General features: G+C 69.9%; 184 protein-coding genes and 2 pseudogenes (2 of these 186 cut by a window edge). 85 read left to right on the top strand and 101 right to left on the bottom strand.

Annotated elements, in window-relative coordinates; genetic code table 11:
- On the bottom strand, positions 1–529 hold the beginning of the coding sequence (locus tag O3438_RS02135) for an AMP-binding protein (RefSeq protein ID WP_269678298.1). The gene continues 911 nt to the left of window position 1, outside the view; the window shows 529 of its 1,440 coding nt (coding positions 1–529); it begins with the start codon at positions 527–529; its stop codon lies beyond the left edge, outside the window.
- A 450-nt stretch (positions 530–979) separates the two neighbouring features.
- Between O3438_RS02135 and O3438_RS02130 the strand changes: the two genes are divergently transcribed.
- A complete protein-coding gene (locus O3438_RS02130) occupies positions 980–2,863 on the top strand; it encodes an Ig-like domain repeat protein (RefSeq protein ID WP_269678297.1) in 1,884 nt (627 codons plus the stop codon).
- Positions 2,864–3,022: 159 nt separating this feature from the next.
- On the opposite strand, the gene O3438_RS02125 is transcribed toward O3438_RS02130, so the two are convergent.
- Genes O3438_RS02125 through O3438_RS02115 form a run of 3 tightly spaced genes read right to left on the bottom strand, consistent with a single transcriptional unit; the run spans position 3,023 to position 4,957 of the window.
- On the bottom strand, positions 3,023–3,550 hold the full coding sequence (locus O3438_RS02125) for an SMI1/KNR4 family protein (protein ID WP_269678296.1): 528 nt from the start codon (positions 3,548–3,550) through the stop codon (positions 3,023–3,025).
- Positions 3,547–4,248: a VOC family protein gene (locus tag O3438_RS02120; RefSeq protein ID WP_269678295.1), complete on the bottom strand. Its 702-nt coding sequence runs from the start codon at positions 4,246–4,248 to the stop codon at positions 3,547–3,549. Before O3438_RS02120 ends, O3438_RS02125 begins: the two co-directional genes overlap by 4 nt.
- 58 nt (positions 4,249–4,306) lie before the next feature.
- Positions 4,307–4,957, bottom strand: a complete 651-nt coding sequence (locus O3438_RS02115) for a TMEM175 family protein (protein WP_269678294.1) — start codon at positions 4,955–4,957, stop codon at positions 4,307–4,309.
- Between the two features lie 146 nt (positions 4,958–5,103).
- Here O3438_RS02115 and O3438_RS02110 point away from each other — a divergent pair, with 146 nt between their 5' ends.
- The gene (locus O3438_RS02110; protein ID WP_269678293.1) at positions 5,104–5,823 is read left to right on the top strand and encodes a VOC family protein; all 720 of its coding nucleotides are present in this window, start codon (positions 5,104–5,106) and stop codon (positions 5,821–5,823) included.
- Positions 5,824–5,855: 32 nt separating this feature from the next.
- Here O3438_RS02110 and O3438_RS02105 read toward each other — a convergent pair whose 3' ends face one another.
- From O3438_RS02105 to O3438_RS02085, 5 genes are all read right to left on the bottom strand, one after another.
- Positions 5,856–6,212, bottom strand: a complete 357-nt coding sequence (locus O3438_RS02105) for a DNA polymerase ligase N-terminal domain-containing protein (RefSeq protein ID WP_269678292.1) — start codon at positions 6,210–6,212, stop codon at positions 5,856–5,858.
- A 5-nt stretch (positions 6,213–6,217) separates the two neighbouring features.
- Positions 6,218–7,183: an alpha/beta hydrolase gene (locus tag O3438_RS02100; RefSeq protein WP_269678291.1), complete on the bottom strand. Its 966-nt coding sequence runs from the start codon at positions 7,181–7,183 to the stop codon at positions 6,218–6,220.
- 109 nt (positions 7,184–7,292) lie between these two features.
- Positions 7,293–8,135: a helix-turn-helix domain-containing protein gene (locus O3438_RS02095; protein ID WP_442929551.1), complete on the bottom strand. Its 843-nt coding sequence runs from the start codon at positions 8,133–8,135 to the stop codon at positions 7,293–7,295.
- Between the two features lie 80 nt (positions 8,136–8,215).
- Positions 8,216–8,890: an HNH endonuclease family protein gene (locus O3438_RS02090; protein WP_269678290.1), complete on the bottom strand. Its 675-nt coding sequence runs from the start codon at positions 8,888–8,890 to the stop codon at positions 8,216–8,218.
- 158 nt (positions 8,891–9,048) lie between these two features.
- Positions 9,049–10,227, bottom strand: coding sequence for a MalY/PatB family protein (locus O3438_RS02085; RefSeq protein WP_269678289.1), 1,179 nt, complete (start codon positions 10,225–10,227; stop codon positions 9,049–9,051).
- A gap of 131 nt (positions 10,228–10,358) precedes the next feature.
- Between O3438_RS02085 and O3438_RS02080 the strand changes: the two genes are divergently transcribed.
- The 3 genes from O3438_RS02080 (at position 10,359) to O3438_RS02070 (ending at position 12,731) form a co-directional block, all read left to right on the top strand.
- Positions 10,359–10,745, top strand: coding sequence for a hypothetical protein (locus tag O3438_RS02080; protein ID WP_269678288.1), 387 nt, complete (start codon positions 10,359–10,361; stop codon positions 10,743–10,745).
- Positions 10,746–10,797: 52 nt separating this feature from the next.
- Positions 10,798–11,463: a haloacid dehalogenase-like hydrolase gene (locus O3438_RS02075; protein ID WP_269678287.1), complete on the top strand. Its 666-nt coding sequence runs from the start codon at positions 10,798–10,800 to the stop codon at positions 11,461–11,463.
- A gap of 191 nt (positions 11,464–11,654) precedes the next feature.
- The gene (locus O3438_RS02070; RefSeq protein ID WP_269678286.1) at positions 11,655–12,731 is read left to right on the top strand and encodes an SMP-30/gluconolactonase/LRE family protein; all 1,077 of its coding nucleotides are present in this window, start codon (positions 11,655–11,657) and stop codon (positions 12,729–12,731) included.
- A 51-nt stretch (positions 12,732–12,782) separates the two neighbouring features.
- Here the strand turns inward: O3438_RS02070 and O3438_RS02065 are convergent, their stop codons facing one another.
- The 4 genes from O3438_RS02065 to O3438_RS02050 all read right to left on the bottom strand — a co-directional run bounded on the left by O3438_RS02065 (position 12,783) and on the right by O3438_RS02050 (position 17,524).
- The gene (locus O3438_RS02065) at positions 12,783–13,748 is read right to left on the bottom strand and encodes a CU044_5270 family protein (protein ID WP_269678285.1); all 966 of its coding nucleotides are present in this window, start codon (positions 13,746–13,748) and stop codon (positions 12,783–12,785) included.
- Positions 13,749–13,765: 17 nt separating this feature from the next.
- Positions 13,766–14,335 (bottom strand): RNA polymerase sigma factor, encoded by a 570-nt coding sequence (locus O3438_RS02060; protein WP_269678284.1) that lies wholly within the window; start codon positions 14,333–14,335, stop codon positions 13,766–13,768.
- Between the two features lie 81 nt (positions 14,336–14,416).
- A complete protein-coding gene (locus tag O3438_RS02055; protein WP_269678283.1) occupies positions 14,417–15,742 on the bottom strand; it encodes an SWIM zinc finger family protein in 1,326 nt (441 codons plus the stop codon).
- A gap of 54 nt (positions 15,743–15,796) precedes the next feature.
- Positions 15,797–17,524: a phosphodiester glycosidase family protein gene (locus O3438_RS02050; RefSeq protein WP_269678282.1), complete on the bottom strand. Its 1,728-nt coding sequence runs from the start codon at positions 17,522–17,524 to the stop codon at positions 15,797–15,799.
- A 178-nt stretch (positions 17,525–17,702) separates the two neighbouring features.
- On the opposite strand from O3438_RS02050, the gene O3438_RS02045 reads away from it, so the two are divergent.
- From O3438_RS02045 to O3438_RS02035, 3 genes are all read left to right on the top strand, one after another.
- Complete coding sequence (locus O3438_RS02045) at positions 17,703–18,446, top strand: SDR family NAD(P)-dependent oxidoreductase (RefSeq protein ID WP_269678281.1); 744 nt, start codon at positions 17,703–17,705, stop codon at positions 18,444–18,446.
- 190 nt (positions 18,447–18,636) lie between these two features.
- Entirely contained in the window at positions 18,637–19,002 is a 366-nt protein-coding gene (locus O3438_RS02040; RefSeq protein WP_269678280.1) for a PadR family transcriptional regulator, read from the top strand.
- On the top strand, positions 18,999–20,375 hold the full coding sequence (locus O3438_RS02035) for a permease prefix domain 1-containing protein (RefSeq protein WP_269678279.1): 1,377 nt from the start codon (positions 18,999–19,001) through the stop codon (positions 20,373–20,375). The genes O3438_RS02040 and O3438_RS02035 overlap by 4 nt, the downstream gene beginning before the upstream one ends.
- Here the strand turns inward: O3438_RS02035 and O3438_RS02030 are convergent.
- The 8 genes from O3438_RS02030 to O3438_RS01995 are packed head-to-tail and all read right to left on the bottom strand — an operon-like array spanning position 20,366 to position 26,551.
- Positions 20,366–21,172 carry an IclR family transcriptional regulator gene (locus O3438_RS02030; RefSeq protein WP_269678278.1) on the bottom strand — a complete coding sequence of 269 codons (807 nt, stop codon included), beginning with the start codon at positions 21,170–21,172 and terminating at the stop codon, positions 20,366–20,368. The genes O3438_RS02035 and O3438_RS02030 overlap by 10 nt on opposite strands.
- Positions 21,169–21,549, bottom strand: a complete 381-nt coding sequence (gene pcaC / locus O3438_RS02025; RefSeq protein WP_269678277.1) for a 4-carboxymuconolactone decarboxylase — start codon at positions 21,547–21,549, stop codon at positions 21,169–21,171. Before pcaC ends, O3438_RS02030 begins: the two co-directional genes overlap by 4 nt.
- Positions 21,546–22,325, bottom strand: a complete 780-nt coding sequence (gene pcaD / locus O3438_RS02020; RefSeq protein WP_269678276.1) for a 3-oxoadipate enol-lactonase — start codon at positions 22,323–22,325, stop codon at positions 21,546–21,548. The genes pcaC and pcaD overlap by 4 nt, the downstream gene beginning before the upstream one ends.
- On the bottom strand, positions 22,322–23,662 hold the full coding sequence (gene pcaB / locus O3438_RS02015; RefSeq protein WP_269678275.1) for a 3-carboxy-cis,cis-muconate cycloisomerase: 1,341 nt from the start codon (positions 23,660–23,662) through the stop codon (positions 22,322–22,324). Before pcaB ends, pcaD begins: the two co-directional genes overlap by 4 nt.
- Entirely contained in the window at positions 23,637–24,209 is a 573-nt protein-coding gene (gene pcaG / locus O3438_RS02010; RefSeq protein WP_269678274.1) for a protocatechuate 3,4-dioxygenase subunit alpha, read from the bottom strand. Before pcaG ends, pcaB begins: the two co-directional genes overlap by 26 nt.
- Positions 24,202–24,951 carry a protocatechuate 3,4-dioxygenase subunit beta gene (pcaH, locus tag O3438_RS02005; RefSeq protein WP_269678273.1) on the bottom strand — a complete coding sequence of 250 codons (750 nt, stop codon included), beginning with the start codon at positions 24,949–24,951 and terminating at the stop codon, positions 24,202–24,204. Before pcaH ends, pcaG begins: the two co-directional genes overlap by 8 nt.
- Positions 24,948–25,736, bottom strand: a complete 789-nt coding sequence (locus O3438_RS02000) for a CoA-transferase subunit beta (protein ID WP_269678272.1) — start codon at positions 25,734–25,736, stop codon at positions 24,948–24,950. Before O3438_RS02000 ends, pcaH begins: the two co-directional genes overlap by 4 nt.
- Positions 25,733–26,551: a CoA transferase subunit A gene (locus O3438_RS01995; RefSeq protein ID WP_269678271.1), complete on the bottom strand. Its 819-nt coding sequence runs from the start codon at positions 26,549–26,551 to the stop codon at positions 25,733–25,735. Before O3438_RS01995 ends, O3438_RS02000 begins: the two co-directional genes overlap by 4 nt.
- Before the next feature lie 276 nt (positions 26,552–26,827).
- Between O3438_RS01995 and O3438_RS01990 the strand changes: the two genes are divergently transcribed.
- From O3438_RS01990 to O3438_RS01960, 7 genes are all read left to right on the top strand, one after another.
- Positions 26,828–28,288, top strand: coding sequence for a benzaldehyde dehydrogenase (locus tag O3438_RS01990; protein WP_269678270.1), 1,461 nt, complete (start codon positions 26,828–26,830; stop codon positions 28,286–28,288).
- Positions 28,289–28,315: 27 nt separating this feature from the next.
- Positions 28,316–29,488 carry a 4-hydroxybenzoate 3-monooxygenase gene (locus O3438_RS01985; RefSeq protein ID WP_269678269.1) on the top strand — a complete coding sequence of 391 codons (1,173 nt, stop codon included), beginning with the start codon at positions 28,316–28,318 and terminating at the stop codon, positions 29,486–29,488.
- 195 nt (positions 29,489–29,683) lie between these two features.
- Positions 29,684–30,658 carry an ABC transporter substrate-binding protein gene (locus O3438_RS01980; protein ID WP_269678268.1) on the top strand — a complete coding sequence of 325 codons (975 nt, stop codon included), beginning with the start codon at positions 29,684–29,686 and terminating at the stop codon, positions 30,656–30,658.
- Between the two features lie 65 nt (positions 30,659–30,723).
- A complete protein-coding gene (locus O3438_RS01975; protein WP_269678267.1) occupies positions 30,724–31,524 on the top strand; it encodes an ABC transporter permease in 801 nt (266 codons plus the stop codon).
- Positions 31,521–32,345: an ABC transporter permease gene (locus O3438_RS01970; protein WP_269678266.1), complete on the top strand. Its 825-nt coding sequence runs from the start codon at positions 31,521–31,523 to the stop codon at positions 32,343–32,345. Before O3438_RS01975 ends, O3438_RS01970 begins: the two co-directional genes overlap by 4 nt.
- Positions 32,338–33,150, top strand: a complete 813-nt coding sequence (locus tag O3438_RS01965; RefSeq protein WP_269678265.1) for an ABC transporter ATP-binding protein — start codon at positions 32,338–32,340, stop codon at positions 33,148–33,150. Before O3438_RS01970 ends, O3438_RS01965 begins: the two co-directional genes overlap by 8 nt.
- Before the next feature lie 39 nt (positions 33,151–33,189).
- Positions 33,190–34,077, top strand: a complete 888-nt coding sequence (locus O3438_RS01960) for a PaaX family transcriptional regulator (RefSeq protein ID WP_269678264.1) — start codon at positions 33,190–33,192, stop codon at positions 34,075–34,077.
- Here O3438_RS01960 and O3438_RS01955 read toward each other — a convergent pair.
- The 11 genes from O3438_RS01955 to O3438_RS01905 all read right to left on the bottom strand — a co-directional run bounded on the left by O3438_RS01955 (position 34,001) and on the right by O3438_RS01905 (position 43,750).
- Positions 34,001–35,524 carry an acyl-CoA synthetase gene (locus tag O3438_RS01955; protein WP_269678263.1) on the bottom strand — a complete coding sequence of 508 codons (1,524 nt, stop codon included), beginning with the start codon at positions 35,522–35,524 and terminating at the stop codon, positions 34,001–34,003. The genes O3438_RS01960 and O3438_RS01955 overlap by 77 nt on opposite strands.
- A gap of 59 nt (positions 35,525–35,583) precedes the next feature.
- Positions 35,584–36,036, bottom strand: a complete 453-nt coding sequence (locus tag O3438_RS01950) for a MaoC family dehydratase (protein ID WP_269678262.1) — start codon at positions 36,034–36,036, stop codon at positions 35,584–35,586.
- Positions 36,037–36,053: 17 nt separating this feature from the next.
- Complete coding sequence (locus O3438_RS01945; RefSeq protein ID WP_269678261.1) at positions 36,054–36,935, bottom strand: amidohydrolase family protein; 882 nt, start codon at positions 36,933–36,935, stop codon at positions 36,054–36,056.
- 23 nt (positions 36,936–36,958) lie between these two features.
- A complete protein-coding gene (locus O3438_RS01940) occupies positions 36,959–37,885 on the bottom strand; it encodes an SDR family oxidoreductase (RefSeq protein ID WP_269678260.1) in 927 nt (308 codons plus the stop codon).
- A gap of 76 nt (positions 37,886–37,961) precedes the next feature.
- Positions 37,962–38,693 carry an IclR family transcriptional regulator gene (locus tag O3438_RS01935; RefSeq protein WP_269678259.1) on the bottom strand — a complete coding sequence of 244 codons (732 nt, stop codon included), beginning with the start codon at positions 38,691–38,693 and terminating at the stop codon, positions 37,962–37,964.
- Between the two features lie 54 nt (positions 38,694–38,747).
- Positions 38,748–39,701 carry a PDR/VanB family oxidoreductase gene (locus O3438_RS01930; RefSeq protein ID WP_332367442.1) on the bottom strand — a complete coding sequence of 318 codons (954 nt, stop codon included), beginning with the start codon at positions 39,699–39,701 and terminating at the stop codon, positions 38,748–38,750.
- Positions 39,698–39,904 (bottom strand): hypothetical protein, encoded by a 207-nt coding sequence (locus O3438_RS01925; protein WP_269678258.1) that lies wholly within the window; start codon positions 39,902–39,904, stop codon positions 39,698–39,700. Before O3438_RS01925 ends, O3438_RS01930 begins: the two co-directional genes overlap by 4 nt.
- Positions 39,901–40,944: an aromatic ring-hydroxylating dioxygenase subunit alpha gene (locus O3438_RS01920; protein ID WP_269678257.1), complete on the bottom strand. Its 1,044-nt coding sequence runs from the start codon at positions 40,942–40,944 to the stop codon at positions 39,901–39,903. The genes O3438_RS01925 and O3438_RS01920 overlap by 4 nt, the downstream gene beginning before the upstream one ends.
- Positions 40,945–41,178: 234 nt before the next feature.
- Complete coding sequence (locus O3438_RS01915; protein ID WP_269678256.1) at positions 41,179–41,508, bottom strand: TraR/DksA family transcriptional regulator; 330 nt, start codon at positions 41,506–41,508, stop codon at positions 41,179–41,181.
- A 374-nt stretch (positions 41,509–41,882) separates the two neighbouring features.
- Positions 41,883–42,758, bottom strand: a complete 876-nt coding sequence (locus O3438_RS01910) for an endonuclease/exonuclease/phosphatase family protein (RefSeq protein ID WP_269678255.1) — start codon at positions 42,756–42,758, stop codon at positions 41,883–41,885.
- Positions 42,759–42,973: 215 nt separating this feature from the next.
- Complete coding sequence (locus O3438_RS01905; RefSeq protein WP_269678254.1) at positions 42,974–43,750, bottom strand: hypothetical protein; 777 nt, start codon at positions 43,748–43,750, stop codon at positions 42,974–42,976.
- Between the two features lie 450 nt (positions 43,751–44,200).
- Between O3438_RS01905 and O3438_RS01900 the strand changes: the two genes are divergently transcribed.
- The 4 genes from O3438_RS01900 (at position 44,201) to O3438_RS01885 (ending at position 53,017) form a co-directional block, all read left to right on the top strand.
- Complete coding sequence (locus O3438_RS01900; protein WP_269678253.1) at positions 44,201–44,470, top strand: GlsB/YeaQ/YmgE family stress response membrane protein; 270 nt, start codon at positions 44,201–44,203, stop codon at positions 44,468–44,470.
- Between the two features lie 156 nt (positions 44,471–44,626).
- The gene (locus O3438_RS01895; RefSeq protein WP_269678252.1) at positions 44,627–45,181 is read left to right on the top strand and encodes a hypothetical protein; all 555 of its coding nucleotides are present in this window, start codon (positions 44,627–44,629) and stop codon (positions 45,179–45,181) included.
- A gap of 533 nt (positions 45,182–45,714) precedes the next feature.
- Entirely contained in the window at positions 45,715–50,085 is a 4,371-nt protein-coding gene (locus O3438_RS01890) for a glycoside hydrolase family 9 protein (protein ID WP_269678251.1), read from the top strand.
- A 52-nt stretch (positions 50,086–50,137) separates the two neighbouring features.
- A complete protein-coding gene (locus O3438_RS01885; protein WP_269678250.1) occupies positions 50,138–53,017 on the top strand; it encodes an ATP-binding protein in 2,880 nt (959 codons plus the stop codon).
- Between the two features lie 59 nt (positions 53,018–53,076).
- Here O3438_RS01885 and O3438_RS01880 read toward each other — a convergent pair whose 3' ends face one another.
- A complete protein-coding gene (locus tag O3438_RS01880; protein WP_269678249.1) occupies positions 53,077–56,676 on the bottom strand; it encodes a phosphatidylinositol-specific phospholipase C domain-containing protein in 3,600 nt (1,199 codons plus the stop codon).
- Positions 56,677–56,888: 212 nt separating this feature from the next.
- On the opposite strand from O3438_RS01880, the gene O3438_RS01875 reads away from it, so the two are divergent.
- Entirely contained in the window at positions 56,889–57,323 is a 435-nt protein-coding gene (locus O3438_RS01875) for a hypothetical protein (RefSeq protein ID WP_269678248.1), read from the top strand.
- Positions 57,324–57,402: 79 nt separating this feature from the next.
- Here O3438_RS01875 and O3438_RS01870 read toward each other — a convergent pair whose 3' ends face one another.
- The 4 genes from O3438_RS01870 to O3438_RS01855 all read right to left on the bottom strand — a co-directional run bounded on the left by O3438_RS01870 (position 57,403) and on the right by O3438_RS01855 (position 61,118).
- Positions 57,403–58,596, bottom strand: coding sequence for a low temperature requirement protein A (locus tag O3438_RS01870; protein ID WP_269678247.1), 1,194 nt, complete (start codon positions 58,594–58,596; stop codon positions 57,403–57,405).
- A gap of 116 nt (positions 58,597–58,712) precedes the next feature.
- On the bottom strand, positions 58,713–59,426 hold the full coding sequence (locus tag O3438_RS01865) for a GOLPH3/VPS74 family protein (RefSeq protein WP_269678246.1): 714 nt from the start codon (positions 59,424–59,426) through the stop codon (positions 58,713–58,715).
- Between the two features lie 53 nt (positions 59,427–59,479).
- A complete protein-coding gene (locus tag O3438_RS01860; RefSeq protein ID WP_269678245.1) occupies positions 59,480–60,199 on the bottom strand; it encodes a hypothetical protein in 720 nt (239 codons plus the stop codon).
- Between the two features lie 19 nt (positions 60,200–60,218).
- Positions 60,219–61,118 carry an ABC transporter ATP-binding protein gene (locus O3438_RS01855; RefSeq protein ID WP_269678244.1) on the bottom strand — a complete coding sequence of 300 codons (900 nt, stop codon included), beginning with the start codon at positions 61,116–61,118 and terminating at the stop codon, positions 60,219–60,221.
- A gap of 107 nt (positions 61,119–61,225) precedes the next feature.
- On the opposite strand from O3438_RS01855, the gene O3438_RS01850 reads away from it, so the two are divergent.
- The 3 genes from O3438_RS01850 (at position 61,226) to O3438_RS01840 (ending at position 64,940) form a co-directional block, all read left to right on the top strand.
- The gene (locus tag O3438_RS01850) at positions 61,226–62,374 is read left to right on the top strand and encodes a sensor histidine kinase (RefSeq protein ID WP_269678243.1); all 1,149 of its coding nucleotides are present in this window, start codon (positions 61,226–61,228) and stop codon (positions 62,372–62,374) included.
- On the top strand, positions 62,371–62,973 hold the full coding sequence (locus O3438_RS01845; RefSeq protein WP_269678242.1) for a response regulator transcription factor: 603 nt from the start codon (positions 62,371–62,373) through the stop codon (positions 62,971–62,973). Before O3438_RS01850 ends, O3438_RS01845 begins: the two co-directional genes overlap by 4 nt.
- 119 nt (positions 62,974–63,092) lie before the next feature.
- Positions 63,093–64,940: a glycoside hydrolase family 15 protein gene (locus O3438_RS01840; RefSeq protein ID WP_269678241.1), complete on the top strand. Its 1,848-nt coding sequence runs from the start codon at positions 63,093–63,095 to the stop codon at positions 64,938–64,940.
- 104 nt (positions 64,941–65,044) lie between these two features.
- On the opposite strand, the gene O3438_RS01835 is transcribed toward O3438_RS01840, so the two are convergent.
- Complete coding sequence (locus O3438_RS01835; RefSeq protein ID WP_269678240.1) at positions 65,045–65,599, bottom strand: HAD domain-containing protein; 555 nt, start codon at positions 65,597–65,599, stop codon at positions 65,045–65,047.
- 63 nt (positions 65,600–65,662) lie between these two features.
- On the opposite strand from O3438_RS01835, the gene O3438_RS01830 reads away from it, so the two are divergent.
- Positions 65,663–65,941, top strand: a complete 279-nt coding sequence (locus tag O3438_RS01830) for a hypothetical protein (RefSeq protein WP_269678239.1) — start codon at positions 65,663–65,665, stop codon at positions 65,939–65,941.
- A gap of 59 nt (positions 65,942–66,000) precedes the next feature.
- Here the strand turns inward: O3438_RS01830 and O3438_RS01825 are convergent, their stop codons facing one another.
- On the bottom strand, positions 66,001–66,570 hold the full coding sequence (locus O3438_RS01825) for an AAA family ATPase (protein ID WP_269678238.1): 570 nt from the start codon (positions 66,568–66,570) through the stop codon (positions 66,001–66,003).
- A 443-nt stretch (positions 66,571–67,013) separates the two neighbouring features.
- Entirely contained in the window at positions 67,014–67,724 is a 711-nt protein-coding gene (locus O3438_RS01820; RefSeq protein ID WP_269678237.1) for an AAA family ATPase, read from the bottom strand.
- A gap of 194 nt (positions 67,725–67,918) precedes the next feature.
- Here O3438_RS01820 and O3438_RS01815 point away from each other — a divergent pair, with 194 nt between their 5' ends.
- From O3438_RS01815 to O3438_RS01800, 4 genes are all read left to right on the top strand, one after another.
- Positions 67,919–68,386 carry an NUDIX hydrolase gene (locus tag O3438_RS01815; RefSeq protein WP_269678236.1) on the top strand — a complete coding sequence of 156 codons (468 nt, stop codon included), beginning with the start codon at positions 67,919–67,921 and terminating at the stop codon, positions 68,384–68,386.
- A 97-nt stretch (positions 68,387–68,483) separates the two neighbouring features.
- Entirely contained in the window at positions 68,484–69,674 is a 1,191-nt protein-coding gene (locus tag O3438_RS01810; protein ID WP_269678235.1) for a radical SAM/SPASM domain-containing protein, read from the top strand.
- 44 nt (positions 69,675–69,718) lie between these two features.
- Positions 69,719–70,693 carry a zinc-dependent alcohol dehydrogenase gene (locus O3438_RS01805; RefSeq protein ID WP_269678234.1) on the top strand — a complete coding sequence of 325 codons (975 nt, stop codon included), beginning with the start codon at positions 69,719–69,721 and terminating at the stop codon, positions 70,691–70,693.
- A gap of 66 nt (positions 70,694–70,759) precedes the next feature.
- Entirely contained in the window at positions 70,760–73,243 is a 2,484-nt protein-coding gene (locus O3438_RS01800; protein ID WP_269678233.1) for a tetratricopeptide repeat protein, read from the top strand.
- Between the two features lie 12 nt (positions 73,244–73,255).
- Here the strand turns inward: O3438_RS01800 and O3438_RS01795 are convergent, their stop codons facing one another.
- Complete coding sequence (locus O3438_RS01795) at positions 73,256–73,915, bottom strand: MSMEG_1061 family FMN-dependent PPOX-type flavoprotein (protein WP_269678232.1); 660 nt, start codon at positions 73,913–73,915, stop codon at positions 73,256–73,258.
- Between the two features lie 287 nt (positions 73,916–74,202).
- On the opposite strand from O3438_RS01795, the gene O3438_RS01790 reads away from it, so the two are divergent.
- Together O3438_RS01790 and O3438_RS01785 are read left to right on the top strand one after the other, a co-directional pair.
- Entirely contained in the window at positions 74,203–76,377 is a 2,175-nt protein-coding gene (locus tag O3438_RS01790; RefSeq protein WP_269678231.1) for a HelD family protein, read from the top strand.
- Positions 76,378–76,492: 115 nt separating this feature from the next.
- Complete coding sequence (locus O3438_RS01785) at positions 76,493–77,719, top strand: PQQ-dependent sugar dehydrogenase (protein WP_269678230.1); 1,227 nt, start codon at positions 76,493–76,495, stop codon at positions 77,717–77,719.
- A 106-nt stretch (positions 77,720–77,825) separates the two neighbouring features.
- Here O3438_RS01785 and O3438_RS01780 read toward each other — a convergent pair whose 3' ends face one another.
- The 5 genes from O3438_RS01780 to O3438_RS01760 all read right to left on the bottom strand — a co-directional run bounded on the left by O3438_RS01780 (position 77,826) and on the right by O3438_RS01760 (position 84,078).
- Positions 77,826–79,721 carry a CocE/NonD family hydrolase gene (locus tag O3438_RS01780; RefSeq protein WP_269678229.1) on the bottom strand — a complete coding sequence of 632 codons (1,896 nt, stop codon included), beginning with the start codon at positions 79,719–79,721 and terminating at the stop codon, positions 77,826–77,828.
- Between the two features lie 114 nt (positions 79,722–79,835).
- Complete coding sequence (locus O3438_RS01775) at positions 79,836–80,420, bottom strand: TlpA family protein disulfide reductase (RefSeq protein WP_269678228.1); 585 nt, start codon at positions 80,418–80,420, stop codon at positions 79,836–79,838.
- Positions 80,417–80,851, bottom strand: coding sequence for a hypothetical protein (locus O3438_RS01770; RefSeq protein ID WP_269678227.1), 435 nt, complete (start codon positions 80,849–80,851; stop codon positions 80,417–80,419). Before O3438_RS01770 ends, O3438_RS01775 begins: the two co-directional genes overlap by 4 nt.
- An 85-nt stretch (positions 80,852–80,936) precedes the next feature.
- The gene (locus O3438_RS01765) at positions 80,937–82,979 is read right to left on the bottom strand and encodes a M6 family metalloprotease domain-containing protein (protein WP_269678226.1); all 2,043 of its coding nucleotides are present in this window, start codon (positions 82,977–82,979) and stop codon (positions 80,937–80,939) included.
- Positions 82,980–83,160: 181 nt separating this feature from the next.
- Complete coding sequence (locus tag O3438_RS01760; RefSeq protein ID WP_269678225.1) at positions 83,161–84,078, bottom strand: dihydrodipicolinate synthase family protein; 918 nt, start codon at positions 84,076–84,078, stop codon at positions 83,161–83,163.
- A gap of 237 nt (positions 84,079–84,315) precedes the next feature.
- Here O3438_RS01760 and O3438_RS01755 point away from each other — a divergent pair, with 237 nt between their 5' ends.
- Both O3438_RS01755 and O3438_RS01750 read left to right on the top strand, forming a co-directional pair.
- The gene (locus O3438_RS01755) at positions 84,316–85,545 is read left to right on the top strand and encodes a PucR family transcriptional regulator (protein ID WP_269678224.1); all 1,230 of its coding nucleotides are present in this window, start codon (positions 84,316–84,318) and stop codon (positions 85,543–85,545) included.
- A 103-nt stretch (positions 85,546–85,648) separates the two neighbouring features.
- On the top strand, positions 85,649–86,989 hold the full coding sequence (locus tag O3438_RS01750) for a carbohydrate-binding protein (RefSeq protein WP_269678223.1): 1,341 nt from the start codon (positions 85,649–85,651) through the stop codon (positions 86,987–86,989).
- A 44-nt stretch (positions 86,990–87,033) separates the two neighbouring features.
- On the opposite strand, the gene O3438_RS01745 is transcribed toward O3438_RS01750, so the two are convergent.
- Both O3438_RS01745 and O3438_RS01740 read right to left on the bottom strand, forming a co-directional pair.
- On the bottom strand, positions 87,034–87,540 hold the full coding sequence (locus O3438_RS01745; RefSeq protein WP_269678222.1) for a response regulator transcription factor: 507 nt from the start codon (positions 87,538–87,540) through the stop codon (positions 87,034–87,036).
- A 91-nt stretch (positions 87,541–87,631) separates the two neighbouring features.
- Positions 87,632–90,505, bottom strand: coding sequence for an AfsR/SARP family transcriptional regulator (locus tag O3438_RS01740; protein ID WP_269678221.1), 2,874 nt, complete (start codon positions 90,503–90,505; stop codon positions 87,632–87,634).
- A 209-nt stretch (positions 90,506–90,714) separates the two neighbouring features.
- On the opposite strand from O3438_RS01740, the gene O3438_RS01735 reads away from it, so the two are divergent.
- The gene (locus tag O3438_RS01735) at positions 90,715–91,548 is read left to right on the top strand and encodes an alpha/beta fold hydrolase (RefSeq protein WP_269683545.1); all 834 of its coding nucleotides are present in this window, start codon (positions 90,715–90,717) and stop codon (positions 91,546–91,548) included.
- A 17-nt stretch (positions 91,549–91,565) separates the two neighbouring features.
- Positions 91,566–92,414, top strand: coding sequence for an alpha/beta fold hydrolase (locus O3438_RS01730; protein ID WP_269683544.1), 849 nt, complete (start codon positions 91,566–91,568; stop codon positions 92,412–92,414).
- 96 nt (positions 92,415–92,510) lie between these two features.
- Here the strand turns inward: O3438_RS01730 and O3438_RS01725 are convergent, their stop codons facing one another.
- Complete coding sequence (locus tag O3438_RS01725) at positions 92,511–92,795, bottom strand: hypothetical protein (protein ID WP_269678220.1); 285 nt, start codon at positions 92,793–92,795, stop codon at positions 92,511–92,513.
- 232 nt (positions 92,796–93,027) lie between these two features.
- On the opposite strand from O3438_RS01725, the gene O3438_RS01720 reads away from it, so the two are divergent.
- The 4 genes from O3438_RS01720 (at position 93,028) to O3438_RS01705 (ending at position 99,069) form a co-directional block, all read left to right on the top strand.
- Positions 93,028–97,179 carry a SpoIIE family protein phosphatase gene (locus tag O3438_RS01720; protein ID WP_269678219.1) on the top strand — a complete coding sequence of 1,384 codons (4,152 nt, stop codon included), beginning with the start codon at positions 93,028–93,030 and terminating at the stop codon, positions 97,177–97,179.
- Entirely contained in the window at positions 97,176–97,475 is a 300-nt protein-coding gene (locus tag O3438_RS01715; RefSeq protein ID WP_269678218.1) for an STAS domain-containing protein, read from the top strand. Before O3438_RS01720 ends, O3438_RS01715 begins: the two co-directional genes overlap by 4 nt.
- A 44-nt stretch (positions 97,476–97,519) precedes the next feature.
- Entirely contained in the window at positions 97,520–98,389 is an 870-nt protein-coding gene (locus O3438_RS01710) for an oxygenase MpaB family protein (protein ID WP_269678217.1), read from the top strand.
- A 365-nt stretch (positions 98,390–98,754) separates the two neighbouring features.
- Positions 98,755–99,069, top strand: a complete 315-nt coding sequence (locus tag O3438_RS01705) for a hypothetical protein (protein ID WP_269678216.1) — start codon at positions 98,755–98,757, stop codon at positions 99,067–99,069.
- Between the two features lie 308 nt (positions 99,070–99,377).
- Here the strand turns inward: O3438_RS01705 and O3438_RS01700 are convergent, their stop codons facing one another.
- Positions 99,378–99,845, bottom strand: coding sequence for an ArsI/CadI family heavy metal resistance metalloenzyme (locus O3438_RS01700; RefSeq protein ID WP_269678215.1), 468 nt, complete (start codon positions 99,843–99,845; stop codon positions 99,378–99,380).
- Between the two features lie 77 nt (positions 99,846–99,922).
- Between O3438_RS01700 and O3438_RS01695 the strand changes: the two genes are divergently transcribed.
- The 6 genes and pseudogenes from O3438_RS01695 to O3438_RS01670 all read left to right on the top strand — a co-directional run bounded on the left by O3438_RS01695 (position 99,923) and on the right by O3438_RS01670 (position 103,563).
- The gene (locus O3438_RS01695; protein WP_269678214.1) at positions 99,923–100,297 is read left to right on the top strand and encodes an ArsR/SmtB family transcription factor; all 375 of its coding nucleotides are present in this window, start codon (positions 99,923–99,925) and stop codon (positions 100,295–100,297) included.
- Positions 100,294–101,031: an aquaporin gene (locus tag O3438_RS01690; RefSeq protein WP_269678213.1), complete on the top strand. Its 738-nt coding sequence runs from the start codon at positions 100,294–100,296 to the stop codon at positions 101,029–101,031. The genes O3438_RS01695 and O3438_RS01690 overlap by 4 nt, the downstream gene beginning before the upstream one ends.
- Positions 101,028–101,486, top strand: coding sequence for an arsenate reductase ArsC (locus tag O3438_RS01685; protein ID WP_269678212.1), 459 nt, complete (start codon positions 101,028–101,030; stop codon positions 101,484–101,486). Before O3438_RS01690 ends, O3438_RS01685 begins: the two co-directional genes overlap by 4 nt.
- Positions 101,437–101,577, top strand: a pseudogene (locus tag O3438_RS01680) (transcriptional regulator); the annotation flags it as partial. The gene O3438_RS01685 and the pseudogene O3438_RS01680, both read left to right, overlap by 50 nt.
- On the top strand, positions 101,574–102,152 hold the full coding sequence (locus O3438_RS01675; protein WP_269678211.1) for an HD domain-containing protein: 579 nt from the start codon (positions 101,574–101,576) through the stop codon (positions 102,150–102,152). The pseudogene O3438_RS01680 and the gene O3438_RS01675, both read left to right, overlap by 4 nt.
- Positions 102,153–103,218: 1,066 nt before the next feature.
- Positions 103,219–103,563: a cupin domain-containing protein gene (locus O3438_RS01670; RefSeq protein WP_269678210.1), complete on the top strand. Its 345-nt coding sequence runs from the start codon at positions 103,219–103,221 to the stop codon at positions 103,561–103,563.
- Positions 103,564–103,628: 65 nt separating this feature from the next.
- Here O3438_RS01670 and O3438_RS01665 read toward each other — a convergent pair whose 3' ends face one another.
- The 3 genes from O3438_RS01665 to O3438_RS01655 form a co-directional block, all read right to left on the bottom strand.
- Entirely contained in the window at positions 103,629–104,210 is a 582-nt protein-coding gene (locus O3438_RS01665; RefSeq protein WP_269678209.1) for a dihydrofolate reductase family protein, read from the bottom strand.
- A gap of 63 nt (positions 104,211–104,273) precedes the next feature.
- Positions 104,274–105,113, bottom strand: a complete 840-nt coding sequence (locus O3438_RS01660; RefSeq protein WP_269678208.1) for a helix-turn-helix domain-containing protein — start codon at positions 105,111–105,113, stop codon at positions 104,274–104,276.
- A gap of 75 nt (positions 105,114–105,188) precedes the next feature.
- Complete coding sequence (locus O3438_RS01655) at positions 105,189–105,770, bottom strand: hypothetical protein (RefSeq protein ID WP_269678207.1); 582 nt, start codon at positions 105,768–105,770, stop codon at positions 105,189–105,191.
- Between the two features lie 409 nt (positions 105,771–106,179).
- Between O3438_RS01655 and O3438_RS01650 the strand changes: the two genes are divergently transcribed.
- Positions 106,180–106,473: a hypothetical protein gene (locus tag O3438_RS01650; protein WP_269678206.1), complete on the top strand. Its 294-nt coding sequence runs from the start codon at positions 106,180–106,182 to the stop codon at positions 106,471–106,473.
- A 147-nt stretch (positions 106,474–106,620) separates the two neighbouring features.
- Here O3438_RS01650 and O3438_RS34275 read toward each other — a convergent pair whose 3' ends face one another.
- The gene (locus O3438_RS34275) at positions 106,621–106,788 is read right to left on the bottom strand and encodes a DUF7003 family protein (RefSeq protein ID WP_442929693.1); all 168 of its coding nucleotides are present in this window, start codon (positions 106,786–106,788) and stop codon (positions 106,621–106,623) included.
- Positions 106,789–106,970: 182 nt separating this feature from the next.
- On the opposite strand from O3438_RS34275, the gene O3438_RS01645 reads away from it, so the two are divergent.
- Entirely contained in the window at positions 106,971–109,004 is a 2,034-nt protein-coding gene (locus O3438_RS01645; protein WP_269678205.1) for an acyl-CoA dehydrogenase family protein, read from the top strand.
- 181 nt (positions 109,005–109,185) lie between these two features.
- Here O3438_RS01645 and O3438_RS01640 read toward each other — a convergent pair whose 3' ends face one another.
- Positions 109,186–109,836, bottom strand: a complete 651-nt coding sequence (locus tag O3438_RS01640; RefSeq protein ID WP_269678204.1) for a TetR/AcrR family transcriptional regulator — start codon at positions 109,834–109,836, stop codon at positions 109,186–109,188.
- Positions 109,837–109,963: 127 nt separating this feature from the next.
- Between O3438_RS01640 and O3438_RS01635 the strand changes: the two genes are divergently transcribed.
- From O3438_RS01635 to O3438_RS01605, 7 genes are all read left to right on the top strand, one after another.
- Positions 109,964–110,881 carry an NADP-dependent oxidoreductase gene (locus tag O3438_RS01635; RefSeq protein ID WP_332367489.1) on the top strand — a complete coding sequence of 306 codons (918 nt, stop codon included), beginning with the start codon at positions 109,964–109,966 and terminating at the stop codon, positions 110,879–110,881.
- Between the two features lie 181 nt (positions 110,882–111,062).
- Positions 111,063–113,642: an IPT/TIG domain-containing protein gene (locus O3438_RS01630; RefSeq protein WP_269678202.1), complete on the top strand. Its 2,580-nt coding sequence runs from the start codon at positions 111,063–111,065 to the stop codon at positions 113,640–113,642.
- 103 nt (positions 113,643–113,745) lie between these two features.
- Positions 113,746–114,276: a GNAT family N-acetyltransferase gene (locus tag O3438_RS01625; RefSeq protein ID WP_269678201.1), complete on the top strand. Its 531-nt coding sequence runs from the start codon at positions 113,746–113,748 to the stop codon at positions 114,274–114,276.
- A 53-nt stretch (positions 114,277–114,329) separates the two neighbouring features.
- Complete coding sequence (locus tag O3438_RS01620; RefSeq protein ID WP_269678200.1) at positions 114,330–114,794, top strand: TetR/AcrR family transcriptional regulator; 465 nt, start codon at positions 114,330–114,332, stop codon at positions 114,792–114,794.
- A gap of 97 nt (positions 114,795–114,891) precedes the next feature.
- The gene (locus tag O3438_RS01615) at positions 114,892–115,245 is read left to right on the top strand and encodes a hypothetical protein (protein WP_269678199.1); all 354 of its coding nucleotides are present in this window, start codon (positions 114,892–114,894) and stop codon (positions 115,243–115,245) included.
- Positions 115,242–116,309, top strand: coding sequence for an alpha/beta fold hydrolase (locus tag O3438_RS01610; protein ID WP_269678198.1), 1,068 nt, complete (start codon positions 115,242–115,244; stop codon positions 116,307–116,309). Before O3438_RS01615 ends, O3438_RS01610 begins: the two co-directional genes overlap by 4 nt.
- A 104-nt stretch (positions 116,310–116,413) precedes the next feature.
- Positions 116,414–117,076, top strand: coding sequence for a hypothetical protein (locus tag O3438_RS01605; RefSeq protein WP_269678197.1), 663 nt, complete (start codon positions 116,414–116,416; stop codon positions 117,074–117,076).
- 67 nt (positions 117,077–117,143) lie between these two features.
- Here the strand turns inward: O3438_RS01605 and O3438_RS01600 are convergent, their stop codons facing one another.
- From O3438_RS01600 to O3438_RS01580, 5 genes are all read right to left on the bottom strand, one after another.
- Positions 117,144–117,536, bottom strand: a complete 393-nt coding sequence (locus O3438_RS01600) for a nuclear transport factor 2 family protein (protein WP_269678196.1) — start codon at positions 117,534–117,536, stop codon at positions 117,144–117,146.
- A 433-nt stretch (positions 117,537–117,969) separates the two neighbouring features.
- Entirely contained in the window at positions 117,970–119,076 is a 1,107-nt protein-coding gene (locus tag O3438_RS01595; RefSeq protein ID WP_269678195.1) for a hypothetical protein, read from the bottom strand.
- Between the two features lie 686 nt (positions 119,077–119,762).
- Entirely contained in the window at positions 119,763–120,116 is a 354-nt protein-coding gene (locus O3438_RS01590) for a hypothetical protein (protein ID WP_269683543.1), read from the bottom strand.
- 491 nt (positions 120,117–120,607) lie between these two features.
- Complete coding sequence (locus O3438_RS01585) at positions 120,608–121,210, bottom strand: RNA polymerase sigma factor (RefSeq protein WP_269678194.1); 603 nt, start codon at positions 121,208–121,210, stop codon at positions 120,608–120,610.
- Between the two features lie 137 nt (positions 121,211–121,347).
- Complete coding sequence (locus O3438_RS01580; protein WP_269678193.1) at positions 121,348–121,473, bottom strand: hypothetical protein; 126 nt, start codon at positions 121,471–121,473, stop codon at positions 121,348–121,350.
- Positions 121,474–121,791: 318 nt separating this feature from the next.
- Here O3438_RS01580 and O3438_RS01575 point away from each other — a divergent pair, with 318 nt between their 5' ends.
- Positions 121,792–124,062, top strand: coding sequence for a glycoside hydrolase family 44 protein (locus O3438_RS01575; protein ID WP_269678192.1), 2,271 nt, complete (start codon positions 121,792–121,794; stop codon positions 124,060–124,062).
- A gap of 150 nt (positions 124,063–124,212) precedes the next feature.
- Here the strand turns inward: O3438_RS01575 and O3438_RS01570 are convergent, their stop codons facing one another.
- From O3438_RS01570 to O3438_RS01560, 3 genes are all read right to left on the bottom strand, one after another.
- The gene (locus O3438_RS01570) at positions 124,213–124,440 is read right to left on the bottom strand and encodes a ferredoxin (protein ID WP_269678191.1); all 228 of its coding nucleotides are present in this window, start codon (positions 124,438–124,440) and stop codon (positions 124,213–124,215) included.
- Positions 124,437–125,666, bottom strand: coding sequence for a cytochrome P450 (locus O3438_RS01565; protein ID WP_269678190.1), 1,230 nt, complete (start codon positions 125,664–125,666; stop codon positions 124,437–124,439). The genes O3438_RS01570 and O3438_RS01565 overlap by 4 nt, the downstream gene beginning before the upstream one ends.
- Positions 125,667–125,880: 214 nt before the next feature.
- A complete protein-coding gene (locus O3438_RS01560; protein WP_269678189.1) occupies positions 125,881–126,672 on the bottom strand; it encodes a hypothetical protein in 792 nt (263 codons plus the stop codon).
- Positions 126,673–126,817: 145 nt separating this feature from the next.
- Between O3438_RS01560 and O3438_RS01555 the strand changes: the two genes are divergently transcribed.
- On the top strand, positions 126,818–129,907 hold the full coding sequence (locus tag O3438_RS01555) for a hypothetical protein (protein WP_269678188.1): 3,090 nt from the start codon (positions 126,818–126,820) through the stop codon (positions 129,905–129,907).
- Positions 129,908–130,032: 125 nt separating this feature from the next.
- On the opposite strand, the gene O3438_RS01550 is transcribed toward O3438_RS01555, so the two are convergent.
- Positions 130,033–130,653, bottom strand: a complete 621-nt coding sequence (locus O3438_RS01550) for an HAD-IA family hydrolase (protein WP_269678187.1) — start codon at positions 130,651–130,653, stop codon at positions 130,033–130,035.
- Positions 130,654–130,670: 17 nt separating this feature from the next.
- Complete coding sequence (locus O3438_RS01545; protein WP_269678186.1) at positions 130,671–131,675, bottom strand: NAD(P)H-dependent flavin oxidoreductase; 1,005 nt, start codon at positions 131,673–131,675, stop codon at positions 130,671–130,673.
- 146 nt (positions 131,676–131,821) lie between these two features.
- Here O3438_RS01545 and O3438_RS01540 point away from each other — a divergent pair, with 146 nt between their 5' ends.
- The 3 genes from O3438_RS01540 to O3438_RS01530 all read left to right on the top strand — a co-directional run bounded on the left by O3438_RS01540 (position 131,822) and on the right by O3438_RS01530 (position 133,749).
- Positions 131,822–132,109 carry a winged helix-turn-helix transcriptional regulator gene (locus O3438_RS01540; RefSeq protein ID WP_269678185.1) on the top strand — a complete coding sequence of 96 codons (288 nt, stop codon included), beginning with the start codon at positions 131,822–131,824 and terminating at the stop codon, positions 132,107–132,109.
- A 135-nt stretch (positions 132,110–132,244) separates the two neighbouring features.
- On the top strand, positions 132,245–133,099 hold the full coding sequence (locus O3438_RS01535; protein ID WP_269678184.1) for a PhzF family phenazine biosynthesis protein: 855 nt from the start codon (positions 132,245–132,247) through the stop codon (positions 133,097–133,099).
- Positions 133,100–133,314: 215 nt separating this feature from the next.
- Positions 133,315–133,749 carry a hypothetical protein gene (locus O3438_RS01530; protein WP_269678183.1) on the top strand — a complete coding sequence of 145 codons (435 nt, stop codon included), beginning with the start codon at positions 133,315–133,317 and terminating at the stop codon, positions 133,747–133,749.
- An 82-nt stretch (positions 133,750–133,831) separates the two neighbouring features.
- Here the strand turns inward: O3438_RS01530 and O3438_RS01525 are convergent, their stop codons facing one another.
- Positions 133,832–134,155 carry a hypothetical protein gene (locus O3438_RS01525; protein WP_269678182.1) on the bottom strand — a complete coding sequence of 108 codons (324 nt, stop codon included), beginning with the start codon at positions 134,153–134,155 and terminating at the stop codon, positions 133,832–133,834.
- A 417-nt stretch (positions 134,156–134,572) separates the two neighbouring features.
- On the opposite strand from O3438_RS01525, the gene zwf reads away from it, so the two are divergent.
- Complete coding sequence (zwf, locus tag O3438_RS01520) at positions 134,573–136,066, top strand: glucose-6-phosphate dehydrogenase (protein ID WP_269678181.1); 1,494 nt, start codon at positions 134,573–134,575, stop codon at positions 136,064–136,066.
- A 161-nt stretch (positions 136,067–136,227) separates the two neighbouring features.
- On the opposite strand, the gene O3438_RS01515 is transcribed toward zwf, so the two are convergent.
- From O3438_RS01515 to O3438_RS01505, 3 genes are all read right to left on the bottom strand, one after another.
- The gene (locus tag O3438_RS01515; RefSeq protein WP_269678180.1) at positions 136,228–137,457 is read right to left on the bottom strand and encodes a trypsin-like serine peptidase; all 1,230 of its coding nucleotides are present in this window, start codon (positions 137,455–137,457) and stop codon (positions 136,228–136,230) included.
- 117 nt (positions 137,458–137,574) lie between these two features.
- Positions 137,575–138,006: a DUF6196 family protein gene (locus tag O3438_RS01510; protein ID WP_269678179.1), complete on the bottom strand. Its 432-nt coding sequence runs from the start codon at positions 138,004–138,006 to the stop codon at positions 137,575–137,577.
- 115 nt (positions 138,007–138,121) lie between these two features.
- Positions 138,122–139,327, bottom strand: a complete 1,206-nt coding sequence (locus O3438_RS01505) for an MFS transporter (protein WP_269678178.1) — start codon at positions 139,325–139,327, stop codon at positions 138,122–138,124.
- Between the two features lie 72 nt (positions 139,328–139,399).
- On the opposite strand from O3438_RS01505, the gene O3438_RS01500 reads away from it, so the two are divergent.
- Together O3438_RS01500 and O3438_RS01495 are read left to right on the top strand one after the other, a co-directional pair.
- Positions 139,400–140,242 (top strand): LysR family transcriptional regulator, encoded by an 843-nt coding sequence (locus O3438_RS01500; protein WP_269678177.1) that lies wholly within the window; start codon positions 139,400–139,402, stop codon positions 140,240–140,242.
- 57 nt (positions 140,243–140,299) lie between these two features.
- Complete coding sequence (locus tag O3438_RS01495; RefSeq protein WP_269678176.1) at positions 140,300–141,163, top strand: TIGR03620 family F420-dependent LLM class oxidoreductase; 864 nt, start codon at positions 140,300–140,302, stop codon at positions 141,161–141,163.
- Positions 141,164–141,194: 31 nt separating this feature from the next.
- Here O3438_RS01495 and O3438_RS01490 read toward each other — a convergent pair whose 3' ends face one another.
- Complete coding sequence (locus O3438_RS01490; RefSeq protein ID WP_269678175.1) at positions 141,195–141,737, bottom strand: DinB family protein; 543 nt, start codon at positions 141,735–141,737, stop codon at positions 141,195–141,197.
- A gap of 776 nt (positions 141,738–142,513) precedes the next feature.
- Here O3438_RS01490 and O3438_RS01485 point away from each other — a divergent pair.
- Positions 142,514–144,697 carry a hypothetical protein gene (locus O3438_RS01485; protein WP_269678174.1) on the top strand — a complete coding sequence of 728 codons (2,184 nt, stop codon included), beginning with the start codon at positions 142,514–142,516 and terminating at the stop codon, positions 144,695–144,697.
- Positions 144,698–144,796: 99 nt separating this feature from the next.
- Here the strand turns inward: O3438_RS01485 and O3438_RS01480 are convergent, their stop codons facing one another.
- From O3438_RS01480 to O3438_RS01470, 3 genes are read right to left on the bottom strand one after another with little or no spacing between them, the layout of a single operon-like run.
- On the bottom strand, positions 144,797–145,255 hold the full coding sequence (locus O3438_RS01480) for a MarR family winged helix-turn-helix transcriptional regulator (protein ID WP_269683542.1): 459 nt from the start codon (positions 145,253–145,255) through the stop codon (positions 144,797–144,799).
- Positions 145,256–145,307: 52 nt separating this feature from the next.
- On the bottom strand, positions 145,308–145,703 hold the full coding sequence (locus O3438_RS01475; protein WP_269678173.1) for a nuclear transport factor 2 family protein: 396 nt from the start codon (positions 145,701–145,703) through the stop codon (positions 145,308–145,310).
- Positions 145,704–145,705: 2 nt separating this feature from the next.
- Positions 145,706–146,017 carry a MoaF-related domain-containing protein gene (locus O3438_RS01470; protein WP_269678172.1) on the bottom strand — a complete coding sequence of 104 codons (312 nt, stop codon included), beginning with the start codon at positions 146,015–146,017 and terminating at the stop codon, positions 145,706–145,708.
- Positions 146,018–146,452: 435 nt separating this feature from the next.
- Between O3438_RS01470 and O3438_RS01465 the strand changes: the two genes are divergently transcribed.
- The 3 genes from O3438_RS01465 to O3438_RS01455 all read left to right on the top strand — a co-directional run bounded on the left by O3438_RS01465 (position 146,453) and on the right by O3438_RS01455 (position 147,599).
- Positions 146,453–146,761, top strand: a complete 309-nt coding sequence (locus O3438_RS01465) for a GNAT family N-acetyltransferase (RefSeq protein WP_269678171.1) — start codon at positions 146,453–146,455, stop codon at positions 146,759–146,761.
- A gap of 30 nt (positions 146,762–146,791) precedes the next feature.
- Positions 146,792–147,061 (top strand): (4Fe-4S)-binding protein, encoded by a 270-nt coding sequence (locus O3438_RS01460; RefSeq protein ID WP_269678170.1) that lies wholly within the window; start codon positions 146,792–146,794, stop codon positions 147,059–147,061.
- 136 nt (positions 147,062–147,197) lie between these two features.
- Positions 147,198–147,599 carry a DUF4260 domain-containing protein gene (locus tag O3438_RS01455; RefSeq protein ID WP_269678169.1) on the top strand — a complete coding sequence of 134 codons (402 nt, stop codon included), beginning with the start codon at positions 147,198–147,200 and terminating at the stop codon, positions 147,597–147,599.
- A gap of 13 nt (positions 147,600–147,612) precedes the next feature.
- On the opposite strand, the gene O3438_RS01450 is transcribed toward O3438_RS01455, so the two are convergent.
- Positions 147,613–149,844 (bottom strand): ATP-binding protein, encoded by a 2,232-nt coding sequence (locus O3438_RS01450; protein ID WP_269678168.1) that lies wholly within the window; start codon positions 149,842–149,844, stop codon positions 147,613–147,615.
- Positions 149,845–149,927: 83 nt separating this feature from the next.
- A complete protein-coding gene (locus O3438_RS01445) occupies positions 149,928–150,095 on the bottom strand; it encodes a hypothetical protein (RefSeq protein ID WP_269678167.1) in 168 nt (55 codons plus the stop codon).
- Between the two features lie 125 nt (positions 150,096–150,220).
- Between O3438_RS01445 and O3438_RS01440 the strand changes: the two genes are divergently transcribed.
- On the top strand, positions 150,221–150,850 hold the full coding sequence (locus O3438_RS01440; protein ID WP_269678166.1) for a VOC family protein: 630 nt from the start codon (positions 150,221–150,223) through the stop codon (positions 150,848–150,850).
- A 227-nt stretch (positions 150,851–151,077) separates the two neighbouring features.
- Here O3438_RS01440 and O3438_RS01435 read toward each other — a convergent pair whose 3' ends face one another.
- The 4 genes from O3438_RS01435 to O3438_RS01420 form a co-directional block, all read right to left on the bottom strand.
- The gene (locus O3438_RS01435) at positions 151,078–151,473 is read right to left on the bottom strand and encodes a CPCC family cysteine-rich protein (protein WP_269678165.1); all 396 of its coding nucleotides are present in this window, start codon (positions 151,471–151,473) and stop codon (positions 151,078–151,080) included.
- 120 nt (positions 151,474–151,593) lie between these two features.
- Positions 151,594–151,836: a hypothetical protein gene (locus O3438_RS01430; protein WP_269678164.1), complete on the bottom strand. Its 243-nt coding sequence runs from the start codon at positions 151,834–151,836 to the stop codon at positions 151,594–151,596.
- Positions 151,837–151,889: 53 nt separating this feature from the next.
- A complete protein-coding gene (locus O3438_RS01425) occupies positions 151,890–152,429 on the bottom strand; it encodes a transglutaminase-like domain-containing protein (protein WP_269678163.1) in 540 nt (179 codons plus the stop codon).
- Between the two features lie 163 nt (positions 152,430–152,592).
- Positions 152,593–154,164 (bottom strand): nucleotidyl transferase AbiEii/AbiGii toxin family protein, encoded by a 1,572-nt coding sequence (locus tag O3438_RS01420; protein WP_269678162.1) that lies wholly within the window; start codon positions 154,162–154,164, stop codon positions 152,593–152,595.
- Between the two features lie 229 nt (positions 154,165–154,393).
- Between O3438_RS01420 and O3438_RS01415 the strand changes: the two genes are divergently transcribed.
- Both O3438_RS01415 and O3438_RS01410 read left to right on the top strand, forming a co-directional pair.
- Complete coding sequence (locus O3438_RS01415) at positions 154,394–155,293, top strand: alpha/beta fold hydrolase (protein ID WP_332367441.1); 900 nt, start codon at positions 154,394–154,396, stop codon at positions 155,291–155,293.
- A gap of 591 nt (positions 155,294–155,884) precedes the next feature.
- The gene (locus tag O3438_RS01410; protein ID WP_269678160.1) at positions 155,885–157,186 is read left to right on the top strand and encodes a helix-turn-helix domain-containing protein; all 1,302 of its coding nucleotides are present in this window, start codon (positions 155,885–155,887) and stop codon (positions 157,184–157,186) included.
- 80 nt (positions 157,187–157,266) lie between these two features.
- Here the strand turns inward: O3438_RS01410 and O3438_RS01405 are convergent, their stop codons facing one another.
- On the bottom strand, positions 157,267–157,716 hold the full coding sequence (locus tag O3438_RS01405) for a hypothetical protein (RefSeq protein ID WP_269678159.1): 450 nt from the start codon (positions 157,714–157,716) through the stop codon (positions 157,267–157,269).
- Positions 157,717–158,096: 380 nt separating this feature from the next.
- A complete protein-coding gene (locus O3438_RS01400; protein ID WP_269678158.1) occupies positions 158,097–160,598 on the bottom strand; it encodes a DUF6185 family protein in 2,502 nt (833 codons plus the stop codon).
- Between the two features lie 461 nt (positions 160,599–161,059).
- Here O3438_RS01400 and O3438_RS01395 point away from each other — a divergent pair, with 461 nt between their 5' ends.
- From O3438_RS01395 to O3438_RS01375, 5 genes are all read left to right on the top strand, one after another.
- Positions 161,060–161,506, top strand: coding sequence for a hypothetical protein (locus O3438_RS01395; protein WP_269678157.1), 447 nt, complete (start codon positions 161,060–161,062; stop codon positions 161,504–161,506).
- 164 nt (positions 161,507–161,670) lie between these two features.
- Positions 161,671–162,123, top strand: coding sequence for a hypothetical protein (locus tag O3438_RS01390; protein ID WP_269678156.1), 453 nt, complete (start codon positions 161,671–161,673; stop codon positions 162,121–162,123).
- Positions 162,124–162,207: 84 nt separating this feature from the next.
- Entirely contained in the window at positions 162,208–162,717 is a 510-nt protein-coding gene (locus O3438_RS01385) for a hypothetical protein (protein ID WP_269678155.1), read from the top strand.
- Between the two features lie 32 nt (positions 162,718–162,749).
- The gene (locus tag O3438_RS01380) at positions 162,750–164,021 is read left to right on the top strand and encodes an MAB_1171c family putative transporter (RefSeq protein ID WP_269678154.1); all 1,272 of its coding nucleotides are present in this window, start codon (positions 162,750–162,752) and stop codon (positions 164,019–164,021) included.
- Positions 164,022–164,123: 102 nt separating this feature from the next.
- Positions 164,124–164,642, top strand: coding sequence for a hypothetical protein (locus O3438_RS01375; protein ID WP_269678153.1), 519 nt, complete (start codon positions 164,124–164,126; stop codon positions 164,640–164,642).
- Positions 164,643–164,868: 226 nt separating this feature from the next.
- Here O3438_RS01375 and O3438_RS01370 read toward each other — a convergent pair whose 3' ends face one another.
- A complete protein-coding gene (locus O3438_RS01370) occupies positions 164,869–165,210 on the bottom strand; it encodes a hypothetical protein (protein WP_269678152.1) in 342 nt (113 codons plus the stop codon).
- A gap of 440 nt (positions 165,211–165,650) precedes the next feature.
- Between O3438_RS01370 and O3438_RS01365 the strand changes: the two genes are divergently transcribed.
- On the top strand, positions 165,651–167,333 hold the full coding sequence (locus O3438_RS01365) for a hypothetical protein (RefSeq protein WP_269678151.1): 1,683 nt from the start codon (positions 165,651–165,653) through the stop codon (positions 167,331–167,333).
- A gap of 269 nt (positions 167,334–167,602) precedes the next feature.
- Here O3438_RS01365 and O3438_RS01360 read toward each other — a convergent pair whose 3' ends face one another.
- Together O3438_RS01360 and O3438_RS01355 are read right to left on the bottom strand one after the other, a co-directional pair.
- Entirely contained in the window at positions 167,603–168,355 is a 753-nt protein-coding gene (locus tag O3438_RS01360) for an SDR family NAD(P)-dependent oxidoreductase (protein WP_269678150.1), read from the bottom strand.
- A gap of 27 nt (positions 168,356–168,382) precedes the next feature.
- A complete protein-coding gene (locus O3438_RS01355) occupies positions 168,383–169,366 on the bottom strand; it encodes an NADP-dependent oxidoreductase (RefSeq protein WP_269678149.1) in 984 nt (327 codons plus the stop codon).
- Between the two features lie 143 nt (positions 169,367–169,509).
- On the opposite strand from O3438_RS01355, the gene O3438_RS01350 reads away from it, so the two are divergent.
- A complete protein-coding gene (locus O3438_RS01350) occupies positions 169,510–169,878 on the top strand; it encodes a winged helix-turn-helix transcriptional regulator (RefSeq protein ID WP_269678148.1) in 369 nt (122 codons plus the stop codon).
- Positions 169,879–171,086: 1,208 nt separating this feature from the next.
- Positions 171,087–173,234 carry an MMPL family transporter gene (locus tag O3438_RS01345; RefSeq protein WP_269678147.1) on the top strand — a complete coding sequence of 716 codons (2,148 nt, stop codon included), beginning with the start codon at positions 171,087–171,089 and terminating at the stop codon, positions 173,232–173,234.
- Between the two features lie 33 nt (positions 173,235–173,267).
- Here the strand turns inward: O3438_RS01345 and O3438_RS01340 are convergent, their stop codons facing one another.
- Both O3438_RS01340 and O3438_RS01335 read right to left on the bottom strand, forming a co-directional pair.
- Positions 173,268–174,725 carry a HAMP domain-containing sensor histidine kinase gene (locus O3438_RS01340; RefSeq protein ID WP_269678146.1) on the bottom strand — a complete coding sequence of 486 codons (1,458 nt, stop codon included), beginning with the start codon at positions 174,723–174,725 and terminating at the stop codon, positions 173,268–173,270.
- Positions 174,722–175,405 (bottom strand): response regulator transcription factor, encoded by a 684-nt coding sequence (locus O3438_RS01335; protein WP_269678145.1) that lies wholly within the window; start codon positions 175,403–175,405, stop codon positions 174,722–174,724. Before O3438_RS01335 ends, O3438_RS01340 begins: the two co-directional genes overlap by 4 nt.
- A 945-nt stretch (positions 175,406–176,350) precedes the next feature.
- Between O3438_RS01335 and O3438_RS01330 the strand changes: the two genes are divergently transcribed.
- Complete coding sequence (locus O3438_RS01330; protein WP_269678144.1) at positions 176,351–176,989, top strand: hypothetical protein; 639 nt, start codon at positions 176,351–176,353, stop codon at positions 176,987–176,989.
- A 451-nt stretch (positions 176,990–177,440) separates the two neighbouring features.
- Here the strand turns inward: O3438_RS01330 and O3438_RS01325 are convergent, their stop codons facing one another.
- From O3438_RS01325 to O3438_RS01315, 3 genes are read right to left on the bottom strand one after another with little or no spacing between them, the layout of a single operon-like run.
- Complete coding sequence (locus O3438_RS01325; RefSeq protein ID WP_269678143.1) at positions 177,441–178,940, bottom strand: RICIN domain-containing protein; 1,500 nt, start codon at positions 178,938–178,940, stop codon at positions 177,441–177,443.
- Between the two features lie 31 nt (positions 178,941–178,971).
- The gene (locus O3438_RS01320; RefSeq protein ID WP_269678142.1) at positions 178,972–180,411 is read right to left on the bottom strand and encodes a glycoside hydrolase family 43 protein; all 1,440 of its coding nucleotides are present in this window, start codon (positions 180,409–180,411) and stop codon (positions 178,972–178,974) included.
- Between the two features lie 36 nt (positions 180,412–180,447).
- Complete coding sequence (locus O3438_RS01315; protein ID WP_269678141.1) at positions 180,448–181,911, bottom strand: family 43 glycosylhydrolase; 1,464 nt, start codon at positions 181,909–181,911, stop codon at positions 180,448–180,450.
- A 529-nt stretch (positions 181,912–182,440) separates the two neighbouring features.
- Between O3438_RS01315 and O3438_RS01310 the strand changes: the two genes are divergently transcribed.
- Positions 182,441–183,799 carry a ricin-type beta-trefoil lectin domain protein gene (locus O3438_RS01310; protein WP_269678140.1) on the top strand — a complete coding sequence of 453 codons (1,359 nt, stop codon included), beginning with the start codon at positions 182,441–182,443 and terminating at the stop codon, positions 183,797–183,799.
- A gap of 71 nt (positions 183,800–183,870) precedes the next feature.
- On the top strand, positions 183,871–185,172 hold the full coding sequence (locus tag O3438_RS01305) for a ricin-type beta-trefoil lectin domain protein (RefSeq protein WP_442929692.1): 1,302 nt from the start codon (positions 183,871–183,873) through the stop codon (positions 185,170–185,172).
- 67 nt (positions 185,173–185,239) lie between these two features.
- Here the strand turns inward: O3438_RS01305 and O3438_RS01300 are convergent, their stop codons facing one another.
- The 11 genes and pseudogenes from O3438_RS01300 to O3438_RS01250 all read right to left on the bottom strand — a co-directional run bounded on the left by O3438_RS01300 (position 185,240) and on the right by O3438_RS01250 (position 220,964).
- Positions 185,240–186,325 (bottom strand): glycoside hydrolase family 53 protein, encoded by a 1,086-nt coding sequence (locus O3438_RS01300; RefSeq protein ID WP_269683540.1) that lies wholly within the window; start codon positions 186,323–186,325, stop codon positions 185,240–185,242.
- A gap of 73 nt (positions 186,326–186,398) precedes the next feature.
- Positions 186,399–187,589, bottom strand: coding sequence for a cellulose binding domain-containing protein (locus tag O3438_RS01295; RefSeq protein ID WP_269678139.1), 1,191 nt, complete (start codon positions 187,587–187,589; stop codon positions 186,399–186,401).
- 161 nt (positions 187,590–187,750) lie between these two features.
- Complete coding sequence (locus tag O3438_RS01290) at positions 187,751–188,515, bottom strand: thioesterase II family protein (RefSeq protein WP_269678138.1); 765 nt, start codon at positions 188,513–188,515, stop codon at positions 187,751–187,753.
- A gap of 448 nt (positions 188,516–188,963) precedes the next feature.
- Positions 188,964–197,993 (bottom strand): annotated as a pseudogene (locus O3438_RS01285) (type I polyketide synthase); the annotation flags it as partial.
- A 98-nt stretch (positions 197,994–198,091) separates the two neighbouring features.
- Positions 198,092–211,876, bottom strand: a complete 13,785-nt coding sequence (locus O3438_RS01280) for a type I polyketide synthase (RefSeq protein ID WP_269678136.1) — start codon at positions 211,874–211,876, stop codon at positions 198,092–198,094.
- A gap of 192 nt (positions 211,877–212,068) precedes the next feature.
- Positions 212,069–212,545: a flavin reductase family protein gene (locus O3438_RS01275; RefSeq protein WP_442929691.1), complete on the bottom strand. Its 477-nt coding sequence runs from the start codon at positions 212,543–212,545 to the stop codon at positions 212,069–212,071.
- A 601-nt stretch (positions 212,546–213,146) separates the two neighbouring features.
- A complete protein-coding gene (locus O3438_RS01270) occupies positions 213,147–215,486 on the bottom strand; it encodes a BTAD domain-containing putative transcriptional regulator (protein WP_269678134.1) in 2,340 nt (779 codons plus the stop codon).
- A gap of 737 nt (positions 215,487–216,223) precedes the next feature.
- Complete coding sequence (locus O3438_RS01265; protein ID WP_269678133.1) at positions 216,224–217,795, bottom strand: GMC family oxidoreductase; 1,572 nt, start codon at positions 217,793–217,795, stop codon at positions 216,224–216,226.
- An 88-nt stretch (positions 217,796–217,883) separates the two neighbouring features.
- Entirely contained in the window at positions 217,884–218,645 is a 762-nt protein-coding gene (locus O3438_RS01260) for an SDR family oxidoreductase (RefSeq protein WP_269678132.1), read from the bottom strand.
- Positions 218,646–218,862: 217 nt separating this feature from the next.
- Positions 218,863–219,327 (bottom strand): winged helix-turn-helix transcriptional regulator, encoded by a 465-nt coding sequence (locus O3438_RS01255; RefSeq protein ID WP_269678131.1) that lies wholly within the window; start codon positions 219,325–219,327, stop codon positions 218,863–218,865.
- Entirely contained in the window at positions 219,324–220,964 is a 1,641-nt protein-coding gene (locus O3438_RS01250; protein ID WP_269678130.1) for an MFS transporter, read from the bottom strand. Before O3438_RS01250 ends, O3438_RS01255 begins: the two co-directional genes overlap by 4 nt.
- 169 nt (positions 220,965–221,133) lie before the next feature.
- Here O3438_RS01250 and O3438_RS01245 point away from each other — a divergent pair, with 169 nt between their 5' ends.
- The 6 genes from O3438_RS01245 to O3438_RS01220 all read left to right on the top strand — a co-directional run bounded on the left by O3438_RS01245 (position 221,134) and on the right by O3438_RS01220 (position 230,599).
- A complete protein-coding gene (locus tag O3438_RS01245; RefSeq protein ID WP_269678129.1) occupies positions 221,134–224,418 on the top strand; it encodes a BTAD domain-containing putative transcriptional regulator in 3,285 nt (1,094 codons plus the stop codon).
- A 65-nt stretch (positions 224,419–224,483) separates the two neighbouring features.
- Positions 224,484–225,662 (top strand): acyl-CoA dehydrogenase family protein, encoded by a 1,179-nt coding sequence (locus O3438_RS01240; RefSeq protein WP_269678128.1) that lies wholly within the window; start codon positions 224,484–224,486, stop codon positions 225,660–225,662.
- A 114-nt stretch (positions 225,663–225,776) separates the two neighbouring features.
- A complete protein-coding gene (locus O3438_RS01235; protein ID WP_269678127.1) occupies positions 225,777–227,162 on the top strand; it encodes a flavin monoamine oxidase family protein in 1,386 nt (461 codons plus the stop codon).
- A 166-nt stretch (positions 227,163–227,328) separates the two neighbouring features.
- Positions 227,329–228,915 carry an aspartate aminotransferase family protein gene (locus O3438_RS01230; protein WP_269678126.1) on the top strand — a complete coding sequence of 529 codons (1,587 nt, stop codon included), beginning with the start codon at positions 227,329–227,331 and terminating at the stop codon, positions 228,913–228,915.
- Positions 228,912–230,177, top strand: a complete 1,266-nt coding sequence (locus O3438_RS01225; RefSeq protein ID WP_269678125.1) for a cytochrome P450 family protein — start codon at positions 228,912–228,914, stop codon at positions 230,175–230,177. The genes O3438_RS01230 and O3438_RS01225 overlap by 4 nt, the downstream gene beginning before the upstream one ends.
- Positions 230,174–230,599, top strand: coding sequence for a YybH family protein (locus tag O3438_RS01220; protein WP_269678124.1), 426 nt, complete (start codon positions 230,174–230,176; stop codon positions 230,597–230,599). The genes O3438_RS01225 and O3438_RS01220 overlap by 4 nt, the downstream gene beginning before the upstream one ends.
- A gap of 62 nt (positions 230,600–230,661) precedes the next feature.
- Here O3438_RS01220 and O3438_RS01215 read toward each other — a convergent pair whose 3' ends face one another.
- A protein-coding gene (locus O3438_RS01215; protein ID WP_088988852.1) for a YybH family protein crosses the window boundary here: on the bottom strand, positions 230,662–230,686 show its 3' end. 374 nt of this gene lie beyond the right edge of the window; only the last 25 of its 399 coding nucleotides appear in the window; its start codon lies off the right edge, out of view; its stop codon occupies positions 230,662–230,664.

Here is a 230,686-nt window from a genome sequence, read left to right as displayed (position 1 = left end):
CCTGCACGAGGACGTCCTCGCCGGTCCAGTCCCAGGCGTGCACGACAGCGTCGATGCCGGCCCGGATCGCGGCATGACTGAGCAGCACGCCCTTCGGTGGGCCAGTGGTGCCGCTGGTGTAGAGGATCAGCCCGGTCGTGGACGGGTCGGGGTCGACGCTCGACAGCTCACCGCGTCGGGTGACGTCGACAGGCAGCACCGGGATCGGACAGTCAGCCAGCACCGGCGCCTCCGGCTCACCGGCCAGCAGCAGCTCGGCCCCGGAGTCGGTGAGCACATGGGCGAGCTCGGCCGCGCCGGTGTCCGGTGGCACCGGAACCACCGCCACCCCGGACAGCAGACCACCGACGATCGCGGCCACGGTCGGCACACCCGGGCTGGCGAGCACCGCCACCGTCGCGGCCCCGGCGATGTCGGCGGCCACCGCGCCAGCGCCGGCCCGCAATGCTTCCCGGGAGATGCCGTGGCCATCGACGCTCACGGCGTCCGCACGGTCGGGCCCATCTCCGGACAACGACGGCAACAGCATGGCCAGCCCCCTCGCGGCCGCACGGACGCAACCGCAGCTGAATCTACGGACCGACACTCCGCCGGCCCACCCCTAATACCTGCGCTCGTCGGCCTGCCCCGACCGGATGTCGACGGTGGCCGCCGGCATGGAGATCCGCGCGACGTCCCGGATGGTGCGGTCCGCGACGCGGGCGACACGACCATCTCGATGACGCGCGGAGGTGGCGGTGCGCGCTCGGCGTAAGCGGCCGCGCCGGTGTTCCGCGCTTACCGCCGTTGCGGTGCCAATCGCCGCGAAACCTTGACACCCGCTGGTCAATCCAGCGAGACTTCCCGATGCTAATTCGATTTAGCTGCCCACCGCGTCCATCGATCGTGCCCATCTTCGAGGACGCGCCACCCACCGATCGCTTCGCCTGCAACCCGTCCCCATCAGACGAAGCGTCATGAGACAGAGGAGCAAGGTCGGATGAGGAGAGCGATCGGAAGACGCCGGCTCAGGCGTGCGATCTCGTTGCTCGCGTTCGTGTCACTCGGTGCGGGCGTCATCGCACCCACACCTGCCGCCGCCGCAGGCAGGCCCACGACAGTGCAGGGCGCGACCGTCAAGAAGGACCGTCATTCACCGACCGGGTACACCGTCCGGTTCGTCTACCACAACCCCTCGGCCACCCAGGTCCGCCTGGCCGGGGACCTGACCCTGCTGGACGTCGGCACCGGCACCACCCGGTACCAGCCGGAAGCCTGGCAGCCGGGGCGCTATCACGCCGGAGGCACCGAGTTCCTGCGGGACATGACCAGGGACGCGAAGGGAAACTGGTCGGTCTCCCTCCCGCTGCACGCGGGAGGTCTCAGTTACTGGTACCGCGTCTGGGACCCGACCCAGGGTTGGGTCAACAAGCGCATCTGGGATCCGGCCTCGACGAACCCTCGACCGCCTGGCGAGTCCTCGTTCCGGGTCCGGAACAACGACGTCCTCGATGCCGTGTACGTGCCGTACGACAAGAAGCAGAACGACCCGGTGCTGAAGGAACGTGCCGAGTACGAGCTGCCGATCAAGGACCGCTCGCGGCGCGGCACCGTCCAGTACATCCCGTACACCACGATCCTCGGCGACGGCGGTCACCACCTCGGCGTCTACCTGCCCGCCGGCTACGACGCCAACCGGCCAGAGCCGTACAAGGTCGCGTATCTCGCCCACGGCATCTTCGGTGACGAGACCGACTTCATGGTCCCGGCGAACGTCCCGAACATCCTGGACAACATGACGGCCAGGGGCGAGATCGAGCCGACGGTGGTCGTCACCATGGGGAACCACTTCACCGGCACCAGCCTCGGCTTCGCCTCCTACAACCAGACGAACGCCGCCAACAACCTGGTCCAGACGATCCTTCCCCTCATCGAGCGGAGCTACAACGTCTCGACCGAACGTACGGGGCGCGCCTACGCCGGGTTCTCCTACGGCGGGATGACCGGCGGGGTCGTCATCAGGAACTATCCCACCACGTTCGGGTTCTACGGACACTTCTCCGGCAATCCGTCCCTGACCGCGCAGGACTACGACAGCATCGCGGCAGCGGTCGGCGACGACCCCCTCACCGTGTTCCTCGGCAACGGGGTCTTCGAGGGCAACCTCAACGCCCAGAACGCCATCGCCGACAACTTCCGGGCCCGGGGGTACGCCGCCGCGACGACCCAGGTTCCCGGCGCGCACGACGGCATGACGGCCGGTCAACTCTTCACCATCTTCGCGAGGGACCACCTGTGGTCCGGGGTCGACACCGTGTCGGTGACGCCGGGGACGGCCCGCCTGACGCAGGGGTGGAACTGGACCAGGCAGTTCAACGCTCGGGTGACGACGAACGCAGGTGTGAGCCCGGCGGTGACGTGGTCGGTCGAGGGTGCGACGTCGACGGGCACGACGGTCTCCGCTGACGGCCTGCTCTCGGTGGCCGCCGCCGAGACCGCGTCGTCGCTCACCGTCGTGGCGACGTCGGTGGTCGACCCGACCAGGAGGGCCACCGCCCAGGTCACCCTGACGCCATCGGGCACGGCCGCGGCGACGGTACGCGCGAAGGCGACACCCGCCTCGGTCGTCAGTGGCGGGACGTTCACGGTGAACGTCGACGTGCGTGCCCACGCGCCGCACGGCAAGGCTCCGAAGGTGACCGGCGAGGTCGCTGTCACCGTCGGCGGCACCACGCGGACCGTTGCGCTCTCCGGAGGCGAGGCCGCCGTCACGGTGTCGGCCGCCGGGCTGTCGGCGGGGACCCACCCGGTCGTCGTGACCTACTCCGGAGACCCGACCTACGCTCCCGCGACGGCGAGCCCCCTGCACGTCCGGGTCCGATAGCCAGTCGGCCTGGTGGGCCGGCGACCTCCCGTCGTCGGCCCACACCGAGCCACTCCCCGGGCCGGTCCTGCTCACCCGTCCCGACCCGTGCGCGCAGGGGACCACTCTAGGGCTGGCCCTGTCGATCAACTCGCGGTGGTGATGTGCCTACCTCCCCATTCAGGGCGACTGCTCCCGGTGCGGGCGGGCGAGCAGTGCCTCGAAGGCGGCGAACTGGGCTTGCGCAGCGGCGATCACCTCTGCTGTTGATCGTCGAGTGGAGCCGGTGTATCGGTGGGCGATCGTCGTCAGCTCCGCGATGGGCTTGGGCACGCGCTCGGTGCCGTCGACCGTCTCGAGCGGGCCGACACCGTTCGCCAGCAGCCACAGATAATCGGCGAGGTCGCGCGCGATGACGGTGTACTCGCCAGCAGAGCCCAGAAACACGACGGGTTGGCGATCGAGAGGGTCGCCCGGGTTACGGAGCCAGAATGCGGCCAGGCCACCGGTGCCGTCCTGGCCGAAGGCGCGCAACGGAGGAGCGCCCGCCACGGGGTCGTTAGTCCAGTTCTGCCACCACTCCACCAATTCGCCTGACCACATGAACGCGTCGTACGGCTCGAAGTCATGACCACTGTGCTCGTGGAAGAAGCCGGCCGCGTGTGCTTCGACGAGCACCGCGGGCAGGGTCAGGTCCTCGTCCGTCATTCCGGCAGTCCGTCTCGACCCTGCCAGGTCGTCACACAAGCCTCGTTACCCTCGACGTCGGCGAGAACCCAGAAGGCGGGAGCACCGGACGCGGAGACAAGTCGGCCACCGGCCGTCAGCGCGGCCTCGATCCGCCGTGGTGCCTCGTCGTGCGGAACGCAGATGTCGAGATGGATGCGGTTCCGATCCGGGCGCGGATGATCCATCTGTTGAAACCACATCGCCGGACCCTGCCCGACCGGGTCGACGATCGGGTCCTTGGGACCGTCGCGTCCCGCCTCGTCCGTGTAGCCCAGCACGGCCTTCCAGAAGGGCCGGACCGCTGGGATGTCGAGCGCGTCGACGGCGATCTCCACGATCTGGACCGATCGCGGCACTCCCGCACCGATGTCGGGCTCCGTCCGTAGCCCGACGTCCCGCACAGCGGCGGAGAGTCGGTGCGCAAGGTCGATGTCGCGAGCGGTGAGCGCCGCCTGATCCAACGACTGCAGGGTCAAGACGACCCGGTCGGACCGGATGTCAGCACGTAGGTGCCCATCAGCGTCATTACCGCACGCCGCCACCGCACGCGCCGCCACCTCGGTTGCCTGGACCAGTGAACCGACGGGGACCGACGTGCGCAACGCGCCCAGCAGATACCGCCATCCCTGGTCGCTGGTCGCGTCCGAAGCCGCCCGCCGACTCAGTGTCTGCTCCATGGCGGCATCCTCACATGAGCCGCACCGAGTTCCGGATGCCGACAAGCACCTCCACGGCTCAGGTCGGCCGGGCGGCTGTCGTGTCGTCCTCGCCGTACTCGCCGCGGATGGGCAGGTAGTAGGCGGGCAGGAAGCCGGCGATGATGACGACGCCCGCTATCGGCACGAAGGCACCGACGAGGATCCCGGAGCCGATCCAGACCAACGCGAGCGCGAATCGTCGGCCGATGGCACGAATGCCGAAGGGTCCAAGATCGGGATCCAGCAGTTTGGCCCGGCGAAGGTGGGCCCAGATGACGTTGAACAGGGCCGCCGCCGTCCAGAGCGTCGCACCGTAGACGACGACCGCCGTGCGCAGCCCCAGCTCGGCGCGAATGGCGTCGGCGAGGAGCGAGGTGGAGAACGGCAGGAAGGCGATGACCATCAACAGCAACGTGTTGAGGAACAGGACCTGGCGGTCGACGTGCCGGACCCGGTCGAACATGACGTGGTGGTTGACCCACACCTGCCCGACGAGCAGGAAGCTCAACGCGTATCCCACGTAGGACGGCCACAGCGCGCCGAGGCCCCGCAGGAGATGCCCGAAGTCCTGCGGGGGTTGGATCTCCAGCACCAGGAGTGTCACGGCGATGGCGAATACCGCATCGCTGAACGAGATCAGCCGGCCGGGCTGACGCACCAACCGACGATTGTCGTTTTCGGACTCCACACGCTGATTATGCGTAGACGAACCGCTGCCACGCCCGCATACCGCAATCAGAGCGTCCGTAGCGACATCGTCCGATCGGACGGCAGGCGGCGACGATCGGCTATTTCCATGGGCGAACGGTGCCCCGCGCCGCCTAGGAATGAGTCATGACCAACGAGGTGACCGTTCCCCTGCTGCCCTGCGCGTCCATCGACAACATCGTCACTTTCTACACGGCACTCGGATTCCACTCCACGCACCAGCAGCGCCGGCCCAACCCGTACGTGGCGTTGCGACGCGAAGACCTGCACCTGCACTTCTTCGAAATGCCCGGGTTCGAGCCCGAACAGTCCTACGGCTCGTGTCTCGTCCTCACCTCCGACATCGAGGATCTGCACCGGGCCTTCGCGGCGGGCATGCGGACCGCGTACGGCAAGGTGTTGGTGGCCGGCATTCCGCGGATGACGCGGCCCCGGGCGCGCCGGAACAACGACGGCCTGGGCGGGTTCAGCGTCATCGACCCCGGTGGCAACTGGATCCGGGTGGTGCAGAACCCCGCGACGGCCCCCACGCCGGAGCCGTTGCCCGCCGGGCGGCTCGCCAAGGCCCTGGCGAACGCCGTCGTGCAGGGCGACTCCCGGGGCGACGCCAACCAGGCTGTCCGCATCCTCGACAGCGCGCTCGCGCACCCGCAACCCGACGACGACCCGGTCGCGCAGGTGCAGGTGCTCGTCTACCGTGCCGAGCTGGCGATGGTGCTGCACGACCAGGAGACGGCAGCGGAGATGCTGGGCCGCGTCGACCGTGTCGTGCTCACCGCGGACGAGACCGAACGGGCCGCGTCGGCGTTCGAGGCCGCCGCCGACCTCGCGGCAGCGATGGGCTGAGCCGGACGGCGCACCAGCCGCAACCGCGCCGGCTATCCGCGGTCGTCCGGCGGCTGCTCCTTCGTCAGGTGGAGCAGCCACCCCTCGCCCGTACGGATCAGCGCGTAACGCCGTCGGCCGGTACGACCGTGCAACGTGAACAGCATCCGACGGTCGGTCCGGTCGTGCTCCTCCCAGGTGCCGATGTCGGCGATCGACTTGTCGGCGTCCTCGTAGGTGAGGTGATCGAGGTCGTGGTCGGGCACCGCGATCGCTAGCCGGTTGTCGTTCGGGCTGTCCGGCAGGCCACGGGGCACCGCCCAGGAGCGCAGCACTCCGCCCTCCTCCAGCCTCAGGTCGAAGTGCGGTCGTGGTGTGCGGTGGTCGTGCAGGACGAAGGCGGGTGCCACTCTTCCTATTCTCGCCGCCGAGCCGGGTGTAGGTGGCGTCTCAGGAAGGTCAGGATGTCGCGTCGCGCCGGCCGGGCCGCCGGCACCAGGCCGGGGATGCTGAGGAAGGTGTGGACGGCCCTGGGGTGGCAGGTCAGGCGAGCATCGGTGCCGCCTTCGCGGAGTCGCTCGACGTAGTGCCGCCCGTGGTCGGCCAACGGATCCAGCGCGGCCGTGACGACGAGCGCCGGTGGCAGTCCCGCGAGGGTGTCGACCATGAGGGGTGACACCCCGCGCGCGTCGAGGGTGGACGGGACGCTCAACCGTCGGGCCGCGCGCAACCGGGACAGCGGCAGTGTGGGGTTGTCGGCGTTCTCGTCGATCGACGGGTACCCGGTCATGGTGTCGGTCCAGTCGGTGACCGGGTAGTTCAGTACCTGGGCGGCGAGCGGCGGACCGTCCTTGGCCGCGCGGTGGGCGATGAGCGCGGCGATCGTGCCGCCGGCGCTCTCACCCATGACCGCGACAGCGCCCGGGTCGACACCCCAGTCGGCGGGGTGTTCGACGAGCCGGACGAGGGTGTCGTAGCCGTCCTCGATCGGCTGGGGCAGCGGGTGCTCCGGGGCGAGGCGGTATTCCACCGACACCACCACCGCGGGGCATCGGGCCGCGAGGTGACTGTTGAGCCAGTCGTTCTGTGCCGCCGTCCCCGCGATGAAACCCCCACCGTGGAAGGACACGATCAGCGGCAGGTCCCGGCCTGCGGCCTTCGGTCGGTGGACGCGCAGCACCAGACGGCGACCCGGAAGGTCGATCGTCTCCTCCGAAACCTGGGCGCGGCGGTCGACACGGCCGGTGACGACCCAGGCGGCTCGGGACGTCGCCGCCCGGTTGGCCTTGTCCCGCGCGAGGATCACCTGGTCGTCGCTCATGGCTTCCCAGTCCTGCGTGTCCCTGAGGAGACGGGTGCCGAGCGGGGCCGTGGTTCTCATGAGTCCTCCTGGGCGTGCCGACGCTGAAGGCTCACTGTCACAGTCGGTGCCTTCGGGTGGCTTGGACGAATGTTCCCGGCCGGTCAGGCTTCGGCTCCGCGCGAGCGGGTCAGCGCCGGACCGGCCACGCGACGTCGTCGACGGCGAGGAACGGCGCCCTGGCCACCCGCGCGGGTGTCGATCCGGTGAACGTCGTGACGTCCCGATGAAGGTGGGACTGGTCCGCGTAGCCGCTGTCCGCCGCCACCACGGCGGGAGTGTGACCGGCGGCGAGGAGATGCGCGGCGTGGTCGAACCGGATGAGCTGAGCGGCCCGCTTGGGGGTGACGCCGATCTGCGACCGGAAGCGTGACCACAACCGCTTACGGCTCCATCCGACCTCGGCGGCCAGCCGATCGATGCGCAGCTGCCCTCGGCTGTCCACCATCCGCGCCCACGAGAAGGCGACTTCCGGATCGACGGCGCGTCCCGCGTCGTGACGCCGTGCCAACGCGGCCTCGGCGACCGCGAACCGGTCCTCCCACGACGTGGCGGCGCGCAGCCGTTCCTGGGTCCGCAGGGCGTCGCCGCCCCAGAGATCGTCGAGGTCGAGCACGGCTCCGCTCACCTCGGACGCGGCACCGAGGACCGCATGTGCCACCACCGGCGACATCCGCACCTGAAGGCACGCGAAGCTGCCTGGCTGGCCCTGCCCGCGAACACGGTTGGGGGCGAGCCCCGCGACGACACGCCCCCGCCGTTGCTGCCCGTTGCCGTCGTCGATGACCAGCGGCCGGTCGCCGAGGTCGAAGACCACCGTGACACCCGGGTGAGGGATCACCTCGACGTCGACGAAACTGTTGGCCCGGTCGCTGAACCCCGCCATGGTGGTGCCCGCCAGCCGACTCGGCCGCGTCGGCACGGCGATGTCCCACTGAGGCACACCGGCGCGAGTCTGCCCACCAGGACGCACGTGACGATCGTACGGGCAATCGCACACAGCCCCCGGCCCCGGCGGCGCGTCCAGGACGCGCCGCCGGGTCGTGGTGGTGCTCAGGAGCTACAGGTGTTGAGCATGCTCTGCAGGGCGGACTTCTCCGACGACTGCAACGTCAGGCCCCAGCTGTACTTAACGGTGATCCACATCTTGCTGTAGGTGCACCGGTACGACGACAGCGGCGGCTGCCAGGTGGACGGGTCCTGGTCGCCCTTGGACTGGTTGACGTTGTCCGTCACCGCGATCAACTGTGGGCGGGTGAGGTCGTTGGCGAAGCTCTGCCGACGGCTGGTCGTCCACGAGCTCGCGCCGGAGCGCCACGCCTCCGCCAGGGGCACCACGTGGTCGATGTCGACGTCGGAGGCCGCCGTCCAGGTCGCGCCGTCGTACGGGCTGTACCAGCGGCCGGAGGTGGCCGCGCAGGAACTGTCCACGACGACGGACGTGCCGTCGCGCTTGAGGACCTGCTCGCGGGTGTTGCAGCTGCCGCTGATCGTGATCCAGTGCGGGAACAGGTCCCTCGAGTAGCCGCTGCTCGACCCCTGCGCCGCCACGGTCAGGGCGTTGAGCTGCGACTGCGCGGTCGCCTTGGAGGGGATCCCGGGCGGCGCGGCCCAACCGGGCTGGGCGTTCGTGGCGGCCACGCCGGTCATCGCGAGCGCGCTGACGGCGATCGCGGCGGCGCGCCGCATCAGGCGGGAACGGCGGGGTGCGGATGGGCTCGTCGACATCACGGGTCTCCTCTGCGGGGGGGGTGGAGGACAACCATCTCCGGCGACCATGGCGATCGATCGATGCGTTGCTGAAGACTTGCCATACAGCTTCTGAGCAAACGGATCGGGAGGCAACCGTCGATCGCATGCCGCGGCGGCGCGGGCGTCGAGTCTCCTCAGGCGACGGCGGCGGCCATCCGGCGTACCGCCTCGGTGATCAACTCCGGTGCGGTGGCCAGGTTCAGCCGCACATGCCCGCCGCCGCCGGTGCCGAAGGCCGTACCGGGGTTGAGCGCCACCCGGCCCCGGTCGAGGAACACGCTGGCGGGGTCGTCGCCGAGGCCCAGGGCCCGACAGTCGAGCCAGGCCAGGTAGGTGGCCTGACCGGGTTGGTACCGGACGACCGGCAGGTGCTCGGCGAGCAGCGCCGCGAGGAGCCTGCGGTTGTCGTCCAGGCCGGCCAACACCGCGTCGAGCCAATCGCCGCCGTCGCGGAGGGCGGCGGTGTGGGCGATCACGCCGAGGTGGCTGGTGCTGACGCTGGCCTCGAACGGGATCCGGGCGAGGTCTCCCGCCGCCGCCGGGCCGGCGATGAGCAGCGCGCCGCGCAGACCGGCCAGGTTCCATCCCTTGGACGCGGACATCAGCGACAGGCCGTTCTCCGCTCCGGGCACCGAGAGGTACGGCGTGAACTGCGCTCCCCCGACCACCACCGGAGCGTGGATCTCGTCGGCGACGACTCGTACCCCGTGCTGGTCGGCGAGACCGGCGACGGCGGCCATCTCGGCCGCGGTGTGCAGGACGCCGGTCGGGTTGTGGGGGTTGCACAGCAGGTACGCGGCTGGCCGGCCACCGGCCCGAGCCCGCCGGAACGCGTCCTCCAGCGCCCCGAGGTCGATTCGCAGATCCTCGCCGAGCGGCGCCTCGACGATCCGGCGGCCGGCGTGCGTCACGAAGTCGTAGAACGGCGGGTAGACCGGGCAGTTGACGACCACCGCGTCCCCGACGTCGGTGACCAGCCGCAACACCTCGACGACACCGTGCATCACGTCGGGCACCAGCGTGGTGCGTTCCACGGCCAATCCGTCCCAGCCCCACCGGCGGTGGGCGAACTCGGCCAGCGCCTGCGGGTAGGCCGTGCCGGCGGTGTAGCCGGTGTCGCCGCGCGCGACGGCGTCGGTGATCGCCCGCGCCACCGGTTCGGCCAGCGGCACGTCCATCTCCGCCACCCAGAGCGGCAGCACGTCGTCGGGGTACTCCCGCCACTTGAGGCTGGTCCGCTGCCGGAGCTGGCCGATCGTGAGCTGGCGAAGGGGGTTCGCCGAGTCCCGGGCACCACTCAGCACACCACTCATGGCCGAAGCCTAGTCCGCAGCTGCGTTTCGTACCCGTTCGGCTGACAGCGGGGGGCGTCGTCGCGCTGCGTGGGCTTGTTACCGTCGATGAGGGGCCACCTGCGGTCGGGGAGGGCATGATGATCGGTTCGGTGACCGTCGGCGCAATCGCCGCTGTCCTGCTCGTCGGCGTCGCGGTGCTGGTCCGCCGCCCGCCCGATGCGCGGCGGGTGGCCCGCTGGTCGGCCCTGGCGATCACGGTGCTGGTCGCCGCCGCGCTGACCCCGTACACGGTTGACGATTCCGGGGCCGCCGCCGCCTACCTGCTCGGCGTGCCCGTCGTCGCGGCGCTGCTGCCGGTTCTCGCGCAGTGGGCCGGTCGGCTGACCGGGGTCGCCGACGTGGTGGCCGCGCTGGGCATCACCGGGTGGGGGCTGCTGCTCGGGCTGGGCATCGGCGTGGCGTTCCTGCCGGCGGTGCTGCTCCTGATCGCGAGTGCGGTGGGCGCCGGGGCTCCTCGACCGTCCACCACCACCTGACGCGGGGGTGTCCACGCCCACCGGTCCGGTGAGGGCGGCCTCCGCTTCCACCGTGCTGTTCGATTTCGACGGGGTGCTCGTGCGCGGGGACGCGTTCGCCCTCTTCCTGCGACGTGTCGCCTTCGCGGGTGCGCGACTGCCGCTCGCCGTCGTCCTGCTCGTCCTTCTCGCACCGGTGGCCGCCATCCCCGCCTGGCGTCTGCGGGTGGCCCGGTGGATGAGCTGGGTCGGCTTGTCGGGCCGGAGCGCGGATCGGTTGCGGACCGAGCTCGGGCGGTTCGGCGCGGCCCTCGGTACGGAACCAGGGCGGATCATCGCTCCCGGTCTGCGGAGGGTCCAGGCCCACCTCGCGGCGGGTGATCGGGTCGTCGTGGTCACCGCGTGTGAAGACACCCTGGCGCGTGCGGTGCTCGACACGATCGGCCTCTCCGCTGTCGAACTCGTGGCCTCGCAGATCGACGGGCCGAAGCTGCTCGTGCACAACCACGGGGCGACCAAGCTGGCACAGCTCGCCGCACAGGGTGTGCGGCCGCCCTGGCGGATGGCCTACAGCGACTCGCTGTCGGATCTGCCGATCCTCGACGCGGCGGAGCAGGCGGTGCTGGTCAACGCCGACGTGCGGCGTGTCACCCGGGCGCGTCGGCTGCTCGGTGACCGGCTGACCACCGTCACCTGGAACGACGACGGCCCGGAATCCCCGGCCCGTGCTGCCGTCTGACCAGCGCCGGCCCCGATCGTCGCGATCCTCGGCAGAGCATCCGGGGTGGGCCCGACGGGAAAGTGCATCGACAAGCGCCTATGCTTGCGACATTGCACCGACGGCCAGTGCCCATGCCGCGCCGCCCCCGCGACCACGCACGCCGTCGATCGCCGGTCTCCACGACCGGCCGATGTCGATTGGAGTCTCCGATGAACTGGCGTCCAACCATGGCCCCGCTGGCCGGTCTGTGCCTCGCGCTCAGCGCCGCAGCGGTGCCCACCGGGGCAACCGCAGCACCCGCCGGAAACCCGCGCGCCGCCCATGTCAACGCTCACGCCGCAGCCGGCGCCGCGCTCGACAATCCGCCCGGCACACCGCCCGGCGCCTGCCCGACGGGGACCGGCTACGGCTCACCGCTGCCGGCAAGCTCCATGACCGCGACGAAGATCCGGGGTGGATTCTCCTTCCTCGAAGGGCCCGTCTGGGTGGCGGACGGCGGGTATCTGCTGATGTCCGACATGGCCGCCGGCAGTGGCCCGTACAACGTCCAGCCGTCCACGATCCACCGGTTCACCCCGCCGGCGACCTTCGACACATTCCTCTCCAACGCCGGCAGCAACGGCCTGGCACTGAGCGCCGACGGGCAACAGATCATCGCGGCCACCCACGACCAGCGGAGTGTCTCCGCGTACCGGCTGAGCGACCGGAGCCGTAGCACCGTCGCGGCGAACTACCAGGGCCGGGCGTTCAACTCACCCAACGACGTGGCAGTGCGCTCGGACGGGGTCGTCTACTTCACCGACCCCAACTTCCAGCGCGGCAACCGGCCGGACCAGATGAACGGCCGCACCAGCGTCTTCCGCGTCGCCGGAAGCCAGGTGTCGCTGGTCGACGACCGGCTACGCCAGCCCAACGGCATCTCGCTCTCGCCGGACGGGACGGCGCTGTACGTGGGGGCGTACTCGGAGAACAAGATCTACAAGTACGCGGTGCAGCCCGACGGCAGCACCGGTGCCCGGAGTGTCTTCGTCAACTACATCGGCGGCCCGGACGGCGGCACCATCGACTGCGCCGGCAACGTCTACTGGACGTCAGGCTTCGACTCGCTGGTCCACGTCTACTCCCCCACCGGTGTCGAACTCGGCACGATCCGGTCCGGCAACACCGGCACGACCAACGTGGCGTTCGGCGGGACCGACCGGCAGACCCTCTTCGTCACCTCGGGGCCCCGGTACGACTCGGGCCTGTACAGCGTGCGGCTCAACGTGCCCGGCTACCCGTACTGATCCCGACCGGTGCCGGCGCCCGCCCCGAGGCGGGCGCTGGCACCGGCGCGGTCAGGGCTGTTGACCCGGCCGGTCGACGATGGCGAGCCGGATCACCGCCGCCCCCCCGTACAGCGACTCCTTGCCGTTGCGCACCACCGACAAGCGGCGGCCGACGTAGACGTGCGTGTCGCGGTCGAAGAGGATGTCCGTGTGTCCGCCGATGCTGCCGGGCACCCGGATCGCCACCGCCGGCCGACCGGCGGCGTCCACCACACCGCCCGACAGGACGACCGCGCCGGGCTCCCGGGCCAGCAGCTCGTACAGCGCCGCCAGCGCTCGCGGGGGCACGTAGCCGTCGAGCATCGACCGCGCGGTGGTGTACACCATGTTCTCGTCCCCGTAGACGGCCTCTTCGTCGGCGCCCTCGGAGAGGTGAAGGTCGACCGGGTGGTCCCGGAGGTAGCGGAACAACTCGTCCGGGTCGGCGGGCAGGTCGCCGTGGTACGCGGGCGGCGGGAACACGTCGAGTTCCTTGGTGGGGTCGTCCGGATCGTCCAGGCGGAGCACCTTCAGGTCGCTCCACCCGTTCGGTTCGGACTCCAGTCGGTGTCGTCCCTGCGTGTGCGCGACGCCGCCGGCCGACTCCCACCGCTGCACCCGAGCGTTGGTGTACGGGCCGCTGTCCGGCTCCTCCCGGAACGTCGTCACGGATTCCGTGAAGACGTACTGATCGGGTCGGGCGGTGAGCTCGGGCTGCTGCCGGGCGGCGTCGGCGGCCAGCCGGAAGATCTCCGAGGCGCTGGCCGTGGGCGGCGTGCGGTCGCCCACCCTCGTGGTCTGGACCACCAGGCCACCGGCGGTCAGCGCGACCGCCAGCCCGAACGCGCCGGCGAGACGCCAACCGGAAAGCAGGCGTCTACGACATTCGGTCGAACGAGCCGCCTCGACCTTCGCGGCGCGCTCGCTGACGTGGGCCGTCAGATCGGTGAGGAGTTGCTCTTCGAAGCCGCGCGGCGGCTGGTCGATGGTGTGCACAGCGTCATCTCCTGTCGTCAGGCGAGGGTGGCGGCCGGGCGGGCGAGCACGGCGCGGACGACGCGACGGGCACGATGCAGACGGACCCGGGCGGCGACCGGGGAGATTCCGAGTGCGGTCGCCGCCTCCGCGACGGTGAGGCCGTCCACGGCGACGAGTTCGACAAGCGTCCGGGTGCCCTCGGGCAGCTCGCGCAACGCCCGATAGGTGCGGCGGGCCGCCGACTCGGCGTCGATCCGTTCCTCGATGCGGGCGATGTCGTCCGGGCCCAGGTCCCGTCGTCCGGCCAGCCGGCCGGACACCCGCAGCCGTTGGGCCGCCCGACGCCGCTCGTCGCCGATGACGTTGCGGGCCACCCCGAACAGCCAGCCGATCTGACTCCCCCGGTCCGGGCGGTAGCCGGCCGCTGATTCGATCACCGCCAGGAACACGTCGGCGGTCAGGTCAGCGGCCAGGTGCGGGTCGTCCACCCGCCGCGCCACGAACCGGCTCACCGACTCCACGTGCCGCCGGTAGAACGCCGCGAAGGCCGCCGGGTCGACGCCGATGCCGGAGATGTCGCCGTCGGATGGACTGGGGTCACTCACAGGCCGTCCCCTCTGGTTGCCGTCACACCTCTACTTCGTACGGCGGGGCGCGGGTGTTACCGGATCGCGGAAGAAGGGCCGTTACGCAGTCGCCTCCGCCATCATCGCCACCGCGAGGGCGTGCTTGCACGGGCCGCGCTGGCCCCGGTGCTTCGCCCACCAGTGGCAGGTGCACGTGAAGCTCCCGTCGGGCAGCCGGCGGACCCGATAGTCCTCGTCGCCGCTGCGTACCGTGGCATGCTCCTCGTCCCGGCGGACGGCGCCCTGCTCCACCAACGTCCGCGCGCCGACCAGGCGGGGGTTGTCCCGTTCGGCCCGACCCGCGTCGTAGGGCATCGCGCGGTGGAAGTACGCCCCCTCGGCGACGTCGAACCCGACCCGCCCGGCAGTGCCGAGCTGCGCCAGCGCGGCACGGACGCGGTCGTCGGGCAACCCGGTCGCGTCGGCCAGCGCGGCGACGTCGACGGTCGGATCCCAGGCGAGCAGCCCACCGATCAGCTCCGCGTCGTCGATCACCTCGTCACCGGCGAGCGCGAGCAGGGCGGCCCCCTCGCCGGAGAACCCCCGGTACGGCTCGGGTGAGAGGGTCAGGGACAGCCGCAGGGCACCGGTGTCCAGTTCCCAGGTGCTCGGCACGGCCGGCGACCCGGCGCGCACCGCCGGCCCGTACACCCGCAGGCTCCGCGCGTGTCGGAGCAGCCCGCGCAGCGCCGCGAGCCGGCCCGCGCCGGCCAGGCAGACGGCGCCGGGCACCGGCCGCGAGGTCAGTCGGAGGGTACGCCCGGCGGGCACCGCCCAGAGCACCGAGCGGTCACGGGCGCCGGGCAGCCGACGCAGGAACGCCACCGCCTCCGCGGCGGGGATCTCGGCGCGCGGTTCGAAGCCGGCGGTGAGCACCTGCACCTCGGCGAAGCCGCGCAACCAGCGACGCGGCAGGGGAACCTTCCGCTCCACCACGGCGCCGTCCATGGTGGAGACGGTGAGGTCGTCGGGGCCGACCGCCACGTGCAGCGGTTCGATCCCGCCGACCCGGGCGAGCGCTTCGCGCAGCGGCGGGTTGACGTCCACGTTCGTGGTGCCGTGCCCGACGACCTCGCCGTCGAAGCCGGCCGGAACCACGTCCATCCGGGCGTACACCCCGCAGCAGCCGGAGAACGACTCGAAGCGCAGCCGCTCCCGACTGCCGGTGACGACCGGGTCCAGGCTGGCGGAGCTGACCGGCTGGTGGTACCGGGTGCGGGCCACCTCGGCCACGGCGAGCAGGCCGGCGGCGGCCGCCGCCGGTGTGGTGAGGAACCCCGAGAAGAAGCGCGGGTTGGCGGCCGGGCCGCCACTGGTCTGGAGGTCGAGGCCGGCGGCGCGCAGAGCCGACGGCTGGAGGTATCGGTACGTCTGAACGGCGTTCACGGGACACACCGTAGGAGTCCCTACCGACACTTCGAACCTCTGATCGCGCCCGGTCTACCCCGCCTTGGGCAGGAGCACGATCGCGTTGCCGACGCGTCGCTCGGTCACCGGCTCGTGGCCCCAGTAGTCGGTGGGCCGGTTGTAGAGGATGTCGTTGATCACGAGGGTGCTGTCCCCGCCGATGCCGAGCATGATGGCGTCGACCGCCCCCAACCACCTCATCACCGCGGCGGCCTCCGGCATGGTCACGCCGACGCTCACCCCCGGCCGTCGCCCGTCGATCACCACCAGCAGGAGTTGACCGGCGGCGGTGATGCCGGCGAGGGTCCGTGGGTGCCGGTCCAGGAAGAGACTGGTGTGGTAACCGTCGCGGGACCGGTAGCCGTTCGCGCCCACATTGATCCACACCTGGCCGCCCCGCACCAGCGCCGGGCCGCCGGAGACCGCGGCGAACGTCGGGCTGGTCACCCGCTGCCCCTGCGGGTCGAGGATCTGGGTGCCGGGCTGGAATGCCTTGTTGAGCACGGTGTGGTCGCGCAGCCACTGCCCGCCGGCACCGATCCCCTGGAGTACGCGGGCACCGGCGGGGATGGGGCCACCGGCCGGACTGCGCAGCTGCTTCGCCACCCAGTTGCCGTCCACCACCACGTCCACGCTGCCGGTCGGTCCGACCGGCGTCTCCGTCCCCCACTCGGGGCGGAAGACGACGATCTCGTCCGGGTCGGTGCAGGTCTCGAACCGCCACGGCTGGTCGGCGTAGGGCAGGTCGCCGGGCGTACCGCCAGGCGTGGACGGCGGCCGGAGGTCACCGCCGACACCACCGCAGTGCGCGATCTTCCCGGGTTTGCGGTGCAAGCCGTCAACCTGCCACTGCGCACCGTCTGGGGCCTTCACGGTGGTCGTCGAGGTCAGCTCCGTGATTCGTAGCGGACCGTTCGCCCCGTTGAGCAGCAGCGCGGTACGGCCGTTCACAGCCTCGCTCAGCAGGTTGTTGCCCTGGACGTAGATGCCCAACGGGTCGCCGTCGAAGCCGTTGAAGTCCGGGTTGTTCGGACTGTCGATGTCGAACTCGCTCGCGTTCACCCCGGCCAGCGCGCCGGCGTACCGGGCAATGTCGCGGACCCGGTCGGCGCTGCGCAGCTCCGGCCCGTGCGCGGCGCCGATCGTCACGGCGGCGTCGGGTTCCACGACCAGGGCCCGGACCTCCCACGGGCCGGTGCTGACCTGCTCCCGGAACGCCTGGTGTTCGACGACACCGGTGATGCCGGCGCTCCGGACCTGCGCGAGCCTTGCCTCCGCCGCCGTGCTGTCGCTGAACGTGCCGAGGTGCACGGCGTAGAGCATGGTCGCGTCGGCCGGCGGGCGATATTGCAGGTCGGCCGGCAGGGGCGGGTCGTAGGTGACCTTTGTGGCCTCCGGGTACCCGGCCGCGTGGAGGTCCGCTACGAAGGTGTCGGCCCGCTGCGAGTCGCGGGTCACCAGGTCGGCGCGCGCCGGCGGGAAGTGCAGCGCGATGGTCCACGACGACGAGGCGTGGCCCTGGGTGTACTTGCGGTAGGTGACTCCGGGGGCGGGCGTCTGCACCGACCCGAACCTGGTGACCAGGCTCGCCGGCCCCAGGGGCATCCGGTCCACCGGGTCCGTGAAGGGGCGTGACCCGCTCGGGGCAATCGTGCTGGCCTCGGCGGTGGCCGGCGGCGACACGGCCGACGTGACGACCGCCGACCCGATGACGCCGACGAGGGCCAGGACGGTCAGACGAACACGGTGACGGTGATTCAAGGCGGCTCCCCCGTGGATCGATGCTCGCGGCCACCAGGTGGCGCAGTGGAGTCTCGCATCCGGCGCGACGACGCGCGGCCCGTCGCACCGCCGAGGCGGAATCCGCTCGTCGAGGCGCCGGAACGCCACGTCCGATCGGCGCCAGACGAACGGTCTTCCGCCGACCAGGCTTGCCGTCATGAACAACGCACTTGACGGCAAGGTGGCCCTGGTCACCGGTGGTGGTCGTGGTATCGGCGCAGCGGTGGCGTTGCGCCTGGCGGAGGAGGGCGCCGATGTGGCACTGACGTTCCAGCAGAATCAGCGACGCGCGGACGGTGTGGTGGACCAGATCAAGGCCGTGGGACGGCGGGCTGTCGCCATGCGGGCGGACAGCTCCGACCCGGCGGCGGTGGTCGGCGCGGTCGACCGGGTCGTCGGCGAACTGGGCCGACTGGACATCCTGGTGAACAACGCCGGCGCGTTCCTGCTCGGACCGTTGGAGCAGCTGAGCCTGGAAGAGTTCGAACAGACCGTCGCGGTCAACGTCCGGGCGCCGTTCGTCGCCGCGCAGGCGGCGGTACGCCACATGAGGGCCGGCGGTCGGGTCATCACCATCGGCAGCAACGTGGCCGAGCGGGCGGTCTTCCCGGGCTTCGCGCTGTACGCGATGAGCAAGACCGCACTGATCGGCCTGACCAAGGCGCTCGGACGCGAACTCGGCGGAAGGGCGATCACCGTGAACCTGGTCAACCCTGGCGCCACCGACACCGAGTTGAACCCGGCGGACGGCCCCAATGCCGACACGATCAACGGGTTCACCGCCCTCGGCCATTTCGCGGAGCCGAGCGATGTGGCCGCCACGGTGGCCTTCCTCGCCGGCCCGGGCGGGCGCTACATCACCGGGGCGACGGTCAACGTCGACGGTGGCTTCACCATCTGATCGTCGGCTCACCGCGGTCACGTCCATCCTCAACGGTCAGGGCCCGTCCCGCCTCAGTCCTGGCGGGTACGGGCCGTGACCGCATCGGCGCGGGGACGACTGTCCCTGGTCGACACCGTCCGTTGCGTCGCGCTAATACCTAGCAGTATTATGCCTTGCACCTCTAGGGTTGGGAGCGGGGTGATGTCCGGTGAAGGTCGCGAAGGACCTGGTGGCCGCCTCGGCCACGCCGATGGTGCTCGGCATCCTGACCGAGGGTGAGAGCTACGGCTACGCCATCCTCAAACGGATCAACGAGCTGTCCGGGGGCGAGCTCGACTGGACCGAGGGTCTGCTGTACCCGTTGCTGCACCGGCTGGAGCGCCTCGGCCACGTGGAGTCAAGCTGGCAGTCGGTCACCGGCGAGCGCAGGCGCAAGTACTACCGCATCACCGAGACGGGCCTGGCCGAGCTGGCCGAGCAGCGCCGGCAGTGGGACACCGTCGTGGGCGCGTTGAAGGAAATCTGGCATGACCGGGTGCCACCGACGGTGGACCCCCTGGAGGGCTTCGCATGACGGACGACGACGGGCAGCGGGAGTTGGAGGCCCAGTTCGAGCAGTGGCGTCAGTACGTGCTCCGCCGCCGGGAGCTGCAACCGGCCGACGCCGACGAGTTGGAAGACCACCTCCGTGGCTCCGTCGACGAGCTCGCCGCGAGAGGGCTGAGCCCGGACGAGGCGTTCCTGGTCGCTGTCAAACGAATGGGCAGCCTCGACGAGCTGTCCCGCGAGTTCGCCCGGGAGCACTCGGAACGGCTGTGGAAGCAACTGGTGCTGACCGGCGACCCGGGCGGCCCGGTCGGCGGTACGCGCTCGCGGCGGGACCTGTGGGTGATGCTCGCCTGCGCGGCGGGCGCGGTGGCGTCCGTGAAGCTTCCCGAGCTGTTCGGGGTCGACTTCGCCGACGACCGCTCGTTCTACGCGCGGAACTTCCCACTGTTCGCGCTGCCCTGGTTGGCGGCGTTCCTGGCCTGGCGGCGCGGCGCCCGCCGGCCGGTGATCGTCATACTGGTGGCGCTGTTCGCCCTCGGTGTCGTGGCGGCCAACGTCTATCCCCTGGCGGGCGACTCGCAGTCCCTGGTCGTCACCAGCATCCACCTCCCCATCGCCCTGTGGCTGGTGGTCGGTCTGGCGTACGTCGCCGACGACTGGCTGTCCTCGCGTCGACGCATGGACTTCATCCGCTTCACCGGTGAGTGGTTCATCTACCTCGTGCTCATGGGGCTCGGCGGCGGCGTGCTCTCCGCGTTCCTGTTCAACACGTTCGCGGCCATCGGCATCGCGCCGGAGGAGTTCATCTCGCAGTGGCTCCTACCGTGCGGCGCGGCAGCCGCGGTCGTGGTGGCCGGGTGGCTGGTCGAGGCCAAGCAGAGTGTCGTGGAGAACATCGCGCCGGTCCTCACCCGACTGTTCACTCCGCTCTTCACGGCAGCCCTCCTCGCGTTCCTCATCGCTGTCGTCTGGACCAGTCACGGCATCGACGTCGAACGCGAGACCCTGATCCTGTTCGACCTGTTGCTGGTCGTGGTGCTGGGGTTGCTGCTCTACTCGCTGTCGGCCCGTGATCCGCTGGCCCCGCCCGGCCCGTTCGACAAACTTCAGCTGGCGCTCGTGGTCAGCGCGTTGGCCATCGACGTGCTCGTGCTGGTGGAGATCACCGGACGCATCACCGACGACTACGGCAGCACGCCCAACCGGGCAGCCGCGCTCGGCGAGAACGTCATCCTGCTGGTCAACCTCGCGTGGTCGGCGTGGCTGCTGCTGACGTTCATCCGTCGGCGCGCGCCGTTCGCGGCCCTCGAACGGTGGCAGACCGGCTACCTGCCGGTGTACGCCGGCTGGGCGTGGTTCGTGGTCCTGGTCTTTCCGCCGTTGTTCGCCTACGCCTGACCGACCAGCCGGCTCGGGCCGCCCCGGACGTCCTCCTCGATCCGCTTCGCGGCGACCAGCAGCGGCGGAAGCAGTTCCCGACGGATCATCTCGAAGGACCCTCGGGTGGCGTGCGCGGAGACGTTCACCGCCGCGACCACCGACCCGTTCTCGCCGTGGATCGGGGCGGCCACCGACCGCAGCCCCTCCTCCAACTCCTGGTCGACGATGGCGTACCCCTGGGCGGCGATCTTCGTCAGGGCGGCGCGGAGCTTCGCCGGGTCGGTGACGGTGCGCCGGGTCAGCGGCCGCAGTTCGGCCGTGGCGAGGTAGTCGTCCAACCAGTCACCCGGTTGCGCGGCGAGCAGGACCCGGCCCATCGAGGTGGCGTAGGCGGGGAACCGGGTGCCGACGCTGATCCCCACCGTCATGATCCGTTTGGTGGGTACGCGGGCCACGTAGACCACCTCGTCGCCGTCGAGCACCGACACCGAGCAGGACTCGTGCACCTGGGCGACCAGCGCCTCCATGTGCCGCCGCGCGACCTCGGGCAGGCTCAGGCTCGACAGGTACGCGTAGCCGAGTTCGAGGATCCGCGCGCGCAGCGAGAAGAGCCTCCCGTCGGTGTGCACGTAGCCCAGCTCGACGAGGGTGAGCAGGAACCGACGCGCCGCGGCCCGGGTCAGCCCGGTCCTGCGGGCCACCTCACTGAGGGTGAGCTGCGGGTGTTCGGCGTCGAACGCCCGGATCACCGCGAGTCCGCGTTCCAGTGACTGGACGAACTCCGGCGATCTCGCCGCGTCCTCGCTCACACTCACCCGGCCTCCTGTCGCAGGGTCTCCCGGGCCACCGAGAACGCCCGGTTCGCCGCCGGTACGCCAGCGTAGACGCCGACCTGGAGCAGGACCTCCGCCACCTCCGCCGGGCTCAACCCGTTGCGCAGCGCGGCGCGCACGTGCATCGCCAACTCCTCGTCGTGGCGCAGGGTGGCGAGCACGGCGAGGGTGATGCAGCTACGGGTACGCCGGTCGAGGCCCGGGCGGCTCCACACCTCACCCCAGGCGTAGCGGGTGATGAAGTCCTGGAAGTCGGCGGTGAACTCGTCAGTGCCGTCGACCGCGCGGTCGACGTGGGCGTCGCCCAGCACCTGTCGGCGTACCGTCATGCCCGTCTCGTGCCGCTCATTGTCGTTCATCGGTCCCCGCGTTCCTCGTTGAGGTGTTCCAGCAGGAGTCGGCTCACCTGCTCGGGTTGCTCGACGTTGGCCAGGTGCGCCGCCGCGCCGACCACGGCGAGTCGCGCTCGGGGGATGCCCCCGACGATCTCGCGGGCGTGCGCGACCGGGGTGGCCCTGTCGTCCGCCCCCGCGATGACGAGCGTCGGCGCGGTGATGCGGCCCAGGTCGGGTCGGAGGTCCATCGCGGCGATCGCCTCGCAGCAGGCGGCGTAGCCGTCCGGGGGTGTCGCGGTCAGCATGGCGCGGTGACCGGCGACCACGTCCGGGCGGGCGGTGGCGAAGGCCGGGGTGAACCAACGATCCACCACCGCGTCGGCGATCCCCGGCAGACCGGAGCCCCGCACCGTCGCCGCCCGTTGGCGCCACTGGCCGGGCGGGCCGAGCGACGCCGACGTGCAGAGCAGCGCCATCCGCCGCACCCGGTCGGGCGCGTGCGCGGCGAGCCACATGCCCACCATGCCGCCGAGGGACAACCCCGCGTAGTGGACCCACGGCACGTCCAGGTCGTCCAGCGTCCGCACCAGCTCCCGGCCGAGAAGATCCACCGTGTACGGCCCGGGTGGCACCGCCGAGCGGCCGTGGCCCAGGTGGTCGTACCGGATGATCCGGAACCGTTCGGCGAGCGCCGGGATCTGTGGCTCCCACATCGCGGCGGCGGTGCCGAGGGAACTGCCGAGCACCAGCGTCGGCGCGCCGGCCGGGCCGTCCACCACGAGGTGCAACCGGGAGGTCACCGGTCCGCGCCCCGAACGGTCGCCAGGGCGGTGTCGACGAACCGGCTGGCCGAGCCGAGCCAGCGGTACGGGTCGAGCGCCTCGTCGATCGCGGCCTCGGACAGGTGGGCGCGGATCGCGGCGTCGGCGAGCAGCGCGGCGCGGAACGACGGTCCGGCAGCGGCGCGGGTCACCAGGTGGTGGGCGACGCCGCGACCGACGGCAGGTGCCAGCCGCGCGGCGACGGCCTCGGCGAGCACCAGGCCGCCGGTGGCGTCGAGGTTCTCCCGCATCCGCGCCGGGTGGACCTGCAACCCGACCAACATCCGTGCACAGCGGGCGGCGGCGCCGCCGGCCACGTGCAGCAGGTCGAGCAGGGGCTCCCACTCGGCGTGCCAGGCGCCCGCGGCCCGCTCGTGCTCCTGCACCGCCGCCCCGAACACCGTGGCGACGAGACCCGGACCGCGTCGCGCGGCAGCGGTGACGAGAATCGAGTCGACCGGGTTGCGCTTGTGCGGCATGGCCGAGGAGCCGCCCCGCCCGGTGCCACCCTCGGCGACCTCCCCGATGTCGTTCTGGGCGAGCAGCCCGACGTCGAGCGCGACCTTGCCGGTGCTCACGAGGAGCCCGCCGAGGGCGGCGGCCAGGTCGAGCCAGGGCTGGCGGCGGGTGTGCCACGGCAGCGGGCTCGACGGGAGGCCGAGGTGCGCGGCGAACCGCTCGACGACCTCCGTGCCGGCCGGGCCGAACGCGGCCAGGGTGCCGACCGCCCCGCCGAGCTGCGCCGGCTGGGCGGCACGGGCCCGACGCAGCCGGTCCCGGGCCTCGACCAGACCGGTCAACCAACCCGCGGCCTTGAGCCCGAACGTGGTGGGTGCCGCCTGCTGCCCGAGGGTCCGGGCGACCAGCACGGTGTCCCGGTGCGTGTCGGCCAGCCCGGCGGCGGCGTCCACCGCGGCGTCCAGGTGACGCAGCAGCGGATCGAGCGCCCGCACGGACACCAGGACCAGCGCGCTGTCCAGGATGTCCTGGCTGGTCGCGCCGAAGTGCACCCAGCCCCGGGCGTGCTCGGGTACGGCGGCGGTCAGCTCGCCCACGAGCGCGACGACCGGGTTGCCCGCGGCGTCCGCCGCCCGGCCGAGGGCCCCCGGGTCGTACCGGTCGGCGCGGCACTGCTCGACGATCGCCTCGGCCGCCGGTGGGGGCAGGATGCCGACGTCGGCCGTGGCCCGGGCGAGCGCCGCCTCCGCGTCGAGCATCGCCTGGAGCACTGACGGGTCGCTGAGTTCCGCGTCGACGTCCGGGGCACCGGAGACACCGCCGAGCAGTCGGTCAGACGGCGAAGAAGACTGTCTCATGGTCGCCCTGGAGGTGGATGTCGAACCGGAGCCCGTCCGTCGCGGGCCTCGCCAGCAGAGTGTCACGGCGGTCGGCGTCGACGCTGCGCAGCACCGGGTCGACGGCGTTGGCCGCCGGCTCGTCGGGGAAGTAGAGCCGGGTGACGAGGCGGTGCAGCAGCCCACGCCCGAAGACCGACAGGGCCAGATGGGGTGCTTCGGTGCCGCCGTCCGGCGCGGGCAACGGGCCCGGCTTGACGGTCAACAGCCGGTACCACCCCTGCCCGTCGGTCTCGCTTCGCCCGAAGCCCCGGAAGCCGACGAGCGCGGGGGGCCGGGCCCCACGGGGGTCGTCCGGGTGGTCGAACCGGCCGTCCGGATCGGCCTGCCAGCTCTCCACCATCGCGTCGACCACCGGCGTCCCGGTGCCGTCGAAGATCCGACCCCTGATCCAGAAGGCTCCCGGCGTGGACTCGGGTACGACGTACGGGCCGTCGGGCCAGCGCAGGCCGATGTGCAGGTACGGCCCGACGGTCTGCGCGGGCATGACGCCCAGCTGCTCACTCATCGTCGTCCTCGTCCTCGAAGGGGGTGCTGTCCCGGCCGCGCAGCACGATGTCGAACTCGTACGCCAGCGCCCACTCCGGTGTGGTGCCGGCGTGGTCGTAGCGGGCGACCATCCGTTCGCGGGCCTTCGGGTCGCGGACCGAGTTGAAGATCGGGTCCTGGAAGAAGAGGGGGTCGCCGGGGAAGTACATCTGCGTCACCAGCCGCTGGGTGAACGCGCGGCCGAAGAGGGAGAAGTGGATGTGCGCCGGCCGCCACGCGTTGTCGTGGTTACGCCAGGGGTACGCGCCGGGCTGCACGGTGACGAACCGGTACCGTCCCTGGCCGTCGGTGAGGGCCCGGCCCACCCCTTCGAAGTGGGGGTCGAGCGGTGCCGGCCAGGTGTCCCGGGCGTCGCGGTACCGGCCGGCGGCGTTGGCCTGCCAGATCTCGATGAGCGTGTGAGGCACCGGTCGCCCGTCGCCGTCGCGGACCCGTCCGTGCACGATGATCCGCTGACCCTGCGGCTCACCGTCGTGTTGACGGGTCAGGTCGTGGTCGAGGTCGCCGAGGCGCCCCTCCCCCAGCAACGGCCCGGTGATCTCGGTCAGCCGCTGCGGCAGGTAAACGAGTGGGTGCTTCGGTGCCCTTGCCACTGTCGACTTGTAGCCGGGGCTGAGCAGGGGCGGGTGGGCGTCGACGTCGTCGCGCCGGTAGCTCGGTAGGACCAGGCCGCCGCCGGCCCGGGTGTCCTGGGTGGTCATTGTCGTCTCCCGTCAGCCTTCGTCGCCTCCAGCGCCCGCAGCACGGCGAGTTCCCGCGCCGTGGGCGGCTCGCCCGTGGTCAGTCCCTCCGCGACGGCGAGGTCCCAACCGGTGGCCGCCTGCGCCTGTTCCCGTGTCACACCGGGGTGCAGTCGGGTCAGCGTGAGCTCGCAGGTGACCGGGTCGGGTTCGAGGACGCCGAGATCGGTGATCACCACCCGGGGGCCTCCGCCCCGCAGGCCGAGTCGCGCCCGGTCGCCCGGGCCTGTCCCGTAACCGACCGAGGTGACGAAGTCGACCCGTTCGGTGAACGTCCGGAGATCCTGCCGGACGATCACCACGACCTCACCGCAGGAGGCGGCGATCTCCGGGGCGCCCCCCGCGCCGGGCAGCCGGACCTTCGGGGCGCCGTAGTCACCTCCGACGACCGTGGTGTTGATGTTGCCGTACCGGTCGAGCTGCGCGGCGCCGAGGAAGCCCACGTCGATCCGGCCGGGCTGGAGCCAGTAGTTGAACACCTCGGGCACCGACACCACGGCGTCCGCCGTGTCGGCGAGGACCCCGTCGCCGATGGACAGCGGGAGCCGGTCCGGCTTCGCGCCGAGGCACCCGGATTCGTAGATGAGTACCAGGTTCGGGGCGTGGGTGGCGCGGGCCAGGTTCGCCGCGGTGCTGGGCAACCCGATCCCGACGAAGCAGGCGGTGCCGTCGCGTAGTTGCCGGGCGGCGGCGACGGTCATCATCTCGTCCGCGGTCCAGCCGGTCGTCGTGGTCTCGTCGGTCACGCCGCCGCCCCGGCCCGGTGCACGTGCTGGTCGAGCCAGGCGCGGAAGGTGTCGCGGTGCCGGCTGACGGCGTCCCAGGCCCGGTAGAAGTCGTTGTCCCGCACCGAGTAGCCGTGGGCGTAGGAGGGGTGCGCGCCACCGGGCACCTCGGCCACCGCGGTGACCGCCCAGCCGGGCAGGACGACCTGCCCGGGTACGGGTTGCAGCTCGTCAACGATCTCCTCGACGGTGACCAGGGACCGCTCGGCGGCGAGCACCGCCTCCTTCTGCACCCCGGTGATGCCCCACATCTGCACGTTGCCGTCGCGGTCGGCGCGCTGGGCGTGCACCACCGTCACGTCGGGGCGCAGGGCGGGAACGGCGGTGAGCGTCTCGCCGGTGAACGGACAGGTGATGGGGCGGATGTTCGTCGTGTGGTCGGGCAGGTCGGTGCCGGTGTAGCCGCGCAGGACGGCGAACGGCAGCCCGGACGCGCCGGCGACGTAACGGTTCGCCATGCCCGCGTGGCTGTGCTCCTCCAACTCGAGGGGACGCGGCCAGGCGTTCTGCACCGCGTCCCGGAAGCGGTGCAGCGACCCGACGCCCGGGTTGCCGCCCCAGGAGAAGACCAGGCGGCGGGCACATCCGGCGCCGATGAGCTGGTCGTAGATGACGTCGGGGGTCATCCGCACCAGGGTCAGACCCTGCCGTCCCTGGCGGATGATCTCGTGACCGGCGGCGAACGGGATGAGGTGTGTGAACCCTTCCAGGGCCACCACGTCACCGTCGCGGACCAGGTGCGCCACACCCTCGGCCAGCGAGACGAGCTTCGCCATGAGCCTCCCCGCCCCTGTTCGCCATGCGGACCGCCGTACTCATCTCGAACGTACGGCGGGGGATGACATCCGTCAACGTCGGGATGGTCCGGCCGTCCACAGTGCCGCCACGTCACGTCGGTCGATCCGTTGACGCGAGCCGGACCACGTGCCAACGTTCATGCAGAGAACGGCCGTTCGGTAAGCGAACACCTCGGGCCGCTCATGAGCGAACGCCCGGCACGCCCTACCACCCGGGACCACCCCCACCGGCCCCACGCTCCCAGGAGGACAGCCATGACACTGCTGGACGCCACGACCTGGCACGGCACGCTGCACAGCGACGGCTGGGTGGAGCCGGCCGGCGGCACGGCGGCCGTGCGGTCCCCCGCCACCGGGGAGGAGATCGGCCGGGTCGGCGTGGCGAACGCCGACGACGTGACGCGAGCCTGCGCCCGAGCCAGCACCGCGCAGCGCGCCTGGGCCGCCACCGCCTACGCCGAGCGGGCCGCGGTGCTCCGTCGGGCCGGGCACCTGTTCGAACAGCACGCCGCCGAGATCGGCGACTGGATCGTGCGGGAGTCCGGGGGCATCCCGCCCAAGGCCGGCGTCGAGACCGACACCGCGGCGCAGGAGTGCTACGAGGCGGCGGCGCTGGCCTCGCACCCGCTCGGCGAGATCATCCCGAGCGCGCAACAGCGGCTCAGCCTGGCCCGCCGGTTACCCGTCGGCGTCGTCGGAGTCATCGCGCCGTTCAACTTCCCACTCATCCTGGCCACCCGTTCCGTCGCACCGGCCCTGGCGCTGGGCAACGCCGTGGTGCTCAAACCCGATCCGCGTACCGCCGTCTGCGGTGGCGTCACGATCGCCCGGGTCTTCGAGGAAGCCGGCCTGCCCGACGGCCTGCTGCACGTCCTGCCGGGCGGGGTCGAGGTCGGTGAGGCGCTGGTGGCCGACCCCCACGTCCGGGTGGTCAGCTTCACCGGCTCGACTGCGGCCGGCCGCAAGGTCGGCGAGGCGGCCGCCCGTCACCTCAAGCGGGCGCACCTCGAACTCGGTGGCAACTCGGCGCTCATCGTGCTCGACGACGCCGACCTGGACCTCGCGGTCTCCGCCGGCGCGTGGGGGTCCTTCCTGCACCAGGGTCAGATCTGCATGACCACCGGAAGGCACCTGGTGCACGAGAGCCTGGCCGAGCGGTACGTGGAGCGGTTGGCCGAGAAGGCGGACCATCTGCCGGTCGGCGACCCGGCGAAGGAGCAGGTGGCGCTCGGGCCGATCATCGACGAGCACCAACGCGACAAGATCCACGCGCTGGTCACGGCGAGCGTCGACGCGGGCGCCCGACTGGCGGCCGGAGGCACCTACGAGGGGCTGTTCTACCGGCCGACGGTCCTCGCCGACGTCACCCCCACGACCCCGGCGTACGCCCAGGAGGTCTTCGGCCCGGTCGCGCCGGTGGCCACCTTCGCCGACCAGGACGAGGCCGTGGAGTTGGCCCGGCAGACCGAGTACGGCCTGTCGCTGGGCATCCTCGGCCGGGACGTGATGAGGGCGATGGCTCTCGCCGACCGGATCCCCAGCGGGATCGTGCACATCAACGACCAGACGGTCAGCGACGAGGCGGTGGCGCCGTTCGGCGGGGTCGGGGCCTCGGGCACCGGCTCCCGGTTCGGTGGGCCCGCCGCGAACGTCGAGGCGTTCACCGAGACCCAGTGGCTCACCGTGCGGGGCAGCATCGCGCGGTACCCGTTCTGACCGGAGGGAGCGAGAAGGATGCCGGGAATGCGTACCCAGGTCGGCATCGTCGGCGCCGGGCCGGCGGGGCTCATGCTGTCGCACCTGCTGCACCTGCGCGGGATCGAGTCCGTGGTGCTGGAGAGCCGCAGCCGCGACCACGTCGAGCACCGACTGCGGGCCGGGGTCCTCGAACAGGGCTCGGTCGACCTGCTCTGCCGCTCCGGTGTCGGCGACCGGCTGCGGCGGGAGGGGCTGCGGCACGAGGGCATCGAGTTGCGCTTCGCCGGGGAGTCGCACCGGGTGCCGATGACCGACCTGACGGGCCGGGCGATCACCGTCTACGGGCAGCAGGAGGTGGTCAAGGACCTGATCGCCGCCCGGCTCGCCGCCGGTGGCTCGGTCCTCTTCGAGGCCGAGGTCGTCCGGTTGGACGGTCTCGGCAGCGCCTCCCCGGTCGTCCACTTTCGACGTGACGGGCGCGACGAGGAACTGCACTGCGACTTCGTCGCGGGCTGCGACGGGTTCCACGGGGTGAGCCGTGGCGCGGTGCCCGACGGGGTGCTGACCACGTACGAGCGCGCGTACCCGTTCGCCTGGTTGGGGGTCCTCGCCGCCGCCCCGCCCGCGGTGCAGGAGCTCATCTACGCCAACCACGAACGGGGCTTCGCCCTCTACAGCATGCGCTCCCCCGAGCTGTCCCGGCTGTATCTCCAGGTCGCGCCGGACGAGGACATCGCCGAGTGGCCGGACGAGCGGATCTGGGCGGAGCTGCGGGCCCGGTTGGAGACGGTGCCGGGGTGGTCGCTCAACGAGGGGCCGATCCTGGAGAAGTCCATCACCGGAATACGCAGCTTCGTGGTGGAGCCGATGCGGTGGGAGCGGCTGTTCCTGGCCGGTGACGCCGTGCACATCGTCCCGCCCACCGGCGCGAAGGGGATGAACCTGGCCCTCGCCGACGTCGCGCTGCTCGGGGACGCCTTCGCCGCGTGGTACGACGAGGGGCGCGCCGACCTGCTGGACGCCTACTCGGCGACGGCCCTGCGCCGGGTGTGGCGGGCCCAGCACTTCTCCTGGTGGATGACGTCGATGCTGCACCGACTGGAGCGCGACGACCCGTACGAGACGAAGTTGCAGACCTCCACGTTGCGCTACGTCGCCACCTCGGAGGCCTACGCCAGGAGCCTGTCGGAGAACTACGTGGGTCTGCCCGAGGTCTGAGCGCGGCCACGTCACGGCGCATTATTCAACTTATTCATGACGGGCGTCAGAAATTATTGACTTTCGATGCCGGGGTGACTGACCATGGCCACCACAGCGGCGTGCGCCCCCACGCAGCGGTAGTTCACCTGCAGATCCGAGGCATCCGCCGACTTCCGACGCACCCACCACCCCCGCCCAGGAAGGGCCTCGTCAATGAAGAAGGTCATGGCTCTCGGGCTGATCGCCGCTACCGCGATCGCCCTCACCGGATGTACCGACTCCGACGCCTCAAAGCCGTCCGAACAGACCTCGGGCGAGTTGCGCAAGGTCCGGGTCGCGGCGCTGCCCATCACCGAGACCGCCGCACTCTGGGGCGGCATCAAGGCAGGGCACTTCGCCGAACGCGGGCTCCAGGTCGAGGTGCTGCCCGCCCAGGGTGGCGCGCAGGCCATCCCCGCCCTGATGAACGGCGACATCGACTTCGCGATCGGCCAGCCCTTCGGCCCGTTCCGCGCCGACCTGCGCGATCTCGGCGTCGTCATCATCGGCAACTACGCCTCCTCGTACGCCGACGGCGACGACATCAACGCCGTGGTGGCCTCGGCGAAGTCCGGCATCAAGCGGCCGGCCGACCTCGCGGGCAAGCGGGTCGCGGTCAACAGCCTCGGCGCCGCCGGCGACGTGACGATCATGGCGGCGGTCGAGAAGGACGGCGGCGATCCCAAGGCGATCAAGTTCGTCGAGGTCGCCTTCCCGGACGCCCCGGCCCAACTGGAGTCCGGCAACATCGACGCCGCCTGGGTGCCGGAGCCGTTCGTCACGCAGTTGAAGGCCCGTGGGGACACCTTCGTCGTCGCGCCCTACCAGGCGGTGGTGCCCGGTCTGACCACCCTCACCACGATCACCACCAAGGAACGCACGGAGAAGGACGCCAAGCTGGTCGAGGACTTCACGGCGGCGATGAAGAAGACGTTGCAGTGGGCCAACGACCCCGCCAACATCGCACCCCTGCGACAGGCCATCAAGGACAACCTGCAGTTGCCCCCGCCGGTGGCCGACTCGGTGCGACTCCCGGCCTTCGGGTGGGAGGTCGACAGGTCCAGCCTGCAGACGCTCGCCGATCTCGCGCAGAAGTACAAGGTGCTCGACAAGCAACCCAACTTCGACCGTCTCATCCAGCAGAAGTAGCCGGCGCGATCCCGCCCTCTCCGGTCCGGGGAGGGCCTCGCCGCCCGCGTGACGACGGGAGTGACATGCGCGTGTTCTCCACCCGACGCCAGCGCGCGTTACGCAGGGCCGTGCTGGGCGCGGTCGGCCTGACCGGGTTCCTCGTCGTCTGGCAGCTGATCCCGACGCTGGGCCTGGTCAACCCGCTGTACCTGCCCTACGTGACGGACGTGCTGGTCCGGCTGTTCGAGCAGCTCGTCGACCTCGCGTTCTGGCGGCGGCTGGGCAGCACCATGACGTCCTGGGCGATCGGTCTGACGGTGGCGACGCTCGCCGCGGTCGTGCTCGGGACCGTCGTCGGGTTGGTGCCGTTCCTGCGGCGCGCGACCCACACGGCCGTCGAGTTCCTGCGCCCGATCCCGTCGGTCGCCCTCATCCCGCTCGCCGTGCTGCTGTTCGGCATCCAGATGCAGGCCGCCCTCGTCATCATCATCTACGCGTCGTTCTGGCAGGTGTTCGTGCAGGTGATCTACGGCGTCGCCGACGTCGACGCGGTGGCCCGGGACACCGCCCGCAGTTTCGGTCTGACCCGGCGGGAGCAGTTGTCGCACCTCGTCCTGCCGACCACCCTGCCGTACCTCATGACGGGCCTGCGGCTCGCGGCGGCGGTCGCGCTCATCCTCGCCGTCACCGCGGAGATGGTGATCGGCAATCCCGGGCTCGGGCGCATGATCGAGCTGTCCCGCTCCGCCGGAGACGCCGCCGGCCTGTACGCGCTGGTCGTGGTGACCGGTCTGCTCGGGCTCACGGTGAACCTCGTCTTCCGGTTCGTCGAGCGTCGGGTGCTGTCCTGGCACCAGTCGGTACGAGGAGAGGAGGTGCGGTGACCTCGTACACCGGCCGGCTCGCCACCACGCAGCGCAGCCGCAACGTCGGGACCCGGATCGCGAGCAGCATTCTCCACGCGCTGGGGCTGCCGATCCTGCTCCTGCTGCTCTGGGGTCTGGTGGCGACGAGAGCGACGAGCCAGTTCTTCCCCGACCCGCTGACGATCGCCGAGGCGTTCCGGGAGACCTGGGTCGGCCCGGCGTTCGTCGAGGACGTGCTGCCGAGCCTCGCCCGACTCGGCCTCGGTGTCGCCGCGTCGATCGTGCTGGGCATCGCCGCCGGCACCATGATCGGCCTGACCCACTGGCTGCGTGAGCTCCTCGAACCGCTGCTGGAGTTCCTCCGGGCCATCCCGCCTCCGGTGCTGATTCCGGTGGCCATGCTCCTGCTCGGGATCACCGACACCATGAAGGTGGTCGTGATCGTCTCCGGGGCGGTCTGGCCGATCCTGTTGAACACGATCGAGGGTGTCCGGGGCACGGACAGCGTCATGACGGAGACGGCGCGTTCGTTCCGGGTGTCCTGGTGGGAGCGGCTCTGGTTCCTCGTGCTCCCGGCCGCGAGCCCACGGATCATGGCCGGCGTCCGTCAGGCCCTGTCTGTCGCGCTGATCCTGATGGTCATCTCCGAGATGTTCGCCTCGTCCTCCGGCCTCGGTTACCGGATCGCCTACTTCCAGCGCAACTACCTGATCGCCGAGATGTGGAGCGGCATCCTCCTGCTCGGTCTCGTCGGCGTCTTCCTCGCCGTAGCTTTCGGTCTCGTCGAACGGCGCGTCCTGCGCTGGTACCACGGAATCAGGGAGGTCAACCGTGCCTGATCGGAACGCCCTGCTGCGGGTCGAGCACCTTCGGAAGGTCTACGAGTCCGCGACGGGCGACGTCGAGGCGATCGGGGACATCAGCTTCACGATGCGGGCCGGTGAGCTCGTCTGCATCGTCGGACCGTCCGGCTGCGGCAAGACCACCCTGCTGAAGTGCCTCGCCGGCCTGCTGCGACCCACCAGCGGCGTGGTCGAGATGGACGGCGCGCCGGTGACCGGCCCGAGCCCCGCCATGGCCGTCGTGTTCCAGGAGTACGGTCGCAGCCTCTACCCCTGGCTGACTGTGCGCGGGAACGTGGAGCTCCCGCTGCGGCACAAGAAGCTCCCCCGCGCGGACCGGGACAAGCTGGTCGTCGACGCCCTGGAGGCGGTGGGTCTCGCGCACGCCGCGCGGAGCCACCCGTGGCAGCTCTCCGGGGGGATGCAGCAGCGCGTGGCGATCGCGCGGGCGATCGCCTACGAGCCGGACGTGCTGATCATGGACGAACCGTTCGCGGCCGTGGACGCGCAGACCCGGGCCGACCTGGAGGACCTGGTGCGTGAGCTGCACGCCAGCCGGACCATCTCGATCGTCTTCGTCACCCACGACATCGACGAGTCGGTGTATCTCGGACAGCGGGTTCTAGTATTGTCCACGTCGCCGACCTGGGTCCAGGAGGACCTCGCGATCGACCTGCCGCCGGAGCGCGATCAGATCACGACCCGCGCCCTGCCCCGTTTCACGGAACTGCGGACGCACGTCTACGACCAGATCCAGCGGGCCAAACGCGGGCAGGCCGTGGCCCCGCGACCCGCGCGGTGACCGGCGGCCAGGGCAACGAGTTCGCCGAAGGGAACCGCCGTGGGTAGTCGTCAGCCGAAGCAGTTGCTGCTCGCCTTCTTCGGCGAGCATGTCGTCGACGGCGACACGGGGCCGATCCGGGCGAGCGTCCTGATCACCGTGCTGGAGGGTGCCGACGTCGCCGCGCCGGCCACCCGGGCGACCCTCGACCGTCTCGTGCACAGCGGCATCCTGGCCCGCAGCAGGAGTGGCCGGGAGACTTTGTTCTCACTGACCGAGCACGGCGTGGCGGTGCTGCGCGAGGCGAAGGACCGCGTTCGCGGGCCGCGGCCGTTCGACCCCCAGGGCAGCGGGTGGACGCTCGTCACCTTCTCGATCCCCGAGGGGCAGCGGATGCTGCGGCACCGGCTGCGCTCGACCCTCACCTGGGAGGGCTTCGCGCCGATCCGCGACGGGCTCTGGCTCGCGCCCGGCGAGGTCGACCTCGCCGGGTCGCTGGAGCCCTTGCGCCAGGACCTCGCCCCCAACACGGTGGTCGCCTTCCACGCCCGCGAACTCGCCGGGTTCCCCATCGGCGAGAGCGTCCGCGCCGCGTGGGACATCGAGGCCATCCGGCGAGCGCACCTCGCCTTCATCGAGGTGTGGGACGACCCGTCCGCGGCGACGATGGTGTCCAGCGCCCTGACCGTACGGACGATGCTCGTAGCGGACTGGCTCGCGCTGCTGCGCGCCGACCCGAGGCTGCCGGCCGAGTTCATGGACGCGGAATGGCCCGCCACGAGATCGGTGGAGACCTACCGCCGGATGCACCAGAAGCTGGCCGAGGCCTCCACTGCGGAGTTCGCGGCACTCGTCACGGCCCGGCCCGCGGCTAGACGCCGAAGCGGGTCCGCAGATCAGCCTTCCGCACCTTCCCCGACGCCGTCCGCGGCAACTCGTCCACGATGACGACGTTCTTCGGAAGCTTGTAGCGCGCGATCCTGCCGTCCAGGCACGCCCGCACGGTGTCGGTGTCCACCGACGCCCCCTCCCGTACTGTCACTATCGCCCACGGCACCTCTCCCCACCGCTCGTCCGGTACGCCGATGACCGCCGCCGAGGTCACCCCGTCGATCTCGGTGATGAGCTGTTCGAGTTCGAGCGGGTAGATGTTCTCGCCCCCGGAAATGATCATGTCCTTGAGGCGGCCGGAGATGTAGAGGTAGCCGTCGGCGTCCAGGTGGCCGAGGTCGCCGGAGCGGAACCACCCGTCGACCGTGAACGCCTCGGCGGTGGCCTCCGGGCGCCCGTGGTAGCCGGGGAAGACGTTGGGGCCGGCCACCTCGATCTCGCCGACACCGCCGGTGGGCAGCACCGCACCGGTCGGGTCGGTGATCCGCACGTCGGTGAAGAAGTGCGGCAGACCGACACTGCCCTGCTTGACGCGGGTCATCGTCGCGGGCAGCGCGGTCGCACCCGGCGACGCCTCGGTCATGCCGTACCCCTGTGCGAACGACAGACCCCGCGCCTCGTACGCGTTGAGGATGCGGGCGGGCACCGCCGAACCTCCGCAGGTGAGCTTCGTCAGCGTCGACAGGTCGGTCGACGCCCAGGCGGGATGGTCGGCCATCAGCTGGTAGGTGGTCGGCACGCCGCTGAGCATGGTGACCCCGTGCCGTTCGATCTGTGCGAGCGCGCGGCCCGGCTCGAAGCCCTTCTCGATGACCATCGTGGCGCCCTTGAGGATGACGGGCAGAGCGCCCATGCCGAGCGAGGCGACGTGGAACAGCGGCGAGATCATGAGCGCGACGTCGGTGGAGACGACGTCGTAGTCGACCACGCAGTTGAGCGCCACCCAGGTGAGGTTGCCGTGGGTCAGCACGGCGCCCTTGGGCCGACCGGTCGTGCCCGAGGTGTAGACGATCGCCGCCGGCTCCCGGTGGGTGGTGTCGGCGTGGTCGGTGAACGCGGCGGCGCTGCGCGCCAGGTGGGCCAGACCGGGGCGGTCCGCCGTGCCCTCGCCGGTGACGAGGACGTGCGGGGTCCGGGCGGTCGACGTGGCGGCCGCCACCGGCACCGCGAAATCCGGGTCGTGGATCAGCACCCGTGCGTCGCAGTCCGCGAGCACGTACGCGATCTCGGGTGCGGCGAGCCGGGTGTTGACCGGCACGAAGATGGCTCCGACCTGCGCCGCCCCGAACATCACCTGAAGGAACTCAGGGCTGTTCTCACCCAGGTAGGCGACCGCGTCACCCCTGCCGACGCCCCACGCGCTCAGCACGGCCGAGATCCGGTCGGTGGCGTCGGCGAACTGGCCGTACGTCATCGTCGAGCCGTCGCCGTGGATGAGGGCGACAGTGTGCGGGGACTTGAGCCGGCGCTTGACCAACCAGGCGCCGATTCCGTGCTGGTGCATCATCAGTCTCCCGGTGGTGGAGGTGGTGTGCTCACCCGGCTCGACGGACGCCCCCGGGTTCAGGCGTAGAAGCGGTACAACCCTCTCGCGACGACCGCCGGCTTGGTGCCGCCCTCGATCTCGATCGTCTGGTCGACGGCGATCTGGTAGCCACCGCGCACCTCGACGACCTCCGCGACGGTGGCCCGCATGCGTACCCGCGCCCCGACCACGACCGGCGTGGGGAAGCGCACCTTGTCGAGCCCGTAGTTGACCTTCGTGGTCACGCCCTTGACCTCGAGCAGCTCGGTCCAGAAGGGAACGGCCAGGGAGAGGGTGAGGAAGCCGTGCGCGATCGGCGCGCCGAACGGGCCGGTCCTCGCCCGCTCGGGGTCGACGTGGATCCACTGGTGGTCGTCCGTCGCGTCCGCGAACAGGTCGACCTGGTCCTGGGTGACAGTGCGGTACTCGGTGTGACCGAGATCGGTGCCGGCGAGGTCGCCCAGCCGCTCGTAGGTGATGGTCGTCGTCATGGCGCTTCCTCTCGTCGTCACCGGGCGAGGCCCAGCAGCCGGGCCGCGTTGTCCTTGAGGATGCCCGGAAGCACGTCCGGCTTGAGATCGGTCGTCTGCACGTCGTGCAGCCACCGGTCGGGGGTGAGCAGGGGGTAGTCGGTGCCGAAGAGCACCCGCCGCTTCAGCACCGAGTTGGCGTAGCGCACCAACTCGGCCGGGAAGTACTTCGGGCTCCAGCCGGACAGGTCGATCCAGGTGTTGTGCTTGTGCGTGGCCACCGACAACGCCTCGTCCTGCCAGGGCACCGACGGGTGGGCCATGATGATCTGCAGGTCGGGGAAGTCGGCGGCGATCGGGTCGAGCAGGATCGGATTCGACAGGCCGAGCCGCAGGCCGTAGCCGCCCGGGGTGCCCGCGCCGATGCCGGTCTGCCCGGTGTGGAAGAGCGCCGGGACGCCGGCCCGCTCAAGGAGACCCCACAGCGGCGCGTACTCGTCGTGGCTGGGGTCGAAGCCCTGCACTGTGGGGTGGAACTTGAAGCCGCGTACGCCCTCCTCCTCGATCAGCCTGGTGGCGAGGTCGAGGGCGGCCTCCCCCGTACGCGGGTCGACCGAACCGAACGGGATGAGCACGTCGGCGTGCTCGGCCGCCGCGCGGGCGATGTCGGCGCTCGACAGTGGTTGGTGCCTCAGCTGCGTACGCGCGTCGACGGTGAAGACGACAGCCGCCATGCTCCGCTCGCGGTAGTACTGGGCCACCGCGCCGACCGCCGGCCGTGGGCCGTCCGTCCGGAAGTACGCCGACGCCGCCGCCACGAGAGGTTCGGGTAGTGAGGCGTGACCGTGGTCGTCGACCTCGATGTGCACGTGCATGTCGATCGCCGTGACGGTGTCGAGGTCGATCGCGGGCTGGTACATGGGGCCAACCTTCGTCGGGCGGGTCAGGACGTCGCGGGCTCGAACTCCTCGGGGAGTTTCGGGAAGCGTTCGCCGACGCTCTGCTCGGCGTCGGCGAACGTCGTCGGCCAGGCGTCCACGAGCGCGTCGTACGTCCAGCCGCCCTCGCGGTGCGCTGTCACCGCCGCCTCCGGGTGGGTCCAGATTTGCAGGCGGTCCCCGCCGACCCCGATCACCTGGCCGGTCACCGAGGCCGCCGCGTCGGAGCCGAGGAACGCGACGAGACCGGCGACGTCGTCCGCCGTGCCGAACCCCAGGTCGTGTCGGAAGAACGCGGGCATCGGCTCGCCGTTCGCCTCGGCGCGTACCGCCGCCGCGAAGTAGGGGACGGTGGCGGTCATCGCGGTCGCGGCGACGGGGACGACGGTGTTGGCGGTGATACCGGCGCGCTTGAGCTCCAGCGCCCAGGTGCGGACCATGCCGACGATGCCCGCCTTGGCCGCCGCGTAGTTGGTCTGGCCGAAGGTGCCCCGCTGCCCGGTGGGTGAGCCGACGCAGATGATCCGCCCGCCCTCGCCGGCCTGCCGCATGTGCTGCACGGCCTCGCGGACCGTGGTGAACGTGCCGCGCAGGTGGACGTTGACGACGGTGTCGAAGTCGTCGTCGCTCATCTTCCACAGCACCGTGTCGCGGAGGACACCGGCGTTGGTGACGAGGATGTCCAGCCGTCCGAAGTGTTCGACAGCCGTGCTGACGAGTTCCTTCGCGGTCTCGGTCGGACCGACCGGTGCGACCACCGCGACGGCCCGGCCGCCGAACGCCTGGATCCCTGTCACGGCGTCGGCTGTGGCCTCGGCGTCGACGTCGTTGACCACGACCGCGGCGCCGCGCCGCGCCAGCTCCCGCGCGTAGGCGAGGCCCAGACCCCGTGCGGCCCCGGTGACGATGGCGACTTTGCCGTCCAGTGACATGAGCGCTCCCTGTCGTCGATGGTGGCCCTCCGGGTACTACGCGCACCGGCAACGTAATGCAGAATTTGATCGGGCGTCAACGATTTGCAGTCTTTCCGAGCGCTCGGGAGAGCGCCCGGCCCGCCGCCCGCACCAGCGGGGCCAGCGCCACCGGGTCCGCCCGGTCGTGCGCCACCACCAGCGAGATCGCCGCCACCACACCCTCCGGTACGCGGATCGGAGCGGCCACCGAGAGAGCGTCCATGGTGACCTGACGGTCGCTGACCGCGTACCCGACGCGGCGCACCTCGGCGAGGCAGCGGCGCAGCCGCCTCGGATCGGTGATGGTCATCTCGGTGTACCGCTCCAACGGCGCGGCCAGCACCTGCTCCTGCACCTCGACAGGGGCGTGGGCGAGCAGGACCAACCCGACCCCGGTGGCGTGCAACGCGAAGCGGCCGCCCACCCGGGTGAGCACGGGCACCGCGTGCCGCCCGGAGATCCGTTCGATGAAGACGAGTTCGAGGTCTTGCCGGACGGCGAGTTGGACGTTCTCGTGGGTCACCTCGTACAGGTCCTCCATGACCGGCAGGGCGAGTTCCCGCAACCCCAGACCTCGCGGCGCGAGGGAACCCACCTCCCACAACCGCAGGCCGATCCGGTACCGCCCGTCGTCGCCGCGCTCCAGGGCGCCCCACGCGACCAACTCCGCGGCCCGTCTGTGCACAGTGGGCACCGGTAGACCGGAGCGACGGGCCAGCTCGCTCAGGGTCAACGCCGGGGTGGCCGGGCTGAACGCGTCGAGCAGGGCCAGCACCTTGCTCGTCACCGACCGTCCCGGTTGTCCGCGCACCCCGCCATCATCCCCGCCCGCGCCGGGTGGTCACAGCTCCAGCACGAGTCGGGGCGTACGGGCCCGGGACACACAGATCATCATGGTGTCCCCGGCGGCCCGTTCCTGAGCGGTGAGCAGGCTGTCGCGATGATCCGGCACCCCGTCGAGCACCGGCGTCTCGCAGGTGCCGCAGGTGCCCTCCCGGCAGGACGAGAGGACCGACACGCCGGCCTCCTCCACTGCCTTCAGGATCGGCGTGCCCGGCGGCACGGTGACCGTCCGCCCGGAGAGCACCAGCTCGACCTCGATCGTCGTCTCCTCCGCGCCGGTGGTGGCGAGCGGGGTGAAACGTTCGACGTGCAGCCGACCGGGCGGCCAACCGAGGCACCGCTCCTCGACCGCCGCCAGCAGTGGCTCGGGGCCACAGCAGTAGACCAACCTGTCGTCCGGCCGACCCAGCAATCCGGCCAGGTCGAGCAGCCCGGTCTCGTCCTGCGGGCACAGGTTCACCCGGTCGCCGTACCTCTCGCGCAGGGTGGTGGCGAAGGCCATGGTGGCTCGGCTGCGCCCCCCGTACACCAGCCGCCAGTCGGCGCCCGCGGCGTCGGCGGCGGCGACCATCGGTGCGATGGGGGTGATGCCGATGCCGCCGGCGATGAAAAGGTATCTCCGGGCGGCGACCAGCTGAAAGGTGTTGCGGGGCCCGCGCACCCGGACGGTCGCGCCGACGGTGAGCCGCTCGTGCGCCAGCCGGGAGCCGCCGCGTCCGTCCGGTTCCCGTTGCACGGCGATCCGCAGGACCGACCGGTCCGCCGGGTCGCCGCACAGGGAGTACTGGCGGGTCAGGCCCGCGCCCAGCTCCAGGTCGATGTGCGCGCCCGGTGCCCAGTCCGGCAGGTCGGCACCGTCCGGCCGACCCAGGCTGATCGCGGCGATCTCCGTCGCCACCTGGTCCCGGCGCGTGACCACCAGTTCCACACCGGCCAACTCGTCCACCGTCACGCCGGCATCGCCAACCGGGTCGGCGGTTCGGGCGCGGGCACGGCCGCGGCCTGGTGGCCCTGCGGGTGGCCCAGCAGCCACTCCCACAGCTCGATCGGCTCCTCGGCGAGGCGCTCGGCGCCGCAGTGACAGCTTCCCCGCAGGATGTCGGTGCCCGGCAACCAGTGCACCCGGTAAAGCCGCTCCCCGGTGTGGGAACTCATTTCGGTGCTCCCACCGTCCCCGACTCCACCAGTCGGGCCAACATCCGCCGGGCGGCCAGGCCGCCGGTGTCGATGTTGATGCTCAGTTCCTGGTACCGGTCCGGCTCGGCGGCGATCACCTTCTCCAGGATGTCGAGCGCCCGCACGTCCTGCATGACCACCGTGTGGTTGCTGTCGTGCAGGTATTCGCTGACCGACTCGTCGTCGATCGCGAAGTCGCGCGCCACGGCCCAGAAGTCATAGGTGGTGTGCTCGGTCGACGGGGTGATCGCGTACACGATCTCGGCGTGGAAAGCCTCGTTGTCGTCGCCCTCGGCCGGCGGGTAGACGCCCTGCGGGGCGATCCGGCTGTGCAGGAGGTACAGGCAGGGCGGGTGGTACTCGATGTCCTGCCACCGCGTGATCCGGCCCTGGATCCCGGTCGAGCGGGCGTAGAACGGCGGACACGCGGCGTCGTCCATGTGCCGGCTGACGTGGACGACACCCCGGTCCTCGTCCACTGTGGTGGTGATCGGGGTGTTCGCCACCTCCGGTGTGCCGATGTAGCCACCGTGCAGGTACGTCTCGTGGGACAGGTCCAACAGGTTGTCCACCAGCAGGCCGTACCGCGCGTTCAACGGGGCCATGCCCCGCACCACGGCGTACCGAGGGTCCGCCAGCCACGGCGCGCGGGGAATCGCCGCCGGGTCGGCCCGGTCCAGGTCACCGATCCAGACCCAGACGAAGGAGTCCTGTTCCACCACCGGGTAGGAGACGACCCGCGCGGTGCGCGGGATGCGTTGCTGACCGGGTACGAAGACACACGCGCCGGTCGGGTCGTAGGTGAAGCCGTGGTAACCGCAGACGATCGTGTCGCCGTCGAGCCGACTCTCCGACAGCGGGTAGCGCCGGTGCACGCACCTGTCGGCGAGAGCCACCGCCTGACCGGCACCGGTGCGGTACAGCACCAGGGGCTCGCCGAGCACCGTGCGGGCGAGCAGGTCGCGCCCGACCTCACCGCCGTAGGCCGCCACGTACCACTGGTTACGAGCGAATGCCATGCGACCGGACCTCCACGCAGACGAACGTCGATGGAGTCGCATCATCCCGTGCGGCGTCGGCGGTGGGGACCGAAGCTTTCACTGGGTGAAAACTCCAGAGGTCGTCGCCACCGACGCCGGCGGGCCGCAGGCGTCCCGTGGACACCTGTAGACCTGCCCCGACTGTGGGGCGGTCGTTGCCCGTACACGGGTGGGGTGGCTGCCGCGCTCACGGCCCGGCAGCCACACCCCACGTCATTTGCTCTGCTTCTCCTGGCATGGCACGCAGAATCGGACATGCGGGAGCACTTCGAGCCGCTCGGCCGGGATGCTCTTGCGGCACCTCTCGCAGAGGCCGTAGGTGCCGTCGCTGATCCGGCCCAGCGCACCGGTGATCTGCTCGATGTTGCGGCGGGCCGCCGCCAGCAGCGCGGCCTGGTTGTGGGCCTCGCCCGGGTCGCCGGTGTCCGCGTTGAGCTCGGTCAGTTCCCGCAGCCGGGCCGTCTGTGTGGCGAAATCGTCCGCCAGAGACGCTCGCAGATCAGCCAGCCAACTCTGGTCGACAGTTCGATGATCGAGGCTCATGGCCTACCTTTCCCGAAAAGGGGTGCAAAAAGAAAAAGGGCCGAAGCTCTGATGGCTTCGCCCTGGCGGTCGTTCTGGGATGCAACGATTCCGCGGGAGGGTCTCGGCCGGTTCGCACCGGGCTGAACAGCCGGTGTGTGGGCGCGGTGTGCGACGCGCGGACGACCGGCACCCGCAGGTCGGCCATCGGGCGGGCCGCCGTCGCCATCCGGGCAGCACCGAATGCCGCCACCTCAGTGACGGCAGGCGAGCGGAGAGTCACCGGCGGCATGCCCTCCACCATAGGGCGACATTCGCCACAATGCCAATGCCACGACCGGGCAGCCCCGCCCCGGGCGGGAGCGGGGCTCGGAGCCGGCGCGACGGTGAGCGAATCAGTTCTGGATCGAGAACGTCGCGACGACGCCGTTGTGGTCGGATTTGGTGCCGCCGACGATGTCGTAGCCGGTCATCCACATGAGCTGGTAGTCCGGCAGCCGCTTCCAGAAGTAGACGTAGTCGATGTGCCGGTTGCCGTGCGTCCCGGTGCCCTTCTCGCCGTACAGGTTGTAGTTGGAGCGCAGGTTCGGCAGCTCGTTGGCCTCGAAGACCTGCCACGGGAACTTCGCGTACCCGTAGCTCCGGTCGGCGCTGAAGTCGACGTTGAGGTCGCCGCTGACGATGACCTGGCCTTCGGCCTGCTTGGCGACCGCCAGGTCCTTGAGGTTCTGGAACTGTGCCTCGGCGCACCTGGTGCGGGGCAGGTCCTCGGGTCGGCCTGCGGATTCGATGCCGGCGACCGCGTGGGCGTTGATGTGCGTCACGGCGCGACCGCTGGCCTTGTGCCGGTACCTGACCCAGTTGTTGTACCGCGCGGGCGGCACCTCACCCGGACCGTTGGTGTCACACACGAAGACCGAACCCTTGTCGAGTACGTCGAACATGCTCTTCTTGGCGATCAGTGCCTCTCCGGCCTGGTTGGTCCCACCCGGCGCGTACAGCCACCAGCCGTTGTTCGCGGCCCAGCTCTCCAGGAAGGCCTTGCGGTTGCCGACCTCGTTGAGGCCGACGACATCCGCCGTGGACGCGATCAGGTTCAGGTCGTGGACGACGTCCGCCTGGCTCAGCCCGTTGTAGATGTTCAGCGTCGCCGCCTTGAAGGCCACGTTCGCCGCGGCCGCCGGTGTGGCTGGCAGCAGGGCCGCCACCAGTGTCACCGCGCTCGCGACAGCCCCCAGGGAGCGTGCGGACCAGGACGTCGTCTTGCGCATCGATTCTCCTTCGCACCAGCCGCCGTCGATGGCGGCGCGACGCACAGTATCGATCCGAGTCGACGCGACACCGAACACCAGGGAACAGAAGGTCGACAGGATCGCGCCGACCAGCTCGGTCGTCGGAGAACCCGTTCCCCCGAGACGACGGGCCGCCCCGGGCGTCGTCGACACCCGGGGCGGCGGTCACCGGCGGTGAGACGCGACGGACGACGTCAGCAGCCGAGCCGTTTGGTCGAGAGAGCGATGTCGTCGATCCACAGGTCGAACTGGCCCGGCGTGGTCCCGCCCTGGTAGAGCTGCCAGCCGATCTTCACGGTGTTCACCGTCGGCAGGACGAAGGGCACGTCGTTGCCCCCGTGCTCGGTCGTGGAGGCGGTCAGTTCCGGGTTCGCCACGCCGTCGATCCACACCGCGACGCGGTTGTCCGTCGGGTCGAGTTTCCACTCGAAGCACTGCCAGGTGTCCTCGGTGACCGGGGCGGACTCACGCCAGTTGGTCCAGTCCCCGGTCGGGCCGCCGTCGGCACCCACACCCCAGAAGATCCCGGGGACCGTGGGCGCGTACTGGCCGCCGACCGGACGGACGACCTCCGAGCTACCCGTGCCGGTCGCCTCCACCAGCGTGAAGTGCGCCCAGTCGGGGGCGGTGGGGAAGGCGTCGACGCGCAGCCGCATCCGCCCGTAGAAGCGGTTACCGGGTGCGGCGAAGTCGTCGACGCGCAGGAAGGCGCGCCCGTTGTCGACGGTGCGGACGTGCAGGACCTGGTTGCCGCGCCGGCCACGCTCCACGGTGAGCGTGCCGTTGCGGGTGTCGACACCCCAGTCCAACGTGCTGGCACCGCCCGGCGGGAGCCGCTCGAAGTCTTCACAGAACAGCAGGCCACGGGTGGCACACGAGCGGTGGGAGGCACCCGACGCAGCTGCCGGGACACTACCGGCGGTCGTGCCGAGGATCAGGGCGGCGGTGAACACCGCGAGGTAACGGCGCATGGTCATCCTTCATGACATCGGGCCCCCACCTCGGCGGGCAGGGGCGGGAACGGCTTTCCCGACCATGGCGATCGCCGCCCGCCTCGTCGCCGGCCGGGCGCGCCGACCTGGCGCATCGGACGTTCCGGTGTCAGAGGTCGTGGCGGGACGCGCATGTCGGGCAACTGCCCGTCGTCGTGGAGATGGCCCGGCGGTGCGGCGTACGCCCGTCGAAGAGGCGGGGTTGCCGGCACTGCGCTCCCGTGCTGACCGTTCCCAGCGCGGTTGCCCCCGCGCTGCGGCCGAGCAATTCCAGCACACCCGCAACCGCCCCGGCAACATCGACGCGCGCCTCTGTCCGGTGTCACGTGCCGGCGACGACCCGTCAGAGGCAGCCGCCCGGTGGGGTTTGCCCGCGCGCAGGCTGGGGCAGTGACCAGTCCGACGAGAATTCGGTGGGAGGACATAACAATGGAAATCGCTGGCTTCTTCAGCGCGATCATCATCGGCCTGATCATCGGTGTGCTGGGACGACTGATCCTGCCGGGCAAGCAGAACCTGTCGTTCCTGGTGACCCTCGCCGTCGGCGTTGTCGCCGCGATCGTCGGCACGCTGGTCGCAGGGGCACTCGGCGTCGACGACACCGCAGGGATCGACTGGATCGAACTGGGCCTGCAGCTCGCCTTCGCCGTGGCCGGTGTCGCGATCCTCGACCGCACCTACGGCCGCCGCAGGCACTGACCGTCCACGCCGCGCGGGCCCGTCCACACGGAGTGGACGGGCCCGCTTCGCGCTGTCCGCGACCTACCAGCCGGGAAGGACTTGACGTGCCGACATCCATCGCTCATGGTCGATCAGGCATCGACAGTCCCAAATGCGTTGGCACGTGGAGGACTCATGAAGGCTCTGGTCACCGTCGTCTCGGCCGCGGCTCTGCTACTCCTGGCCACGGGCAGCGCGTCACACGGCCGGCCGGCGGCCGACGCACCCTGCGCCGGGCAGATCCACACCAACCCCGGGTTCGAACGCGGCACCACCGACTGGACCGCCGGCCCCCGCATCGTCGTGCTCGGCGACGCGGCCCGACCCGCGCACACCGGCCGCGCGTACGCCACCTTCGCCGGGCTGGACGTGACGCGTAGCGACCTGCTGCGCACCACCGTCACGGTGCCCGCCGACTGCGACCTGACCGTCCGCTTCTGGGTACGCACCACCACCACGGAGACCACCCGCGGCGACTACCTGAACGTCGGACTGGCCGTCACCGGAATACCCCCGAAGACGAGGTTCTCGCTGGCGTTCGACGGCGGGGCGCAGTGGCGGCAGTACAGCATGTCGAGCGGCACGGCGACCACCGAGCGCACCGCGACGGTCAGCTTCCTCGCCAGTGAGGCGGCCGGCAACGGCGTCACCTCCTTCGACGTCGACGACGTGACCTTCACGTTGGGCTGACCCCCCGGCCGGGTCACAGCGGCGACCAGACGGGCGATGTGCAGCTCCTGGCCCGTCAGCCGGTCGTACGTGTGCGGGGACCGCTGGCGTGGGCGCTCCCTGGTGGCGCGCAGCTCGGTGGCCGCCCGCCGGGCGAACGCGTCCATCCCGGCCTCCGACAGCAGAAGGTGCGCGGTGCGCAGGTGCTCTCGACAGTCCCTTCGGCGCCTTTCGCGCCGCAGCCACTCCCCGTAGACGAGATGGGCTCTGGCTCGGCAGGCCACCAGCGGACTCTTCCCCAGGTGCGAGACGGCGGCCCGATAGTGCTCCTCGGATCCGGTCACCAACCCTCGGGCGTACGCCGCGATGCCCAGGCCGGTGGCGGTTCCGCTCGCGTCGGCGCGTTCGACGAGCAGCTCCAGGGCTGCTGCGGCGGCGTGGGCGTCGCCTCCGTTGGCGCCCGCCGCGGACCCGACGGATAGGCAATTTCTGCCGATGCGATGTCGAGCCCCGCTACCGCATGGTCTCTGTGTCCCAGTTCTGGAGGATCTGACGTGGGCTCTGCACGCAAACGGTTGGCCACGATCATCGCGGCGACGATGGCAGCGACGCTGTTGTCCTCGGTCGAACCGAAGACACCGGCGGTGGCGGCCCCGCAGGACCGGGTCACCGCGTCCTGGAACATGGATGGTCAGCACCAAGGTGGGGAAGGGCCGTCGGCGTCGCGGTGGTGGACCGGTATCCAGGGGATGTTCCTCCGGGAAGGGGTGCAGGTCGCCGCGCTCCAGGAGGCGGGCAGCAGACCGCCCGACCGGGCGGTGTGGACCGACCGGCGATTCGCCGATCCCGGCATCACCGAGCATCTGTACAACATCGGCTCGCGGAGCCGCCCGGACCTGTTGCAGATCTACTGGGCCGACCCCGGTCAGCAACGCAACGGCCTGGCGTTCGTCACCCGGGAGACGGTGACCGATGCGGTGATCCTGCCGGTGCATTCGCGGTTCGACTCGCGGCCGATGATGGGCGTCCAGATCGGCACCGACTGGTACTTCACCGCCCACGCGCAGTCCAACGGTCGGAACAACCCCAACGACGCCCCCGACATCATCGAGACGGCGCGGCAGTTCATGGCCGGTCGCCCCACCGGCGAATGGATGGTGCTCGCCGACTTCAACCAGGACCCTGCACGGATGCCGGCCGCGTTGCAGAGCCACATCGTCGCGACGGGCCAGCCCACCCACCAGAGCGGCGGTGAGCTGGACTTCGCCTATGCCAGCAGTGGGAACAACAACACCATCAACGCCGAACGTAACGGCCAAACCTCTGACCACTGGTACGTCCGTTACGTCGCGAACGCCGGCTGTGGCGCCGGCGGTGGCCTCGCGCCCCGGACGACCGCCGAGCGGGACTGCTACGCCCCGGTCCCCGGTGACACGTACCGCTTCTTCGCCCGTCACCTGGAGCACGCGGTGATCGCGTCGAAGACGAACGACGGCGACGACATCGGGCCACACGTCAGGACGCCGCGCGGCAGCCTCGACGAGGCCCTTCAGGTGCGCTTCAGCACGGTTGCGGGCCAGTACCAGCTCGCCTGGCCGCAGGCCGACCCGGCGACCGAGCGGTGCCTGTCCTGGGACGCGAACTCCCGGAGCACCGGCAGCACCCTCTGCTCGGAGCAGGCCGAGGTGTCCCGGTGGCAGTTCAAGGACGGGCAGATCTTCACCCCCGGGCTCGGCGGCTCCCTGCAACCCTCCCCCAACGCCCTCGGCGCGCGGCTGGTGGTCGGGCAGGACTTCTACCAGTGGCGACCGGAGCCCCGCAACGGCATCGGCCCGCGCTGGGACCCGATCGGGGAGTTCCGGGACGCCGCCCCGGCCGGCTCGGAGACCCACTTCCCCGACCTCGACGGCGACGGCGACGCCGACCACGTCATCGTTCAGCCCGACGGTCGGATACCGGCGTGGCGCAACAACGGCCCCCGATCCACCTGGACCGCCCTCGGTGACATCAGCCCGCCGGACCGGGGTCTGCCCGGCACGGTGCACTTCGGCGACCTCGACGGCGACGACCGGGACGACTACCTCCGGTTGCGGACCGCAGACGAGTCACCCACCGGGTACCGGGTCATGGAGATGTACCGCAACGAGTCCGACGCCGCGCAGATCCGGTTGGCAGCACGTTCCATCGTGGCCAACGACCTGCGCTACGAGAACCCGCGCTTCGTCGACATCGACGGCGACGGGGACGACGACCTGGTCAACTCGGATCGGCTGAGCCACGCCAGCCTCTGGGAGAACCGGTCCCAGGGCCGGACGCCGGTGCCGGGGGACTGGCACTCGGTCAGCGGCTTCGCGACCCCCGCCGACGGCTACTACCAGACGTCGTTCACGGATGTCACCGGTGACCGCCGGGCCGACGTGCTGCGCGTCGACTATCCCAGCGGCAAGGTGCAGGCCTGGGAGAACACCGGCGCACCGTGGAGCGCGACGACCGGCTGGCGGTCACTGGGCCCGATCCGTGACGATGGCCCGTTCGCCGGCACCACCGGCCTGTTCGCCGACCTCAACGCCGACCTGATCAGCGACTTCGTCCTGGTCAGCGCCGCCTCCGGCGGTCTCGACGGTTGGCTGCTGCCCCGCTACGGCAGCGCGGATCCCGGCCCGGGACAGCCCGGCCAGGGCGGCGGGCAGGACCTGCCGGCGGGCACGCTGCCGGCGTACGAGGGCGGGCCACCGCGACCGCAGCTCGACGGCCGGCTGTTGCAGAACAGCACGTTCACCGGCACGGACAAGCCGTGGTGGACCAACGCCGGGATGACGCCGAAACTCAAGGACGGGACCTTCTGCGTGACAGCGCCCGCGTCCACCAACCCGTGGGACGTCCTGGTCGGGCACAACAGCATCTACCTGCCCGGCGGCGCCACGTACACGCTGCGGTTCCGCGCCCGCACCAACACGGCGGCGAACCCGCTGATCTACCTCGCCCCCTTCGACAACCCGTCGAACGTCACGTACCTGAACAAGGGCTTCACCACCGGCACCGCCTGGAAGGAGTACGAGTACAGCATCACCACGACCTACCCGGAGCCGTACCGGTTGGCCCAGCTCCAGTTCCGGCTCGGCAAGTCCAGCACACCGTACGAGTTCTGCATGGACGACGTGACGCTCACCGGCGCCGAGTACGCGTACCGGGCCGACACCGGGCCGGAGGTCAAGGTGAACCAGCACGGCTACCTGCCCAACGGGCCCAAACGGGCGACGTTGCTGTACGGCGCTTCCTACGCGGTGCCGTGGACACTGCGCCGGGCCGGCGGCGGCGCGACGGTGGCGACGGGTCGGACCACCCCGACCGGCTTCGACGCGTCGGCGAGCGCCAACACCCATGTGATCGACTTCAGCCAGGTCACGACCACCGGTCGGTTCGAGTTGGTGTACGACGGCTGGGTCGACCGGCCCAGTCACCAGTTCGACATCCGCGCGGACCTGTACGACCGGCTGCGCATCGACGCGACGCGATTCTTCTACACCAACCGCAGTGGCATCGCGATCGACGGGGGTATCGCCGGGGCCGCGTACGCCCGCCCGGCCGGGCATGTCGCGGACTCGCCGAACGGTGGCGACGCGCAGGTGCCCTGCCAGCAGCCGAAGTCGTTCCTGAACAACTGGACCTGCTCCTACCGGCTGGACGTCACCGGCGGCTGGTACGACGCCGGTGACCACGGCAAGTACGTCGTCAACGGTGGCATCGCCACGTACCAGCTCCTGTCGACGTGGGAACGCAACCGTCCGGCGGCGCTCGGCGACGGCACCCTGGCCGTGCCAGAACGCGGCAACGGCGTTCCGGACATCCTCGACGAGGCCCGCTGGAACCTCGACTTCATGCTGAAGATGCAGGTGCCCGACGGTCTGCCGCTGGCCGGCATGGTCCACCACAAGGTGCACGACGAGACCTGGACCGGGCCGCCGATGCTGCCGCACCAGGACAAGAAGCCGCGGGAACTACACCGGCCGTCGACGGCGGCCACCCTGAACCTGGCCGCCGTCGCGGCCCAGGCGGCGAGGATCTATCAGCCGTACGACGCCGGCTTCGCCGCCCGGTTGCGCGCGGCGGCCGAGCGGGCGTACGCCGCGGCCCGGGCCAACCCGGCGCTCTTCGCACCGTACGAGGACCGCAGCGGCGGGGGGCCCTACAACGACGGGGACGTCTCCGACGAGTTCTACTGGGCCGCCGCCGAGCTGTACCTGACCACCAGGGACGCCACCTACCTGACCGCCGTCCGGGTCAGCCGGTTCCACACCGCCGGTACGGCCTTCAGCCAGAACGGCTTCTACTGGGGCTCGGTGGCCGCGTTGGCGCAACTCGACCTGGCGCGGTTCGGCACCGAGCTGAGCGACCGCGAGCAGATCAAGGGGTGGGTGGTCGCCGCCGCGGACCGGTTGATCTCGTTCCAGAAGGCCGAACGTTTCGGCCAGACCTACACCCCCACCACGGGGCGATACGACTGGGGCTCGAACGCGTCCATGCTGAACAACCAGGTCGTCCTGGCGACCGCCCACGACCTCACCGGGAACAGCAGGTACGCCGACGCCGTCTTCGAGGGCCTCGACTACCTGCTGGGCCGTAACGCCCTCGGGCAGTCGTACGTCACCGGCTACGGCAGTAACGACTCGAAGAACCAGCACAGCCGGTGGTACGCCAGATCGTTCGACGCCCGACTGCCGAACCCGCCGGTGGGATCGGTCGCCGGTGGGCCCAACTCCAGCCTCCAAGACCCGCTCTCGGCGAGTTGGCTGCACGGCTGCGCGCCCCAGCTCTGCTACGTCGACAATCTCGAAGCCTGGTCGGTCAACGAGATCACCATCAACTGGAACTCCGCGCTGACCTGGGTGGCCACGTTCGCGGCCGATGTGGCCGGCCGGCGATGACCAGGCCGACGGTGCGGGCAAGGGGACCAGGTTCCTCCCGAGGTGAGGTGGCATGCTGATCTCCGCTGACTCCTCGATGCGTCTGGTCGGGCGGACGGCCGAGATCGCGGTGCTGAACGGGGCCGTGGAACGGTTGCGCGGCGGTACCGGCAGCGTGGTCTGGGTCGAGGGCGAACCGGGGATCGGCAAGTCGGCAGTGGTCGCGACGGCCGCCCAGATCGGCCGGGAGTGGGGCTGCCAGGCCTTTGTGGGTGTCGCCGATCAACTGGCGCACCCGCCACTGCTCGGCGTACTCGTCGACTGCCTGGAGGTCGGGCGGCGCTCGGCGGATCCCCGTCGGGCGAGGATCGCGGCCTTCCTCAATGAGCGGCGTGGCACGCTCGACCTCGCCGACGCGACGCGCGCGGCGGCGGCCGTGGAGATGGTCGTCGCACTGGTCGACGAGCTGTGCGCCGCCGGCCCGACCATGCTGGTCCTCGATGACGTGCAGTGGGCCGACGACGCGTCGCTGGACGTGTGCCGTCGACTGGTTCCGGTTGCCGCACACCTGCCATTGCTGCTGGTCATGTCGTACCGTCCCGGCGCACGCCGCCCGACGGTGCGACGGCTGCGGGGCGTCACCCGACGGCGGGACGTGGTCCGCGTCCCGCTTGGTCCACTCACCCCGGACGCGGTCCGGGACCTGCTCGCCGCACTTGTCGGCGCGCCACCAGGCGACGGACTCGTCACGCTCGCCAGTCAGGCGGTTGGCAACCCGCTCTTCCTACAGGAACTGGTCGGCGCGCTGGTCCGGGAGAAGCTGTTGGACATCAGCACGCGAGCCGAGGTGCGCGAATCTCGTACCGACGTCGTGCCGAGGTCGCTCGCCGCGGCCCTCGACGACAGACTGAGTTTCGTCCCGGCCGGCACCATCGAGCTGATGCGGGCGGCGGCGTTGCTCGGCGGCGAGTTCGTGGTTACCGAACTCGCGGCGCTACTCGGCCGACCGGCGATCGACCTCTGCGCCGACCTCCACGAGGCGGTGACGACGGGCATCCTGGTCGAGGCCGGCCCGCGGATGCGGTTCCGGCATCCGTTGCTCCGGCAGGCTCTCCTGGACGGGATGCCGGCCGCGCTGCGCGCCGCGCTGCACCTGGACGTGGCGCGGGCCCTGGAGGCCACCCGCGTCGAGCCGCAACGGGTTGCCCAGCATCTCCTCGCCTCCGGCGTGGTCGGCGACCGCTGGGCACGACAGTGGCTCACAAGTGTCGCGCCGGTGCTGGCGGCGTGGGCGCCGCACCTCGCGGCCGAACTGCTCCGCCGGGAGGTGGACCATGACCCGGGCGACGAGCACGAGCGGTCGGGGCTCACCACGAACCTGGCCCGGGTCCTTCTCGCCACCGGCGACCACGAAGAGGCCGCGACACGGGTTCGGCAGGCCCTTGGCGCGATCGTCGACCCGAATGACCGGGGCCATCTGCACTGGATACTCGCCCGCGCGCTGTTCAGCGGCGGGCACAACGACGCGGCGGTGGCCAACCTGCACCGGGCCCTCCGCGCCGACGACCTCCCGGACCCGTGGCGGGCACGGTTGCTCGCCTCGCTGGCGATGTTCCAGCGCGCGGGTGTCGGGGACCTGACGGCGGCGGACGCCACCGCCCGGGGCGCGCTGCGCACCGCGGCGGTGGCCGGGGACGCCTTCGCGACGGCGTACGCGCTGACCGGCCTCTGGGCGGGCCACTCCGTCCGGCGGCAGCACCGGCTCGCCCTGAGGAGCGTGGAGCAGGCGATCGATACGCTGGGCTCCGGCGTCGATCACGTCGACCTGATGGCGTTCGTCCTGCATGGACGGATCTTCTCGTTGCAGAACCTGAGCCGGTGGACGGACGCGGAGGCGGCGCTGCGGGACGCCCGGGACTTCCTGCGCGCGGCCAACCGCATCGACGACACGACCTCCGGCGTGACCGCCGCGGTGTTGCTGTTCTGGCTGGGACGGTGGGACGACGCCCTGGCTGAACTCGACGCCGTGGCACAGAGCACCTCGTCGGCGACGTACCGTGGGCTGCGCGAAGGTGGCCCTGGGTGGCTCCGGCACGGAGTCGCCGCGCTCATCGCCGGGCATCGGGGCGAACGGGGCCGGGCCGCCGCGCACCTGCGAGCAGGATTCGACCGTCCTCTGGTCACCGTCGCGGACCGGGAGAACATCGACTTCCTGCTCGTGGCGCGGTCCGTCGCCGCCGAGCAGGACGGCAACCTGCGGGCGGCACTGGACCATCTGAACGATCTCCTCGAACGGCGGCCGGGCGAGATGACACTGACCCACCAGTGGCTACCTCGGTTCGTCCGGCTCGCGCTCGCCGCCGACGACCGGTCCGCGGCGGAGGCCGGGCTACGCGCCTGCCTGTCCGAAGCCGCGGCAGAACAGGTGCCGGCCCGAGCCACTGCGGCGGCTGACCGGTGTCGTGGCCTGTACCACTGTGACGCGACGGCTGTCCGTTCGGCGGTGGCGCACTACCGGGCCAGCGGGGTGCCTGTGGAACTCGCCGGGACGCTGGAGGATCTCGCTGTCGTCCTCGCCCAGCGGGACGACACCGCGCCGGCGCGGGAGGCCCTGGACGAGGCGGTCGACCTGTACGACGGTTTCGGCGCGACCTGGGACGTCCGTCGGGCCGAGGCCAGGTTGCGCAGTCGGGGCATCCGGCGCGGGGTACGGGGTTCCCGGGTCAAACGGGCCGGGCACGGCTGGGACGCGTTGACCCCGACCGAACGGAAGGTCGCCACGCTTGTCGCGGCCGGCCGTTCGACGCCGGAGATCGCACAGAGCCTGTTCCTCACTCGCCGGACGGCCCAGACGCACATCTCGCGAATCCTGGCGAAACTCGACCTGCGCAGCCGGGTGGAGATCGCCGGCGTGGTGCTGCGTCAGGTGCCGGGCGGCGTTCTCGACTCCTGACCGGGTGGCCCCCGTCCGAACCCTGGCCGGGCCCGGACGGGTGCCACCCGGTCCAGCCGTCAGCTGGCCGGTCCGATGAGCCGCCAGGGTTCCAGGTCCGAGTTGGCCCCGGTGCCGGGCACGTTGCCCTGGGTCCACCACTTGGCCTGCCAGACCTTGCCGGCGTACTTCACGGTGAGGTTCTCCACCGCTTGGGTCGCCGGGTTGTAGACCTTGCTGGCGTCCCAGGCCGGCGCCGAGCATCCGCCGGTCGCCGGGATCACCTTCGCGGCACCCCGGTTCTGCTCCGGCACCGAGGAGAACGTCGTGCCGCCCAGCCTGAGGGTGGTGTTCACCGGCCCGGTCGCCGGGATGTAGTAGATGATCGGCACGTCCAGGCTCTGCCCGGCCGGGATGATCTGGCAGTAGTCCAGGGTGAGGCTGACCCGGTGGAACGCGCCGGAGAGCCCGGTGCCGACATTCGGGCCGGTGTGCCCGGCCTGCACCTTCCACCGGCCGCCCTGGGCGCCGGTCTGCCAGTTGCCGTCCTTGATCAGCGGGGGTGTCGAGGTCGGCAGGTCGAAGGAGATGACGTTGTCCCTGCCGCCACCGATGGTCACCGCGGTGTTGTTGCTGATCCGGACGGTCGGGGTCAGCGGCCACAGACTCGCCGTGTCGGTCGGGTAGCGGATCAGGTCGACGCTCACGTCGAGGGCCAGTGCCGGACGCTGCACCGAACTGCCGGCACCGCGACTGTCGCCGTACGCGGCGGCGCCCTGGAGCCGTTCGTGCAGCCGGTTGGTCAGGGTGTAGCCCATGACGCAGGGGTTGTCCGGGGTCGCCTCGGCCGGGCATTCGTAGTCACCGGAGAGCTCCCACATCATCACGCCGCCCGCGCCCTTGCGGTTGACGTAGTCCACGACGTGATCCAGGCCCTCGGTGTCCTGGATGGAGAGGTAGGTCTTCTTCTCCGGGTTCCACAACCAGGCGGTGCGGGTGGTCGCGTCCCAGTGCCGGTCGTACGTGCCGGTGCGCCGGTCGTTCGGGTCGCTGTCCGGGGTGAGGCCGACCGCGTTGGCGTAGCGGGGGGTGAGGTCGCGTTCCAGGTTCTTGGCGTGCCACATGGGGTTGACCCCCGCGCCGACCTCCCGACCGTTCGCATCGCGGTCGTGCCAGATGTTGTCGATGCCGACCGCGCCGTCGCCGCACGGGCGGACCAGGCCGGTGCCCGGCTGGCAGGCGCTGCCGACGGATCTGCCCCACATACCGTTGCTGCCGCCGGTGACGTTGCGCCAGCCCCGGCTGTAGTACGGGATGCCGATGTTGATGCGTCCGGCCTGCATCGCGCCGCGCAGATGGTGGAAGGCCCAGTCGGTGTTGAAGTAGCCGATCTTCTGGTACTCCGGCGTGGAGTACAGGTCGCTCAACTCCGGGTCCTTACCGTCGTCGTGCAGGGCGGCGTTCGGGCCGACCACGTTGTTCCAGGAGCCGTGGTAGTCGTACGCCATCAGGTTCGTATAGTCCTGGTAGCGCAGCGCCCTCTGGTTCTCCATGCCCCGCACGAGATAGCCGGACGCCGACGTGGCGGAGGTGAGCAGGTAGTAGCGGCCGTTGGTGGCCGACGCGCGGTCCAGTTTCTCCCGCAGCGTCTTCATCAGGGCCGTGTACGAGGTCGGCAGTCCCTTGCGACGGGACCGCGCGTCGCCCCAGTCGTTCGGGTTGCCGGTGTCGTCAAGCACTGTCGGGTACTCGAAGTCGATGTCGACGCCGTCGAAGCCGTACCGGCCGAGAAATTCGACGACCGAGTCGGAGAAGGTGTTGATCCCGGCCTGGTTGGTCGTACCGTCGGCGTTGGTGGTCATGCCGTAGAAGCCGCGACTCTCCGCCCAGCCGCCCACCGAGATCAACGTCTTCACCCGGGGGTGCAGACGCTTGTAGGTGGTCAACAGGTTGAAGTGCCCCCGGTACGGCAGGCTCTGGTCCATTTCGGTGCCGGGGATGGACCAGGTCATGCCGGTGGCCGGGTTGCTCGGGCCGTCCGTGCCGACCGAGATCCGGTTGTTCTCGACCCGGGCGAACGCGTAGTTGATGTGCGTCAGCCGGGACCACGGCATGTTCTTGACCAGGTAGTAGGGCTTGCCGTCGGCGCCGGTGCGGCTGCCGTTGAAGTAGCCGATCACCCGGCGGCTGCGGCCCTGGCCGAGCCACTCCCGTCCGTCGCCCTGGTAGACGCGGCAGTAGGGGGTGCTGGCGCCGGCGGTCGGGATCATGCCGTCCGGACGGCACTGCGCGTGGTCGGTCGGCACCACCGGTCGGGTGCCTCCGTTGTCACCGCCGGCATGCAGCTCCATCGGGTCGCCGGCCCCGCCGTTGCGGCTGCCGCCAGCACGGCCGGCGGGATTGCGGGCGACGATCTCGTCGATCAGCTTTCCGCCCGGGAAGTCCATCATCACGATGCCGAGCCGGTCCAGGGTGTCTCGTCCGCCGAAGTTACCCGCCCGGTTCGGGTAGAACTCCGGGCATCTGTCGTTGCTGGCCCGCAGGCACTGGATGAGGAACTCGTTGACCCCGGTCGCCGTCGGGGTTCCACCGGCGACCGTGTACGGATGGGCCCAGTCCCCCGTGCCGCTCGTGTAGTTCAGGTAGAGCGAGCCCGGCTCGTGGTTGTGTCGGGTCTGCTCGCCACGGTTGGCGTCCCATACCCCGTTGGTCTTGCGCAGGTGTGCCCGGACCTTCTCCCATTTGTCGTCGATATCGCTGACCTGGGGAACGCTGTAGTCGTCCTGCGCGTAGCCCTCGTAGGATCCGCCGGCGGGGTAGAGCTGCCCGATGCCGTAGCCGCCGTAGATCCCTCCGGCCGGTCCACGGAACCCGAGCAGGACGATCTTCCCGCGTACGGCGCCGAGGGTCGGCGTGGTCGTCTGCTCGTTACCGTTGACGGAGTTGGTCCAGAACAGGCTGTCCCAGGCCTTACCCTGCCTGGTCTCGTCACCATTGCCGGTGTGGTAGCGCCCGGTGAGGTACGAGTCGAAGACCTTCCGGCGCCACTCGGTGCTGTCGTAGCCCTGCGCGTCGGCACAACTCGCTCCGCTGCCCAGACACTCGGCCTTGAGATTCAGCAGCACCGTCTCGGTCGGGTTCGCCCGCAGGAACGTCTCGATCTTCGTGAGCACGTCCGTGAAGTTGGCCCACTGGTAGTAGACCCCGTGGTGAACGGTGAACGTCAGTCCGGCGTCACCCTTGTCCACCCGGACCCGGATGTCGATCGACCGGATGCCGGCGTCCAGTTGGGTGGCCAGGGTCTCGGCGCTGTACCCGTGGCGTTCCTGCGTCTGGGTGAGGCTCGTCGAGATGAACTCGCAGTCGCCGTTGCCCGCCGACTGGCCGCAGAGCGCGAGGGTGTCATGGGTGCCGGGAATGGACAGGTCGGCCAGGCTGGCGTCATCCGACACCCGTGCCATCCAGTCCCGGTTCGCCTCGGCGGCGGACTTGATGGTGCCGTAGTGGTCGTTGGCGAAAGCTGGCGTGGCCGCAGCGGCGACGACCGTCGCGGTCGTCGCGACCAGTGTCGTGGCGAGCAGTGCGATCACCAGCCGTGGCCGTCGGGCTCGCCGCCGCCACCGGAGGTTCGGCGTCTTCGCCCAACCCGGTGGCGCGGATGCTGAGTGTGTCGTCGACATGGCAGACCTCCGGCAGGCGTGATCGCACGTGCGACCACGCATCGATGGAACTGCCTGAAGTCTTGGCGCCGCGCCACGTCGAGACATCTGTCAGATGACGACGATATGCGCCCCAGACGACTACGCAATTACCACCGATGCGGTGCCGAGCCCCGCTGACGGATGGTCTACCCGTCACGAATTCGTCGTGATCGAGCAGACGGGGAGACCACATGATCACCCAGACCGACGTCGCCACCACCGCTACGGCACCGACCCGCTGGCAGGACCGGACCGGACGCATCCTGATGGCGATCACCGCAGCGGCCACCCTGGTGCCGTTCGTCGAGGGCCTCACCCGCCTCGGTGACCTCCCCGAAGACCAGATCCTGACCGAATACTGGAGGACCTGCGCGTACCTCGTCTTCGCCGGCATGTGGGCCCTGCTGGCGGTCGCGCCTCGCAAGCAGCGCGGCATGTGGGAGCTCCTGCTGCTTCACAAGATCGCGGTAACCGTCCAGGCGGCGTTCATCCTCGATGTTCCGCACGCGGCACGGACCCTGATCGCCGACGCGTCCGTCTCGCTGACCACCATCGCCGGCTACGTGCTGTGCCGTGGCTGGTACGCCTGGCGTCGCGGAGCGCTGGGCCCCGACGACAACCGCTGACCGTGCCAGCCGTGGTGGTGGTCGCGCCGCCCGGCGCGATCGCGCACCCTGCTGCCGACACCCCGCACGCCTCGCGTCCTCAGTGGGGGACGGTCGGCCGCTCGGGTGGCTTGCCGCTGGCACGCATCAGGTCGGAGACGGCGATAGCGGCCAGCACGAGGACGGCAGCGACGGCCACGGTCAGCGGCGGCACGAGGGTCACGGTGGGCGCGATCCCGGCGAGCACGAGTGCGCCGATCAGCCGGGAACGGGAGACCCGGGCGAACACCGCGTGTTCCACCAGGGCGCGCCCGATCAGGAACAGGATCGGCCCGCCGAGGATGGCGACGGTCCAGGCTGCCTCGGTGTGCCCGAACGGGTGCCTGATCACGATTTCGTAGCCCACCGCGACCGCGACGATACCCATGACCATGAGGACGTGCGCGAGGAACGCCTCACGGATGAGACGAGGTGGCTCGCGAGCGGCGGCGAGCGCTTCGGGCAGCAGTTGGCCCGCCTTGAAGAGATAGACCCGGAACAGTAGCACCGTGGTGACGAACGAGACCGCGAAGGCCGCGGCGGCTCCGCCCTGCCGGGGCGAGGCGTCGCTGTAGGCGGATCCGGTCGTCAGGATGAGCTCGCCGAGGGCGATGATGAAGAACTGCCGGTACCGCTCGGATATGTACTCGGCGGAGACGGGCCACTGCTGTCGGGTGCGCAGCGTCCACGGCGCGGGGTAGAAGAGCAGCAGTGCCGTACCGTCGATGGCGATCGCGAGCGCCCACAGCAGCCCGCGTGCCGGGTCGGGCAGGACCGCGCCGGCGATCCACGGCACGGCGGACAGCGAGAACCAGAGGAGCACCCCGGCGGCGCGGCGCTGCGCCGCGTGACCGCGCAGCGCCGGCACGAAGACGAGACCACGGATGATGTGGACCGCGACGTACGCGCCGGCGAACGCCAGGCTCCCGTCGCCGAACGCCCGGGGCACCGTGACCGCCATGATCATGGCGCCGAGCATGGCCGTGTAGACCATCCCCTGGAGCTGCGGCGTCTGTAGGTCGTAGATGTCGGTGACCCACGCCGTGACGAACCAGAGGACGAGGAAGGCCAGCAGCAACAGCACCGTCTCGCTGGCGTCGGAGAGGACCGCTCTCCCCTCGGTGAGATCCTCCACCAAGCGGTGGGAGACCCGGTTCAGGGCGAAGACGAACACCAGGTCGAAGAAGAGCTCCAAGAGGTTCGGCCGCTCAGGTTGCCCTGGCTTACGAAGCAGCGCTGCCGCCTTCGTTGACATCCGGCCGCCGATCCTGCCAGCTTCGTTCGTCCTCCGAGAATTAATATCATTCCTGGCGTTTCGCCGGTGCTGTTACCGCGAGCGGCCGCGTTCTTTCACCCGCCGGGGCGGCCTCGTCAGGGCCGCGGAATGACGGCCGTCGCCACGACGACGCTGTTGATGATGGTCGCGGTGACGGTGCGTGCGACCGCTTCGGCGGCGGCACCGGCTCCCCAGTCGCCCTGCTCGAGTTCCTTCGCGCGGTTGATCACCGGGGTGGTCCAGGGAATGTCGCTGTCGAACTGGGGCAGCGTCCCGCTCGCCGACAGCAGCGCCCCGAGGGCAGCCACCCGGGGTCGCGGTTCGACGCCCTCGACGAGCACGTCCCGGACGTCTCCGAGGAGTACGGACCGACGACCGGTTTCCCCGTCCTCCAACGCCGTCGTGGTGAACACGCCGAGGGTCCGGCGGCGCGCTCGGCGGATGTCGCCACGGTCGACGAGACGGTCGAGCACCGGGGCGCGCAGCGTCGGCCCGACCGCCGCGAGGACGGTCTGCACACCGCGGGGCTTCTGCGCGACGTAGTCCCACGCGGAGCGCAGGATGTCGTCCGACGGCGGGCGGTCCGGAACGGCCTCGACCCGCGTCGACGAGCCCCGTCCGGAGGTGCGCACCTGCTCCCCGAGCGCCAGGTCGGCGAGCACCGCCCCGGCGAGTACGTAGAAGAGCGTGTTCTCCCCGGCGATCACCCCGCTGCCCCGGAAGCCGGCGTTCGGCTGGAACAGGAGCAGCAGGAGGTCCTCGGCGAGGCTCGCCTCCACCCCGTACCTCATGTCTTGTCGCGTGGCCATCGGTCCTTCCTTTCACGGTTGTGGTCGTCGGCGTTGGGGTTTTCGCGGTGTGGCTAGCGGCGGGGTTCCCAGCGGAAGAGCCGGTTGGCGAGCAGGACGGCGACGACGATCCAGGACAGGGTCGGCGCCAGCAGGACGAGAGATTCGCTCAGGGCGACGCCGCCGTTCCAGGCGTTCACCGTCAGCTCGGTGGCCGCGCCCCCGGGCAGCAGCCGTTTGAGCGTTGTGAGGTCGGCGGTGCCGGTGGTGCCGACCCAGGTGGCGACACCGATCACGCCCAGGCTGACGGGCAGGGTGGTGACCTGGGCGTGCTCCGGTGAGTTGGTCAGCCCGGCGGTGGCCAGGGCGAGACCGATCATCATGGCCAGGGTCGCGAGGACCGCCACCGCCAGCAGGGCGACGTTGCCCGGCTCGCCGGTGATCGCGGCCAGCACCGCCAGGATCGCGGTCACCTGCACCAGGGCGATGGCGGTGGCGGGAAGCAGCAGCCCGGCGAGGATGCCGGCGTCACCTGCGGCGGTGGACCGCAGCCGCTTGAGGAACAGGTTCTGTCGGCGGGACGCCAGGGTGGTCACGGCAGTGGTGTAGAGCCCGAAGGCGGCCACTGTGAACATCACGATGGCCGCGATGTAACCGAGGCTGCCGATGGCGGCGAAGGTCTCGTGCTGGCGGACGAAGAGGGCGCTCACCGCCACGGGGATGATGAGGCCGGTCACCAGCACCAGCCGGTTGCGGAAGATCTGGATCAGCTCGCCGAGTGCGATGGGAAGCATGCTTCTGGTCCTTAACGGGTCAGGAGTGGGCAGCGGGCGTGCCGCTGATGGCGCGGAAGACGTCGTCGAGCCGGGTCGCCCCGGCCTGGAGGTCCCGCAGTTCCACGGCGTGGTCCTGCGCCCAGCGGAGCAGGGCGTGCAGGTCGTTCTGCAGGTCGAAGGTCTCGATCACGACCTTTCCGTCGGGACCGACGACGGCCTGCGGCGGCAGCGTGGACACCGGTGCCGTCAGCTCGAAGCGGATGACGGCCGGCAGGGTGCGGGTCAGCTCGGAGACGGTGCCCTCCCGGTGGAGGGCGCCCTCGTGCATGAGGCCGATGCGGTCGGCGCGCTGCTGCGCCTCCTCCAGGTAGTGCGTGGTGAGCACGACTGTGGTGCCGTTCTCGCGCAGCCGGTCCACGGTCGCCCACAGGGCGTCGCGGGATTGGATGTCCAGGCCGGTGGTCGGCTCGTCCAGGAAGATCAGCTTCGGGGTCCCGTAGACGGCGGTCGCGAAGTCCAGCCGCCGCTTCTCCCCGCCGGAGAGCTGTGCGACCTTCCGGCCGGCCCGTTCGGTGAGGTCGACGAGGTCGAGCACCCGGTCGACGTCGTCGGTGCGGCGGGTGAGCCGGCCGATCAGGTGCACCGACTCCCGGACGGTGAGGTCTGGGGAGAATCCGCTCTCCTGGAGCATGACGCCCATCTGGGGACGAACCGCCCGTCGGTCCAGCGGGCTGCGCCCGAAGATCCGTACCGTGCCGGAGGTGGGGGCCCGGTGGCCCTCGATGGTCTCCAACGTCGAGGTCTTGCCCGCTCCGTTCGTGCCGAGCAACGCGTAGAGCTCGCCGGGTCGCACGTCGAAGGAGAGGTTCTTGACGGCGTGGAAATCACCGTAGGTGAGGTTCAGCCGGTCGACTTCGATGACTGGTGTGGTGGACATGCACCCATGACAGCGCGGATCCGCGCGAGCCGTCAGTGGCGCTGCGTCACCGCCGCTTGTGACGCAGTGTCACTGGTCGTCGCCGATGCTTGCCGGATACTGAGGTGGTGACCGCACGATCGGAGCGTTTCACCGAGTCGACGCAGGGACGGCTGCGCCGGCTCACCCTGGTGACGTCGCTGCCGCCCGTCCTGATCGCCGCGGCCGTCCTCCTGTTCAGCGACGCGCACACCTGGTGGCATTTCATCGTCCTCGCCCCCGGTGTCGGCGCGGCATTGGTGGCCTTCGAGCGGTGGACAGCGAACGACCTCGCCCGGGTTGCCCTTCCGTGTCTGACGGTGGCGGCGGCGGTGTGGCCACTGGGGGTGCTGGTGACCGGCAGCCCCAACGCGTACTGGGGATTCTGTGCCGTGGGCTCCCTGGCCCTGCGCGAGGTGCGGCGGAAGGTCCGGGCATCTGTCGCGCTCCTGTCCTACGTGGCTGTCGTCGGCGCGACGCGGCTTCTGGTGGAACGTGACGACGCGGGCGGTGTCCTGTTCACCTACGTCCTCGTGCCGACCGTCATCACCGTCCTGGTGACCGTCCTGACGGTCGTCGGCGAACGGTTCTACGACCTCATCCGGGAGCTCGAACAGACCCGGGAACGCGAGGCGGAGCTGGCCGTCGTCCGGGAGCGGGTCCGGTTCGCCAGCGACCTGCACGACATCCAGGGCCACACCCTGCACGTCGTCAAACTGAAGATCGCGCTGGCGCGCAAACTGCTGCTCGCCGACGCCGAACGGGCGGAGAAGGAGCTCCAGGAGACGTACGCCCTGGTCAGCGACACCATCGCCCAGACCAAGGAACTCGCGTACGCCCAGCGGCGGCTCAACCTCTCCACGGAGCTCGAGAACGCGAAGAACCTGTTCGAGGCGGCGGGCATCCGGGTGCGGGTGACCCGGGAGGCCGAGGTGAACGTCGGCGCCAGCGAACTGTTGGGTCAGGTGTTGCGGGAGACGACGACGAACATCCTGCGGCACGCGCAGGCGACCCAGGTGCAGATCACGCTCTCCGAGTCGGGCATCACCATCGTCAACGACGGAGCGACCGGTGACGGCCCGGGCGAACTCAGAGGGCTGTCCGCCCTGCGGCAGCGGGTGGCGGGTGACGGGGGTGAGTTGACCGTGGAACAGCAGCAGGGGCGGTTCCGGACGGCTGCGGTGTTCCCGCCCGTCCGTGCCCGCACGTCAGCGGGGGCACCGGAGGGCGGGCGATGACGACGATCGTTCTCGCCGACGACGAGGCGCTGCTGCGGACGGCGCTGGCCACGCTGCTGCCCATGGAGGGCGACATCACCGTCCTCGCGGAGGCGTCCGACGGTGCGACGGCGGTCGAGGCCACGCTGCGCCACCAGCCCGACGTGCTGGTCATCGACCTGGAGATGCCGGGCGTGGACGGGCTCGGCGCGGTCGCGCGGATCCGTCGTGAGCGTCCCGAGCAGGTCGTCCTCATGCTGACCCGGCATGCCCGGCCCGGCGTGCTGCGCCAGGCTCTGAAGCTCGGCGTGCAGGGCTTCGTCAGCAAGTCCGCCGAGCCGTCGCACATCACCTCGGTCATCGCCACCCTGCACGCCGGCAGGCGCTGGATCGACCCGGAGGTGTCCGCGCTGGCCGTCATCGACGACTGCCCGCTCACCGAACGGGAGATCGACGTGCTGCGAGTGACCAGCGAGGGCTACTCGGTGGCCGACATCGCCGCCCGGCTGCACCTCGCGCAGGGGACGGTGCGCAACTACCTCTCCAACGCCATGCAGAAGACCCAGACCCGGACCCGCCACGAGGCGGCGCGTTACGCCCGGGAACACGACTGGCTGTGACACCACCACGTCGAAGCCCGTCGGGTACGCAAACCGGGTGGCGGAACGCGAAAGCGACCTAACCCGACAATTTCTCCCCTAGGTTCGATGCGCAGGAGGCCGCCGAACCGGGGAGAGACGTGGACAGCTATCCGGCGATCGAAGATCACGGGCTCATCGGCGACCTGCAGACCGCCGCGTTGGTGACCTGCGACGGGACGGTCGACTGGTTCTGCGCGCCCCGCTTCGACTCGCCGAGCATCTTCGCCGCGCTGCTCGACAAGGACAAGGGCGGGTACTTCCGGATCGCGCCGTGCGACGTGCGGTACGTGACCAAACAGCTCTACCTTCCCGGCACCCCCATCCTGATCACCCGGTTCATCAGCGCGGACGGCGTGGCCGAGGTGATGGACTTCATGCCGGTCACCGGCGAGCGGGCCACCGACACGCACCGCCTGGTCCGCCTCGTCACGATGGTCCGCGGCAGCATGCGCTTCAAGGTCGAGTGCCGGCCCCGGTTCGACTACGCCCGCGAAGAGCACCAACTGGAGACCCACCGCCACGGCTACGTCTTCCGCAGCAGATCGGCGAGCCTGACGTTCAACCCGGTCGACCCGGTCCGGCACCTGATCGCCGAGCGCGGCGACGTCCGCCTCGAAAACGGCGACCTGATCGCGTACGGCACCCTGAACCAGGGCGACACCGGCGGAGTGGTCCTGGAGACGGGCGACACCGACCCGCGGATCTTCTCGCCGGAAGAGGTCCAGGGGATGTTCGAGTGGACCCGGGACTACTGGCGGCGCTGGCTCGAACGCTCGCGCTACACCGGCCGTTGGCGGGAGATGGTCGAGCGCTCCGCCATCACGCTGAAACTCATGACGTACGCCCCGACCGGCGCGATGATCGCCGCACCCACCGCCGCGCTGCCCGAACTCGTGGGCGGAACCCGCAACTGGGACTACCGCTACACCTGGGTACGGGACACGTCGTTCTCGGTGCACGCGCTGCTCGGCCTCGGTTTCACCGAGGAGGTCAGCCGGTACATGGACTGGCTGGACGAGCGGATCCGCGAGGCCGGCGACCTCCAGGATCCCCTGAAGATCATGTACCGGGTCGACGGCTCCTCCGACCTGCACGAGGAGACCCTCCATCACCTGGAGGGCTACCGCGGCTCGCGTCCGGTGCGCATCGGCAACGGCGCCGCCGACCAACTCCAGCTCGACATCCACGGTGAGGCGCTCTACGCCATGCACCTCGCCGACGAGCAGGGCATCCGCGTCTCACACCAGGTGTGGAAGAGCACCGTCCGGCTGGTCGACTGGCTCTGCCGTCACTGGGACCAGGCCGACGCCGGCATCTGGGAGAGCCGCCACCACCCCCGCAACTACACCTTCGGCCGGGTGATGTCCTGGGTCGCGCTGGACCGGGCCGTCCGCCTGGCCACCCGGACCGGCCGACCCGGAGACATCACCAGCTGGACCGACCAGCGCAACCGCATCTACAACCAGGTCATGGAGCGCGGGTACGACCGGGGTCGCGGCACCTTCGTGCAGGCGTACGACGAGAGCGTGCTGGACGCGGCGTTGCTCGCCATGCCGGCGGTCGGTTTCGTCACGCCGAGCGACCCACTGTGGCAGTCCACGTTGGCCGCGATCGAGCGCGAACTCGTCTCCGACAGCCTGGTCCACCGGTACGACCCGGTCCACTCCCCCGACGGCCTCCCCGGTCACGAGGGCACCTTCAACATGTGCACCTTCTGGTACGTCGAGGCGCTGGCCCGTTCCGGTCGCCTCGACGACGCCCGGCTCACGTTCGAGAAGATGTTCACCTTCAGCAACCACCTGGGTCTGTACGCCGAGGAGATCGCGTCGACAGGGGAACAGATCGGCAACTATCCCCAGGCGTTCAGCCACCTGTCGTTGATCAATTCGGCGCTGACCCTCAACGACCTGCTCGACGCCGAGGCCGACGCCCGACGCCGCCGGTAGAGCGGGCAGTCATCCGCAGCCGGCTGCCCGTGGATGGGCGGCCTGGGGCCACGGCCCGGAGGATCGTCGCCGTGGGCCGCAGGTCTACCAGGTGGGCGTGCCGATCACCGATCAGTGGGGTCGATCTGCCCGATCCACCGACGGACCGCCGAGAAATCCGCTTCGGTCAGACCCACGTACGGGTCGACGCGTTGCAGCAGCGCCCTCACCGGGTGGTGTGCCGCGACCCATCGGCGGTCAGCATCGCCCATCTCGTCGTCGAGCCAGACGAACGGGCGGCCGGCTGCCCACCGGGTGAGGGATGCGGTCTTCCAGTGCAGACCGTGCTCCGGATCCCCGTCGTCGTCCGGCCAGTCGACGACCGGCAGGTCGGGGAGCCCGAGCCGTGGCGAGATGACCTCGTTGGCCTCCGCCATCCAGGTCGTCGCCCAGATCAACTGGCCGCCCAGCGCCAACAGCCTCCGCCCGTCATCTGGCTCAAGCCGATCGAGCAGTGGGTTGCCGGTGCGGTCGAGTCGCCGCACGTCCGCACCGCGCGACGGGCGCTTCCGGCTGACTCGCCGAGCCCGGAACGGGATCAACGGTCCGTCGACATCCACGAATATCAGCGGGCTCTGTGCGCGGCCAGCGATCACGCCCGCACCGTATCGTGGGTTCATCCGATCCGCGCCGGGTGAGCGTGCGAGAACGGCTCCCGCAGACCGGGATCTACCCTTGCGGTCATGGCCCGCTTCTACCGTCGTCGCTGGGACGAGACGCGCGGCGACGAGTTCGACGCCTGGGGCCGGTCGGTCTGGTATTTCGAGGTGCACGACGACGGTTGGCCGGTTCGGCAGGTCGTGGTGTACGACAGCGGCCCGGTTCTCCGCTACGGACCCGGACGGAACGAAGACCAGTTCGGTGGCCTCGGACAGGTGAGCCTGGATGATCTCGATGAGGACTGGAGCCGGTTCGTCATCGCGGGTGCCACGTTCGAGGACGCCTGGAACTCCGCCGGCTGAACGCCCGAGCCCTCAGAGGGTGGTTCGGGAGCCGTTGTCCGGCCGATGGAAGGGCGGCCTCAGTTCCAGCCTCGTCCAGCCCGGGTCCACGCCTCCTGGTCCACTGGCCGAGGACCCTGTTGCAGCCACGTGACGATGCTCTGGGCGTGTTCCTCGGGGGTCCCCGCGGATGACGTCAGGCGGAGGGCATCGTCGAAGTACGGGAACGCTTCGGCCCGCTCGCGGACGAGCGCTTCGTCGAGATCCGTGGCTTGGTGACGTTTCCGGAATCGACTCACGGCCTCTTCGGGCGTCACGAAGAACTCGACGACCCAGAGCGACGCTGAGGAGCCGGCCAACGATTTCAGGAGACTGGCTCGCTGCTCACGCCGAGCGTAGGTGCACTCGAGGACCACAGTCTCTCCATGATCCACGAACATGCGGGCGAGGAGGTGCGTACCGTCGTAGGCGCGCAGACGATCGTCACGATTTCGATCGGATCCAGGGAACAGAAGGTCGAAGAGGGTGTCGACCTCCAGGTGGATCCGACGGTGGCCCGGGGAGGACCGCTCCGCAGCCAGAACCGCCCCTGCCGTGGTCTTGCCCGAGCATGGAGGGCCCGAGAGCACGATGATCCCGCGGCTGGTCATTCCCCTCGCGTTCCGTGATCGTTGAGGACCTGTCCCCGTCCGAACGGACAAGGTCTGGAAGCGCCTGAAGTCTATCCACCCGGACCTGCCGCAATCTGGTCGCCAGCCCTCGTCCACCGCTCACTCATCGCTGGCCAGCGTCGACGCGAAGGCCATGGGCCGCCAGATGCTCGTCGGCGTCCCGCTCGTGCTGCTCGGGAGGTCGCGCGGCTACTCCGGCCCGGTGGGCGGCTCGTCGTCTCCACGCACCACCCCATGGACGACTGGCGCCGTCTGGGCGGGAGCTACTTCACGGTGGAGAGGGTGCGGGAGAGCTGGCACAGCGGGTGGGAGGTGGCCTACTGGCGTCAACCCCTGGACGTGACGTGTGACGAGTTCCGCGCGGGAGGTTTCCTCATCGAGCGGATCCACGAACCGCGGCCGTCGGAGCGGATGCGCGAGCACTACCCGGAGGTCGCCGAGCGCCTGTCGTCCTGCCCCGCATTCGTCGTGTTCTCGCTGGTGAATGCGCGCGGTCGATCGCGTCGCGGCCCCGACGGAGGGTGAGCCCGAGACGGTTCGCCGTGGGTCAGGCCGTCACCCCGCAGACGCTCGTCGTCACCGCCGAGCCGGTCCAGGACCACACGCACCCGCGTCGCGACGTCGGCGCGCGGCAGCTCCACGCACCGGTAGCCAACCTCGCGGTACGCCTCGACGATCGCCGCGTGGATGCCCTGCGCCTGCTCGTAGCTCTCCCATCGTGCCTCGTCACGCCGGTAGATCGCGCGCCACGGCGGTGCCACGAAGACCGTCGGGTGATACCGGAAGCGGGCGACGGCGGCGTGGAAGTGAGCAGGCACCGCCTCGGCGCGGGCTCTGATGAAGCCGACGGTGCAGGGGATCGCATGGTCGAAGAAGGCGGTCCCACCGATCGCGCAGGCGTCCTCGTGGGCGCGCATCCCCATCGCGAGGACCAGTTCGTCGAAGAGGGCGGGATCGTTCCAGGGAAGCAGGCGGCCGCCGATCGCACGTTGATCGGTGACGATGGCACGGCCCGCCTCGGGTACCGCCCGAAATCCAGCCAGGTGCAGCGCGTCCACCAGGGCGGTCTTGCCGGACCCCGGTCCGCCGGTGATGACGACGAGGCGACTGTCCGGCGTCTCGTGATAGCTCATGACCCACTCTCCCCCGTCGCCCCCTGATCCTGCGGTGGGTTGTCGCCTCTCGGCGATCGACAAGCCTAACCGCGTCGAGCGGAGTCACAATGTGCTGACGATGGACCCATCGTGTCGCCACGGGGTCATCGGGGTCGTGGCGTGGCAGCATCAGCTGTCTGCCGCCACCGGACGCCGTCGTATCGGAGATGCTGATGAGACCCGCCCGCCACTTCACGGCTGCCGCGATCGTGGTCGACGACGACCATCGGGTGTTGCTGGTCCACCACAACAAGATCGGTATGTGGATCTATCCAGGTGGCCATCTGGCCGAGCAGGAGGATCCGGTGGAGGCGGCGGTGCGTGAGGTCCGCGAGGAGACCGGCATCCACGTCCGTGTCGTCGGCCGGCAGCCGTTCGTCCATCCTGCGGCCCGGACGATTCCCTCCCCGTTCGCCATTCTCGAGATAGACATGAAGACCGCCGCGCTCGAAGTCCACCACCACGTCGAGATGATCTACGTCTGCCGACCTGACGGGGGGATCCTGCGTCCACAACTGAAGGAGGTCAGCGCCTGCCGCTGGTTCTCGGCGGCGGAGGTCGAACACCTCGACACCCCACCGGAGCTGCCCGCACTGGTAACCGCCGCGCTCGGCTGGCTGGGCACCCGCAACGAGGAATGACGTCGGCGCCGCAACCGGAATCACGACACTTCACACCCGCCAGTGGGCGTGGGACCATCCGCTGGGGCTTCCATCCGCCGACAGCGAGGGGCCATGCATGACAGACCGCGAGCCCGGCTCCCACTCTCTTGAGAACCTCACCATCTCCCTCACACTGGCCTGTAACCAGGCATGTCGACACTGCTGGGTCGACGCCGGAAAGGCACAGCCCGACGAGCTCGACGACGACGAGATCCGGTCGGTTCTCACGCAGGCGCGCCGCCTCGGGGCTCGGCACGTCAAGTTCACCGGCGGTGAACCCCTGCTGCGGCCGGGCTTTGTGGACCTGATGCGCTCCGCGTACGACCAGGGGTTCCGCATCTCGCTGGAGACGAACGGCACGATCATCAGTGAGGTGACGCTGGGCGAACTCACCCGGATCGGTGACCGACTACACCTCTACGTCAGCCTGGACGGCGCGTCGGCGGCCACCCATGATTCCTTTCGTGGGCAGCGCGGGGCATTCACGCGTACCGTCGACAACCTTCGCCGGCTGCGCGACAACGACCTCTACTTCTCCATCCACACCGTCGTCCGCCGGGGCAACCTGCACGAGATCCACGACATCCTCGACCTGGCCGGCGACTTGGGCGCGTCCCAACTGAAGCTGATCCTCAGCGTGCACGAGCTGGGGCGCGGTCACGGCGTCGCCGAGGACGTCATCGACGCCGACGAGCTGTTCGACCTCCTGGCCCGCCTGCCCCCGCAGCGCCTCTGGGACTACGCCTGGGATCCGCACCGATCACGCACGCCGGTGCTGATGACCACCCTTCCGCCCGCCTTCCAACCGGGCGGCGCGACGACCACCTGTGGTTGGAGCAGATCCTTCCTGGCCGTACTCGCCAACGGCGAGGTGGCCATCTGCCAGGGCATGTACGAGTTCGACCAGGCCAAGGCCGGCAACGTTCGGGATCGCTCGCTGGCCGACATCTGGCAGGAAAGTCCGCTGTTCACCAGCACCCGGGCCTGGCAGGTCGACGACCTGGACGGGGTCTGCGGCAACTGCGCCGTCGCAGAGTCGTGTCGCGGGTTGTGCCGGGCCAGCGCCATCGCCCGCTACCGCGACCTGCGGGCTCCGTACCCCCTCTGCCAGGTGCTCTACGACGGCGGCCACTTCCCCGGGACGATGTTGCGCGACTCCGCTCGTCCCACCCCGTACGCCGAAGCGGAGCAGGCGGCGCAGGACGGACCGGTTCGGCGTCTACTCCCGCTGACAGCGCTGTCCTCGACCGGCCCCGGTGGTCGGTGAGGCAGGCGGTCTTCGTGGCGCCACGCCGCGTCGAGGTCCACGACGTGCCCGAGCCCCGGCGGGCTGCTCAGGAGGTGCTGGTCTCGGTCGGCGCGTGCGGGATCTGTACGTGGGAGCAGCGGGTGTTCCGTGGGGTTCGACCCGAGTACCCGCTCCTCGGCGGGCACGAGGTGGGAGCGGTCGTCCTCGACGCGCCTGCGTCGACGGGCCTGCGCTCCGGCGAGGTGGTCGCCGTCTCACTGCTTCCGCGGTGCGGTGACTGCCCGTTCTGCCGGGCCGGCCGGAGCAACCTGTGCTCGTACGCGAAGGCCTCGGGGCCGCAGCGCCAGCCCCAGGGGCCCCGGGGTATGTCCGACCTGCTCGTGGTCCCGCATGTCGACGTCTTTCCCGTCGGACCGGCGGCGACGTGCCAGGACGCCGCGTTGGTCGAGCCGACGGCCTGTGTCGTCCACTCGCTCGATCGAAGCGGATGTCGACCGGGAGATCTGCTCGCCGTTTTCGGCCTCGGGTTCACCGGCGCTCTGCACGTTGCCGCCGCCCGCGCCCGCGGCCTGCGCACGGTCGGCGTCGCCACAGCCCGCGACGCGAACGGACGTGCGCCGGTCGAAGCGGACGTGCTCGTCGAGCCGGACGGGCGGGACGTGGCGCGGTGCATTCGCGACACGGTCGGATCGGAGGTGGCTGCGGCCGTCGTCACCCGTGGCGGCATCGCGTCGATCGAGGCGGCGCTGAGCGTCGTCCGACTCGGCGGTCAGGTGGTCCTGTTCGAATCCGTGGCCCCGTCGGTTCCGCTCGACCTCAACCTGCCGCGCCTGCGCAGCGGGGAGATCACGGTGACCGGTTCCGTGAGCCACACCCGGGAGGACTTCGCCGCGGCCTCGGCGCTGGTGGCGTCCGGGGCCGTGCCGACCGAGGGCCTGGTCGGCCGAGCCTTCGACCTGGCGGACGCCCAGCAGGCGATGCTGCACGCGGTGGCTCACCCCGGTCGGCGGACGATGGTGCTGCCGAGACCTCGGTGACGGCACCGTCTCATCTCGACCGTTGGTCCGATCACGAGGTGGCGGCGAAGCCCTACGGTGCTAGGCATGCTGGCAGACGTCCTCGTGCGAGCCGTGGAGACGGCGGTCGGCGCCCACCTCCGCAAGCGTGACTTCGATCGGCGGCTGCGGACGGCCACCGACCGCGCGGTGGATCGTTTCCGCGACCGGCATCTCTCGGTCGACCGGGAACTGACCCTGTTCCTCCTGGACGACGCGCCGATTCTGGACCTACCCAGCGTCGGTGAGGCTCTGCGGCAGCTCGTGTTGTACCCGGCCCGGTCGGAGGACCAGGCGAGCCAGGACTTCGCGCAGGTGCTCCGACGCTTCGCCCCGTCGGTGGACGAGGAGAGGATCGACCGGGCGTTGCAGGAACTGGTCCGGTGCCTACGCGACGAGCTGCAGCACCTGCCGGAGCTGCAACCGTCCTTCGCCCTGATGTATCAGCAACAACAGCTCGAGGTGTTGCGGGCGACGGCTCGGCCGACCGCCCCGCCGCAGAGCGACCGATCGTCGCGGCACAATCTGCCCCACCGGACGTACCACCGGCTCGTCGGGCGTGCCACGGAGCTTGAGCTGGTGCTCAAGCGGATGCGTCCCGAGGATCGGACGTGGGTGGTCGTGATCGACGGCATCGGGGGCGTGGGCAAGACGTCACTGGCCCTGGAGGCGGCGTACCAGCTGATCGAGGGCGACCCGGGGCGACGGCAGTTCGACGCGGCGATCTGGGTCTCGGCGAAACAGACCCTGCTGACGGCACACGGCATCAACACACGGCAGCCCGAGCTGGCGGTGCTCCGGGACCTCTTCACCGTGATGGGCTCGGTGCTCGGACGCGGCGAGCTGATCCAGATGCCGTTCCGCGAACAGCGGGCCGTCATCGGGGAGCTGCTCTCCGGTGACACCAGGGTCCTGCTCGTCCTGGACAACCTGGAGACCGTCGACGATGACGAGATCGCCGCCTTCCTGCGCGACCTGCCCCAACCCACCAAGGCGATCGTCACGTCCCGGCACCGCCTCGACGTCGCCTACTCCCTGCGCCTGTCCGGGCTGCCACTGGACGAGGCGGCGCAGCTGATCGCCGCCCAGGCCGACCAGCGTGACCTCGTGCTGAGCCAGGCGGAGGCGTCGGCGCTCACCCGCAAGACGGGCGGTATTCCGCTCGCCATCGTCTGGAGCCTGAGCCTGATGAACCTCGGGCACTCGGTCGAGTCCGTGCTCCGACGTCTCGGCTCCGGTCACAGCGACATCGCCGCCTTCTGCTTCCGGGAGAGCGTCCGGGCGTTGGAGGGCACGGAGGCGTTGTGGGTGCTCGCGGCGATCGCCATGTTCGAAGATCCCGTTGACCGCACTCTCCTCGGCCGCGCGGCGGGCCTCGGCGAGGACGTCGTCGCCCGGGACGACGGCATCCAGACGCTGATCCAGCTGTCACTGATCGATCTACGGGGCGGCATGTTCACACTCCTGCCGCTGACACGGACCTACGTCGAGCGCCTCCTGGACGAACAACCCGACCTCCGCGACCGCGTACGTAGGGCCTGGCTGACCACCATGCTGGAGGTCGCCGCCCAGTACCGGCTCCCCGATCCGAGCTGGCGTGATCTGACTCGGCTGCGCTCCCTCGGCCCGCACCTGCACGTCGCGTACGGGTGGGCGCGTGACAGCGGGCAGGTCCACCATGCTCTGGCGCTCGCCGGTGCCGTGCTGGCCGACCTCGACGCCGTGGGCCGGTGGGACGACCTGCTCGCGACCTGCGCGGAAGTCGAAAGCTTCGCCTCCTCCACGGCTGCCGACGATCTGGTCCTGCACACCGGCTGGTACCAGAACTGGATCTACGCGCAGCGCGGCGAGTTCGACCAGGCGTGGCTTGCCCTCGATCGGGTGTCGCACCTGCCCACGACGCCCGAGGAACGGTTGCGCCATCAGGTCTGCTGCGCGCAGACGTGCCGTCGGGAGGGACGCCACGAGGAAGCCGCGGCGCACCTCGACCAGGCGCAGGCTTTGGTGCCCGACCTCACCATGCCGGCGGCGTCCAGCCTGGTGGCACACCTGACGTTCGAGGCGGGGAAGCTCGCACGCGACCTGGGCGACTGGGACGCGGCCGAGCGCGCCTTCCGCGAGACCAGTCGGGTGTTCGATCCCGAGGCCGTCACCCGGGCGCTGGCCGACGGCGAGACGCCGACGTACGACCCCGAGTGGGCGGTACGTGTTCTCGGGAACCTCGGCGTGGTCGAGCATCGCCGCGACAACCTCGCGTCAGCCTCGGCGTTGCTCCGGCGGGCGGTGGACTTCACCCGTGAGCACGGCAGTGCGTCCAACCTGGCAACACTCCTGATCCGTCTCGCCGACGTCCAACTGGACCAGGGCCGAGTGCACGAGGCCTCCACGACGCTGAGCGAGGCCACCCGGCTCGCCGCGCGGCTGGGGATGCGCGAGGAGGTCAGGGCCGGCGAGCGGCTGGTGCTGAAGCACCGTGACCTCAGCGGGGAGGCGGCACCGAGGCCTGGCTCCGAGTCGACGCCGACCGGATGACGGCGAGGCCCCTCACTCGTACCGGTACCTGAGCGCGTCGGCCTCCGCCTGCTCGATGTCGGCGATCGTCAGCTCCGGCATACGCAACTGGGCCAGCGTCACCTCGGCAGAGGTCGGCTGCGCGTCCGCCGGCAGCCACTGCTCCGGCTTCCAGGCCCCGCTGCGCAGCAGCGACTTGGGGCAGTGCGGGTAGACCTCGTCGATCCCCACCACCACCGCGCTGGCCGGCGGCTTACCCACTGCGGTCAGCTGCGACAGCAGCTCGGGACGGGTGGAGACGCAGGCCCGACCGTTCACCCGGAGGGTCGTGGTGCGCCCCGGGATGACGAACAGCAGCCCGGCGCGTCCGGTCGTCACGATGTTCTGCAGACTGTCCAGCCGCTTGTTGCCCGTCGCGTCGGGTATCGCCACCGTCCGTGCGTCCAGGACGGCGACGAAACCGGCGGGGCCGCCGCGTGGTGAGACGTCACAGTTGCCCTCGGCGTCCACGCTGGCGACCAGGACCAGCGACGAGCAGGCGATCAGCTGCCGGGTCTGCTCGGTGAGCTCGGTCATCTGCTTGCGTACGGCCGCGTCGCTGGGAAGTGCGTAGGCCTGGCGCAGCGTCTCGTGATCGCGGACAGCGTCGAGGCGCAGCGAGTCGAAGGCGCTGGCGGCAGGGGCTGACGTCATACCGCGACCCTAACCGAGCGTCTCGGCGGAAGCCGTCCCGAGAATATGGGCGCTTCCCGCCGGGGGCAGCAGATACGTTTCCGAATCGAAACGAAATAGGTGGCCGGAAGTGTCAACAAGGGAATCGCAATTCCTTGGGGCCACAGGCACCCCGGAGCCGCAAGGAATTGAGATTCCCCTCTCTGCCGGCACGTTTCCTGGCCGATGCGTAAAACAACTCCTATGCTTGCCGCCGAATGCACTGCGGCTCATCCGGGCCGAGGGGACACCACTGCGAGGACTAGCGAATGCGCCGGAAGTCTGCCCTCAACGACGGCACCACCGGGGTCAGCGACGTGACACCGGACGGCGAACCGCCGGCCTCCACCACGGAGGGCGTCGCGCGCCGCTCCGCGGTCGCCGAGGAGCAGGCGTTTCTCGACCTGGCCACAGCCCAGCGCGACAGGCTGGTCGACCACCTTCAGGTCGAGCTTTCGTCGGATGCCCTGGACCCGTTGGAGCAGGCCCGGCAGCGGATGCTCCGCCGACAGTACGAGGAGCTACGGCGTGCACGGGAAGGGCTGGTCTTCGGCCGGCTCGACGGTCGTGACGGCACAGTGCGACACGTGGGCCGGGTCGGCCTCCGCACCGACGGCGAGGACGCTGAGCCGCTGCTCCTCGACTGGCGGGCTCCCGCAGCTCGGCCGTTCTACACCGCTACGGCTGTCGACCCGCAGGGTCAGGCACGGCGCCGTCACATACGCACCAGGGATTCGGTCGTCGTCGGCGTGGACGACGAGCCACTGGACGGGACGGTCAGCGGGGAACTCGTGGGCGAAGGCGCGCTCCTCGCCGCCCTCGACCAGCGACGTACCGGCCACATGTCGACGGCGATCTCCACGCTGCAACGCGAACAGGACGACATCATCCGGGCCGAGGCGACCGGTCCGCTGATCGTCCAGGGCGGTCCCGGCACCGGTAAGACGGTTGTCGCCCTGCACCGCGTCGCCTACCTGCTGTTCGCCCACCAGAGGATGGCCGACCAGGCCGTCCTGGTCCTCGGCCCTTCGCCACGGTTTCTCCGGTACATCGCCCAGGTGCTGCCCGCGCTCGGTGAGACCGCCGTCGTCTCGGCGACCTGCGACACCCTGCTACCCGGGATCGGCGTGGGCCGTGACGAGAGCAGGCACGTCGCCGAGATCAAGGGCCGTGCGCTCTGGCAGCTCGCGCTGGAGAACTACGTTTCGTCGCTGCTCCCCCGGCCGCGCGAGATGACGGTGCGCTGGGAGGGTGAGTCCTACGTCATCGCCGCCAAATCGGTGGCGCAGGCGCTCGCCTCGGCGGTGCAGGGACGCTCGTACCACCGCGCCCGTGCGGCGTTCGCCGAGCAGGTGCACCACCTCCTCGCCGAAGCCGTCGTCGAGCATCGCGAGGCGTTGATGGCGGAGATGGAGGAGGGCTTCGAGGACATCCTCGCCCGCGTCGACAGGGACATGCGGCAGGACCACCATGCGAGCCGGAAGCCCGCCGGTAGCGACATCGACGGATTGCTGTCCGAGGAGGAGGTCGAACACCTTCGTGATCGGATCGCCGAGAACGCCACCATCGCCCGGTTCGTCGAGGCATGGTGGCCCACCCTCGACGCCGAAACCCTGCTGGCTGGTTTCCTGACCGACAGCGCCCTGCTGACCCGGTTCGCACCGCAGCTGTCCCCCGAGGAGATCACCGCCGTCTCGGCCGAGCCTCCACAGTGGGCACCGAGCGACATTCCCCTGATCGACGCTCTTGCCGACCTGCTCGGCGAGGTCGACGCGCCGCAGCCACAGGGCGAGTTCGTCGCCGACCGCGCTCGCCGGCAGCGCGGGTGGGTGTACGGCCACGTCGTCATCGACGAGGCGCAGGAGCTGTCCGAGATGCAGTGGCACATGGTGCTGCGGCGGTGTCCCAGTCGCTCCATCACGGCGGTCGGCGACATCGATCAGGCGGAGGCAGCGCACCGCCACACCAGTTGGGCGGAAGCGGTGCGAGCTGCCTTCGGCGACCGCTGGACCGCCGCGGAGCTGACCATCTGCTACCGGACCCCGCGTGAGGTCATGGAGCTCACCGCACCGGTCCTGAAGATGGCGGGCAGCCACAACACGCCGCCGCGGGCGGTACGCTCCTCCGGCGTCACCCCCTGGGAACTCACGATCACACCCGGCGAGCTTGCCGGCACCGCCGCCCAGGCGGTGCGACAGCTGCGGCAACGGTGGTCCGGCGGCACGGTCGGCGTGATCGCCCCCGCGGACCACGTCACCGAACTCCTGGCCGTACTGGATGACGTGCCGGTGCTCACCGCCACCCAGTCCAAGGGGTTGGAATGGGACGCGACGCTGGTCGTCGACCCCCACCGGATCGCCGGTGAGCCGCGTGGCTGGAACGGTCTCTACGTCGCCCTCACCCGATGCACGCAGGAACTCGGACAGCTGATTCTCAGGCGATGACCGACGAAGAAGCCGCACGCACAGGCTCCGAAAAGGTTGGATATCGACTCGATTCGATGTAGCGTGGGAACGCTCCCAGACCGCGTCCACCACCACCTTCATCGAGGAGCTGACCATGTCGCGACGACGTCGTCGCCCGGCCACCATACTGGCCGGGCTGCTCATCCTCACCCTGTCCGCGCTCCTGTCGCCGCCGGCGTCGGCGACCGGCAGCGCCGCTGGCCCGTCCCGCACCCGTGCGGTGCCCCTCACCGAGCTGACCGTGGTATCCGAGCGGGTGGCCTTCGGTCTGCAGCGCCCGATCGCGATCACCGGGCTGCCGGACGGCCGGATGCTGATCGCGGAGAAGGCCGGCACCGTCCGCGCCTACCACCCCGACACCGGCCTGGCGGCCGACCCGGTGCTCGACCTGACCGCCCGGGTCGACACGTCGGACAACGAGCGTGGCCTCCTCGGCATCACGCCCGCGCCGAACTTCGCGCGCACCGGGATGCTGTACGTGGCCTACACGAGCCTGCCGGCCGGCACGCTGACCCTGGCGCGGGTGCCCCTCGGGGCGCCCGACCGGTTGCAGGTGCTGCTCACCCAGGAGCACCCCGAGTACGGCAACCACAACGGCGGGCAGGTGGCGTTCGGCCGCGACGGCTACCTCTACTGGTCGACCGGCGACGGCGGCGGCGCGAACGACCCGTTCAAGTCGGGCCAGAACCTCGGCACCCTGCTCGGCAAGATCGTGCGGATCGACGTCAACCGCTCCTGCGGCGGAAAGCCCTACTGCGTACCCTTCGACAACCCGTTCGTCCGCACTCCTGGCGCGCGGCCGGAGATCTGGGTGTACGGGCTGCGCAACCCGTGGAAGTTCTCGATCGACCCGGTCGACAACTCGCTGTGGATCGGTGACGTCGGCCAGGGCCTGATCGAGGAGATCAACCACATCCGCCCGTCGCAGCGTGGCGCGAACCTCGGCTGGTCCTGCCGCGAGGGCACGCCGGTCTTCGACCAGACGCAGTGCCGCCCGGGCGTGCGACTCACCGACCCGATCGCCGAGTACGACCACTACATGACGGAGAACTGTTCCATCATCGGCGGTTCGGTGTACCGGGGGTCTGTCACCCCGGAGGCGCGGGGGACCTACATCGCGAGCGACTACTGCTCGACCCGCGCGTTCGCCATCCGTCAGACGTCCACGGGTGGCTACGAGTCCGCCGAGATCGGCACCTTCCCCACCCAGCCGACGGCGTTCGGCGCCGACGTGAACGGCGAGCTGTACGTGCTCAGTGACCTTCCGGGGTGGCTGAGCAAGGTGCGGTTCGAGCGGGTCCCGCTCCCCCAGCAGGGCTGACCAGGCACCGACAGCGCGACGGCCCGGCGATCGATGACCCTCCACAGAGGGTTGATCGCCGGGCCGTCCCGGTGCTGGGCCGCCTGGCGGCCCGTCGGTCAGCCGGTCAGAGGCCGGCGGCGTGTGCGGCGGCGGTGCCGCCGACCACGGGGAGGACGATGTTGCTGCTCTTCAACGCGACCTTCAGGTTCGCGGCGGTGGTGTCCGCCTGGCTGGAGTACTGCGGGTAGCTGGCCACGATGATCACGCCGATCCGGTGGCCGGGCTTGAAGACGTAGTCCTCCGGCAGCAGCGGGAAGCTGAAGTTGTACGACTCCCCCGGCACCAGCGGCACGCCGACGCGGATCGACTGCCGGTTCTGGGCGTCCATGATGCCCTTGGTGACCAACTCGTAGTCGGCGGTGGCCACCCGCTTCGCCGTCTGCTTGTAGCAGCCGTCGTCCGTCGGGCTGCTCTGGCCCCAGCAGTCCGACGTGTCCAGGGTGATGATCCCCTCGCCGGAGGCCCGGTGCGCGACCCGCTCGTCGGTGCCGTAGTCGACCAGGATCGCCCCGAGGTTGGTGTCGGTCTGGTCGGCGGAGGCCCGCAACTGCACGGTGGGGGTGCCGGAGATGTGCAGCGGCGCGGTCAGTGGAGCGGACAGGAAGGCCAGCCGGTTGGGCTGCGCCACGTCCGGGTTGAGGATCATGGTGTTCTGGCTCTGCGTACGGTTGTCCTGGAAGGCCCCGGTCGCCGGCTTGGCGGTGGGCACCAGCCCGAGACCGCCCGCGCCGGTGGTGCCGGGCTGGAGGAAGACCTCGGTGTCGGTCTTGCCGGGGATCGGCCAGTCGGCGTGGGTCTCCCACACGTCGGCGGAACGCTCCAGGTCCACCCGTGGTTCGTCCATGATGCCGTTGGCGACGCCCTGCAGCCAGAAGTCGAACCACCGGTGCAGCGTCGACACCCACACCGCGCGGCGCGAGTCGAACGGGTCGACGTGACCCTCCTGCGACAGCCACAGCTTGCGCGGAACGTTGTTCTCCGCCAAGGCGTACCAGAACTTGCTGAAGTGGTCCGGCCGGACGTTGTCGTCGTTGAGGCCGTGGTAGAGCAGCACGCTGGCGGTCACGTTGGGGACCTTCTTGACGTAGCTGCGCTCGTTCCAGAAGGACGTGTAGTCGCCATGCTCGTCGCCGTCGGCGGCGCCGATCGCGTCACGCACCGGCTTGCAGTAGTCCCGGCGCTCGGGGTTGGTGACAGTGTTGGCCAGCGACGACACATAACTGTTGCCACGGGTGACGACGCCGTTACTGCGCACGTAGTCGTAGTACTCGGTCGGTCCGCTGATGGGCACGACGGTGGTCAGGCCCTTCACGCCGGTCACCGCCGTGGCCATGGCCAGCGAGCCGTCGTACGACTTGCCGATCATCCCGGTCTTGCCGTTGTGCCAGTCCGCCTTGACGATCTGACCGGCGGCGTTGCGGGCGGTGGCCCGACCGTTGAGCCAGTTGATGGCCTGCTTGGCGCTCAGGTTGTCCTGGTTGGCGTTGGTGGTGGGGCAGCCGGTGGAGTTGTTGGTGCCGACCATGTCCAGGAGGATGACCGCGTAGCCGCGCGGCACGAAGTAGTTGTCGTAGAACAGCGGCCACTTGTCCAGCAGCCCGTCGCCGTCGAGGTCCGCCTTGCACTCGGACTCGTTGCCTCGGCAGACGGTCGAGTAGTAGGGGCTGGCGTCCATCACCACGGGGGCCTTGAGGCCCTGCGCGGTGGCGGCCGGCCGCATCAGGTCGAACGCGATGATGTCGCGCAGACCGTCGTTGTCGCTGTCGAAGGTGGAGTCGATGAAGAGGCGCTCCCGGATGGCGTCGGCGTAGCCGAACACCGGCTGGGTGACACCGTCCTGGACGACGATCGACGGCGGGTCGTCCGCCGCCTGCGCCTGCGGCGCCGCACCGAGGGCGGCGAGCACTGTCGCGGACAGTACGGCCACGCCCGTGCGCCAGCGCGTTCCCCTTGTAGCCATGCAGTCTCCTTGATGTGTCCGAGGTTGCGTAACGCTACGAGCTGGTGGTTGTTGCCACCACCTGCACGTGTAGGAACTTCGCCGGGTGTGGTTCGACGGTGCCGGGGTGCCTGGCTACGGCTGGCCGGCCAGCACCAGCTCCCGCAGCCGCTGGTCGAGTGCCGGGGCGTCCAGGCCGCCCGGCCAGCCGCGGAGCAGGGCACCGCCCTTGGCCACCAGCACGACGGCCGGCGGTTCCCGCACCGCGTACGAACGCGCGATCGTCTGCTGGTCGTCGAGGACGACCGGATACTCCACGCGGTGGGCGCGGAGGTAGTCCTGGACCTCGTCGGCCTGGTCCGCGCCGGCCACGCCGACGAAGACCACCCGGTCCCGGTAGCTGCGGGCCAGCTCGCTGAGGGCCGCCTGGCTGTCGGCGCAGGTGGTGCACCAGGAGGTGAAGAAGGTGAGCACGACGGGACGCTGCGCCCACACCTCGGCGACGGTGAACGGTGTGCCGTCGGTCAGCGCGCCGGTGAACGCCGGGGCGGCCGGGGCGGTGCTGGGCGCCGGGCGCAACGCCAGGTCGGCGGGGACCGGCCCGGGCAGCGCCGCCGCTCCTCCGACGGTCGGCGGTGCGGGCGCGGGCGTGGGCTCGGGCGTGCTGCATCCGCCCAGCAGTGCCGCCGCCAGCACCATCGGCAGGAGTGTCCGCCTCATGACGGGACCACCGCCACCAGCGCCGGGCCCTCGCTGCTGTCCGACGTCAGGTCGAGCGGCGGCCGGCCGTCCACCTCCAGCCGGTAGGAGTCCCGCTGCGGCACGCGTACACCGATGGCGAACTCGCAGTAGGTGGGTAGGCGCTCGACCCCGAGGTCCTCGGCGAACGCGGCCACGGCGGTCCCGGCCGTCAGCTCACCGCTGGCCACCGCCGCCCCGTCCGGGTCGAGGACCCGGAACGGCGACCGGTTGTGGAAGTGCTGGTACGGACCGGTGCCGGCGCAGTCCACCCCGGCGGCCCGGATGTTGATGTCGCGGACCAGGACGCGGACTGTCGTCGGGGAGGCCGCCTCCTCGGCGGCGCCGACGGCGCCGCAGCCGGTCGCGCCGGCCAGCAGCAGGGGCAGCAGAGCCATGGTGCTTCGCCGCACGTCATCCTCCTCTCGCCCGCCTGCCGGGTCCGCGGCGGTAGGCCGCCGCGGACCCGGCAGGAACGGGGTCAACCTCGGGCCTAGGTCAGGACTTCTCGACCCGGCACTGCTTGGTCACCGTCTTCGTCGGGTCGCTCTCCGAGGTCGCGGTGAGCTTCACGAATCCGGTCTGGGCCGCGGCGGCGGTGGCACCCACCGACACCTTGACGGTGGTGGCCTTGCCGAACTGCGCGGTGGCGAGCTGGTTGGGCAGCCAGGTCCGCCAGCCCTTGCCGGCCACCTCCGCCGACAGGCGGTAGACGTCCGACTTCAGGTACGCGCTGACGTCCTCCGGGTGCTGCTGCCCGCCGGCCGAGTACGTACCGGTGTTGGTCAGCTCGAACGAGCAGGTCACCCCACGGTTGGTCGGCTTGCCGCCGCCGGTCACCTCGCCCTTGCCCAATGCCACGTCGTGGCTGCTCGGCCCGCCGGTGCCGTCCAGCGAGCGCACCGCCACCGTGTAGGACAGCGAGCCGGCCGCGTCCCGCTTGAGGTCGATGATGTAGAAGTGCAGCCGGTTGGCCTCGTCGACGTACTCGTACTGGCTGCCGGTGTCCGCGCCGGCGTGGAACAGCGCGTCGGAGAGCTGCCGGTAGTCACCCATGGTGATCTTCTGCGGGGTGCCGTCCGGCCGGTAAAAGTCGATCATGTTGATGTCCTGCGGGTTGGCGTCCACCACCCACTGGAAAGGCGCGCTGTCGGCGTTCTTCGTCTTGCTCACCAGCACGCCGCTGTCCGGGGTGAACGAGTCCGCGCCCATCCGGTCGACGACCTCGACCGTGTAGTTGTTGAAGCTTCCACCGTCGCAGAGCGGGTCGGTGCTGACGCCGCACGCCGGCGACAGGTCCTTGTTCAGCGCGATGTTCACGCCGCTCAGACCCTTCGGGCCGGCGTCGACAGCCCGGGCCGTGACCTGTGCGACCACCAGGCCCGAGGAGGCCAGAGACTCCCGGGACAGCCGCAGAACGTGCTCCTCGCCGAGCAGGCCGATCTTGAGCTTGTCCCGCACCGTGTGCAGCGAGCCCATCGAACCGCCGTTGGTGGGCGGGATCTGCCAACGCGTGTGCGGACCCCCGGGGCCGTTGAAGGACCCGCGCGACATCATGCTCCAGATTCCGGTGTACGCCCTGCGCAGCGGCTCACCGTACGGGTTGTTGTAGTTGTCGCCGATGCCCAGCAGATGGGTCAACTCGTGGGCGTAGACGCCCATGCCCGAACTCTCCCCCTGGGTGGAGGAGCCGCCGCCGGCGTTCGGCCACAGTGTCGCCGCCGCCTTCCACGACGTCCAGTCCACGTAGCGGGTCTTGGCCCAGTTCGGCAGGTTGGGGTCCGGCGGGCCCCAGGCGTCCGGCACGTCCTCCTTGTTCTGGAAGATCATCTGCCCGAACTCCTGCCAGGTCGACGACTCGTCCTGGCCGGCGCTGAGGATGAACACCAACTCGTACTGGTTGGCGACCTCCTCGCCGACAGCCGCCCGCCAGGCGCCCAGGCCGTCGGTACGGATGTTCTTGCCGCACACGTCCCCGCTCGGGCAGGCGCCCGGGTTGAACCCGTTGTCCAACCCGTACTGGTAGGACTTGGCCGGCATCTGGTACGGCCCGAACCCGGTGAGGTCGACGCCGTAGCGGCCGTTGGAGTCCTGCATCCAGTACTCGTGCAGGGTGTGGCCCTTGTTGAGGGTGTTCGGGGTGTTCAGGAAGTCCTGGTAGAACTTCGGCACGTCCGCGCGAGGAATGTTGGTGGCGACGGACTGGGGGTTGCCGAACACCGTCGAGCGGGCCCGCTGGGAGACCGCGAACGTCTCGTCGGGATAGTCGAGCGCCACCAGGGCGATCTTGAAGTTGCGGACCGACCCCGACACGCTGGGGTCGGCCCAGTTCTTGCCGGGCACTGCCTTGTAGTCGTTCCAGGTCATCGTGTCCGGGTTCTGCCACGCCTGCGGGTCGAGAACCTGGAACGGCGCGGTGCCGCCGGCCGGGTTGGCCGGGGCGGCGGCGGCCTGCGCCGCCCCGGTCGCCACGAGCGTGGTCACCACGGCGGCGGCCAGCACGGCCCGCCGCAGCCGGGTTCGATGGGGGGTACGGTGCACGGAACCACCTCTCGTCGGAGGAAAACGCGGTGCCGAGGTCCCGGTGAGGGGGTATCGCGGGACATCTGTCGGCAGGCCGCGCAGCGAATCTAGGAGGGCGGGCCGGTGCCGGTCACCGTGCAGATGTCGGCAGGTGGGCCGGCGACTTCCGACACCTGAAGGACCGGAGCCCGTCGGCGGATCAGCCAGGGCGGCCCCCGGAGGCCGGTTCGACGGTGGCCGCGAGAGCCCGCAGCACGTCCCGACGCACCCGGTCGGCGGCAGCCACGGGCAGGGGTCCACGCGGTGGACGGCACCGCCCGCCGAACCGCCCGGCGCAGGCCATGGCGAGCTTGACGGCCTGCACGGACTCCGGCCGGGAGGCCCAGCCGAGGATCGGGTGCAGCTCGGCGTAGAGCGGCAGCGCCCGGCCCAGATCACGGGCGACGGCCAGCTCGTACAGGCGCACGGCGTGCCGGGGCAGCGCGTTGGGCAGGGCAGCGACCCATCCCGTGGCACCACACAGCACCAGTTCGAGGACCACGTCGTCGGCGCCGACCAGCACGTCGACGTGCGGGCAGAGGTCCCGCAGACGGTGCAGCCTGCGTACGTCACCGGTGACCTCCTTGACCGCGACGATCCCGTCGATCTCGGCGACGGTCGCCAGCAGGTCCGGGGTGAGGTCGATCCGACTGGCGCACGGTTCGTTGTGGGCGACCACCGGCAGGCCGACCGCCGCCACCTCGCGGTAGTGGGCGACCACGTCGGCGTCGCGGGCGGCAGGCCCGTCGGGTGGTCGTGCGAGCACGCCGTGGGCGCCGGCCTCGGCGGCCTGCTCCGCCCAGCGGCGGGCCTGCCTGCTGCCGTAGCCGCCGACGCCGGGCAGCACCGCGCAGCCGGCGGGTGCCGCTTCCACCGTCGCCCTGACCACTGTGGCCCGCTCGTCGTCGGAGAGGGCCCGGTACTCCCCCATCGACACGCACGGCGCGACCCCGTGGCATCCCTCGGCGGCGAGCCACCTGACGTGTTCCTGGAGTTGGTCGACGTCGACCGACAGGTCGGCGCGAAACGGCGTGGTGACGGCGACCAGCACGCCGCGCCAGGGCCTACCAGTTTCCACTCGGACGTCCCTTCTCCGCCGGCACCGTCCAGTGCTGGGGCGCTGGCGCGGTGCGTACCGGAACCCTAGGAACGCCCGTCACCTCCGGTCTTCGGACAGATGCCGGAAGCGTCGCGACGCCGGCCGTCTTTTTGTCGCGAGTTCGAGAGTGGACCTTGCGCGATGACCCATCCGCACCGGAGGGTAAGGACTGGCGGTCGCGCGATCCCTGTCACGCAGCGCAACCATGGGAGTCGTATGCACGGTGAGCTCCAGCGAATCGTCGACGCCGTCGCCGCCCGGGTGGGGCGACCCGCCCTCATCGAGGACCGGCGTCAGCGGGTGGTCGCCTACAGCGAGCACGACGGCCCGATGGACGAGGTCCGGCGGACGTCGATCCTGCGCCGGCAGACCACGCCGGAGGTGATCGCCTGGTTCCGGGGCATGGGCGTGCTCACGGCGTACGCGCCGATCCGCACCCCCGCGTGCCCCGAACTGGACCTGCTGGCGAGGGTCTGCGTGCCGATCCGGCACGACGACCTGCTGCTCGGGTTCGTGTGGTTCATCGACGCGGACGGTTCGATGACCGACGCCGACATCGCAACGGCGACCGGTCCCTTCGCCGATCTGTCGCTGGCCCTGTACCGGGAAGACCTGCTCGGCGAGCTCGCCTCGCAGCGGGAGACCGAGGCCACCCGTACCCTCCTGGTGGAGAGCCGGCAGGCGCGCGAGCACGCGGCGCGGGCACTGCTGGAGGAGGGCGTGGTGGCCGGCGACGGGTCGACCGTCGCACTGGTCGCACAGCTCGTGCCGGCCAGCGGGCGGCAGCCCGACGAGGTGGCCCGGATCGCCCTGGAGCAGGCGTTGGTCACCACGCGCCGCTGGATCGGGGTGCGGGAGTCGCTGCACCTCGTCTGGCACGACCACGGGGTGCTGCTGGTCTGCGGCGACCGGGTCGCGGGCCGCCCTTCGCCGGAGGTAGCCGCCGGGCACCTGGACGAGGCGCTGGGCACAGCGACCCGGGGTCTGGCCTCGGTGGAGCGGACGGTGACCGGGATCGGCCAGTCCCGCGCCAGCCTGTCCAGTGCTGTGGAGTCCTACCAGGAGGCCGCGCAGGCCGCCCGGGTCGGTGCGCAACTGCCCGCGCTGGGCCGGGTGGTCTGCTGGGCCGGTCTGGGCATCTACCGGGTGTTGTCCCAACTGGACAATCAGCATCTCGACGTCGCGGGCGTCCATCCCGGGTTGGAGCGGCTGCTGCGCGACGACGCCCATCAGGTGCTGCTGGAGACCCTGGAGGCGTACCTCGACCTGGCGGGCAACGCGCACGCGACCGCCGAGAAGCTCCGGCTGCACCGGACGACCCTCTACTACCGACTGCAACGGGTGGAACAACTCGCCGGGACGGACCTCAAGGACGGCAACGAACGGCTGTGTCTGCACCTGGCCATGAAGCTCGGTCGGCTCAGCGGCCACTACCGTACGGCGTGATCACGGGAGCCCGCTTCCCCTATCTGTAAACAACCCTTGATATTAATCGTCACGGACGTCAATATGTGGAGGTCGCGGGTCGCCGAAGCCTGGGGAGTGAGCCATGAGAAGCCGCCGGATCCTCGCAGCGCTGGCCGGGGCGGCGATGACCGTCACGGCCACCGTCGCCTTCGTACCCAGCAGTACGGCAGCCGTGTCGTCAGCCAACGCCGTCCCGATGGTCGCCTGCACCGCACCGGGCTGGGCCGAGGGCAACACCTACCAGGCGGGCGCCCAGGTCACCTACGGCGGCCGGCTCTACCAGGCTCTGGTCACCCACACCGCGCACCCCGGCGCCGGCTGGAACCCGGCGTCGACCCCCTCACTGTGGCGGGATCTCGGCGCGTGCTCGGGGACCACCCCACCGCCCACCACGCCACCGCCGACGACCCCGCCGCCCACCACGCCGCCACCGACCACACCTCCCCCCACCACGCCGCCGCCGACCGGGGGAACCTGTGCGGTGAAGTCGCGGCCCACCGGCAAGGTGTTGCAGGGCTACTGGGAGAACTGGGACGGCGCCTCCAACGGCGTGCACCCCGGGCTCGGCTGGATCCCGATCACCGACAGCCGGCTCACCCAGCACGGCTACAACGTGATCAACGCGGCGTTCCCGGTGATCCGCTCGGACGGCACGGTCCTCTGGGAGAACGGCATGGACGCCGGCGTGAAGGTGGCCACCCCGGCCGAGATGTGCCAGGCCAAAGCGGCTGGCGCCACCATTCTGATGTCGATCGGCGGCGCCGCCGCGGGTATCGACTTGAGCTCCACCGCCGTCGCCGACCGGTTCATCGCGACGATCGTGCCGATCCTGACGAACTACCACTTCGACGGCATCGACATCGACATCGAGACCGGCCTGACCGGCAGCGGCACCATCAACACCCTGTCCACGTCGCAGGCCAACCTGATCCGGATCATCGACGGCGTGCTGGCCCGGATGCCGTCGAACTTCGGCCTGACCATGGCACCGGAGACCGCCTACGTCACCGGTGGCAGCGTGGTCTACGGCTCGATCTGGGGCTCGTACCTGCCGATCATCAAGAAGTACGTGGACAACGGCCGACTCTGGTGGCTGAACATGCAGTACTACAACGGCAGCATGTACGGATGCGCCGGCGACTCGTACCCGGCGGGCACCGTGCAGGGCTTCACGGTGCAGACGCAGTGCCTGAACAACGGCCTCACCATCCAGGGCACCACGATCCGCGTGCCGTACGACAAGCAGGTCCCGGGCCTGCCCGCGCAGATCGGGGCCGGCGGCGGTTACCTGTCGACGTCGCTGGTCACGCAGGCCTGGAACTCCGTACCCGGCCTCAAGGGCCTGATGACCTGGTCGGCCAACTGGGACGGGTCGAAGGGCTGGACCTTCGGCGACAACGTGAAGCGCCTGCAGGGCCGCTGACGGGAAGTCGCCTGGTCAGGGTGGTTGCGGTGCCCTGACCAGGCTCAGCCCGGCTGCGATGAGGGCTGACCGGGGTGTGGTTTCGACCGACCAGGCCCGGACGACGCGCCGTCCGATCGAGCCGTGGGTGCGTCCCGCCTCGCCAGCTCCCGGCGAGAGGTGATGTTGAGCTTGCGGAAGATCTTGCGTAGGTGGTAGTCCACGGTGCTCGGGCTGATGAACAGCTGCGCCGCCACCTCGCGGTTGGACGCGCCGTTCGAGACCCGACGCGCGATGTCGCGCTCCTGGCTGGTCAGGCAGCAGCTCTGGGCGAAGTGGTTGGTCGTGTCGTGGTGGGCCAGCCGGCTGCGCAGTTCGCGGCGGGACGCCACACCCAGCCTGTGGAACACTCCGCGGAGGTGGTGTTTGACGGTATGGGTGCTGATGACCAGGTGCGTCGCGACCTCGACGTTGGTAGAGCCTGCCGCCACCAGCAGGGCGATCTGTTCCTGTCGTGGGGTCAGTGCCGCACGGGGCAGGGCTCGGGCAGGCTCGGCTACGGCGCAGTGCATGGTGCTCCTCGGCGCGGGTTCGGGGTCTCGACGACCATCCGATCGCACCGCTGTGCACGACGAGTGCAGACCGAGTGATCGCCCTACCCGTTCACGACGCGCCCCTCATCAGGCTCAGCCGGGCCCGGACGTACGCGACCATGGTCCGGTAGGCCTCGGCCTCCTCCATGCCGGAGACCTCGACGAGTTCCCGGAAGCCGTTGTCGGCGATCAGGTGCTCGAACTGCTGGCAGCCCCGTTCCGCGCGCGTCAGGTCGCCGAGGTCGAATGCGGCCCGCGCGAGGATCGCCGCGACGGCGCAACGGGGACCATTCGACTCGGAGACGCCCTCGGCCAGTCCCCACTCCGACACCTCCACCGCTCGTTCGAGCCTCCCGTGTTTCCAGGAGGACTCCGCGATGAGCAGTGCGTAGTAGATCTTCAGGTGATCGAGGTGCTTCGCCACCGCGATGGTCAGCCCTTCCTCGCCGGCCCGGGTGCCGGCGTCGAACCGGTCGGCCCCCAGGAGCGCCCTCGTAAGGGTCAGCAGCGAGACGGCGAGAAGTTCCTGACGCCCCGTCTGCCGGGCCAGAGCGACCGAGCGCTCCCCGTGGGCGACGGCGTCGTCGTGGTCGCCGCGCGCCAACGAGAGCACGGCGAGATTTCGCAGGACGTCGGCTTGTCCGGCGACCTCTCCGGCGCCTTCGAAGATGGACAGGGATCGCCGGAGATATTCGTCGGCCCGGGGCAGCGGGGCGAAGGCCTCCCCGACGGTGCGGAGAAGGTCGGCCTCCATCAACGGCTCGCCGAGCACGTTGACCATGTCGAGGATCGCGAGGACGGTGTGTGTCCGGCGCGGGGGTATGGAGTTGCTGCCCGGCGCCGAGGCGGCGAGGACCATGGCCGCCGCGTCGCGCCGCAGGCCGTGCCCGACGGCCACATCGATGGTCGCCCACAGCGCGGCCCGTTCCCGGGTGTACCAGGCGGCAGCCTGCGGCACACTGTCGAACGACTCGGGCGTCACGTCCGACGGCGGTTCGTCGAGGGTGCCGGCCGGCTGGCGGTGGTGCCTCGCGTACGCGGTGCGGGCAGAGTGCAGGTAGTGCGCGATGAGACGCCGCTCGTACTCCGGCCGTTGGTGATCGTCGTCGAGGAGCTCACCCGCGTACGCCCGCAGCAGGTCGTGCAGGACGTACCGGCCGGGCCGCGACTCGTCGAGCAGGTTGGCGGTCACCAGTTCCGTGAGGAGTTGGCGGGCCCGTGCGCGACCGATTCCCGCGATGCTGGCCACCGACTCCAACGACATCCCCGGGCCGGGATGGACGGCGAGGGCCCGGAACACCTGTGCCGTCGACGGAGCTAGCGCCCGGTACGACCACGAGAACACCGACCGGACATCGTCTGACGAGTCCACACTGGACAACGCGTCGAGTCTGGCGGACGGCGCTGAGACATCACTGACGACCGCGCTCAACGACACTGCCGGATTGAGGGCCACCCGGGCGGCGACGATCGCCAGTGCGAGCGGCAACCCGGCACAGAGCGCGATGACCCTGTCCAACGACTCCGGGTCCGTCGTGGCGCGGCGGGTTCCGAGGCGGTTGATCAGGAGCTGTCGGGACTCGGCGCCGGTCAGCCGATCGACCTGCACGTAACGGGCGCCCTCCCGGGTGACCAGGCTCGTCATCCGGTGCCGGCTCGTCACGATGACCAGGCAGCCCCGGGAGGCCGGCAGCAGCGGGCGGACCTGGTCGGAGTCGAGTGCGTTGTCCAGGAGCACGAGGAGACGACGGCCGGACAGGCGACTGCGGTAGCGGGCCGCCTGCGCGTCGATGGTCTCCCGTCGTGACGCCACCGCCGGCTCGCCCAGTGACGCGAGCAGCGTGGCGAGCGCCTCCTCCGAGGACATGACGTGTCCGTCCGGATCCAGGCCTCTCAGGTTCAAAAACAACTGTCCGTCGGGAAACTTGTCAGCAATCTGGTGGGCCCAGTGCACGGCGAGGGCGGTCTTGCCGATGCCGCCCATGCCGCCGAGCACGGTGATCACGATGGTCGCATCGCTGAACGCGTCGGTCAGTTGGTCGTCGAGCACTGCGGCGAGGCCGTTTCGTCGGACGAACCCGGCGACCGGCGGCGGCAGCTGCGCGGGCCGGGGAGCGTCCGGCGGGGGTAGCTCGTCCTGCGGGGTCCAGCCGCTGGCGAGCAGTTCCCGGTACGCCTCCCGCAGTTCCGGACCCGGGTCCACCCCCAGTTCCTCGGCGAGACGGTGGCGGGTGCTCTCGAAGACGCGCACACCTTCTGCCCGGTGACCGGTGGCCACGTACGCGCGCATCAGGCAGGCCTGTAGCGCCTCGTCCATCGGCGCTGCGGCGGCCACGCTCACCAGGGGGGTCAGTGCGGCGCCGGCCATGCCGTGGGCGATCGCGGCCTCGCTGGCCGCCAGCGCCACCGCGACGCGCTCCCGCTCGATCGCGACGAACTCCGGCGAGCCCAACGCACTCGTCGGCAGGTCGGTGAACGCGGGGCTGCGGCCGAGTTCCAGAGCTGTCAGGTACGCCTGTACGCCGGCCACGACATCCCCGCCGGAGAGCGCCTCGCGTGCCCTGCGGACCAGCTCGCGGTACATGGCCAGGTCGGAGTCCTCGGTCGCGAGGACCAGTCGGTAGCCCGTACCGGCGGGTAGGAGGTACCTGCCGGTTTCGCGAACGTCCAGGTCCGGTTCGAGGATCCGCCGGAGGTTCCCGACGTGCCGGTGGATCTGGTTGGCGGCGCTGGCCGGCGGTTGGTCGTCCCACAGGCTGTCGACGATGGTGTCGAGGCCGACCGCGTCGCCCCCGGCGGCGAGGAGCTTGGCCAGGATGATCCGCTGGCGGACCGGGCCGAGATCGACGTCCGAGCCGTCCCGCCGGCAGCCGAGACCCCCGAAGACCTTGAACTCGCAGCGGGACTGCGGCACGTCCGGGGGCCTGCGGTCGGGCGTCGTCACGATTGACATCCTAGAGATGGAAGGGCAGCGGCTTCGCTTTTCGGCTCAGCCTGCGGTGCGCCCCGGGTCCCCCGCATCCCCCATCTTTCGTTGTCCTTCGGTCGGTCGACAAACACGGGGACTACGTGTTGTGGGTGATTCGCGAACCGTTTCATATCCGTACCTTCGGCAGGGTTCCCACATGCGGAACGCAAGCCCAAGGAGTGCGCATGCCCCATGTCACAGTTGGCTCAGAGGGAGCCGATTCGATCGACATCTACTACGAGGATCACGGCACCGGCACCCCGGTGGTCCTCAGTCACGGCTATCCGTTGAGCGGAAAGGCCTGGGAGAAGCAGGTTTCCGTACTGCTCGCCGCCGGCTACCGCGTCATCACGTATGACCGGCGGGGCTGGGGCAATTCCAGCCAGCCCACTGACGGGTACGACTACGACACGTTCGCCAGCGATGTGAACGTGCTGCTCACGGCAATCGACGTACGCGACGCCATCCTCGTGGGTCACTCGATGGGGACGGGCGACGTGGCCCGTTACCTGGGTCGCTACGGCACCGAGCGGGTCGCGAAGGCCGTGCTGATGTCGCCGATCCCGCCGTTTCTCCTGCGCACGGATGACAATCCCGAAGGCGCACCGCAGTCGTTGTTCGACGGCTTCATCCAGGCCGCCCGGGGAGACCGGGAGGCGTGGCTCAAGCAGTTCCTGCAGAACTTCTACAACCTCGACGTCTACGGTGGCTCGTTGGTCAGCGACGAGGCATTCCAGACCAGTGTGAACGTGGCTGTTGCCGGTTCTCCTGTCGCCGCCGTGGCCTGCATCCCGACCTGGCTCACCGACTTCCGCCACGACCTGGCCACGATTGATGTGCCGGTTCTCGTGATCCAGGGTGACCAGGACCGGGTCCTACCCATCGGGGTGACCGGCCAGCGGGTGTCCGCCTTCGTCGCGGATTCGCAGTTGCTCGTCATCGAGGGCGGTCCGCACGCCATTACCTGGACGCATGCCGACCAGGTCAATGACGCCTTGCTCGACTTCTTCAAGAAGTGAAGGGAAACACCGTGAAAATGTCCTTGCGACGCCGCGTCATCTCCGTAGGCGTGGCCATCGGCGCCCTCACCCTCGTTGGTGCCGGCATCGGCACCGCGCAGGCCTCGACGAACCACGTCGGGCAGTCGCGTCCCGCGGCGGCCAAGCCGACCGTCGTGCTCGTGCACGGCGCGTGGGCGGACGGGTCGAGCTGGGACAAGGTTTCAGCCAAGCTCCAGCACGACGGCTACCGGGTCGTCACCCCGCCGAACCTGCTGTCGGGCGTGGAGAAGGACGCCAAGAACCTCCGCGCGTACCTGGACACCATCAGCGGACCGATCGTCCTGGTCGGGCACTCCTACGGCGGCATGGTGATCACGAACGCCGCGCTGGGTGATGAGCAGGTCAAGGCCCTGGTGTACGTGGACGCGTACATCCCGGACCAGCACGACAGTGTGTACTCGCTGACCTCGGCCCTGCCCGGCTCGGTCTTCGCGGCCGAAGCGTCCACCGTCTTCGACGTGGTCGCCAACCCCAACGACGAAGACCCCCACAACGTCAACCTCTACGTCAAGCCGTCGGTCTACGGCACGGCGTTCGCCGACAGGAGCATCCCCGCCAAGGACGTCGCGGTGCTCGCCGCCCGGCAACGCCCCCTGGCCTACAACGCACTGACCGAGGAGGCCACCGAGCCGGCCTGGCGCACCATCCCCTCGTGGTCGGTGATCGGCAAGCAGGACGCCGTCATCCCGGCCGCCCAGCAGGTCGTGATGTCCAAGCGCGCCAAGGCGCACACCATCGAGATCAACGCCCCGCACCTGTCCATGGTCACCGACGCGGGTGCGGTCACCAACCAGATCGAGGCTGCCGCCAAGGCGACCAGCTGACACGACGGGAGGCCGCGGCATCGCTCACCGCGATGCCACGGCCTCCCGGTCAGGGCCTCTCGGCCGAACGCTGGGCGCGCCGCCCGGCCGCAGTGGTCAGTCCTCGGCAGCGGGTCGGCTGCGCACCACCAACTCGTCGATCTCCAACCGGCCGACGCGCAGCTCCCGCACGATCGCCCGGCGGATCGTCAGCCGCCCGATGGCCAACGCCCCGACGGCGACGGCTCCGACGGCGACGGCTCCGACGGCCAGCGCCCCCACGGCGAGGGCTCCGAGCGAGGCCGCCCCCGCAGCCCACGCACCCGTGGCCGCCGCACCGGTCGCCACCGCGCCGTTGGCCCGCGTCCCGGTCAACCGCATCACGCCCACCTCACGCTTCATTCCGTCATTGTCCGCGTACCGCCCGCTGCTCGCCCTCCCAGACGCCGAAGAAGGTCAAGGCCGGCGGCCGCCACGGCTCCCGTCACCGGCTGTTCTGTTCCGGGCCGGCAGGCCGGACTTGCCTTAGGATTCCGCGAGGTATCTGCGCCGTCGGCGCAGATGGCGGCACCGATCCGGGCGGCGAGACGGTGCCGCCGGGTCAGGGCGTGCGGTTCGAGGGAGTGTCGCAACGATGAGCAGCGCCGCACAAGGGCCGTTTACCAGGGCAGACGTCTTCGCTGGTGACGGCGAGATCGGCCGTGACCTCGCGAAGGTGGACTGGGCATCGACTCCGCTGGGGGATCCCGCTGGGTGGCCGCAGAGCCTGCGGACGGCGGTGAGCATTCTGCTGTCGTCGCGCTTCCCGATGTGGATGGCCTGGGGTCCTCAGCTGACCTTCTTCTGCAACGCCGCGTACCGGCGTGACACCCTCGGCCGCAAGTACCCGTGGGCTCTGGGTCGACCGGCCAGTGAGGTGTGGGCGGAGATCTGGCCGGACATCGGCCCTCGGATCGATCGGGTGCTGACCACCGGCGTCGCGACCTGGGACACGGCGCTGCTGCTGTTTCTGGAGCGGTCCGGTTACCGGGAGGAGAGCTACCACACCTTCTCCTACAGCCCGCTGCGCAACGACGACAACGCCCTCATCGGCATGTTGTGCGTGGTCAGTGAGGACACCGACCGTGTCGTCGGCGAGCGGCGGATGGCCACGCTGCGTGATCTCGGGTCCGATCCGAGCGTGGTGCGTACCGAAGAGGAGATGGTGACCTTCGCGGGCCGGCAACTCGGCCGCAACGACCTCGACCTTCCGTTCACGGCGATCTACCTCCTCGATGACGACGGCAGGGCCCGTCTGGCGGCAGCCGCCGGCATCCCCGCAGGTCACCCCGCAGCCCCGAGCACGATCGCGGCCAACGAATCGACCCCGGTGTGGCCGGTGGCGGCGCTGGCGCGGGGCGAGTCGCCACTTGTCCCGCTCGATGGCGCCCCGTTCGGAGACCTGCCGACCGGGGCGTGGTCGCAGCCGCCCACCCAGGCACTCGTGGTGCCGCTGCTGCAACAGGGCGACACGCCGTACGGCTTCCTGGTCGCCGGCTTGAATCGGTACCGACCGCTCGACGACGGGTACCGGGGTTTCGTGGAACTGGCCGCGGGCCACGTCGCGGCCGGTATCGCCAGCGCCCGCAGCTACCAGGCGCAGCAGCAGCGGGCCGAGGAGCTCGCCGAGATCGACCGCGCGAAGACGGCGTTCTTCTCCAATATCAGCCACGAGTTCCGCACCCCACTGACGTTGATCATGGGTCCACTGGACGAGTTGCGTACCCGCCTCGGCGACACCGACGAGGAGGTGCGCGAGGAGTTGCAGGTCATGCACCGCAACGGGCTGCGACTCGGGAAGCTGGTCAACGCGCTGCTGGACTTCTCCCGGATCGAAGCCGGACGGATGGAGGCCCACTACGAGCCGGTGGACCTCGCCGCGGTCACCGCAGATCTCGCCAGCGTGTTCCGCTCGGCCGTCGAACGCGCGGGTCTCACCTTCGAGGTGGACTGCCCCCCACTGCCCGAGCCGGTGTACCTCGACCGCGGCATGTGGGAAAAGATCATCCTGAACCTCCTCAGCAACGCCCTGAAGTTCACCTTCGACGGCGCCATCCGGGTACGGACGCGGGCAGAGCACGGCCGGGCCGTGGTGACAGTTGTCGACACGGGGATCGGGGTGCCCGCCGAGGAGATGCCCCGACTGTTCGAACGGTTCCACCGCATCGACAACGCCCGCTCGCGCTCGAACGAGGGCAGTGGCATCGGCCTGGCGCTGGTGCGGGAACTCGTCGGGTTGCAGGGCGGTGACGTCAGCGCCGACAGCACCATCGGCCAGGGCACGACCTTCACCATCGCGCTTCCCTTCGGTAGCGGTCACCTGCCGCCGGGCACCGTCGCCCTTGGCGGGGAGCACGACGTTTCCGCCGCCGCCGAACCGTTCGTCGAGGAGGCGCGGCGCTGGCTCCCGCAGGAGCCATCAGCGGGTACGCCCACAGAGGTCGCCGGACGCGGCGGGCGGGAGACGACGACAGACGTACGGCCTGGATCGGCGCGGATCCTGGTCGCCGACGACAACGCTGACATGCGCGAGTACCTCAGCCGTCTGCTGCGCGCGGCCGGCTACCAGGTCGAGGCGGTCAACGACGGTCATCTGGCCCTGCAGGCGGCACGCGCCCATCAACCCGATCTCGTCGTCAGCGACGTGATGATGCCGGCCCTGGACGGTCTGCAACTGGTGGCCGCGCTGCGCGCCGAACCCCGTACGGCGGGAACTCCCGTCCTGCTGCTGTCGGCGCGGGCAGGTCAGGAGGCCTCCATCGAGGGGTTGGAGGCGGGGGCGGACGACTACCTGGTCAAGCCGTTCGCCGCCGCCGAACTGCTGGCCCGGGTGCGGACGAACGTGACGTTGGCCCGGCTGCGCAACCACCACGCCCGGTGGCGCACCGCCCTGATCGACTCGCTTCAGGAGGCCTTCTTCGTCTGCGACGAGAACGGCGCCGTCGTCGAGATCAACACCACCTTCACCGACATCCTCGGCTACGGCCCCGAAGGGCTTCCCTATTCCGCCAATCCCCCGTGGTGGCCGAGCCGGGAGACCGAGCCCGAGGCATACCAGCAGGTCACCGAAGCGCTCACCCAGCTCACGGGTCAGACCAGCGGTGCGTACACCATCCCGGTGACGCACCGGGACGGCCATCGCCTGTGGGCCGCCGCCGCCTTCAACCAGGTACAGGACCCGGACACCGGCCGACGGGTGATCGTCGGCACCTTCCGCGACGTCACGGCGGAGCACTACGCCGTGCAACGGGAGAGCGCACTGGCCGCCCTGAGCATCCGCCTGTCGCAGGCGGACAACCTCGCCGACGCGTTGCACGGGGTCCTCGACGAGCTGCGGGGGCTGTGGCGCGCCACGCGCGTTCTCGCGGCTGTCTTCGACGGCTCCCACACCCCGACGATCACCGCGACCGATCCTCACCAGCGCTGGGACACCCTCACCGACCAGCGCCGGCGGATGCTCACCGACCTGCGCGATCGGCCCCTGCTCACCACGGTCGCGGACCACACCACGGGCGTAGGAATCGCCGTGGAACATCCCCACGGCACGATGGCCCTGTGGATCGACCTCGGCGAGAGGCGCCCCGTCACCGAACAGGACGAGACCCTGCTGGCCCTGCTGGCCGGCCACCTCGGCCAAGGGCTGCGCCGGGTGCAGCACATCGATGAGCAGCGGGAGACCGCCCTGGCGTTGCAACGGGCCATCCTCGGTCCCGCGCAGCTGCCCAGCGGTTTCGCCGCGCGGTACGCGCCCGCCACCCGGCCGTTGAAGGTCGGCGGCGACTGGTACGACACCATCGCGCTCGTCGACGGGCAGATCGGCATCGTCGTCGGCGACTGCGTCGGTCACGGACTGCGCGCCGCCACCGTCATGGGCCAGCTCCGCAGCGCGTGCCGTGCCCTGCTGCTGCAGGACTCCAGCCCGTCGCGCACGCTCACCGCACTCGACCGTTTCGCCGCTCAGTTGCCCGGAGCCCTCTGCGCAACGGTCTTCTGCGGCGTCCTCGACCCGACGACCGGACATCTGCGTTACGCCAGCGCCGGGCATCCTCCCGCCATCGTCACCTCACCCGACGGCGTCACCCGGTTGCTCGACCAGGGCCACTCCCGCCCCCTCGGCGTTCGAGGCAACGCCGAGCGGCCCGAAGCCGAGGAACGTGTGCCGGCACGGGCCACCCTGATGCTCTACACCGACGGGCTCGTCGAACGCCGCCGCCAACCGCTCACCGCAGGCATCGGCCACGTCGTCACAGTGATCCAGAACGGACGCGCCCAGCCGATCGAGACGCTCGCCACCGACGTCATGGATCAACTCAGCCCGCCGGGGGGATACGACGACGACGTCGCGGTCCTGCTCTACCGTCACCCCGGCCCGCTGGAACTCGACTTCGCCGCCGAACGCACCGGCCTCGCACCCGTGCGCAGCGCACTGCGAAGCTGGCTCGAGCGCTGCGGGCTGAGTCCCACCAACGCCTACAACGTCCTGGTGGCCGCCGGCGAAGCCTGCGCCAACGCCATCGAGCACGGACACCGCGACAACCCGGGCGGACGGATCCGGCTACGGGCCACCGCCACCGCCGACGGCCTGCACCTCAGCGTCACCGACAGCGGGCACTGGAAGCCACCTCAGCCGGAAGCCGGCAACCACCGGGGACGAGGCCTGCTCCTCATGCGGGCCCTGATGGACGCCATCACCGTCACGCCCAGTGCCACCGGCACCACCATCGACATGCAGGCGAGGATCCCATGAGCACCACACTGACCCTCACCACCGACCAGCAGCCCGACGGCGCCCTCGTACTGACCGCGACCGGGGAGGTCGACATGAGCAACGCCGCCGACTTCGGCGACGCCCTCACCCGCGCCGTGGAAGCCGCCCCGGGCCCGCTGACGGTCGACCTGACCGCACTGGAATACCTCGACAGCGCGGGTCTTGCCGTTCTGTTCCCCCACGTCGAGCGGATCCACCTCGTCGCCAGCCCACTCCTGGCTCCCGTCCTGACCATCGCCGGGCTCGCCGACCTGATGACGGTCACTCCTGCCTGATCGATCAAGGTTTTCCCGTACCCGACGGCAGGAGATGCCCACCGATGAAAGGCCGTTACGCCAACCTGAACCGGATCCGGGCCCTCGACCCCGAGCGCGACTACCTGGACATCTACCAGACCATGCTGCGCTACGAGTTCCCGTGGGACATGAAGCTCGGCCTCAACCTCGCCTTCAACAGGTCCTTCTCCATCCCCGCCATCGCCGCGGTGCACACCACCACCGGCGAGCTGACCGATCGCACCCAGAAGCGGATCGACGACACCGGCCTGCTGATGTACGAAATGGTGCTCAACGGCTTCGAGCAGCCCCGTGGGCGGGACGCGTTACGGCGCGTCAACCAGATCCACCGCCCGTACGACATCGGCAACGACGACTTCCTGTACGTCCTCGGCTGCCTGGTGGTCGTTCCGACGCGGTGGCTGCAGGAGTACGGCTGGCGCCCGCCCTGTTGCCACGAGAGGCAGGCCACCCACCTGTTCTACCGGGAGCTCGGCCGACGGATGGGCATCACTGACATCCCCGGATCGTACGAGGATTTCGAAGCCTGGTTCACCGCGCACGACGCTGCTCACCTCCAGCCCAACGACGACGCGGCGGCGATCGAACGGGCCACCCGGATGCTGATGCTCACCCGGATCCCCCGGATCCCCCGGATGCTCGGACCGCTGGGAAACGCGCTGGTCAGTGCCATGTACGACGCGCCACTGCGGCAGGCGATGCGCGTCGACACGCCGCCGTGGCCGGTCCGGGCCGGCCTGCACGTGGGGCTGAAGCTGCGGGCGCGGTCGCAGCGGTGGTTCGGCGCACCACGGACGACGGCGCTGTTCGCCGACGGAATCAAGACCAAGAGCTACCCCGACGGGTACGATATCAGCCAGCTCGGCCCGCAGCACGACAGCGTGCACGAGTAGGACGACGTTTTGACCTGGTCCAGGCCGGCGAGGCCGACCGGTGCGCCTTGATCGACTCCGTTTCGGCGAAGTCGCGGTATCAAACCGTCCCGGATACCCCCACATCAGCGAAGTCGTGTGGATCATGCGTGAGATGGGCGGTCTGTCCACAGGCTCGGGTGGTTAGGGACCTCGCGTCGGGGGTTGAGGCTTCGCAATGTGTCCTGTTTGGGGGGCATGGGCGTGTGGTCGTTGCCACCCGTCGGCAGCGTCATGCAGATCACCGCCGCCGGCGTCCTTTTGCCCAGCCAACGCACTCATGGCGGCGAGCCGGAGCCGCCACACAGACACGAGAGGCAGCCTCCGCCGGGTGGCAGACTCAGCCCATGCTCCGCTACGGCATCCAGGACTACCAGCCGCAATGGCTCAATGGCCGTAGCAACATCGCAGCCGCACACGCCCGACGCCTCGCCGGACTGGTCGGCCTCACCCTGCAGCATGTCTGGTTGGTATGGGACCTCGATGATGACGAGTGGTTCACCGACGCGCCCGTCGGGGCCTTTGCCGCGAACAACAGCCCACCCAGGAGATTCGGACCGGAGGAAACAGCGACGATCGCCGTGGACCGACGAACGTGCTTGCGCACAGCGTCATGGAAGCCGAGATCCTCGACCATCGGGCCGAACCAGCACTCGACCTGAGTCGCCAGGCCAAGGAAGCCATTGAAGTCTTGCTCTCCCGCAAGTCTGACGATCGTCCGAGCAGTCTGACAGGAACAAGGCTGTAGGAATCGTGCCGCTCATGTCTGCTCTTGTACGGCACGGCTTGGCGGAAGACCGATTCGCCCACGCCGACGGTGGTCCTGCGTGGGCTGCGTCACCCTTCGGCCGCAGCTGCCTGCGGGACCTCCAAGACAGCACATCGGAGAGTTGAAGCGGACTTAGGGCGGGTGCCCCAGCATTGCGCGCCCGCCTTATGGATCAATGACGGGCGCGCGAGTGCCTCACGATCAGCAGCAGTTCGACGTGGCCCCACTGGTGGCCGGCTGCCTTTCGGCGTCGGTCGGTTCGCCACAGCGACACTCACCCTCGGTCGTCTTGGTGAGGGTGTCGGCGTCGGCCTTGACGGTGTAAACCTCCCATGGCTCGTTGCCAGGGCCGCGCACCCACACCTTGTCCTGGAGGGCGTAGCAGCACTCGGTGTTGTTCTCCTCCAGGGTGATCAGGCCGGAGTCGGTGAGGCGCTTGGTGGCGGCGTTGACGTCGTCGGTGCTGGCGACCTCGACGCCGAGGTGGTCCATGACGGTGGGCTCGTCGGCCTCCCCCTCAAGGAGCACGAGCTTGAGTGGCGGGTTCTCGATGGCGAAGTTGGCGTAGCCGGGGCGGCGCTTGGCCGGCTCGACGCCGAACAGCTTGGCGTAGAAGGCTACGGAGCCTTCGAGGTCGGATACGCGCAGGGCGAGCTGGACACGGGACACGGCCATCTCCTTGTCTAGATGCTTATCGAAGCAAGACCTACGTTGCACCCTGTTTTGAAATCTGTCAAGGTAGAGGCATGTCGAAACAAGAGCTGCCGGTGGTGGACCTCAACGCCGTGGCCTGCTGCTCCCCGCTCGCGGTCCGCCCCATGGACGCCGAGCAGGCCGCGATGGTCGCACCGCTGTTCAAGGCCCTCGGGGATCCGATCCGGCTGCGGCTGATGTCGATGATCGCCTCTGTGCCAGAGATGTGCGTCTGCGACCTGACCCCGGCGTTCAACCTTTCCGGGCCGACCATCTCCCACCACCTCAGGGTGCTGCGCGAGGCGGGCCTGGTCGACTCGGAGCGGCGCGGCACCTGGGTCTGGTATCGGGTGAAGCCGGAAGCGTTCCGGCAGCTCGGCGCGCTCCTGGACATTTCCGCCGCCCCGACCGCCAGCAATACCGCGTGAGCCTCGGCCTGTCCCGGCGGGCCTCGGCCGAGTTCGCCGGCACCGCCCTGTTGGTCACCGCCGTCGTCGGCTCCGGGATCGCCGCCGCCCGGCTCTCCCGCACCGACGTCGGTCTCCAACTCCTGGAAAACGCGATCACCACCGCGCTGGCCCTTGGCGCGCTGATCCTGACCTTCGGCCCGGTGTCCGGCGCGCACTTCAACCCGGTCGTCTCCGCCGTCGACTGGTGGCTCGGCCGCCGCACCGACACCGGCCTGACCGGGCGAGACCTCGCCGCCTACACCGCCGCACAGACGGGCGGAGCTATCACCGGCACGGTCCTGGCTCACCTGATGTTCGACCTGCCTGCCGTCGCCTGGTCCCGCACCGACCGGACCGGGGGAAGCCTGTGGCTGGCCGAGGTGATCGCCACCGCCGGACTGGTCGTCCTGGTCTTCGCCCTCGCCCGCACCGGCCGCACCACCGCCGCCCCGGCCGCCGTGGGCGCCTACATCGGCGCGGCCTACTGGTTCACCTCATCCACGTCGTTCGCGAACCCCGCCGTCACCATCGGCCGAGCCTTCACCGACACCTTCGCCGGCATCGCCCCCTACTCGGTACCCGGCTTCATCGTCGCCCAACTCGTCGGCGGCCTGGTCGCCATCGCCGCCCTCGCCGCCTGGTACCCCCACGCCGCCGACACCGCCGACGCCGTCGTCGTCCCACACCTCACCCGGGAGACCGAAGCTCGATGAGCAGCAAGCCCACCGTCCTGTTCGTCTGCGTCCACAACGCCGGCCGCTCCCAGATGGCCGCCGGATGGCTGCGCCATCTCGCCGGCGGCACCGTCGAGGTCCGCTCCGCCGGCAGCGAGCCCGCCGACCAGATCAACCCGGTCGCCGTCGAAGCCATGCGGGAAGTCGGCATCGACATCACCGACCAGACCCCCGCCAAGCTCACCTGGGACGCCGCCGAAGCCAGCGACGTCATCATCACCATGGGCTGCGGCGACGCCTGCCCCGTCTTCCCCGGCAAACGCTACGAGGACTGGAACCTCACCGACCCGGCCGGCCAGCCCCTCGACGTCGTCCGCCAGGTCCGCGATGACATCAAGGTCCGAGTCGCCGCTCTGCTCGCCAACCTCCACGGCGAGCGGCGCCGCCGCGACTCGAACACTCCTCGACCGCAGCGCCCCGCTCCTGGACAGTGACCGGATCTCCGCGCAGTCACGGCAGGAACTAACCTCAATCGTCTACAGCCTGCGGGCGGACGGACTCACCGGCACAGGGACGGGCAGATGACCGACGACCATGACGCCGCCGGAGCGATGAACTTCATCTTCGAAGCCGGCGTCCTCAAACGCGCCGCTCGAACCGGCTGGTGGTTCGCCGGCGTCAAGCAACCCGAGTCCATCGCCGAGCACTCTTTCCGAACGGCGCTCATCGGAATGATGCTCGCCGCCATGGAGGGCGCGGACCCGGCACGAGTGTCGATGCTGTGCGTTCTGCACGACACCCAGGAAACCCGGATCACCGACATCCCCCACATCGCCAAGCGCTACCTCACCGCCGTACCCAACACCACCGTCACCGCCGACCAGGTCGCCACCTGCGCACCGGCCGTCGCCGACGTCATCACCGCCGCAGTCGCCGAATACGAAGCCGGCGAGACACTGGAAGCCGTCGTCGCTCGCGACGCCGACAAGCTGGAATGCCTCGTCCAAGCCGTCGAGTACCGCCACCAAGGCATCGACAACGTGCAGCGCTGGATCGACAGCTCACGAGCCGCCCTGAAAACCGCCAGCGCCCACCGCCTTGCCGACGCCGCCCTCAACGGACAACCCCTGGCCTGGCTCACTCCCCCGCCGCAGGAGTAAGCGTCAACACTTGATGTTGTATTGATCAATGGCAGAGGCGTAGTGGATCAAAGTAGACGACTTTGGCTTCTGAGCTGTTGGCACGCCGGGCATTGGTAGTCAGCGTCGGGGCACTGCGGGTGTCGGCAGACACTCCAACGGAGTGGGCGCCAGCGAACCCCCGACCAGCTCCGTGCCGTACCAGCCGACGGCGCTATTTATCGCCTCGGCGAATCGCGTTCCAGGCGCTCCAAGTCGCGCTCCCAAACCGCGATCAGCCCTTCACGGATCGCGTCGTCGACAACGCCCTTGCGGATCCAACCGACTGCCTGAGATCTCCTTCAACCACGCCACCGGCCAGCGGGGATCGGCGACGAGGCCCCATTCCATCGCCAGCGTCAACCATTGCCCAGGCTTAGGAGAAGCCGCCGTCACAGACCTGCCCCGACGAGCGCGCGGCAAGCCGGTGCTTGAGGACCAACCTGCCCCTTCGCACGGAGTGCGATCATGAGGCCGTGACTCGACCCCTCCCTCGCGGCTGGACCTTGCGGCGCATACGTCGTGTGTCTGGGAGCACATCTGCCGTCGTACTACCAGCGGACCGACCAGCGACAGTTTTGCAGCAAGGATCGCGCAACGCACCGATCTCACCGGACCTCGTACTTGGCTTCGACGGCCTGTGCCTCGCTCATGTGGCCGACGACAGCTGGTACATGGGGAGCATCAACACCGATGGCTCTCTGTCCCTTTGGGGGAACTATGGCGATGACCTGCACGAGGCCCTGCGCGGCCTCTAGCCAGCGCGCTGCTCGCCTGCCACTCCGGTGCTCCTCAAGGCGCGTCAGTCGTCCTCGGTGACTGCGAAGGGCGCGTAGCCCGCCCTCACCCCCGCCATGTCAGGGCTCGAAGTTCTGGAACCTGCAATGGCGGGAGTTCGGCGTCCTGATCGCGTTGACCGTCGTGCTGTCCCTGCTGTCGCTCTGGTGGGTGCGCCGCCGACTGGTGTGACGGCACGGCCGGTGGGGGCGGGCGGAGCGACTGCCGCCACCGGCCAGCGCGGGGAAACGGCTTCCCTTAGTGTTCGGCAATGCAGATCATCGAAGGGGCGGGTCGATGGACCGCGCCTGTCGGGGCCACCAACGACTGGGTCGAACACCTGAGGGTGCCGGACCTGTCGGTGGGCACGTACTGCATCCCGGCGGGCGGTCTCGACGGTCAGAGCCCGCACACCGAGGATGAGATCTACGTGGTCACCGCCGGGCGGGCCCGGATCGTGACCCCGGACGGCGCAGCCGAGGTGGGCCCGGGTTCGGTGATCTTCGTGCCGGCCGGCGAGGAGCACCGGTTCGACGAGGTGACCGAGGACCTGGCGCTGCTGGTGGTGTTCGGTCCGGCGTACGGCTCACGCGCTCCAGACCGGCGAGCCGGGTAGTCGGTCCCAGCCTGGCTACAGGTCGACGGCCGCGCCGGGCAGCGCCGTGTCACCGATCGGTTCGATCAACGGCGCACCCGGTAGCGCAGGTGGAGCACCCGGTTGCCCTGAATCACCACGTCGGGATCCTCCAACAGGTGCTGCGCGTCGACCGACCCGAAGTAACGCTTGCCGGACCCGAACACCACGGGTACGACGTCCATGCGCACCTCGTCGACCAGCCCTGCGGCAAGCACCTGACCACCGACGTCGCCGGCGGCGACCTCGACGAGGCGGTCACCCGCCAACTCCTGCGCCTTGGCCACGGCCGCCTCGACACCGTCGACGAAGTGGAACGGCGACTCGGGGTCCCAACCCTCGGGCGCCGGCCGGTGTGTCACGACGACCACGTGGTCGACCCCGCCCGGAGGCTTCCCGTCCCAGCCGTCTGTCATGTCGAACACGTGGCGGCCGGCGATCGTCGTCCCGATCCGGTCCCAGTACGGCCGGGTGTGGTCGTAGGACGCCTGCGACACCTTCAACACGCCGCTCTCGTCGAGCGGCACGTCGCCACTGAGCAACCAGTCGAACAGCGGTCCGGGCTGGTCGTTCTCGTCCGCGATGAAGCCGTCCACCGACACCGAGCCGTACATGACTACATCGCCCACGGGCGCTCCTCTGCTTGGATCCCCTCAGGTTAGGGGCTCGTGGGCTGCCGCTCTTGTAAGGAATCAATCGGTCGGCAGCGGCCAGCCGTCCAGTACGTGACCGGGGTGTTCGCGCAGGAACCGCCGCCGGACCTCGACGTACCGTGTGGGTGTGAGCCCGGTGAAGGCCCGGAACTCGTGGCCGAAGTGAGCCTGGTCGAAGTAACCCGCGCTACTGGCGAGGTCGGCCCAGTCGATCGGTTCGGCGGGATTGATCGAGAACACGGTGGCGGTGAAGCGGTAGGTGCGGGCCAGCCGCTTCGGCGTGACGCCGATGAGCTCCTTGAACCGCTGCGCCAGGTGGGTGCTGCTGACACCGGCGGAAACCCTCAGATCGTCGATGGCCACCGCCCCGCTGGTCGCAGCGATGACGCTGCTCGTGTGGCGGACCAGCCCCAGACCGGCCGCGTCGGCCAGCCGTCGCATCAGCTCCTCCTCGAGCAGCGTCAGCATCTCGTGCGGCCCCTCGGCTGTGGCCAGTCGATCTCGCAACTCGGCGATGGCGGGTCGACCCCACGCCTGCTCCACCGCCACCGGCCGGTCACACAGCTCGGCTGCGGGCATCGGCAGGAACGGCGCCAGCCCCCACGGCTTGAAATGCACGCCGACGGACCGCGTCCGGAGTGGGTAGCCGAACTCGAACGCCCGGGTGGGCGTGGTGACCACGCAGCCGTCGGCGTACTCGGTCATCTCGGTGTCGGCGCCGCCGCGGATGCGAAACGGCGCCCCGAGATTGACGATGAGGAACGCCGCCGGGCTTGCCGGCAGCGTCAGCCGGGCGTACGGCCGCGCACCCTCCAGGTAGTAGAGGTCGTCGATCAGCCCGTCCAGGGGTGGTCGCGGCACTCTGGACACGTACTCCACGCCCACAGCATCACCGACGCACCGCCGGAGTCGTGCGCCGGGATGGCCTCGACCGACGCCGATCCGGAGACCAGTTCAGGTTCTGTCGCGCTGGCGGCGGGATTCGATGTCGCGCAACACGTCGGGGTCCCACTGACTGGCGTTCCAGTCGTCGCTGGTCGGAGTGGGCGACAACGGCCAGGCTCGGTCTTGCCCGGCGACCGGCGGATAGTGTCCGGCGACGATTCGGTCAACGTCAGCGATCAGCCGCAGGACCCGCGCCCGGCTGTGCAGCACGCCCCCGATCAGCGCGGCAGCTCCGAGTGTGCGCAGGGCTGCCTGGCTGAACAGGACGGCCGGGGCGGTTCGGTCGGAAGCCAGCCAGGCCACGGCGGCGCTCACGAAGAGGCAGGTGGAGAAGACGCGTATGCCCCAGTGACGGCTGTACGAGCGGCCGGAGGAGCCGTGCGCCTCAGCGAGTTGACGGGTACCGCGGCCCCAGATCAGCCCGCTGACGACCAGGCCGATGATGGCGGCGATCATGGTCAGGCTGGCCAGGAGGTACCCGAGCGCCGCTGCCGTGCTGGACGACGACGGCGGACTGCCCCGGTCGCCCGAGCTTGCGAAAACGGCTACGGCGATCGCAGCTATGGCGTAGACGAGGGCGATCCCGATCACGAACCAGGTCGCGATGTCCCAACCGTCAGTCCTGACCGAGGGCGGAGGGGCCGAGGACCGACACAGGTGGCCTTGGCCGGGGTGTTCGAGTTCGGCTCCACATTTCGTGCAGTGCACAGTGTTCTCCTGAGCGGCGCGGCCCAGACGTCGCCAGGCCAGCTGAGCTGGGCATCTCGTACCTCGCCGCACGGAGTGAAGATCCGCCGGATCCGGTGCGAAGGGAATCATGCCCCGTCGGTGCCGATCCGGCGACCCCGTTTCCCGCGAGCTCTCGCCTTCGGGTTGGGGCCCGAAGAGGCCCAGGCACCAACCCTGCGTGGACGGGTACTCATCGGGTGCCTTCTGGTAGTTCGACAGTGACCGATGCCCGTCGGCGGTATGCATCCGGCGGTCGTGCATCATGCTGCCTGTGCGTGCCGAGCGTCTGAGCTTCTTCGTCAAGTCTGTCCGGGTCGTCCCTGAAGGCTGGCGCCTGGACGGTGAGCCGGGGTATCACCCGCAGCACTGGGCTCGTCCCGGGGACCGCTTCGACAGTGCATGCGGCGAACACGGCAGGCCAGAGCGGGACGTGAACCTGGTCGTGGTGGAGATCAGCGAGTCTCACGGCATCGTGACTGGTTTCGGCGGCGACCAACTCCAACCCGACGACATTCTCTCCGGAGAGCGCCTTCTTGAGTCCGACGAAGCCTTCGGAGGCTGGTAGCTGGGCGACCCGTCGCAGTGCGAATCGCGGCGCGGCGATGTCCCGTCCTGGTTCGACCCCGGCGACTGGCCGTCGATGGTCAAGGAGGAAGGGCCATATTGGGGGCGGTACCAAGCCGACGTATCCGCAGCCCTGCTCGGCTTACGGCTAGAGGCTTCCCGAGTCGGGCCAGTTGGAACAGTGTGTGTTGGGCCGCAGGGTGGGCCTGTACAGCCCAAGGTCGCCGGTCGTCAGGACCTCGGCAAGCTGGCAGGACGTCTCAGATCGGCTTGGTCGTGACCCGTCGGCGCGTTGCGCAGCAGGATCGGCCGTCAGCGCTGACCCGTCGGCGCCGCGCTCGCCGCCCTTGCCCGATCCGGGCTGGCCTCGAACCTCGCGAGAGCCTCCCCCGACGCCGGACGCGGCGGGATCGCGCTGCCCGAACTCGACCGGCCCGGCGCGGCTATCCTTGATCGAGTACGACCTGTGCGTATATGTCCGCTAACTGAGGGGGGACCGTGCCCGACCAGATCGACCTCGCTCGCCTGCGGCACGTGCTCGACGGACCGTGGGCCGCAGTCCGCAACGCGCACCGGAAGCACCTCGACGCGCGTTTCCTCCCGGTGTACGGCGAGACCGGTGACCAGGCACGGGAGCGAATCTCCCGGTTGCTCACCGAACTCCCCGCCGAGCTGGGTATGGCGTCGGCCTTCCCCACCGAGTACGGCGGCAGGTCCGACGTCGGCGGCTCGATCATCGCCAGCGAGATGCTGGCGCAGGTCGACCTGTCACTGATGGTCAAGGCGGGCGTGCAGTGGGGCCTGTTCGGCGGGGCTGTGCAGGCCCTCGGCACCCGACGGCACCACGACGCCTATCTGCGGGAAATCATCTCCGGCACTGTCTTCGGCTGCTTTGCCATGACCGAGACCGGGCACGGCTCCGACGTGCAGCAGCTGCGCACCACCTGCACGTACGACCCGCAGACGCAGACCTACGACCTGCACACCCCGCACGAGGCGGCCCGTAAGGACTACATCGGCAACGCCGCCCGGGACGGGCGGATGGCGGTGGTCTTCGCGCAGCTGATCACCAACGGGCGACGGCACGGCGTACACGCGTGGTTGGTGCCGATCCGCGACGCGCAGGGCAACCCGATGCCCGGCGTGCGCATCGGCGACGCCGGGCCCAAGGCCGGGCTGCTCGGCGTGGACAACGGGCGGCTCACCTTCGACCACGTGACGGTGCCGCGGGACATGCTGCTGGACCGTTACGGCCAGGTCGCGCCGGACGGCGCGTACTCCAGCCCGATCGAGAACGACTCCCGGCGCTTCTTCACCATGCTCGGCACCCTGGTCCGAGGTCGGGTCAGTGTGGGTGGCGCCGCGTCGGCGGCCACGAAGTCGGCGCTGACCATCGCGGTGCGCTACGGCGACATTCGCCGCCAGTTCGGCACGCCCGACGCGGGCCGGGAGGTGCTGCTCAACGACTACCTGGCCCACCAGCGCAAGCTGCTGCCCGCTCTGGCCACCACGTACGCGCTGCACTTCGCCCAATCCGAGCTGGTCGTGGCGCTCAACGAGGTGCAGGGCGGCGACGGGCCGGTCGACGAACACCGCCAACGGGAGCTGGAGTCCCGGGCCGCTGGTCTCAAGGCAGCGCAGACCTGGCACGCGACCCGCACCATCCAGATGTGCCGCGAAGCCTGCGGCGGTGCGGGCTACCTGGCCGAGAACCGGCTGCCCAGCCTCAAGGCCGACACCGATGTCTTCACCACCTTCGAGGGCGACAACACGGTGCTGCTGCAACTGGTGGCCAAGGGACTGCTCACCGGCTACCGGGACGAGTTCGGCTCGCTGGACGGCTGGGGGCGGGCCTCCTTCGTCGCCGAGCAGGTCCGTGGGATGGTGCTCGAACGCACCGCCGCGCGCTCGCTCATCGAACGGCTGATCAGCGCCGTGCCCGGTCGTGACGAGGAGGTCGCCGTCACCGACCGCGGCTGGCAGCTCAAGACCTTCGAGGACCGTGAGAGGCACCTCCTCGACGGCGCGGTCCGCCGCCTGCGCAACGGCGCGGCCACGAAGAAGGACCGGCCCTTCGACATCTTCAACGACGTTCAGGACCACGTCCTGAGCGTGGCCGCCGCGCACATCGACCGGGTCACCCTGGAGGCGTTCGTCGCCGGCGTCGACGGCACCGCCGATCCGGCGGTCCGGGCGCTGCTCTCCCGCGTCTGCGACCTGTACGCGCTCAGTGTCATCGAGACCAACAAGGGCTGGTTCCTTGAGCACGGCCGGCTTACACCGGCCCGCTCGAAGGCGATCACCGGCGTCGTGAACGGACTACTCAAGGAACTACGCCCGCACATGCGCGACCTCGTCGACGGGTTCGCCATCCCCCAAGAGTGGCTGCACGCCGCGATCCTGCGCGAGGAACCCCACCGGCAGGAGACCATGACCGACCACGACGACGCCGGTGATCCACAGGTGGTCCCGGCGTACGCCGCCGGTCGGCGAGCGCAACAAGATGGAGATCCAGAGCCTGCCCGGCCGTGAGGGCCCGGTTCACTCAGGCCCGCATGGTCGAGGCCACCCGTGCTGGTGGGTGTGGTCCTGGATCTGCTGGGCGAAGCCTTCGGCGGTGGCTGGTTGCTCGCGTAGGTTCGACCCGGTTCTTCGCCCGTTCGGCGGCTTCGCCGAGCTGCCTGCGCCCTCCGGTCATCGCATCAGCGTCCAGTCACCTGGCGGGTGCGTCGGCGGCCTGGGGTGTCACGAATGTCTGCACGTGGTCGATGGCTGCCCGCAGGGCTTCTTTCAGCGGGGTGATGTCGCGGGCGACCTGAGCGAGGAGCATGCCGCCCTGGAAGGCGGAGAGCAGAAGGTAGGCCAGGCGGGTGGGATCCGCCTCTCCGCTGATGCGGCCGAGCCTCTGCATCCGTGCGAGGCCGTCTCGGAAGATGTTCCTCCATTGCTCGAACGCGTTCGCGAGTTCCGCGTGAACGTCGAGGTCGGTCTTGATGATCTCGCTGGCGAGCGAGCCGAGGCTGCAGCCTTCCTGGTAGGAGCGTTCGTAGGCGATGTAGAAATCCGCCCACTCCCGAAGGGAGTCGAGGCTTTCGAAGTGGGTGAACCGCTCGCTGCGATGGAAGGTGAGGACGCGCTGGGCCTGCCACTCGATGACCGCGAGGACGAGGCTCTCCTTGGTCGGGAAGTAGTGGTTGAGCTGTGATCCGCTGATGCCTGCCGCACGGCGGAGCTGCTCGTTGTTCGTTGCGTGGACGCCCTTGGTGTAGATGAGCTCCGCGGCGTGCTCGAGGATGCGGGCTCGAGTCGCCTGCCCCTTGTCCGTGAGCTTCTGCGGCGCCCGAACTTCCGTTGTGGCTTCCATGACACACACGATACCCGGATTGGGCTTGACAGCCCATATTTGCGTCGTGTTGAGTGCCATCAGTGGGCTGGCAAGCCCAAAAAACCGAGGCACAGCGCCGACGAACACGAGATGCACGGAGGCACCCATGAAGGCGATCGTCGCAATGGATCAAGCCGCGGAGGCAGCCGGAATCAACCTCACGGAGCGGCCCGAACCGACGCCGGCGATCAACGACGTCGTCGTCGAAGTCCACGCGTCGGGCTTCGTCCCCGCCGAGTGGGAGTGGCCTTCGACATGGGTCGACCGCTCCGGTCACGATCGAGCCCCAGCGATCATCGGTCACGAGTTCACCGGCGTGGTCTCCTCCCTCGGCTACGGCACGACGGGTCTCTCGCTCGGGCAGCGGGTGTTCGGGATCACGGACTGGCACCGCGATGGAACGCTGGCTGAGTACGCGGCCGTGGAGGCACGCAACCTCGCGCCGCTGCCGGGAAACGTCGATTTCACGGTGGGTGCGAGTCTGCCGATCTCCGGCCTGACCGCGTGGCAGGGCCTGCTCCACCACGGTCGTCTCCGGGCTGGGCAGACCGTCCTCGCACACGGCGCCGCCGGCGCCGTCGGGTCGGTGGTGACGCAGCTGGCCCGGGAGTTCGGCGCCTACGTCATCGGCACCGGTCGGGCGGCCGACCGCCAGGCGGCGCTCGACTTCGGCGCGAACGAATTCCTCGACCTCGGCCACGAGGATCTCGACGACATCGGCGGGGTGGACCTGGTGTTCGACGTCATCGGCGGTGACATCCAAAGGCGCTCGGCGAGCATCATCCGGCCGGGCGGGACACTGGTGTCGGTGGTCGGACCTGTTGAGGCCCGCCCTGTCGACGGCCTGGCGGTCGACTTCGTCGTCGAATCCGTTCCGAGTCAGCTGGTGGAGATCGTCGAGCGGGTGCGAGACGGACGCCTTCGCACCCACATCGGCACAGTAGCGACCCTCGACGACGCCATCCCCGCGCTCAACCCGACCCAGCGCCGCAAGGGCAAAACCGTCATCCGGGTACGTCCCTGAGCACACCGGAGCAGGGTTAACTGCTTCCGATATGCCATAACTTGTCCGCTTTGTCCTCGTTCAGTCGTTGACGGGTGCTGCCACTCCGCGCAGGCACGTCACTCAAACTGAACGGGGGAAATCGGTGAGGCTTGTCCTACGAAGAATCACCAGTGCTTCCACGGCGACGCTGGTCGCCGGCGTGGCGACGCTGGGGTTGGGAACGCCGGCACGGGCAGCACCCGGCGACGCGACCGCCCGCGGTGTCGTCGTCGACCTGTCCGCCGAGGTGGGCGGCGTCGCCGTGATCACCGCCGACGCCGTCGTCGGCACGGCCACCGCGCCGGCCGCCGGTGGTACCGACACCGAGACGCTGCTGGCCGTCTCGATACCCGGAGCGCTCGGGGTGACCGCCAGCGGCACCGTCGAGGAGGTCACCGCCACCCGGGCGGCGGGCACGTCGTCGGCATCCGCCAGCGTCAACGGCCTCAACCTGACCGTGCTCGGTGTCGACGTGCTGGACGCCACCGAGGTCACCGCCACGGCGACGTGCCCGCAGGTCGGCGCGACCAGCGCGGACACCACGCTCGTCGGGCTGGAGCTGTTCGGCTCGGCGGTGACCCTGACCGCGAACGCGCCCGCCGTCGTCGGTAGCGCGGCCGTGGTCGTGCCGGGGCTGGTAGGGGCGAGCCTGAACGCGTCACTGACCCGCGTCGAGACGACCACCGCCACCGGTGCCACCGCGATCACCGTGCGGGCCACCCTCACTCTGTCGGGCACCGTCCTCGGTGTCCCGACAACCATCCCCGTCGGAACCGTGATCGTGTCCGAGGCCACCTGCGAGCGTCCGCCGGCGGCACCCACGACCGCGACGATCACGCCCGACGAGGGCCCGCAGTCCGGCGGCCAGAGCGTGACGATCACCGGCGCGGGCTTCATTCCGGGCGGCACCACCGTCACCTTCGACGGCGTGCCGGCAACCGGTGTGACGGTGGCACCAGGCGGTGCCTCTCTGACGGCGGTCACCCCGCCCGGTGCGATCGGCCCCGCGTCGGTAGTGGTCAGCACGGTGAACGGCACCGCGCCGCCGCTGGGCTACACGTACCTGCCCGACGGCAGCGCGGCCGTCATCACCGGTCTCACGCCCACCTCCGGGCCGACCGTCGGTGGCACGACGGTGACGATCACCGGCACCGGCTTCACCGGTGCAGCCGGCGTGGACTTCGACGGGCTGCCCGGCACAGGGTTCACTGTCAACCCGGCCGGCACCACCATCACCGTGGTGACCCCGCCGAACCCGGAGGGACCGGCCCTGGTCGAGCTCGTCTTCCCGGCCGGCCGGGTAACCGCACCACCATTCACGTACGTCGCGCCGACGATCACCTCGATCGTGCCGAACACCGGCCCGACCACCGGCGGCACGACGGTGACGATCACCGGCACCGGCCTCACCGGCGCCACCGGCGTCACCTTCGGCGACACGCCGGGCACCAATCTTGTCGTGGACCCGAGCGGCACCTCGCTGACCGTGGTCACACCTCCCGGGCAGGTGGGACCGGTGGACGTGACAGTGCTCATCCCGGGCGCGAACGCGACCGCACCGAACGGTTTCACCTACGTCGCGGCACCGCCGACCACCACGTCGATCACGCCCAACGCGGGCCCGCAGTCGGGCGGTCAGACGGTGACGATCACCGGCACCGGCTTCGTCCCAGGTGACACGACCGTCACCTTCGACGGCGCGCCGGCAACCAACGTCACTGTCAACCCGAACGGCACGTCGCTGACGGCGGTCACCCCGCCTGGCGCGGTCGGTCCGGCGGTGGTCGTGGTGAGCACCGGCGGCGGTACGGCCGCACCGCTGGACTACACCTACCTCCCTGACGGCAGCGGCGCCACCGTGACCGGGCTGACGCCGACGACCGGACCGACCTCGGGTGGCACCACTGTCACCATCACCGGGACCGGCTTCACCGGGACGACCGGAGTGACCTTCGACGGGGTGCCCGGCACCGGGTTCACCGTCAACCCGGCCGGCACCACGATCACCGTCGTGACCCCGCCGAACACGGCCGGGCCCGCGGACGTGCGACTGGTGTTCCCCGCGGGCACCGCCACCGCGCCACCATTCACGTACGTAGCGCCGACGATCACCTCGATCGTGCCGAACACCGGCCCGACCACCGGTGGTACGACGGTGACGATCACCGGTACCGGCCTCACCGGTGCCACCGGCGTCACCTTCGGCAATACGCCCGGTACCAACCTCGTCGTCAACCCGAACGGCACCTCGCTGACCGTCGTCACCCCACCCGGCCTGGCCGGCCCGGTGGACGTGACCGTACAGCTGCCTGGTGACGACGTCACCGAACCGGACGGGTTCACCTACGAGACTGCCCCACCGCGCATCGACACGGTCAGCCCGGGGCAGGGGCCGACCGGTGGCGGCACGACAGTGACGGTCGGTGGTTCCGGGTTCGTCCCGGGCGCGACCGTGGTCACCATCTGCGGAAAGACCATCCCGGCCACCCAGGTCACCGTGGCGGCGGGCGGTCGCTCGTTGACCTTCCGTACGCCGCCCTGCCCGGCCGGTACCACCACGGTCGTCGTGAGCACCGATGGTGGAACCTCCAACGGGCTGGCATTCCGCTACGTCCCGCGGAGCCTGCCGGTGACCGGTGACACCATCGCCGCGCCGCTGACGGTCGGGGCGATGCTGGCCCTTCTCGGCAGCGTTCTCGTGCTGTTCAGCCGGCGCCGCCGCGCTGGTCGAATCGACTGACCGATAGTCCCGGCCAGGGCCCCGACCGGGTCCTGGCCGGGCTCGCCTTGGCCGTCGGCGATGCCGGCGTCGGACGGCTTGATCGTCATGGAAAGCTGCCCGAGTGCCCTGGGAAGCCGCGACGCCACCTCGTCCGCCATCGACGCCTGTCGACCTGACACCGGTCGACCGCTCGCACCGGGCGCTGCTGAGCAATCTTGGTCAGCTGTATCGACATGACCTGTCGGAGGCCTACGGTCATCTCCCCAACGACGATGGCACGTTCAACGACCGACCGCTCGACCGGCTTCTCGCCGGCGTCGACCCGCAGAGCCGGGCCTGGTTGATCACGGCGGCCGGTCGGACAGCGGGCTTTGTGATGACGACCCCGGCCGAGGGCGGGATGTCGGTCGCCAGCTTCTTCGTTGTCCGCGCGCTGCGCCGCACCGGCGTCGGTCGCGCCGCCGCCGTTCACGTGATCTCCCTGTTCCCCGGTCGGTGGTGGATCGGCTTTCAGCGTTACAACCCCGGCGTCGAAGCGTTCTGGTCGACGGTCGCGACCCAGGTCAGTGGGACCACGTGGGAGATCTACGACGGCCCCACCGCCGAGACACGACCCCCTGACACGTTCATCAGCTTCACCACCTCCGCATAGTTTAGGAACGATCATTCTTGACTGGTCGTTCCTCAATCACTAGTGTTTGGGACGTGGGACGCCCCAGGGGTTTCGACGAAGAAGCCGTGACGGCCGCGGCGGCGGAGTTGTTCGCCGGTCGCGCCTACGACGGGGTGTCCGTCGACGATCTCGTCCACCAACTGGGGGTGCACCGCAACAGTCTGTACAAAACCTTCGGCAGCAAACGAGGTCTGTATCTCGCCGCTCTACGGTGGCACCTCGATCACCGACTACCGCCGCTGACCGAGCAACTCGCCGCTGGCGCGAACGTCGCCGACAACCCCGCGCTCGACCTGCTGCTGCTCGCCGCGGTCGAGCGCGCCCCCAGCGACGTCGAGGTGGCGGCCCTGGTGTCCAAGGCGTGGCAGGAACTCGACCAGGCCCTGCACCGGGCGCCGGGGCCCCTCGCCGGCGGCCTTCCCTCGACCGCGTTGAACACGCTGCTGGGCGAACGGCTGCGAGCCCGTGCCGCCATGGGGTCGACCGACCCTTCGTAACCCAACCTCCGCGACCAACCCCGCCCGGCGCCGCACGCGCCGATGCCCCACCACGCCCTGCGGCCGGCGCTGCCGGGCTGACGAAAGGACCTGTGTCATGGCCAACGTCCTCATCGACGGCGACGATCTCGTCGTGCAGATCGAAGGTATGGACAGGTTGTGGTCGCTCAAGAGCCGTCTCGTCATCCCGTTGGCAAACGTCCGCGGAGCCACCGCCGACCCGGGTATCGCCGCCGAACCCAAGGGCTTGCGGGCACCGGGGACGAATGTGCCCGGTGTGATCACGGCCGGCACCTTCCACCAGGACGGTGAGTCCGTCTTCTGGAACATTCGTGACGGTTCGCGGGCCGTCGTCATCGAACTCGCCGACGAACAGTACGCCCGCCTGGTCGTGGAGGTCGTCGACCCGGCCGCCACGGTCGCCCTGATCGAGCAGGCGGTCCCGCGATGAAAGCGCTCGCCCGGATCGCACGCGGGGTCGCGGTCGGCACCGTCCTGGTCGGGAGCATCGTCGCCAGCGCCCTTCCCGCCACCGCCGCGCAGGCCATGCCAGCCGCGCCGGCCGCGGACCACGAGGTCACCTTCACAGTGGACGGCACCGTCACGTACGGCACCCTGCACGTCCCCGCCCACCGCCGGGGGCAGAAGATGCCGGCCGTGTTGTTGCTGCCCGGCAGCGGTCCCACCGACCGCAACGGCGACCAGCCGCCCGCGCTCACCCCGCACACCCTGGCCAAACTCGCCAACACGTTGGCGCGCGACGGCATCATCAGCCTGCGCTTCGACAAGTACGGCACGGGCCGGACCGGGTTGGGCGCCTACGCCGGAAGACCCGAGACGATCGACTATCCCGCGTTCGTCCGCCAAGCCGATGCCGCGTACCGGCTTCTCGCCGGCCAGCCCGAGGTCAACCGGCGAGCGGTACGCCTCATCGGTCACAGCGAGGGCGCGCTGACGGCACTGCGGGTCGCGGTCACCGCCGAACCCCGTACGGCCGGGGTCGGTCTGTTGCAGCCCCTGGCAAGGCGGTTCCTCGACGTGCTCGCCCAGCAGCTGCACGACCAACTCGCCGCCGCCGTCGCCGCCGGCCAGATGACCCGGTCGGACCAACTCACCATCGGGCGTGCCGTCGACCGGGCCGTTGCCGATCTCCGCGCCCACCGTCCGCTCGACACCACCGCGATGCCGCCCGCGCTCGCCGACCTCTTCCGCGCGCTCGGCGGACCCAGCCGGCGCTTCGTGGAATCCATAGACGCCGTCGACCCCGCCTCGGTCGCCTACCAGCTGCCCCCTGGAACTCCTGCCCTGCTCACCTGCGGAACCATCGACCCGCAGGTGCCGTGCCGCACGACCACGTCGCTGGCAGTGGCACTGGAACGGGCGCACACCAGCGGGCCCGGCCGAATCGTGCTGCCCGGCGTGGCTCACGACCTGACCGACCCCGCACATCCGGACGTGCTCGCCCCGCCGACACTCGACGCACTGCGTCAGTTCATGAGATGCGGTACCAGGTAGACAAGGCCCCTGATCGACGAAGTGTGATCCGAAGGGCCGTCCGCTCGACCGTGACGCGGCACAGGGCGGACGGCCTGCACACTGGAGGCGTGATCAGACTGCGGTTGTACAAGGCCCGCGAACGGCAGCGAGTCATCGATCCTGCCGATCTCGACGTCACCTACTTCGCAGTAGACCCCGAGACCAAACCGGTCTTCGAGCACACCGGCGTCATGGTGTGGGTCAGCGACCCCGACCACTGCCGGGTCGAGCGGCGCGGCGGCGGTCGGGATCTTCACCTGGTCGAATCCGGCACGAACGTCCTGCCCCGCGCCCGTGGCCTGGAGATCCTGCGTGCGCCCGACGCGGACTACCGCTGGGTGCACAGCCTGGACTGGCGCTGGGGCGCAGGTGAATACCTCGACCGCGACCGTGTCGGGGCGATCGTCGACCGAGCCATCGACATGGAACCGTGGGCAGTGGCGCCGGAAGGCCCGGCTGGCCTGGTGCACCTGTCCTACCTGATGTGGTTCCACAACGGAGCTATGGCGAACGGTGCCGCTTGGCCGCTGGATGCCTGCACCGCCGAGCAGATCGTCGCGTTCATCGCGGCGGCAAACTACTTCGAGCTCAACGACATCGCCGACCTGATCGGCCGCCTCGCGCCAGACGACGCACTCAGCCACGAGTACTGGGATCTCAGCAGCTCGTTCGGGGACGCCTCGCTGATCCGCGACGCGCTCCGCTGCAAACTCGTCGAGGCGCCGGGAGACTGGGGCGGCCTGTAGGCCCCTGATCGTCCAGTTCATGGCCCGGGAGTAGGAGGCCAATGACCGGTGCGGGCGACCGTTGCAGCTAACCTGCGGCGGCCTCGCGTTGGATCTGCTCGAATTGAGCGGCCATCGCAGCGGCCAGGGCCTGCGCGGCGGACAGCGGACGAACCATGACCGTGAAGTCATCGATCAAGCCGCTGTCGTCCAGGTGCAGGAAGTCACAACCCTCGATGGCCACGTCGCCTATCCGCGCCTCGAAAACCAGCGCGTGGTCGCGGCCACCCTCGCCGCTCAGCTCACGGACATACCGGAAGTCCTCGAAGACCCGCAGCACACCCCGCAGGATCGCTGCGGTGATTGCCTTGCCCGGATAGGGCTTGAACGCCACCGGGCTGCGAAACACCACGTTGTCGGCCAGGGCCGCCTCAAGGGCATCGCTGTCGCGTGCTTCCACCGCCGCACGAAAGTCGATCACCACCCCAGCGTACGGGTGTCGCCCTGCCCGCCCATCGTCGCGCACGGCGCGTGCGCGCTGTGACGCTGTGTTCGGCGATCGCATGCGATGTCGTCAGCCACAAGGAGCCGGCTCAGTCTGGTCGGGATGTCGAGCGTGGTGAGGTGGCCCTTACCCATCGCATGTACCAGGATCGGCCGTCGGCGAGTAGCCGGTCAGTGCGTGCGGGAAGCAGCCCGTATTGACACCTCGGGCGCTCCGAAGAGAGAGTGGGCATGGGGCCTGTTCAGCGCGATGTCGCTGGGATTCGAGTTTCAGCTATCGGGGTACGTGTCAACGCCAGCACAGCACGGTGCGATTCAGCCCGAGCCTGTGGTTCGGCCGAACTCGGGCAGGGCCCTGCGCCACACGAATGCGCGGCTGGCCTCCAAGACGTGTCTTGCATCGACACGGACTATGACACGTCACGCAGAACGCGACCGAGTGCGGCGTCGACCTGCCGCCGGCCGTATGTGTTGACCAGGGTCAGGTAGTACAAGGCAGGCCCGGCTGGCGTCCAATTGTTCCGTCTGTCAGATCGCAGCAGATAGCGAAGCGTCACATCGGGCTTCAACGGTACATAGTCAATCGCCCGATGCTCCCAGCCGTCCCCGACACCTCTGGATACGTGGGCCTCGAAGTCCGCACGAGACATCGCGCTGAGGCGGGCGAGGAACATGACGCCCCACTGCGAAAGAGACGTAGCGAGATGAAAGGCCAGTAGGCGGAGTTCGTACTGATCATCTTCGACGTTGATTTCTTCCCGCATGCCGCGACGAGCAGCGCTGAAGAGGTCCGGAGGTCTTCCTTCGACGGAATCCTTGTCCGGGGACAGCGACTCGTTGACCGATGGCGCCCACATGTCCTGGCCGGTCGCCGTCCGCGCGCTTCGACGTGACACGACGAGCCAGTTGTCCGCGGTAACGACTGCGACGTTCATTCCGAAGCTCGAGCGCATGAAGTCAGGGATCTGCCCCGGTTGCCGCCCGTCGACGTAAAGGCTTCTCGGTGTTGCGCCGCCGACGAGTCTACGGTCGAGGCGTTGAGTCGCGAGGAAGGTGTAGTAGTCGGAGTGCTTCAAGATCAAAGTTACATCCGGTTGCTCATGAGGCCCGACGCGAGAGATGACCAGATCCTCGACGGCGTACATCGCCCCATTCCAGGCCGACTCTTCGCCATTGCTTCTGCGGCGCTCTTGCTCGGCAGCTATCTCGGCTCTCCAACGCGCCATCTCCTCAGGTAGTTGGACGTCGACCGGGTTGACCAACACGCTGACGCGCTCCGGCTCGAGGACGTGCGTCCCGTCGCCCTCAAGGATGACGCAGGGAGCATGCAATGGACCGAGGCGGAACTCTCGGCCCAGGGCCAGCGGCACAGCGGACCTGGTGATCAATTGCCGAAGCCGCCGCACGCCCCACCAAAGCAATTTCTTGAGAGGATCCTCGAAGAGAACGCCAAAGATCAGGCCGACGGCGGCGCCCGAGATCAGTCCGCCGGGGACGGATGACAGCCAGCTCGCCAACGACTTCCTCCAACCTTCGAGGAAAACACTGGTCTCACCTTACGGGCACGAGGCAACCGCCAGGCCATCGACTACAGCCACGGGGCGACCGATGAATTCCTGACACTAGGCACGGCGTGACTCGGCGCGCGGCGACAACCCTCACGCCGGGCAGAAACTCAGAGAAGCACTTAATGCACGTAAGGCATTCGCGATGACGACACGTTGATAGGTGACACGTGACTTGTCGACCCTGCCGGCTACAACGCAGGGCCGCCGCGCCTCGTCCTTGAGGGAAAGTAAGTTCAGCCCGTGCACGTCGGCGCAGTAGACGAAACGGTCGCCCGTCGCCATGGGGAGGCTGGAGGCATTGGTGCGTGACCTCGCGGGCGGAGCGCAGACCTACGGCGGTGAGCTTGCCGACACCAGGCGCTGCCAGGTCGATGGTCCCGAATCGTTCGATGAGATCGGCCCGCAATCCCCGGCCGCGTCATGGGTATCTCCTCGCTGTCCGACGCGAGGATCCGGCGGCGACGCGCCGCAGGCCGGGCAGGGCAATGCCGACCGCCGCCCCGACCAGACTGGGCCGTAACGGCTGACGCGAACAACCAGCCCACGCCACCCCAACACTCGCATGTGGCTCCCCCAACCAGCACGCGGAGCCGTATCCGACGGCAGGATCTCGTCGGGTGAGCCAGCCGACGGCCCTACGGAGCAGGGCGCGAACGATCTGCTTGTCGTGAACGGATCGGAACGACTTTTGCCTCCTGGCCCTGCCACATCAGGTAGCCCTCCACGAAGCCGGTATTCCGGTCACCGGTGTGTGTCTCAATCTCGTTGAGTCGCGCCACGAGAAATTCGGTCAGGGCGCTGATCCGGTCGTCAAGTCGCTCTTGTATCTCGGCGACGACGGTAAGGACTAGCGCACAGCTGACAGTGCTGATGGCGACCAGGTTGACACTCAGAGGAAGCGGGTCACCCTTCAGTACGATGGCCAGCACGTTTCCACTTAGGCACAGTGCCACGGTGAGTGCCGCCACCACAATCGCCCACCACTTCACGGCGCCCACGAGGCTCGACGATGCTCGGTAGGGCCTTGCCTCCGTCCGCCGCCGAGGAGCCCTGGTTGCCTCCTCTCGGGCTCGATCTACGATGTGCTGTGCTTCAAGGCGGGCTTTCGCGACGGTCGCAGCGGCTTGTTGGTGCGCCTCCTTCCGGTGCTCATCTGCCTCTTGGCGGGCATGCGCTCGGATGGATTCGGCGTCCCGCCGCGCCGCCTCCCCGGGTAGGTCCGCCGGGACACCAATGTTCTGTTGGATTGGCATACTCGCCGTAAGGCCCCGCCCGACACCAAGACTGGCCGAGCGTTGGTCTTGTGGCAGGCTGGCAACCCTCCCCGCGGCAGCCTGCTTGATGCTCTCTCGTCGCCTGACAAGTTCTCCGTCCCGCAGGCGGGAGGCCACAATCTCGTCGGCGAGGTTACGAACCTCCCGAGCCAGCTCATCAAGACTCTCGGCCTGCGGCTCGACCGGCTCCAGGTGGCTTTCGTCGGTCACCGGGTCTCCTCTCTCTGGCCGCCGTCGTCCTGCGGGGTGATCTTCCGATCGCGCTCTTGCTCCATGGCCAACTCGAGTCGGAGCCGTTCCCTGGCAAGTTGGAGGAGCTTGCGGACGTTGGCATGGTTCTTGCCCAGCTTGGCAGCAATCTCATCCGTGCTCAGACCGTCGAAGTTGTACGCCATGACCGCGCGTTGATGCAGCGGGAGGCGGGCCAGGTGTTGGATCACCCACTCCTTTTCCTCCCAATCGGTCAGGGTCACATCGTTGACGCCTGTCGGGGTGACGTGGCCACCACGAGTCGTGCGGTCCAGGCGCTCTTTCTCCCGCTTCTTGATCTTGCGAAGTCTGTTCAAGACCGCCTTGGTTGAGTACGCCCAGGGGTTGGTCACGGTTCCCCATTGACTAAACAGGTAAGCCATGACCTCACCCACAAAGTCTTCTGCCTCCTCCGTGGTAGCCCCGGCGAAGAGGGCCGCTCGCAGGAGAGATGGATAGGCGCTCTCGAAGAACAGGTCGTAGTCGCCTGCCACAGCCACAGGTTCGTCGGCATGTGGCGATGGTTGCGCCTCGACCGAGCCCTCGTCCGCTCGAGCCACGTGCGACCTTCCCCTCTGTCGTCGATGACTCCCCATGGGAGTTAGGTCTGCGAGGCTTGCGAACCGTGAAGAGTTTCGTCCCAGCTTTCCGGGCGGCCGGCCGGCGCTGGCCCATTCCGATCTCGCGCATCACCCTCCTACCGGTACGCGATCACGATCAGGCTGGCGAGCAGCACCGCCGACACCGCGGCGATCAGCGTTACTGGCAGGCTGACCGTAGCTAGATAGACCCCGCCGACGCCGGCCAGAATCCCGTGGGTCACAGCGAGCAGACTCCTGGCACTCAGGCGGCTGCCACCACTCGGCCGACCGCTCTGAAGAAGCGAGCCTGCGTCTGTGGTGCCGGATACTGCCTCTTCCGCGTTCCGATCCAAGGTAGACATCTCCCTAACGGTGTGAGCAACCCCTGTCGCCCCACAGTTCAAGGTCCCCAGAGCCGGCAGGATGTGAAGGCTCGACCTGGCCCGTACTGAACTTTGGAGACGTAGCAGCAAGAGTCGGGCGCCGTTGACTCGGAGCCAGGTAAGCGCAATCCTGTGGAAGCGCTCCCATCGTCGAGCTTCTATCCGAAAGGAATGCTCGTGCGTCCCACCACCGCTCTCCTCCCGGTCGTGCTCGCCACGGCCCTCGGCGGTCTGGTCTTACCGGAGCCCGCCCTGGCCGTAGCCGGCCCGGCGCTGGCCGTGGACACCACCGCCGCCCGGCACCAGATCAGTCCGTACATCTACGGCATGAACTTCGCCGACGAAGCCCTCGCCCGCGATCTGCGGCTTCCGGTGCACCGGTACGGCGGCAACGCCACCACCCGCTACAACTTCCGTGCCGACACCACCAACCGCGCGGCGGACTGGTACTTCGAGAACATCCCCAACGACAACCCGAGCCCGGAAGACCTCCCGGCGGGCTCGGAGTCCGACCGGTTCGTGCGGCAGAACAAGGCCACCGGCGCCGCCACTGTCATGACGATGCCGATGCTCGGCTGGATCGCCAAGGACCGGTCACGGGCATGTGGCTTCAGCGTCGCCAAGTACGGCCCGCAGGAGTCCACCGACCAGTGGGCGCCGGACTGCGGCAACGGCAAGAAGCCGGACGGGTCGCTGGTCACCGGCAACGATCCGGCGGACACCAGCATCGCCGTCGGTCCGGAGTACGCCACCGACTTCGTCAACCACCTCAAGGGACAGTTCGGCGCCGCCGCCGACGGCGGAGTCCAGTTCTACAACCTGGACAACGAGCCGGACCTTTGGCACTCCACCCACCGCGACGTCCGCCCGACCGGACTGGGCTACGACGAGCTCCGCGACCGCACCTACGAGTACGCCGCCGCGATCAAGGCCGCCGACCCCGGCGCGAAGACGCTCGGTCCCGTCGGCTGGGGCCTGAACTCGATCTTCTTCTCGGGCCTGGACCAGGACACCTGCTCGCGCACCGGCTGCTGGTCGAACCCGCCGGACAAGGCCGCGCACGGCGGCCAGGACCTCGGCCCCTGGTACCTCGACCGGATGCGCGAGTACGAGCAGCAGCACGGCACGCGCATCCTCGACTACTTCGACGTCCACCTCTACCCGCAGCAGTCCGGCGTGCTCGGCGACGCAGCCGGCGACGCCGCCACCCAGGCGCTGCGACTGCGCTCGACCCGCCAACTCTGGGACCCGACGTACGTGGACGAGAGCTGGATCAACCAGCCGGTCCGGTACATCCCGCGCCTGCGCGAGCTGGTCGACCAGCACTACCCGGGCACAAAGATCGCGATGACCGAATACAACTGGGGCGGCTACGGGTCGCTCAACGGCGCTCTCGCCCAGGCCGACGTCCTCGGCATCTTCGGCCGCGAAGGGCTCGACCTGGCGACCCTCTGGACCGCTCCGACGACCGACCAGCCGGTGGCCAACGCCTTCCGCATCTACCGCAACTACGACGGCAACGGCGGCGCGTTCGGCGAGACCTCCGTCCGGGCCACCAGCGCCGACCAGGGCAAACTGGCGGTGTACGCGGCCGAGCGAAGCGCCGACAGGGCGCTCACAATGGTCGTGGTCAACAAGACCGGTGACGACCTGACCAGTTCGGTCGCGCTCACCGGCGCGTCCGCCAGCACCGCCCAGGTCTACCGCTACAGCGGGGCCAACCTCGCCGGTGTCGTCCGGGAGGCCGATCAGCCGGTGACCGCCGGCGGCCTCACGACCACCTTCCCGGCCAACTCGATCACCCACCTGGTGCTGCCGCGCGGCACCACGCCGGGCGACACCCAGGCGCCGACCGTCCCGGGTAAGCCGACCGCGGGCACGATCACCAGTGACAGCGTCGCGCTGACCTGGGCACCGTCCACCGACGACACCGCCGTCGCCGGGTACGACGTGCACCGGGTCGACGCCGCCGGCACCGTGAAGGTGGGCAGCGCCACCGGCACCACGTACACCGTGACCGGGTTGACGCCGGACACCCCGTACACCTTCGTGGTGACCGCCCGTGACGCGGCGGGCAACGTCTCGGCGGCCTCGCCCGGCCTGAGCGTGCGGACCGCGCCCACCGCGCCGACCGGCGGCTGCACGGTCGCCTACACGGCCAATAGTTGGCCCGGCGGCTTCACCGCGAGCGTGACGATCAAGAACACCGGCACCACCGCGATCGACGGCTGGAAACTCGCCTTCGACTTCCCGACCGCCGGCCAGAAGGTCGACCAGGGCTGGTCGGCCACCTGGAAGCAGAACGGAACGAGCGTCACCGCGGACAGCATGAGCTGGAACGGCAAACTCGCCCCCGGCGCGTCGACCGGCATCGGCTTCAACGGCACGTGGAGCGGCACCAACCCGGCACCGACCGCCTTCACCCTCAACGGCCAACGCTGCGGGTGACCTGAGAGAGGGCCGGGGCGCAGCGGCGCCTCGGCCCCTCCCGCTCTCGATCGGCGTCGGCTGCGGCGGAACGACCGCCTCGTCGCTGATCTGCCAGACTTCCGCAGCTGCCCAGCGCCGTTGGCGCGGACGGCCGGGATCGATCTCGGATTAGTCCTGCGGCGCGATCAGCCGGTCGTCGCTGGCGTCGCGGACGGTGATCGCCTCCACCGGGCACGAGTCGGCGGCGTCGATGACGACCTCGTCCGGGGCGACGACGTCGGTCAGCGGCGCGGACAGGCCGTCGACCAGGCGGAAGTGCTCGGGCGCGGTGCCGGCGCAGATGCTCGTGCCGATGCAGCGGCGCGGGTCGACCCCGATCCGCCAGGTGGCACTCACCAGGCCACCGGCATGCCGAGCAGGCCCCGCACCAACATGCCCCGCTTCCACTCCAGCTCGGCCTCCGGTACGGCGAGCCGCAAGCCGGGCAGCCGAGTGACGATGGTGGCGACGGCGACCTGCAACTCCATGCGGGCCAGTTGCGCGCCGACGCAGTGGTGTACGCCGTGCCCGAAGCCCAGGTGCGGGTTCTGCTCACGGTCGAAGTTCAACCGGTCCGGGTCGGCGAAGACGGTACCGTCCCGGTTCGCCGACGACAGCGAGCCCAGAACCGGCTCACCGGCCCGGACCAGCACCCCGCCGACCTCGACGTCCTCCTTGGCGTACCGGGCGAAGGAGGATCCGACGCCCAGCGGCACGTACCGCAACAGTTCCTCGACCGCGGCCGGCACGAGCGACGGGTCGGCCCGCAGGCGAGCGAGCTGGTCCGGGTTGTGCAGCAGGACGTAGATGAAGTTGGGGATCTGGGTCACCGTGGTCTCGTGGCCGGCCGCCAGCAGCCCTCCGGCCAGCTCCACCAGCTCGGTCTCGCTGAGCCGATCCTGATTCTCGTCGCGGGCCCGCACCAACGCGCCGAGCAGGTCGTCGATCCCCGGGTCGCGGCGGCGCTCGGCGACCAGACCACCGATGTAGCCCCAGAGATTGTTCAGGTACTCCTGGACCGTTTCCTCTGGCAGGGAGGTGGTCGACACGATCGCCTCGGACCAGGTGTGGAAGCGGTCGCGGTCGGCGTACGGAACCCCGAGCAGCTCGCAGATCACCTGGATCGGCAGCGGCGTGGCGACGTGCTCCACCAGGTCGGCCGGAGGGCCGAGCCGGACCAGGTCGTCGACCAGTGTGTCGGCGATCTCCTGGGTTCGGGGACGCAGCGCCTCCACCCGACGTGCCGTGAACGCCTTCGCCACCAACCGGCGCAGCCGGGTGTGATCGGGCGGGTCCATGGTCAGCATGCCGCTGTACTGCTGGCGCGGGGTGAGCCTGGGCTCGTCGCGCTCGACGGCCGGGGCGCGGCCGAACCGCACGTCGCCGAGGACCAGACGGACGTCCTCGTACCGGGTGGCGAGCCACGCCTCCTCGCCGTAGGGGCACTTCACCCGGGTCATCGGCTCGTTCTCGCGCAGCTCGCCATAGGTAGGATCGACGACGAGGCGGTCGGGCACACTGAACGGGTACGGTCGCGCGGGCGGAACGGTACGGCTCTGGGTCGTCTGCGCGCTCTCCGTCATCCGGATTCCCTTCGTCGAGACGGCGTGATCCTCAGGCCGGCACCACTGTCGAAGCGGCGCCGGGTTGCCAGCGTCCAGGGCTTGCGGACAGCACATATCCACGCTCAGTGATCTCTCGACATCGGATCGTAGCGATAGATGCCGATGATCGCCATGGAGGCAGGCCCGCCACCATCGCGACAGCGTTCCCGTGGCCCGGGAGATAAAGAGCCCGCTACCCTCGGCCGCCGTACACGAAGGGCTGCACAGCCCAGTAGTGAGCGGCGGCAGACGGCACCGAGCCGACGGCAAGAACCCACTCGTCGCCGAGCGTGCCGATGACGAGGTCGCCCTTCTCGAACCGCAACACGACTCCAGCGGAGACCGTGTCGCCGTCGTGGCCGAGGATCACGGCGCCATCGGTGAGCCGGGCGCCGATGAACCCGGACAGCACGTCCGGGTGCCGCGCCGGGCCCACCCTGATCTCGCCGCACTCGTCCATGTCGGTGGATCGGTACGGCTTCTCCTTCGCGAGCAGGAGTTGGTCGCCGCGGCCGTGCAGATTGACCGGCATCCCGCCTTCGAAGAACAGCCAGGCATGCAGCAGGCTTTCGGCGTCCGGTTCACGCCGCCCCTCGGACCAGTACCGTGCCTCGGTCACGGCGTCGAGCCGTCGGCCCACCGAACTCTTCAGCCACGACGCGACCATCTCGGGATCGCTGAAGCCCACGTACGGCACCGGGTGCTCGATACTCAGCGCCTGCCACACGGCGCGGGCGGTGGCCTCGTAAACGTCGCCCAGGCCGGTGTCGACGTCGGTGGTGACAACGCCGGTCACAGTTACCCGTACCTCTGTGGGAGATTTCTGCAGAGCCCACCGGGCGCCCAGCTCGGCCTCCCGCCGGTGTTCGTCGATCGCGGCGGCGGTCACCTCGACCTCGGAACGGTCCGACGCTGCGACCTCGACGGTGACCTCAGCGAATCGCGCGGAACGACTCGTCTGTGCCAGCAGGCGGAAGGTCGTCACGACTCCGATGGTTCCAGGCAGGTTCCGGCGTTGGCGTGCCGGGGCCGGGCAAGCCGACAAGTAGCTCGTCGGTCGATGACTCACATCTTGATTGCCGCTTACCCGCATCGGAGGACGGAGGCCAGCGGGGCCTTACCATGCGAACGTGGCTCACATTGCCCGGTCCCGTAGGCCGTACCCGCTGCTTGTCGCTGCGGTGGTTCTGGTGGCGCTCGGCGCGGCCACGGCCTGGGCTATCGGTGACACGCTGGGGCTGAGCCACTCCCCCGCCGCCGTGCCGCGCGAGGACGCTGTCGCCGCGCCGGCGCGGACGCCCGCCCCGGTCCCGCCGTTGGCGTCCCTCGTCGTACCCGACGAGCCGCGCGTGAGGAAGGCTGCTGGCGCCGTCGCCGACGCGGTGGTCTTCCGCGGCCTGCCCCGGCCGGCGCTCGTCCCGGCCGCGTCGAACCCGGCCAGGTCCGCGCCGGGCACCGGCACGGCGCGTAGCGCGGCCCCGGACCTGTCGGCGGTGACCACGCTGCGGGCCGGCATACAGGCCACCCTCAGCGGTACGCCTGAGTCGTACCGGCTCGACGTGCGCGGCGCCGAGTTGGCCGTCCAGGGCGGCGACGTTGCGGGCGTGGCGGCCGGGATGTACCGGCTGGCCGACCGGATCCGTTCCGGCGCCGAGGTGCTTCCCGCGGCGGACGCGGGTCGGGTGGTCGTCCCCCGGCTCGGCCTGCGGCTGACCGACGCGGGGTCGGTGGGACGCGAGCCCGACCCGGCCGTCTTCGCCGCCGGCGACGACTACGGCCTGAACACCGACGTGGTCGGGTCGGCGGTGCTGCCCGGCGCGCCGTGGGTGGACGCCGGCGCGGTGGCCCGCATCGACGCCCAGTTCCGGCAGTTCGTCGACCACTCGGTGGCGCAGGGATTCAACGGAATCGTCGTGCCCGGCTTCCTGGAGTACGTCACGTTCGCGAAGGTCGGCGACGGGCGCGCGGTCTACCCGCCCGGAGACCCGCACGTCGACCGCGCACGGGCGATGGTAGCGGCGTTCGGCCCCGTCTTCCGGTACGCCGAGGACATGGGCGTGCGGGTCTTCCTGCTGACCGACATGCTCGCGGTGTCGCCCCCGCTGGAGGCGTACCTGACGCGGACCGTCGGCGGCCTCGACACGGCCGACCGCCGGCTGTGGGCGGTCTACCAGGCCGGTCTGGCCGAACTGTTCGAGAGCATGCCGTTCGTCGACGGCCTCATGGTCCGCGTCGGCGAGGGCGGCGAGGTGTACGCCGGCAGCGGCTGGGACTACTCGTCACGGCTCGCGGTCACCACCGAAGCGTCCGTGCGGGCGATGCTGCGGGCGCTGCTGGACACCGCCGGCCCCGCCGGGAAGGACATCATCTTCCGTACGTGGACGGTGGGCGTCGGCGCCGTCGGAGACCTGCACACCAACCCGGAGTCGTACGCGCAGGTCCTCGGCGGGTTCGACGACAGGCATTTGATCGTGTCCACCAAGTACACCCTGGGCGACTTCTACAGCCAACTACCGCTGAACACCACACTGCTGGGCGGCGGGCACCGCCGCATCGTGGAGTTCCAGGCCCGGCGCGAGTTCGAGGCGTTCGGCTCGCTGCCCAACGACCTCGGTCCGCTGCACCGCCAGGCGCTGCGCGCGTTCCTCGCCGCCAACCCGAACGTCGAGGGTGTCTGGAACTGGACCCAGGACGGCGGGCCGCTGCGCGCCGGGCCCATGTCGCTGTACCTGCGTGCCGGGTTCTGGCAGCTCTACGACCTCAACACGTACGCCGTCGGCCGCCTGGCCTGGGACCCGCACGCCGACCCGGCGCAGGTCACGGCGGACTGGGCGTACCGCACGTTCTCCGGTGATCCGGCCACCGTCGCCGCGATCGGGCAGGCCATGGCGCTGTCCCGGCAGGCGGTCACCACAGGCCTCTACATCGGTCCGTACGCCGACCGGTCGGTGCGGGCGCTCGGGTTGGAACCGCCGCCCATGATGTGGATCTTCGAGTGGGACATCCTGACCGGCGACTCCGCGGCGTTGGACAGCATCTACGCGGTGACCGGCGGCCGTGTCGACGAGGCGATCGAGGAGGGCAGGCAGGCCGTCGTGCTGGCCCGGCGCATGCGCGACCTGGTCGCCGCGACCGACCCGGCGACCTGGCGGGACGCCGAACTGCGTGGGCGCTTCACCGCGACTCTCGACTACCAGGTCGACCTGTTCGAGACGCTGAGCGCGTACCGAACCATGGTGCTGCGGCACGCGCAGTGGCTGGACACGGGCGCACCGGCCGCCCGCCACGACTGGCGGCTGGCCGCGGCGGCATACCACGACGCGCGCGACGCGCACCGGCAGCGCTACGGCGCCGACCTGGACCTGCCCGCGTACAACTTCACCGCCGCCGACCTCGGGGCGCAGCGCGCCGACCGTGACCCGACGATGGCCTGGGCGGCCCGGGCGATGCTCGTGTCGATCCTGCTGCTGGTGCTGCTCGGCCTGTACCGGCGCGGATTCGGCGCAGCCGCCGCGCGCGGGTTGCTGCTCGGCGCGCTCCGGCCGTGGCGGGTCGCCGCGCTGCCGACGCCCACGACGCGGGCGGACCGGGTCTTGGTGTGGCTGGTCCCGGCCGTGGTGCTGGTGGCGAGCCGGCTCGTGTTGACCTGGTTCGCCGCGCCGGCGCACCTGCTGGTCACCCTCGGTGGGTGGGCGCTGTTCGCCCTCGTCGTACGCCTCGTCGTCGGCCGGCGGGATCCGTTCCACCTGTGGGCAGTGGTCGGCGGCGTCGCACTGCTGCGCAGCGTACTGCTGCTGGCGGCGCTGGCCGGGCGCGGACCGGGCGGTTACTGGTTTGCCCTCTGGACCGCGCCGGGTCTGCGCGCGGCGTACGTCACCGTCGCGTTCGCGGCGTTCTGCTGGCTGTTCGTGGCCGTCGCCGTGGTGCTGCGCGACCGGTACGGCCTACGCCGCCGAAGCGCCGTCGGGCTGGCCCTCACCGCCGCGGGTGTGCCCCTCGGTGTGCTGTCCGCTGTGGTCTGGGCAGTGGGCCTGGAACGCGCGCTGACGGTGTGGAACGACCAGCTCGCGCTGCTGCCCTGGGGTCTGTCCCGCATCCTCGGCATCACCGTCCACCTCGGCGTCCCCGTTCAACTCCCGGCATACACCGCCGCCGGCGGAGTCGCCCTGGCCGCCACCGGCCTGCTCCTGTCACGGGGCCGGCGGCGGCAATCGGCCTGACCGCCCCACTCGACGGCCCTCCGCTCAGAAGTTGGTCAGATGTCCGGCGAGACCGTGGATCGCCGCGACGTAGCCACCCGGGCCCCGCCGGTGACCACGAGATCGAACTGCTCGGTTACCTCTATTCATGGTCGAGTCCTGTTCAGCCAGTCCGTCAAGAGGGGGACCGTGTCGCTGAGGGTGTCGACACAGTGGTGTGCGGCGGTCAGTTCATGGACAGGGTGTGTGGTGCGGACGGCGATGACCGTCATGCCGGCAGCCCGGGCTGCTTCGATGCCGGCGGGAGCGTCCTCGACCACGAGGCAGTTCGCCGCAGGGGTCTCGAGAAGGTGCGCCGCGCGCAGATAGCCTTCGGGGCCTGGCTTGCCGCGCCGGACCTGGCTGCTGTCCACCAGAACGGGAGGATCCGGCAGCCCGCCCGCGCGCAGCCGCTGCATCACGGTCGGCGTCCGGCCCGACGTGACAACACCCCACAGGTGGCCGTCGAGCAGGCTCAACACGGCGGCGGCGTCGGGGTAGACGGGGAAGGCGTCGCCTTCGGCCGCCATGATTTGTCGGACGAGCCGGTACTCGGTGTCAGCGTCGAGGTGCGGGGCCACCACCGTGATGGTGTCGACGGGCCGGCGGCCGTGGGTATGGGACCAGACGAGGTCGGGGTCGAGGTGGCGCAGCGTCGCCCACCGGCTCCAGATCCGACGGTATGCCGGATAGGAGTCGACGAGCACGCCGTCGACGTCGAACAACACCGCGGACGGAAGGGGCATCACGTTGCCGGGCTCTGCAGCAGGTCGATGGTGGCAGCGGCCTGACCGGCGATGTCGCGGAGCAGGCGGGCAGCGGGCGAGACGTCGTGGACGAGGCTCACGGACTGGCCCGCGTACAGGGCCATGGCGGCCAGGTCACCGGTCATCCCGGGCAGCGGCATCAGGTCCTCGTATCGAGGATGCTCCTGGCCGGACGCGTCAGCGGCGACGACCTCACCCTCGCCGGGCCGCAGTGGGGCCGGCGGCGAGCCGGCCGCCTGCCAACGCCGCACTGTCGTGTTGCGCAGTGCGCGATGCGGGGCGTTCGGCCATCCGCCGTCGAAGCAGAGGGTGTGCACGGTGTCCGCTCCGGTGGCCGCGATCAGGTGCTGCCGGTACACCTCGTGGGTGGCTGCTTCGTCAGCGGCGAGGAAGCGGGTGCCCAGCATGGCGGCCTGGGCGCCCAGCGCGAGGGCGGCAGCGACACCACGCCCGTCCGCGATTCCTCCCGCAGCCACCACCGGTACGGGCCCGACCGCGTCGACGACGGCCGGCACCAGGGACATGGTGGTCGTGCCGCCACGGACGTGACCGCCTGCCTCCCACCCTTGAGCCACCACGACGTCCACGCCGGTCGTAACGGCGTGCACGGCCTCGGCGAGGTCACCGATCGTGTGCAGGTGCAGCGCGCCGGCCTGCTGGATTCGGCCGTGCACCGGCGACGGGTCGCCCCAGAAGGTGGAGATGATCGGCAGTCTCTCCTCCAGGCACACGGTGAGCAGGTCGTCCACCGGAAAGTCGAGAACCAGGTTCGCGCCGAACGGTCGGGTGGTGAGCTCCCGCGTACGCCGGATGCTCTGCCGTGCCTGATCGGGGCTCTGCCACGTCAACGCCAGCATGCCGAGACCGCCGGCCTCGGACACCGCCGCCACCAGTTCCGGTACGGCGGCAGAACCCACCGGGGCCTGAATGATCGGCAGATCGATGCCCAACCTGTCACACAGCGCGGTGCGTAATCGCCTCACGAAGCCACCCCGATCGCTTCGGAAATCGAATCATCGTTCCGGACGGTACGGTATCGGATATCGAAGCATCAAGAGGGGCGGCACAGGCGATGACGGCACCCCGGCCGGGCCAGCCGGCACGCGGATCGAGTACCGGACGACCTCTCATGGCCGCCCTCGACCTGTTCGGGCGTCGCTGGAACCTGCGCATCGTCTGGGAGTTGCACCACGGGCCGGTCGGCTTCCGCGCGCTACAGCAACGCTGCGACAACATGTCATCCAGCGTCCTACGGCAACGGCTGACCGAACTGGTCGACGCCCACCTCGTCGCCCAGCAGCCGGACGCGGCGTACGCGCTCACCGACCTCGGCCGCGGCGCCTACCAGGCTCTGCGCCCGCTCGTCCGCTGGTCCGACACCTGGGCCTCAGTCCTGAGCGCGGACGACAGGGCCTGAATCGCGCCAGGCCGACCCTGGCGCTTCGCGAACAGAGTCGCTACCGTGCTTCTGAATCCGAAGCTTTCGGAGGTTGGTCATGGCGCGCACCCGAACGCCCGGCGCTTCCCGCTTCGCCGACGTCACGGCCACCTGATGGCCGGCCCACCGGTGGCCGTGGTGAACGCCTGCACCCGCCACGGAGGAGGCGGCAGCCCCACCACAGTCGTGATCGACGATGCCGTGCTCACCGACGACGAACGGCACGCGATCGCCCGGAGGGCCGGCACCTCCCACACCGTGTTCGTCGACACCAGCACAGCGGACGTTCCCAGGGTGCGGTTCTTCACCAGCGCCGGGGAACTCACCAACTGCGGGCACGGGATCATCGCGGCGCAGGCCGTCCTGCTGCAGCGCAGCGGCGTCACCGAGCACCGCGGCCGGCAGTTCACCGCAGGCCGCACCTTCGCCACAACCGCCATCCGGCGCCACGACGGCATCGAGGTCTGGTTCGACCAAGGCGTCATCGCCCTGGCGGACGGCGCTGACGCGACCGGCGGTGGCATCATCGCCGCCCTCGGCCTGGGACGAACGGACATCGCCGCCGACGTACGGGTCGCCTCACCCGGCACACCACGACTCCTCGTCCCCGTACGGGATCGCCGGACGCTGCTGTCCATACAGCCCGACCACGATCGGCTGGCAACCGAGTGTCGGCGCCTCGGTTATCTCGGCTGCTTCGCCTACGCGCTGTCGCCGACCGCGAGAACGGGCACCGCCCGGATGTTCGCCCCGGCGATCGGCGTCGACGAGGACATCGCGAACGCCAACAGTGTCGGCTGTCTGGCCGCACACCTGCTCGACACGACCGGCAACGGCACTATCGAAATCCACCAGGGCGACGGGCTCCAGAGCCCGTCATCGGTGTCCGCCAGCGCGACAAACACCGCAGACGGCATCGTCGCCAGAATCGGCGGAGTGGTCGGTCTCAGCGCACCGCATGCTCCTTAACAGCACCGCCGCCAGCGCTTCTATCCAGGACTGGCACCCCGAAGGCGTTCCTCATCGCGACCTTCGACCAGCGCGAAGCCACGGGCCAGACAGTTTGCCGACTAGAGAGCACTACTGACGACCGACACGCCAACAGTTGTCAGCCCTCGCGTCTTCCTCCACTGGCGTGACAGTTCCACCGTCGGTCCACTCCGCGAAGCGGCCCCGAGCCACCGGTGATCAGCGACATGTACCTGCCGATTCCGTCCGTGGTGCACCCCGAGCAGGTCCGGGAGTACCAGTACGCCGACCTGCTCCCCGACGACCTACGCGAGCGAATCAACGCCTGGGATGACGACGATGACGAGAGCCGTCCCCACTATCAGAGCGACCTGTCGCTGGCACCGGGATGGAAGGTCGGCGGATACGCGAACTGGTCGCTGACCGATCCGTACCCGATGGACTGTGCGGTCTGCGGCACCACGATGACGTTGATTTTCACGGCGGGCTCAAGCGACTGGGACGGTATGGACTGCAGCTGGCGCCCTTCCGAGGAAGATCCGGCCGCCTCGCCGGACGTCGTCGATGTGCAGATTGGGCGCGGCTATTCCCTGTACACCTTCCGCTGCCCCGAATCATTCGACCATCCCCCGGCCACCGCTGTGCAGTGAAGCGGCTCGCCTCATGGCATTCCGGTCTCCGAAGCGGTACGGTCCCGAATTCGGAGCGGAAGCAGTCGCCACCGCGATCGGGCTAGATGGGCTCTCCGGCCACGCCGCTGAATCCGACGAGACCGTTGTCCTCCGCCATGGACAGAATCGCTGGCAGATAGTCGAGCTGGCGGACCGACAGCGTCAGAAGCACGTACTTCAGTGCGTCGTCCGGACTGTCCTCCAGGTCGAACGTCGAGGGCTCCAGTACGTCCTCGATGTCTGCCCAGCGAGCAAGCAGCGCGTCGCGGAACCGCTGCACACCGGGGTCTGGCGCCAGGTCGCTGGTGTCACCCTCGGCGAGCCTGTCGAAGATGTCGGCAGGATCACCCGCGCCGCGCTTCCAGAAGCCAAAGTCGCTACTCACAGGGGCATCCTAGGAGTGGTCGTCGTGTCTGCCCAGGCGAGCGCACGGCGGCAGACGCGAACAGCTGCGGCAGGTCGACCGGCTTCAGATGACCGCCGCGAGTCCGGCACGCCCGTCTACGCGCTCTTGTCCCGGGTACGGTGGGCCGGTGGAACCCTTGTGGCGACGCCGTGCTCCGGGGCCCACGCTCGAGTGGTTGCTCTGCCACCCCAGGCTGCCGATGATCGCCAGTTGGGTCATTGCACGGCCAGCGGCGTCGATGCCGCTCCCGCCGACCGGCCATGTGACGCTCAAGTTCCGCGACGAACGGGCCACGCCTCGTGAACCCCGGACACTACCGCCATAGCCGCACAATTCCTGGCATGACAGCACAGCACCCCCAACCCCAGACCCCTTGTGCCCGGAGGAACGAAGACCATGGACAACGCATCCCAGCTCATTCAGGAGCGCAGTGCCCCGCCAGCCACGCTGGTGATCTTCGGCGCCTCCGGTGACCTGACCCGGCGCAAGCTGCTGCCCGCAGTCGAGAGCCTGGCGCGACACGAGCGGCTTCCGGACCAGTTCGCGCTGGTCGGCGTCGCGCGCACGCCGATGACCAACGAGCAGTTCGCCGACAGCGCCCTCGGCGAACGCACCCTCGCCAGCAAACGCCAACTCCAGGGCAGCGTGCGGTACGTGGCCGGCGGCTACGACGACCCGGAGACCTACAAGCGGCTCGTGGAGACCCTCGACGAGCTGGACGCACAGCGGGGCACGTCCGGCAACCGGCTCTTCTACCTGTCCACGCCCGCCGGGGCCTTCGAGCCGGTGATCAACGGACTGGCCGGTGTCGGGCTCAACCAACCCCGCGAAGGCTCCTTCTCCCGCCTGGTCATCGAGAAGCCATACGGGCGCGACCTCGTGACGGCCCGCGAGCTCGACGGCGTCGTGCACAGCGCGTTCGACGAGAACCAGGTCTTCCGCATCGATCACTATCTGGGCAAGGACACCGTCCAGAACGTGCTGGCGCTGCGCTTCGCGAACTCGATCTTCCAGCCCATCTGGGATCGCTCCTGGGTCGACCACGTACAGATCACCGTCGCCGAGACCCTTGGCGTCGGCAGCCGCGGCGGCTTCTACGAGGACGCGGGCGCGATGCGGGACATCGTGCAGAACCACGTGCTCCAGGTGCTCGCGCTGGCACTGATGGAGCCACCGGCCTCCTTCGAGGCCGAGGGCCTGCGCAACGAGAAGGTGAAGCTGTTGCAGGCGATCCGGCTCCCCACCGACCGGGACATCGCCGAGGCCGCGGTCCGGGGACAGTACACCCGGGGCGGTACCCGCGAAGACCTGATGGCCGGCTACCGCGAGGAGCCCGGCGTCGATCCCCTGTCGCGGACCGAGACCTACGCGGCCATGCGGCTCAACGTGGACAACTGGCGCTGGGCCGGGGTGCCGTTCTACGTCCGCACCGGAAAGCGCCTGCCGGCCCGGCTCACCGAGGTGGCCCTTCAGTTCCAGCGCCCGCCGCACCTGCCGATCCCGACCGACCAGCTCACCGGCCTCGATGCTGACGCACTGATCCTGCGGATCCAGCCGAACGAGGGCATCTCGCTGCGCTTCGGTGCCAAGGTGCCGGGTCACTCCTTCCGGGTCCGCACCGCCACGATGGAGTTCTCCTACGACCAGACGTTCGTCGAGGAGTCCCCGGAGGCGTACGAGCGTCTGCTCCTGGACGCGCTGATCGGTGACGCGTCGCTGTTCATCCGCAGCGACGAGGTGCAGCAGTGCTGGCGGATCGTCGACCCGATCATCGACAACTGGGAGAAGGACCACTCGCCGATCCCCACCTACGAGGCCGCCTCCTGGGGCCCGACCGACGCCGACCGGCTCATCGGCCGCAACGGCCGCAAGTGGCGCAACTCCGCGTGACCCTGCCATCCCCGGGCTGACCGCATTGCTGAGGCTTGGTTGCCAGTGGAAACGCGGTCAACCGAAGCCCGCGATCGACGGCATCGTCCCGTGACGCCGTGGCCGAGATTGAGGTCGCCGATGGGCCGCCGAAGCGCAGTGCGCATCGGCGGCCCACCGTCTCAGCCGTTGTCGATCAGGCTGGCGATCTCGTTGTAGATGAGGTGCGCCTTCGCGCCCTGGTTCGACGGACAACCGCCGAGGTGGTGCAGGGCGATCACCCGGTGGCTGGCGTTCAGCACGGGTGACCCCGAGTTGCCGCCGGAGGTGTCACAGCTGTAACTGATGTTGTAGGTGTTGTAGTTCGCGTTGCGGACGGCGCAGGTCGCGCCGTTCTGGGTGTCCTCGAAGATCGAGAGCCGCTTCGCGCTGCCGTCGCCGTGCCCGGGGATGTAGATCCGGGTGCCGTTGCTGGTGGCGGCAGTCGCCAGGTACAGCGTGCCGAATCCCTGGATGGCGGCGAAGTTGTTCACCGAGAACAGGGCGTAGTCCAACTGGCTGGAGCCGCCGCTGCTCACCCTGTAGAGGGTGGCACCGCTGACCTTGGTGCCGGCACCGGGATTCGCGCCGCCGCACGTGGCGCACTGGTAGTTGAACTGCATCTCGCTGCCGCTCACGGCGGACTGCGTCTCGAAACAGTGCTTGTTCGTCAGCATCCGGTTGGTGTTGCCGACCCGCCAGGTGGTGCACATTCCACCGCCGCTGATCAGCAACCGCGCTACCGCTCTGCCGCGGGCGTACTCGGTGGGGTGGCTGTTCTGATAGCAGACCACGTCCCGGCGGGCGTCGGTGCTGCACACGGACTGGGTCGAGAAGTTGCGCGCGGCGATCTCCACTCGGTCGTATCCGCGCCAGAACCGGTCGATGGTGGCGGCGCTGCCACGTGCGGCGCGGCTGCTGTGCAGTGTCACCACGGCGGTGTCGCCCTCCACCGACATCGCCCAGAAACCCGGCTGCCCGTCGGTGGTGTAGTCCGAACCGGTCGCCCGGTTCAGGTGGCGGTCGTACCGGTAGCTCTCCTTGCCGTCGCGGCTCGACACGGTGACGTAGTCGCCGTCAGCCAAACGCAGTGAGCTGAAGTGAACCTTGACGTAGGTGGCGCCCGGGTGCTGGATGATCTGCGTCCCGCCGTCGGGGGCGTAGGACAGGGAGCTGTCGACGGTACGGAGTTCACCGACCGTGGTCACACCCTCTGCCGAGAACTGGTTCGCTTCCGGTGCCCGCTGCGATTGTGGCGCGACAGGGGCGACCGAGTACGCCTCGGCTGCGGGTACCGACAGGAGGCTCAGCCCGAGTGTGCAGGCAGCGAGCGCGACTGCGCCCGTTCGTAGGCGGCGCGGGGCAGGTTTCATCTGTCGCTCCCTCTCAGGAATCAGCACCGAGACGTGCCTTCGGCCTTCATACCTGAGATCACGCAAGACATGTAATCTCATCTATGTCATAGCGGTAGGTCGCGCAGCCGGCTCTGCCTACCGGACGGCGCGCAGCTCGTCGAGGACCTGTAGGGCCTCGGCGCGGACCTGCGCCGGGCAGCCCCAGTAGTCGTAGATGCCACCGCGGTCGCTGTTCTGACCACAGATGACGAACACGCCGGTGCCCAGCCGGCGTTTGAACTCGGTGGCCAGCCATCCGACGAACCCGCTGTTGTCCACGTCGGGCGGGAAGTGGAACGAGAACACCGCGAAGCGCTCACCGTCGGTCGCGCCGCCCGGCGCCAGCCAGGACCACCGGTCCTCGTCGCGCACGACGGCCAGCAGGTCGGCCGTCAAGGTCGGTGGCTGACTCAGTGGCGCCTCGAAGAACGACCACTCACCATCGAACATGACCAGTTCCGCAGCCACGATGACCCGCCGAAGCCGCTGCTCGGTCTCGTCATGGGACTCCTGGCTGATGCTCACCATGCGACGATCCTGCCCGATGACGGCCACCGCAGTCGCCCTCGACACACCGCTGGGAGCTGGATCGCCGCTGGTGACGACCTACGGGCTGGGTTGTCCGAGCATGGCCTCGCCCCGCTCAACAATTAAGACCGGCCGGCCCGGCGTGCTGCGGCACCGCCGTCCGCGCGGGCGAGCGGCGGGCCAGGAGGTACCCGGTCACCGCGGCGATGAAGCCAGCGAGCCCGGCCGCCGCGAAACCGCCCGCCGGCGCGGAGAGGTCAATCGCCACGCCGACGAGCGGGGACCCGAGCGCGAAGCCAGCGCTCTGCGCCGACGACTGCAGACCGATGACCTCACCCCGCACAGCAGGTGGCGCCAGCCGGCTCACCGCGTCGGCCACCCTGGCAAGGGTCGGCGCGGTGAGTAGCCCGCTACCGACGACGGCCACACACAGCCAGGGCCAGTCGTGGGCCAGCCCGGCCGGAATCGTCACGAGCCCGAGCAGGCCGAGCAGGAACCAGACGGGCAGTGGTCGGGTCAGCGCGCCGTAGATCAGGCCGCCGATGACGGATGACACGCCGAAAACCACGACGACAACGGCGGCCCAGGACACCTGACCTGCCTCCCGCAGTGTGGCGACGATGGCGACGTCGACGCCACTGAGCAGTGTCGTCGTCCCGAATGCCATGATCAACGCGGCGATCATGGTGCCGCTCAGCCACTGCCTCCGTGGGGGGCGTTCCGCCGCGGCGGCGTCCGCCTCGTCCTCGGCGTGCAGGGGCGGGTTGAGCACGGCGATGCCGACGCCGCCGACCAGGATGGCGGCGCCGACCCCCCACGCCACCACCTCGGGAGACACCGTGGCCGCGCCGAGAATCACCACCGCAGGACCCACGATGTACGACAGCTCGCCCTGCACCGATTCCAGCGCGAACACGGCCCGACGCTGCTGCGGCGTCGTCATCGCGGCAATCGCCTGCCTGGTCAGCGCCTGGGCCGGCACCATCAGCAGGCCCGCCACGAAACTGGCGACCAGCAGGAGCCCGTACGGCAGGACCGGCACGCTCAGCCAGAACACGACCTGCACGGTGACGGTCACCAGCAGGACGAGGCGCGGGCCCCGCGAGTCGATCATGCGACCGAGCAGCGGCCCGCCCAGCGCCACGCCGGCGGTCAGGGCCGCCGCCACACCACCCGCCGCCGCGTAGTTCAACTTCAGGCCGAGGACGACGAAGAGGGTCAGCGCCATCACGTCGGCGGTTATCGCGGTCCGGGCGATCAGCGAGACGCCCAGCAGCGGCGCCATGCCTGGCACCGCGAGCACCTGCCGGTATCCGGTCACCCAGATGACGCTAATTCCTTTGGCGCCCCATAAGAAGACGCCATCTTGTTCAGGGCGGCATAATGAATGCTTATGGCAAGGGACCTGGAGACCGCCCTGCTACGGTCGTTCGTCGCCGCCGTGCGGGAGGGCAGCATCAGCCGCGCCGCGACCGCCCTCGGGCACAGCCAACCCGGTCTCAGCCAGCAGTTACGCAAGCTCGAGAGCACCGTCGGCCGTCCGCTGCTGCACCGGTCGTCGTCCGGTGTCTCGCCGACCCGGGCGGGTGAAGAACTCCTGCCGTACGCCGAACGCATCCTCTCGCTCGCCGCCCAGGCCCTCGCCGAAACCGGCGGCACTCTCACCGGCCACTGCGGCGTCGGGTTGCTCGAAGACCTCGCCGCGTCCCAACTCCCGCAGGCCCTCGCCGACCTTGCCCGGCTACACCCCGGCGCGACGCTGGAGGTGCTCAGCTGTTCCAACGCCGCCATGCGGGAGGCCTACGACGCGGGCCGCGTGCACATCGTGCTCGACGCGGTTCCGGACATTCCCGGGCCGCCACGCTGGACGGTGCGCGCCCCGCTGGTCTGGGCGACCGGTCCGGGTGTGGACGTGGCCGCCGATCCACTGCCGGTGGTGCTGTTCTCCAACCCGTGCTCCTGGCGTACGTCCGTGCTGGACACACTGGAACGCGCCGACCGGCGTTGGCGGGTGGCCTTCGAGAGCAACAGCCTGGTCGGGGTGCTGGCCGCGGTACGAGCCGGACTCGGCGTCGCGGCGCTCATGCCCGCGAACCTCGAACCGGGGATGATCTGCCGCGATGCGAGTGCCCTGCCCATCCTGCCGGATGTCGAGTTCGGTCTCGCCCGGCACCCCCGGACCGAGGGTGATCCGCTCGTCGACGCGGTGGAGACGGCGCTACGTCGCATCGTCTGAGCACGCGGCGACGGTGCCGTCAGCGGCCGAAGGGTCGTAGGGTCGTAGGGTTCCGGTATGGCACAACGACTCGTCAGCGTGTGGCAACCGTTCTTTCTGACCAGCGAGAGTCGCGGCGCTGCCGTCGATGCCGCGACCGAGTTGGAGGAACTCGGCTATTCACGGATCTGGTTCTCCGGCGGCTTCGGCGAGAACGTCGCCCCGCGCTTCCGGGAGATCCTGGACGGCACGACGACCATCGGGGTCGCGTCCGGCATCGTGAGCATCTGGCACTCGTCGCCTCCCGAGGTGGCAGCGTTCGTCCAGGACGCGCAGCTGGCGCACCCCGGCCGATTCCTGCTCGGTCTCGGCGCCAGCCACGCGGTGCTGGTGGAGGGCAGCGGCACCGACTATCGCAAGCCGTACTCAAGAATGGTGAACTACCTGGACGGCCTCGACGCGGCCGGAGTTCCGCCCGAGCGGCGCATCCTGGCCGCACTGGGCCCGCGGATGCTCGACCTCGCCCGCGACCGTTCCGCCGGGGCACACCCGTACTTCGTCCCGGCCGAGCACACCGTCGAGGCCCGGGCGGCAATCGGCCCCGACCGGCTGCTCGCCCCCGAGGTCGCGGTGGTCCTGGACGCAGACGCCACGACCGCGCGCGCCACCGCCCGGCAGTACACGAGCCTCTACCTCGCGCTGCCGAACTACACCAACAACCTGCGGCGATTCGGCTGGACCGACGAGGACTTCGCCGGCGGCGGCAGCGACCGCCTCATCGACGCCCTGATCCCCTGGGGCACCGTCGAGAAGGTGGCTGCTGGGCTGGAGAAGCACTACCAGGCCGGCGCGGACGAGGTGGCGATCCAGGTGCTCAACGGAGGCGACGCCACGACGTTCCCCGCCGACGCGTTCCGCGCTCTCGCAGCGGCCCTGATCTGACCCTCGAACAACCCACGTCCGAACGGCGCCTTCAATCCTGCCAGCGGTAGAGGTCGCGCAGCAGGGAAATCTCGGCACCGTGGTGGATCAGCTCCCTGTTGACGTGCAGGACGATGCCCTCCAGGGGAAACCGCTCGGGACCGTTCCTGGGCGGGTTCTCCACGTCACGGTCCGAGAGTTGGCGGACCCCCGCGTTCCATCTGCCGTACATCTCGTCGAGCTGTTTCAGCGCCTCCGCAGCGGTCCCCGCATAGGGAAACGTCTGCGAGTCGACGTCCTGGCCGCCGAAGTGCCACCCGACCCGATAGCCCAGGCAGGAGACGATGATGTGCCCCAGCCGCCAGGCAATCGTGGTCACCGGTGCCGGCACCGGAGCAGGGGACGCGACGTCCATCGTCCAGTCCCCCGAACCTACCGACATCGATGCTGACGACGTGCCACGTGGGCGGATGCTCCAGCAGCCGCGCACCGGCTCCCAGAAGTACTCCTCATCCGTAAGGCCCTGCAACCGCGGCCGCAGATTCTTGTGCCAGTGCCGGTCCAGCTGGTCCGCGAGTCGTTCGCTTCGTGTCACTGCCGCACGGTACACACCAACCAGGTCCGGCTGCCGACCCTCGTGGACGCCGCCGCCGGGATGGCCGGGATGACAACCTCGAAAGACGACATGACGGCTCAATGATTGCCATCCGCAACACCTGTCCGAGAGTGAATCGGCGACGAGTCAGGGGCGCACCCCGCTGAGGCCAACGCCCGTACAGCTCATTGCGGGCCCAGCACCCTCGATGTCCTGGCCGAGCCTGTTGAACCGGCACCTCCCCGGGTCGGCCGATCCGACATGCCAGATCTGTTTGATGCCTTCGAGGAGTGGCAGCGCCTGCTTGCGACAGGTGGAGCCGCGATTGTCGTGGGTTTGGCCACGAAACTGTCCAGCAACGTTTCGCCCGCGCTTCGTAATGGTTGTTCGTGGCGTCGCGAGCCGCCCTGGCTTCTTTGCCTTTCCGCCCCTTTCTCGACGACGCGGATGCGGTTGGCAGCATTGAGCTGATCAGAAACAGCGAGTGCGCTGGCGGCAGCGGAATGGCACTTCACCCACGCTCCGACGCCGTCGACGTCTGGATGGACCACGAGGGGCCGATCTCCCAGACACACACCCCTGCACGACCCCCACGTTGTCGGCATGGACGAAGGGTGGTGGGGTCCCTCGTCTGGAATAGGCCCGTTCGGGTATGCGCGGCTGGCCAGCGCTTCGCTCCGAGGCCTGTCCCAGCCTGCGAGGTAGGAATGCCGGAATCATCGCCGCGCCGTGCACAGGCTGAGTGCCACCCGCCCGGTGACGTCGTTGAGTTGCGAGTGCACGGCGTGATGGGTGCCGACGCGGATGACATCCTGGACCGGCCGCATGTGCAGCGGGTCGCCGGCGACAGCAAGGGCGGCTTCTACCGGCCCCGCAGAGGCTACGGTGACTCCCGAGGCGCCTGCGGCGTGGTCTTGGAGACGTACCGGTGGAGCGATCTCCGCAGCGGGGCCGCCGCGAGGACGCTGTCGCTGGTGTTGCTGTTGCCGTTCATGGCCTGCAACGTGGCGGCATGGATGCGGCCGAGGGCGAAGGTCAGCGGCAGTGTGGTCTGGGTGGGCTGCAGGCTGGTCGGCCTGAGCCTCACGGCCCTGTACGTCCTGTCCTTCGTCGGCGTGGCGTTGGACCTGCTCGCCTGCAAGTGCATGTCCCTGGGTAGTTGCCTCGGCGGCCGGACCTGGCTGTCCTGGCTCGGTGGTCAACCGGTCGGATTGCGCATCGCACTGTTGTCGCTGGTGCCCGTCGCCGCGATCTGGGCGTTGTGGCTGGTGGGCTCCCGGTGCCCAAGCTGGTACGACAACTTCATCCCGCCGACGGCTGAGCCGACCGACACGGCACTGGGGGCGATCGGGACACGCCACGCCACGCCGGGAGTGGTGCGACTTCGCTCCATCCATGTGGCGACCGGTCTCGCCGTGCTCGACCTCAGCTTGATTGCGACGTTGTGGGCCGCGCGGGGACCGAGTCACCTCGACGTTCTGCTCACCGTTGGCGCCGCGCTCACCCTCGTCGTCACTGTCGTACTGGTGTGCGTACCTTCGGTCATCGACGCCGCAGCCGGCACCTCCGTGGTCGATGGGATGGTCCATGCGCTGCGGTCGACCGCCGTGGTGGTGACGATCGCCGTCATCGGGCGGGTCGCGTTCGACAGCGGCGGGTGGCCCGCCGAAAACGGACTGCCCGGCCACGACGTCGCGGTCGTCCTGCTGTTCGGGACGCAGGGCGTCCTGCTCGTGCTGCTCGGGATCGCCGCCCTGGTGGGCCGGGACGGCAGCCTCAGGAGGCTGCGATGGTCGGGTGCGCCGCTGTTCGCGTGTCTGGCGGTGGGACTGGCGATCAGTTTCGCCACCGAATTCAATTACCGCGTATCGGACTACCTCGACCGCGACCTGCCCACCCCCGACGTGCTGCCCACCAGCCCTGTTCTGCCGTACAAATGGACGATGTTCGGTTTCTTCGTGTCGGTCATCGGCGCAGCGGTCGCGGGTGCGGTGATGGTGCTGTTCACGCGGAGGAACCGACGGCGGACAGCGGACGACATCGTCGCGTACGACTTTCCTGACGCAGATGCGGAGACGGCCCGACGGCGGGCACAAGTGCGCGACGCCATCGCCCGGGCGCAATTCACGGAACGACTGTGCCCGCTCGGACTGGTCTACTGCTGCCTCGTCGCGCTGAGCCTGGGTTTCACCGCTCTAGCCCTGGACGAGTTGCAACCCAGTGTCGCCGTGGAGGGCCTGGTCAGCCTGCCGTCCGATTTCGTCAGCGCGGGCACCCAATTGGGGAGCTACCTGATGGCGGTGCTTTTTCTCGGCCTGTTCTTCGGAGGGCTGTTCGCCTACCGTACGACAACTTTCCGTCGCTATATCGGTACGCTCTGGGACCTCGGGATGTTCTGGCCGCGTGCCGCTCACCCCTTCGCCCCACCGTGTTACGCCGAGCGCGCCGTGCCCGAACTCGCGTCCCGTATCAGCATGCTGGTTCGGGAAGGAAGGTACGTGTTGATAGCGGCGCACAGCCACGGGTCGGTACTCGCTCTGGCGAGCGTCCTGCAACTGGAACAGTCCGACCTCTCCAAGGTTGCCCTGCTGACGCACGGTTCACCGCTGAGACGCCTCTACAGCACGCTGTTCCCGGCGTACGTGGGCAGGGATGTGCTGAGCGAGGCCGGCCGCCGGCTGGGCTGGCGCTGGGTGAACCTGTGGCGTGACACCGATCCCATCGGCGGTTGGATCTTCACGTCCGCGCGCGGACGTGATGACGCGCTGCGGCGACAGTCCGAGGTGGACCGCCGGCTTCGGGATCCGCAGGATCTCGATGCCCGAGGCCGTGACACGGTGTGGCCCCCGATGTGCGGTCATCAGCCGTGCACGACGGACGGGCGATACGAGGCGGCGGTCTGCGAGCTGTCCGAGCGGCTCCGGAAATCTCGCCCTGTCTCGACCACCGCCACGCCGTGATCTGACCCGACCCGAACCACTGTTCTCATCGCATGTCGTCACACCCGCCGGAGAGCAACTGGACAGCGCGGAGCACCACACCGCCCTGTGGTGTCCGCACTAGGCTTCCGCCTGGTCGAACACGCGAACGACACGCGCGCTGATCCTGCCGAGGGCGGCGGCATCAGCTGTGCCCAGACTGTCGAAGAGAACGTCTCGAATCTCTGCTCGTTGTGCGCGGAGCACGCGCACCACGAGCAGCCGACCTTGCGAGGTCAGAGTTGCTTCGTAGGCACGTCGCCCTGTTGGTACACGACCGCGGGTGACCAGACCCTGGCGTTCCAGGGCGTTCAGCGTATGGCTGACGCGGCTGGGCGAGAAGCGCAGCATGCCGGCGAGCGCTTTCAGGCCCAGCGTCTGATTCTCCGCGGCATTGAGCAGGAGCAGCAACTTGAAGTGCCCGTGCGAGATGTTTCCGTCGCGCTGGGATTGTCGCTCCAGCGCGACCTCGAGGAGGTGGGCCGCCAGCACGAAGTCCTGCCATATCGCGGCCCGGTCGAGGTCGTCGTCACGTCGCATCGTCACGGTGTTCATTTTCGCGTCGACGCACCGGCATGTCGACGTTTCGGGCCTACACCATGGCGTTGCCGTTGGCGGAGGCTTCGGGAGTGACGATGTCCTGAACGACGTCCCAGTGTTCCACGATCCGTCCGTTCTCCAGCCGGAAGATGTCGGCAATGGCGACAGGGTTCGGGGCCCAGCCGTGGACGATGCTGTGGGTGAAGACCAGATCGCCTTGAGCGGCAACCCGCTGCGGTTCCCAGGAGAAGCCCTCCAGCCCGGGGACGACGGTGCGCAGGGTGTCGAGCCCGTTGGGCATCTGTGGGCTGTGCTGGACGTACGGTTCGGCCCAGTATCGATCGATCGCGGTGAGATCCTTCTCCGCGAACAGCTCTCGCATCGCGGTAAGCACGATGTCGGTGTTCCGCTGCGCCTGATCGTCCTGGTTGACGGGGTGCTGGGTCATGTTCAGGCCTCCTTGATCGTTCCGACGAAGTTGTAGAGCTTGCCGTCGACGGTCACGTTGGAATAGACCGTCCCGTTCTCGAAGTCCTCCAGGTGCGTGACGGTGGCCCCGCTCGCCTCGGTCCAGGAGTTCAGATAGACGCCCTCACGGATCTCCTGCAGGTTCAGAGCCACCGTTTCAGCGTGGCCGTCGGGGGCGAGCCCCGCGCCCTGCACCACGATGAAGCTGCCCTGGGTCGGCGAATCGAAGGTGAACCGCACCTTCAGGTCGCCCAGGTCGAAGCGGTAGCTGCGGCCTGTCAACTGGTTGGTCATGCCATGCCCTTCCGTTGCTCGCGGGTACGACTCGTTCTGAGTTGAACCTTCAACTCAGCGGCCCGTTTCGGCAAGGGGTTGGGATGCAGGTCACCCAGGCGCCGCGGACAGCTCGTCCCGAACGTGATGGCCCACCCCGCCCCCGGAGCAGGACCTCCACCCCTTGACGCCCGTATGCGGCCGATCCGGTACTGACGCCATGTCATCACCGCATGTGACGCGGTGTCACTGGTCGCGGCCGCTTGCTGACGCACACTGGGTGGTGGCCGCTGGGAGCGCGCGTTTCACTGAGACGACGCGGAAATGGTTGCGCCTGCACACCGTGGCGACGTCCAGCGGCGCGTTTGCCCACCGCGGCCTGATAACGCATCGGCTCAGGAGGCCGGAACCGCACCACCGTGGCGTGAGATCCACGCACCGACTCATGGAGGACACATGGCAGTGAGAGTGACCGACGCCCCCGAGGCCACGCGATATGAGGCCCGCGTCGACGGAGAGTCCACGATCGCAGGCGTCGCGCAGTACATCCGTACCACCGAACTCGTCGCGTTCGTACACACCGAGGTCTCGCCGGAGTACGAGGGCAGGGGTGTCGGGGCAGCACTGGCCCGTGCCGCCCTCGACGAGGCGCGCGCCGCGCACCTGCTGGTCCTGGCCACCTGCCCATTCATCGCGGGATGGATCGCCAGGCACCCGGAGTATCAGGACCTCGTGTACCAGGCCCACAGCAGGGTCAGTGACTGAACGGCGAGCAGGGCGACGACGGAGGCCGCAATGAGCAGCGCGACCGAAAAGAAGACGTACGCAGGCGAGAAGATCACTGTCACGTTCGAGGCGAGGCGTTGCCTGCACGCCGCCGAGTGCGTCCGCGGCTTGCCGGAGGTCTTCGCCCCGGGCCAGCGCCCGTGGATTCGGCCCGACGGCGCCGAGGCCGAGCGCCTGGCCGAAGTGGTGCGGCGCTGCCCCTCGGGGGCACTGCAGTACGAACTCGTGGACGGCGGGGCCGAGACCCGGACCCCGCGCGGATCAGGCACAACCCCGTAGGGCGGCTGGTCGCCTTCGACGACGCTGTATCCATCAACGGAGCCCGGGAGTCGTCACCCCCGGTCTATCCTCATGCGGGGTCAGGCCAGCGACGGCAGGACAGCTTCCATGTCCCTGACCGACATCGAGGTGTGAGATGCCGTATCTGAATCCGGTCGCAGTACAGCGCGTCGAGGGCCTCGCCGTCGCGACTCTCGCCGTCGTCGTGACCGTCACCGCCGGGTACCCGTGGTGGTCGTTGCTCGCCCTCTTCCTCGTCTTCGACCTGTCCATGCTCGGCTACCTGGGCGGGCCACGCCTCGGGGCCTTCTGCTACAACCTGGCGCACTCCTACGCGCTGCCGGCTGTGCTGGGCGCGGTAGCCGTGGCCGCGGCAGGGTTCGGCGACCCGATCGGTTGGCTCGGCGTTCTGGCCCTTGCCTGGGGGTTCCACATCGCCGTCGATCGCGGTCTCGGCTACGGCCTCAAGACCGCCGAAGGATTCGAACACACCCACCTCGGCCTGATCGGCAAGGCCAAAAAGCCTGACCCACGGTGACGGACTTCCAGGATCAGGAGCCGGACGGGTTCCGGGAGGGCGAATCCAGCGCCGACAGGGAACTCCGGGCCTCCTCGGCGAGGCTCCTGTTGCCCAGCCTCTCGTACTCGTTGATTGCCGCCTGGAATGCCTGTGCTGCCTCGTCCCGACGGCCCTGAGCCGCAGTGACTGATCCGAGGGCCTGGTACGCCGCTCCTACCCCGGCGCCGTGTCGGATCCGCCGGAAGATCTCCAGCATCGCGCGGAAGTCCTTCTCGGCCTCACGGTGCCGCTCGTCCTCCGCAGCGAGCCAGCCGCGCTCGTGAAGGCAGTATCCGCGGAGGAACTCGTCGTCCAGATGGTCGGCAATGCTGAAGGCCCGCCTCGTCAGGGCAGACGCCTCCGTCGGGCGGCCGGCGAGCTTGTGCCCTGCGGCCAATCCCAGGAGCACGTAGCCGTGCAGAGCCGTCTCCGGCGCCGCAAGGAGAGCTGCCGCCCGTTCCAGCATGGGAATGCTGCGCTCCGGACGACGAAGGGTGTTGTAGAGGACGCCCAGGGCGGAACGAACCTCGATCTCCTCCTCGACGGCGTGCGATCGTTGGAACAGTCGCAGGGCCCGGAGCAACTGCCCCTCCGCCTCATCCGGACGACCGTGCGCCCGCAGCGCCTCACCCAACCGGCGCGTGGTCTGTGCCAGCTCCCCCGGATCGTCGAGTCGCTCGGCGACCGCGACGGCGTCCTGCACGGTGGCCAGCTCACGCTCGACCTCACCGGCCAGCCCGTAGGAATGCGAGACCCATCGCAATGCCCGCACCCTTCTCCGCTCATCGGCTGCCGCTCGCTCGGCCACCCGCCACAGCTGTAGCCGGTAGACGTGGTCGTCGGCTGCGGTCAGCAGCGGGTGCACCGCCTCCACCAGTGCCCACGCCTCATCGGTGAGTCCCTCCGCAACCGCAGCGCGCAGCACGGCCAGGATGTTGTCGCGTTCATACGCGACGTCACCGCTGGATACGGCCACGTCCCGCAGCCAATCCAGCTGCCGGACCAGACAGGCAGCACGATCGCCGGGCGTCTCTGTCCGCTCGAGCATCTCCGCAGCGAACAACCGCAACAGGTCGTGCAGCCGATAACTCGACGGTGTCGGCGCCTCGATCAGGAAGGCGTCCACCAACCGGTCCAGGGCATCCTGCACCACCCGCCGACCCAGTCCGCACCGACGAGCCGCCGACTCGACGCCGAACAACACACCCGGATGCGCCCCGGCTCGCCGGAACACCAGGCGGTCCACGTCGCTCAACTCGTCGTACGTGGACTGGAACGTCGACCTGATCGCACCGTCGCCCAGCCGCAGCTCGTCGAGCCGACGATTCTCGTCCGCCAAGCGGTCGGCGAGGGCGGACGGAGTCCATCCGGGGCGGGCCCGGAGCCGGGATCCGACGATGCGCACCGCAAGCGGAAGCCCCGCGCAGAACTCGACCAGCCGCTGTGCGCCCGAGAGGTCGGCCGCGACCCGGTCCGCTCCGACCGTCGCGGTCAACAGTGTCAGTGCCTGCCCGGGCGGTAGCGCGTCGAGGGTCAGAACGGCGGCTCCGGGCAGATCGGCGAGCAGCCGGCGACTCGTGACCACTGTGAGACAACCTGCGCCGGCCGGGATCAGCGGTCGCACCTGCGCCGCGTCGAAGGCATCGTCGAGCAGGACGAGAAGCCGCCGGTCGACGACCGCAGACCGGAAGCGTGCGGACAACTCGTCGAGCGTGCCCCGCCGTTCCTCAGCGTCGCGGCCGACCGCCCGCAGCAACCGGATCAACGCTTCCTCAGGTTGTACGGGTGTGGCGCTGGCTCCGCCCAGTGCGACGTACAACTGGCCGTCCGGGAAGTGACCACGGACCGCATGGGCGTACGACAGGGCCAGCGCCGACTTTCCCGTGCCCCCCGCCGCGCAGATGGCGACGACCTGGGCTCCCGCCCGGATCAGCTCCTCGACAGCGGCCAGCTCCGCCTCGCGGCCGACGAGTTGGGGCGCGACCGGAAGTTCACCCGGCGGCGCCGGGTCGTCCGCGGGCGGGGGAACCGGTGCCGCCGAAGGTTGACTGGTCTGTCCCAGCCGGTGCTGCCACAGGGCGAGACCGACCCCGGTCAGGGTCAGGACGACGACCAGGGGCCAGGCCAGCCATCCGTACGCCGCGACCGGCCCGGGCAGCTCACCGCCGGTCGCGACGTTGACCACGACAGCCAGCACGACTGAGAGCAGACTCGATACCGTCACCAGTAGCAGCGCAACAGACCGGCGAGGACCGCCGTCTCCGTCCCCTGTGCCACGACGAGGGACACCTCGCCGTCTGACCCCACTCAACCGACAGCCACCCGCGCCGCGTCGAGGAATGCCAGGCGGTTCGCTTCGAGATAGTCCCGGACTCTCTCCCCGTCCGGCAGACCGTCCCGGACGACGAGGTTGAGATCGAGGAAGTAGGCCCGCGCCGCCTCATGCACCGCGAGCGGGAACGTCAACCTGATCAACAGAAATCTTCACCTCCCGACGCGGCACCCGGCTGTCACCCCACAACGTCCGCCTGCGTGAAGCCCGCGCCCCTCGATTGTCCGGTTGATGCCCGGCCCGGCCCGCCGATGTTAGCGTCGCCAGCGTGACTGAGCAGATCACCGCCAGACAGTTCCACGATGCCGACGGTGTCGAGGACTGGCGATCCCTCTACCACCTGGTCTCGGCCCACTTCCGGACCATTTCGCTGGCTGAAGGCGTCGCGCTCGTCGACAAGATCGGTCAGCTCGCCAGCGAAAGCGAGCAGCGGTACCTCAGCGTCGACCTGCGTCACACCGGCGTCACGGTGTCCCTGTCTCGGCGCGACATCGAACTGGCCCGGCAGATCTCGGCCGCCGCCAGGGCACTGAACATCCCCGCCGACCCGACCGCCGTGCAGCTCGTCAACGTCACCCTCGACGTCCTCGTCAGCGCGAAGGTGCTGCCCTTCTGGCGGGCGCTGCTCGGTTACCGCGAGATCGGCGACACCTACCTGGCCGACCCGGCACGCCGCGGACCTGGCTTCGGGTTGCAGAAGATGGAAGCGGCGCGTTCACAACGCAACCGCATGCACCTCGACGTCGCCGTCCCACACGATCAAGCCGAGGCCCGCATCGCCGCCGCCTTGGCCGCGGGCGGCCGCCTCGTCTCCGAGGCGCACGCGCCGATGTGGTGGGTTCTGGCTGATGCCGAGGGCAACGAGGCGTGCGTCGCAACCTGGGTCGGCCGCGAATAGCGCTGCCCGCGGTGAGAGCGGTTCGCTGCGGAGGGCCGGGATTCGGGGCGTACTCCTGAGGTCTTGGGGTTGTGTCTTCCGTCATCGTGGCCGGCCGGCTGTGCCCGGCGCGGAGGCTGAATGCCGCGCGCTACGTCCGATCTCAAGACCTGTGTGATAACCGTTGGCAGGACCTTTGCTAGGCGCCGCGAAAACCTGGAAGCGGTCGTCAAGACGGTCCGCACAGGTCAGCCCGTTTCGGGCGCCGATCGGCGGCGTCGGCGCTCCCAACGAGCTTGTCGCTCGGCATAGGCACTCCGCGCATCCGCCAGACTGATCGGCCGTTCGGCATAGGCACGCCGTGCCTCGGTCAGACTGAGTGAACCATTGGGCCCGCCCCGCACCGTGTCAGCGTCGTCGTCATCCTGCCCGTCGTCTTCCCAGCCACAGGCGAAGCAGATCTGGAAGTGACCTCGCCCCTCGAGCGTCGGATGCCGGCAGCACGGACACGCGTACGTTCCGCTACCCGCTTCAGCCACCACAGACCGCAGGTTCAACGCCTCGACGTACCGCTCGAACCACCTGTCGCGGCTCGCGATCTCCTCTGCGGACGGTCTCTCCTGCTCACCGGAACGCTCGGCCAACACTGCACCTCTCGTATCGGGCTCGTCGCGGGCACGGTAAGCATTGAACCCACAGTAGGGCGTCAAGGCTCCGAGCGACGAGCTGTGAGGACACCAGAGCAGTGAGATCGCTGCGAGTGGTCATTCGGCTCCGCCGCCGCTCCCGTCGGCACCGTCACCGTCACTCCTCTGACCGTGGCCGGCAACCCACCACCCGTCGGCGTATGGGCTGACCCCCGACCCCTCCAAGCGCTTGACCCGCGTTCTGCGCACCGCCACTATTCCGAGAACGGTAGCGACCAGAGCGGCCAGCACGAACAAAACCTCGAACATCCGGTCACGGTACGGGACGCACCTCCACGACTCGGCGTGGTGCACGCTCATGTCGAGAAGAGTGTGTTGCCACGGGTTTCATGGCTCGCATCCGTTCTGGCGACTTAGGGCGTAGCGGGCAACCCGGCGCGGCACAGTTCAAGGGCGTCTCGAGCACCGCGCAGCGCTGCGATCACGTTGGGCGAGGGTCGCACGTGTACTTCAGGAAAGTCGATACCGGCCGATCCGTCGGTAATCGGGTAGGCCAGTTGCTCACGCCCGAGCCGGAACTGGGCGTCGATGCCGGTGCGGTTGCCGCGCGGGTCCTGGCGATGCCAGGCGCCCGCGAGGTACACGGCAACGAGGCCGTGCAGGAAGGGCTCTCCCCCGTCGGTCAGCTGTTGGTAGCACAACCCGGCCGGGACGCCGGCGGCCCGAGCCACGGCCACCAACAGGTGCGACTTGGCATAGCAGAGGCCGACACCGGCGCCGAGCACCTCGCTTGCGGTGACCGTGATCCGCGGATCCTGGGCGTCCACGGAGTGCCGGATCCGGTCCCGAACCCAGGCGAAGGCGGCCCTCATGAAGTCGACGTCGTCCGGATGCGCCGCGCGTAGTTCACCAGCCAATGCCCGCACTGCCGGGTGGTCCACCTCGACGATCATGTCACCGCCCAGGTACTCCATCGGTTCGCCCGCGACCAGTTGCATAGCTGTCCCTTCTCCCGCCGGCGGCAACGCGCCCTGATCGGGTGCCAGTCGCGCGCCACCAACTATCACGACAGCCGGATGAAGCGGCTGCCAGTCCTGCCGACCTGGTCTGGCTTGGTCAGCGCCAGGCGCGGTCGAGGGCCAGTGCGAGCCGCCTGGTCCACTGCTCGGCGCTGCCGGTGATTCCGGGGTACTCGTCGGTGAAGTTGGACCAGTCGACCTGCCAGGACAGCACGGTCTCGGCCCCGAAGGTATCGGCTTCAGCGCCGAGTTCCGGTCGCATGAGCTCGCGGACGAGGGTTTGGTCGACAGTGGTGTGGTCGGCAAGCAGGGCCGCGTCGTAGAGGTCCTTGCCTTGCGGGTACGAGTCGGTGGCCAGCCACAGCAGCTTCCACGCCAGGGCCAGCGGGGCGGACGCGGCCAGTAACGGCTTGTCGACGTCAGGCAGGACCAGCATCTCTGGTGGGAGAGGAAGTTGTTCGCCGAAGACAATGTCGATCTGTACGTGGCCGGGCGGCGCCTCCGGGGTGCTGAACGGGACGAGCAGGCGGCGTCCCTCCGCCCGTTCGTAGGTCCAGATGGCGGACTCGGTGATCCGGTCTGGTTGCACGCCGGCACCCGCTGCGGTTCGGATCGCGGTCTTGATGCCATCGAGCAGCGTGCGGGCGTCAGTGCTGTCGCTGGTGATGGTGTGCGGGGTGACGACGAAGTCGAGGTCGCCCGGCTCGCGGGCGGCGTCGCCGACCCAGGCCGCCATGGTGACGCTGCCACGCAGAACCAGATGCTGACCTGAGGGAGTTGCGGCGATGGCCGCCAGAACATGATGCATGGCGGCGCGTCGGGCTTCGGTCCACAGCTCACCGGTGGCCGCCACAAAAAAGTCGGGCTCACCGGCACGATAGGCATTCGCGTACTGCTTGAGGGCCGGATCGAACGCCGCCCGCTGGCGCACTGCCGAGCCGGCGGACAGTGGCTGGTAGGTCGGCGGGTAGTCCGGCGAGCCGGCCGGCGCGGATCTCATCCTGTTCTCGTGCTCCAGCAACCAACTGCTGGAGGCCGGCTTGGGCGAGTCCAGCCAACCCTCGTCGTAAAGGAGGTGACTGTCGAAGACCACGTACTCCTGCTCCACCGTCGTGGGCTCGTGGCCCGCGACCCGGAGGGTCTCGACAAGCTCATCCAGCCGCTGCCTGGCCGTGACGAGCCCAACACCGTGACAGCGCTGGTTGACGAACCGCTCCTGCGCACCGTCGGCGAACTGCCGACGGGCGTTACGGGACAGCCGCGCCCCGTGCGGCGCGACCAGATCGGTCAGAGCCATCAGATCCGCCACCGCCGCGCTCGGTAGCAGCAGTTTGACGTGATGTTCGAAGTACCGGCCACCCGGCTCAGCCGCCGCCTGCTCATCCGACTGCGGTACACCGGCACACCATGGCGCTGCCTCGATCTTCGAACGGCACGGGTGTATGCCCGCCTCACGCAACTCGTGTTGCCAACGCTCCACCGCGCCCTGCTGCTCGGTCAGCGTTCCTCGCCCGTTCAGGCTGAGCATCGGTTGAGAGGCGTACGCACCACGGTCGAGCATGATATGGACGAACTTCACACCATGCTCGGCGGCGAACGCCCGCAGCTTCTCGGCCTGAGAAGCGTAAGCCGTAATGTGGATCTCGAAATCCCCCGACACCTCAAGCACCGGCGGAGTTTATGGCACGGCCCTCAGGCCGGTGAACCCGATAATTCGATGCGGCAGGGCAGAGCCTTTCCGGGGTTGGTTCGGGCGTCACCACTGACGTGGAAGCACCCGCGGATCCGCTCGGAAGCGCCGCGCCGCCCCAGAGGGCTGCTGGGCCGAGGGCACCAGTCCCACGCGCCTGGACTGGTAGCTCCCGCCCAGGTCCGGCACCCGGCATCGCGACGAGTGGATGTTTGCTCGGCGAGGGCCCGGATACTTGTCGCGCATGTTTGACGGTTTCGAGGACGAACGGATCGATGTCGGGGAGGTGGAACTCCGGGTCCGGTACGCGGGGCGCGGACCTGCGGTCCTCCTTATTCACGGACATCCACGTACGGGGTCGACGTGGCACCGAGTCGCGCCGCAGCTCGTTGATCTCGGGTTCACCGTCGTCTGTCCCGACATGCGAGGCTACGGGCGATCCGGCAAGGCGAAGATCCTCGCTGATCACTCCCAGCAGTCCAAGCGGGTGGTCGCCGCGGACATGGTCCAGCTGATGGCCAGACTGGGCCATCCGACCTTCGCGACGGTCGGTCACGACCGTGGGTCGTACGTGGCGCTACGTCTGGCGCTGGACCATCCCGACGCGGTCAGCCAACTGGTGGTCATCGACGGTGTGCCCATCAGTGAGGCTCTGGCCCGATGCGACGCGAAGTTCGCCCACGACTGGTACCACTGGTTCTTCTTTGCCCAGCCCGACAAGCCGGAGCGCGCCATCGCCGCCGACCCGGATGCCTGGTACGCCAGTAAGGCCCGGCCCGACAGCATGGGAGCCGACAACTACCAGGAGTTCCGGCAGGCCATCCACGATGCGGCCACCGTGCGGGCCATGTTGGAGGACTACCGGGCCGGCCTCGGCGTCGACCGAGCACACGAGGAGGCCGACCGGCGTGACGGTCGCGGCGTCCGCTGCCCAACTCTCCTGCTCTGGTCGACCCGCGATGACCTCGAAGACCTGTACGGCGACCCGTTGGCAGTCTGGCGCCCGTGGGCCGCCGATCTCCGCGGCCACTCGATCGAGTCCGGCCACCACGTCGCCGAGGAGAATCCCGACGACCTGACCGCAGCGCTGCACGATTTTCTGTCCTGAGCCTCGCGCCCGACAAAGCCGACTCCATGCTGGAGCCATCGGTGGTCACCGACGGAGCGCGACGCGCCCTGGCGCCAGCCGTCGCACTACCGGCGACGCTCGTTCCCGCCGACCGGCGCCAACCAACAGGCCGTTGGGCGCCCATGCGCGGACACAAGGCGGCCTACCTGGAGTTCACAGCCGACGGGGAGTGGCACGGATCCGACGGCTGCAACGACCAGAGTGGCCGGTGGATCACCGCCGCCGGCGACACCCTGCTGGCCACCTCACGAGCAGCCACATTGGGGTTCTGCACCGACAACGTGCGATCGCACAATGGGTCACGACGGCCAGACGAGCCGGTCTCGACGGCAAGGCCCTCGTGCTTCTCAACGCCCACGGCGAGGAGACAGGCCGGGCTGCAGCCGACGAACTACGACGGTCAACGGCTGAACGCGCAGGCCGGTCCCACGCCACCCCCGCACACTGATAGCAGTCGTCTGCCGGTCGGGGAATTCCCTATAATTCCCTACTTTGAATCCCTTACCAGGGAACATGAGCCCTGTGCCGCGGCACCCCCGCTCCAGGGCGCTACGGGGACAAGGGAGCGGCATGGCTCGGCACGAGCGGCCCGTAGATCCGACGGCTGGACCGTTGTCGTCCTTCGCCCATGAGCTACGAAGGTTACGTGTCGAAGCGGGCAACCCCACCTACCGGCGATTGGCCGAGGTCGCCGGCTACAGCGCCTCGACCCTGTCCGCCGCTGCCAGCGGCATCCGGCAACCCAGCCTCGACGTGCTGCTCGCGTACGTAGGGGCCTGCGGCGGGGACACCGCCCAGTGGAGGCAGCGGTGGCTCGAGCTCGACGAGGAACTGCGGCCCGCTAGTTCGGCGAATGCACCGGCCGGCCCGGCGGGGGCAGAAACACCAGACCCGACGCTGGCCGAATCGACCGCCACGCCCCGCACGGAGGCACCGTCCACTGTGACGACCGGGGATCCACCCGCCCCGGCTACCGGTGAGCCAACCGGCACCAGCGGCGCAGCCGGAGCGATTCACGACCGGCCCGCGAGCCCGCCGCGGCACCGGAAACTCCGACGGCGTCTGGCGCTGGCGGCGGTGGCGGTCGCCGGTCTCGCCGGTGTGGCCGCCCTGGTGCCGATGATCCAGCCATGGTGGGCGGCCAAGGGGGCGACGGCGGCCGCTGGCACGACGACCACCACAGCCTGCCCGGCGACCGCCACGGACGCCGCCTTCACCGCCGTCACGTACGGCGGTGGCGCGCATGTCCGGAGCGAGCCCCGCCGCGACCAGGGCATCCTCCACACGATTCCGCCCGGCTGCGTGGTAGGGCTCACCGGCTACTGCCTGGGTGAGCGGATCACCGACTCCACCTCCCAGACCCCCGACATCCGCTGGTTCACCCTGGCCGACGGTGGGCTGATCGCCTCGGCGGTGGTGCACGGCAACCCGCCCCCGGGCCTGGAACCGTCCCGCTGCCGGGGCGACCGACCCGGGCCGGCCGCGATCGCCCTCGCGATCGCCCCCGATGTGACCGGCCCGGGTGGGTGGCGGCTGAGCGCGACCGGCACGCACGTGGAGATCGTCGGGTTTGCCGCCTACTACGCGGACGATGCCGCGCTGCCGGCGGAGCGCCGCTGGCACCAGATCGGTTTGACCGGTATGAGCGCCCCGCCGTTCGACCTCGTCTGGAAGCTCGACCGCCTGTCCGTGCAACCAGGATCCACTGCCGAGATCCCGGTGGCCGCGGTCGCCTGTCTCGGCGGTGGCGCGCCCACCGACGTAATCGACGTGCGGGTGGTCGGCCCCGACGGCTCCAGCACCGCCGGGGCCCCGCCGCTCGCCGCCGACCAGCGGCTCGCCGCCCGCCGTACCGCCTGCGTCTACCCCTGACAGGGGTGTACGCGGACGGCCACCACCGGTGGCCCGGCAGGACGGATCCCACCAGGCCACCGGTCAGGCGTCGCCCGAACTCAACAGCCCTGGCGACCGGAGCGGATCCAGTAGGTGGTGCCGGCCCAGTCCATCTCGCCGTACGCGTCGACGCAGTTGTTCGCCGTGCCGGTCACTCCGCGCGGCCCGGCGTAGTACAGGTAGTCGGCGTTGTCCTTGGTGGAGATCGCGGTGGGGGTGCACGAGCCGGTGCCGGAGGTCTCCGCGCACCGGGCGATCTGCACGGAGGTGCGCGCCGAGGAGCCGTACGCCGCGCCGCGGTGGTACATGCAGGCGCTGTTCGTGCCGCCGTTGGTGCTGTTGTAGTAGATGACCAGCTCGACTACGGGCTTGCTCGGCGGGTACGCGTAGCTGTAGGTGACCGTGCCCGAGCAGGCCACCGCCGCCTGCGACGGGGCCGCCGTGACAACCAGCACCGTGCCGAAGGTCAGCAACGCCAGCAGCGCTCCGAACGCCTTGCGCAGCATCATGACTTCCACTCCTCTGGGACGGGGTTGGTTGAGAGCCGTCCCGCCGTCACTTCTACGGAAGAGCGACGTTGATCGCCGCTGGTGGTGGCGCCAATCAATCAATCTCGTACAACGCCGCACAACCGCGTACCGCGTCGCCGCGCCGGGCCGAACGGGTCGCGCCCGGGCGGCGTGCTGGTGGGCTCGCACGATGCAGGGCCATCCCGCTGGTCTTCCTACGCCACACCCCTCGACCATGGAATCCACCAAAGGCCTCGACAAGAATCCCTACGCTCAACGCCGACCTGACCGCGATCGTCGGCGCACTGACCCCCGGCGTGATGTTCAACGGCTTCCTGCTCGTCCGGACGCCGGTCACGCCCCGGGCGCGTGAGTCGCGCTCAGGGTGCCTGACGGTTCCCGATGCTGAACGGATCGATCCCGGGGAACGGTGGCGCGTCGCCGCCGCTGCGTACGTAGCTGTAGATCGCCAGCACCGAGGCGAGCTGGGCGAGCGCGAAGGTCGCCTGCGCGGTGGCGTTGCCCATCCGATACCCGATCAGCAGCATCCGCACCGGCCAGAATCCGGCCGTGCCGAGCTGCCGCACTGTCCTGAGGTCCATCGACATCGAGGTCAGCGACAGCACCGCGAACGTCAGCGCGGACCGCAGCAGGATCAGTCGGTCCACCGGCTCGCCGATCAGCGCGTTGAGCGCGGCCTCGGCGCCGAACGCCAGGACCGACACAGCGGTCAGGGCCAGCGCCTTGGTCGGACCCCGCCGGCCGGGCAGGCGCCGCCACAGGACGCCGAGGACGAAACCGCCCACGGTCCAATTCAGCACCCCCAGGACCACACCGCCCACCAGCCCGGTGACCAGCATCATCTGATCGGCCGGGCGCAGCCAGGACGACGTCGTCCAGTCCGCCCACAGCAGCCACGCGGTGGCGGGGAGCCCGATCAGCGTTGCGGCCACCGCGCCGGCCACGCCGTTGCGAAACGCCGACCGGTACGGGCCGACCGCGAACAGCGCGTCCAGGGGTGTCACCCCGGCCGGGAGGGCCACGGCGGGTGCGTCCGGTGCCGGCTCCGGCTCGGCGACCGGGGTGGGCCGGCTTAACCAGTGCAGCCGGCCGATCAGCGGAACTGTTCGCCGGCCGCCGTCGCCGGGAGTCGCCTCGCCCTCGGCACTCACGGCGCGTTCCCGGGCAACGGCGCGGCTCTCCACCGTCCGCCATCGGTCCGCCTCGGCGACGAGCACCGAATGCGGGACGTCCGCCAGTGCCCGCCACAGCGGATCGTTGAGCCGGCCGACCGGCCCGGTGAGCACGAACAGGCCGGCCAGTCCCACGGTGAGACCGAACGGGAACCACCAGCCCGCCCAGGCGTCCCCGAGCGGAAGGCAGACCAGCCCGTAGCCGAGGCAGATCACGGCCCGGACGCCCGGGGGCAGAGTGAGGTCGTCATCGGTGAGCAGGTCGCGCAGCAGCGGTACCAGCAGCACCGCCGCCAGGAAGTACGCGAAGCCGTAATTCCAGTTCACCAGGTCGTTCGTGTACGTCGCCAGGTCGTTGCCGAAGACCGACATCCGGGAGTCGATCGGGAACTGCACCCACCGGAGCCGTTTCCAGTCGGCTCCGGAGTCGAGGTAGCGCTGCAGCAGGACGGCGGCGGTGACCGGCACGGCCAGCAGCAGCGACCAGCGGCCGGAACGGGACCGCAGGAAGGCCCGGGTCGTGAGCCGCTGCGGGAAGCGGCCCCGCAGCGCAGCCTGGACCGCGTATCCGAACCCCAGGCATGCCAGCAGGGTTAGGGCGGCTGCGCCGGCCAGCCGGAAGCCCCACTGGGCCGGCTCGTCGCGCACCATCAGCGGCGCGACGCCGGACACCGCCAGCAGCACGGCGGTGAGGAGGCCGACCAGCAGCCTGGGCAGCCTCAGCAGCAACGCCGCGACGACCAGGGCCACGCTCCACAGTGCCGTGGTCAGGTAGTGAAACCAGTGCCAGGGGATGGTGCCGGGGCCGTCTCCGATCCAGTCGTCGCCGACGTTTCCGGCCACGATGAGCACCGGGAGCGCCAGGATCAGGCTGGCCACCCGACGGGTCGGCCGGGTCAGCCCCGGCCGGCGGACCCGTCGCAACGCCACGATCAACAGGATCAGCAGGGCCGCGTCGAACACCCAGAACAACACGTCGGACGCCCATCGCCAGCCGTCGTGCTGGGACAGGTGGGTACTCAGAATCCGGGCGTCCGGCTGGACGAAGACACCGGGCACCTCGGCGTCCCACGCGGGTTTCTCCCAGGTGGCGCCGCGCGAGCCGGCCACCGTCGGCGGCCAGGGGAACACCCCGGTCGCCCACGAGTCCGGCAGCTCGACGCGGACCTGCGTGAAGGTGGCCTTTTCCAGGACCGGTGACCGGAGTAGCTCGACCCGCCAGGGTGTCGACGAGGTGGTGATCGACCAGGACCCAACCCGTACACGGTTCCGCTCGTCGAAGTGCACGTCGCCGTAGACGACGTCGGTGAAGGACACGAACCCGTCGGCGATCGAGACCGCAGGGGTCCGGTCCCGACTCTCGGACCACGAAATGTCGGCCGGTTCGTAGGACAGCAGGCATCGCATCGCCAGCCTGCGGATCTCCGAGTCCGGGCTGGCGCTCAGGCCGATGCTGAGCGGCCAGTCCTGCGGAACCCGCACCGTCGTGGTGCTCGTGGCCTTGGGCAGGTCGAGATCGCGGGCTTCGATGCGCAGGTGGGTGGAGACCGTAGTAGTGCCGGTGAGCCCGGCTGGCTCACACCAATCGGCGGGATCGGCCGACGCGGATGCGGTGGGCCACATCCCCGCCAGCAGGCCGGCAGTGAGAAAGCCCACGAGTCCGACAAGGTGACGTCCCGGCCTGTCCATCGAGCAGATGCTATCCAACCGGCCGGCAGCGCCCGGCACTCCGGTGGTCGACCTGGTGCGGGCCGCTTTGGTCCACCCTGAGCGCCCGAACATGACGCCACGACCTGGGGCCCCGCAGGCGACTGCTCGCGATTGAGTCAAGATCGACAACCGGGAGGACGGAGGGCCCCGCGACTTCGCCAAACCCGCGGCTGTCACCGGGCAAGCCGCCCAGGCAATCGCCTACGACAGGTGCCCGCGCTTGCTGCCGAGCGACCCAGTCCCGAGGGACCGGAGCCTCCGGGCAACCTCTCAGGCGTCATGCCAAACCTCTGGCAGCGGGCGATGACACTCAAGCCCCCGTGGCCACGCCCGCTGCCAGAGGCTCGTAAAGTTACGCATACAGCCGGTAGCCTTGTCAATGCTTGATTCCATCAAGGACCGTCGTGTAAACCTTGTGTTCCAAGTCGCAAGGAGTCCCGATGGTCGAGGCGGACGATTCAGCCGGTGAGACGTTCGCCGAACGGCTGGACTGGCTATTTGTCCATGTCACCGACCCTGCGGGCAAGCCCTACAGCGTGCGTTACGTCGCGAACGAGTTGACGCGGCGAGGTTGCAAGATTTCCCACACTCACCTGAGCAACCTCCGACAGGGGCGATCGCCCGACCCACGGCGTTCGGTTGTCGACGCCATCGCAGCCTTCTTTGGGCAGCCGCCGACCTTCTTCGCTGAGGCGTCAGAGGATCAGCATCAACACAGGCTCGCCCAGGCCCTGGCCGATCCGCACATCAAGCAGGTAGCCATGCGCCTGATAGACGCTCGGCTATCACCGGAGGGCCACGCGGCAGTCGTCGCCATGATCGAGCAGGTGCAGCGACTTGAGGCTGCCGCCCGTAGCCGGCTGAAGAACACCGATCGGCAGCCATGACTGACGTCCTCACACAGTCAAGCCACCGACCGCCGGTCACCGCCGGCTGCGTACGGCTACAGAGCTGGTGGTGGTACGACGGCGGGACCACAGCGTGGTACGAGCAGCAGATTCGCCGATGTGACGAGGTCCTACACAGCCTGACCCTGCCAACCTCCTTCACGGTGGACGAGTTCTGCACGGAACTGGAGCGGGCCCGAGGCCGACCGCTGGTGGTGACTGCTGTCCGGACGCGCCAGACAGCCGCTCGCGCCATGTGGTGCCGCGGCGCGACCACGGATCACATCCTGATCGTTTCGGCTCTACCTCGCCTCCACCGGGACCATCTCGTTCTGCATGGCATCGGCCATATGGTCTTCGATCACGTCGGCAGCCCCGCCGTCGACCGCAATATCAGGAAGGCGCTCCATAGCGCTGACATGACCAGCCCGCGGCGGGATCTCAAGCGCGTCGTCTATACCCACCGCGAGGAACACCAGGCCGAGGTGTTCGCCACCCGGGTGCTGCAACTGACGAATGGCTGGGTGGCACCGAAACCATCTTCAGGATCCCAGACACAGGTGCTGGAGCAGCTCTCCTCCGTTCTCGAGTACCACGCGGGCAGGGCTGCGCGGTGAGGCCGCTGAGTGCTCGCCACGGGACCAAGCCATGCCGGAGCCCGATGAACAGGGAATTCGATGCAACGCCATCCCGATAGCAGCGTGAGCCACCTGCGACAGCAGGCGGCGCAGCTCCTCGCCGCACTCAAGCTGCCCTCGACCTTCACCTTCGCTCAACTTCACGACCGGGTCGAGCATCGCCGTGGACGACAGGTCCACCTCATCCCTCGGCACCTGCCGGCCCTTGCCCCCCACGGCCTCTGGGTAGCGGGCGAACTCGCCGACTACGTCTTCTACGACGCCAACGCCAGCAAGGTGCGGCAGAGCCTCATCATCGGCCACGAGTACGGGCACATGATGTTCGACGATGTCGCCATCCCGAATGATCTCGAATGTCTTGCGGCCATGCTCATGCCGTCGGTGGATCCGTCGGTACCCGAGATCGCACTGGCGCGTCTCGCGTATGACGAGCCGATCGAGCGACGGGCAGAGGTCTTCGGGACGGTTGCCGTGCAACGCGCCGAATCATGGTCCACGATTCCGACCTCCGCGCCCGCTGATCCTCGAGTCTCCGCCAGGCTGGTGGCGACGCTGGAAGGCCGGACCACCTGATGGTGAGCCTCGCTCGCGGCATCATGGTCGCAGTGACGCTCGTCTGCTGGGGCATGAGCCTCTACAAGTTGCGCGACCTGGCGCGGGACCGAAACAACCGGCCCCTTCGGGCACTGTGCCTTGCCCTGATCGCGATCACCATATCGATGACCCTTCAGCCGCTCACCCCGAAGGTCGACGGGCTGTTGGGGATCCCGGACGTCGCGCGCCTGCTGTCCAACTGCCTCTCACTGGTGTGCGCCACAGCGGCGCAAGCATTTCTTCTCTTCATGACCAGTGGCGACGTCAGCACGCGGCGGCGGGTGCGGCGGCGGACCCTCGCTCTGGCACTCACCATCGCTGTCATGATCATGATGTTTGTCGTGACACTCTTGGACGGCAGTCGCTCCGATCCGCGCATAAACGCTACGGAGTACGACGGCGGGCCCTCCCACCCTCCATTCCAGTTCGCGTACCTCGCCTACCTGTTCGTGTACCTGGCTTACCTGGGCTGGTCACTGACGCAGGTAGTGGTCCTGGCGAACCGTTACGCCGCCATCGCCCATCGGCCGCTGTTGCGCTTCGGCCTCCGAATGATCACGGTCGGCTCGGTGTGGGGCCTCGCGTACGTGGCCGCCAAGCTCGTGGCCATTGCCTTGGCGAACAGGTCCGCCGATTGGGCCCTGATCACGGACGCGGTAGTGGTCCTGGCGTTCAGCACGTCGATCCTGCTGGTGCTGATCGGTTCCACAGTTCCCTCGTGGGGTCCTCGTGTCGGCCTGGACCGGCTATGGGCAGGGGCCACAGCCGTCCGTGACTACTACCGGCTGTGCCCGCTGTGGGCACGGATTCATGCCGTACTCCCTGAAATCGCGCTGCTTCCGCCGCCGTCAGGCGTCCGCGGCGCTCTCTCGATCGCCAGGGACGCGTCCCTGCGACGGGTCAGGATCACCGTGGAGATTCTCGACGGCTACGCCACCCTGCGGCCGTGGATGTCGGCATCAGTCGCCGCCCACGCGCACGACGCCGCCCAGAAAGCTGGCCTCCTCGGTGACCAGCAGACGGCCATGGTCGAAGCCGTCGTCATCGGTGCGGCACTGGCGTCCCGGCTCGATGGCGCTCCCCCGTCGGGTGAGGCCGGCGAAGCAATCGCCCTACCGCTGGGGCCGTCCCGAGATTCGGCCGCTGGCGACCTCGACGCGGCCGACCAGGTGACGTGGCTCGCCCAGGTAGCCCGCGCGATTGAATCCCCGATGGCCGCAGAGATCATCACGCGCGCCACATCCGAAGCGTTGTCTCTTGATACGCAGTCGTCCGAGAGGTAGAACTCCATAGTGCCAGCACTCGTTGACCTGCCTGCCAACAGCACCTCCCGAGTGGCACGGGTCGTCACCGAAGCATGTGCACCGGCTGTCTTCGCAGCCCTGATGCCACTGATCATCGCCCTGCACAGCACCGCCCCCGCCGTGATGACCGGCCTCGGCTGGGCACTGCTCGCCATACTGTTCTGCTCCGTCGTCCCGTACGCCGTCATCTGGGTCGGGGTACGACGGGGACGGCTCACCGACCACCACATCGGCGTACGCGAGCAGCGCCGTATGCCCCTGGTCTACGGACTGCTGTCTGTCCTCGTCGGTCTCGCCGTGCTCGTCCTCGCCGGCGCGCCTCGGCCGCTTGTCGCCATGGTCGTGGTGATGTTCGCCGTGCTGCTCATCGTCACCGCGATCAACCAGGCCTGGAAGCTCAGTGCACACGCCGCGGTCGCCAGCGGCTCGGTGTGCGTCCTGATCATCGTCTTCGGGCCGGCGCTGATCCCATCGCTGGCGATCGTCGTTCTGGTGGGCTGGTCCCGCGTGCGGCTGGGCGATCACACGATTGGGCAGGTTGTCGCAGGCGCTCTGGCCGGCATCCTCATCGCTGTGCCGACGTTCATCCTTCTCGCGTGAGTCGACGTGGCTTCCAGCGGATCGTCGACAGTTGGCGCCCCGCGACGCGCAGTGCCGCAGGGCTGGAACCGTTTCGCGGTGCGCCCCGTGACCCCGCGCTAAGAGTGCGGGGTCCCCGATCGGTGACCCGTTGGGCTCGGCTCCTGGTTGGCGGCGCGACCGCCCTGTGAGGCGGGGCGCCGTAACAGGTCCACAGCGCACCAACGACGGACCGGTCCGGTTGAGGTCAGGTCAGGCCGCATCTGGAGCCGCAGTACGGGCAGTAGGCACGTTTCGCGTTCGAAACAACCCCGGCATCGCACTTCGCACAGTGACCGTGTTCCCACAAGCCCTGGTCGATTCCGAGGCCACCGTTGTAGTAGTCGCGGTCGGGCCAGGCGACCAGCTCCACCTCAAGACCTGGCTCGTCCTCGTAGTCGGTCGCTTCAGCCAGGACCAACTCCGTTCGAATGCCGTAGCTGTCCTCGGTGTAGTGCGGCAAGACACGACGCAACACATCAACGAGCTCGTAGACCGGCAACACCACGAGCTGCTCGGCAAGGCGGTCACGCTCTTCATCCGTGGTCACGGAACGGACCATACGCGCGCTTCAGCGCCGACCCGCCCGGACTGGGTGCACGCTCCACTGTATTCGGCGACCACGTCGGCGATCATCTCGTCGGCGGTGACCTCCCAGCTGACGCCATCGCCGCGGGAGCACTGCACCGTTCGCGGTTCCTGCGCGACAAGACGCCTTTTGACAGACAGCGTAAGTCCCGGCCACCCCGAACGGCATTGATGATGGTCTTGACTCTATGCGCCGCCCTGCTCATGATTTACTGCGGCGGTTCAACAGTGGGGGTCAATGTCATGACGCAGGTAGAGCCACCGGCAGGAGGCCCCACATCAGCCGTCACTCTCCGCGAGCCTGGAAAGAGTGGCCGACTCGCGCGTGCCATTTCCGGCACGAGGGATCGGCTGACACGGGGGGCCCATCGGCGGGAACTGAGCATCGCGAGCCTCGGTTCAGTGCTCCTCGCTGTCGCGATGACCTGGCTGATTCCGCCGTACGCGATTCGCGCGACGACTGGAGGCGCCAGGACTGCGTCGATCGCCGACCCAGCCCACACCATCGTCGGTGACGCGGGTGACCCGACGGCCCAAGCCTGGCTGGTGGGATGGAATGGCCACGCTCTCACCCACGGCCTGCGTGGCCTGTGGGACACCAACGCTTTCTATCCCGACAAGTACGGCCTGGCCCTGAACGACAGCCTGCTCGGCTATGCACCGGCAGGGCTGATAGGCGAGGGTGCAGTCGGCGCCGTGCTGCGCTACAACATCCTGTTCGTGCTGGCTTTCGCACTCGCCTTCCTCGGCGGCTACGCGCTCCTGCGCCAATTGGGTGCCAATCAGGTCGCCGCCGCGGTAGCCGGGGCCGCCCTCGCCTACGCGCCCTGGCGCTACGGCCACGCCGGCCATCTGAATATCCTCTCCACCGGTGGCATCACTCTGGCGTTGGCGATGTTGGCGCGCGGCCACGGACTTTCGCTCACCCGCGGCTACCTTCCCGAACGAGTCCGGCCGGGCTGGGCGTTCGCTGGCTGGCTCGTCGCGGCTTGGCAGGTCAGCCTGGGCTTCGGCGTAGGGCTGGGATTCGTGTACGTCCTCGCCGCCCTCTGCCTGATCACACTGGCAGCCTGGCTGATCCACCGCCCACGCCTCGGCCTCCGGCTGATCGTCAGTGACCTGATCGGCGGGCTGATTTTCACTGCGGTGACCGGATACTTCGCGTACGCGTACCAACACGTCCGCGAGCTCAACCCAACTGTCACCCGGGACTGGGACTACGTCGCGTTCTTTTCCCCGACACTGCGCGGACTTCTCGTGGCGCCGCAGTCCTCCCTGCCCTGGGGCAACCTGCACAACGAGGCCCGCATCGCTCTTGGTGGCGCAACGACTGAGAAGGTGCTGCTCTGCGGGTACGCACTGTATCTACTGGCCTTCGCCGGCCTCTTCCTGTCCCGTTGGTCACCAACGCAACGGCTTCTGCTGCTGCTGGGGACGGTCGTCGGAGTGCTGTTCGCGCTGGGCACGAACGGGCCGATCTACCGCCTGCTCTATCTGTACGTGCCCGGGTTCGATGGATCCCGTACGCCAGGCCGGTTGATCTTGTGGCCGACTCTCTGCCTGGCCATCCTCGCGGCCGGCCTGGTTACCCACCTGGCCGACGTGGCTCGCAGAGGTCCCAAGCCGAAATGGTCGGTGGAAGAGGCGCGGCTACTGACCGTTCCGTTGCTGGTCCTCGTGCTAGCTGAGGGCCTGCCGAACCTGGACCACCCCCAAACCCCAGCCAAACCGGCCGCGATGGCGCTAGCCTCCGCGAACGCCCCGATGATGGTGTTGCCGTCCAACGACGGCATCGACCTCCACGTCCTCCTGTGGTCGACCGACGGTTTTCCCACCATGGTCAACGGTGCGGCCAGCTACACCACACCCAACCGTCAGGCGATCCGCGACGTCATGACGACCTTCCCCAGCCAGCCGGCCTTGGATCGGTTGCACCAGCTCGGCATCCGCAGCGTCGTCCTGCTCCGCAACCGGGTCCAAGGCACCCCATACGAACCACTGCTGAACATCACCGACGTGCCCGGCATCACCCGCCACGACGTCGGGCCAGACGTGGTCTACACCATCGACGCCAGCACGAAGTGATGGTGGGCGGCACTCCTGGTCAACCCGTCCATCGTTGTCGGGCAGTGTCGGCGTGAACGGGAGTGCTTGGCTGTACGGCGAGCCGCGCTGACCACCTGATCCGTAGATTCTCGAGAGCACTCCGGAGTCGTTCGGCGTGCGGCCGCCCACTCCGCCGCGCACGGCATTACCCGCGTCGAATGGGTGACGACTCGACGGGTTGTTCGCGTAGCGCCGGCGGTCACGGACAGGGCGAAGCACCTTGACGGGCCTTTTCAAGCAGCCGTGTGTCAGGCGGCGGTGAACCCGCCGTCGACCGCGAGGGCGGCCCCGGTGATGAACGAGGCGTCGTCACTGAGCAGGAATGCGACGAACGCGGCGATCTCCTCTGGCTCGCCGATTCGGCCGATCGGGTGCATGGCCATGGCCGCCTCGATTGCCTCCTCGGCTGAGTCGCCCATGTTGCGGCGGAGCAATGGCGTGTCGACCCCGCCGGTGACCAGGGCGTTCACCCGGATACCGCGGGCGGCGGTGTCGAGCGCGACCGCGCGGGTCAAGCCAACCACGCCGTGCTTGGCGGTCGTGTAGGCGGCCATGCCGGCCTGCCCCACTACGCCGGATACCGACGCGTTGTTCACGATGGCACCTCCACCAGAAGCCTCCAGCGCGGGAATCTCGTGCTTGAGGCTGTAGAACACGCTGCTGAGGTTGAGGGCCAACTCGCCGTCCCACGCCTCACCGCTGAGGTCGGTGACCGGCCCCATGGCGGTCGCCGCGCCGACGTTGTTGAAAACTCCGTCGAGACGGCCGTAGCGCTCGACCGCCTGCCGCACGACGACGGCTATCTCGGCCTCCACCGTGACGTCGGTGGGTACGAAGATCGCGTGGGGCAGGCGGGAGGCCAGTTCGTCGCCAGCCTCCTTGCCCCGGGCGGCCAGAACGACCTTCGCACCCTCGGCGGCGACCCGCTCGGCGACGGCGCGGCCCATGCCGGAGGTGGCTCCAGTGATCAGAATGACCTTGCCGGCGAAACGTTCGTACATGGCAACTCCTTTATGGATCTTTGGTGATCAGAAGGTGAGAACCAGCCGGCCGCGGATGCCGCCGGCTTCGAGCAGCCGATGCGCCTCGGGCGCGTCGGCCGGGGCAAGGGTCCGCGCGACGCGCGGAAGCAGGACGCCGTGTTCGGTCAGGCGGCGGATTTCTGCCAGTCGGTCGGCGCGGCCGGCGTAGTCGGGCACGAACGGGGTCCGCACCGTGATGCCACGTCCGGCGCCAGCGGCGTACGCGCCGGGTTCGCCATTGCCGCGCAGCAGGGCAAGGCTGCCACCGTCACGGACGGCGTCCACCACCTGGGGGCCGACCAGCGCGGCATCAACGAGCGCGTCCACACCGGCGGGTTGAATGGCGCGGATCCGCCGGGCGACGTCATCGCCGCGGGCGACGATCTTGGCCGCGCCCGACGTGCGCACCGTGGTCTCGTCGGTGGGGGCTGCGTCGGCGATCACGGCGAGGCCGGCCGCCGCGGCCATCTGCACCACATAGCCGCCGACGGCACCGGCTGCCCCGGTCACGGCCAGGACCGCGCCTGGCTCCAGAGCGAGTTGGTCGAGAGTGAGCAGGGCGGTCAGCCCGTTCAGCGGCAGAGTCGAAGCCGTTGCGTGATCGACGCCCTGCGGTGCCCGGGTCACCCAGCCGGCGGGTAGCACGACGTGCTCGGCGTAGCCGCCGCCAAAGTAGTCGGCGGTGCCGTCGGGGCGGGGCAGGAACGGCAGGACCATCGCTATTACCGGGTCGCCGTAGGCCAGGTCGGTGACAGTCCCAGGGCCGATCTCGTCCACGATGCCCGCCACGTCCTGGCCGGGCACGTATGGCCCGGGAATGTCGCGTAGCAGCCAGGCCGCCGCGCCGGATCGCAGCAGGGAGTCGGCCGGGTTCACGGCGGCGGCCCGCACACGGACCCGGATCTCGCCGAGGCCGGCGTGCGGTTCGGGCAGGTCGACGACGTGCAGGACGTCGGGACCGCCGAACTCGGTCAAGCCCACAGCACGCATCTCACGGGCCCCTTCCTCAAACTCGGTGTCGAAGCAATGCTGCGTCGGGAACGGAATGTCGACAAGAGGGCACTTTGAGGCGACTTGGTATACCTAGCGATACCAGCCCAAACGGAACCTGGTATTCGTCATATACTGGCGCGATGGTCGAGGGAGAAGCTCCGGAACTCTGTGGCCGCGGCCGGGCACTCGTGCGTGACGTGCTGGAACGCGTCGGCGACAAGTGGTCAGTGGTCGTCATCTGCCAACTCGGCGAGACGACCCGGCGCTTCAACGAGCTACGCCGTCTCTGCGAGCCGATCACCCAGCGCTCGTTGAGCTCGACGTTGCAGGCCTTGGAACGCGACGGAGTGGTGACCCGGACCGTCTTCGACACCAAGCCGATCCGGGTCGACTACGCGCTCACCCCGCGCGGCCTCAGTCTGCTCGAAGTCGTGCTCGGCCTGGCCTGGTGGGCCGAGCGCAACGCCCCGGACATCGAGAAGTCCCGCGAGGCGTTCGACGCTCGCTGAGTGTTCAGGGGTCATCCCATAGCGCCGGCATCGGCCGCCGTGCTGGCTGGTACGGCCCTGCGCGTCATCGGTGGCCTGCAACGCCGGGCGCTGCGACCTGCGCCACCGTCTCCATGAGCTCAACAGCACCGCCTACGCCGCAGATGTCGCCCCAGCAACGCTGGGGTGCCCGAACCGGTCGGCCAATGTGGCGTGCATGGCGAGGCGATGGCCATGGCTTACCTGCCTCTGCACTGGAACCCGTACGCCGACCCATGTCCTCAGAGAGCCTCTCGCGACGGTATTCGCACTGCAGCAGCAGATCGCGCAGCGTCGTCAGCCAGTGCGTGACGAAGCCCGGTGTGCGAGACGGTGCAGGGCGGCGAGTATGTGCTCTTCCTCCGCGACTCTGGTGCGGGGGTCGACTAATCGGTCTCGGAGCGCCGCAAGAAGAAATTCCAACTCCCGCTCTCCAGAAGGTGCCTCTGGGCGTGGCACTTGGTGTGTCTGTGGGGAGAGGGCGCGCAGGGCAGCACCGAGCGGGAGGTCCAAGGCGGCGCAGAACGCGCGAACTTTCGGTAGCTCCGGGTGGTGCTGCCAGTCACCCGACAGCCATCGGAAGATGGTGGATCGTGCGACGCCGCTACGGGACGCCACGTGGGTGATGGACCAGCTGTGCTCGTCTTGAGCGGCGTCGAGTGCGCACCGCACGAACTGAGAAAATGCGTCTTGAAGGGCTCGTTCGGGGTCATCCAGGTCCGGGCTGTTGTCCATGCCACGGTCGCCACCCACCCTATCTCTCCGTCAGCACCTGTCCGTGCGGCCGTTACGGATGCCCAGCGCAGGGCATTGCATGAGCGACGGCCACAGCGAAGAACTGCCGCGCAGGCGCCCGACGACGTTTGTCGGGTCGGGCCCCGACAATCTGGTCAGCGGTTCGCCGTGGACACCTGGGCCACCGTTCGAGACCTCGCGGGTCTCCCACCGATTGCCGCAGAAACGCGTATACGTCGAGGGAATAGCCATCCACCGCTGACGGGCTAGCCGTCGGCGGCCCGAGCATCGACGACCACCGCCGCTGCACCGACCAGCATCGCCACCCGCTGACGGTAACGCGAGTTCCAGCGTACTGATCCATGCCCGGCGGCCGTCTTAACGGTCGTCTCAGATTCGCTCGGTACGAACTCGGCATCAGATAAGCGATGTGACCCGTATGTAGGAGGCGAGTGATGGCAGTCAACGCAGCGCCGTCCGGGAAAGCACCGGCCGGTCGGTTGGCAGGCCGGTGGGTGCCGTGGTTGGTGATTGGCTTGTGGGTGGCGCTGGCGGCGGTCATGGTGCCGCTGAGCGGAAAGTTGAGCTCGGTCACCACCGACAGAGCCGTGGACACCCTGCCGGCTGGCGCCGAGTCCACCAAGGTGGCGGTGCTGGAGGACGGTCTCCCCGGCGGTGAGGGCAACACGTTCGTGTTCGTGTACCACCGCGCCGGCGGCATGACCGACGCCGACCGCGCGGCGGTCGAGCGCCACTACAACACCCTTGCCAAGCGGTACCCGCCGAAGGTGGCGGCCCCGGCCGGCGAGGAGGACGAAGGCCCGCCGACGAGACTCTCCACCAACGGCAAGGCGATGATGTTCACCCTCGACGTGAGCACCACCTACGGCGCGCCGGAGGCCATCGTCGGCCCGTTGCGTGACGCCGCGAAGGACCGCCCCGCCGGCCTGGAACTCGACGTGACCGGTCCAGCCGCGGTCGACGGCGACATGGACGCCGTCTTCGACGGCATCGACCTGCAGGTCTTCCTCACCACCGTCATCGTCGTCACGCTTCTGCTCATCCTCACCTACCGCAGCCCGGTGTTGTGGTTCATCCCGCTGGTGGTCGTGAGCGCGGCGGCACTGACCGCGATGGCGACCGTCTACCTGCTCGTCAAAGGCTTCGGCATCGTGGTCAACGACCAGAACTCGGCGCTGCTGACGATCCTGGTATTCGGTGTCGGCACGGACTACGCGCTGTTGCTCATCGCTCGGTATCGGGAGGCACTGCACCACCACGAGAACGTCCGGGTTGCGATGGTCCACGCGTTGCGCGGCGCGGCGCCGGCAATCGTCGCGTCCGCGGCCACCGTGGTCGCCGGCCTACTCTGCCTGCTCGTCGCGGACCTGAACAGCACCAGCGGGTTGGGCCCGATCGGTGCGGCCGGCATCCTGTGCGCGCTGGTGGCCATGTTGACGCTGTTCCCGGCGGTGCTCGTGGTGCTCGGCAGGCGGATCTTCTGGCCGGCCATCCCGCGCTTCAGCACGACCGTGGAGGAGAAGCCGGGGCTGTGGGGGCGGCTTGGCACCGCCATCAGCCGCCGCCGGTGGGTGGCGACGCTCGGCTCGCTCGGAGTCCTCGGCGTGCTCGCCCTCGGGCTGGCGGGTAATACCGGAGCCCTGCGGGAGCAGGACCAGTTCCTGTCCGCGCCGGAGTCGGTCACCGGCTTCACCGTCCTCCGCCAGCACTTCCCGGAGCTCGGCGGCCAGCCGATGACGATCTTCACGCGGCCGGCGTACCAGGAGCGGGTGCTCGACATCATTGAGGGCACCCGCGGTGTGGCCATGGCTGTCCCGGGTCAGACAAAGGGTGGCTGGGCAGACATCTCCGTGTTCCCGACGGACGCGCCGGACACCGTCGCGGAGTACGACACGATCAAGCGGGTGCGCACTGCCGTGCACGCGGTCAGTGGGGCGGAGGCGATCGTCGGCGGGCCGAGTGCGGAGAACCTCGACACCGAGGTGACCACCAGCCGCGACGAGAAACTGGTGATCCCGCTGGTGCTCGCCGTCGTCCTGATCGTGCTCGGGCTGCTGCTGCGCGCGGTCGTGGCTCCGTTGGTCCTGATGGCCACCGTGGTCGTCTCATTCGCCGCAGCCTTCGGCGGCAGCGTGTTCGTCTTCGACACGATCCTCGGGTTCAAGGGCATCGACTATTCGGTGCCGCTGCTGGCATTCCTGTTCCTGGTGGCGCTCGGCGTCGACTACAACATCTTCCTGGCCAGCCGCGCCCGGGAGGAGGCCGCGCGTCTCGGCACCAGAGAGGGCATGCTCAAAGCCCTCTCCGCCACCGGTGGCGTCATCACCTCGGCAGGCCTGGTCCTGGCGGCCACGTTCGCGGTCCTCGTCTCCCTTCCGCTGGTGATGCTGATCGAGGTCGGGTTCCTGGTCGCCTTCGGCGTGCTGCTCGACGCCCTGCTGGTGCGGTCGGTCCTGGTGCCCGCCCTCACCCTGCTGATCGGCCGGCGGATGTGGTGGCCGAGCCGGCTGTCCCGACCGGTGGAGCCGCCGGACGGGCGACAGTCGCTCGCCGACGATGAGGAGCCCGCGCTGCGACGGTGAGCGCAGCGGCACGGGCGAGATCCGGGACGGGCCTCAGGCCCGTCCCGGATCTTTTCCTGACCCGGCGGTGGGCCGTGTGATTCGACCGGGCGGGGCCGCGGCCGGAAGGTCGACCCGAAGCAGCGCGCCACCGCGTGCGGAGCGGGCGACGGTGGCCCGGCCGCCGTGGGCGTCGACGACCCGCTGCACGATCGACAGCCCGAGACCGGATCCTGGCAACGCTCGGGCGCTGTCGGCACGGTAGAACCGGTCGAATACCCGGGGTACGTCGGCGGCGTCGATGCCCGGCCCGGCGTCGTCGACCTCGAGCACCGCCGACGCGCCCTCGGCACGGAGCCGGACCTGGACCGGCTGGTCCGCCGGGGACCACTTGCCGGCGTTGTCGATGATGTTGAGCGCCGCCCGTTGGAGCGCAGCGGGACGGCCGCTCACCCACACGGGGGTGAGGTCGAGCGCGATCTCGATGTCGGGCACGCGGGAACGCGCCCGGGTCGCGGCGGCCACCACCACGTCGGCGAGGTCGAGCAACTCGGTGTTCTCGTCGGTGACATCACCGCGGGCCAGGTCGGTCAGTTCGGCGGCGAGGGTGCTCAACTCGGCTACCTGGGCGCCGAGGTCGTGAAGCAGCCGGGTCCGGCTCTCCGCCGGCAGTGCGCTGTCCAGGGTGCCGCGTCGATCGAGCCGGATCAGCAACTCGACGTTGAGACGCAGGCTGGTGAGCGGGGTCTTGAGTTCGTGGGCGGCGTCCTCGGCGAGCAGCCGTTGGGCCTGCCGGGAGTCCCGGAGCGCGGCGAGCATGTCATTGATCGACTGGATCAGCCGCCGGATCTCCCCGCCGCCTTCATCCGGGACGTCGGCGTCGAGATCCCGGGTGTGCGCGACACGTACTGCGGCGGCGGTCAGACGGTCGATCGGTGCCAGCCCAGCGCGCGCCACGGTCCGCCCGACAAGGGCGCCGCCGACCACGCAGAGCAGTCCGATCAGCAGCATGCCGAACCCGAACTGGTTGATCGGGCTGTCGTCGACGACGCGGGCCACCTGGACCGCGCCGTCGCCCGCCCGCAGCGTGTAGATGAGGTAGCCGTCCTCGTCGACGTCGTCCGACTCCATCAGGTCGGCCGACGCGCCCTGCGCCACGCGCCCGGCGTGCTCGCTGACCGGGGGCAGCGCGGGTTGACCGGCCGGCGTCCGGGTCGAGCCGTCGGGCAGGACGACCCGAACCAGTCGACCGGATCCGGGATACGGCGGTAGCGGGACCTGCGCCAGACCCGCGCGCCCCGCGTCCGTCGCCAGGACGCGGGAGTCGGCGCGCAGCTGATCCTCGGCGGTGTCCCGCAGCTCCCAGTCCAGCAGCTCGCTGGCCACCTGGAAGGCCGTGAACACGCTGACGGCGATGGCCGTCGCCGCGATCACCGTCAGCCTGGTCCGCAGCGACCGCCGGCGCCACCATCGGGTCAGCCGGCGCGGTGCCAGGCCGGCGGGCCTGCTCACGGGGGAGTCTCCCGCAACGTGTATCCCAGGCCGCGCAGCGTGTAGATCAATCGTGGCTCACCCTCGGCCTCCATCTTGCGGCGCAGATAGCTCACATACACCTGGAGGTTGTTGGCGGTGGCGCTCATGTCGAAGCCCCAGATCGCCTCGAACAGCGCGTCGCGGGTCAACACCCGGGTCGCGTTGCGCACGAGGACCTCCAGGAGGGAGAACTCGGTCCGGGTCAGGCGCAGCGGCCGCCCGTCACGCCACGCCTCGAACCTGTCGGGGTCGAGCCGGACATCGGCGAACGACAGGACCTGTGACTGCCCCTCGCCCGGCGTACGCCGGCGCAGCAAGGCCCGCACCCGGGCCAGCAACTCCTCGGTGGCGAACGGCTTGGGCAGGTAGTCGTCGGCACCCGCGTCCAGCCCTGTGACCCGGTCCGAGACCTGGTCACGAGCGGTCAGCATCAGCACCGGCAGATCCAGACCCGCCGCCCGCAACCGCCGGCAGGTCTCCAACCCGCCGAGGCGGGGCATCATCACGTCGAGGATCAGCAGATCCAGTGCGTCGCCGCCGGCCCCACCGACCCCGTCGAGCACGGCGAGACCGTTGGCGACGCTGATGGTGTCGTAACCCTCGACCTGGAGCACCCGCTCCAACGACTCACGGATGGCCGCGTCATCATCCGCGATCATGATCCGCACGCCGATACACCCCGTTCCAGTCGATGATTTTGCCGCTCATGGTCCCCGATCAACCTGAGACCAGGATTAAAAACCCGCGCGGCAAGATCCCCGCCCAACGGGACGGGGATCGCTCGAAACGCGGAGAGGGGTCACGCCTCGTGGGGAGATTATGTGGCAGAGCTACAACCGCCGTTGACGCTCGGCGCCACTCTGAGGCTCGCGCAAGTCCAGCCTCGAGGCTGGTCAGGTGTTGCCCGGGGAACCGGTGCCCCGATCACAACCGCGACGGCCTCCAGCAAGCTCACCGCACCCGGCAGGGGTGTCGCTGCGACGACCGACGGTCCCCTACTCCTGGGAGACAGGTCATGCTGGGAAGCAACGAGCTGACTGGAGCACAGCAGCGATTGGTCCCCCGGCGGCCCACCGCTGCTGCAGCGGGTGCAGGCGATCTGCCTGGCATCCGCTGCCTCCGAAAAGACGTGAGCCCAGCCAATCCGCTGCACCCATCGGGGTGATCTTCTAGGCTTCGTGAGCAGGCCGCCCGGTTCTCCGTAGGCGTCGCGTTGGCGCTGGACTGATCGGTCGGGCGCTCTCTCCACAGCCTGGCTCTACCACCACGTCAGCGGCACGGGATCTGACGCGACCGCGAGCAATGCCTCCGGTTCCCGCCGTCGGCACCTGAGCCCGACCACTGGTGAGGAGCACCGATGACCTCGAGCGAACGGCCACGCCCAGAGATCGTCGTGGGACTGGTTGCAACCCCTCCGGACCACCCGGCCCGGCTGACCGCGAGACTCGCTGCGGAGCTAGCCCGCGGGCTGACCGAGCGGGTGAGCGCCGACGTGCGGTGGATCGTCCGGGAAGGCTGGGGGGAGGTGGCACCGCGCCGCGACGGCGGCGCCGAGGCTCTGCTGGGCGCCAGCCGAGATACGGCGACTTCCCGCTGTCCGTCGAGTGATCGACGGGGCCGATACCGGTGAACGTCGGTACCTCGCCTCGGGGCTGGTCGGCCGGGCGCGCCTGTTGAGCGGCATGGTCCGAGCCAACCGCCCTGGACGCGCCCTGCTGGGCCTGTCCAAGCTGCTGGTCGGCGCGTTCGGCACAGCTGCCTTCGCGCTCACCACGGACACCATCTGGCAGATGGGCAATGCCCTCGGCGGACTCCGGCTTGCGGTGATCATGGTGCTCGGGCTGAGCGCGTTGGTGGCCTGGCTGATCGTCGCGCACGACCTCTGGGAGAAACCAAGCCGCGAGACACCGGCTGAGCTGGCACGGCTGTTCAACCTGGGTACGATCCTCACTCTCACTCTGGCCACGGCGGCGTCCTACGTGGTGTTGTTCGTGGGAACGGTGCTCGTCGGGGCGCTGCTGATCGACACATCCGTGTTGGAACAGATCCTGCAGCGGCCGGTTGATGCCAGCGATTATCTGACGCTCGCCTGGATCACCAGCTCATTGGCCACTGTCGGGGGCGCGATCGGTTCTGGGCTGGAGAACGAGGAAACGGTCCGGGCTGCCGCGTACGGCTACCACCCCCAACCGGACGGCTGGCGGGACGAGAGAGGCAGGGAGCGGTCGAGCGGCGCGAGCTGAGCGGGCGCGCGCCCCAGGGTCGTGCTCCGCTGTGGGGGCACCGGCGACGGCAGAATCAGCTGGTGGGCTGGAAGACGGCTCCTCGCACAAATACCGATCTAGATCGATATCGAACGGGGCCACGCCTGTTGGCGGCCATCTCCCCCGGCTGTCAGCTACTCAGGCTGGCCCAGGCGAATCCCGGTTTGCCTGAGCGCAGTCGCTGCCGGCTCGCCTGTAGTGATGATCGGTGATCAAACACGATCAGGGCCGTCCAGGTGACGAGCCTCGGTCGACTCACCCTGCCCTGCTGCGTCAAGCGGTACCTTCAGCGACTCACCGGGCATCGATCCCTAGCCGCGACGCTGCGAAGCCGCCCGCCGCCAAGACAACGACGGATTGCCGACATGCAACCCGTCGTTGTCCGGCTCGGGAAAGCCATCGTAAGTCGGTCGTTACGTCAGAACGACCGTCAGACTGCCGTACGCGACCACTGCTGGTTGGTGCCGGTGTTGCACGTGTACTGCTTGAGGATCACGCCGTCGGCGGTCGCGGCGGCCGGAACGTCCACGCACTTGTTGCTGTGTCGGGCGCGGAGTTGGAAGTAGCCGCCGTTGGTGACCATCTGGAACTGCTGGTTGGTGCCGGTGCCGCAGGTGTACTGGATGAGTTCGGCGCCGTCGGCGCTCGACGCGCTCGTCACGTCGAGGCACTTTCCGCTGTGTCGGCTGACGATGCGCCAGTAGCCGTTGCCGGCGTCCTGGAACTGCCACTGCTGCCACGCGCTACCGGTGTAGGTGTACTGGCCGACGCGTGCGCCGTTGTCGGTGTTCGGTTGCTGGACGTCCATGGCCTTGCCGCTGTGCCGCACGGTGATCCGGTAGAACGTCCCCGTCGCGGGTGGAGGCGTCGTGGGGTCGCCGCCGATGGTGTCGCCCCACGCGTAGCGGATCCGGTCGGCGCCGGAGGTGTTGCGGACGGTCAGGTCGAGGCTGGTGCCGTTGCCGCTGAGGGAGAACATCGAGTACCAGTCGTAGCCGATGGTGCCCGGCTTGCCGCCGAGGGCCGGCCAGTACGTGCCGCCCATCTGGTTGTCACGCATGACCTGGGCCATGGCCCGGATGTAGCGCACGAAGTTGTCGGTGCTGCCCGCGTCGGCGTAGTTACGGCCGTCGTTCATCGGCGCCCCGAACTCGGTCGCGACCGCCCGTGAGGCGCAGGTGCCGAGCCGGGTCTGGATGTGGCTGCGGAAGGCGTCATAGGTCATCGCACCGTAGAAGAAGGCGTAGTAGTGAAACGACAGCAGCGTCGAGGTGAAGCGGCTGTCGGTGCAGATGTCGCGCAGGTCCTGGCTGAAGCCGGTGCCGCCGATGAGCACCCGACCGGGAGGCGCCGAGGAGTGGTAGCTGAGCCAGTTCGCCGCCACGGTCCGCCACTCCGCCGAACTGTAACCATGCGGCTCGTTCATCGGCTCGAAGTAGACGTTGGCGTTCGCACCGTACGTGTTGGTCACCGTGGACCACATCGCGTTCCACGCCGCGAGGTTGGTGATCCTTCCACCGGAGGCGGCGCCGTCCTCCCAGTACGCCAGGATCACCTTGAAACCCCGCGCGGTGGCCGCGTCGATAGCACCCCGGTACGCCTCCCACCAGGCCGTCCCCACCGTGTGGGTGTTGATGGGCAACCGAACAGTATTGACTCCCATCGTGGCAGCCATGTCGTCGTAGAGGGCATTCGCCTTAACCCGCACCGTCGCGTAGCTGTCCGACGAACTCAAACCCTGCACCACAAGCGGACCGGTGCTGAAATTGTCACCCAACACCGCCCAGTTCATACCCCGGAACTGACTGGTCGCGGCAGTCGCCGGCGACGACGCGACGACGACGACCCCGACCAGCACGGTCAACGCGGCCACCAGGGCGATCAGCGGCCGGCGCAGCGACCGCGTACTCCACGACGTGTTTCGGGTCATGAGATGTCCAATCGGGGTGCGGAGGTCGGGCTCAGCTGGTCACCCGGAACGTCGCGTCGGCGCGGCTCTGCGCGTCGGTCACCACGTCGAGCCGGAGCAGGTAGCTGTAGTGCCGGATGTAGCGGTCCGGGTGGCTGTAGGACTGGAACGACGTCCACGACGAGTTGGCCAGCCCGGCCACCTGGCGGAAGGTGGCGTCGGCGGCGAAGGTGGCGGAGCCGTCGTTGGCCTCCAGCCGGAAGTCGAACCCGTAGTGACGCAGGTAGTGACCCGGGTAGTTGACCGACTGGATGGAGACCGTTCCGGAGCCGGCCAGGCCGGGCACGAGCCGCCACTGCCCGTCCTGGGCCGGGCTGACATTCGGGTCGATCCGGGCGTCGTAGTCGGCGTGCCGCACGTACCGGTCCTGGAAGTTGTACGACTGGATCCGGTTGACAGCGGTGTTGGGCCAGCGGTTGAGCACCCGCGTCTGCTCGGCCGCGGTCAGGTTGAGGATCGAGCCGTGCCGCTTCTTGGTGCCACCCATCGTGTACGAGCCGGAGGCCGGCAGCCGGTAGGCGCCCGGGCTCGACGGGTTGGTGGTCAGCACGGGCAGGTAGCCGCGCCCGCTGGAGTACTGGTCCAGGTAGAGCACCCACTCGTTGCGGCCGTTGAACGGCATCCACATCGGGCCCTCGACCTGGGCGCCGGTCAGCCCGATGCCGGACAGGTTGCCGAGGGTGGTCCAGGTGCCGAGGATGGAGTTGCTGCCCTCGATGGTGATCTGGCCGTCTCGGGACGCCCGCACGTAGCGGTACGCGCCGACGCCGGCCGGCACCTCGACGATCTGGGTGTCGATGATCTCCTGGTTGCCCGGCCGGTTGATGTACGTCTGGGGCGTGGTGATGCTGCGGAAGTTCGACGTGCGCGCGGAGTAGATGCGGTGCTTCGTGGCCCCGTTGAGCGGGACGTTCGTCGCCCAGTAGAGGACGTAGTCGCCGGTTGCCGGGTTCCAGATCGCCTCCGGCGCCCAGGCGTTGCGACCGTCCGGGATCGCGCCGGCGACGTTCAGCAGCCACGGCGCGGACCAGTTGACCAGGTCGGTGGACTCCCACACGACGAGGTTGCGACTGCCGTTGTTGATGGCGGCCGACCAGTCCTGGCCGCAGCCGATGCACAGGTCCGTGGCGATGATCCAGTACCGGTCTCCGGCGGGTGAGCGGACCAGGGCGGGGTCGCGGACGCCGCGGGTGCCGACCGTGGAACGCAGGACGAGGCCGCCGTTGTTGAGATCGTTCCAACGGAGGCCGTCGGTGCTGTGCGCGAGGTAGATCTGCTGGTCGGTCGACGACTCACCGGTGAAGTGCGCCATCAGGTATCCGACGGTCGGGTCGAGCGCGGCCGCTGGCTTCGGTGTCGCCGCCGACCAGGTGGTGAACAGCAGGCACGCGGCGACCGCTACCGCACAGAGCCGGGAGAGGACTCTCGACATGGGTCTGTCTCCTTCGCGCAGGGGCGTACGGGTCAGCTAGAGAGCCGGTACGACGGGGCGGATGGTGCCGTCGGCGTTGAACTCCATCCGGTCGATGGCGGTCTCGCGGTTGGTGCCGTTGCCGGCGGGCACCGCGAACCGGTGGTAGGCGACGTGCCAGGTGTCGGTGCCGGGTGCTCGGACCACCGAGTGGTGGCCGGTGCCCTTGATGCCGACCTCCAGCCGTTTCTGCAGTACGACGCCCCGACTGGTCCACGGCCCGAGAGGAGACGGGCCGGTGGCGTACGCGACGCGGTAGTCCTCGCTGCGCGTGTCGTTCTCCGACCACATGAAGTAGTAGAGGCCGTTGCGCTTGAACACGAACGGGGCCTCGTTGTAGCCGGATGGCGTGATGACCCTCGCCTGGGCCGAGTCGAAGGAGACCATGTCGGCGTTGAGTCGTACCGCCCGAGCGACGCCCTGACCCCAGTAGAGGTAGGACTGCCCGTCGTCGTCGGTGAAGACCATCGGGTCGATCGTCTGCCCACCGGAGAACTGGTCGCTGCGGACCAGCGGCCTCCCGAGCGCGTCGCGGAACGGGCCGACCGGGCTGTCGGCGACGGCCACGCCGAGGTGTTTGGCGGTGTTGCCGCTGGCCGCGCCGCCGCTGAAGTAGAGGTAGTAGCGGCCGTTGGCACTGGCGACCGCCGGCGCCCAGGCCGAGTTGTCCGCCCAGGTGACGTCCGGGCCGTGGTCGAGGATCACACCGTGGTCGGTCCAGTTGACCAGGTCGGCGGAGGAGAACGCCTTGTAGTAGGTCCCGGCCCAGCTCGCGTACCCGTCGGTGGTCGGGTACAGGTAGTAGCGGCCGTTGAACACCGCCAGGTGCGGGTCGGCGAAGAGGCCTGGGATCACCGGCCCCTTGGTGGTTCTGGGCGCCCAGGGCGCGGCGAGGCGGAACGAGCTGTCCGCCCGGAACGCGGCGGTGTCCTGGTAGGCGTCGAGCCAGAGGGCGAAGTCGCGGTGGCGGATTCGCCGGTCCGGATAGTTGTACGAGGTGAGGGCCACCGATCCGGCGACCGAGCCGTCCACCGCGCAGAAGGTCGCGTCGGCCCGGAACGTCGCGTCGCCGGTGTTGGGATCGACCCGGAGTCGGTAGTCGCGGTGCCGGAGGAACATGCCGGCCCTGGTCTGGAACGAGTAGCAGTGGGGCGATGCCAGACCGTTGACCACTGTGAAGGTGGCGTCCAGCTTGACCTGGTTGGCGCTGCTGGAGGTGACCGGGTCGAGCCGGCCCAGATAGTCCATGTGCCGCACGTACCGTCCGGCCTGGTTGACCGCCTCCAGCGAGCGGGCACCGGTGGGCAGCGTGGCGGCGTGGGCCGGTTCGCCGGCCGCCACCACGAAAGCGGCAGCAGCCACGGCGGAGAGCACGAGGACCCGGACGCCGACGACGGCGTTGCCCCGGCACGAGGGTCTGCCGGTGACCGACGACGCCGGGCTTCGCCAGGCGACCACCATCCGGATCCTCCGTTCTGAAAGGTCATCTATGTTAGCGTTAACAAGATCAACCCTTGTGACACGTGGACTTTTCCGGCCACCCGGGGCGGGGATTTTTGGGCGTGACATGTTAGGCCCAGGTGACTGTAGACATATTTTCTGTTCGTTAACGTCGCGTTGCGGACAGTGTTAGCGATAGCATCGATGAGTGTCAAGGAGCCGGGCGTCCGCAACCCTGCCGCCCGGACGAGCCCTGCCCGCCCACCCCTGGGCACCGGGTCCGCAACACGCCGGACACAACATTGACATAGTTCACTGCCTGATCTAGCGTCGGGTCGAATCGATTCGACGACTGGTGGTCCCGCTCGGGCGGCGAGGCCACTGGCGGGATCGTGTGCCGATGAGCCGGCCGGGCGCCGTGGCACATCGCGTCTCCCCCGAGGTTCCGCGTACGGCCACGTGGTCGGCGGGTGCAGCCGGCAGCCACGCGTGTGGTCACCACGGCCTCTTCTGCCTGCACCAATTCATGCCGAGTGGCGGGAGCCCCCTCATGACAAGACGTAGACCCATCCTTGCTTCGCTGGCGACGGCGGCTGTCGTTCTGGCCGCCGGCACGGCGGCACTGACCGGTGGTCTCAGCACCACAGCGTCGGCCGCGGACGTCGCGCCGGCCGCGGCGACCGCCGGCTGCGGCAAGGCCCCGACGCTGACCAGCGGCCAACGGTCCATCCAGAGCAGCGGCCAGAACCGCAGTTTCATCCTGCGGATCCCGGACAACTACGACCGCAACCACCCGTACCGATTGATCTTCGGTTTCCACTGGAACGGCGGCACCGCCGGCGACGTCGACGGCGGTGGGTCGGACGGGGCGGCCTGGTCCTACTACGGGCTGCGGCAGCAGGCGAACAACAGCACCATCTTCGTCGCCCCCCAGGGCAACGGGAACGGCTGGGCCAACCCCGGCGGCCAGGACGTCACCTTCGTCGACAACATGATCAGCCTGATCGAGGCCGACCTCTGTGTCGACACGACGCAGCGCTTCGCGCTCGGCTTCAGCTACGGCGGAGGCATGAGCTATTCGCTGGCCTGCTCCCGGGCCGGTGTCTTCCGCGCCGTCGCGGTCTACGCCGGCGGGCAGCTCAGCGGTTGCAGCGACGGCAGCCAGCCGATCGCGTACATGGGCATCCACGGCATCGGGGACTCGGTGCTCAACATCTCCGCCGGACGGTCCCTGCGGGACAGGTTCGTCCGCAACAACGGCTGCACCGCTCAGAACCCGCCCGAGCCGAGGTCCGGCAGCCTGACGCACATCACGACCACCTACTCCGGCTGCCGGTCCGGCTATCCGGTGGTGTGGGCCGCCTTCGACGGCGGGCACACCCCCGGCCCGGTGGACGGCGGCGGAGACAGCGGAGCCAGGACCTGGACCAAGGGCGAGGTCTGGCGGTTCTTCACCCAGTTCGGCAGCACCGACCCGACCACCCCACCGACCACCCCACCACCGACCACCCCGCCGCCGGGCAGCACGTCCCCGCTGCGCAACGCGTCCTCCGGACGGTGCCTGGACGTCAACGGCGCATCGCAGTCCAACGGCTCCGCGGCGATCATCTGGGACTGCCACGGGCAGAGCAACCAGACCTGGACGTCCACCTCGGCCCAGGAGCTGCGTGTCTTCGGCGGCAAGTGTCTCGACGTGAACGGCGCTGCCACCGCCAACGGCAGCTCGGTGATCATCTGGGACTGCAACGGCCAGTCCAACCAGAAGTGGCTGCTCAACTCCGACGGCTCGATCACCGGAGTCGGTTCGGGCCGGTGCCTGGACGTGGTCAACAACGGCACCGCCAACGGCACGCGGGTCCAGATCCGGGACTGCAACGGCGCGGCCGGTCAACGATGGAGCCGGAGTTGAGTTCGGCGAAGGCAGAAGGAGGCTCAACCGTGCGACTTCGCAGACTGTCCACCCCCTGGATCGGGGCTGCCATGGCGGTCATGGTCCTGTTCGCCATCGGGGCGTACGTCCTCACGACCGTCACCTCGGCGGCCGCGGCCACCACCGCCGGCTGCGGCAAGGCACCCGGGCTGAACAGCGGCACCCACACCATCCAGAGCGGCGGCAAGAGCCGCAGCTTCATCCTTCGGCTCCCCGACACGTACAACAACACCTACGCCCACCGGCTGGCCTTCGGGTTCCACTGGTTGGGTGGCACCGCCACCCAGGTCGCCTCGGGCGGCACCGACGGGGCGGCGTGGGCCTACTACGGCATGCTCTCGCAGTCCAACAACACCACGATCTTCGTCGCCCCGCAGGGCCTCAACAACGGCTGGGGCAACTCCAACGGTGAGGACGTCACCTTCACCGACGACATGATCCGTACCATCGAGAACGCCCTCTGTGTGGACACGACCCAACGGTTCTCGGTCGGGTTCAGCTACGGCGGGGCGATGAGCTACTCGTTGGCCTGCTCCCGGCCCACAGTGTTCCGGGCCGTCGCGGCAATCGCCGCACCCGGGGCGATCAGCGGATGCAGCGGCGGCACCCAGCCGGTCGCGTACCTGGGGATCCACGGCATCAACGACAACATCCCCAGCGGGCGGTCCCTGCGGGACAGGTTCGTCCGGAACAACGGCTGCGCGGCACAGAACCCGCCCGAGCCGGCGCCGGGCAGCCGCACCCACATCACCACCGCGTACTCGTGCCAGCCCGGATATCCGGTCCTCTGGGCCGCGTTCGACGGAGGCCACCAGCAAGGGCCGGTGGACGGCTGTGCCGGCTGTGAGAGCGGCGCGCGGAGCTGGGTCAAGCAGGAGGTGTGGCGGTTCTTCAGCCAGTTCGGGTCCACGGTGCCGCCCACCACTCCCCCGCCGACGACGACGCCGCCGCCGTCGGGTCAGCAGAACGTGCTGATCGCGGGGACCCAGTCCGGTCGATGCGTCGACATCCCCAACTCCAGCACGACCAACGGCGCCCGCCCCCAGCTCTGGGACTGTCACGGCGGCACCAACCAGCGCTTCACCCACACCACCAACCGCACCCTGACCGTGTACGGCAACAAGTGCCTGGACGCCAGCGGAGGCGGCAGCAGCAACGGCACCGCAGTCATCATCTGGGACTGCAACGGCCAGGCCAACCAGCAGTGGAACCTGAACGCCAACGGCACCATCACCGGAGCCCAGTCCGGGCTCTGCCTCGACGCCGTCGGCTCCGGCACCGCCAACGGGACGCAGCTGCACCTCTGGGCCTGCCACGGCGGGGCCAACCAGCAGTGGAGCACGCGCACCTAGGCCCGCCTGCACCGAGTTAGGAGACGCGCCGCCCGGGTCAGGACCCGGGCGGCGCGTCACCGTCCGGTCAGGGCGTCCAGCGCACGTTCGGGTTCACCCGTCCGGACCAGTCGAAGACGGCCATGTTGTCCCACTGGTTCCCGGTGCCGTTGATGTTGGCCGGGTCCCACCCGTTGCCGCGGACGGCGTACCACGTCGGTTCCCAGTAGAAGACTCCGATCGCGCCCGCGTTGCGGGCGGTGTTCTGCACCCAGTCGAACTCCTGGGCCTGCCCGGACCAGGTGGCGCTGATGCCGTCACAGGTCGCGTCGCCGATGGCGTTCGGCTCGCTGTCGGCGTTGTCGCGGGTGAAGGGGTACGCGGTCTCCGCGATCACCACCGGCTTACCGTAGCGGCCGCGCAGGTCCACGATGTTGTTGTAGAGGTTCGCCAGGGTGCCGTGCCACACGCAGTAGTACGACAGGGCCGTGATGTCCCACTGCACGCCCTGCGAGCGGATGCCGTCGTAGAACCAACGGGCGTTGGCGTTGCTGTCGGCGTTGGCGGTGTGGATCATCACCGGGATGCCGCTGCCGCAGTCCTTGGTCGCCCGGTAGCCCTGCTTCAGCAGGCCGGCCAGCGGGGCGAAGTCGTTGTCGACGACCTTCCCCTCGTTCCACAGCATGCCGACGTTGATCTCGTTGCCGATCTGCACGCTGTCCGGCGGCGTGCCCTGCCCCCGGAGGCTGGAGCAGACGTCGTAGGTGAACGCGTACACGTCGGTACGCAACTGGCTCAGGCTGTGGCCGGCCCAGGCCGCCGGCTTGTACTGCTTGCCGGGGTCGGCCCAGGTGTCGGAGTAGTGGAAGTCGATGAGCACCTTCAGGCCCTTCGCCCTGGCCACTCTCGCCTGGGCCAATACCCTGCTCTTGTTGTTGTAGCCGCTGACCGGGTTGTTCCAGACGCGCAGCCGGACGTAGTTGACGCCGACGGACTTCAGGATGTCCAGTGGGTCGCGGGCGACACCGGCGGCGTCGTAGTACCTGGCACCCAGGTCCAGGCTGCGCTGCAACGAGGAGACGTCAGCACCACGCATGCTGAGCGTGTTCGCGGCGGAGACGGGCACGGGTGTGCTGAAGACGGCGAGGATGCCGGCCAGGGCAACCCCGAGCAGGGCCGTGGTGCGGCGACGGGGTGTGGGCGAGTGGGTGCTCACGAGACTCCTTCCGGAGCGGGACGGGCGACGCTCAGCCCACGGCGCACGGCGCGCCGTTCAGCGAGAAGGCGGTGGGTGGCGCGTCGCTGGCGCTCCACCGCCCCTGGACGCCGAAGGTGGCCGAGGCGTTCGGCGCGAGAACCCGGTTCCAGCCGGCGTCACGGGCGGTCACTGTGGCACCGGTCTGACCGACCACGGCGTTCCAGTGCGAGGTGACCTGCTGGTCTCCGGGGTAGGTGAAGGTGACGATCCAGCCGTCGACCGGCACCGCCCCGATGTTCTGGACGGTCACCGTGGCCACGAAACCGCCCCGCCACTCGGACTGGTTGCGGTAGGTCACCTGACACGTCGGGGGTGGAGGGGTCGGCGGCGTCGACGTCGTCGGTAGCTCGACGGTGTTGGACGCGATGGACACGTTGCCCGCGGCGTCGCGGGCCCGCACGTAGTACAGGTTCCGCAGCGGCACCGACTGGGGTAGCGACGCCGTGTACGTCGTACCCGGCACGGTGGCAATCAGGGTCGAGGTGTACCAGCCGTCGAACCGGTAGACGTTGTATCCGAGGACGCCGACGTTGTCGGTCGACGGCGACCAGGACAGCGTGCCGGTCGAGGCGGTCACCTCGCCGACGGTCAGAGTCCGTGGGGCGCTCGGCGGGGTGGTGTCCGGGCCGGTGTCCGTGACCGGGGTGACCACCATCAGCGGGTCGGTCGAGCGCGAGCGGTGTCCGAGGCTGTCCTTGGCGGCCACCTGGAACGAGTACTGCCTGCCCGGCTGGACGTAGGTGGTGATCGTGGTGGTGGTGACGGCTCCGACGCTGGCGCTGTAGTAGACGTCGTTGAACACCTGGTAGTACGTGATGTCGTACCCGGTGATGGCGCAGCAGCCGGGCGTGGCGGCGGTCCAGGTGAGGGTGATCGACCCTGCCGTGACCTCGCTGGCGGTCAGGTTCGTGGGCGTGCTCGGCGGGAAGGGCGAGGTGCCCGGCGTGCTGGGGGCCGTGGTCGGCGTCGACGGTCCGGTCACTGTCGGCGCCGCGACGGAGACGGTGGCCCGGCCGGGCTCCGGGGCGACCGCCGGGTAGGCGGCCGGCGTCCCGGTGCCGGCGTGGGCGTTCGTCACCGCGCCCAGGGCGGTGCCGAGAACCGCCGTCGACAGCACGACGGCGGCCAGCAGACCCGGCCGGAGGCGGCGAAGCGACGAGGACGAGGGCGCGCCTGTCATACGACGACGATGTCGCCAGACATCGATGATCGCCAACGTATCTCACGACGTGGTCCGCTGCGGTGCGGCGGCGAACAGCCGCGTGACGTCTTCTTCCGTGTCCGGCTGCCGGCCGACCGTACGGCGCACGCCGGCCGGTCACCCGGCCCGGCGCGGGCAGCTCAGCCCGCCACCCTGGTGGTCAGCGACCAGGTCAGCAGCTCGATGACCGCCGGCGCATGGTCGACAAGGTAGAAATGCCCGCCGGTGAAGGTCCGCACCTCCACCTCGCCGGTGGTGTGCCGCCGCCAGTCGTCGGCTTCGGCGGCCGATACCACCGGGTCGTCCGCCCCGGTGAGGACGGTCACCGGGCAGTCCAGCACCGCGTCCGGCCGATGACGGTACGTCTCGATGGCCCGGTAGTCACTGCGGACGGCGGGCAGGATCAACTGAATCAGCTCCGGATCGGCCAGGGTGGCCGCATGGGTGCCGCTGAGCCGGCGCAGCTCGTCGATGATCTCGGCGTCGCTGAGTCGGTGGACCCGTTCGTCCCGGTAGCGCGACGGGGCCCGCCGGGCGGAGGCGAAGAGGCGCACCGGACCGGGCAGGCCGGCCTCACGCATCCGCACCGCGACCTCGTAGGCGACCACGGCACCCAGACTGTGGCCGAACAACGCGGTCGGCTGCTGTGGCGCGGCGGCCAGTGCCCCGAACACCTGGTCGGCCAGGTGGTGCAGATCGGCGACGTGGTCCTCGCGCCGCCGGTCCTGCCGTCCCGGGTACTGCACGGCGAGCACCTGCACGTGCGGGGCCAGCGCCCGGGACATCGGGAAGAAGAAGCTTGCCGACCCACCCGCGTGCGGTAGGCAGACCAGCCGTACCGCGTCCTCGGCGGCCGGGTGGAAGCGGCGCAGCCAGCGCGCCGCGTCGGCGGGGGATGAGGTCATGGACGGGACTCCTCTCGGGGAAGGGGACGCAGCTGGCCGCCGGCCGGGCCCGACGGCGGGCGCTGGTGTCACGGCCGCGCGGCGACGAGGCGGTGCCTGACCAACCGGTGCCGGTTCGGGTGGCCCGGCCCGGCCCGGTGTCGGGTCGGCGCGCCTGTCGTCGTTGGCGTCACGCGGGTCAGTGCGTCATCCGGCCCAGTTCGTTGTCGATCAGGTCGAAGATCTCGGCCGCCGAGGCGGACTCGATCCGGGTGCCGATTTCCGCGTCGCCGGTCATCGTCGGGCCGTCCGACCAGCGGGAGGCGATGTCGCGCAGGCGCGTCGCGACCGCCGCGCGTTCCCGGTCGTCGGGGCCGAGCGCGGCGAGGGCCGCCTCCAGCCGGTCGAGTTCGGCCATCGGTGACTCCGGCGTCGCCGCCGGGGTCAGCCGGGACAGCAGGTGCTCGGTGAGGGCCGCGAGGGTCGGATGGTCGAAGACCACTGTCGTGGGCAACCGGACGCCGGTCACCGCGCTCAGCCGGTGCCGCAACTCCACCGCCGTCATCGAGTCGAAGCCGAGATCCTGGAAGGACCGATCGGCGTCGAAGGTGGTGTTCGCCGGGTGGCCGAGCACGACGCCGACCCCGTTGCGCACCAGGTCCAGCACGGCCTGTCGCCGCTCGTCGCCGGACAGGTCGGCGAGGCGTTCGGCCAGCGGCGGTTCGCTGTCGCGGACCACGGCACTGGTACGCGTCCGAGCGGGCGCGTCCTGGGACGGGTCGACATTTGCCACGTCCGGCTGGGCGAACCGGTCCATCGGCACCGCGTGGAAGTCGATCGACTCCACTGTCACCACCGGCTGCCCCGTGCCGTCGGACAACACCAGTGCGGCAGTGTCCAGGTCGAGGAGGTCCATCCGCGCCTCGACGCTCACGGCGCCCGTCGCGTGCAGGCGGACCCCACGCCAGACGGCCGGCACCCGCACGGTGTCCGGTGACGGAGGCACCTCATCCAGCAGAGCCGTGTCCCACAGCAGCGGGTGCAGCCCGAAGCCCTCCGCCTCCTGGCGGAACTGCTCCGGCAGGTCGAGAGTCACGGGGCGACCGGACGACGGGGACGCGACCGCCGGTTCGGCGTCGTCGGCGACCAGCCGCCCCTGCGCGTAGTGCGCCCAGGCACCGCCCTGCCGGTCCGGTCGGGCGTGCAGGTGCACCGCTCGGGCGCCGTTCTCGTCGGCACCGTCGAGGCGGACCTGGATGATCATCGGGGTGTCCTCGCCGACGACCAGGGGGGCGGTGAGACTCAGGTCCCGCAGTACCGGGTAGCCGACCTCGTGCCCAGCGCGTAGCGCCGCGTCGACCAGCGCGGCTGCCGGCACCACCGCCGTGCCGGCGAGCGGGCCGGGGGTCAGCCAGGCCGTCGACCGCGCCACCAGACTGGTGGTGAACAGCACCTCGTCGCCTCCGGCCACCGGCACCATCGGGCCCAGCAGGGGATGCCCGGCGCCGGCGGGGACAGTCGCCCGGCTGGAGTCCAGCCAGTACCGTTCCCGCTGGAACGCGTACGTCGGCAGCGGCACCTGTTGCGCGCCGGAGAACAGCGGCGCCCACCGCACGGACTCGCCGTGGACGTACAGCGCGGCCAGCGCCGCCAGCACCGTCGGCACCTCCGCGCGGCCCGACCGCAGCGCCGGCACCACCACCTGCGGATCCGCTTCGAGGCTCTCCCCCACCAGTGCGCTGAGCACTCCGTCGGGGCCGATCTCCAGGAAGCGGGTCACGCCCTGGGTTTCGAGGTAGCGCACGCCGTCGTGGAACCGGACGGTCTCACGAACATGACGCACCCAGTACTCCGGTGAGCACAACTGCTCCCGCGTCGCCGCCACACCACTGACATTCGACACCACCGCAATCCGCGGCTCGTGGAACGTCAACCCAGCCACCACACCCCGGAACTCATCCAGGACCTCATCCATATGCGGCGAGTGGAACGCGTGACTGACCGGCAACCGCCGGACCTTACGACCCCGCTCCCGCCACCCCCGCGCCACCTGCTCCACCACATCCGCGTCACCGGAGAACACCACCGAACCCGGCCCGTTCACCGCCGCCACCACCACCCGACCCGAACACCCCGCCAACGACTCCAGCGCCTCCCGCTCCCCCGCCTGCACCGCCACCATCGCGCCACCCTCACGCGCACCCTGCATCAACCGACCCCGCGCCGCCACCAACCGACACGCATCCGGCAGATCCCACACCCCCGCCACAAACGCCGCCGTCACCTCACCAATCGAATGCCCCAACACCACATCCGGCACCACACCACAACTCTCAAACACCCGACACAACGCCACCTCAACCGCAAAAAGCGCCGCCTGCGTAAAACCAGTCTGATCCAACAACACCGAATCAGCCGAACCCACCGGCGCAAACAGAATCCCCACCAACGACCGACCCAACAACGGATCCAAGAACCCAACAACCTCATCCAACGCCCGAGCGAAAACCGGAACCCGCTCGTACAACTCACGCCCCATACCCAACCGCTGACTACCCTGCCCCGTAAACAAAAACGCACAACCACCACCAGTAGCAGCACCACCAGCAGCAGTCACCACCGACGACGACGACTCACCCCGCGCCAACGCCGCCAACCCCGCCAACAACTCCTCCCGACCCGACCCCAACACCACCGCCCGATCCTCCAACGACGCACGCCCCACCAGCGACGACGCCACCTCCACCACACCCAACCCCGGCCGCGCCCCCACAAACTCACCCAACCGAGCCGCCTGCCCCCGCAACCCCACCACCGAACGACCCGACACCACCCACGGCACCACACCACCCGAACCAAAAACCAACCCCGAACCCACACCACCATCCGAAACAGACCCCACCACCGGAGCCTGCTCCACAATCACATGCGCATTAGTCCCACTAATCCCAAACGACGACACCCCCACCCGACGAGGCCCACCCGAATCAGGCCACGACCGAGACTGCGTCAACAACCGCACCGCACCCGACGACCAATCCACATGCGGACTCGGCTCATCCACATGCAACGTCCGCGGCAACACACCATGCCGCAACGCCATCACCATCTTGATCACACCACCCACACCCGCCGCAGCCTGAGCATGACCAATATTCGACTTCAACGACCCCAACCACAGCGGCCGACCACTCGACCGACCCTGCCCATACGTCGCCAACAACGCCTGCGCCTCGATCGGATCACCCAACCGGGTCCCCGTCCCATGCGCCTCCACCGCGTCCACACTCGACGCGTCCACACCGGCCGCCGCCAGCGCCTGACGAATCACCCGCTGCTGCGACGGCCCGTTCGGCGCGGTGAGACCGTTCGACGCACCGTCCTGATTCACCGCCGAACCCCGCACCACCGCCAACACCCGACGCCCCTGCCGCACCGCATCCGACAGGCGCTGCACCAACAACAGGCCCACACCCTCGGACCAACCCGTCCCACCCGCCGAGGCGGCGAACGACCGACACCGACCATCAGCGGCCAAACCCCGCTGCCGAGAGAACTCGACGAACGTCTGCGGGGTGGCCATCACGGTGGCCCCGCCCGCCAGGGCGAGGTCACACTCGCCCTGGCGCAGGGCGTTGACCGCCAGGTGCAGGGCCACCAACGACGACGAACAGGCGGTGTCCACGGTCACCGCCGGCCCTTCCAGACCGAGGGTGTACGCGACCCGCCCGGAGGCGACGCTGCCGGCCGTGCCGCTGGCCAGGTAGCCCTCCAGCTCGGCGGGGATTCGGGCGAGCCCGCTGCCGTAGTCGTGGTACATGACGCCGGCGTACACGCCGGTGCGGCTGCCGCGCAGCCCTGTGGGGTCCAGCCCGGCGTCCTCGAACGCCTCCCAGGCGGTCTCCAACAGCAACCGCTGCTGCGGATCGGTCGCCAACGCCTCCCGCGGCGACATCCCGAAGAACTCCGCATCGAAACCGTCAGCATCATGCAGGAAGCCACCCTCCCGCGTGTACGACGTCCCCACCCGCTCCGGATCCGGGTCGTACAACGCCTCCAGATCCCACCCCCGATTCGTCGGAAAACCACTCACCGCATCCACACCACCCGCCACCAACTCCCACAACTCCTCCGGCGACGACACCCCACCCGGGAACCGACACGCCATCCCCACAATCGCGATCGGCTCGTCGACGGCGACGGCGGCGACGGACGGTGTAGGCGCTGGAACGGGCTCACCGGCGTCGACCGCCAGTTCGGCCGTCAGGTGACCGACCAGGTCGGCCGGGGTGGGGTGGTCGAAGACGAGGGTGCTGGGCAGCCGCAGCCCGGTGGCCGCGTTGAGCTGGTTGCGCAGCTCCACCGCGGTCAGCGAGTCGAAGCCGAGTTCCTGGAACGACCGGTCCGGTGCGATGCGATCGGCTCCGGTGTGCCCGAGGACCGCGGCGACCCGGCCGAACACCAGCTCACGCAGCAGCTGGTCGCGTTCGGCAGGCGACAGTCCGGCCAGCCGTCGGGCCAGCGGGACCCCGACGGCCGCCGCCGTGCGTCGCTTCGGCGGAAGCAGTCCCCGCACCAGGGGCGGCAGGGTCTCCTCCCGGGCAGCCAGGGCCGGCAGGTCCCACCGGGTCACGGCGAGCAGCGCCGCATCCGTGCCCAGTGCGGCGTCGAAGAGCCGCAGGGCGTCGGGGGTCGCCAGCGGTAGCAGGCCGTACCGGGCGACCCGCTTCAGGTCGGTCTCGTCGAGATGTCCGCTGATGCCGGTCGCCTGTTCCCACAAACCCCAGGCCAGCGACACGGCCGGTAGGCCGCCGGCCCGCCGGTGGTGCACCAGGGCGTCCAGGAAGGCGTTACCCCCTGCGTAGTTGGCCTGACCGGCGGCGCCGAGCAGCCCGGCAATCGACGAGTAGGCGACGAACGCCGACAGCGTCATGTCGCGGGTCAGCTCGTGCAGGTGCCAGGCCGCGTCGACCTTCGGCCGCAGCACCCTGCCGAGCTGCTCCGGGGTGAGTGCCTCGACGGTGGCGTCGTCGAGCACCCCGGCGGTGTGCACCACGGCCGTCAGCGGATGCTCGGCGGGGATCTGGGCCAGCACGCCGGCCAGCGCGGCACGGTCCGACACGTCGCAGGCCACCAGGTCGACCTCGGCTCCGAGTGCGGCCAGCTCCGCCCGCAGCTCCGCAGCGCCGGGCGCGGCTGCGCCCCGGCGGCTGGTCAGCAGGAGCCGGGTTACGCCGTGAGCGGTCACCAGGTGTCGGGCGAGCACCGCACCCAGGGCACCCGTGCCACCGGTGACCAGCACCGTGCCCTGCTCGTCCCACCGGTCGGCCCCGGGCTCGTCGGAGGCCGCGGCCCTGGTCAGGCGGGGCACGGACACGCGACCGGCGCGTACCGCCAATTGGGTCTCGCCCGCTGTCACCGCCGCGGCGACCGCCGCCAGGGGGACCGGCCACTCGTCCACGTCGACCAGCACGAACCGTTCGGGGTGCTCGGTCTGGGCCGTCCGCACCAGGCCCCACACGCCGGCGTGCACCAGGTCCAGTACGTCCTCGGTGGGTACGCCGATCGCGCGTCGGGTCGCCAGCACGAGGCGGGTGTCGGACAACCGGTCGTCGGCGAGCCAGTGCCTCAGCAGGTGCAGGGCGTCGGTGAGCGTCTCCCGGACGGCGGTGGGTACGTCGACCGTCGCGTCGTCGGCGCGGTCGAGCGCGACGACCACGGCCGCAGGTGCGGGTGCTGCGGCGAGCAGGGCGTCCACGGCTTCGATCGGGGCCGATGCCGACGGCAGGACCGCCCAGTCCGTCGGCTCGGTACCGTCGACCGGGAGGTCGGTCCAGCGCAGCTCGGCGAGGCCGTCACCGGCCGCGACACCGGCCGTCGGCAGGGCCTCACGGTTCAGTGGTCGCAGGAGCAGGTTGTCGACCTGCACGACCGGAACATCCCACTCATCCGCCACCGACAACGACACCGACAACGAATCACCATCAGCCGAACCCACCCCCAACCGCACCCTCAACGCCGACGCACCCGACCGACCAACCCACACCCCCGACCACGAAAACGGCAACCACGACCGACCCCCCACCTCCCCCACACCCGGCAACAACACATGCAACCCCGCATCCAACAACGCCGGATGCACCCCGAACGACCCCGCCGACGACCGCAACCCCTCCGGCAACACCACCTCCGCACACCACCCACCCGCAACCCGCCACAACCGACGCAACCCCCGAAACGCCGGCCCATACCCGTAACCCACCCCCACCAACCGCTCATACGCACCCACCACATCAACCTCCACCGCACCCACCGGAGGCCACTGCTCCCACCCCACACCCGACACCGAACCCACCACCCCCAACACACCCGAGGCGTGTTTGCGCCACGGATCGGCGTCGCCGGCGCGGGCGAAGACGTCGAAGGAGCGCCGGCCGGCGTCGTCTGGGGTGGCGACGGCGAGCTGAAGGGTGAGGCCGCCCTGCTCGGGGAGGACGATCGGGGTGGACACCGTCACCTCCTCGATGGTCTCGCAGCCGAGCCGCGCGCCGGCGTGCGCGACCATCTCCACCAGTGCGGTGGCCGGCAGCAGTGTCGCCCCGAGGATCAGGTGATCGGCCAGCCACTCCGGCGCGGTACGGGAGAGCCGACCGGTGTAGACGAACGTGCCGTCGGCGGCCAGTTCGACGGACGCGCCGAGCAGGGGGTGCCGGGTCGTCATCAGTCCGGCCGACTCGACATCTGCGGGCCGGGCCGAGGGCGTCAACCAGTACCGGCTCCGCTGGAAGGCGTACGTGGGCAGCTCGACCGGCCGGGCACCGGGGGTCAGCGCCGACCAGTCGACGGCGCTGCCGTGGGCGACGAGCGTGCCGACCCCGGCCATGAGCGTGCGTGCCTCGGGTCGGCCCGCGCGCAGCGCCGCGGCCGCGGCGAAGTCGCCGTCGCGCTCGGCGAGCACCTGGTTGACCAGGCCGGTCAGGACGGCGTCGGGTCCGATTTCGAGGAAGGTCGTGACGCCTTCCTCGGCGAGCACCCGGACGGCGTCGGCGAACCGTACGGGGCGGCGTACCTGCTTGACCCAGTAGTCGGGGTCGGCCCACACCTCGGCCGGTTCGAGGGCACCGGAGACCGTGGAAACCATCGGGAGCTGGGCCGGGGTGAAGGTCAGCTCCCGGACGACCTCGGCGAACCGCGCCATCATCGGTTCCATCAGCGGCGAGTGGAAGGCGTGGCTGACCGCCAGCCGGCGGATTCGGTGACCGCGCCCCGCCAGCGCGTCCGCCACCGCCGTCACGGCGGCGTCGGTGCCGGAGATGACCACCGAGGTGGGCCCGTTGACAGCGGCGAGGCCCACCTCGTCGGCGTGTTCGGCCAACAGCGGAAGCACCTCGGCCTCGGTGGCCTGCACCGCCATCATCACGCCGGTGGGGGGCAGCGCCTGCATCAGTCGTCCGCGGGCGGTCACCAGGGTCGCCGCGTCGGGCAACGACAGCACGCCGGCCACGTGGGCTGCCGCGATCTCCCCGACCGAGTGGCCGGCGAGCAGGTCGGCCCGCAGTCCCCACGAGGTGACCAGACGGTACAGCGCCACCTCCACCGCGAACAGGGCGGCCTGGGTGTAGACGGTCTGGTCCAGCAGCGCGGCGTCGGCGGTGGCCGGCTCGGCAAAGATGATCTCTCGTAGTGGCCGGTCGAGGCCGGCGTCGAGATGCGCGCAGACCTCGTCGAACGCACCGGCGAAGGCGGGGTACGACAGGTGCAGCTCCCGACCCATGCCGATCCGCTGCGCGCCCTGCCCGGTGAACAGGAAGGCGGTCCGGCCGGGTCGGGTGACGGTGGCGCGGAGCACGGCCGGGTCCGGGCCGTCCCCGGTAGCCAGTGCGCTCAGGCCGGCCAGCAGTTCGTCAGTGGTCGCACCGATGACGACGGCGCGGTACGGCAGCTTCGCGCGGCCGGTCGCCAGCGACCGGGCGATGTCGGCCGGGTCGACGTCAGTCCGTCGGGTCAGGACGTCGTGCAGCCTGTCGGCCTGGGCCCGCAGGGCGGTCTCGTCGTGTCCGGTCACCAGCCAGGGCAGCACGGGTGCGGCGTCGTCGTGGTGCGGCTCGGTGCCGTGGTGGGACGGCTCGGCTTCGGGTGCCTGTTCGAGGATCACGTGGGCGTTGGTTCCGCTGATGCCGAACGCGGACACCGCCGCTCGACGGGGGCCGTCCGTGTCGGACCACGGCTGGGCCTGCGTCAACAACCGCACCGCGCCGGACGACCAGTCGACGTGCGGTGTCGGCTCATCGACGTGCAGCGTCTGCGGCAACATGCCGTGCCGTATCGCCATCACCGTCTTGATCACACCGCCCACACCCGCCGCAGCCTGAGCATGACCAATATTCGACTTCAACGACCCCAGCCACAGCGGCCGATCAACCGACCGACCCTGCCCATACGTCGCCAACAACGCCTGCGCCTCGATCGGATCACCCAACCGAGTCCCCGTCCCATGCGCCTCCACCACGTCCACACTCGACGCGTCCACACCGGCCGCCGCCAGCGCCTGACGGATCACCCGCTGCTGCGACGGCCCGTTCGGCGCGGTGAGACCGTTCGACGCACCGTCCTGATTCACCGCCGAACCCCGCACCACCGCCAACACCCGACGCCCCTGCCGCACCGCATCCGACAGACGCTGCACCAACAACAGGCCCACACCCTCAGACCAACCCGTCCCACCCGCCGACCCGGCGAACGACCGACACCGACCATCGGCAGCCAGGCCCCGCTGCCGGGAGAACTCCAGGAACGCCATGGGTGTGGCCATCACCGTGGCGCCACCGGCCAGGGCGAGGTCACACTCGCCCCGGCGCAGGGCGTTCGCGGCCAGGTGCAGCGCTACCAACGACGAGGAACAGGCGGTGTCCACGGTCACCGCCGGCCCTTCCAGACCGAGGGTGTACGCGACCCGCCCGGAGGCGACGCTGCCGGCGCTGCCGCTGAACAGGTAACCCTCGAAGTCCTCGGCGGGTAGGTGGGGGCGTGATCCGTAGTCGTTGTACATGACGCCGGTGAAGACACCGGTGCGGCTGCCGCGCAGCGTGGCGGCGTCCAGCCCGGCGGCCTCCAGCGCCTCCCAGGCGGTCTCCAACAGCAACCGCTGCTGCGGATCGGTCGCCAACGCCTCCCGCGGCGACATCCCGAAGAACTCCGCATCGAAACCGTCAGCATCATGCAGGAAGCCACCCTCCCGCGTGTACGACGTCCCCACCCGCTCCGGATCCGGGTCGTACAACGCCTCCAGATCCCACCCCCGATTCGTCGGAAAACCACTCACCGCATCCACACCACCCGCCACCAACTCCCACAACTCCTCCGGCGACGACACCCCACCCGGGAACCGACACGCCATCCCCACAATCGCGACGGGCTCCTGCTCTTTCTCCTCGACCTCGCGCAGCCGTCGGCGCGCGTCGTGCGCGTCGGCGATGGCGCGCTTGAGGTATTCGCGAAGCTTGTCGCCGTCTGCCATTGTTTTCCGCTCCCCAGGATGACGAAGGTGTAGATGGGTCAGGCGATGTCGGGCCACAGCCGCGAAGAGACCCTGCTGGTTCAGTCGAACTTGTCGACGAGAGCGAAGAGCTCCTCGTCGCTGGCGGAGTCGAGGTCCGCCTCCACGGCCGACGCACGGGCCTGCTGGTGGTGGAGGTCCAACAGGCGGCGGAGTCGGTCGTCGATCTCGTTCCGAGTGGCCGCGTCCCACGCCCCGGAGCGGATCATCGTCTCCAGCCGGTCGAGATCGCCGAGGACCGGAACCTCGGTCGGCTCGTCGACAGCGAGCTGTTCACGCAGCAGGGCGGCCAGCGCCGCCGGAGTCGGATGGTCGAAGACGAGGGTGGTGGGCAGCCGCAGCCCGGTGGCCCTGTTGAGCTGGTTGCGCAACTCCACCGCGGTCAGCGAGTCGAAACCCAGCTCCTGGAAGGTCCGTTCCACCTCCACGTCGCCGAGGTCGGCATGCCCCAACACCGTCGCAACGCTGCTGCGGACCAGATCGACCAGGATGCGGTCCCGGTCCGCCGGGGCGGCGGCCAGCCGACGCGCCAGTGACGCGCTGTCCGCCGCCGGATCGGCCGCCCGCTGGGGAACCTGCACCAGGGCGCGGAGCAGTGGCGGCGGCTGCTCGCCCCGGGCCCGTAGCCCGCCCAGATCCAGCCGGGTCACCGCCAGGGCCGGCTCGGCCGCCGCCTGTGCGGCGTCGAAGAGGGCCATCGCGTCCGGCGACGACAACGGCAGCAGGCCGAAACGTGCCATTCGCTTCAGGTCCACGTCGGCCAGGTGGTCGGTGAGCCCGCTGGCCTGCTCCCACAGACCCCACGCGAGCGAGGTGCCCGGCAGCCCCTGGGCACGTCTGTGCTGGATCAGGGCGTCGAGGAAGGTGTTGCCTGCCGCGTAGTTGGCTTGACCCGCCGTACCCACCAACCCGGCGACCGAGGAGTAGACGACGAACGCCGAGAGGTCCCACCGGCGGGTCAGCTCGTGCAGGTGCCAGGCCGCGTCCACCTTGGGGCGGAGCACGGCGTCGAGGCGCTGCGGCGTCAGGTTCGGGACCAGACCGTCGTCCAGGAGGCCGGCGGTGTGCACCACGGCCGACAGGGGCTGCTCGTCGGGTATCGCGTCCAGGACCGCGGCGAGGGCGTCCCGGTCGGCCACGTCGCAGGCGACGATGTCGACGACCGCCCCCAACCCGACGAGTTCGTCGCGTAGGTCGTCGGCGCCCGGAGCGTCCGGGCCGCGTCGGCTCAGCAGCAACAGCCGCGACACCCCGTGTTCGGTGACCAGGTGGCGAGCCAGGACCCCGCCCAGGGCGCCGGTGGCACCGGTGATCAGGACAGTGCCCGCCCCCCAGTCCGGGGTGGGCGATTCGGTTGCGGTCGTCGCCGCCCGCTTCAGGCGGGGTACGGACACCGCACCGGCGCGTACCAGCAGTTGCGGTTCGCCGGTGGCGAGCGCGGCCGGCAGCACCGCGGCGGAGCGGGGATCGTCGTCGATGTCGGCGAGGACGAATCGGTCCGGCTGCTCGGTCTGCGCCGAGCGCACCAGGCCCCAGACGCCGGCGCCGGCCAGGTCCGTCGGGTCGGCACCCACCGCGCCCCGGGTCAGCACGACCAGCCGCGACCCACTCAGCCGCTCGTCGGCCAGCCAGGCCCGCAGGTGGTCGAGCACCTGCGAGGTGACGTGCCGGGCCCGTACCGGTAGCGGCCCGTCGTCGCCGACGGCCGCCAGCGCCACGACCTGGGCCGGGACCGCCGCGCCGGCGTCCATGGCCCGCAGCAGAGCAGCCACATCCGGGTACGAGGGTGCGGGTCCCGGCCACGGCGCCTCGCCGAGGACGGGCCAGGTCGCGATGTCGTCGGTGCTGGCGTCGACAGGTAGTTCCGTCCACTCGACGGCGAAGAGTCCGTCGAGCGCCGCGGCACCGGCCGTCAGCAGGGCCTCACGGTTCAGTGGTCGCAGGAGCAGGTTGTCGACCTGCACGACCGGAACATCCCACTCATCCGCCACCGACAACGACACCGACAACGAATCACCATCAGCCGAACCCACCCCCAACCGCACCCTCAACGCCGACGCACCCGACCGACCAACCCACACCCCCGACCACGAAAACGGCAACCACGACCGACCCCCCACCTCCCCCACACCCGGCAACAACACATGCAACCCCGCATCCAACAACGCCGGATGCACCCCGAACGACCCCGCCGACGACCGCAACCCCTCCGGCAACACCACCTCCGCACACCACCCACCCGCAACCCGCCACAACCGACGCAACCCCCGAAACGCCGGCCCATACCCGTAACCCACCCCCACCAACCGCTCATACGCACCCACCACATCAACCTCCACCGCACCCACCGGAGGCCACTGCTCCCACCCCACACCCGACACCGAACCCACCACCCCCAACACACCCGAGGCGTGCCGGGTCCAGGCACCGGCTTCGTCGGCGCTGTCCTGCGGCCGGGAGAGCACCTCCACGGTTCGGTGGTCCGCGTCGTCGGCGGCGCCGACCACGACCTGGACCGCCACGCCGCCCCGTTCGGGCAGCAGCAGCGGCGCGGCGAGGGTCAGCTCGACCACCTCGGGGGAGTTGATCTGCCGCCCTCCGGCGGTGACCAGTTCGAGCAGCAGGGTGCCCGGTGCCAGCACCGCGCCCGCGACGACGTGGTCGAGCAACCAGGGGTGGGTCTGCCGGGACAGCCGGCCGGAGAAGAGGTACTCGTCCCGGTCGGCCGGGCGCACCTTTGCCGCGAGCAGTGGGTGTGCGGTGGCGCTCAGACCCAGGCCCGTCGCGTCACCGATGACGGCCGGTCCGTCCAACCAGTACCGGTCCCGCTGGAACGCGTAGCTGGGCAGCTCGACGGGCTGGCCGGCGGGCAGCAGGGCCGTCCAGTCCACCGACGTGCCGCGCACGTGCAGGCGGGCCAGCGCGGTGAGGACCGTGGTGACCTCGGAACGCCCGGTGCGCAGCGCGGAGGTGAGCATCCCGGCTTCCGTGGTCAGGCACTCCTGGGCCAGTGCGGTCAGCACTCCGTCGGGGCCGATCTCCAGGAAGCGGGTCACGCCCTGGGTTTCGAGGTAGCGCACGCCGTCGTGGAACCGGACGGTCTCACGAACATGACGCACCCAGTACTCCGGTGAGCACAACTGCTCCCGCGTCGCCGCCACACCACTGACATTCGACACCACCGCAATCCGCGGCTCGTGGAACGTCAACCCAGCCACCACACCCCGGAACTCATCCAGGACCTCATCCATATGCGGCGAGTGGAACGCGTGACTGACCGGCAACCGCCGGACCTTACGACCCCGCTCCCGCCACCCCCGCGCCACCTGCTCCACCACATCCGCGTCACCGGAGAACACCACCGAACCCGGCCCGTTCACCGCCGCCACCACCACCCGACCCGAACACCCCGCCAACGACTCCAGCGCCTCCCGCTCCCCCGCCTGCACCGCCACCATCGCGCCACCCTCACGCGCACCCTGCATCAACCGACCCCGCGCCGCCACCAACCGACACGCATCCGGCAGATCCCACACCCCCGCCACAAACGCCGCCGTCACCTCACCAATCGAATGCCCCAACACCACATCCGGCACCACACCACAACTCTCAAACACCCGACACAACGCCACCTCAACCGCAAAAAGCGCCGCCTGCGTAAAACCAGTCTGATCCAACAACACCGAATCAGCCGAACCCACCGGCGCAAACAGAATCCCCACCAACGACCGACCCAACAACGGATCCAAGAACCCAACAACCTCATCCAACGCCCGAGCGAAAACCGGAACCCGCTCGTACAACTCACGCCCCATACCCAACCGCTGACTACCCTGCCCCGTAAACAAAAACGCACAACCACCACCAGTAGCAGCACCACCAGCAGCAGTCACCACCGACGACGACGACTCACCCCGCGCCAACGCCGCCAACCCCGCCAACAACTCCTCCCGACCCGACCCCAACACCACCGCCCGATCCTCCAACGACGCACGCCCCACCAGCGACGACGCCACCTCCACCACACCCAACCCCGGCCGCGCCCCCACAAACTCACCCAACCGAGCCGCCTGCCCCCGCAACCCCACCACCGAACGACCCGACACCACCCACGGCACCACACCACCCGAACCAAAAACCAACCCCGAACCCACACCACCATCCGAAACAGACCCCACCACCGGAGCCTGCTCCACAATCACATGCGCATTAGTCCCACTAATCCCAAACGACGACACCCCCACCCGACGAGGCCCACCCGAATCAGGCCACGACCGAGACTGCGTCAACAACCGCACCGCACCCGACGACCAATCCACATGCGGACTCGGCTCATCCACATGCAACGTCCGCGGCAACACACCATGCCGCAACGCCATCACCATCTTGATCACACCACCCACACCCGCCGCAGCCTGAGCATGACCAATATTCGACTTCAACGACCCCAACCACAGCGGCCGACCACTCGACCGACCCTGCCCATACGTCGCCAACAACGCCTGCGCCTCGATCGGATCACCCAACCGGGTCCCCGTCCCATGCGCCTCCACCGCGTCGACCTCGGCGGGATCGACCCCCGCCTCCGCCAAAGCACGCCGGATCACCCGCTCCTGCGACGGTCCACTGGGCGCGGTGAGACCGTTGGACGCGCCGTCCTGGTTGACCGCCGAGCCCCGCACGACCGCCAACACCCGACGTCCCTGCCGCAGGGCATCCGACAGGCGCTGCACCAACAACAGGCCCACACCCTCGGACCAACCCGTCCCACCCGCCGAGGCGGCGAACGACCGACACCGACCATCAGCGGCCAAACCCCGCTGCCGGGAGAACTCGACGAAGGTGCTGGGTCCCGCCATCACCGTCACCCCGCCGGCCAGCACCAGGTCGCTCTCGCCCCGGCGCAGGGCGCCCGCGGCCAGGTGCAGCGCCACCAACGACGACGAACAGGCGGTGTCCACGGTCACCGCCGGGCCCTCCAGTCCGTAGGTATAGGCCAGCCGGCCGGAGAGGACGCTGGAGGTGTTGCCGGCCAGCAGGAATCCCTCGTACTCGTCGGGCACCTGGGGCAGTCGTGCGGCGTAGTCGTCGTACATCGCGCCCACGAAGACCCCGGTGTTGCTGCCTCGGAGAGTCGTCGGGTCGATCCCGGCGCTCTCGAAGGTCTCCCAGGCGGTCTCCAGCAGTAGCCGCTGCTGCGGGTCGGTGGCCGTGGCCTCTCGCGGTGACATCCCGAAGAACTGCCTGTCGAACAGGTCAGCGTCGTGCAGGAAGCCACCCTCCCGCGTGTACGACGTCCCCACCCGCTCCGGATCCGGGTCGTACAACGCCTCCAGATCCCACCCCCGATTCGTCGGAAAACCACTCACCGCATCCACACCACCCGCCACCAACTCCCACAACTCCTCCGGCGACGACACCCCACCCGGGAACCGACACGCCATCCCCACAATCGCGATCGGCTCGTCGACGGCGACGGTGCGTCGGGTAGGTCGCTGCCGGGTCTCGTCGGTGCCCTCGACCTGGCTGAGCAGGTAGGCGGTCATGGCGGTCGGGGACGAGTGGTCGAACACCGCGGTGGCGGGCAGTCGCAGGCCGGTCGCCGCGTTGAGCCGGTTGCGCAACTCCACGGCCCCCAACGAGTCCAGGCCGGCGTCGCGGAAGGCCCGGTCGGTTTCGACGCCGGTGGGCGAAGCGTGACCGAGCACCGTCGCCGTCAGGGTGCGCACCAGGTCGAGCACGGTCTGACGTCGTTGTTCGGCGGGGAGCGCGGTGATCTGGCGGGCCCAGTCCGTTGTGGCGCCCGAGGTGCCGTCCTGGCTCGTGCGGCGGGCACGGCGGCGGACGAGTCCGCGCAGCGGTGGCGGCGGCGATTCGTCGTCGCGCAGTCGGGCCAGGTCGACCGCCGCCGGCACCAGCAGCGGCGTGGTGTCGGCCAGAGCGGTGTCGAACAGAGCGAGGCCGTGCTCGGGGGTCAGGGGCAGGACGCCGCCGCGCGCCCAGCGGGCCAGGTCGGCTGTGGACAGGGTGGCACCCATGCCATGGCTGCCGTCCCACAGTCCCCAGGCGAGCGAGGTGCCCGGCAGCCCCGCGGCGCGGCGGTGCGCGGCCAGCGCGTCCAGGAAGGTGTTCGCCGCGGCGTAGTTGCCCTGACCCGCCGTGCCGAGGATCCCGGAGATCGACGAGAACAGCACGAACGCGCTCAGTGGCAGGTCGCGGGTCAACTCGTGCAGGTGCCACGCGCCGTCGACCTTCGGCCGCAGCACCCTGCCGAGCTGCTCCGGGGTGAGTGCCTCGACGGTGGCGTCGTCGAGCACCCCGGCGGTGTGCACCACGGCCGTCAGCGGATGCTCGGTGGGAATCTGGGCCAGCACGCCGGCCAGCACGGCACGGTCCGCGGTGTCCGCCGCGGCCACTGTGACCGAGGCGCCCCGCTCCTCGAGATCGGACACCACGGCGTCGACACCCGGGCTGTCCGGGCCGCGCCGGCTGGTGAGCAGCACGTGTCGTACCCCGTGGCGGGCCACCAGGTGCCGGGCCAGCAGCGCGCCGAGGCCGCCGGTGCCGCCGGTGACCAGCACGGTGCCGTCGGGGTCGAGGGTGCCCGGCGTGCCGCCGGCCGCCGGTTCGCGGCGGGCCAGCCGGGGCACGCGCAGGTGTCCGTCACGTACCGCCAGCTGCGCCTCGCCGCTGGCGACGACGGCCGGGAGCAGGTCGACGTCGGCTCCGTCCGGTAGGTCGACGAGCACCAGCCGGCCGGGGTGCTCGGACTGCACCACCCGCAGCAGACCCCAGAGCGCCGCGTGGGCCAGGTCGCGTACCCCCTCGGTGGGGCCGGCGGCCACCGCACCGCAGGTGGCGATCACCAGGCGGCAGCCGCCCCGGTCCTGCGCCAACCAGCGTTGAACCAGGTCCAGGGCCCGCCGGGTGGCTGCGTGCACGTCGGCGGGAACGTCACCGACGCCGGAGTACGCGCGCACCAGGGCGACGTCGGCTCCGTCGGCCTCGCTCAGCTCGTCGTCGGTGACCTCGACCCATCGCAGGTCGGGTGGAGTCGGTGTGGTGATCTGTGGCCAGTCGACGGTGAACAGGTCGTTGTGCCCGCCTCTCGGGCGTACGGTGCTGCCGCGTCGTACCGGACGCAGCGACAGGGAACCCACGGTGGCCACCGGCGCCCCGGTGCCGTCGGCGAGGGTGAGCGAGACCGCGTCGGTGCCGACCGGGGCGAGCCTGGCCCGGAGTTCGGTGGCTCCCACTGCCTGCACCTCGGCGGCGGACCAGGCGAAGGGCAGCCGGATCTCGTCGTCACCGGCGTCCCCCACCAGGTCGAGCACCAGCGGGTGCAGCACGGCGTCCAGCAGCGCGGGATGGATGCCGAAGTGGCCGGCGGCCTCGTGGTGCTCCTCGGGCAGGCGGACGTGCACCAGGAGGTCACCGTCGAGGCGCCAGGCGGCCGTGAGGCAGCGGAACACCGGGCCGTAGTCGTAGCCCGATGCGGCCAGTCGGGGATAGACGTCGGTGAGCGGGACGGGTTCCGCGCCGGCCGGTGGCCACTGCGGTGCTACCGGTGCCTGCCCGAGCGGGTCGGCCACCGCCGTCAGGGCCCCGGCGGCGTGCCGGGTCCAGGGCTGCGGTTGGTCGCCGCTGTCGGGACGGGAGTGCACGGTGAACGGGCGGGTGCCGTCGGCGTCGGCGGCGCCGACGCGGATCTGGAGGCGAACGGCCGTGTCGTCCGGCAGGACCAGCGGCGTCTCCAGGGTCAACTCCTCGACCCGTGGACAGCCGGCCCGGTCTCCGGCGGCAAGCGCGAGTTCGAGCATCGCCGTTGCCGGGAGTAGCACCTCGCCGTCGATGGCGTGGTCGGCGAGCCACGGGTGGGTGTGCGGGGACAGCAGGCTGGTGAGCACTGTCTCGTCGCGGTCGGCCAGCTCGACGGCGGTACTGAGCAGCGGGTGGCTGGCCGGGTCGAGACCGAGGCCGCGCGCGTCCGTACGGGTCTGCGGCACCAGCCAGTAGTGCTCGCGTTGGAACGGGTAGGTGGGCAGGTCCACCACCGGGGCGTCGGGGAGGAATGCGGCGACGTCGACCGTCGCGCCGCAGGCGTGGGCCTGCGCCAGCCCGGTGACGAAGGTGTCCGCCTCCGGCCGGCCGGCCCGCAGCAGGCCGATCACTGTTGCCGGGTCGTCGCCGAGCGTGTCACGGGCCATGGCGGTGAGAACCGTGTCGGGGCCCACCTCGATCAGGACAGTGCTGCCCTGCGCGCGGAGCGCCAACACCGCGTCGTGGAACCGTACGGTGCCCCGAAGTTGGCGAACCCAGTGGTCGGCGGAGGCGAGCACCTCGCCGGTGACCGGCGCGCCGGTCCGGGTCGACACCACCGGCACCTGCGGCGGCCGGACGGTAAGCCCCGCGGCGACCTGCCGGAACTCCTCCAACACCGGGTCCATGTGCGCGGAGTGGAAGGCGTGGCTGACCGACAGGCGGCGGATCCGCCGCCCCCGGTCCCGCCAACCGGCGGCGACCTGTTCGACGGCGTCCTCGTCGCCGGAGACGACCACCGACGAGGGACCGTTGACAGCGGCGAGGGCGACGCGGTCGCCGAAGCCGTCCAGCGACTCGGCGACCTCGCGCTCGGCGGCCTGGATCGCGATCATCGCGCCGCCCGCGGGTGCCGCCTGCATCAGACGGCCCCGGGCCGCGACCAACGCGGCGGCGTCGGGCAGGGCGAGCGCACCGGCCACGTGCACCGCGGCCAGTTCACCGACCGAGTGACCGGCGACCAGGTCCGGCGTCAGCCCGTACCGTTCGGCCAACCGGAACAGCGCCACCTCGACGGCGAACAACGCCGGCTGGGTGTAGCGGGTCTCGTCGAGCAGGGCAGCCTCGGCCGAGCCGTCCGGGGCGAACAGCAGATCACGCAGCGGACGGTCGAGGTGCGGGTCGAGCGCGGCCACGACGTCGTCCAGGGCGGTGGCGAACGCCGGGAAGGCCTCCGCGAGTTCCCGGCCCATGCCCGGACGTTGCGCCCCCTGACCGGTGAAGAGCAGGGCGGTACGGCCGGCCCGGCTGGCGTCGCCGTACACGACGTGCGGGGTCGCGGTGCCGTGTGCCAACGCCTCCAGCCCGGCCCGGAGGTCGGTGCTCCGCCTACCCAGGACGACGGCGCGCCGGTCGAACCGGTCACGGGTGGTGGCCAGCGAACGGCCCACCTCTGCCGGCCGCAGGTCGGGTCGGTCGGCAAGCAGGTCGAACAGCCGGCCGGCCTGGGCCCGCAGCGCCTGATCGTCCCGGGCGGAGAGCACCCAGGGAACCGGTGCGGGCGGCGGCGGGTCGGTCGACGGGCCGGCGGCGACCTCGACCAGCTCGGCCGTGCCGTCCACCCGTTCCTCGACTGCCTGTTCGAGGATGACGTGGGCGTTGGTGCCGCTGATGCCGAAGGAGGAGACCGCGGCGCGGCGGGGCCCTTCCCGCGAGGGCCACGGCACCGGCTCGGTGACCAGCGACACGGTTCCCGCCGACCAGTCCACGCGGGGTGACGGCTGCTCGGCGTGCAGGGTCCGGGGCACCAACCCGTACCGCATGGCCTGCACCATTTTGATGACGCCGCCGACGCCGGCGGCGGCCTGGGCGTGGCCGATGTTGGACTTGAGCGATCCGAGCAGGACCGGCCCGGCGTCCGCCCGGTCGCTCCCGTAGGTGGCGATGATCGCCTCGGCCTCGATCGGGTCCCCCAGCGTGGTGCCGGTGCCGTGAGCCTCGACCACGTCCACCTCGGAGGGCGCGATCCGGGCGTCGGCCAGCGCCTGGCGGATCACCCGTTGTTGGGACAGGCCATTGGGTGCGGTGAGCCCGTTGGAGGCGCCGTCCTGGTTGGTCGCGGAGCCGCGCAGCACCGCCAGGACCCGGTGACCGTTACGCCGGGCGTCGGACAGCCGTTCCAGCACCAGCAGGCCCACCCCCTCGGACCAGCCGGTCCCGTCGGCGGTGGCGGCGAAGGGCTTGCACCGACCGTCCGGGGCCAGCCCTCGCTGCCGGGAGAACTCGAGGAACATCCCGGGGGTGGCCATCACCGTCACCCCGCCGGCGATGGCCAACGTGGTCTCGCCCTGGCGCAGGGACCGGGCGGCCAGGTGCAGGGCCACCAGCGACGAGGAGCAGGCGGTGTCCACAGTGACGGCGGGGCCGATCAGGCCCAGCTGGTAGGCGATCCGGCCGGACATGACGCTGGGTGCCCCGCCGGTCAGCAGGTGACCCTCGACGGCCTCCGACGCGTCGTGCATCCGGGGGCCGTAGTCCAGCCCGGTGGCACCGACGAAGATGCCGGTGCGGGTGCCGGCCAGGGACCCGGGCCGCAACCCGGCCCGCTCCACCGCCTCCCAGGCGGTCTCCAACAGCAATCGTTGCTGTGGGTCCATGCCCAGCGCCTCGCGCGGCGAGATGCCGAAGAAGCCGGCATCGAACCGGCCCGCGTCGTGCAGGAAACCGCCGTGGCGTACGTAGCTGTGCCCGGAGCGGGCCGGGTCGCTGTCGTACAGGTCCTCCGGCCAGCCCCGGTCGGTGGGAAACCGGGTGATGGCGTCGACGCCCTCGGCGACCAGCCGCCACAGTTCCTCGGGGTCGGTGACCCCGCCGGGATAACGGCAGGCCATACCGATGATGGCGACCGGCTCGTCGGCGGGTCCGCCCGGCTGCGGGGTGGCCGCGAGGTCGGCCGTCGAGCCGCCGTCGAGCCTCCGGTGCAGGTGCACGGCGAGAGCCGACGGCGTCGGATGGTCGAACAGCAGCCCGCTGGGCAGCACCAGGCCGGTGGCGCCACTGAGCCGTTCGCGCAGCTCCACGAGCATCAGGGAGTCGAAGCCGAGTTCCCGGAACGGGAGGCCGACCTCCACCGGCCGGTCCGGTGGGTACTCCAGCACGGCGGCGACGTGTTCGGTGACCAGCTCCGCGACCAGGTGGGCACCGTCCGTCCCGGGCCGTGCGGCCAGGCGCGCGGCCAACTCCCCACCGGCGGGCACGCTGCCGCTCGGCGCCGCCGCGGTCCCGGTGACGTCCGCCGGATGGTCCGGGTCGGGATCCGGGTTGGTGCTGGTGACCGGCGCCTGGGCGGGCGTGGCGTCCGGGAGCCAGTAGCGCTCCCGCTGGAAGGGGTACGTGGGCAGGTCGACGTGCCGGGCGCCGCTGCCGGCGTACAGGGCGGTCCAGTCGACCGGCACACCTCTGACGAATACCGAGGCCACCGCCGACAGCACCGACTCGACCTCCGGCCGGCCCGCGCGCAGGGTGGCTGTCGCCGCTACCGCCGTCGGGTCCGCCAGGGTCTCCCGCACCAGGCCCGTCAGCACCCCGGCCGGGCCCACCTCGACGTAACCGGACACCTCCTGCGCGCTGAGGGTGCGCACCGCGTCGGCGAACCGCACCGGCCGGCGTACCTGCTCGACCCAGTAGTCGGCTGACGCCCAGCGGTCGTCGTCGACCAGGGCGCCAGTGACGGTGGAGACGATCGGCAGCGACGGTGGGTTGCACCGCAGGCCCGACACCACCTCGGCGAACCGGTCGAGCATCGGCTCCATCAGCGGAGAGTGGAAGGCGTGCGAGACGGTCAGGCGACGGACCTTCCAGCCCTTCGACTCGCAGGAGGCCACCACGGCGTCGACGCCGGTCTCGGCACCCGAGACCACCACCGACGTCGGGGAGTTGACCGCCGCCAGCGCGACGGTGTCCCCGCCCAGCTCCACCAGGCCCGCGACGTCGCGCTCCGTCGCCTGGACGGCGGCCATCGCACCGCCCGCCGGCAGAGCCGCCATCAACGCTCCCCGGGCGACCACCAGCCGGACGGCGTCGGGAAGGCTGAAGACGCCCGCCACGTACGCCGCGGCGATCTCACCGATCGAGTGACCGGCAACCACGTCGGGCCGTACCCCCCAGGAGTCGAGGAGCCGGACCAGCGCGGCCTCGATCGCGAAGGTGGCGATCTGGGTGTAGTCCGTGCGGTCGAGCAGCGCCGCGTCGGTGGAGCCCGGGTCGGCGAAGAGCACCTGGCGCAGGCTCCGGTCGAGCAGCGGATCGGCCAACCGGCACACGTCGTCGAGGGCGTCGGCGAAGACCGGGTACGCCCGGTGCAGTTCCCGCCCCATGCCGGCCCGCTGGGCTCCCTGGCCGGTGAACAGGAAGGCGCTGCGGCCGGACGGCAGGGTGACCGCGCCGGTGACCGAACCGGCGGCGGGGCGGCCGTCGGCGAGGGCGTCGAGGGCGGTGAGCAGGCTGGACCGGTCGCGGCCGGTCACCACCGCCCGGTTGATGAACGACGACCGGTGCAACAGCGACCAACCGACGTCGGCCGGGCTGGGCAGCGGATCGGTCCGGAGCCGGGCGGACAGACGGCGTGCCTGCTCCCGCAGGGCGGCGGCGTTCCGGGCGGTGAGCACCCAGGGCACCACCTCGAGCGCGCCCGACCGTTGGGCCGTCGACTGCGGCGCGTGCCGGCGATGGCCGGTGACCGGGCTCTCGGCGAGCACGACGTGGCAGTTGGTGCCGCCCATCCCGAAGGAGCTGACCCCGGCGAGCAGCGGCAGGTCCGGCTGCGGCCAGGCGGTCAACTCCCGCTGCACGTCGAGGTTGAGCCGGTCGAGCGGGATGCGCGGGTTGGGGGTGGCGAAGTTCAGGCTGGGAGGAAGCTGGCGCCGCCCAATGGCCAACAGAACCTTCACCAGGCCGACCAGGCCGGCCGCGCCTTCGAGGTGACCGATGTTGGTCTTCACCGAGCCGACCGGCAGTGGTCCGGCGGAGCGGGCGGAGCCGATGACGGCACCGAGCGCGGCGGCCTCGACGGGATCGCCCACCGGGGTTCCCGTCCCGTGCAGCTCCACGTACTGCACGTCCGCCGGGTCGACACCGGCCCGCCGGTACGCCTGCCGCAGGACCTGCTCCTGGGCCTGCTGGCTCGGTTGGGTGAGGCCGGCGGTGGTGCCGTCGTTGTTGACCGCGCTGCCCAGAATCACCGCGTGGATCCGGTCGTTGTCGGCGATCGCCAGTTCGAGGGGTTTCAGCACGACGACGGCACCGCCCTCACCCCGGACGTAGCCGTCGGCCCGGGCGTCGAAGGTGAAGCAACGGCCCGACGGGGACAGCCCACCGAAGCGCTCGGCGCTGAGGGCGCCCTCGGCGAGAAGGTTGAGGTTGACCCCGGCGACGATGGCGGCGGTGGACTGCCCCGACCGCAGGGCCTCGCCGGCCAGGTGCACCGCCACCAGCGAGGACGACTGCGCACTGTCGACGGTCAGACTGGCGCCCTGCAGGCCGAGGGCGTACGACACCCGGTTGGCGATGATGCCCCGGTGCAGGCCGACGGCGGTGTGCTGGGTGATGGCCCGGTCGCCGCGCTGGTAGAGCAGGGTGGCGTAGTCGTCGCGCAGACTGCCCACGAAGACGGAGGTGGGGGTGCCGCGCAGCAACTCCGGGGCGATGCCGGCGTCCTCCAGTGCCTCCCACGTCAACTCGAGCACGAGGCGCTGCTGTGGGTCCATGGTGACGGCTTCGCGCGGCGAGATGCCGAAGAACGCCGCATCGAAGGTGTCGACCTCGTCGAGGCAGCCGCCGTGGCGGGCGCCTGAGGTGGGGCCGAAGAGAGCGTCGGGGGTCGCGCCGGAGGCAAGTTCCCAGCGATGTGCGGGCATCGGCGCCACGGCATCGACGCCGCGGTGGAGGAGGTCCCAGAACGCCTCGAGGTTTGGTGCCTTCGGCAGCCGGCAGGACATCCCGACGACCGCGATCGCCCCGTCGGAACCGTTGGGTACCCCGGGGGGCGTAGCACCGTACTCACTCGTCATCGCGTTCGATCGCCTTTCTGGCTGGGTCCTCGGGTCATCGGTTCCAGCCCGGCCGGCCGGCGCTCCGGGGCCGGACGGTGCGGGAACGGCTGGTCGATGACCAGGTGGGTGGGCAGTGGGCCGGGGGATCCGCGTTCGCCGCAGGGCGGGCCGGCACGTCGGGTCGCGGCACCTGCCGGCCCGCGCCGGGTGCTATCCCGCGCGCCGGGGCGCGGGTTGGAATCCGCCGTCGAAGAACAGCAGTCCGGGATGGTCCGGGCCACGGCCGGCGGCCAGCACGGACCCGACGATGATCGAGTGGTCGCCACCGTCGTAGGACTGGACGATCTCGCATTCGAGCCAGGCCAACGCGCCGGCCAGCAGTGGCGCGCCGCTGTGTTCACCGGCGCGCCAGCTCACCCCTTCGAACTGCGCCGCACCCAACGGTCTGCTCTTGTCGGCGAAGTAGCGGGCCAGATCGGCCTGATCAGCACCCATCACCGAGACCCCGAACAGACCTGCGGCCGTGATGGCGGCGTGCATCACCGCGGTGTGCGAGACGCAGCACAGGACCTGAGGCGGTCGCAACGAGACCGAGGTGAAGGCGTTGGCGGTCATCCCGTGCACGTGCTCACCCCCCACGCTGAGCAGGACCACTCCGGTGGCGAACTGGGCCATCACGTCGCGCATCGAGGTGGCGGTGGCGCCCGGCAGCTCCGGCGGTGACGAATCCTGCCCGGCAAGGACATCAGCTGATTTCCCGGAAAAAGACATCGCGTCCTCTCGTCCACTCATGTCTCGCCGTGCGGTGGTGCACCGCGGCAAGGGCGCGTGCGGGCAGCACGTGACGCCCGGCTCTTCGGCCCGGCTTCGGTGAGTTGGCGCTTCTGTAGCGCCCGGCAGATCTGTGCCGGAATCGACGAATCACCCTGGCCACTCCGACGTTAGTCCACAGTGGCTCCCGTTCCCCCATTCCGACGTAATCAAGGAGGAACAACGGTGAAGCATGATCAGTTAGTGGACGATTACCCGCGCTTTTCCCGACCCGCTGCGCGGATTGGCGTCAACGATCTGGGAGCCGGACTATCAGCGGGACGGCGACGCCGTTTCTTCAAGCGGTGGGAACCGGCTCGCCGTCTGCCGGTCAGGCACAATAGCATTCCCGGATCAATGACCATTCCCGACGGACGCGACGGCGCCCTTCCGGATGGACACGGTTCACCGTTGCGGCGCGTGGCGCTACCGCGCCGGAATCCGCCCGGCCACGGCTTCGAGGTCGTCCGGAGCGCCGCTACGACGCTCTGACCCGATGCCACCGCTGCGGCTCGGCGGTCCATGCGCTCTCGGTGCCACCGTCACGGTCGAGGGATCTGACGGCGATCCCGCCCATCGACGGGGGGTGCGCCCGCCGTGCAGCGGGACGGGCGCCCAGCAGGGCGCCGAACCGGCCGGCCGGCTGGCCGTGGCCCTTGGTGCCCACCGCGAGCACGTCCAGCAACCGGTTGATTGCCAGCTCCGAGAGGGGATCGAGGGTGATCGTCGCCGCGTGCCGTTGCCCACCACCCCAGGCCGGCCGTCGTTCCAGCAGCGCCGGCCGGGCCGTCGCCACCACCAGCAGGGGCACCGACGAGGCCCACCGGGGCAGGTCCTCGATGAAGTCCAACAGGTCGTCGTCGACCCGGTGCACCCCGTCCAGGACCATCACCATCGGCCGCTGCGCGGCGCTGGCCCGAAGCAGGCGTCGCCAACTGTCCAGGGCTCCGCGGCGGTCCGTCTCAGTCGTGCGCCCCGGCCGCAGCAACGGCGCGAGCCCGGATCGTACGGAGTCGACGTGCTGCGGGCCCACCAGACGTTCGGTCAGGTCGACGAGCTTCGCCTCCGCGGCTGCCGGGCCGTCGTCGGTCAGGATCTCGCACTGGGCGGCGATGATCTGCGCCAGCAGACGGTCGGTGGCGTCTGTCCGGTCGGCCGTGCCGGGGGCCGCGCCGGACAGGAACAGCACGCTCTGCGGTGAGACCGCCATCCGGCACTCGAACTCCATGACGAACCGGCTCTTGCCCGATCCCGGCTCGCCCAACACGGTCGCCAGGTGGGGCACGGAGCGGTGCCGCACCCGTTCCAACAGGCCACGCAGAAGGTCGAGTTCCCACTCCCGGTCGACGATCGGCGCGGTGTGGTAGCCCATGTGCTCCTGGTGGACACCCTCGACACGCCAGCCCGCGCAAACCCCGTCGACAGCGCTGTAGGCGACCACGTCCTCGGTCAGCCTGTGCGTCTCGGGGCAGACGTAGATGCTGCCGTCGGGCACCTGGGACAACAACTTGTGACACTCGTCGACCAGGGCGCCGTTGACAGTGGGGGCGGCACCGACTTCCGCCGGATAGCGGACCAGGGCCTCACCGCTGACCACCGCCAGATGGCTGGCCACGGCGCCGACCCCCTCTCCCACGCCGGCGGCGAGCCTCTCGTGGATCGTCATCGCGGCCGAGACGGCGTCGTCGGCGGTGCGGCGCCTGACGTCCGATCCGTCGAACAGCACGAGCGAGACGGAGCCCAACGAGGCCGCGACCACCCCGCCGAAGGAGCCCACCACTTCGCGGACGATTGTCGTCACCCGCTCCAGGGCCTCGTCCAACCGCGCCTGCTCGCCCGTCCCCGGCTCGCCCGACAGTCGGATTCGCGCCATGACGACGCTCACCGGGCCCCGACCCACCCGCCCCCAGGACTGGCGTTTGCGCGGCGGGGCCACCAGGTGGGGGCCGGTGTCCTGCTCCCCCGTCGGGTCCGCCGACCCGGGGGCGCCCTGCACGTCGCCCGGCGGCGGCGACGCCGGCCGCGGCGGTTGGTCCACGCCGGCCGCGACGGCCAGGGTCTCGCCGGGTGATCCCACCACGGTCAGCATCGGGTCGTGCGTGAGGATGGCGTGCTGCAGGGCACGGAGGTTGTGCCCCGGTTCCAAGCCGAGACCGTCCACCAGCGCCGTCCGGGTCCGGGCGTAGAGGTTCAGCGCGTCGGCCTGTCGGCCGCACCGGTAGAGGGCCAGCATGAGCTGGCTGCAGAACCGTTCCCGGAGGGGCTCCCCCGCGACCGCCGTCTCCAACTCGCCCAGCACGGCATGGTGCCGACCGCAGGCCAGCTCCGCCTCGAAGAACTCCTCGAGGGCCACCAGGCGCGCGTTCTGCAGGGCGACGACCTCCGACCAGACGATGCCGCCCTCGACGAGATCGGCCAGGGCCGGCCCCCGCCACAGCGCCAGCGCCTCGCGGAGCAGGTCGGCCGCCGCCTCCGGTCGGCCGGCTGACAGCTCTCCCCGCCCCTGGTTCGAAAGCCTGTGGAAGCGGTGCACGTCGATCCGTTCGGTGTCGACGCGGAGCATGTAACCGGGCGCCTGGGTGAGCAGCGCCGCCTGCTCCCCGCCGCCGCCGTCGGGGCAGAGGATGCCGCGCAGCCCCCACACCGCGTTCTGGAGGATCTTCCGAGCGGAGGCGGGAGCTTCCTCCCATGCCCACAACGCCTTCAACAACTGACTCGTGGGAACGACCCGGTTGGGTTGGAGTAAGAGGAAACCCAGCGTGGCGCGTTGCTTTATGCCGCCCAGCCCGACGGACTGGCCATCCCGGAAAACCTCCATTGGACCCAGCATTCGGAAATGCATCGTCGCCCCCCGACTTGGATGATGCCAACCGTTACGGTCGGGCACATTGAACTGACGTTCACATTGCACACCCTGGCTTCAGGAGTCGTACCGCTCCAGCCGCACACGCCGGGCGAGAATCGGGGAGTCAGGCGATCGGCCCGATATTCTCAGGAGGGTCGTCCGGCTCAGCAGGCTCCAGTCGGCCGACTGTTGCCCGAATACGGCGCTCCGTCTGTCGCAGCGCGCCGCCATGAGGGCATTTGCTGGCAGCTGTCGCACTTTCCAGCCGCCGGCGGATCGTCGCAACAAGCCGGGCTATCAACCTCCCTCGATCAGTACAACGCAAGCCTGCCTCACGATCACGACACAATCAACTACTTACATGACGGTAAGTGATTACCCGGAGGTGAGAGTGCAGGTGGCGGCAGACGGCCGAGCACCGATCCCCACGCCAGGTGGGACGGCGGGGCCGGCGACGGAGGGGGCACCGGCGTGGCCCGCCGGGTCGTCGTCGTCCTCCGCGAGGCGACCGGCATCCCCCGAACCGTCGCCGGTCACCGCACGCCCGGACGTGACCTCACGTCCACAGCGGGGCCGGCGGGACGTGTGCCGGGGCGGGCCGGGCCGCCGGAACGGTCACCGGCCGGCACGCTCACGCGACGGCAGGGCCGGGACGGCCGGGGCGGGCCGCCGCCGGCACCTGCGGGGCCGGAGTCAGGTCGCGCGGTCGGTCATGCCCGCCGGAGCAGGTCCGCGGCGCGCTCTCCGATCATGACGGCGGTCGCGTGGGTGTGGCCGCGAGGGATCCGCGGAATGACCGAGCCGTCGGCCACGTACAGATTCTCCACACCGTGCACCTTCAGGTCGGGGCCGACCACCGCCGCGGGATCATCGGACCGACCCATCCGGCAGGTGCCGACGGGATGGAACATGGTGGCCGCGCGCTCGCGTACCGTCGCCGTCAGCACCTCGTCGCTCAGCTCGCCCCGCCACGGCGCCATCGGACCGGAGACCAGGCCCCGCAGCGCGGCGGTGCCGAACACCCGGTCGGCGAAGCGCACGCCGGCGACCAGCGTGGTCACGTCCTGCTCGGCGGAGAGGTAGGCCGGGTCGATCTGCGGCGGGCTCGTGGAGTCCGCGTCGGCCAGGGTGACCCTCCCTCGGCTCTGCGGTTGCAGCAGGACCACCGAGACCGTCAGGCCGGCAGCCTCGTCACCGTCGTCGGTAAAGGCCATCGGCACCCAGATGAGTTCCAGGTCCGGGGCGGGACATCCGTCGTGGCTGCCGAAGAAGGCCACCGCCTCGGCCATGTTGGAGGTCAGCGGGCCCAACCGTCGCTCGTGGTAGGCGCGCAGGCTCTCCTCCGCGTACGCGTCGAGCAGGCGCACCGGACCGGCCGCGTGGTGGCTCACGTCGACGGCCACGTGGTCGTGCAGGTTGGCTCCCACGCCGGCACTGTCGACGTACGGTGTGATGCCCAGCTCGCGCAGATCCGTGGCCGGACCGATGCCGGACAGCATCAGGATCTGCGGTGAGCCGATCGCTCCGGCGCTGAGGACCACCCCGCGTCGCGCGAGCAGGCGTCCACCGGCGTACTCGATGCCGACCGCCCGCCCGTCGGCGAAGCAGACCCGGTGCACCAGCCGTCTGGTCAGGATGGTGAGGTTCGGCCGGTCTTCGGCGGGTCGCAGGTAGCCGTCGGCGGCGCTCCACCGGGCACCGGCATGCTGGTTGAGCGGCGTCACCGCGTAGCCGGTGTGGTCGGGACCGCCGAGGCCGTCGGCCAGCTCCCGCAGACCCAGTTCCTCACAGGCCGCCAGGAACCGCGTGGTGGTCGGATCCGGGTCGCGCGGTGGGGAAATCCACAATGGTCCGTCGGTGCCGTAGGTCGACCCGTGCTGGGGCGCTCCGCCCCACCGCTCGGCCCGGCGGAAGTACGGCTGGACGGTCTCCCAACTCCACCGCTGGTCGGTCGCCCCGGCCCAGCCGTCGTAGTCGGCGCGGTGCCCGGGCACCCACATCTGGAAGTTGACCGACGACGAGCCGCCGAGGGTCTTGCCCCGGGGCCAGTAGATGTGCCGGCCACCCAGGTGCGGCTGGCCGACGGTGTTGTACCCCCAGTCGTGGTCCGAGCCGAGGAGCCGCAGTGCGGACATCGGGATCCGGATCTCCGGATCGGTGTCGGCCGGCCCCGCCTCCACCAGGGCCACCCGCACCGACGGGTCGGCGGAGAGCCGGGCCGCGAGAACGCAACCGGCCGACCCGGCACCCACGATGACGTAGTCGAAGGTCTGTCCGTCCATCGTCGCTCCCTTGCGGCCGTCAGGGGTGGGATGGCCCCAGCGCTCCCGGGGGGAAGGAGCGCTGGGGCCGGTATTCCGGGGCGAGCGGTCAGTGCTCGGCGGTGATTCCCTGGGCGAGTCCGCCATCGACGGCGAGTTCCACACCGGTGGTGAAGGTGGCGTCGGCGGCGAGGAACAGCGCCGCGGTGGCCACCTCCTCCGGGGTGCCGATGCGGCCCATCGGGGTCAGCTCGTTGCCCTCCTTCTCGAAGGCCGCCAACTCCTCGGGTGACAGGCCCGCCGACCCCATGGTGGGGGTCTTGACGAAGCCGGGGCTGATGGCGTTGACCCGGATGCCCTGGGGCAGCAGTTCGGCGGCGAAGCCCTGCGACATCGACCGCAGGGCGGCCTTGGTCGCCGAGTAGACAGTCATGCTCGGGGTGCCCATCACGTTGGCGATCGAGGTGGTGAACACCACGGCGCCGCCACGACGGATGGCCGGCGCCAGCCGCTGCACGGTGAAGAACGCCCCCTTGGCGTTGACCGCGAACTGCCGGTCGTACGACTCCTCGGTCACGTGGTCGAACGGGGCCAGCTCGGAGATCCCGGCGTTGACGAAGAGATAGTCGATCTCGCCCAGCTTCTCGCTGACGGTCTCGGCGAGCGCCGCGATGTCGGCGAGGACGGCGGTGTCCGACTGCACCACGTGCACGCCGTCACCGAGGTCGGCCCGAGCCTCGGCGAGGTTCTTCTCGTTCCGACCGGTCAGCAGGACCTCGGCTCCCCCGTCGCGCAGCGCGCGGGCGATGGCGAGGCCCATGCCGATGGTTCCGCCGGTGATGACGGCCTTCTTGCCTGCGTACTTGTTCACGAGTTCATTCCTAACTTTCCGAGCACCACTGACGATGTACTGCCGGTCCGGAAAACGTGTCCGAGACGTCGTGCGGGCATCCCCCTGAAGTATCCCGTGGGGGGACAAAAGTGATCAAGTACTGACTTCGAGGTGCGCACTTACCCGTGGGTTGGTACCCCTGCGGGCGGTCCCGCCCTGCCCGGGACGGGACCGCCAGCGGCCGGCCGGGAGCCGGTCAGGCGATCCGTGGCACGAGGCCGGTGGAGCCGAGGTGATCCGCGCCCGGCCGGCGCACCTTGCGGGTACGCCGGACCGTCGGTGGCACTGGGAGGCGGTGCCGGCGGGGCTGCCGGGCCTCCACTTCGGGTGCCTCCAGGGCCCAGGCCACCCGGCGCTGGTGCGCCGCCCCCCAGACGGCGAGGGGACGCAGAGCCTCGCTGAGGCTCGACCCGTACCCGGTGAGCGAGTACTCCACCCGTGGCGGCACCTCGTCGAAGATCTCCCGGCTGACGACCCCGTCCGCCTCCATCTCGCGAAGTTGCTGGATGAGGACCTTCTCGCTGACCCCGGGAATGAGACGCCGCAGCTCACCGAAGCGGCGGCTGGAGCGCCGCAGCTCGCAGAGGATCGGCACCTTCCACTTGCCACCGATCACGTTGAGCGCCGCGGTCAGCTCGGCGGGATACGGCTGCTCGGTCATGCCGGAGCCAGCCCTTCGTCGTGCGACCGGTCCACGGATGTGCCGGCGGCCTCGGCCGCCGTCGCAGCGGTGGGTCCGTCGGCGGATTCCGCCGTGGAACCGTCCGCCCCGGTCGGTGGGACGTGTCGCAGCATCACCACCGCGACCACCGCCAGCACCGCGACCGCCGCGAAACTGAGCCAACCGACCAGGTTCATGCCGGCCACGAAGGCTTCCCGGGCCGGTTGCAGCAACGCCGTGGCGGCGCCCTCCGCCAACGTGGCCGCCTCGCCCTGCGCCGCCACCACGCTCTCCCGTGCCGCGTCGTACGCCGCCGCCGGCACCTCGGCGGGCGCGGGCCCGGTCATCTCGTTTCGATAGACGGTGGTGCCGACCACGCCGAGCACTGCCACACCGAAGGCGATGCCGAACTCCATGGCGCTCTCCGACATGGCCGACGCCGAACCGGCCTTCTCCGGTGGCGCGGCGCCGACGACGAGGTCGGTGCCGAGCACCATGGTCGGGCTGGTGCCCACGTACACCAGGACGAACCCGGCGACGAGCAGAGGCAGACCGGAGGAGGTGCCCACCTGGCTGATCATCAGGTAGCCGAGCCCGGACAGCGCCAGCGCCCCGGCGACCACGTAGCCGGGCGAGACACGCCGGGCGATCAGCGGGGTCACCGACGAGGCCACGATCAGGGCCAGCGCCGCGGGCAGCAGCCACAGGCCGGCGACCATCGGCGACAGCCCTTCGATGAGCTGGAGGTACTGGGTGACGAAGAGGTAGACCCCGCCCATGACGCCGAGGCCGAGCAGCAGGATGGCCAGCGCCGCGTTGAAGGATCGCTCCCGGAACAGGCGCAGGTCCAGCAGCGGGTCGGCCAAGCGGTTCTGGCGCTGCGCGAAGACGACGCCGAGGGCGACCCCGATCGCCAGCGCGATGAGGGGCAGCAGACCGAAGCCGTCCTTGGCGAACTCCTTGACGGCGTACACGAACGGCAGGACGGCGCCCAGCGACAGCAGGACGCTCGTCAGGTCCAGCCGGCCCGCCTGCGGGTCGCGGTACTCGGGCAGCAGGGCCGGCGCGGTCGCCAGCAGCACCACCATCACCGGCACGCCGAGCAGGAACACCGACCCCCACCAGAACGACTCCAGCAACAGGCCACCGGCGATCGGGCCGATCGCAATACCGACGGAGAAGCAGGCCACCCAGATCCCGATGGCCATGCCGCGCTGCTGCGGCTGGTGGAACATGTTGCTGATCAGCGCCAAGGTGGACGGCATCAACGTCGCCCCGGCGATGCCCAGCAGCGCCCGGGCGGCGATCAGCACCTCCGGGGTGGGCGCGTACGCCGCCAGGACGGAGGCCGCCGCGAACGCGGCGGCGCCGATCATCAGCAGCCGGCGCCGCCCCATGCGGTCCCCCAGCGAACCCATGGTCAGAAGGAAGCCAGCGATCATGAAGCCGTAGATGTCGACGATCCAGAGCAGTTGGTTGCCGTCCGGGCGAAGGTCCGCCCCCAGGTGCGGGGTGGCCAGATACAGCACCGTGGCGTCGAGGGACAACAGGATCGTGGGCAGGGCGAGCACGGCCAGACCGATCCATTCCCGCGGTCCGGCGCGCCGGCTCGATTCGGCCAGTGAGCTCGTCTCCATCTGTCCCATCCCTTCCGGTGGGGTGCGGTCGCGCCCGAGGTGCCCGGGCACCGACGGCCATCGTCGCTCGGCCCGCTGTCCACCTGGTGCCCATCCGCTGACCGTCCACTGACCGCTCCGCCGTCACCAGTGTCGACCGACCTCGTCGCAACGCGTTATCTTTGCCATCATGCGATTCGAGGTTCTCGGTCCGCTGAGGGTGTGGACGGAGGACCATCAGCCGGTCACCATCCCGGGCGTCAAGGTGCGTGCCCTGCTCGTGAACCTGCTGCTGCACGAGGGGCGGCCGGTGTCGGTCGACCGTCTCGTGGAGGATCTGTGGGAGGCCCGACCGCCCAACGATCCCACCGGGGCCCTTCAGGCCAAGGTGTCCCGGCTTCGTCGGGCCCTGGACGTCGCCGAGCCCGGCGCCCGCGCCCTGGTCGTGTTCGAACCCGCCGGTTACCGGCTCGACGTTGACCCGCAGGCCGTTGACATCGGTGTCTTCACCGCCCTGACCGCGCGCGCCCGGGGCACCGAGGAGCTGGGAGAACGTCTGGCGTTGTTCACCGAGGCGCTGGAGCTGTGGCGCGGGCCAGCGGTGGCGGACTTCGCCGACGCCCCGTTCGCCCGGGCCGACGTGGGTCGGCTCGAGGAGCTTCGACTGGCCGCCATCGAGGAGAGCGCCGAGGCCCGACTCATGCAGGGCGAGCACACCCAGCTCGCGGCGGAGCTGGGTGACCTCGTCGCCCGGCACCCCCTGCGGGAACGGCTGCGGGCGGTGCACATGCGGGCCCTCTACCTCGCCGGCCGGCAGAGCGAGGCCCTGGCCAGCGCCAGTGATCTGCGCCTGCGTCTGCACGACGAGCTCGGCGTGGACCCGGGGCCCAAGCTGGCCGGTCTGCACCAGGCGATCCTGCGCCAGGACGACAGCTTGCAGGTCGGCACCGAGGCGGTGACCGGGCGGGCGCGCACCAACCTGCCCGCCGCCATCACCGAGCTGGTCGGCCGGGAGTCGGCGGTCGAGGAGGTCACCGCGTTGCTGGGGGCCAACCGACTGGTCACCCTGGTCGGCTCGGGGGGCGTGGGCAAGACCCGACTCGCCGTGGAGATCGCCACCCGCCTCACCCCCCGGTTCGCCGACGGGGCCTGGCTGGTCGAGCTGGCCGCCCTCGGCCGCTCCGAACAGTCCGACGGCACGGCGGCTCTCGCCGGCGCCGTGATGGCCGCGCTCAGCATCCGGGAGGACGCGGCCGGCGGGTTCGTCCCGGCCGGCCGACCCGTCGAGGTCGGGGCTCGGCTCACCGGCGCGCTGCACGCGCGCGACATCCTGCTGGTGCTCGACAACTGCGAGCACATCGTCGACGACGTCGCCCGGCTCGTCGAACAGTTGCTGCGCACCGTGCCGGGGCTGCGGGTCCTGGCCACCAGTCAGGAGCCGATCGGTCTGCTCGGCGAGGTGGTGTGGAAGGTGCCTCCGCTGGAGCTGCCGGACCTGGCCGCCGGGCTGGACACCGAGTCCCTGCGCCGGTCCAGCGCCGTCGAACTGTTCGTCATCCGGGCGGCCGCGGCGGCACCGGGCTTCACCCTGACCGCCGCGAACGCGCGCGCCGTCGCCGTCCTCTGCAAGCGCCTCGACGGCATCCCGTTGGCACTGGAGCTGGCGGCGACCCGGGTACGCGCCCTCGGCGTCCACGAGCTCGTCACGCGCCTGGACGACCGGTTTCGGCTGCTCGCCACCGGGCACCGGGGGGCTCCGCCGCGGCAACAGACCCTCCGCTCCATGATCGACTGGAGTTGGGGGCTGCTGACCGGTGCCGAGCGGGCGTTGCTGCGCCGCCTCGCGGTCTTCGCCGACAGTGGCACCCTCGCCGCTGCCGAGCGCGTCTGCGCCGGTGCCGCGGTGCCCCGGGAGGACGTGCTCGACCTGCTGGCCAGATTGGTGGACCGCTCCCTGGTGGTCGTTGTCGACAACCCGGACGGGGTGCGCTACCGGCTGTTGGAGTCGGTGGCGGCGTACTGCGCCGAGCGGCTGCGCCAGGCCGACGAGGACGACCGCGTCCACGAGCGCTACCAGCTGTACTACATCGACCTCGTCGAGCAGGCCGACGGCCAGCTGCGTGGGCGCGACCAGCGACAGTGGCTGGAGCGACTGGACCTGGAGAGCACGAACATCCGGCGGGCGTTCGACCGGGCGGTCCACGACGGCGCCGCCGACCGGGCGTTGCGGCTGGCCAACGGCATGGCCTGGTACTGGTTCCTGCGCGGCCGGCTACAGGAGGCCGGCCGCGTCCTGGCCGGCGCGTTGAGTCTCGGCGGTTCCGCCCCCGCCGCCGACCGGGCACGCGCCCTCACCTGGAACGCCGGCATCACCCTGCTCGCGGGCGAGGTGGCCGATCGGGCCGGGCACAGCCTCGCGGCCCTGCGCGCCTACGACGGCGTCGACGACCCGCACGGCCTCGCCCGCGCCCGCTGGTTCCTCGGTCTCGCCCTCTACGTCACCGGTGACCTGGTCACCAGCGAGGAGCTGGTCAACCAGGCCCTCGACGGGTTCCGGTCCACCGGGGACCGGTGGGGGGTGGCCGCCACCCTCAGCGAACGCGTCAAGCAGGCGCTGGCCCGCGGCGACCTCGCCGCCCTGCGTCATGACGGCGCCCGCAGCGCCGAACTCTTCGCCGAGCTCGGCGACCGGTGGGGGCAGCTCCAGACCGTGTACCCACTGGCGGCGCTGGCCGAGATCACCGGCGACTACGACCGGGCGGCCCGCCTGCACCGCGACGGCCTGGCCATCGCCGAGGATCTCGGGCTCTGGACGGAGGCCTCGGACCGGCTGTCCGGCCTGGGGCGCATCTCGCTGTTGACCGGAGCGCTCGACCGGGCCGAGGAGCTGCACGAGCGGGCGTTGCGGCTGTCCACCGACCAGAGCTTCAAGCCCGGTGAGATATACGCCCGTATCGGTCTGGCGCTGGGTGCCCGCCGGGCCGGCAAGCTCGACCTTGCCGAGGAGCAGCTGCGTACCGTGCTGGAATGGAACCGGCAGGTCGACTTCGAGCCGGGCAACACCCTCATCCTGGCCGAGCTGGGTTTCGTCGCCGAGCAGCGCGGTGACGCCGAGGCCGCGCGCGAACTGCACCTGGCCGGGTTCACCGCGGCCCAGCACGTCGGCGATCCGCGGGCCCTGGCCCTGGCCCTGGAAGGGCTCGCCGGCGCCGAGGCCCTCGCCGGCCGGTACGCGCCGGCGGCGACGTTGCTCGGCGCGGCCAGCGCGGCCCGCGAGTCGACGGGCGTGCCGCTGCCACCGGCCGAGAGCGGCGACGTCGACCGGATCGACATCGCCATCAGCGCCGCGCTCACCGTCGAGGAGCGTGCCGCCGCACTGGCTCACGGCCACCGGCTGAGCCCCGAAGAGGCGATGGCACTGGTCACCGACCAGCCGGCGTTACCGCCGGCTTACCGTGCGATTCCCAGCCACTGACATCCCCATCGGTACGTTCGGCTCGGCGCGTCGGCCGACGGCGCCGACAGCGTAGGGGAGGCGGAATGGCGACGACGGACACCGAGCTCACCGCGGTGATGGACGCCGTACGCGACATCGTGCCGAGGCTTCGGGACAACGGCCGGGAGACGGAGGACCGGCGCTGGATTCCGGACGAGAACGTCGAGCTGCTCGACAAGGCCGGCGTGTTCCGGCTCGCCGTGCCCCGCCGCTTCGGCGGCCTGGACGTCTCGTTGGCCGACCAGGTGGCCGTGCTGACCGAGATCGGGCGGGGCTGCCCGTCCACCGGCTGGGTGTCGATGGTGTGGGTGTCCAGCGCCTGGTTGGCGACCCTCTACCCGGATCAGGCCCAGTCCGAGGTCTTCGCCTCCGGATCGGTGAAGATCTCCGGCGGTTTCACCCCGACCGGCACGGTCACCGCCACCGACGGCGGCTACCTGCTCAACGGGAGCTGGCGGTTCAACTCCGGATGCCGCGGCGCGGACTGGAACATCGCCTCGGCCATCCGGGAGCTGCCCGACGGCTCCAGCGACGAGGTGGTCGCCATCGTGCCGATGGCGGAGTTCACAGTCGCCGACGACTGGGACACCTCCTCCGCCGCCGGCACCGGCAGCTGCACCTCCACGGCGAAGGGGGTGTTCGTGCCCGCCCACCGGGTCGTCTCCTACGAGGACGCCGTGCTCAACACCACGGCGGGGCGTACCGCGCCGGAGACGCCGGGCCGCCGCTACGGCCTGTTCACCTACGTCACCGCCGCCGCGGTGGCCACCTGCATCGGGATCGCCAAGGGGGCGCTGGAGCTGTTCCTGCAGCGGGTGAAGGGGCGGGGTATCACCTACACGTCCTGGACGGACCAGGCACAGCACCCGTTGACCCAGATCCAGGTCGCCACCGCGGCTAACAAGATCGCCGCGGCCGAGGGGTTGCAGGCCGGCTGGCTGCGGCAGCTGCAGACCCGCGCCGACGCCGGCGAGCAGCCCACGGACGAGGAGAAGGCAACCGTTCGGGGGCAGAGCGCCTACGCCATCCAGCTGGCCAAGGAGGCGGTGGAGATCCTCTACTCCGCCAGCGGCGCCACCGCCATCCAACGCGACGTTCCCATCCAGCGGTTCCACCGTGACATCCAGGGCCTGTCCCTGCACGGCCTGCTGCTGTTGTCGACGAATCTCGAGGTGCACGGGCGGGTCCTGCTCGGTCTGGATCCGGACACCCCGCTGCTCTGAGTCGCGTCCGGTCACTAGCTGCTGCGGAGTCCCACCCCCGGGTGGGACTCCGCAGCAGTGTCGTGTGCCGTGCGTTTTCCCCTCCACACATAAATCCGAAGGAGCACTATGACAATGGACCGCAGGTCCCTGCTCAAGGCGACCGGTCTGAGCGCCCTGGCCACGTCGGCCGCGCTCTACCCGGCCGCCGCGGCGGGGGCCCGTCCCCGAAACGCCGAAGCCGACGTCATCGTCATCGGCGCGGGCTTCGCCGGAGTCACCGCCGCCCGGGAGCTGTCCGCGAACGGCCTACGACCGTTGCTGGTCGAGGCCCGCGACCGGATCGGCGGACGCACCTGGACCGACACCTTCCTGGGCCGACGCATCGAACTGGGTTGCCAGTGGATCTCCGACCGGCAGCAGCTCTTCCACAGTGAACTCGCGCGCTACGGCATCTCCACGGTGACCGATCCGGCTGCCGAAACCGTCATATTCCCGTCCGGCAACGGGCTCGCCGAGGTCGATCCGGCCGAGGTGTACACCCGGCAGGCCGAGTTGCTGGGTCGCCTCTTCGCCGGCTCGGAGAGTTACCTGGAACGGCCGACAGATCCGCTCTACCGGGCCGACCTGATCCGGGGCGTGGATCACCTGTCGTTGCGGGACCGCCTGGACCAGCTCGCGCTGGCCCCGGCGGACGAGAGTTGGATCAACGGAACCACCGCGTCCTACTCCGGCGGTTCGAGCGCGCTGGGCGGGCTGACCGCGCTGGCCCAGTGGTGGCGTCTCGGCGGTGGGAACATCGACGGCTGGTACGGCCTGCTGGGCTTCAGTCCCGCCGTCGGCATGGGCGGCCTGCTACAGGCGATGCTCGACGACACCGACGGCGAGCTGATGCTGAACACCCCGGTGCGGGGGGTGACGGTCAACGGTCGCTGCGCGTACGTCACCACCTCGCGGGGGACCTTGACGGCACCGGCCGTCGTCGTGGCCGTGCCCGTCAACGTGTGGCGCACGATCCAGTTCAGCCCGGGTCTGCCGAAGGTGCACACCGATGCCAGCCTGCAGGGTGTGGGGGTGCCCGACAGCGTCAAGTTCTGGGTGCACGCCCGCACCGACCGGGGGCGTGTCTCGGCGCAGGCCGCGGAGGGCTTCCCCATCTCCTCGTTGTTCACGCACACCGATCTCGGTGACGGCCACCAGCTCATCATCGGGTTCAGCGAGGACCGTTCCCTGGACTTCACCAACCGCGCCCAGATCCAGGCGGTGTTGCGCCAGATGGTCCCCGGCATCGAGGTGTGGGACCTGCGGTCGCAGGACTGGGGCCGCGACCGGTACTCCCGCGGGGCGTGGGCGCTGCGCCGCCCGAGGCAACTGCTGGCACAGCTACCGGCGATCCAGCAGCCGTACGGGCGGATCGCGTTCGCCAGCGGTGACACCGCGACAGCGTGGAACGGTTTCGTCGACGGGGCGATCGAGTCCGGGCTGCGCGCCGCGCGGCAGGTGCTCGAGATGCGCCGCTGAGTCGATCACGAACGGTGGGCGGTCCGGGGCTCCGGGCCGCCCACCGGCGCGATCTGCGGCCGGTAACGACCGGCTCCGCATCCCCGCCGGGACACGCAACGCGCTGATGGGCGTCCGGTTACCGGTGGTTGCGAGGCTAGGTGCTGTTTCCGGTTGTCGGCTCTTGATGGAGGTCATGGTGGGTTCGTCGGTGGCAGAGCTGGAGTTGGCGGAGCCCTACCTGCGGGAGGTGCTCGGGACGGTCGGGCTGGACGTGGAGTACCTCCGCGCGTCCGGCAACACACTGTTCTATCAGGACGCAGCGGGCAACGAGGTGCCGGTCCTGGACCTGGCATGCGGTTTCGGGTCGCTGATCCTGGGCCACCACCACCCGGAGGTGGTGGCGCGCGCGAAGGAGCTGCTGGAGTCACAGGTGCCGGTGCACGCGCAGTTCTCCCGGCACTCCTACGCCAACGACCTCGCCGCGGTGCTGAACCGGATCATCGCCCGGGAGACAGGCTCCTCTGAGCCGTACTGGGCGATCTTCGGCAACAGCGGCGCGGAGTCGGTGGAGATCTCCATCAAGCACGCCGAGATGGAGCGGGGCGCCCGGCTGGCGGAGCTGGTCGGCGAGGTGGAGGCCGGGGTCGCGGCCGCCCGCGAGGCCGTCGGGCGGGGCGCGACGGTGGCCCCCGAAGTGTTCGCCGCCCTGGGTCTGCCGGCGACGGCGGGCTTCGACGCCGTCGCGGAGGCGGTGGTCGCCCGCACCGCCGACCTGACCGGCCGGGCGCCGGTGTTCCTCGCGCTGGAGGGCGGATTCCACGGCAAGCTCGTGGGCAGCATCCAGTTGACCCACAACGAGGGCTACCGCACCCCGTTCACCCGTCTGGCGGCGCGCTGCCGGTTCGTCGCGGTCGGTGACGTCGCGGGGCTCCGGGCGATCGTCGAGGAGGAGAGCCGGAGCCTGACCGTCCTCACCGTCGACGGTGACGCCGTCACCGGCGTCGAGCGTGCGCTGCCGGTGTTCGGTGGCTTCTTCGTCGAGCCGATCCAGGGTGAGGCGGGCATCCGGGTGTTGCCGGCGGCGTTCGGCGCGGAGATCTCCCGGGTGTGCGAGGAGACGGGCGCCCCGCTGATCATGGACGAGATCCAGAGCGGGATGGGCCGCTCCGGGGCGTTCCTGGCCAGCTCCCGGATCGGGCTGCGCGGGGACTACTACCTGCTGGCCAAGAGCCTCGGCGGGGGCATCGCCAAGTCGTCGGTCATGCTCGTGCGCGGCGAGCGTTACCAGCGCGACTTCGAGCTGGCGCACTCGTCGACGTTCGCCAAGGACGCGTTCTCCTGCCACGTCGCCCTGAAGGTGGTGGAGCTGCTGGAGGCCGACGGTGGCGCCGCGTACCGGATGGCGGCCGAGCGCGGTGCGGCGCTGAAGTCCCGGTTGGAGAAGGTGCGCGGCGACTTCGACGACGTGGTGCTGGACGTGCGCGGCGAGGGGCTGATGCTGGGGTTCGAGTTCCGCGACCAGTCCTCGTCGCCCTCCGCGCAGATCGCCCAGACCGCGCAGGAGGGTTTCTTCGGCTTCGCCGTCGCCGGGTACGCCCTGCGCACCCACCGGCTGCGACTGTTCCAGACCGCCAGCGCGATGAACACGTTCCGGTTCGAGCCGTCGATCTTCCTCTCCGACGCCGAGATCGACCAGATCGACAGTGGCCTGCGCGACATCTGCGCGCTGCTGCGCGCCGCCGACGGCGAGCGCCTGATGGGTACGTCGTGACGGCCGCGATGGAACCGACCGCCGACGTCGAGCCGTACGCCATCGACCCGTCCGGCCCCGACATCCACGGCGAGGCCGAGCGGCTGCGGGCCCGTGGTCCGATCGCCCGCGTGGTGTTGCCCGGCGGGGTGCAGGCGTGGTGGGTGACCGGCTACGAGCTGACCCGGCAGTTGCTCACCGACCCACGGGTGTCGCGCGACACCTACCGTCACTGGCCGGCGTGGGAGAACGGCGAGGGTGAGCTGGCCCGCACGTGGCCGCTGGCCATGTGGGTCTCGGACCGCAACATGATCACCGCCTACGGGCCCGAGCACACCCGGCTGCGGCGGCTGGTCGCCCGCGCGTTCACCGCCCGTCGGACGCTCGCCCTGCGGCCCCGCATCGAGTCCGTCGTCGCCGACCTGCTCGACCAGATCGACGCGGGCCCTCACGACGAGCCCGTCGACCTTCGCTCGCAGTTCGCCCACCCGCTGCCGGTGCGGGTCATCTCCGACCTGCTCGGAATGCCCGACCACCTGCGGGACCGGCTGCTGGTGGCGGTCAGCGGCATGCTCAACACCGCCGCCACCGCCGAGGAGGCCAAGAGCTACGAGCACGCCATGTACGCGGCCCTGGACGAGTTGGTCGAGCACCGTCGGACCAGTCCCGCCGACGACCTGACCACTGCCCTGATCTCGGTGCACGACGACGACGGCGGGCCCGGCCTGAGCCACCGCGAACTGGTCGACACGATCCTGCTGATGTTCACCGCCGGGCACGAGACCACCGTCAACCTGCTGGACCACGCCATCTTCATCCTGCTCACCCGACCCGATCAGTTGGCGCTCGTCCGGGGCGGCTCGGCGACCTGGGCCGACGTGATCGAGGAGACGCTGCGGCTGGAGGCGCCCTTCGCCAACCTGCCGATGCGGTACGCCGTCGAGGACATCGCGCTGCCCACTGTCACCATCCGGCGCGGTGAGCCGATCGTGGTCTCGTTCGGCGCGGCCGGCCGTGACCCGGAGGTACACGGGCCGGACGCGGACGCGTTCGACGCCACCCGGGACACCCGTCGTGACCACGTCGCCTTCGGGCACGGGGTGCACCACTGCCTCGGTGCGCCGCTGGCCCGGCTGGAGGCGTCGATCGCCCTGCCCGCCCTCTTCGACAGGTTCCCCGACCTCACCCTGGCCAAGCCGGCGGCGCACGTGCTGCCGCTGGAGTCGTTCATCTCCAACGGGCACCGCGAGCTGCCCGTCCTGCTGAGAGAAGGTGCCGCATGACCACCACCGAACCCGTCGACGTCTACCAACTGGTCCTCACCGACGACGTCGAGCAGCAGAACGAGGCGTTCATCCAGGCGTTCAACTCCGGCGACGGTGCCGCGTTCGACCGGCTCTACCTCGACGACGCCATCTCCAACCTGTCCGGTGGCCCGCTGACCGGTGAGCAGCGGCGGGCGGCGATCATCGAGATCCTCGCGAACCGGCCGCAACTGAAGGCCCGGGTGCTGCGCAACTACGTGGCCGGCGACACCTCCCTGGTCATCGTCGACTACGAGCTGCGGTACACCGACGAGTCGGGTGAGCCGGTCACGGTCCGTGGCACGTGCACCGACGTCCTACGGCGTCAACCGGACGGCAACTGGCTGATGGCCATCGACCGACCCGTCGCCGACACCCTGCCCGACGGCATGCCCGGCTGATCCGGGCGCCAACCCCGATGGCCCCGCCGGTGCGACCGGCGGGGCCATCGGTGTCTCGCAGGTCAGGAGACGTCGCCGTACGGGTCG

Origin of the sequence: Micromonospora sp. WMMC250, assembly GCF_027460215.1 — a bacterium.
Taxonomy (GTDB): domain Bacteria; phylum Actinomycetota; class Actinomycetes; order Mycobacteriales; family Micromonosporaceae; genus Micromonospora; species Micromonospora taraxaci.
The sequence above is the reverse complement of the archived record's forward strand: the minus strand, read 5'-3'. Positions and strand labels throughout refer to the sequence as shown.

Bases quoted from the DNA above. Each gene is read 5' to 3' on its own strand.
- O3438_RS02130 (WP_269678297.1), top strand. From the start codon at position 980: ATGAGGAGAGCGATCGGAAGACGCCGGCTCAGGCGTGCGATCTCGTTG.
- O3438_RS02125 (WP_269678296.1), bottom strand. From the start codon at position 3,550: ATGACGGACGAGGACCTGACCCTGCCCGCGGTGCTCGTCGAAGCACAC.
- O3438_RS02120 (WP_269678295.1), bottom strand. From the start codon at position 4,248: ATGGAGCAGACACTGAGTCGGCGGGCGGCTTCGGACGCGACCAGCGAC.
- O3438_RS02110 (WP_269678293.1), top strand. From the start codon at position 5,104: ATGACCAACGAGGTGACCGTTCCCCTGCTGCCCTGCGCGTCCATCGAC.
- O3438_RS02100 (WP_269678291.1), bottom strand. From the start codon at position 7,183: ATGAGAACCACGGCCCCGCTCGGCACCCGTCTCCTCAGGGACACGCAG.
- O3438_RS02090 (WP_269678290.1), bottom strand. From the start codon at position 8,890: ATGTCGACGAGCCCATCCGCACCCCGCCGTTCCCGCCTGATGCGGCGC.
- O3438_RS02085 (WP_269678289.1), bottom strand. From the start codon at position 10,227: ATGAGTGGTGTGCTGAGTGGTGCCCGGGACTCGGCGAACCCCCTTCGC.
- O3438_RS02070 (WP_269678286.1), top strand. From the start codon at position 11,655: ATGAACTGGCGTCCAACCATGGCCCCGCTGGCCGGTCTGTGCCTCGCG.
- O3438_RS02045 (WP_269678281.1), top strand. From the start codon at position 17,703: ATGAACAACGCACTTGACGGCAAGGTGGCCCTGGTCACCGGTGGTGGT.
- O3438_RS02035 (WP_269678279.1), top strand. From the start codon at position 18,999: ATGACGGACGACGACGGGCAGCGGGAGTTGGAGGCCCAGTTCGAGCAG.
- pcaC (WP_269678277.1), bottom strand. From the start codon at position 21,549: ATGAACGACAATGAGCGGCACGAGACGGGCATGACGGTACGCCGACAG.
- pcaB (WP_269678275.1), bottom strand. From the start codon at position 23,662: ATGAGACAGTCTTCTTCGCCGTCTGACCGACTGCTCGGCGGTGTCTCC.
- pcaG (WP_269678274.1), bottom strand. From the start codon at position 24,209: ATGAGTGAGCAGCTGGGCGTCATGCCCGCGCAGACCGTCGGGCCGTAC.
- pcaH (WP_269678273.1), bottom strand. From the start codon at position 24,951: ATGACCACCCAGGACACCCGGGCCGGCGGCGGCCTGGTCCTACCGAGC.
- O3438_RS01995 (WP_269678271.1), bottom strand. From the start codon at position 26,551: ATGGCGAAGCTCGTCTCGCTGGCCGAGGGTGTGGCGCACCTGGTCCGC.
- O3438_RS01990 (WP_269678270.1), top strand. From the start codon at position 26,828: ATGACACTGCTGGACGCCACGACCTGGCACGGCACGCTGCACAGCGAC.
- O3438_RS01985 (WP_269678269.1), top strand. From the start codon at position 28,316: ATGCGTACCCAGGTCGGCATCGTCGGCGCCGGGCCGGCGGGGCTCATG.
- O3438_RS01980 (WP_269678268.1), top strand. From the start codon at position 29,684: ATGAAGAAGGTCATGGCTCTCGGGCTGATCGCCGCTACCGCGATCGCC.
- O3438_RS01975 (WP_269678267.1), top strand. From the start codon at position 30,724: ATGCGCGTGTTCTCCACCCGACGCCAGCGCGCGTTACGCAGGGCCGTG.
- O3438_RS01955 (WP_269678263.1), bottom strand. From the start codon at position 35,524: ATGCACCAGCACGGAATCGGCGCCTGGTTGGTCAAGCGCCGGCTCAAG.
- O3438_RS01950 (WP_269678262.1), bottom strand. From the start codon at position 36,036: ATGACGACGACCATCACCTACGAGCGGCTGGGCGACCTCGCCGGCACC.
- O3438_RS01945 (WP_269678261.1), bottom strand. From the start codon at position 36,935: ATGTACCAGCCCGCGATCGACCTCGACACCGTCACGGCGATCGACATG.
- O3438_RS01940 (WP_269678260.1), bottom strand. From the start codon at position 37,885: ATGTCACTGGACGGCAAAGTCGCCATCGTCACCGGGGCCGCACGGGGT.
- O3438_RS01925 (WP_269678258.1), bottom strand. From the start codon at position 39,904: ATGAGTTCCCACACCGGGGAGCGGCTTTACCGGGTGCACTGGTTGCCG.
- O3438_RS01920 (WP_269678257.1), bottom strand. From the start codon at position 40,944: ATGGCATTCGCTCGTAACCAGTGGTACGTGGCGGCCTACGGCGGTGAG.
- O3438_RS01915 (WP_269678256.1), bottom strand. From the start codon at position 41,508: ATGAGCCTCGATCATCGAACTGTCGACCAGAGTTGGCTGGCTGATCTG.
- O3438_RS01910 (WP_269678255.1), bottom strand. From the start codon at position 42,758: ATGCGCAAGACGACGTCCTGGTCCGCACGCTCCCTGGGGGCTGTCGCG.
- O3438_RS01905 (WP_269678254.1), bottom strand. From the start codon at position 43,750: ATGCGCCGTTACCTCGCGGTGTTCACCGCCGCCCTGATCCTCGGCACG.
- O3438_RS01900 (WP_269678253.1), top strand. From the start codon at position 44,201: ATGGAAATCGCTGGCTTCTTCAGCGCGATCATCATCGGCCTGATCATC.
- O3438_RS01895 (WP_269678252.1), top strand. From the start codon at position 44,627: ATGAAGGCTCTGGTCACCGTCGTCTCGGCCGCGGCTCTGCTACTCCTG.
- O3438_RS01885 (WP_269678250.1), top strand. From the start codon at position 50,138: ATGCTGATCTCCGCTGACTCCTCGATGCGTCTGGTCGGGCGGACGGCC.
- O3438_RS01880 (WP_269678249.1), bottom strand. From the start codon at position 56,676: ATGTCGACGACACACTCAGCATCCGCGCCACCGGGTTGGGCGAAGACG.
- O3438_RS01875 (WP_269678248.1), top strand. From the start codon at position 56,889: ATGATCACCCAGACCGACGTCGCCACCACCGCTACGGCACCGACCCGC.
- O3438_RS01870 (WP_269678247.1), bottom strand. From the start codon at position 58,596: ATGTCAACGAAGGCGGCAGCGCTGCTTCGTAAGCCAGGGCAACCTGAG.
- O3438_RS01865 (WP_269678246.1), bottom strand. From the start codon at position 59,426: ATGGCCACGCGACAAGACATGAGGTACGGGGTGGAGGCGAGCCTCGCC.
- O3438_RS01860 (WP_269678245.1), bottom strand. From the start codon at position 60,199: ATGCTTCCCATCGCACTCGGCGAGCTGATCCAGATCTTCCGCAACCGG.
- O3438_RS01855 (WP_269678244.1), bottom strand. From the start codon at position 61,118: ATGTCCACCACACCAGTCATCGAAGTCGACCGGCTGAACCTCACCTAC.
- O3438_RS01845 (WP_269678242.1), top strand. From the start codon at position 62,371: ATGACGACGATCGTTCTCGCCGACGACGAGGCGCTGCTGCGGACGGCG.
- O3438_RS01835 (WP_269678240.1), bottom strand. From the start codon at position 65,599: ATGAACCCACGATACGGTGCGGGCGTGATCGCTGGCCGCGCACAGAGC.
- O3438_RS01830 (WP_269678239.1), top strand. From the start codon at position 65,663: ATGGCCCGCTTCTACCGTCGTCGCTGGGACGAGACGCGCGGCGACGAG.
- O3438_RS01825 (WP_269678238.1), bottom strand. From the start codon at position 66,570: ATGACCAGCCGCGGGATCATCGTGCTCTCGGGCCCTCCATGCTCGGGC.
- O3438_RS01820 (WP_269678237.1), bottom strand. From the start codon at position 67,724: ATGAGCTATCACGAGACGCCGGACAGTCGCCTCGTCGTCATCACCGGC.
- O3438_RS01815 (WP_269678236.1), top strand. From the start codon at position 67,919: ATGAGACCCGCCCGCCACTTCACGGCTGCCGCGATCGTGGTCGACGAC.
- O3438_RS01810 (WP_269678235.1), top strand. From the start codon at position 68,484: ATGACAGACCGCGAGCCCGGCTCCCACTCTCTTGAGAACCTCACCATC.
- O3438_RS01800 (WP_269678233.1), top strand. From the start codon at position 70,760: ATGCTGGCAGACGTCCTCGTGCGAGCCGTGGAGACGGCGGTCGGCGCC.
- O3438_RS01795 (WP_269678232.1), bottom strand. From the start codon at position 73,915: ATGACGTCAGCCCCTGCCGCCAGCGCCTTCGACTCGCTGCGCCTCGAC.
- O3438_RS01790 (WP_269678231.1), top strand. From the start codon at position 74,203: ATGCGCCGGAAGTCTGCCCTCAACGACGGCACCACCGGGGTCAGCGAC.
- O3438_RS01785 (WP_269678230.1), top strand. From the start codon at position 76,493: ATGTCGCGACGACGTCGTCGCCCGGCCACCATACTGGCCGGGCTGCTC.
- O3438_RS01780 (WP_269678229.1), bottom strand. From the start codon at position 79,721: ATGGCTACAAGGGGAACGCGCTGGCGCACGGGCGTGGCCGTACTGTCC.
- O3438_RS01775 (WP_269678228.1), bottom strand. From the start codon at position 80,420: ATGAGGCGGACACTCCTGCCGATGGTGCTGGCGGCGGCACTGCTGGGC.
- O3438_RS01755 (WP_269678224.1), top strand. From the start codon at position 84,316: ATGCACGGTGAGCTCCAGCGAATCGTCGACGCCGTCGCCGCCCGGGTG.
- O3438_RS01750 (WP_269678223.1), top strand. From the start codon at position 85,649: ATGAGAAGCCGCCGGATCCTCGCAGCGCTGGCCGGGGCGGCGATGACC.
- O3438_RS01745 (WP_269678222.1), bottom strand. From the start codon at position 87,540: ATGCACTGCGCCGTAGCCGAGCCTGCCCGAGCCCTGCCCCGTGCGGCA.
- O3438_RS01735 (WP_269683545.1), top strand. From the start codon at position 90,715: ATGCCCCATGTCACAGTTGGCTCAGAGGGAGCCGATTCGATCGACATC.
- O3438_RS01730 (WP_269683544.1), top strand. From the start codon at position 91,566: ATGTCCTTGCGACGCCGCGTCATCTCCGTAGGCGTGGCCATCGGCGCC.
- O3438_RS01725 (WP_269678220.1), bottom strand. From the start codon at position 92,795: ATGAAGCGTGAGGTGGGCGTGATGCGGTTGACCGGGACGCGGGCCAAC.
- O3438_RS01720 (WP_269678219.1), top strand. From the start codon at position 93,028: ATGAGCAGCGCCGCACAAGGGCCGTTTACCAGGGCAGACGTCTTCGCT.
- O3438_RS01715 (WP_269678218.1), top strand. From the start codon at position 97,176: ATGAGCACCACACTGACCCTCACCACCGACCAGCAGCCCGACGGCGCC.
- O3438_RS01710 (WP_269678217.1), top strand. From the start codon at position 97,520: ATGAAAGGCCGTTACGCCAACCTGAACCGGATCCGGGCCCTCGACCCC.
- O3438_RS01705 (WP_269678216.1), top strand. From the start codon at position 98,755: ATGCTCCGCTACGGCATCCAGGACTACCAGCCGCAATGGCTCAATGGC.
- O3438_RS01695 (WP_269678214.1), top strand. From the start codon at position 99,923: ATGTCGAAACAAGAGCTGCCGGTGGTGGACCTCAACGCCGTGGCCTGC.
- O3438_RS01685 (WP_269678212.1), top strand. From the start codon at position 101,028: ATGAGCAGCAAGCCCACCGTCCTGTTCGTCTGCGTCCACAACGCCGGC.
- O3438_RS01675 (WP_269678211.1), top strand. From the start codon at position 101,574: ATGACCGACGACCATGACGCCGCCGGAGCGATGAACTTCATCTTCGAA.
- O3438_RS01670 (WP_269678210.1), top strand. From the start codon at position 103,219: ATGCAGATCATCGAAGGGGCGGGTCGATGGACCGCGCCTGTCGGGGCC.
- O3438_RS01640 (WP_269678204.1), bottom strand. From the start codon at position 109,836: ATGGAAGCCACAACGGAAGTTCGGGCGCCGCAGAAGCTCACGGACAAG.
- O3438_RS01635 (WP_332367489.1), top strand. From the start codon at position 109,964: ATGAAGGCGATCGTCGCAATGGATCAAGCCGCGGAGGCAGCCGGAATC.
- O3438_RS01615 (WP_269678199.1), top strand. From the start codon at position 114,892: ATGGCCAACGTCCTCATCGACGGCGACGATCTCGTCGTGCAGATCGAA.
- O3438_RS01610 (WP_269678198.1), top strand. From the start codon at position 115,242: ATGAAAGCGCTCGCCCGGATCGCACGCGGGGTCGCGGTCGGCACCGTC.
- O3438_RS01565 (WP_269678190.1), bottom strand. From the start codon at position 125,666: ATGACGGAGAGCGCGCAGACGACCCAGAGCCGTACCGTTCCGCCCGCG.
- O3438_RS01540 (WP_269678185.1), top strand. From the start codon at position 131,822: ATGGCCGCCCTCGACCTGTTCGGGCGTCGCTGGAACCTGCGCATCGTC.
- O3438_RS01535 (WP_269678184.1), top strand. From the start codon at position 132,245: ATGGCCGGCCCACCGGTGGCCGTGGTGAACGCCTGCACCCGCCACGGA.
- zwf (WP_269678181.1), top strand. From the start codon at position 134,573: ATGGACAACGCATCCCAGCTCATTCAGGAGCGCAGTGCCCCGCCAGCC.
- O3438_RS01515 (WP_269678180.1), bottom strand. From the start codon at position 137,457: ATGAAACCTGCCCCGCGCCGCCTACGAACGGGCGCAGTCGCGCTCGCT.
- O3438_RS01510 (WP_269678179.1), bottom strand. From the start codon at position 138,006: ATGGTGAGCATCAGCCAGGAGTCCCATGACGAGACCGAGCAGCGGCTT.
- O3438_RS01500 (WP_269678177.1), top strand. From the start codon at position 139,400: ATGGCAAGGGACCTGGAGACCGCCCTGCTACGGTCGTTCGTCGCCGCC.
- O3438_RS01495 (WP_269678176.1), top strand. From the start codon at position 140,300: ATGGCACAACGACTCGTCAGCGTGTGGCAACCGTTCTTTCTGACCAGC.
- O3438_RS01480 (WP_269683542.1), bottom strand. From the start codon at position 145,255: ATGCGACGTGACGACGACCTCGACCGGGCCGCGATATGGCAGGACTTC.
- O3438_RS01475 (WP_269678173.1), bottom strand. From the start codon at position 145,703: ATGACCCAGCACCCCGTCAACCAGGACGATCAGGCGCAGCGGAACACC.
- O3438_RS01470 (WP_269678172.1), bottom strand. From the start codon at position 146,017: ATGACCAACCAGTTGACAGGCCGCAGCTACCGCTTCGACCTGGGCGAC.
- O3438_RS01465 (WP_269678171.1), top strand. From the start codon at position 146,453: ATGGCAGTGAGAGTGACCGACGCCCCCGAGGCCACGCGATATGAGGCC.
- O3438_RS01460 (WP_269678170.1), top strand. From the start codon at position 146,792: ATGAGCAGCGCGACCGAAAAGAAGACGTACGCAGGCGAGAAGATCACT.
- O3438_RS01455 (WP_269678169.1), top strand. From the start codon at position 147,198: ATGCCGTATCTGAATCCGGTCGCAGTACAGCGCGTCGAGGGCCTCGCC.
- O3438_RS01430 (WP_269678164.1), bottom strand. From the start codon at position 151,836: ATGAGCGTGCACCACGCCGAGTCGTGGAGGTGCGTCCCGTACCGTGAC.
- O3438_RS01425 (WP_269678163.1), bottom strand. From the start codon at position 152,429: ATGATCGTCGAGGTGGACCACCCGGCAGTGCGGGCATTGGCTGGTGAA.
- O3438_RS01415 (WP_332367441.1), top strand. From the start codon at position 154,394: ATGTTTGCTCGGCGAGGGCCCGGATACTTGTCGCGCATGTTTGACGGT.
- O3438_RS01410 (WP_269678160.1), top strand. From the start codon at position 155,885: ATGGCTCGGCACGAGCGGCCCGTAGATCCGACGGCTGGACCGTTGTCG.
- O3438_RS01405 (WP_269678159.1), bottom strand. From the start codon at position 157,716: ATGATGCTGCGCAAGGCGTTCGGAGCGCTGCTGGCGTTGCTGACCTTC.
- O3438_RS01400 (WP_269678158.1), bottom strand. From the start codon at position 160,598: ATGGACAGGCCGGGACGTCACCTTGTCGGACTCGTGGGCTTTCTCACT.
- O3438_RS01395 (WP_269678157.1), top strand. From the start codon at position 161,060: ATGGTCGAGGCGGACGATTCAGCCGGTGAGACGTTCGCCGAACGGCTG.
- O3438_RS01375 (WP_269678153.1), top strand. From the start codon at position 164,124: ATGCCACTGATCATCGCCCTGCACAGCACCGCCCCCGCCGTGATGACC.
- O3438_RS01360 (WP_269678150.1), bottom strand. From the start codon at position 168,355: ATGTACGAACGTTTCGCCGGCAAGGTCATTCTGATCACTGGAGCCACC.
- O3438_RS01355 (WP_269678149.1), bottom strand. From the start codon at position 169,366: ATGCGTGCTGTGGGCTTGACCGAGTTCGGCGGTCCCGACGTCCTGCAC.
- O3438_RS01350 (WP_269678148.1), top strand. From the start codon at position 169,510: ATGGTCGAGGGAGAAGCTCCGGAACTCTGTGGCCGCGGCCGGGCACTC.
- O3438_RS01345 (WP_269678147.1), top strand. From the start codon at position 171,087: ATGGCAGTCAACGCAGCGCCGTCCGGGAAAGCACCGGCCGGTCGGTTG.
- O3438_RS01335 (WP_269678145.1), bottom strand. From the start codon at position 175,405: ATGATCGCGGATGATGACGCGGCCATCCGTGAGTCGTTGGAGCGGGTG.
- O3438_RS01325 (WP_269678143.1), bottom strand. From the start codon at position 178,940: ATGACCCGAAACACGTCGTGGAGTACGCGGTCGCTGCGCCGGCCGCTG.
- O3438_RS01320 (WP_269678142.1), bottom strand. From the start codon at position 180,411: ATGTCGAGAGTCCTCTCCCGGCTCTGTGCGGTAGCGGTCGCCGCGTGC.
- O3438_RS01315 (WP_269678141.1), bottom strand. From the start codon at position 181,911: ATGGTGGTCGCCTGGCGAAGCCCGGCGTCGTCGGTCACCGGCAGACCC.
- O3438_RS01310 (WP_269678140.1), top strand. From the start codon at position 182,441: ATGACAAGACGTAGACCCATCCTTGCTTCGCTGGCGACGGCGGCTGTC.
- O3438_RS01305 (WP_442929692.1), top strand. From the start codon at position 183,871: ATGGCGGTCATGGTCCTGTTCGCCATCGGGGCGTACGTCCTCACGACC.
- O3438_RS01295 (WP_269678139.1), bottom strand. From the start codon at position 187,589: ATGACAGGCGCGCCCTCGTCCTCGTCGCTTCGCCGCCTCCGGCCGGGT.
- O3438_RS01290 (WP_269678138.1), bottom strand. From the start codon at position 188,515: ATGACCTCATCCCCCGCCGACGCGGCGCGCTGGCTGCGCCGCTTCCAC.
- O3438_RS01280 (WP_269678136.1), bottom strand. From the start codon at position 211,876: ATGACGAGTGAGTACGGTGCTACGCCCCCCGGGGTACCCAACGGTTCC.
- O3438_RS01275 (WP_442929691.1), bottom strand. From the start codon at position 212,545: ATGCGCGACGTGATGGCCCAGTTCGCCACCGGAGTGGTCCTGCTCAGC.
- O3438_RS01270 (WP_269678134.1), bottom strand. From the start codon at position 215,486: ATGGAGGTTTTCCGGGATGGCCAGTCCGTCGGGCTGGGCGGCATAAAG.
- O3438_RS01265 (WP_269678133.1), bottom strand. From the start codon at position 217,795: ATGGACGGACAGACCTTCGACTACGTCATCGTGGGTGCCGGGTCGGCC.
- O3438_RS01255 (WP_269678131.1), bottom strand. From the start codon at position 219,327: ATGACCGAGCAGCCGTATCCCGCCGAGCTGACCGCGGCGCTCAACGTG.
- O3438_RS01250 (WP_269678130.1), bottom strand. From the start codon at position 220,964: ATGGAGACGAGCTCACTGGCCGAATCGAGCCGGCGCGCCGGACCGCGG.
- O3438_RS01245 (WP_269678129.1), top strand. From the start codon at position 221,134: ATGCGATTCGAGGTTCTCGGTCCGCTGAGGGTGTGGACGGAGGACCAT.
- O3438_RS01240 (WP_269678128.1), top strand. From the start codon at position 224,484: ATGGCGACGACGGACACCGAGCTCACCGCGGTGATGGACGCCGTACGC.
- O3438_RS01235 (WP_269678127.1), top strand. From the start codon at position 225,777: ATGGACCGCAGGTCCCTGCTCAAGGCGACCGGTCTGAGCGCCCTGGCC.
- O3438_RS01230 (WP_269678126.1), top strand. From the start codon at position 227,329: ATGGAGGTCATGGTGGGTTCGTCGGTGGCAGAGCTGGAGTTGGCGGAG.
- O3438_RS01220 (WP_269678124.1), top strand. From the start codon at position 230,174: ATGACCACCACCGAACCCGTCGACGTCTACCAACTGGTCCTCACCGAC.